The sequence below is a fragment of the Mycobacterium vicinigordonae genome (assembly GCF_013466425.1).
GTDB lineage: Bacteria > Actinomycetota > Actinomycetes > Mycobacteriales > Mycobacteriaceae > Mycobacterium > Mycobacterium vicinigordonae.
Genome location: NZ_CP059165.1, coordinates 400,986 through 631,671 on the forward strand (window position 1 = coordinate 400,986; position 230,686 = coordinate 631,671).

Sequence of the window (230,686 nt, forward strand, 5' to 3'; positions counted from 1 at the left end):
CGGCGGTAGCGCCGGTTACGGCGGAATCCATGGCAGCGGTGGGGATGGCGGTAAGGGCGGCTCCGGCGGAAACGGTGATACGGGAGGCGATGCTGGTGCCGGGGGCACCGGGGGCGATGTGGGCATCGGCGCGGGCACCGGTGGAGTCGGCGGTACGGGCGGAAGGGGAGGCAATGGCGGAGAGGGGGACTGGGGCTACTTCGGTGGAGGGCAGGGCGGCAACGGGGGACGCGGCGGCGTCGGCGGCGCCGGAGGCGGCACCCCTGATGGAGGAATCAACGGCAACGGCGGCAACGGTGGTGCCGGCGGCGCCGCAGGCCGCGGTGGTGACGACTCGATCCTTTACACATCTACCGATGCTGCCGTCGGCGGCGGCGGCGGGGGCGGTGGCGCGGGCGGCAACGGCGGAAACGCCGGCACCGGCACCGGCAGCGGCGGCACCGGCGGCACCGGCGGCCACGGGGGCGCCGGCGGGGCCGGCGGCGAAGCAACCACAACGGCTGCTGTCGACATCCTCGTGGCCAAAGGCATGGGTGGTTCTGGCGGGCAAGGCGGAGTCGGTGGCGGCCCATCAGGCGCCACCGGCGGACTGGGCGGCGGCGGCGGTGGTGGCGGCGCCGGTGGCGTCGCCATACAGCGTCTGGGTGAAGGCGGTGGCGGTGGCGGGGGCGGCGCGTCCAGCGTGACCGACGGGGCTGGGTATGGCGGTGCCGGTGGTGATGCCTACAGCTACGCCCAGCCCAATGTGGGTAGCGGCGGAAACGGTGGTGCCGGTGGGGCGGGCACCGGTGGCGGCGGTGGTGGCGGCGCCTACGCCGACAACTCAGCTAGTGGTAACGGCGGCCAGGGTAGCGGCGGCGCTGCGGGTGGTGCCGGCGGCGCGGGCGCCGATGGCCGCACGAATGCTGGCGGCTACGGTGGCACCCCGGGCGCCGGAACCAATGGTGGCGGACACGGCGGCACAAGCGCAGATTTCATCCACGGCAACGGCAGCGAAGGCCAAGCCAGTTGATGGCCGACGCCACTCGGCCGCCTGCCGACGGTGTGAACCCGACCGAACGCTCTGGATAGTCGTCTATCGGGATCGGATACCCGCTGGCGCCCATCACCAAGGTGAGAATGCTTGCCACCGGGGGAGCCCCGGAGTCGGCAAGCAGCGACTTGATTGCTACGAGAATCGGATCCCAACCGCATTCGACGCGGCGTTGGCGACTTCGGTCTGGAGGTAGGCCAGCCGGCAGACAGTGCCCGGCTGAAACCTCTTCGGTGGCCGCGAGCCTTGCCGTGGGGACGCGACCGAGGTCACCTTGCCGATCGGCCAACCGGGATGTCCTCGAGACTGGCCGCCGACGCGGCAATCACACCTGCCTGCACCGCCAGGAATGGCATGGGCCCGATTCTCTACATCGAAAACGGGGGTGGACGAAATTAAGGCAGCGGATCACCCGCCGGTGAGGTCGCCGATCACCGACTCGACCGTATCGAGCGTCACGATGGTCTGGAACCCGCCGGCGAGCGTCAACAGTGCGACGTTCGCAGCGATCGGATTGCCGATCGCGTTGACCAGACCCATCGGGTCGCCGTTGACGGCCTGCTGGACGCCGTCCAGGAAGAGGTTGAAGTCGTACGACGGCAGCGTGGTCGCGATGGTGTTGGCGATGTCCGCGGTCGGCAGCAGCAGCGCGTAACCGTCGGCGGTCGCTTTGGTGATCGAGTTGACGATGTTGGTGTTTGCCGATCTGAGCGCGTCGATGAAGCTGTTCACCGGCGAGCCGGTGGCGCCCGGCAGCGTGAACGGCAGGCCGGCACCGCCTCCCACACCAGCCGGCAGTAGGTCGGTGAGCGACGGCAAGGAGGTCGGGACCATCGCTTGGATGTCGCCGACGAACGCACCCCAGCCCTGGCCGGCCAGGGCGACCTGGTCGCCGATGAAGTTCTGCGGAATCGGCGGGATCAGGCCGAACGGGGTCCACACGTCGGCGTAGGAAGTCGAGTATCCGTAGTGAGGGTCGCCGTAACCCCAGTTCACCAGGTAAGTCAGATTCGGTTCGACCAAGTCCGCCAACGCATTTCCGATCACCGGGATGGCGCGGATCGGCTGCACGAGGGGCAGATGGTCATAGGTGATCATGTAGTAGTGGTCGAGACCGTTGGCAGCCGTTGTCGGGGACACCGGCAACTCGACCATCTTGTAGCCGGGGGCGAGCTGTCCCGTGGTGGGATTGATGATGTTCGGGTACGTGCCGTGGACGCTCTGGATGCCCAGGAATGCGTTGAGGTCGGCCAGGAAGTTGATCGGGTAGCGCGGGAAGTCGGTGTAGCCGTCGTACTGCAGCGAGAACATGTTGACCGGGTACCCGGAGTTGGCCGGAGTCGGGCCGTAGAAGTCCAGGCCCAGTGCCGGCAGGCTAAGGCCGGGAAAACGGGACAGCAGACCGCCGTTGGGGGCCATCGGGTTGCCCAGCAAGGTGAAACTGAGATCGCCTGTGTGCGGGCTACCCGCGGCGATCAGATTGCGCAACTCGATCGATGACAGGACGGCGCTCTGGGAGTAGCCCAGCACCGAGACCTTCTGCCCGGCGGTGATCAACCCGGTGGGACTGAAGAGTGCGTTGTGCAGTGCCGTGACACCGGTGGCTACCGACTGGTTGAGCGGTAGGTCCTTGATGTGGGTGAGCGGATACAACCCCTCGGGGGTGTTCAGCGGTATTGATAGCGGGTTGGTCACGTGAAACTGAATCCAGGGTCGGACACTTGCCATGTACGCGAGCGAAGGTATCGGCGTCCCGCTGCCGGACATGATCAGGGCTACGTCGTAGACGGTGGGCACCGACGTTCCAACGGGCATGGTGACCGGAGTCCCCCCGGACGCGGTCGCTGCCGGTCCCCCCAGCAGCGACTGCAGCGGGGCCAGCACCGACTGAATGGGCGCGAGCAGCGGTTGCAGCGGAGCGAGTACCGGCGCGAACAGCGCCTCGATCGGTGAGGCGCTCGCCAGCGCGCCTGACAACACCGCCGCGTTGGCCACCTCGGCTTCGGCGTAGGCGCCACTGGCCGCGGCCAGTGCGCGGTTGAATTCGTCGTGGAATGCCACCGCTTGGCCGACGACGTTCTGGTATTCCAGGCCGAACGTGCGGAAGAGCTGGGCTGCGGCCTCGGACACTTCGTCGGCCGCGGCAGCGGCAAAGCCGGTCGTCTGGCCCGCGGCGGTGTCAGTCGCCTGGGCGAGCGCGGCGCGGATGCCAGCCAGGTCCTGGGCGGCGGCGGCCATCACATCCGGTTGTGTCGCTAGGTATGACATCGGCGAATTCCCTTCACGGCCAAGATATTCCGGTCACAAGCCGAGGTTGGAGCAGACCGCGTGACCCGGTGCTGAAGGTCGTCGGGCGGCCCGCTGATCTCTGGCTAGGAGCAAGACTAAAGCGGTCTGGTCAATCTCATAGTGGTTTTGCCGTCTAAACATCTGCCGAAGTTCGGTGCCCGCGCGATCGCCGTGGAATCGTGGCCACTAGAAGCTGAGGCTCTGCAGGTCCTGAGCGATTTCGGCGGCCGCCTCGACGACCGAGATGAACTCGATCATGCCGCCCAGCGCCACCAGTCCAGTGGTGGCGGCGAGCGGAAGTTGGATCGCCTCGACGAGGTTGCCCTGCGCGAGCTGGCTCAGGAAAAGGGTCGCGTCGTAGGCGGGCAGGGTGGTGGCGAAGGCGGTGGCCAGATCCGCTGTCGGCAGCAGCACGGAGTAGCCGGTCGACACCACTGACGCCAGTGTGTTGGCGATGTTCATTGGAGTTGCCGGCACTGGCGGCGGTGCCGCGGGTACGTACTGCTGGATCAGGGGCGGGAAGGCGAACGGGGTCACCACGGGCGGTGTGCTGAGTGCGACCGGCACCGCCGCTGCGAAGTCGCTGATACCCTGCTGAGTGCCCGCGATCAGCGCATTGGCGATGACTTCGGGGGGCACGTTGGGGAAGAGTCCGAACGGGGTGGCCACATTGGCCGGGCTGGTGGAGTAGCCGTAATTCGGGTCGCCGTAGCCGAGGTTGACGATCACTTTCAGATCCGGTTGCACCAGTGCGGCCAGGGGCTGGCCGATAACGGGGATGGCGCGCACCGGGTCCAGCAGCGGCAGATCCGGATGCCTGATCATGTACCACTGGTTGTTGGTGGTGCCCTCGGTCGGCAACAGCGTGGCCGAGGCGATCTGCGAGGGCGTCAGGTCGACGTAGGTGGTGTGCACGGTGAGGATGCCGAACACGGCATTGAGGTCGGACACGAAGTTCAATGGGTAGCGCGGGAAGTCGGCGAACCCGTCGTATTCGATGGTGTAGGTCGTCGTCTGATAAGGGCCGTCCGGGGTGGCTCCGTAGAACGGCAGGCCGATGGTCGAGATGTTCAACCCCGGGATGCGGGCCAGGATGCCGCCGTTGGGGTTCATCTCGTTGCCGGTGAGGATGAAGTTGATCATGCTGGGGTCCGGCATGTTCGGACCCAGGGAGATGTAGTGCTGCATCAGCAGCGACGAGATGATGGCGCTCTGTGAGTAGCCGAAGACGGTGACGTGGTTTCCAGCCGCGAGCTGCTGTGAAACGGCCCCGTTGAGAATCTGCAAACCTTCCTGCACCGAGGTTGCCAGGGGCAGCGATCTGACGCCGGTGATCGGGTAGAGCTGCTCGGGGGTGAACAACGGGGAGACGGGGATTCCCGGCGGCAGGAACAGTCGCGTGATCGCATCGACGTAACCGGGAGTCGGGGCAGGCATTCCGGTGCCGCCCATCACGATTGCCGTGCTCAGTCCCGACGGCGCTCCGACTGTTGGGGTGGGCAGACCGGCGGTCGCGGTCTGCACCAATTGCGCCGTGTTGAGCGCCTCGGCGTCGGCGTAGTTGCCGACGGTGGCGGTCAACCGCTGAACGAATGCGTCGTACAGCGACCCGATCCGCGTGTTGAGGGCCTGGAATTCCTGGCCGTATGCGCCGAAGAAGTTGGCGATCGTCGCTGACACTTCGTCGGCGGCGGCGGTCATCACTTTGGTTGTCGGGCCGGCCGCGGATGCGGCGGCATCACCGAGTGCCGAACCGATCCCCGCGAGTTCGGTTGCCGCAGCTGCTAATACGGGCGGCTGCGTGAATACGTACGACACTCGAAATCCCTTCTAGAATCCGGTTTGAGTCTCCCGTCTCGCCGGTATCCGTTGAGGGTAAAGCGATTCCGCTGCGCTGTCCGGCCTTTGGGCCGACCTCCCATGAATTGCGCAGGCTTACTGCCTCAGCTGGACAGCTTCGGGATTTCGGCCGTCACCGCTTCGTCGTCTCTTTGCCCGAGTAGTAGGGATCGAACCAACGGCCGCGGCCCGGCGGACCGCAACAATTGACTTGCCGGACGGGGGCGTACCACTTGGGGCCACCAGAACCAACGTCCGAGCAGCGCCGCAATGGACGGGGTCATGAAGGAGCGCACGATCAATGTGTCGAATAGCAGGCCCAGGCCTATGGTGGTGCCCACCTGAGCAATGATGCGCAGGTCGCTGATTGCCATCGACATCATGGTCAGCGCGAAAACCATGCCCGCATTTGTCACCACTTTGCCGGTGCCGCCCATTGCCCGGATTATGCCGGTATGCAGACCCGCGGATATTTCCTCTTTGATGCGGGATACCAGCAGCAGGTTGTAATCGGACCCGACCGCCAAAAGGATGATCACCGACATCGGCAGCACCATCCAGTGCAACTTGATATCAAGGATGTACTGCCAGATCAATACCGATAAGCCGAACGATGCTCCCAATGAAAGAGCCACCGTCCCCACGATGACGAGCGCAGCAATCATGCTCCGGGTGATGATGAGCATGATCACGAAAATGAGGCACAGCGCGCCAATTCCGGCGATGGCAAGGTCATATTTGGCGCCGTCGCGGAAGTCTTTGAATGTCGACGCGGTGCCGGCGACGTAGATTTTTGAGTTTTCCAGGGGCGTTGTCTTGAGAGCTTCCTCCGCCGCGGCGCGTAGCTGCTCGACCCGTGCGATCCCCTCGGGTGTCGCCGGGTCGCCCTTGTAGGAGATGAAGAATCGTGCGGCTTTACCGTCGGGGGAAATGAAGGCACCCATGGCCCGTTGGAAATCCGCGTTATCGAATACTTCTGGAGGTAGGTAGAACGAGTCGTCGTTCTTCGCTTCGTCGTAGGCCTGGCCCATCGCGGTGGCCGCATCTGTCGACTCGTCCATCTGGCTAAGCACCCCGGCCATTGTGCTGTGCGTGGCCAGCAACATCTTTCGCATGTATTCCATGGTGTCGATGATCGGCAACAACTGCTGAGACACCTGGGGCAGCAGTACATCGGTTGTGTTCAGGTCGACCAGCACTTCCTGGAATTTGTCGCTTTCGGCGTCGATGGCGTCCACCGCATCGAATATCGCCCTCAAGGAAGCGCAAATCGGGATTGCCTGACAATGCTTGTCCCAGTAGAAATAGCTCCGGATCGGGCGGAAAAAGTCCTCGAAATCGGAAATGTGGTCCTTCAGCTCAGCGACGATTGCGTACATTTCCTTGGTGTTTTCGATCGACGCGTGAGTGATACTGTTCAGCTCCAGCTGCAACTTGTACATCCGCTTGGTCTGCGCGATCTGCGAGCTCATCAAGTCGGCCTGCTTAAGCATGTCGTCAATGCGGACTTTGACATATTTCATCATCTGCAGCTGTGCCGCATTCTGCATGCTGATCAGGAAAGGTATCGAGGTGTGCTGAATGGGTGTGCCCTCGGGACGCGTCACAGCCTGCACCCGCGAGACCCCGTGCACCCGGAAGAGCCGTTTAGCCAACTTGTGCAATACCAGGAAGTCTGCCGGATTGCGCATGTCGTGATCGGTTTCGATCAGCAGAATCTCGGGCATCATGCGCGACTGTGAAAAATGCCGGTCCGCCGCCGCGTATCCGGTGTTCGCGGGAATATTCTGCGGGATATAAAGGCGATCGTTGTAGCTGGTTTCGTATCCGGGCAACGTCACGAGTCCGATGATCGCGATCGCAATTGTCGCGACGAGGATGGGCGCCGGCCAGCGGACGATCGCCGTGCCCACCCGGCGCCAGCGTCGAACGCCGATGCGGCGCTTCGGATCCACGAGTTTGAATCGGGATCCGACGGCCAGAACGGCGGGAATCAGGGTCAGCGCGACTGCCACGGCGACGAACATGCCGACGGCGCAGGGCGCTCCCATCGAATTGAATATGGGCATCCTGGTGATGCTGAGGCAAAGGATTGCCCCGGCGATCGTCAAACCAGAAGCCAGGACGACCGGCGCGACTCCCCGGTAGGTCGTGTAGTAGGCGGTTTCCGGATCCTCACCGGTTTGGCGTGCCTCCTGATAGCGACCGAAAAAGAAGATCGCGTAGTCGGTTCCGACCGCAATACCGAGGGCCACCAAGAGATTGATGGAAAATGTGGAAAGCGAAAGAATGTCGCGGTGCGCGAGAAGCGCGACCACCCCTCGGGACGTGCCCACCGCGATGCCGACGGTGATCAACAGCAGAATCACGGTGACGACCGAGCGGTATACGAGAAGCAGCATCACGAAAATAATCGCGACGCTCAACGCGGTGATTTTCAGAATGGACTTGTCACCGCTGTGCACCATATCCGCCACGAGCGCGGCCGGGCCGGTGACGTAGACACTTACACCGTCGGGGGGATGAGTCCGGTTGACGATGCTGCGGACCGCGGCCACCGACTCGTGCCCCAGAGTCGTGCCCTGATTACCGGCCAGATTCAACTGCACATATGCGGCCTTGTTGTCGGCGCTTTGCGCCCCTGAAGCGGTGACTCGATCGCCCCACAGATCCTGCACGTGCTGGACATGCTTGGGGTCATCCCGCAACCGTCGAATCAAGTCGTCGTAGTAGTCGTGCGCGTCGTCGCCGAGAGGTTGACGGCCCTCTAACACGATCATCGCGTAACTGTCCGAGTCGGACTCTTTGAAGTCTTTGCCCATCCGCACCATGGCCTCGACCGACGGTGCGTCCCGGGGACTGAGCTGGACCGAGTGTGCCTGGCCGGCCTCCTCGAGCGAGGGGATTGCCAAATTGACGAACAGTGCCAGTGCCACCCAGGCGAGGATGATCGGCACGGAGAATTTGCGGATCGCGCGGGCCAGCAACGGAACCTGGCGACTTTCGGTGCTCATGCTGTCTTCAGCTGGGAATCCGCCACTACCGTGGCTGCCTCAGTAGCGCCCGCACCAGTGGGCGCGGTCCCTCCGGCCGGAGCAGGAAGCTGGCTGGCCGGGGCCGGACCTGTAGTGGCCACCAGAACCATCGTCCAAGTGCTGCGGCGACGGCCGGTGTCATGAACGCCCGGACGACCAACGTGTCGAAGATCAGACCCATGCCGATCGTGGAGCCCAGTTGCCCGATGATGCGCAGGTCGCTCACCAACATCGACATCATGGTGAACGCGAATACCAGGCCGGCATTTGTCACGACCTTGCCGGTGCCCCCCATGGCGCGAATTATTCCGGTCTTTATCCCTGCGGGTAACTCCTCTTTCATGCGGGATACCAACAGCAAATTGTAGTCGGAACCCACCGCCAACAAGACGATCACCGACATCGCGAGTACCACCCAATGGATCGGCATGCCGATCAAATATTGCCAAACCAGTACCGACAAGCCGAAGGATGCGCCGAGCGACAGCAGAACGGTTCCCACAATGACCAAAGCGGCAATAAACGCGCGCGTCATGAGCAGCATGATGACGAAGATCAGGCATAGTGCCGCAACGCCGGCGATCAAGAGATCGTATTTCGACCCGTCGACGAGGTCTTTCGTCATCGTCGCAGTACCGGTGAGATATACCGCCGCGGACTCCAACGGTGTCCCCTTGAGGGATTCCTCCGCCGCGGTTCTGATGGCATCGACGCGGGCCGTGCCGTCGGGTGAGGCGGGGTCTTCCCGCAGCGAAATAAGCATTCGCGCGGCTTTGCCGTCCGGCGACATGAATACGTCCAGGACGCGTTTGAAGTCTTTGTTCTTAAAGGCCTCCGGCGGGATGAAGAAAGAATCGTCGTCCTTTGCCGCGTCGAACGCTTTACCCATTGCCGTCGTGTTGCCGTTGTTGTTCTGGTCCATTAAACCCAGAGTTCCGGACATGGTGCTGTGCATGGCCAGCATCATGGTGCGCATACTCTGCATGGTCGCGATCATTTCCGGGAATTGGGTGAGCAGTTGCGGTAGCAGCACGTCGAGGCGATCGAGATCGGCGACGAGCAACTGCAACTTGTCGTCGATCTGGTCAACGCCGTCTATGGAATCGAAAATAGATCGCAGTGCCCAGCAGATCGGAATGTCAAAGCAATGCTTTTCCCAGTAGAAATACGCACGGATAGGTCTGAAGAAATCCTCGAAATCGGCGATCCGGTTGCGCAGCTGTTCGGTGAGGTCCTGTATGTCATGGGTATTGCCGACCATGTTGTGGGTGGTGGCGACGAGCTGTTGTAGCAGTTCGTACATGTGCTGCATGATCCCGATGGTTTTCGTCAGCTCGTCGGCCTGCTTGAGCAGGTCGTCCATGCGGGCGCGCTGGAACACCATGCTCTGCATCTGGCCGGCCTGCGCCATGCTGAGCATGAAGGGGATCGATGTGTGCGCGATAGGAGTGCCTTCGGGCCGGGTTATCGACTGCACCCTAGACACGCCCGGCACGGCCAAAACGCCCTTCGCCAATCGGTTCAGTACCAGGAAGTCGGCCGAATTCCGCATATCGTGGTCGGCTTCCACCAACACCATTTCGGGCGTCATCATTCGTGACTGCGGAAAATGTCGCTGCGCGGCCTCATAGCCGACTTCACCGGGAAATCCCTTGGGCAGGTAAAGCATGTCGTTGTAGCTGGGTTTGTACCCCGGCAGGGTCAACAGACCGACGAGTGCCACCGCGACCGTCGTGACAAGAATCGGCCCGGGCCACCGGACGATGGCGGTTCCGATGCGCCGCCATCCATACGATTTGACTTTGCGCTTGGGCTCGAACAGGCGGACTCGACTTCCGGCGGCAAGAACAGCCGGAACGAGCGTGAGCGCGACCGCTACCGCGACGAGCACACCCACCGCGCAGGGTATGCCGATGGGTTGAAAGAACGGGAGCCGAGTAAAGCTCAGACAGAACAGCGCACCGGCGATGGTGGCTCCCGAGGCCAAGACAACCTTCGCCACCCCGTGGTAGGTCGTGAAGAAAGCTTGTTCCTTATCCTCGCCGGCCTGACGCGCTTCCTGGTAGCGGCCGACGAAGAAAATCCCGTAGTCCGTTCCGGCCGCGATCCCGATCGTGACCAGCAAGTTGATCGCGTAGGTGGTCAAGCCGATGATCCCGTGATCGCCGAGCAACGCGACAATTCCCCGGGCAATCTGCAATTCGATCCCGACCAGCACCAGCAAGATGAGTACGGTGGCCACCGACCGGTAGACGAGCAGCAACGTTCCGAAGATCACCGCCAAGCTGACCAGGGTAATGAGCGCAACGGTTTTGTTGCCACTGCCGCTCATGTCCGAAACGATTGCCGCCGGGCCGGTGACATACGCTTTGACACCCGCTGGTTCCGGAGTCTTCGCGACGATGCTGCGGATCACCTCAACCGACGCGTTTGCCTCGGTTGACCCAGGCCTGCCGGCGAGGTTCAGCTGCACATAGACCGCTTTGCCGTCCGGGCTTTGCGCGGCCGCCGCCGTCAGTGGATCACCCCAGAAATTCTGGATGTGCTTCACATGCGGGTTTGACTCGAATTGATGAATCAGTTGGTCGTAATACCGATGAGCGTCGTCGCCGAGGGAGTGCTGGCCCTCCAAAACGACCATCGCCACGCTGTCGGAAGTGGATTCGTGGAAAGCCGCGCTCATGCGCTTGATGGCTTTGAACGAAGGAGCATCCTCCGGGCTCAGCGATACAGAATGCTCCTGCTCGACCTTTTCTAGCGGGGGAACACCGATGGAGACGATGACAGCTATGCCCAGCCAGGCCAGGATGATGGGCACCGCAAATCGGTGAATCGTTCGGGCCGCGAAGGGGCGGGACCGTTGGTCGTCCATCTGACCCCCACTCATGCTGACTTCAGCTGACAGAAGGTGAAAGCCTCGACCTCATGCGTCGTCTTCTCCGCTTTGACCACACCGTCCACCAGGATGCGGCAGCCGATGCTGTCGGTGTTGCCCTGCGCTATAACACTCCCGGCGGACGTGGTCTGGGTGATGGGGAAATCCAGGGTCCACGGTAACGGCACCGCTTTGGCGTGCTGCGGATCGCCATTGCCGTCGAAGTAGCTGATCTCGGCCACAGTTCCGGGTGGTCCGAAGACTTCGTACGTAATGTGCTTGGGGTTGTACGGTTTCGCATCGTCGATTCGGGTGTCGGCGTACGTAACTCGCTTTTCATTGCCGAATACGCGGTGGAGTCGCAAGACGGTGGCTCCGCCGGCGGTGAGGACAATCAGTATGACGATCGGAATCCATATCCGCCTCAATACTCTCAAAATCCCGAAACCCCTTCGCCCGCGTCAAACCCGCGTCGCATAACCCCGTCGAAGCATGCAACGACATATCATCCGCGACCCGCAGTTTGGCAACGCATCGTATGCGACAGCGACCGCACACGATGTGCGGCGATCAACTCAAGCGACTCCATGGGCACGCGACCGACCTTGATGAGTAAACCATCTCTCGTCTGGTTCGTGGTGACCGCTACCCAAGATGATTTCTTACCGTGGCTTTTCGCTGATCCGGCATTGTACGAAGTCGGCTGGATAAGCTAATCGATCACGCCAGTCAGACCGAACTCCGCGATTGTTTCCGCAGCAAGTTCGCGCAATGCGGCCTTGGTGTTCTTAGCTCCCGGTTGGTAGGCGCCGACGCTGATAAAGATCTTGCCGTTGATGCGCCCGGAAAGAACGATCATCCGCCCGCCGATTTGATCAAGGAACTGCCGTGATTCGTGCTGGCCGGTCCCGCGTGCGTTTTCAAACTCGGCGACGGTGCCGTCCGGGCAGCCGATTATCGACGGGAGATCGCCGAGATAAGAACAAAACACCGGCTGATCGGGGTCTGCGGGCATCCTCGCCACGAGTCGCTTCAGGCTCCGCTTCGGGGCGAAGGAAGATAACCACAACATTGCCTTTGCAGGATCCGGCGTTTCCTTCAACGCTTTCAGCGTCTGCTTTATCGCTGCCCGGACTTCCCGCAGGTTCGTTGTCAACGCTGCCGGATCGACGCTGACACGTGCGTACGAGAGCGCCATCGCACGGGTGTCGTCTTCGGTCCGGTCGCTGATCGGAACCTGCAGGGTGACAACGCCGTCATCGGGGCGCCGACGCCCGATGCGCTCACCCAGTTTCGCGGCCAGTGCCGCGGCCAGAGTGTGACTCGCTCCGCCGAGCACCTCGGCGCGGGCGTCCCACTCGTCCAGGTCGATGTAGATCGAGATAGCCGGCACAAGCACCACGTCGTCGCCCGCGCGGCCACTGCCCGCGCCGCGGACCGCGACAGGACGTGCGGCCGCTGGTCGCGGATTACTGCGCCGTTCACGGGCCTGTTTGCGGGCCAATTTGGCTCCCGTGGCAAGCGCCCGGGCGACCTCAGGAAGGTCCTTGGCTGTCAGCCGCGCATCTTCAACCAGCCCTCGCCATCTGGTACGAGACAACGGCGGCGGATACCCGAGATCACGTGTCTTGCCCAACGCCGCTTCGATTATCACGATGGCCAGGCCCAGACCGTCGATCAGATTATGGGACAGCACCAAGCTCACCCCGGTCGAGCCGTCGGTGAACGGCGCGACGCCGAGGTGCCACCCCGGTCCCGATTCCGGATCGACGGGCAATTGTGAGCGCTCGTCGAGCCAGTCGCTGACTTCACCACGTGGCCGGGCGCGCGCAGCGATGTCAAGGGTGGACGGAATTCGGTCTTCGACCCAGTGATGCCGGGCGAACGGCAACGCGGGGCGTTCGATACGTCGTCCCAGCAGCCCCTGACCGAGATCATGGTGGAAGCGCCGCACGGTATCGAGGTCGACTGGGTGCTCGTAGATCCAGCAGACCTGTATGACCACGCTCATGCCGGCGGCGTAATGCTCAGCCAGTAAGGCCTGGTCCGCGGGCGCGAGCCGATTATCCGGCCGTCCAGCGCGCTCGGATCTGCGGATTCTCAAGGACTCTCGCGCGCGACCTATCCGCCCTGCCACTTAATTAGCCTCCTCGGCGCTTGTTGCTTGTGATGGGTTCACCCCGGCGTGTCATGACGGTGCCGGGGTTTGATCAGCGGCCAGCACATCAGCCAGATGCCGCGCTAACATCCGCGCGGTGTTGTGGGTGGCGATGGCCTTGGGAGTGATGCGTATTCCGGTTTCTGCTTCGATGCGACTGCGTAGTTCGAGGTTTCCGAGCGAATCGAGTCCGTGATCCGGGAATGCGTGGTCGGGATCGATACTGCGGCGCAGGATGACGCTGGCCTGTTCGCTCACCAGGCGTCGAAGCCGTGCCGGCCACTCATCTCGGGCCAGCGCAAGCAACTCGGCACGCACCGCGCTGGTGTTGTGCCGCTGTGATCCGCCAGCCGCCTCGAACGCCTCGGCGAACGGACTGCGCGCGACGAGGGAGTCGAAGATCGGTGTTCCCGCCGTGTGGATGTAGCCGGTGTAGGCGCGGTCGTACCGCAGCAGGGTCTCGAAGGTGTACGCACCCTCCTCGGGGGCGATCATCGTGGTGCGGCCTTCCTCCAGCGATGCGGCGCGCCCGATCTCGGCCCACGCTCCCCACGCAATCGTGGTGGCGGGCAGGCCCTGCGACCGGCGCCAGTGGGTGAAGGCATCCAGCCAACTGTTTGCGGCTGCGTACGCCCCCTGGCCGGGAGAGCCGAGCAACGCGGCCGCCGACGAGAAGAGGCAGAACCAGTCCAGCGACTGCTCGGATTTGGCCTGCCCCAACGCCTGGTGCAGGTGCCAGGCGCCGCAGACTTTGGCCACCCAGTCTCGTTCGATGAGATCGTCCGTCATCGTGCTGAGGGTGGCGTCCTCCACCACCGCCGCAGCGTGCAGAACCCCGCGCACCGGCAGTCCGGTGGCGGTCGCGGCGGCAATCACACTCACGGCGGTCGCGGCCTCAGCGATGTCGCCACACTCCACATGGACCTGTGCCCCGGTTTCCGCACGGATCTTCGCAATAGCCTGCGCAACTTCGGGTTTGGGTTGCGAACGGCTGGTCAGGACGATCCGGCCGCATCCCGCCGCAGCCATCTTCCCGGCCAGGAACAGCCCCAATCCGCCGAGGCCGCCGGTGACGACGTATGCGCCATCTCGCCGGAAGACTCTGGCCTGCTCCGGCGGCACCACCACCGTGCCGTGTCCGCTGTGCGCAATGTCGAGCACCAGTTTGCCGGTGTGCTCGGCCGCACTCATCACCCGAATGGCAGTGGCCGCCTCGGTCAGCGGGTAATGCGTGCTTTCGGGTCCAGGCAATTCGCCGTCGGCCACGAGCCGGTACACGTGCCGCAACACCTCACCCATCCGCTCGGGGTCAGTGTCGACCAGCAGGGCCATGTCGACGTAGTGGAAGGTGAGGTTGCGACGGAATGGGTACAGCCCCAGGCGAGTGTTGCCGTAAACGTCGCGCTTGCCGATCTCCACGAAGCGTCCGTTGCAGGACAGCAGCTCCAATCCGGCGCGTTGCGCCGCACCGGTGAGCGAGTTGAGCACGATGTCGACACCGCCGCCGTTGGTGTCTTTGCGGATCTGTTCGGCGAACTCGGTGCTGCGGGAGTCGTACACATATTTGATTCCCATGTCGCGCAGCAATCCTCGGCGCACCGCGCTGCCCGCCGTGGCGAAGATCTGTGCCCCCGCGGCTCGAGCGATCGCGATCGCGGCCTGCCCGACGCCGCCGGTGGCGGAATGAATCAGGACCCGCTCGCCGGCTCTGATGCCGGCGAGGTCGTGCAGGCTGTACCAGGCGGTGGCGTGCGCGCTAGTTGTCGCGGCCGCCACTTGGTCGGTCAGCCCGTCCGGGAGTGTGACAGCGACGCGCTCGTCGCAGGTGATGTAGGTTGCCCAGCAACCGTTTTTGCACAACCCCCCCACGTGGTCGCCGACGCGGTGGGCGGTGACTCCCGGCCCGACAGCGGTCACCACTCCGGCGAAATCGATACCGAGTCCAGGAGCGCGCCCGTCGACCGTGGGGTATTGACCGAAAGCGACGAAAACATCGGCGAAATTGATGCTGGACGCGGTGACGGCAACCTCGATCTGACCTGGGCCGGGTGGAATACGTTCGGCGGCAACGATTTCGAGTGTCGCCAGGTCACCAGGCGAGCGAATCACCATGCGCATGCCGTCGCACGCGTGGTCCACCAGGGCGGTCCGCCGCTCGTTCGGGCGCAGCGGCGCGCGTCGCAGTCGGGCGACGTACCACTGGTCGCCCCGCCAGGCTGTTTCGTCCTCTGCCGAACCGGAGAGCAGTTCGAGGGCCAGCTTTTCGGGGTCGCAGTCCTCACTCACATCGATCTGGGTGGGGCGCAGTTCGGGATGTTCGGTGCCTGCGACCCGCAACAGACCACGCAGTCCCGCCTGGTCCAGGTTGCCGCGGTCAGTGGCCGAAACGGCCTGGGCCGCGCGGGTCAGCACGTAGAGCCGCGGCGGCTCCCCCGGCAATTCGGTCAACTCGCGGATGATCCGCGCCAAGTGCGCGACATGCTCGCGCGCCCGCGTCAAACCTGCTGCGTCAGGATGGTCACACGGGGGCGGGAACACGACCACCAAGCCTCTGGCTGCGCTCACCCGGCTTCCGAGCTCCCCCGCGACGCGACTGCGCTGCTCCACGTATTCCGGCCAGGCTAGCTTATCGCTCTGTGCGCCAAGGGCTTTCAGTGACTCGGCTAGCCGGGTTGAAAGCAGGTCCTCGGTATCGGAAGGGCAGATCAACAGCCATCTGCCGGGGTGGGCATCGGCGCAGACAGGTGATTGCGCCGGCTGCCATTCCACCGAGAGGAGACGTTCGTTGAGAGCACGCTCGAGTTCGCTTTCCGCAACGGCACTGCTGCCCAATCGCAACCCGCGCATGATCAGCACGGGCGCCCCGGACTCGTCGAGCACATCGAGGTCGGCCTCAATGCCAGAGGCATCCCGGCGCGTCAGCCGAGCCAAGCAGTACCGCGGCTGGCTGCTCGGGTCGCAGATGCGTAGCCGTCGGACACTGAGAGGCAACAGCAGATCGTCACCGCCATGGTTGACGGCAGGGTGTGCGGCGACGGACTGCAAACAGACGTCGAGCAACGCCGGGTGGATGCGGTAGGCGGCCCGCTGCGCACGAATCGGTCCAGGCAGCGCGATCTCGGCCAGCACGGTGGACGCGTCGTCGGCGGTGTGCGCTGCGATCAGACCGGCGAAGGCCAGACCCAGCTGAACTCCACGCGCGCTGAACCGCTCTCGAAGTTCTGCCCCGTCGATGCGGGTCGGATGTGCGGCGAAGAGGGCGGCCGTGTCCTGCAGTTGCGGCGGTGGATCGTCGTCGGCGACGTGCAGGCGGGCGACGGCACGACGCGTGCGCTCGCCTTGATGATCGGTCATCACCTCGAAGTCGACGGCACCGCTTGCGTCAATCGAGGCAACGGCGCTGAGGGGGGTTTGCTCGTCCAGTAGCAGCATCTGCTCGAAGCGAATATCGCGGACTTCGGATTTCTCTCCGAGCACAGCGCACGCGGCCGCCAGCGCCATCTCGCAGTAGGCAGCTCCGGGGAGAGTGGGCACGGCATGCACCTGATGGTCGCCCAACCAAGGCAGAGTCGCGGTGCCGACTTCACCCTGCCAAGCGTGGCGCTCGGGGTCCTCGGGCAGGCGGACATGTTCACCCAGCAGCGGGTGCACGACGACGGTCCGCCTACCGAGCGCCTGCTGGTTGGGGCCGGCCGGGCGAACCCGATGCCGACGATGGGTCCAACTGGGCAGTGGCGCTTCGACCAGCTGTCCCGCCGGGTACAGCGTCGCGAAATCCACCGCGGCCCCGGCGCAGAACAGATTCGCGAGGAACTCGTGCAGTCCGTGCGGCAGCTGCTGGTCACGCCACAGGGAGGCAATTGCCTGGGCCTCGACGCCCGCGGCCTGGGCGGTCTGTTCGACCGCGCGGGTCAACAGCGGATGAGGGGAGAGTTCGGCAAAGACACGATGGCCGTCCTCCAGCGCGGCCTGGACCGCGTCGGCGAACCGGACCGGTTTGCGCAGGTTGTCCACCCAGTAGCGGCCATCCAGACGCGGTCGCCCCCGAGCGTCGTCCAGGGTCGCCGAGTAGAACGGTATCGAGGCCGGCTGCGGGGTGAGTTCGGCCAGCACTTCGGCCAACTCGGCCAGGATGGGCTCAACCTGGGGAGAATGCGACGCTACGTCGACCGCCACCTCGCGGGCCATGACGTCGCGCCTCTCCCACATGTCAATCAGGTCGTGAACCGACGTGGCGCTACCGCCGATGACTGTCGAATCGGGGGAGGCGATTACCGACACCACCACGTCCGAAAGGTTGCGGGTGGTCAGTTCCGCGTCCACGCGCTGCGCGGACAGTTCCACCGACGCCATCGCCCCCGAACCGGCGATGGTGCTCAACAACCGTGAGCGGCGGCAGACCACGCGTACGCCGTCTTCGAGGGACAGCGCACCCGCGACGACCGCTGCCGCGACTTCACCGAGGGAGTGCCCGATCACGGCTGCAGGCACGACCCCGTGGGAGCGCATAGCTGCGGCCAGCGCCACCTGCAGGGTGAACAGGGTCGGCTGGACTCGGTCGATTCCGGTGACTGTCGTCGGCGCCGACATCGCCTCGGTCACCGAGAAGGCCGACTCTTCGGCGATCAACGGTTCCGCCGCGGCCACGGTTGCGGCGAATACTGGTTCGGCAGCCAGCAATTCCGCGCCCATCGCAGCCCACTGCGAACCCTGCCCGGAAAACACCCAGACGGGTCCCCGGTCGTCCTGACCCACCGCAGCTGGGTGCGGCAGGTCCGTCTCGGCGACTTCGAGCAAGCGCTCGGTGAGCTCCTTCGCGGTCGCGGCGACTACCGCCGCACGCACCGGACGGTGCCCGCGTCGGCGCGCCAGGGTGTAGGCGAGATCGGATGGCACCAGCTGATCCGCGCAACCGCGCACCCACTCCGCGAGGCGGCCCGCAGTGCGGCGCAACTCTTGGGGCGAGGTGGCGGACAGCGCGAACAGCGAAGGACCCCCGTGCCCAGCCGATTGGCGGTGCCGGTGCGCGCTGTCCGGGGCTTGTTCGAGTACCGCGTGCACGTTCGTTCCGCTCAGGCCGTATGACGACACCGCGGCGCGCCGCCGTTGTTGACCGGGACGCGTCGGCCACGGGGTGGCCTCCGTCGGCACGAACAGCCCCGTCTCGATCTCGGCGAGTTTGTCGGGAAAGCGGGTGAAGTGCAGCGACGGTGGAACGACACCGTGCTGCAGCGCGAGAGTTGCTTTGATCAGTCCCAGGGTGCCGGCCGCAGCCTCGGTGTGGCCGAAGTTGCTCTTGGCCGACCCCAGCGCACACGGCTCGCCGTTTAAGCCGTATACCTGGGCGAGGCTGCCGAATTCGATCGGGTCGCCGACGCGGGTGCCGGTGCCGTGCGCCTCCACCATGCCGACTGTCGCGCCGTCCACGCCCGCGGCCGCCAGCGCTGCCCGGTACGCGCTGGCCTGGGCGTCCAACGATGGTCGCGAGATGGTCTTGGTGCGGCCATCGTGGTTGGCGGCGGTCCCGCGCACCACCGCAAGGATGCGGTCGCCATCTCGCACGGCGTCCGGAAGGCGTTTGAGCAAGACCACGGCACAACCCTCGGATCGCACGAAGCCGTCCGCCGCGGCGTCGAATGAGTGGCAGTGGCCGGTCCGGGAGTACATGCCCAGCGCAGACCCGGCCGCATTCATGATCCCGGACAGCAGGGTGTTCACGCCGCCGGCCAGGGCCAGGTCGCTCTCGCCCTCGTGCAGGCTGCGACAGGCCAGGTGCAGGGTAAGCAAACCGGTCGAACACGCGGTGTCCAGCGTCATTGCCGGACCGTGCACGCCCAACCAGTACGCAATGCGCCCGGAGGCCATGCTGGCCGTGTTGCCGGGGTATGCGTAGGCTTCGTGGATGAGGCCGGCCTCATAGGTCAGCACGACGTGGTCGTCGTGGACGATTCCCATGAAAACGCCGGTCTTGGACCCGAACAGCGAACGCGGATCCACGCCGGCGTGCTCGATGGCCTCCCAGGAGGTCTCCATCAGCAACCGGTGATTCGGGTCCATGAAAGTCGCCTCCTGCGTTCGGAGGCCGAAAAACGGAGCGTCGAAACCCCAAATATCGTCGAGGAATCCGCCGTACCGCGTCACCGACTTACCCGGCACGCCCGGCTCGGGATCGTAGAATTCGTCGACATCCCAATGGTCGGCCGGAATTTCGGTGATCAAGTCTTCGCCGCGCACCAGCGCGTCCCACAACTTATCCGGCGAATCGATGCCACCCGGGAGCCGGCAACCCATCCCTATCAATGCAACTGGAGTCACGGTTGCTTCGCTCATTACCGACCCTTTCCGGCCGCCGCCCTACCAGATATGGGCGAATTTCGGACGATGCGGATTAATGAACGGGTCATTCCGCCGGCGTCGAATCAACTGACCAGACGGGAGCCTAACCGCTCCCGTTGAAGAATGGTAGAAGTCGGATGGGTTGCAGTGAGCGCCGCTTTATTCGTCTGCGCGGCACCCACACCGATTGTTTTCGGGTGCGATTTTGCGGTGTCGAACGCGAGGTGCCCGATGCCCCATTCGGCTTGGATAACAACGCAACCGGACGCGATTCTATGAGGAAATCTCGAATCATTCTGAACTGCAAAGGGTTTCACTCCGGCCGGGAAGATTGAATTCAAATTCCGTCCCGAACTGTTCAAGCAACAACCGCTGCCGATACCGGAGGTGTTTAGGCTGTCCGCCGGTGCGATGATTCATCATTGCTTGCATGGACAGCAGAATCCACGACGTCGCGAGCATGCCCCGGGGCGGACCGAACGCCTCGTGGCTGGACCGCCGGTTGCAGACTGACCGGCTGGAATATCTAGACCGCGATGACGTCGACGACCGCAAGGACAAGGTCGTGCGCGCACTTGACCGCGCCGGCGGACGCCGGTGGATTGGGGTGCACGAGAAATGTGCCCGCTTGGCAATGCGCGAAGTCGCGGGAATTGAGTCGCCGAGGATTCTCGAGCTCGGAGCGGGGTTGGGTGGACTGTCGCGCAAGCTGCTGGAGAAACACCCCAGTGTGCAGGTGACGATCACCGACATCGATCCCGCGTTCGTTGCCACCGTTGCCGCCGGCGATCTCGGCGCCAACCCGCGTGCCACCGTCCGGCAGATGGACGCCACTGAGATCGACGCCCAGGAGGGCGATTACGACCTCGCCGTGTTTGCGTTGTCGCTACACCACTTGCCGCCCGAACAAGCCTCCCGAGTCTTTGCGGCAGGAACCAGGGCGGCAAAGAAGTTGTTGATCGTCGACCTGCCCAGGCCACCCGCGATCTTGCACGTTGCGTTGCTGGCGCTGGCACTGCCGGGCGCGGTACTGCTGCCGTTGCAGCACGACGGCTTCATCAGTTCGTTGCGCGCCTACAGCCCATCGGCGCTTCGCGCGCTGGCGTACCACGCAGACCCGGCGATCGAGGTGGAGTTCCGGTCCGGTCGAGGATTGGGCCCGACGGTTGCGGTCGCCAGCCGCACGCGGTGAAGGAGCCCTGCGCTGCTAGTGGTGCAGTAGGGTCTCGGCCGCCACGGCGAGACCTCCGGCCGCGGCCGCGACGCCAAGGGTCACCCAGTCGGCGAGCCCGGGGCGCGCCGGAGCGGCCGACAGCTGACCGGTGCCGCCGCGCGCGGTGATGGCGTTGCCCATCTCATCGGCGCGTCGAAGAGTCATCGCCACGGCCGCCGCGATGAGGTCGATGACATCTCGAGCCTGCTGCCGGCGCCCGGCCCGACCGTCCGGCTGCAATTGCCGGGTACGCAGCCGATGGGCTGCGTAAAGCACCTGAAACTCCTCGATCAGCATCGGGAAGGCGCGCAACCCGAGCGCTACGGTGACTGCCCATTCCTCGATCGGCAGCCGTAGCAGCTTGAGCGGGCGCGCCAACGTGGTCAACGCGGGCACGACTTCGGCAACGTTGGTTGTCCAGGACAGCATGGCCGCAAGCCCGAACAGGCAGACGGCCAGAGCGACCGCCCGAACGTAATGCGATGCACCGCCAAGGCCAATTTCGACACCGCCCACCGAGATCACCGGACTTCCGCCGGACAGCGAAGCAAAGGTGAAGCCAAGTGCGAAAAGGATCCACAACCGACGCGGCCAGGACGGTAGCGCGCCGCGTGGAATATGGGCGATCCGAGCCGCGGTCAGCACCAGTGCCCAACCCAGTACGATCGTTACCCATCCCGGGAAGAACCACAGCAGCACCGAGAAACCCAGCACGACAAGCAGTTTGGTGCCCGCCCACAGTTCGTGAATGCGGGAGGTTCCGGGCACCGGAGCAAGCAGCATGACTCGGCGAGACGAGCGACGGTTCGAGCTACGCGCATTCGAGGTCATGACGCACGTCCTGCGGGAGTCGACACGGTGGTCAGTACGCCGTCCTGCAGGCGCAGGATGCGGCCGCAAGCCTCCGCCAACCCGACGGAGCTGTGCGAGATCGCCACCACGATCAGGCCGCGATCCTGGCGCAGCTCCGCCAGCAACTGAACGAGACTGCACTGACTCTCGGCGTCCAAGCCAGCCAGCGGCTCGTCGAGTATCAGCGCACGCGGCGAACACGCCAGCAGCCCAGCGAGCACCACCCGGCGCATTTGTCCCCCACTGAGCTCGTCGATGCGCCGCTTGGCCAGCGTGGAGCTCAGCCCGACAGATTCCAGCGCTACGGCGACCCGTTCTTCGTCTTGGGCCGAAAAGCCTGCTGCCGAAGCAACTTCCGAGCCGACATGGCTCCGCATCAGCTGCAGCCGGGCCGCCTGAAACGACAGCGCCACCGCGCCGACATGCTCGTAGGTAGGTTCGCCGTCGATGAGGCAGGTGCCCGTGGTCGGGACCGTCAACCCGGCCATGATCCACGCGAGTGTCGACTTACCCGAGCCGTTGCCGCCCTGGATCAACACCCCATCTCCCTGCGCTAGCGTCAGATTGACATCGCGAAGCGCGGTCTTGGCCCAGGGCGTACCGCTGCCGTACTCGTGACCGACCCCCGTCAGTTCGATGACCGGCAGGCTCGACTTGGCATCAATCGCGGGCGTGCGCGTCCGCAGGGGCCTAATCACAGCGGTGTCAGCCGCTGGATCGCCGAGACGAATTACCCGGTCGGCCTGGGCGGCCGCGGCATCATCATGGGTAATGTGCACCAAGGCAGTCCGGTGTCGCTTGGTGAGGCCCGACAGGACGTCCAGCAGTGCGTCCCGACCAGCGTGGTCGATCATCGCGGTGACCTCGTCGGCGATCAGCAGCGCCGGCTCGCGGGCCAGCGCCGCCGCCAGCGCAAGGCGCTGCAATTCCCCGCCGGACAAGCTTCCGGTCTCGTGCTCGGTGAGCCCCTCGAGCCCGACCTCCTTGAGTAATCGGGGTATGTCGACGTCGAGACCCGGGGGCAGCCCCCACACCACGTCGTCGATGACCCGGCTACCCAGGACCTGACTTTGCGCGTGCTGCTGGATGAGGGCGGTGCCGCCCAACTGACCCAGACCCACCAGGCCCCGGCGGTGCACCGCGCCCGACGTCGGCGTCCGCCCGGCCAAGATCAGCGTCAAAGTGGTCTTCCCGGAGCCGTTGCCGCCGGTGATCGCGACATGTTCGCCGGCCCGGAGGTCCAGGCTGATCTCGTGCAGTGCGTCTTCCTCGGTACCCGGATAGCGAAACCGAACGCTATTTAGCTGCACTGGAACCGGCGCGATCGCCGCGTCGTCGGCGTCGCTGTCGGCGACGGCTGGCGAGATATCCGGCGCATCCAGTTGGTACACCACCGGAATGATGTCGCGAATCCGCTCCAACAACCTGGACAGCACGGACCACGCCACAAAACACGAAAATACGAACGCCAGAACGAGGTAGCCGAGTAGTAGCAGCGGCCAGTAGTGCAATCCCACGGCCAGGTACCGCGGTAACGCATTCGCGGCACCATCGAGGTGTACGCGAGTCAGGAATGCGGCAACGCCTTCCGTCGTGGCGGTGATAACCCGGAACACCAATTGCCGCAGTCGGGTCGACACCGCAAAGATGCCGACCCACCCGGCGGCGACGATCACACCGACGATCGACGACAGGAAAAGCAGTGTGGGTGTGCCGCGGCCCTTGCGTTTGACGAATCCGGTCAGTCCGCCGACCGCGGCGCAATTCAGGATCGCAAGAACACCGCCCAGCCCGGTGATCAAAAATGTGATCACGGCGGCCGCCACGGTCGCGGCGACCACCACGCGGAGCCGGTGGCGGAATGCCAGCAGCCCTGGCAGAACGACGCCCAATACCCCTAGCGACTGCGTGAAAGGGATGACTACAGCGATGATGACGATTACCGCGGAGAGGGCCCCGATCACCGCGGCGTGCGCCAGTTCGTTCGGCCGAAGCGCTCTTTCCCCATGACCAGAAAGGCGAAGGGCGCTCATTGCGGGGATTCTGCCAAACGCTGTTCAGGAATGTTCGGAGAACCCCCTTTCACCCGTCAGATTGTCCGCACCGGGTGAGGTGTTCGCGCCCGGAATCAGGATGGTCTGCGCTGCTGGTCCGACGATAGTCGGCGCAGGTATCCATCTGGTGCCGCGGTTATCTGCAACTTGCGTGTGATTTCGTGGTCGATTTCAAACTCCGAATGCGTTTTCAAAAATTCCCAGACCGCCGTCTTCGGGTTGTTTCCACGACTCCACGGCCGATCGGGAAACATGTCTGCCGGTAAGTCCTCGATGATGGTGTCGAATACCACGCAGTAGCTATTTGGCGTTACCAGGGTAGCGTAGGCCGACAATTCAGCCAGCACATGCTCGTGGGTGTGATTGCTGTCGAGCAGAACCAGCGTAGCGCCACGATTTTGTGCGGCATGGCGCACCTGCTGAATTATTTCCGGATCCAGACTCGATCCTTCAATCATAGTTATATAACGAAAAAGCGGATGGGCTTCTATCGCGGTTCGGTTGTGCGAGCGAATATCGATATCAACGCCGATTACACGCCGCTTGGGAGTGTGAACATTGATGGGCGTATCGTTGACGATGGCATCACACATGTCGAGCAGTGCGAGCATGGAAGCGCTGAGTATCAATGATCCGCCGTGCGCGATTCCCGTCTCGACGATTACATTCGGCTTGATCTCCCAAATCAGTTCCTGCAGGTAGACCATGTCTTGCGGGTATTGAATGATTGGCCGGCCGAGCCACTCAAAGTTGTAGGAATACAGGTGGGTGGCGCTGCGACTGATCCATTCGGATGTCAGGTGGGCGAGTTCTCGATCGTCAGCCAGTGCTCTGACATTCTCGACCACGCTCTGCTGGTGCGGTGTCCGAGCTGGTTTCGCCACGTGCCAGTGCCTCCTACGGGTGTAGCGAATTTCTCAAGAAAAATTGAGGCGAGTGCGCTCCTGCGCCGATCCGGGAGAGGCATGCCTGTTTCCGGGGACGGTGGGTCACGATGTTATCACCGGCTATCGTCGGCATCGACTGCCTCGGCGGTCTTTCTCCGCCGAAGGTCAAACAATTGCTCGACCAACGCGTTCGAATAAAGGCTGGCTCTCAGGACTTGGTATTGGTCGCCGGCTTGGGAACTGGCTTGATAAGCAAGCCCTGGCCCGTCGGCATCGAACACACCGCCAAACCGCGGGCCAGCGCGAACCCGTCCATCGCGTGCTTTTGTTCCTCGTAACCCAGATACGCATAGTCGTCGAGCAGCACAGGAGAGCCCGGAGAAAGGCGCTCCCACAGGTGTTCCAGTGCGGCAATCTCAGGTGCTGCGCAGTTCATGTCCAGGTGCAGATAAGCAATTTGGGGTGTCGATATCTCACTCAGCGTGTCGGGAACGACGCCCTCGATAATTCGTGCACGCGGCCATTGAGCGAAATTAGCGCGAACGGAATCGGATCCCGTGACATAGAAGCCGCTTTGCAGATTGTCTTCGCTCTTTTGCAGTGCGCCGGATTCGCGTTCACGGTCGGATATGAATCGCTCGTCCAGGCCGGTGAAAGTGTCCAGTAGATAAAAATCACGATCCATTGAATTCCAGTCAAAGTATTCCATGATCGCGCTGCTCAGAAAGCCTCTGTTTACACCGCACTCGACAAAGTCCCCGTCGTGTTGCAGCGCAACCGCCGCCACCCACAGACCCACATGGACACGCCAGTGCCACCGATAGGTATCGACACCGCCAATCGCCTCAACGCCGCGGTTGTACGCGGCAATGAATTTCGGATCCTGCATGAAGGTGTGCGAATGTACGCTGATTAGACCATCCTGAATATATGCATTCGGCGCCACCCGACGCAAGAACGCATTCATTCCCGTCTCGACTGCTTTGCTGCCGGCCTGAAAGATATTTGCCGTGCGAAAACGGTCTCGAAGGGTAGTGGCCATGGGCCCCGATCGTAGCATGCAATTCACGTGCACCACGATTACGTCTGATACAACCTTAATCGCCGGCTAAAGTGACGCAGGCTTCGCGCCCGGAAATATATGAGTAATATGTGTGTTTTTTATATGCGATTCAAAACACCGCACGCAGCGACTTAGACCGCGACACCGCTGAACTCGGCATCGAGCAGTGGATGGATCTGGTCCCGAGGCGAGACATTCCGCGGCGGCAAGGGCCAGGGGATGGCCAGACGCGGATCGTCATGCCGCAGCCCCCCTTCGGCGGGCGGATGGTAGGGCGTGGTGACGAGGTACTGCAATTCGCTGTCGGCTGCTAACGCCTGGAAGCCGTGGGCAAACCCCTCTGGGATCACCAGCATTTGATTATCGTCTTCGGCCAATTCCTCTGCGTGCCATCTCAGGAACGTCGGCGAGCCGCAGCGCAGGTCCACCGCCACGTCCCAGACCCGGCCACGCGTGCAGCGGACCATCTTCATTTCTGCGTGCGGCGGCCGTTGGAAGTGCAAGCCGCGCACGGTTCCCGCAGCGTACGTTTTGGATTGGTTGATCTGGGTGATTGCGCGGCCACCCAATAGGGACTGCAGTTCCTGGGCGCAGAATTGCCTGACAAATGTGCCGCGAGCATCGCGGTGCGGTACTAACTGCACCACTTTTATATCGGCCAGCGGCGTATTCAGGATTCTCACGCCGCGCCCCGCGCCCGTGCCGCATCAACAGGTTCGCAGCCCGCGGGTATTTTTGCCGTCGACATGGTGCCGGTCCTCGGCACCCGCGGTCGCCGGTTCAGTGCCAGCATTTCCACGGCGCTTTGCCGCTGGCCCACAGTTCTTCGAGAATGTTCTTGTCCCGCAGCGTGTCCATGGCCTGCCAGAATCCGGAATGCTCGAATGCCATCATCTGCCCCTCAGCGGCCAGGCGAGCCAGGGGGGAACCTTCCCACGCGGTTTGGTCGCCGTCGATGTGATCGAGTACCGCTGGAGACAGAACGAAAAATCCACCGTTGATGAGACCACCGTCGCCCGGTGGCTTTTCGACAAAACGCGTGACCCGGCCGCCGTCGCACTCGATGGCGCCGTAACGCCCCGGCGGTCGCACACCTGCAACCGTGGCATGACGCCCATGCTGACGGTGGAAGTCGATGCTTGCGGAGATGTCCAGATCGCTGAGCCCGTCGCCGTATGTGAAGCAGAAGGCCTCATCATTCTGGATGAAATTCGCGACCCGCTTGAGGCGCCCGCCGGTGAGGGTGTCTTCCCCGGTATCAACCAAGGTCACCCGCCACGGCTCCGCATGGTGCCGATGCACTTCCATGGTGTTCGCGGACATATCGAACGTTACGTCCGACATGTGCAGGAAATAGTTGGCGAAGTATTCCTTGATGACGTAGCCCTTATAGCCGCAACAGACGATGAATTCATCGATGCCGTGGTGGGAATAGAGTTTCATGATATGCCACAAGATCGGCCGCCCACCGATTTCTACCATCGGTTTGGGCCGGATGACGGTCTCCTCGCTGAGCCGGGCACCTATGCCGCCGGCCAACAACACGGCTTTCATATACTCGACCCCCGGCCAAGCCGGCTTCTCGACCGCTCCGACAATCCCGCAGAGTAACCCGAGTCATCGGTCACCACCGTGGTCATGTACCCAAACACACCACCCGGAATTTCGTTCGCGTACTTCTCCTTGAGATGGCGGATGAGTAGATAGGATCCGAGCCGCTCTCCGAGGAAGCCAACGGCTCTTACCTGGTACCGGTTGTACTTCTTGACGCGATCGCCATGTCGGATGAGAAATTGCCTGCCGACCAGCTCGATTTTGGACCACGTGCGTTTGAGCCATGATTTCGGGTATATGCCCAATTCAATTCCACAGGGAATAAAATGTTCTGCCGCCAAGAACTCCGCCGCGGAATCCGCGTCGAGCACGCCAGTTTCTATCGCCAGGGATGCGTAGTCGAGAATGTCTCTGCGGTGATGAACCAAGCCGTAGTGGCCAACTACCGTCTTCTTGATGTGGAGGGGCTGGGCCACCAAAAACTCGAGGTTGTCGACGGGGGTGAATGCTGCCAAGTCCGCTGTTGCCGTCGTGTCCCCAAGGCGGAGCTCGCGCATGGTCGGATAAATCCTTGACTCAGTTCCTAACCGCACCGGCAGGACTCTCTTACGGTACGAAGAGACCTCAATGAGGTCTGCGTCGGCCGAGAATTTTTCAATGACTATCGGCAACACATGTGTTCCAGCGGCACCGAATGCAATTGGTCTGGCTTCGTGCCAGAATCGATCCAGCTGCTTTACATGAAATTCAGAGTCCTGGTCGAAATCCCCGAGTGCGATCCACTGCCCATACCAACCCTCAGGTAGGAGTGGCATCGCATGGGTGACGCAGTACCTGTGAATCACGCCGCGCGAGCTCCGCATGACTGGCTGGTATTCCTGAGCTCACCGTCGATTGTGAGCCGCTCTTGGATATCAGGAAGTCCTTGGTAGGGGCTCGGACACTGTCTTCCGGCAGTGATTTTCACTAGCTGCCTACAACCGTCCAAAAGGCCCCGCCGCCATAGCCTTCGACGGGCAAATCACGGTGGTATCGCCTGCCATGCGGCTAACTCTAACCTATGGCAATTGTGTCTACGCAAGAACCTGAAGTTTGGTGCGGCCGGAGTTGCATTGTGCTGCAGGGGTTGAACGTTTGCCGATGTTGCGGAGGTTCACGCTAGTGCGATGACTGACATTTCACGGGTTTCAGTGGTCCGCCACTGCGGTATGCGGCTGTGCCGTCCTTCCAGCAGACATCGCCGTACGGGGCGAGCAGTGCGGCCCGCATCATCAGGACGTCAGGCGTTGCGGCCGTCTCCCAGCAGCGTAACGCGCGATGACTAAATGACCTGTGCCGAATTCAGTAGTGTCGCGCGCGAATTGGTAGTGACCACGCAAGACGTCGATCAAAGCTCGGGCCATGTCGATAAACGAAAAACTGTTGTAGAGTGTCCAGAAGTCGCAATAAACGTCTTCAATCAGATAGACGCCATCCGGGCTCAGCGAGTGCGGAAAAAGGCACCGGAAATTATTCACCAGACGGGAGCTCGACTGGCTGTCGGCGTCGATAATGGCGGTGAACGGCCCAAATTCTGTAGCCACGTCCCGCAAGAATGAAATGTCCCGAGCTCCACCCATTCGGACACGCGTGCCGCTCTCATCCAGAATCTTCAGGAATTTTGAGTCAAAATCGATACCGATGACGAGTGAGCCGGGGTCAAGATAGTCTTTCCATTCTTGTTGAGAGTCCCAGTAGAAGCTGCCGATCTCGAGTAATCGTATCGGTCTCGAGCGATCAATTTCCGACTCATACAGCCCCAGGTGTTGCGATAGTCTGTGAACCCGCGGTGCTCGTTCGGCTGTGTCAGCCGTCGCTGGATCCAGCTCCGTTTCGACCGTCGTGATGATCGAAGCGTTCTCCTGTCCTAGAGATTTCAGCAGCCTTGCTCGGACGCGGTTACGGTTGCGACTGGCGCTGGGCGAAAATTTCGCGACAAACCTTGGGACGAACATCAGACCGCCGATCGTGGAGCACAGAACGCTGTCGTGTCGCGCGCCAACACGTTGTGCAGACTATGAACGCCTTCGGTCCGCAAGTCCTGGTGAGAATTGGTTCTGCTGTGGCCGAGGCCCGCAATATCGCGGCCCTCCGACCTCCCGCGACCCAGGCCTACTGGATTGTCATGCTGCACGAATGAATTCATCTGATTCGCCCGTATCGGGCGGGGGTCGCCCGAGTCTTGGATGAGGTAGTCGAGACATATCGGCGATGCATGTTCTTCGTCGCCATGGGCCCCCTTTCGGGCCGTCGAGCCCCTCCAATGCTGGGGGCGATGGGTTTGTAACAGTGGCTGCCGCTACAACCAAGGGATCGTAGTCTTCGAGAGGCGCCGTTATGCCGGGCAGGCTCGGTTCGGCGGCTGATTCTTTATCGGGCACCGGGCAACCGATATTCGTGTGGTTGTGGGCCTCGGTGGTGTGCGTGCCGTCGAATCTCACGACGGCGTGCCGACCCGGCCGGTGCAGAGCCTGTGAAACTGGCCTGATTTACCATCCCGCGCAGTCGCCCACTGGCTTAGCAGGGGTGACCACCACATATAGTGCCGCTATGAGCCATAACAGACGCACTATTGCCAAGTGCGCCGCGACGGGTTTTTTCCGCCGCGAGCTGAGGTGGCGAATCGGCCCAATATCCGGTATCGCAATAATGCTGAAATCTGCACCGAGCGCGCAGTGGTGCTGAAAGCCACTGCCAAGGAGAACGGCCCGGAAACCCACCGGACTGTCCTGTTCGTATTGGGTGTGAACCGGTCGGGAACGTCAGCGCTAACACGGGTTCTCTCCTTGTGCGGTGCTGCGCTGCCGACCGGACTTGTGGGCGCCAACGCAGGCAATCCGCGTGGCTACTGGGAGCCTTTCGAATCGCATCGGGTCAATTACACGATCTTGAGGCGACACGGCTCGGAATGGTTCGACCCCACGATGCGCTTGCAGGAGAAAGGCGCATTTGAGCCCGCCGAGAGGGCTGCGTACATCACCGAGATCGAGGCGTACCTGAGGACGTTGCCGGTGGCGCCGGTGGTGGTGCTCAAGGACCTGAATATCACGGCACTGTCCGAATTGTGGTTCGAGGCAGCGCGTCTGGCCGGACTGAATGTTGCTGTAGTGATCGCGGTGCGCCACCCGCAGGAGGTCGCCGCGTCACTGGCAGCGTTGAATCGAACATCGCCGGAACTCGCCAGTGCGTTGTGGTTGAAAGGTAACCTGCTGGCCGAGAGAACCACCCGGACAATGCCACGCGTATTCGTCGATTACTCGTGTCTGCTTGAGAATTGGCGCCGGGAGGTAAAGCGGATTTCAACTGCGCTCCAGCTCGACCTGGATTCGCGGGACGCGGAGGCGATCGAGGGTTTTCTCGAACCGAGTCTGCACCGGCAGCGTCAACGAGAGGGCGGCGGCCCAGTGGCGGAGCCGTTCGGCACCGACTGGGTCTCCGTGGTTCACCAAGCGGTGTCCGCGGCAGCGCTCGACGAATCCTGGGAGCAGGATTCGCTGGATGGGGTCTTCGAGGCGTATGTGGCAGGGGAACGTGGCTTCCGGATTGCGTTGCAAAATTTTCACCGTTTTCATCGGCTAAATCGTCTGCTCTTCCGACCTTCTCTGGTGAAGCTGGTGGTCAAGGTGAAAGCAATCGCGCACCGACGCAAGGGGCCTTGGGCCTGACGCGAAATGGCCGCGGCGGCAAGATTATTGATGCCGCGACGACGGCTGAGCTTCGCCGGCAGCACTCAGATGAGTCCCAATCCGTGACCCAGCTGAAAGAATCCGACCAATGAGAAAATACCTATCAGGACTTGGCGCCGGTTGGCCGCCGCCCAGTCGTGCAGCGGCCGCAGCACGGCGAGGGTTTTGTCCGGCACGATCAGGTAACTGACGAGTGCAATTTCGACAACCGCAAACATCCCGAAGACAAAGGCAACGGCAGCGACGACCTGCACGCCGAACGCAGCCCCTGAGCCCATGATGGTCGTGTCGACGAATAACACCAGAATTGGCGGCGGGAACCCGCAGAGGCCGAATACGAATGCGACCCATAACGCTCCGTCATCCCAGGCGTTTTGTAGACGGCCGACTAGCCGCCGAAACGCCGACCCACCCTCGTTCGCGGTATCTTGTGCACGGCCAAATGGCGATGACAATTGCGTCGACTCATCGGCGTCCATGACCAGCACCGATGAGTTGCCATCGGATGTCGCCAGCTGCGCCCGCTGGTGGGCGACCAAGCGCACCGTGATGAGCGTGGCAATCGACAGGGCAAGCACGCCCATCCCTATCTGAAAGTATCGCGCGCCGGCGCTCGTGCCCGCCGAAGCCGGATCGCCCAGATAGGGAAACGCGGGTGTCGACCGCAGCACAATAAGGGGAATAACCATCCCGGCGATATTCACGATCATGCTGCCCAGCCAGTAGGCCAGCAAATTTTGCACCGGCCGTGGTCGCGAGATCATCAAAACGATGACAGCGAGCAGCACTGGATTAATCGTGAACAGAAACGCCAGACCCAACAGTGAACCCCACACGGCCAGCGACACTACTTTGTTACTTGCCGTCCGTCAGCCATCAGTGCCGCTTGCCATTGAAGTCACAGCAAGCATCCTTTGTTTCGGGACCGGTAACTCGGCGGAGGGCTATGACGTAAATCCGGGACTGGCGAGAGGTGAATGCGGTGATTTTCAGCTCGCCCCGAATACCAACCGGTGGGCTACTGTGCCGTTATGTGTCCCCGCCGAGGCGCCATCGTCGCGGAACGCCGGACGCGCCCGGTTGCCTTGTTCGTCCTGGGCGGGGCTCGTTCCGGATCCGCTGCCGTCGCGCGCCTCCTCGCCCGCTGTGGGGCAGCCCTGCCCGCCATGCCGGGCGACGCTCGAACTGACGATATGACTGGCGGTCGCCAGCTCCGCACACCCCGCATCATCAACGACAAGATCCTGCGCCGGCATGGCAGCAGCGGGGTCGACCCGACCTTGCGTCTTCAGGACGAAAGCACGTTTGACGTAGAGGAGCGGGAGGCCTGCGTCGCGGAGATGAAGGGGTTTCTTGCCGGCGCCAGTAACGCGCCCTTCGTGGTCATCAACGATCCGCGGGTTTCGCAGCTCTTCGGACTGTGGTCCGAGGCGGCGGCCGCCGCCGGATTCGACGTCGCCGTCGTCATCGTCGTGCGGCACCCGAGCGAGGTCGTGACTTCGGTGGCCGTTGGCGGTGCCGCCTTGCCGGAACTCTCGAGTGCCCTTTGGCTGAAAGCAAATCTGCTGGCCGAGATTGAGACGCGCGGAATGGTGCGCGTATTCGTGGACTATGCCAACCTTCTGCAGGACTGGCGTAGAGAATTAGAAAGGATTTCGGTGGCGCTCGGGGTCGAACTCGACACCGGAGACGAGGCGGCAATCGAACGCTCTCTCAAATCAAATCCGGATCGCCAGCGGGATTGTGGCTCAGTGGCGGATCTCGCGGGCGCGAACTGGATTTCACAGGTACACGAAGAGTTGTTCTTGGCGGCGCGGGATGAGCCCTGGGATCAGTCCGTCCTCGATCATGTTTTCGCGGCCTACCAGGCCAGCGAACGCAGTTTCCGACCCGTATTCGCAATCTTTGAGTATCTCGACAAGATGAACCCGCACGTTCGCCCGTCGGTCATGAAGATGATCGATCGGGCTCGAGTCACCGCGAACCGGCGCCGCATAACCGGATCGTCGCCCCTACGTGCCGGCCTACCGGGGTGGCCCCTCCGACGGCATTGAAGAAATGCCGCGCGCAACGGATCGACACCCGCGCCGCACGAAGCCGGCTCGACTCGCGCTTCCGACAAGGTCGGTTATGTGATGAAATTACCAGCGCACTAAAAACTCACTTCGATCGCAAACATTGGAATTCGAGTCAATAGCAACAGAGATGTCGGAATATGCTGCCGGGCGGTTGAGCGGCCCTGAAGTTCTCGCTTTGATTTCGCAGCATATTCACAGGAAGTGAAAGGCAAGAGGTCGCCACGATGAAATTTGTGCTGGCATTCTATGGGACTCGCGGAGATGTCGAGCCCGGTGTTGCCGTCGGTCGCGAGTTAGCCCGCCGTGGCCACGACGTTGCGATGGTGGTCTCTCCGGACCTGGTCGGCTTCGCCGAGCAGGCGGGACTCAAAGCCGTTGCCTGCGGGCCGGATGTGCGGACCTGGCAAGACATCAACCGCGATTTCTGGGCACGCTTCTTGCGCAAGTTCTGGAAGAACTTCTGGCGAGTTGGTGAGCTGCGGGAGCTGTTGCGCGATGACTGGCGATTCTTGAAACAGTGCTGGCAAGACATCGGTTCGACGCTGCGAACCCTGGCGCAGGGCGCCGACCTGCTGTTCACCGGTGTGCTCGGCGAGGAGGCGGCCGGCAATGTCGCTGAGTATTACGGCATGCCGTTGGCCACCCTGCATGTGTGGCCGATACGCGCCAACGGTCAACTCGTTCCGGGCTTGCCAGCGCCGCTTGGGCGCTCCTTGATGAAAGTGTCCGAATGGTTGGGTTGGCCCATGTTAAAACGGCTGGAGGATCCGCAGCGTCGTGAACTGGGCCTACCGAAGGCCACCGAGCCCTCGCCGTGGCGCATCGCCAAGCGCGGATCGCTGGAGATCCAGGCCTTCGATGACATCTGCTTTCCCGGGTTAGCCGCCGAGTGGGCGCAGTGGGACGGCCAACGGCCCTTTGTCGGCGCGTTGACCATGGATTTGCGCACGGATTCTGATGACGAAGTCATGTCGTGGATAGCCGCCGGAAGCCCCCCGATCTGCTTCGGATTCGGCAGCATGCCAGTCGATTCCGCCGGTGAGACGCTCGCCATGATCAGCGCGGCATGTGCGGAGTTGGGCGAGCGGGCGTTGGTGTGTGCGGGCGCGAGCGACTTCACTGGGGTGCCCGTATTCGACAACGTCAAGGTGGTGGACACGATGAATTACTCGACCGTCTTTCCCGCCTGCCGCGCAGTCGTACACCACGGTGGTGCGGGCACCACGGCCGCCAGCTTGCGCGCGGGCGTGCCCACGCTGGTTCTGGCGACCGATCTCGACCAGACGCTTTGGGGTGCTCGGGTCAAGCAACTGAAAGTTGGTACCGCGCGGCGCTTTTCAGCCACCACGCAAAAATCCTTGGTCGCCGATCTGCGCACTATCCTAGAGCCGCAATACGCAGCGCGAGCGCGCGATGTCTCCACCCGCATGAGCACGCCGGCGCAAAGCGTGGCCGCTGCCGCAGACCGTCTGGAAGATTTCGTCCGTCTCAAGCGCGTTGGCTGACGCCCAATGTCCAGCCACGCAGGACGTCCCTGATCGGCAGGTCAACACAACCATGAAAATCGCGCTGGCAAGTTACGGCACGCGCGGCGACATCGAGCCATGCGTCGCCGTCGCGCGTGAACTACTGCGCCGCGGGCATGAGTTGCGGATGGCTGTCCCACCCGACCTGATCGGTTTCGTCGAGGCTGCCGGGCTCTCCGCTGTCGCCTACGGCCCGGATTTGCAGGCGGTTCTGGACGCGCACCGCAATTTCTGGACGCACTTCTTCCGCAACTTCTGGAAAGTGCGGGAATTGATCAAGCTGCGGCGCGAAGCCGTGCAACCCTTCCTGCAGAGCTGGAAGGACATCATCGCCACCCTGACCACCCTGGCCGACGGCGCCGATCTGCTTTTCACCGGCGTGAATTTCGAGGACGCCGCCGGCAACGTCGCCGAGTACTACGACATTCCGTTGGCCACGCTGCACCTTTTTCCGTTGCGGGCCAACGGCCAGTTCGTGCCGTTCCTGCCACCGCGTGCGGGCCGAGCGGCGATGCAAGTATCCGAATGGGTGGCCTGGCGGGCGGCCGCGAAGGTCGAGCGTGTTCAGCGCGACGAACTCGGTCTCCCTAAAGCCACCAAGCCCTCGCCGCGGCGGGTCACCGAGCGCGGATCGCTGGAGATTCAGGCCTACGACGGTGCCTGCTTTCCGGAGTTAGCGCGGGAGTGGTCGGAGTTCGGGAGGCAACGGCCCTTCGTAGGGGCGCTGACCATGGAGTTGCCGGGTGAGGCCGATGAGGAGGTGGCCGCGTGGATTGCCGCGGGAACGCCGCCTATCTTCTTTGGTTTCGGCAGCCTTCCGGTCAAGTCCGCGGCGAACACGTTTGCCATGATCAGCGCGGCATGTGCCGAGTTGGGCGAGCGGGCGTTGGTCTGCGCCGCCGGGACTGACTTCAGCCAGATTCCGCCCGCCGATCACGTCAAGGTCGTCGGCACGATGAATTATGCTGCCGCCTTTCCCGCTTGCCGCGCGGTCGTTCACCACGGGGGCCTGGGTACCACCGCCACCGGTCTGCGCGCCGGGGTGCCCACGGTGATCCTTTCCACCGACCTCGATCAGACGCTGTGGGGAAGGCGAGTCAAACACTTGAAAGTTGGTGCCGCGCGGCGTTTTTCGGCGACAACCGAGAAATCTTTGGTGGCAGACCTACGCACTGTACTCGATCCGCGCTATGTCGCGCGGGCCCGCGAATTCGCCACCCAGATGACCAAACCCGCCGACAGCATCGCGGCCGCCGCCGACCTGATCGAGACATTTGCCAGCGTTAGCCGCCACGCCTGACTTGATCCGCAGAACCACGAAATCAGCTGGGCCGCTTATCGCTCGACGGCGTCGTGGTCTTCGCGTTGACCGGACAGCCCGGAGGCTGAACCGGCCTCGGCGGCGCTGAAGAAACTTCTCTTACAGCCCGGATCTCGATGCGCGCGCCAAGGTGGGGTACCAACGTGACGTGTTTGGACTTCTGCTTTTCGTCTTCTTCAGTGGTGGTGTTCAATTCGAGGCGGCGCAGGATCTCACGCAGCACAACCCGCATCTCCACCTGGGCAAAGATCGCGCCCAGACAGCGGCGATTTCCGCCCCCGAACGGTAGCCATGTGGTCGGGCTCAGGGTGGCGCCCAACATTCGGTCTGGATCGAATCGGTCCGGTTCCGGATACAGTTCGGCGCGTGCATGTACTAGCCCTATGCCTGGGTTTACCGTCACGCCTGCCGGCAGCAGGTAGCCTCCCACCTCGGTCGGCTCCTTGAGGATGCGGCCGGAACTGAAGATGATCGGGCGTACGCGCAGCGTCTCTTTGATCACTGCGTCGAGGTACTCGTCCCCGGCGGGATCGCCCGCCGCGCTGGCGTCGGCCGCCCACACGGACTTTGCCAGCACGGAGGGGTGCCGGACCAGTCGCTCCAATACCCACGACATCGCCGATGCGGTGGTCTCGTGTCCGGCCGCGATCAGGGTAAGCAGCTGGTCGCGCAGCTCGGGGTCGCCCATCGAGCGCCCGTCCTCGTCGGTGCTGCGAATCAGCATGGCCAGCACATCAGTTCGCTCGGCGATATCAGGATCGGCGCGGCGGTCGGCGATCTCGGCGTAGAGCAGCGCGTCCGTTTCTTCGAATCGCCGACCCAGCGCACGCCACGGACCGTGCCGTTGCAAGCTCGGTTTGGCGATCGCTGGGGTCTCCCAAGCACTCAAATACAGCAGCCGCGGCACCACCCTGCGCAGTTTCGCTAGCCGCTGCGGGTCGGTGGCGCCGATGACGGTGCGCAGGATCACCTCGAGGGTAATCTCGGTCATCTTCGAGGCCACCGGGAAACTCTTGCCCACCGGCCAGCCGGCCAGGTTCTCGATGGTGATCTGAGCCATCTGGTCGGCCTGCCGTGCGACGGCGTCGCGATGAAACGCCGGCATCATGAGCCGACGCCGGTCTCGATGCTCGTCCTCGTCGATGACGAAAATGGAGGTTTCCCCGAGTACCCCGCTCAAGTACCAGTGTGCTTCGCCAGCGTGAAACACCCGTGGGTCGCCGGCGAACACAGTCTTGATGTCGGCGGGATTCGCAAGATAGACGACTGTTCCGGCGAGAGGTTCACGCAGTGTGAACACGTCTCCGTAGCGTCGCTGGCATCCGGTGAGGAAACGCAAACCATAACGCAGCATTAGGGCAGACTGGGCGATTAGGGGGAGTCGTGGTCCGGGCGGCAGCGCGGTTGGCGCGGAATCGCTCATTGTTCGATACTAACTAGCGGCAAGACGCCGCCGGTTGGGGCCCTTACCGGCAACATTTTCTCCTTAGATGAATTCGTTTCACCGTGGCAGCCGTTCACGATTTTATGGAGAGGCGGTTTGAAGTGCTTATTCAAGCCTATGCCGAAGCGGTTGAATGAATTCATTGTGGGCTTGGCCACCCTCTCCTGGGTATCTCGATCGCGATAGCCGCACCACGGGGCGCCGCCATCGCTGGTGTGGCGACCAGGTCAATAGTCTTGTCCGACAACCATTCTGGCGCATTTGCGGTCCCGTGCCCCGGGTTCGGTCCGAGCGAATCCCTCGACCGCAATCGAAGGAAGCGTGCCGCGCCGCCGAAAACATTGCCCAGCCAGCGCATTTACAAACTCGACGAAAGGTCACATTCGAAAATCATTGTCGTAACCGGGTCTGAAACAGCAAAGTTCCGACACCGAGGTTCCCCGTGCTGTATACCTCCCGTATGGTTAACGAACGGTATTCCATCCTGTTCGGGCGGGCATTGGGGAGAAATTTCGTGACCAATCCTTTTGATGACGGCAACGGCAGCTTTTTGGTACTGATCAACGAACAGGAACAGCACAGCCTCTGGCCTGCATTCGCCGATGTGCCATCGGGCTGGCGGGTCGTGCACGGGGAAGCCCCGCGCGCGGAGTGTCTGCATTACGTAGAACAAAGCTGGCCCGACATACGACCTATCAGTCTGCGAGAGAGGCTGGCTGCTAGCAGCGACAAGTGACCCGGCGCGGTATGCCCATGAATTTTGACGACAATGCACTCCCGCTGACACGCGGACAGCTGGACATATGGCTTGCAGAAGAGACCGGCCGCTTCGGCGCTAGGTGGCAATTGGGCGTGCTCGTGCGGTTCGCGGGCCCCATCGATCCCGATCTATTCGGGGCCGCCGTCCGTCAAGCGGTGAACGAGGCCGAGCCGCTCAGGGCGGTATTTTACGAATCGGACGGTCAAGTTTTCCAAAAGATAATTGACAATCCTGAGGTCGGCATCCTCCGTTATGATCTGACCAATTGCCCGAATCCTGCCGAAGAAGTGTCGCGCCTGGCATCGGATATTCAACGTACGGCGCTGCCACTTACTGGTCCATTATTCAAATTCGCGTTGCTCCAGACGCGAACGGACGAGTTCTATTTCTTCGTGTGCTGTCACCACATCGTGGCAGACGGCGTCGGCCTCGGCCTGGCGCTCCATCGTATTCCAAGCGTCTACAACGCACTTATTTCCGGTGAGTCAATTCCGCCAACTTTTTTCATGCCGCTGCGGGATTTGATCAAGAGTGAATTAGACTACCAAAACTCGGATGAATACCTGGATGACCGCGCGTATTGGACTGAGCACCTTCCGCCGGCAACCGAGCGCAGTTCCCGCGCGGCCGACGCCGCACCCGCACCAGACTTGGATCTGTCCTCGCTTCCCCTCCAGTTGGACCCGACCGCAGTTGCCCGAATTGACCATCTGGCGCGGAATTTGGGGATGCGCCGGTCATCGGTGATCACTGCGGCCTGTGCGCTACTGGCCCATGGCTCCGACGCTGCGGGCCCCGAGGTTGTATTTGATTTCCCGGTAAGCAGACGGGTGCGGCCGGAGACAAAATTGGTGCCCGGGATGGCTTCCGGAGTGGTCCCGCTGGTGTTGAAGACTGAGCCAAAGTTGACAGTTGTCGAGTTTTGTCGGCACGTCGACAGCAGGATCCAGGAAGCCCTGCAGCACCAGCGATTCCCGGTACACCTTATCGAGAACAAGGCAAGCTTTCGGGCCTCGGATCAGGCGTCGAATCGCGTAGCGCTCAATTTCTTACCTACCACCCATCTCGCGGACCTGGGTGGCACTGCGGCATTCGCCACATTGACCCACGACGGCCTCGGGGATCAGTTCCGGCTGGTCTTCTTCAGAGACGAGGGACAGCTTTTCCTCTGTACCCCGGGTACCGGGCAATTGTTCTCCAATTCTGGTCTCCGCGACTTGGTACAGCGCTTGGAGCGAATATTCATCGCGATGGCCGCCGAACCGGCGCGGACGCTGTCCTCCGTCGCTCTGCTCGATGAACTCGAGTTGACCGCGCTGAACAAGTGGGGCAACTGCGAGGTATGCGCGGATCCTTCGACCGAGCCGTCGATTAGCGCGCTGTTCGCCGATCAGGTACTGCGTAGCCCCGAGGCGGTCGCCGTCAGCCACAACGGCCGCTGCATGACGTATCGGGAACTCGATGCAGCCGCCAACCGCCTGGCGCATCTGCTGGTCGGCCGCGGCGCAGGACCCGGCGAGCGGGTGGCGTTGCTGTTTGACCGGTCCGCCGAGGCGATCGTGGCGATAATGGCCGTCCTCAAAACAGGGGCGGCGTATCTGCCGATCGACGCGGCGGTGCCTGCTAGCCGAATGCAGTTCATGCTCGACGATGCGAAGCCGCTGGCGGCCATCACCACGGCCGAACTTGCCGAACGGTTGGCTGGGCAAGCCCTGTCGGTCATCGAGTTCGGCGATCCCGCGGTGCAGAACCAACCCGCGACGGCGCTACCATCGTCCAGCCCGGACGATATCGCTTATCTCATCTACACCTCGGGCACCACAGGTGTCCCCAAGGGCGTAGCAATCCCGCACCGCAATGTGACTCGGCTGCTAGCCGCGCTGGATGGCTGCCTGGAGCTCGCACCGGCGCAGGCCTGGACTCAATCGCACTCCCTGGCGTTCGACTTCTCGGTGTGGGAGATCTTCGGTGCGCTGCTGCACGGCGGGCGCCTGGTAGTGGTGCCGGAATGGGTGACACGATCGCCGGAAGACTTTTACGCGCTACTGGTTGCCGAACGTGTCAACGTTCTGAGTCAGACCCCGTCGGCGTTCTATGCGCTGCAAGCAGTCGACGCGGCACAACCCAACGTCGAGCCTGAGCTTTGCCTAGATGTGGTGGTTTTCGGCGGTGAAGCGCTGGAGCCGCAACGCCTTGAACCGTGGCTGAACGATCATCCGGACTCGCCGCGGATGATCAACATGTACGGCATCACCGAGACGACCGTGCACGCCTCATTCCGCGAGATCGTGATCGACGATGTCGGCGGCAGCGGCAGCCCGATCGGGGGGCCGCTGCCCCATCTCGGCTTCTTCGTCCTGGACGAGTGGCTTCGACCTGCGCCCGCTGGAGTCGTTGGCGAACTCTATGTAGTCGGTGCCGGTTTGGCCTACGGGTACGTGCATCGGACCGGTTTGACCGCAACGCGGTTTGTGGCGTGCCCGTTCGGCGGCGCCGGTGCGCGTATGTATCGCACCGGGGACCTGGTGTGCTGGGGACCCGATGGGCAGCTGCAATATCGCGGTCGCAGCGACGAGCAGGTCAAGATCCGCGGCTACCGCATCGAGCTCGGCGAAGTGCAAGCCGCGCTGGCCGCGCTCGACGGCGTGGAGCAGGCGGTGGTGCTGGTCCGCGAGGACCGCCCCGGCGACAAGCGACTGGTCGGGTACGCGACGGGGTCCGCCGACCCCGCCGTCACGCGAGCTGCGCTCGCCGAGCGGCTGCCGTCGTACATGGTCCCGGCCGCGGTGGTAGTGCTTCCCGCGATGCCGTTGACCGTCAACGGCAAACTCGACAAACGGGCGCTTCCCGCGCCGGAGTACCGGGACGTCGATCATTACCGCGCCCCCTCCGACGCGATCGAGGAGATCCTGGCGGGCATCTACGCCGAGGTGCTCGGCATCAACCGGGTCGGCGCCGACGAGTCGTTCTTCGAGCTGGGCGGCGACAGCATCCTGTCGATGCAGGTTGCCGCCCGAGCCCGCGCGGCGGGACTGGTATGCCGTCCGCGCGACATCTTCGTTGAGCAGACCGTGGCTGGCCTGGCCAGGGTTATCGGGCTGGCCAGTGATGCTGCCGGTATAGCCGACGAAGGCCTGGGGCCGGTGGCCGTCACCCCGATCATGCGGTGGCTACACGATCTGGACGGGCACGTCGACGAGTTCAACCAGACGTTGCTGCTGCAGGCTCCACCGGGTGCGACCGAGACCGACGCGGTGGTCGTCCTGCAAGGCTTGCTGGATCACCACCCGATGCTGCGGCTGCGCGTGGGGGACGACGGCGCTGGGGGTTGGTCGCTGACCGTTCCCGCCGCCGGTTCGGTGGACGCGCGCGGGTGCGTGGAGTCGGTCGAGGCGTTGACCGACGCGGTGGTGGTGGCGGCGCGATCGCGATTGAATCCGGTGGCCGGGGCGATGCTTCGCGCGGTGTGGGCAAACGCGACCGCTCAACTGGCAGTGATCATTCATCACCTCGCCGTTGACGGGGTGTCGTGGCGCATCTTGCTGGATGACCTCAACATGGCCTGGGGCCAATATCGCGGTGGAGATGCCATCGTTCTACCCGCCGCCGGCACGTCGTTTGCGCGATGGTCGTCATTGCTGTCGGTGCATGCTCTAGATCCCCGAGTGGTAGCCCACGCGGCCGCGTGGCGCCGGGTGGCGGCTGTTCCTGCGGTGCTGCCCGCACCACGCGCGGAACTGGATAGTTATCGAAGCGCTGGGCGGTGGTCGGCGCGGTTGGACGTCGAGACCACCCGCATGTTGCTTGCCGAGGTACCCGCGGCATTCCACGCCGGTGTACACGACATCTTGTTGATCGCGTTCGGGATGGCGGTTAACCAGTTGTGGGGCAGCGGTCACGCGCCGGTGGCTATCGACGTCGAGAGTCACGGGCGTGCGGAGGAATTGGGCGCTGCGGTGGACCTGTCCCGCACGGTGGGGTGGTTCACCGCGAAGTATCCGGCGGCGATGGCTTTCGGCGGGCTGTCCTGGGCACAGGTGGTAGCTGGTGATGCGGCGCTGGGCGCGCTGGTCAAATCTGCCAAGGAGCAGTTGCGGGCCCAGCCGGATCCGTTGACCTACGGCTTGCTGCGTTATCTGAATCCCGAAGTCGATCTTGGGTCGGCTGACCCGCCGATCGGATTCAACTACCTGGGCCGCCTCGGCGCCGCCGCAAGTGCTGACCAGGGCGCCGACGTCTGGCGGGTCTGCCTGGATGGCCTCTCGGTCAACGGTGTCGCCGCGGCGGTGCCAATCCGGCTGCCGCATACCGTCGAGCTCAACGCGGTCACCCTCGACACCGACACCGGTGCGCATCTGCAAGCCGACTGGACCTGGGCACCCTCGGTGCTCGACGAGGCCCGGATCAGTCAGCTCAACCGACTTTGGTTCGACGCCCTGACCGGCATTTGTGCGCACGTGCGACGCGGCGGGGGCGGTCTGACCCCGTCAGATATCGCCCCGGTCGGATTGAACCAGCAGCAGATCAATGAGCTGAACCGGCAATTCCCGATCGCCGATGTGCTGCCGCTGACGCCCGTGCAGCAGGGACTGCTCTTCCACGCCAGCACCACACCCGGGACCGGCAACGACGTCTACGCGATGCAGCTGGATATCGCGTTGACCGGTCCGCTCGATGAGCCTCGGCTGCGCGAGGCGGTGCACACGGTGGTCAACCGCCACCCGAACCTGGCGGCCCGGTTCCGCGCAGATTTCGACGAGCCGGTGCAGGTGATCCCCGCTGATCCAGAAGTGCCCTGGCGTTATATCGAATCGGGACCAGGCGACGATATCGAGCGAGTGTGCGCCGCCGAGCGTGCCGCGGTCTGCGACCTCGCCCGTCAGGCGCCGTTGCGCGCCGCCCTGATCCGCACCGCCGCCAACCAGCACCGATTCGTACTCACCGCGCACCACATCGTGCTCGATGGCTGGTCGATGCCGCTCGTGCTGCAGGAGATCTTCGCCAGCTATGCCGGGCGGCGGCTGCCCCCTCCCAGTTCATTTCGGCGGTTCGTCACCTGGCTGGCGCAGCGGGATCGCGCGGCCGCTCGGGAGGCATGGCGCGAGGCGTTGTCCGGCTTCGCCACGCCCACCCTGGTGGGTCCCGCGGGCCGGGTTCAGCAGGGGCGGCGCGGTGTCGAATCTTTTCGGGTGCCCGAGCCCACTACGCAAGCCTTGGGCGAGCTGGCGCGCTCGCACCAGACCACGGTCAACTTCGTGTTGCAGGCCGCCTTCGCACGATTGTTGTGCTGGCTGACCGGTCAACATGACGTTGCTTTCGGCACCACGGTGTCCGGCCGGCCGGCTGACGTAGCGGGCTCGCACTCGATGATCGGCCTGATGATCAACACGGTGCCGGTGCGGGCGACGGTCAGCCCGGGCACCACCACCGCCGATCTGTTGGCTCAGCTGCAGCAGGCCCACACTGACACCCTCGAGCACCAGCACCTGGCGCTCAGCGAAATCCACCGCATCGCCGGGCAGGACCAGCTGTTCGACGCGCTCTTTGTGCTCGAAAACTATCCGCTCGACACCGAGGCCCCGCTGGGCATCGACGGGTTGGCCGTGACCGGGTTCAGCTTCCGAGAATCCAACCACTACCCGCTTGCCCTGCAGGCCTTGCCCGGAACCGAGCTGGGCCTACGCGTCGAATACGACATGGACGTGTTCGACCTGGCCGGTATCGAAGTGCTGTTCGAGCGTTTCACCCGGGTGCTGGCGGCGATGTCGGCCGACCCTCGGCTGCCGCTGTCCTCGCTGGACTTGCTCGACGCCGCGGAGCGCACCTGCCTCGACACCTGGGGCAATCGGTGGGCGCTGAGCCAGCCACCCGCGCAGGAGACGATTCCAGGCCGATTCACCGAACAGGTGGCGCGTACACCCGCGGTGGTTGCGCTTACCTGCGGCGACCGGTCGATGACGTACCGCGAACTCGACGAGTCCGCGAATCGGTTGGCACATCTGCTGGCGAGCCGTGGCGCCGGTCCGGGCCAGACTGTGGCGCTGGTGTTCACCCGGTCGGCTGAGGCGATCGTCGCGATTCTGGCGGTACTCAAAACGGGCGCGGCATACGTGCCGATAGACCCGGCACTTCCGGTACCACGTATCCGGTTCGTGCTCACCGATGCCGAGCCGATCGCCACCGTCACCACCGCGGCGCTGCACCCGCGACTGGACGGATGTGACACATCGGTCATCGTCGTCGACGACGCTGCCGTTGAGCGGCAGCTCGACAAGCAGCCCAGCACCGCATTGCCGGGGCCAAGTCCCGATGACGTCGCCTACCTGATCTACACCTCAGGAACCACCGGTGCGCCGAAAGGCGTGGCCATCCAGCACCGCAACGTGCCGGGGCTATTCGGGCCGGATGGCGCCACACGACCATCCGGACCGGGTGGAGTGTGGACGCAGTGGCATTCGTACAGCTTCGACGTCTCGGTGTGGGAGATCTTCGGTGCGCTGCTGTATGGCAGCCGACTCGTCGTTGTGCCCGAAGCAATAGCCAGCTCCAGCGAGGACTTCCGCGCTTTGCTGATCGCCGAGCGCGTCACCGTGCTGAGTCAAACGCCCTCGGCCGCGGGGATCCTGTCGCCGGACGGGCTGGAAAACGCGGCACTGGTGGTGGCCGGCGAGGCCTGCCCGACCGAACTGGTGGATCGGTGGACGCCGGGGCGGGTGATCAACGCCTACGGCCCCACCGAGGCAACGGTTTATGCATCGATAAGCGCTGCGCTGCAAGCAGGTTCGAGGGTCGCGCCGATCGGTGCGCCGGTGTCTGGAGCGGCGTTGTTCGTGCTCGACGCGGCGTTGCGGCCGGTGCCGGTGGGGGTGGTGGGTGAGTTGTATGTGGCGGGTCGCGGTGTGGGGCTTGGGTATGTGGGTCGGGCGGGGTTGACGGCGTCGCGGTTTGTGGCGTGTCCGTTTGGTGGGTCCGGGGTGCGGATGTATCGGACTGGGGATTTGGTGCGGTGGGGTGCTGATGGGCAGTTGGTGTATTTGGGGCGTGCTGATGAGCAGGTGAAGATCCGTGGGTATCGCATCGAGTTGGGTGAGGTTCAGGCGGTGTTGGCGGGGTTGGCTGGTGTGGAGCAGGCGGTGGTGGTTGCTCGGGAGGATCGTCCCGGGGATAAGCGGCTGATCGGCTACATCACTGGGGGTGCCGACGCGGGGCAGCTTCGCGTGCAGTTGGGTGAGCGGTTGCCGTCGTACATGGTGCCGGCGGCGGTGGTGGTGTTGGAGGCGTTGCCGTTGACGGTGAACGGCAAACTCGACCGTCGCGCCTTACCGACGCCGGACTACCACGACACCGATCACTACCGTGCCCCCACCAACCAGCTCGAGGAAATCCTGGCCGGTATCTACGCCGAGGTCCTCGATATTGATCGGGTCGGAATCGACGACTCGTTCTTCGACCTCGGCGGCGACTCGTTGTCGGCGATGCGATTGGTCGCGGCGACGAACAAGACACTCCGCGCCGGTTTGTCAGTGCGCATGTTGTTCGACGCGCCCTCGGTCGCTCAGTTGGCGCCGCACGTCGGGATAGGTCGGGATGGCCTTGAGCCGTTGGTGGCATTCGAGCGGCCCGAGGTTTTGCCGTTGTCGTTTGCGCAGTCGCGGTTGTGGTTCATGGACCAGTTGCAGGGTCCTTCGCCGGTGTACAACATGGCGACGGCATTGCGGATTGTGGGGGCGCTTGATGTTGCGGCGTTGGGTGCGGCGCTGTCCGATGTTGTTGGCCGGCATGAGAGTTTGCGCACGGTGTTCCCGGCGGTGGAGGGGATTCCACACCAGGTGATTGTTCCCGTCGAACGAGTCGAGTTCGGTTGGGATGTGGTGGATGCCACGGGGTGGACGGCGGCGAGCATGCGGGAGGCGATCGCTTCGGCGGCGCGGTACACGTTTGATTTGTCTGCCGAGATTCCTTTGCGGGCAAGGCTTTTGCGGGTAGATGACCAGGAGCACGTGTTAGTGGCGGTGATGCATCACATCGCCGCCGACGGCTGGTCGATCACCCCCTTGATTGCTGACCTGGCGGTGGCCTACGCGAGCCGATGCAGCGGGCAGGCCCCGCAGTGGGGTGAACTACCCGTCCAGTACGCGGATTACACGCTGTGGCAGCGCACGCAGCTGGGTGACCTCGACGACGGCGAGAGCCGGATCAGCGCGCAGCTGGCCTATTGGCAGGACGCGCTGGACGGGATGCCCGAGCATCTGGTGTTGCCCACCGATCGGCCGTATCCGCCGGTAGCGGATCAGCGTGGCGCCAAGTTAGACGTGGGATGGCCCGCGCAACTGCAGCGGCAGATCGCCCGGGTGGCCAGCGAATACAACGCGACCAGCTTCATGGTGGTACAGGCCGCGCTGGCGGTGCTGCTGTCCAAGCTGAGCGCGAGTTCTGATGTGGCGGTGGGCTTCCCGATCGCCGGGCGGCGGGATCCGGCGCTGGACGAGCTGGTCGGGTTCTTCGTCAACACAATGGTGCTGCGGGTCGAGCTGGCCGGGGATCTGACAGTGGCCGAGTTGCTTGCGCAGGTGCGGGCCCGCAGCCTGGCGGCCTATGAGCATCAGGATGTGCCGTTCGAAGTGCTGGTGGAGCGGCTCAACCCGACGCGGTCACTGACCCATCATCCACTGGTGCAGGTTGCGTTGGCCTGGCAGAACGTCCCGGGTCACGACAACAGCGCTCCCGCCGCGGCCCTGCGGTTGGGGGATCTGGTCGTTACCGAGCTGCCGTTGGACACCCAGACCGCCCGTATGGATCTGAACTTCTCGTTGGCCGAGCGGTGGACCCAAACCGGCGAGCCTGCCGGGATCGGCGGGACCGTTGAGTTCCGCACTGACGTCTTCGATTCCGCCACTATCCAAACCCTGGTGGAGCGGCTGCGATTGGTGCTCGCAGCAATGACAGCCGATCCGGCCGCCCGCCTCTCGGCGATCGATGCGCTCGATGGCGATGAACGCACGCACCTCGACGCGCTCGGCAACCGGGCGACGCTGACCCGGGCTGTCACGGCACCGGTCTCGATCCCGTCATTGTTCGCCGAGCACGTGGCCCGCACCCCAGACGCAACAGCGCTGTGCTGCAGTGAGCGCACCTGGACATACCGCGAACTGGACACGGCCGCAAACCAATTGGGCCACCTGCTCAGTGGCAACGGGGTAGGGCCAGGGCAGTGCGTGGCACTGCTGTTCAACCGTTCCGCCGAGGCGATCGTGGCAATCCTGGCGGTGCTCAAAACCGGTGCCGCCTATTTGCCGATCGACCCCGCGGTGCCCGACGCCCGCATCGAATTCCTGCTCACCGACGCAGCACCGGTCGCCGCGCTCACCACTGCCGACCTTCGGCCGCGATTGGCCGGCTGCGATCTGCTCGTGATTGACATCGACGACCCAGCCGTCGCCGCCCAATCCGGCGCAGCACTGAACACGGCGAACCCCGATGACGTCGCCTACCTCATCTACACGTCGGGCACCACCGGCGTCCCCAAAGGCGTGGCGATTACGCACCACAACGTGACCCAATTACTGAGTTCCCTCGAGGCCGGCCTGCCGCGCCCGGGGGTGTGGCCACAGTGCCACTCGTTGGCCTTCGATGTCTCGGTGTGGGAGATCTTCGGCGCCCTGCTGCGCGGCGGCCGGGTGGTAGTAGTACCCGAAGCGCTGACCGCTTCTCCCGAGGACTTCCATGCCTTGCTGGTTCGCGAGCAGGTCAGCGTGCTCACCCAGACTCCTACTGCAGCAAGCGTTTTGCCCATCGAGGGGTTGGAGTCGGCGGCGTTGGTGGTGGTCGGGGAAGCCTGCCCGCCCCAAGTGGTGGATCAATGGGCGCCCGGCCGGGTGATGATCAACGCTTACGGCCCCACCGAGACGACGATGTGTGTGGCGATCAGCGCGCCCCTGGTGCCCGGGCAGGGGGTGCCGATCGGGTCCCCGGTCGATGCGGCTGCGCTGTTCGTACTGGACGGCTGGCTGACGCCGGTGCCAGTCGGGGTCGTCGGGGAACTGTACGTGGCGGGTGCAGGACTGGCGTACGGCTACGTGCACCGGAGCAGTCTGACCGCGGCGCGGTTTGTGGCGTGCCCGTTCGGCGGCGCCGGTGCGCGCATGTATCGCACCGGGGACCTGGTCTGCTGGGGACCCGACGGGCAGCTGCAATATCGGGGTCGCGCCGATGACCAGGTCAAGATCCGCGGCTACCGCATCGAGCTTGGCGAAGTCCAGGCCGCGCTGGCCGCGCTCGACGGTGTACAGCAGGCCGCGGTGATCGCTCGCGAGGACCGCCCCGGCGACAAACGACTGGTCGGCTACATCACCGGCACCGCGGACCCGGCCGCGATCCGTGCCGAACTGAGCGCATCCCTCCCGTCTTACCTGGTGCCCGCTGCGGTGCTGGTGCTGGATGCGATGCCGTTGACGGTCAACAACAAGCTTGATGCTCGTGCCTTGCCGGCGCCGGATTATCAGGATGGTGAGCGGTATCGGGCGCCGGGTGATGCGGTGGAGGAGGTTTTGGCCGGTATTTATGCCCAGGTGTTGGGGTTGGAGCGGGTCGGGGTGGATGACTCGTTTTTCGATCTGGGTGGCGACAGCATTTCCTCGATGCAGGTGGTGGCCAGGGCGCGGGCGACGGGTTTGGTGTGTCGTCCGCGGGACATTTTCGTTGAGCAGAGTGTGGCGCGGTTGGCGCAGGTGGTTGGGGTGGTTGGGGGGCGGGTTGGGTCGGTTGAGGATGGGGTGGGGCCGGTGGTGGCCACGCCGATCATGCGGTGGTTGCGCGGTGTGGCGGGTCCGGTGGATCAGTTCAACCAGACGATGGTGGTGCAGGCTCCGGCGGGGGTTAGTGAGGCTGATGTCGAGGTCGTGTTGCGGGCTTTGGTGGATCACCATGGTGCGTTGCGGTTGCGGGTGCAGGATGCGGGGTCTGGGGAGTGGTCGCTGAGTATTCCGGAGCCGGGTTCGGTGCGGGTGTCGGTGTTTACGGTGCCGGTGTTGTCCGAGGAGGCGGTCGGTGCGGCCCGGTCCCGACTGGATCCGGCCGGCGGGGTAATGCTCAGCGCACTGTGGGCGGCATCCACCCACCAACTGGCAGTGCTCATCCACCATCTCGCCGTCGACGGCGTCTCGTGGCGGATCCTGCTGGACGACCTCAACATCGCCTGGGCACAACACCAAGGCGGGCGCCCGGTGGCGCTGCCCATTTCTGGGACATCGTTCCGGCGCTGGTCGTCGCTGCTCACCGAGCACGCGTCAGATCCGCAGGTGGTCGCTCAGCTGGCCGCATGGCGAGAGATCGCGCAGACCCCCGAGGTGTTGCCGGCGGTGCGCGCCGAGCTGGACACCTACCAAAGCGCGGGGCGGTGCTCGGCGGAATTGGACGTCGAGACCACCCGCTCGTTGCTTGGTGAGGTGCCCGCGGCGTTCCACGCCGGTGTGCAGGAAATCTTGTTGATCGCGTTCGGGATGGCCGTCGCGGAGTGGCTAGCCGGGGGCAGCGCACCGGTGGGCATCGACGTCGAGGGTCACGGGCGTGCGGAGGAGTTGGGCGCCGAGGTGGATCTGTCCCGCACGGTCGGGTGGTTCACCGCCAAATATCCGGTCTCGCTGCGAGTCGGCGGCCTGCCCTGGGGACAGGTCCTGGCCGGGAATCAGGCGCTGGGCGCCCTGGTCAAGGACGCCAAGGAGCAGTTGCGCGCGTCGCCTGATCCGTTGACCTACGGGCTGCTGCGGTATCTGAACCCTGCCGTGGAGCTGGAAGCGGCCGATCCGCGGATCGGCTTCAACTACCTCGGGCGGTTGGCCGCCGACCCGGGTACCGGGTCCGACGACGCCTGGCGGATCTGCTCGGATGCGTTGTCGCTCATCGGTATTGCCGCGGCGGTGCCGATGGCGTTGCCGCATGTCGTCGAACTCAACGCGGTGACCGTAGACACCGAGGTCGGCCCGCGCCTACGAGCCGACTGGACGTGGGCACCCTCGGCGCTCGACCACGGACGGATCAGGCGGCTGAGCCGACTCTGGTTCGAGGCACTCGCCGGGATCTGCGCGTACGTGCACAACGGCGGGGGCGGTCTGACCCCGTCGGATATTGTCCCGGCCCGACTCACCCAGCGACAGATCGACGAACTGCACCGACAGCACCCGATCGCGGATGTGCTGCCGTTGACTCCGGTGCAGCAGGGGCTGCTGTTCCACGCGAGCACCGCGGTGGCTAGTGACGACCTGTACGCAGGGCAGCTGGATATCACCCTGGCCGGGCCGCTTGAGGAGCGCCGGCTGCGCGCGGCGGTGCATGCGGTGGTCAACCGGCACCCGAACCTGCTAGCCCGGTTCTGCGCACAATTCGACGAGCCGGTGCAGATCATTCCCGCGCATCCCGAAATGCCCTGGCGGTACCTCGAACTGCACGGCGACGACCCGGACGAGCAGATCGAGCGGTTCTGCGCCGCCGAGCGCGCCGCGGTCTGCGATCTTGCCGGCCAGTCTCCGTTCCGCGCCGCCCTGATCCGGGTCGCGGCCGACCGGCACCGATTCGTGCTGACCAATCACCACATCGTGCTAGACGGGTGGTCGCTGCCGATCTTGCTGCAGGAGATCTTCGCGTGTTACCAGGAGCAGCGGCTACCCACCCCCGCACCGTATCGCGGCTTCGTCACCTGGCTGGCGGAACGCGACCTCGAAGCCGCCCACGCCGCATGGGGCGAGCTGCTCGCCGGGTTCGACACCCCGACACTGGTCGGGCCGTTGGACCGGCTGGGGCTCGGCCGGCGCGGCATCAAGACCTTGCAGGTGCCCGAGCAGACCACGCTCGCGCTAGTCGAGCTAGCCCGCTCCCGTCGCACCACCGTCAACATCGTGCTGCAGGTCGCCTTCGCGCGGCTGCTGTGCTGGCTCACCCGTCAGCACGACGTCGTCTTCGGCACTGTGGACTCGGGCCGGCCGGCGGACCTGCTCGGCGCGGATTCGATGGTGGGCCTGTTGATCAACACCGTGCCGGTGCGGGCGACGTTCACGCCGGACACCACCACCGCCGACCTGCTGGACCAGTTGCAGGCGGCGTACAACGACACCCTCGAGCACCGTCACCTGGCACTCAGTGAGATCCACCGCCGCACCGGCCACGAGCAGCTTTTCGACACCCTTTTCGTCTACGAGAACTACCCGATCGACTCCGCCGCGCCGCTCGACGACCAGCAACTGAAGGTCGCCGATCTTGCGTTCCGCGAATCCACCCACTACCCGTTGACGGTGCAGGCTGCTCCGGGCCGCGAACTGAGTTTCCGCATCGAATACGACATCGACGTTTTCGATGAAGCCAGCATCCGGGCGCTCACCGATCGACTGGCGAAAGTGCTGGTGGCGATGGCCACCGATCCATGGCGATCGCTGTCTTCGGTGGATCTCCTCGACGAGGGTGAGCACGCCCGGCTAGACGAGTTCGGCAACCGGGGGGTGCTGGCCGACCTCCCGAAGACAGCGTCGGTGCCGGCGTTGTTCGGTGCACAGGTGACGCGGGCACCCGAGGCGGTGGCCGTGGTCTGCGGCGAGAGGTCGTTGACGTACCGGGAATTGGACGAGGCGGCCAACCGGCTGGCGCACTTGCTTGTCGCGCACGGGGTGGGCCCGGGCGAGCGGGTAGCGCTGATGTTCCCGCGGTCGGCCGAGGCGATCGTTGCGATTCTGGCAGTGCTCAAGGCGGGCGCCGCCTATTTGCCGATCGACCCCGCGCTGCCCGCCGTCCGCGTCGAGTTCATGCTGACCGACGCCACCCCGATCGCCGCCGTCACCACCGCCGACCTGGCGGACCGGTTCGACGGTCACCCGCTGCTGGTCTTCGATGTCGCCGACCCCGCCGTCGAGGCGCAGTCCAGCGCCGGGCTGCCGGAACCGGCGCCGGATGACATGGCCCACATCATCTACACCTCGGGAACGACGGGACTGCCCAAGGGGGTGGCCGTCACCCAGCGCAATGTGACGCAGTTGTTCGACTCGTTGCAGATCGGCGTGCCGCTGGAACCGGGGCAGGTGTGGACCCAGTTCCACTCCTATGCGTTCGACTTCTCGGTATGGGAGATCTGGGGCGCATTGCTCTACGGAGGCCGCCTGGTGGTGGTGCCGGACGCGGTGACCCGGGCACCGGACGACTTTCACGCCCTGCTGCTCCGCGAACAGGTCACGGTGCTGACGCAGACCCCGTCCGCGGTTGGGGTGCTGCCGGTGCAGGGCCTGGATGCGGCGGATCTGGTGATCGGCGCGGAACCCTGCCCGCCGGAGTTGGTGGACCGCTGGGCGCCGGGGCGGGTGATGGTCAACGTCTACGGCCCGACTGAAACCACCATGTGGCTGTGCGCCAGTGCGCCGCTGGCGGCGGGTTCGGGATCACCGCCGATTGGGTCGCCGGTCGCGTGGGCGGCGTTCTTCGTGCTCGACGGCTGGCTGCGCCCGGTGCCCGCGGGGGTGGTCGGGGAGCTGTACCTGGCCGGCGCGGGCGTCGGCATCGGATATTGGCGCCGATCTGGGTTGACCGCGTCGCGGTTCATGGCGTGTCCCTTCGGCGAACCCGGAACGCGGATGTATCGCACCGGAGACCTGGTGCGCTGGCGCGCGGATGGACAGCTGGACTATCTGGGCCGCGCCGATGAGCAGGTCAAGATCCGCGGCTATCGCATCGAGCTGGGCGAGATCCAGTCGGCGCTGTTGGGTCTGGACGGCGTCGAGCAGGCCGCGGTGATCTCCCGCGAGGACGAGCGGGGCGGCAAACGCTTGGTTGGCTACATCACCGGAACAATCGACCCGGTCAAGGCGCGCCTTGCTCTCGCCGATCGGTTGCCGGCGTACATGGTGCCGACCGCGGTGGTGGCGATGGACGCACTGCCGGTGACAGTCAACGGCAAACTCGATATCCGGGCATTGCCCGCGCCCGACTATCACGACACCGAGCACTATCGCGCGCCGGCCAGTCCCACCGAAGAGATCTTGGCCGGCATCTACGCCCGGGTGCTGAATGTGACACGCGTCGGGGTGGACGATTCGTTCTTCGACCTGGGCGGGGATTCGCTGTCCACGATGCGCTTGATCGCGGCGATCAACAACAGCCTGGGCGCCGATCTGGCCGTCCGCACGGTGTTCGAGGCGCCGACGATTGCGCAACTGGCACCGCACATCGATGAGTGCGCCGAGGGCTTGGAGCCGTTGCTGGCCGGGCCTCGACCGGAGGTGCTGCCACTGTCGTTCGCGCAGAGTCGGTTGTGGTTCATCGACCAGTTCCAGGGGCCCTCGCCCATGTACAACATGGCGATGGCGCTGCGCATCACCGGAGCGCTGGACGTAGATGCGCTGGGTGCGGCACTGGCCGACGTCGTCGGCCGCCACGAGAGCCTGCGGACGGTGTTCCCGGTCGTGGCCGGCATCCCACGGCAACTGATCGTTCCTGCCGAGCAGGCCGCCGTCGGTTGGGATGTCGTCGACGCCGCCGGGTGTCCGGACGGCGACCTGCGGGACGCCATCGATGCGGCGACCCATTACGCGTTTGACCTGGCAGCCGAAATCCCGTTGCGGGCGCAGCTCTTCCGTGTCGGGGAGGATGAGCATGTGCTGGTGGCGGTGGTCCACCACATCGCCGCGGACGGCTGGTCGCTTGCGCCGATGATGCGCAATCTGGGCGAGGCGTACACGAGCCGACGCGCAGGTCAGGCCCCCGGCTGGTCGCCCTTGCCGGTTCAGTACGCCGACTACACGCTGTGGCAGCGGGCGCAGCTGGGTGACCTGGACGACACGAAGAGCCGGATCGCTGCGCAACTGAGCTACTGGTTGGGGGCGTTGGCCGGCATGCCCGAGCGCTTGCAGCTGCCTACCGATCGGCCCTACCCGAATGTTGCCGATCAGCAAGGCGCCAGCGTCCCGGTGGACTGGCCGGCTGAGCTGCAGCAGCGGGTGCGCGAGGTCGCCGGCGAGCACAGCGCTACCAGTTTCATGGTGATGCAGGCGGCCCTGGTGGTGCTGCTGTCCCGTCTGGGTGCGACTTCCGATGTGGCCGTTGGGTTCCCGATCGCTGGCCGCCCCGATCCCGCGCTGGACGAGTTGGTCGGATTCTTCGTCAATACCCTGGTGCTGCGCATCGACCTGGCCGGTGACCCCACCGTCGCCGAGCTGCTGGCCCAGGTACGGCGGCGCAGCCTGGCTGCCTACGAGCACCAAGACGTCCCGTTCGAAGCCCTCGTGGAGCGGCTCAACCCGACCCGGTCGTTGACCCATCACCCGTTGGTGCAGGTCGCGCTGGCTTGGCAGAACCTTTCTGGGCAGGCCGATAGCCCAGCCGGGTTTGCCATGGCGGATCTGCAGGTCGCTGAGCTGCCGGTCGACAGCAAGACCGCCCGCATGGATCTAACGTTCTCACTGGGGGAACGCTGGACCGAAGCCGGTGAACCAGCGGGAATCGGCGGAGCGGTGGAGTTCCGCACCGATGTGTTCGATACGGACAGCATTCTGATGCTGCTCGAGCGGTGGCGACGGGTGCTGTCGGCGATGACAGATGACACCAGTCGGCGGCTCTCCTCGATCGAATTGCTCGATGATTCCGAGCGCATCCGACTGGACGAATGGGGTAATCGCGGGGTGCTGGCCGCACCGGCACCCGCGCCGGTGACAATTCCGGCGTTGTTCGCGGGGCAGGCAACCCGGCTCCCGGACGCCGTGGCGATCAGCTTCGCCGGTCACCACATGACGTACCGCGAACTCGACGAGTATGCGAACGGGTTGGCGCACTTGCTCATCGCCCACGGTGTTGGACCTGGCCAACATGTGGCCCTGCTGCTGGATCGCTCCGCGCAAGCGGTCGCGGCAATGCTGGCGGTACTCAAGACCGGGGCGGCGTATCTGCCGATCGATGTTGCGCTCCCCGATGCCCGGATCGAATTCATCCTTACCGACACTGCGCCGACCGCGGTCATCACCAGTAGCGATCGGGCCGAACAGCTTGGCGGGCACCAGCTCTCGGTCGTCACGATTGACGACCCCGCTGCCCAACGCCGATCCAGCGCACCACTGACCACGCTTGATCCGGACGGCATCGCGTACGTCATCTACACCTCGGGAACTACCGGCGTCCCCAAGGGCGTGGCCATAACCCACCGCAATGTGACTCAGCTGTTGGGGCCGCGCGACGAGCATCTTGCTGGCGAAGTGTGGGCTCAGTGGCACTCGTACGCCTTCGACGCCTCGGTGGAAGAGATCTGGGGTGCACTGTTGCATGGTGGCCGGCTGGTGGTCATACCCGAGTCGGTGGCCCGGTCACCCGAGGACTTCCACGCCGCGCTGGTCGCCGAACAGGTGAGCGTGTTGAGCCAGACCCCGTCGGCGTTGACAATGCTGTCAACCGAGGGCCTGGACTCGATGTCGCTGCTGGTGGCCGGGGAGCCCTGCGCGGCCGAAATAGTGGACCGCTGGGCGCCCGGACGGGTGATGCTCAACGGCTACGGGCCGACCGAGACCACCATCTGCGCGTCACGCAGCGCGCCCTTGACGGGCGTCGCAGGCACTGCGACACCACCGATCGGTGCGCCGGTGTCTGGAGCGGCGTTGTTCGTGCTCGACGCGGCGTTGCGGCCGGTGCCGGTGGGGGTGGTGGGTGAGTTGTATGTGGCGGGTCGCGGTGTGGGGCTTGGGTATGTGGGTCGGGCGGGGTTGACGGCGTCGCGGTTTGTGGCGTGTCCGTTTGGTGGGTCCGGGGTGCGGATGTATCGGACTGGGGATTTGGTGCGGTGGGGTGCTGATGGGCAGTTGGTGTATTTGGGGCGTGCTGATGAGCAGGTGAAGATCCGTGGGTATCGCATCGAGTTGGGTGAGGTTCAGGCGGTGTTGGCGGGGTTGGCTGGTGTGGAGCAGGCGGTGGTGGTTGCTCGGGAGGATCGTCCCGGGGATAAGCGGCTGATCGGCTACATCACTGGGGGTGCCGACGCGGGGCAGCTTCGCGTGCAGTTGGGTGAGCGGTTGCCGTCGTACATGGTGCCGGCGGCGGTGGTGGTGTTGGAGGCGTTGCCGTTGACGGTGAACGGCAAACTCGACCGTCGCGCCTTACCGACGCCGGAGTATCAGGACATTGATCATTACCGTGCCCCGGCCAACCCGATCGAGGAGATCCTGGCCGGTATCTACGCCCAGGTCCTGGGATTAGAGCGGGTCGGAGTCGACGACTCCTTTTTCGACCTCGGCGGGGATTCGTTGTCGGCGATGCGTTTGGTGGCCGCGATTAATAGTGAACTCGGCGCTGCGCTGGAGGTGCGCGCGGTATTCGAGGCTCCCGCTGTGGCGCAGCTGGTTTCGCGGATCGGTGCGCAGACGAGGGTGCTGGAGCCGTTGGTGGCGGTGGGGCGGCCTGCGGTGTTGCCGTTGTCGTTTGCGCAGTCGCGGTTGTGGTTTTTGGATCAGTTGCAGGGTCCTTCGCCGGTGTACAACATGGCGACGGCGTTGCGGATTGTGGGGGCGCTTGATGTTGCGGCGTTGGGTGCGGCGCTGTCCGATGTTGTTGCCCGGCATGAGAGTTTGCGCACGGTGTTCCCGGCGGTGGAGGGGATTCCGCGGCAGGTGATTGTTGGTGTTGAGCGGGTCGAGTTCGGTTGGGATGTGGTGGATGCCACGGGGTGGACGGCGGCGGGGGTGCGGGAGGCGATCGCTTCGGCGGCGCGGTATGCGTTTGATTTGTCTGCCGAGATTCCTTTGCGGGCAAGGCTTTTGCGGATAGGTGAGCAGGAGTATGTGTTGGTGGCGGTGGTGCATCACATCGCTGCTGATGGGTGGTCGGTGACGCCGTTGGTGCGGGATTTGGGTGTGGCGTATGTGAGTCGGTGTGGGGGGCAGGTCCCGCAGTGGGCGCAGTTGCCGGTGCAGTATGCGGATTACACGTTGTGGCAGCGTGCGCAGTTGGGGGATTTCGAGGATGGTGGGAGTCGGATTGCTGCGCAGTTGGGGTATTGGCAGCAGGCGTTGGCGGGGATGGCTGAGCAGTTGGTGTTGCCGACGGATCGGCCGTATCCGGCGGTAGCGGATCAGCGTGGGGCTACGGTGGCGCTGCGGTGGCCGGCGGTGTTGCAGCAGCGGATTGCGCGGGTGGCCGGTGAGCATAATGCGACCAGTTTCATGGTGGTGCAGGCTGCGCTGGCGGTGTTGTTGTCGCGGTTGAGTGCGAGTTCTGATGTGGCGGTGGGGTTCCCGATTGCTGGGCGGCGGGATCCGGCGCTGGAGGAGTTGGTCGGGTTTTTCGTTAACACGTTGGTGTTGCGGGTCGAGTTGGCTGGGGATCTGACGGTGGCGCAGTTGCTGGGTCAGGTGCGGGCGCGCAGCTTGGCGGCGTATGAGTATCAGGATGTGCCGTTTGAGGTGTTGGTGGAGCGGCTCAACCCGACGCGGTCGTTGGCGCATCATCCGCTGGTGCAGGTGATGTTGGCGTGGCAGAACGTGCCGGGCCTGGTGGGTGGGGGCGTGGGGTTGGGTGATTTGCAGGTGACGCAGTTGCCGTTGGAGACCCAGACCGCGCGGGTGGATTTGAGTTTTTCGTTGGCTGAGCAGTGGACGTCGGCTGGTCAGCCCGCGGGGATCAGCGGGATCGTGGAGTTTCGTACCGATGTGTTCGACGTGGCCACGATCGAGGCTCTGCTGGGCAGGTTCGAGCGGGTATTGCATGCGCTGACCACTGATCCCGCTCAGCGGTTGTCGGCCATTGATGTCCTTGATCCCGATGAGCACACCCACCTCGATGTGCTCGGCAACCGCGCCGCGCTATCGGCACCCACACCCGCGGCCTCCATTCCGGTGTTGTTTGCCGAGCAGGTGGGTCGTAGTCGGGATGCGGTTGCGCTGACTGATGGGGGGTGGTCGTGCAGTTATGGGGAGTTGGATGCGGCTGCTGATCGGGTGGCGCGGGTGTTGGTGGGGTGTGGGGTGGGTGTGGGTGATCGGGTGGCGGTGTTGTGTGCGCGTTCGGCGGGGGCGGTGGTGGGGATTGTGGGGGTGTTGAAGGCGGGGGCGGCGTATGTGCCGATTGATCCGTTGGTGCCGGATGCGCGGTTGGATTTTGTGTTGGGTGATGCTGCGCCGGTGGTGGTGTTGACCACGGGTGAGTGGGTGGATCGGGTGCGGGGTCGGGGTTTGTTGGTGGTGGATTTGGGTGATGTGGAGGGGTTTGAGGGGGCGGCGTCGGGGGCGGTGTTGGCGGTGCCGGGTCCTGATGATGTGGCGTATGTGATTTACACCTCGGGTACGACGGGGGTGCCTAAGGGGGTGGCGGTTCCGCATCGCAATGTGGCGGGGTTGTTGGGTGCCGTTGATGGTGGGGTGGCGTTGTCGGCGGGGCAGGCGTGGACGCAGTGTCATTCGTTGGCGTTCGATTTTTCGGTGTGGGAGATTTTCGGGGCGCTGCTGCATGGGGGGCGGGTGGTGGTGGTGCCCGAGGCGGTGGTGCGCTCGCCGGAGGATTTTTATGCGTTGTTGGTGCGTGAACGTGTGGGGGTGTTGAGTCAGACGCCGTCGGCGTTTTATGCGTTGCAGGCAGTCGATGCCCAGCGTCCGGAGTTGGCTGGTGAGTTGGCTCTTGAGGTGGTGGTGTTCGGGGGCGAGGCGTTGGAGCCGCAGCGTTTGGGGTCGTGGTGGGCTAGTCATGGGCAGCGGCCGCGGTTGATCAACATGTATGGGATTACCGAGACGACGGTGCATGCGTCGTTGCGTGAGATTGTCGCTGCTGATGTTGAGGGTGGGGTCAGCCCGATCGGGGTGCCGTTGGCGCATCTGGGGTTTTTTGTGCTGGATGGGTGGTTGCGTGCGGTGCCGGTGGGGGTGGTGGGTGAGTTGTATGTGGCTGGTGGGGGGTTGGGGTATGGGTATGTGGGTCGGGCGGGGTTGACGGCGTCGCGGTTTGTGGCGTGTCCGTTTGGTGGGTCCGGGGTGCGGATGTATCGGACTGGGGATTTGGTGCGGTGGGGTGCTGATGGGCAGTTGGTGTATTTGGGGCGTGCTGATGAGCAGGTGAAGATCCGTGGGTATCGCATCGAGTTGGGTGAGGTTCAGGCGGTGTTGGCGGGGTTGGCTGGTGTGGAGCAGGCGGTGGTGGTTGCTCGGGAGGATCGTCCCGGGGATAAGCGGCTGGTGGGTTATGTGACCGGTGCGGTGGATGCGGCGGTGCTGCGTGCTGCGGTGGGTGAGCGGTTGCCGTCGTACATGGTGCCGGCGGCGGTGGTGGTGTTGGAGGCGTTGCCGTTGACGGTGAACGGCAAGCTGGATAAGCGGGCGTTGCCGGCGCCGGAGTATCAGGACATTGATCATTACCGCGCCCCGGCCAACCCGATCGAGGAGATCCTGGCCGGTATCTACGCCCAGGTCCTGGGTTTAGAACGGGTCGGAGTCGACGACTCCTTCTTCGACCTCGGCGGCGACAGCATCTCGGCCATCCAGGTGGTGCTGCGAGCCCGCGCCGCGGGTCTCACGGGCCGCCCGCGGGATATCTTCGTCCAGCAGACCGTGGCCCGGCTGGCTCGGGTTGCCCGGGTGATCAGCGAAGAAGAGGGTCCAGCCGATGAGGGCGTGGGTTCGGTGCTGGCGACGCCGATCATGTGGTGGCTGAGGAGCTTGGCGGGCTCGGTCGAGCAGTTCAATCAAACCGTGGTGCTGCAGGCACCTGCGGCCGTCACCGAGGCCGATGTCGAAGTGGTACTTCAGGCTCTGCTGGATCGGCATGCCATGTTGCGGTTGCGGGCCGAACCCGATGATGCCGGGGGGTGGTCGTTAGAGGCGCAGGCGGACGGGACGGTGCGGGCTGGCGATTGTTTGCTGGTAGTCCAGAAGTTGTCCTCCGATGTGCTGATTGCGGCGCGGTCGCGGTTGAATCCGGCCGCCGGGTCGATGCTGAGCGCAGTGTGGGCGGGTGCGACAGGCCAGTTGGCTTTGGTGGCGCACCATTTGGCAGTCGACGGGGTGTCATGGCGCATTGTGCTCGAAGACCTGAACATCGCGTGGTCTCAGCATCGGGGCGGGCAGCAGGTGTTATTGCCTACGACGGGCACCTCGTTTGCCAAATGGTCCTCGCTGCTGGCCGAGTACGCCCGTGATCCTCAGGTGGTCGGTCTGGCCCCGGTGTGGCGGCGGGTCGGGGCTATCGACGGGGCACTACCGGCGGTGCGACCCGAGCTGGACACGTTCACCACGGCCGAGTCGGCCTCGGAGCTGCTGGACGTCGAGACAACCCGGATGTTGCTCGGTGAGGTTCCGGCGGCATTTCATGCCGGCGTGCACGACATTTTGTTGATCGCATTCGCTTTGGCCTGGGCGCAGTTTTTGGGCGGGGGGCCGGTTGGGATCGACGTCGAAGGGCACGGACGCGTCGACGATCTGGGTGAGACCACTGAGGTCGACCTCTCCCGCACGGTGGGGTGGTTCACCGCGAAATACCCCGTGGCGCTGAACGTGGGGCGGTTGCGCTGGACGCAGGTCGTCGCCGGTGACGCGGCGCTGGGTGCAGTCATCAAAGACGCCAAGGAGCAACTGCGGGATCTGCCGGATCCGCTCACATATGGGGTATTGCGGTACCTGAACCCCGACGTGGATATGGCCGCCGCCGATCCATCGATCGGATTCAATTACCTTGGACGCCTTGGTGTTACGCCCGCCTATGCGGTCGGTGATGTCTGGCGGTTCAGCGAAGAGGGCATCTCGCTGGCCGGAGCCCTCGGGAGGGTGCCGATGGCGCTGCCCCACACGGTGGAGCTCAATGCGGTCACCGTGGACACCGACGCAGGACCGCTGCTCAACGCCAACTGGACGTGGGCGCCGTCGGCTGTGGACCGCACGGCGGTCACCCGGGTCAGTCGGCTGTGGTTTGACGCACTCGCCGGGATCTGCGCGCATGTCAGGCGCGGCGGCGGCGGCCTGACTCCGTCCGATGTTTTGCCGACGCGGTTGAGCCAGCAGCAGATCGACGAACTGTCCCAACACTCTCGCGTCGCGGACATCTTGCCGCTGACGCCGTTGCAGCAGGGCCTGCTCTATCACGCCAGCGTTGCGAGGGGCTTCGGTGACGATGTCTACGCAGTGCAACTCGCCGTCTCGCTCGACGGCCCGCTGGATCAGCACCGCCTGCACGAGGCGGTGCAGGCGGTGGTCGACCGCCACCCCAATCTGGTCGCCCGGTTCTGCGCACAATTTGACGAGCCGATCCAGGTCATTCCAGCTGATCCCGTCGTGCCCTGGCGTTACGTCGAACTCGAAGCCGACGCTGATCCCGACGAGCAGATCGAGCTGGTGTGCGCCGCCGAGCGTGCCTCGGTGTGCGATCTCGGGGACCAGCCGGCCTTTCGGGCGGCACTGATCCGTGTCCGGCACGACCGGCACCGATTTGTGCTCACGAATCACCACATCGTGCTTGACGGGTGGTCGATGCCGATCCTGATGCACGAGATCTTCGCCGGGTACCAGGGTAAGGGACTTCCGGCTGCCGCGCCGTACCGCAGTTTCATCGACTGGCTGGCCGAACGGGACTACGCCGCAGCCGCTTTGGCGTGGCGTGAAGTGTTGGCCGGATTCGACACCCCCACCCTGGTTGGCCCGCCGGGGCGGGTGGGCCGGGGAACGCGAGGGGTCGAAACGTACCGGCTGCCCGAGAAGCTCACGCGGTCCGTCGGCAAGTTGGCGCGCACGCACCACACCACCGTCAACGTGGTGCTGCAGGCCGCCTGGGCCATCCTGCTGACCTCGCTGACCGGTCAGCACGATGTGGCGTTCGGAACGGTCGTGTCGGGACGGTCCGCCGATGTGGTGGGCGCAGCGTCGATGGTGGGTTTGTTGATCAACACGGTGCCGGTGCGGGCGACGTTCACCCCCGCCACGACCACTGCGGACCTGCTGAAACAACTCCAGGACGCGCACAACCACACGCTGGAACACCAACACCTGGCGCTCCGCGATATACACCGCCTCGCCGGTCAGGCGCACCTGTTTGACACCGTTTTCGTGTACGAGAACTATCCGGTCGGTAGCACGACGCCGCCGGACCTCGACGGCCTGGCGGTCACCGGCTTCAGCAGCCGCGACTACTACCACTACCCGCTGACAGTGCAGGCCGGGCCGGGCCGGGAACTGGAACTTCGAGTTCAATTCGACACCGAGGTATTCGACCCGGTCAGACTCGAAACGCTGTTCTGGCGTTTCCAGCAGCTGCTGGTCGCAATGACCGGCCGCCCGACGCGATCGCTGTCATCGCTCGGTCTGCTGAATCGGGCCGCTGCGCGAAGCGCCGACCGGGACGCCTCGTCCGAGCCGACCACCGCGGCCCAGGCGCAGGATGCCGACGGCGGATACCAGCCCCCTACCACGCTGACCGAGCAGATCATGTCCGGGATCTGCGCCCAGGTCTTGGGAGTGGACCGGGTCGGCGTGAATGAGTCGTTTTTCGCCCTGGGCGGCGATTCGCTTTCGGCGATGCGAGCCATCAACGCGATCAACGCCGCGCTTGACCTGGATCTTCCGGTCCGCGCCCTGTTCGACGCGCCGTCGGTCCGACTTCTCAGCCAATATTCGGGTCGGGAGAGCTGATCCGCACATTCACCACATGTGCGGCAGCAGGCGGTAGCGAACCTTGCGGGTGTATTCGTCGTACCCGGCTAACTCGAGACGCAGAAGTTTCTCTTCGTCGCGGATGCGCAGCGTGAGAACGATGAGCACCGGTATGACGAAGACGAGTCCCCAGTAGGAACCCAGAGCCAGCGGCACACCCACCATCAGGATCACGTTGCCGGTGTACATCGGGTGCCGCACCAGCCGGTATAGCCCGGTCGAAACGACCTGTTGACCCGGTTCCACCCGTACGGTCGCGGCCGCGTAGTTGTTTTGGATCAGCACCAGCGTCGCCACGCTCAAACCCGCGGCAACCACGAGATTCCCCAGTACGCAGACCGCGTCCGGTACGTGGGACCAGCCGAAGCGGTGATCGAGTGCGCTGAGCACAATCCCGGCCACCAGCGAAAGCCAGATGGCGGCCATCACTAGCTTCTGCACGGCCCGGGTCTCCGCCGCCGGGCCACCACGCATTCGTCGTTCCAGCGCGCCGGGATTCTTGGCCAGCAGGTAGAAACCAGGTATCCAGGTCGACAAGGAGACCGTCAGAAAAACCCACGCCTGCCAATAATTGAGGGTGCCGGCGGGAAGAAAAATCAGCAGGGCGAATCCGGCGAATTGAACAGTCCCGGAAAACACCATTTTGGGGATGATTCGCACTGACCCTCCTAACTGCCCGATCTAACGTTTGCGACTCAGCCGAGCAGCGCCTTACGGAGCCGCGTCACCTCGGTTTCGGTAATCCCGGCGTCACGCAAGTACGCGTCCAGCGACCCGAAGGATTCGTCGATCACCTGCCAGGACGCGGCCAGATACTCGTCCCGCACCCCCAGTACCCCGTCGGACAGCCGGGCTTTGGTGAAGGTGATGACCTCTGGCGTCAGTTCGACGTCGGGTCGCTGGGCGATCATCTGCATGATCTGACCACGCAACGCCGGCACGGCGTCGTTGCTGCGCAGATAGTCGGCGACGATGACGTCACGATCCACGCCGAGGGCCGCCAACACCGTCGCAACCACGAACCCGGTGCGGTCCTTGCCCGCGAAGCAGTGCGTGAGCACCGGGCGGCCGGCGGCCAGCAGCGTAAAGACGCGCTGCAACGCGCGTTGCGCACCACTACGCGTTGGGAATTGGCGGTATTCGTCCACCATGTACTCGACTGCTTTGGCTTCGATGGCCTCGTCGGAATCCCCGGGGTCGCCTTCGGCGAGCATCCTCTTAAACGCGGACTCGTGCGGCGCGTCCTGATCGGTCCCGCTCTCCTTCTCATCACCCAGGTCGGGTACCGGCAACAGGTGGATGTCGACGCCGTCGGGTACGCGCCCTGGTCCGCGCCGGGCAACCTCGCGGGCCGCGCGCAGGTCGGCGACGTCGGTAACACCCAGTTCGCGCAGCACCGCGCGGCCGTCGTCGTCCAGGCTGCTCAGCTCACTGGACCGGAACAGCCGGCCGGGCCGCAACGCACCCGTGCTGTCGGCGACGTCGCGAAAGTTCCACGCGCCCGGCAGATCCCGTAATCCTTCAGCCATTGTTGGTGACCGCTGCCGCGAGCGCAGACTGCTCGCGGCCCAGTTCGCTGCGCGCGATGGTCCGCATGTGCACCTCGTCGGGCCCGTCGAAAATCCGCATGGCGCGGTGCCAGCCATACAGCCGGGCCAACGGGGTGTCGTCACAGATTCCCGCCGCGCCGTGCACCTGAATGGCGCGGTCGATGACGTCGCAGGCTACCTGCGGGGCAACCGCTTTGATCTGCGACACCAGTAGGTGAGCGGCCTTGTTGCCGTGCCGGTCAATCGTCCAAGCGGCCTTCTCGCACAGTAACCGGGCTTGATCGATCTCGTTGCGGGACTTGGCAATTGCGTGCTGTACCATACCTTGATCAGCCAGCGGACGACCGAACGCTATGCGGTTGTTCGCTCGGTGCGTCATCAGCGCCAGCGCCCGCTCGGCGCCGCCGAGGGCACGCATGCAGTGGTGGATGCGGCCCGGTCCTAACCGGGCCTGGGCGATGGCGAAACCGGAGCCTTCCTCGCCGAGCAGGTTGGTCACCGGAACCCGGACGTTGTCGTACACGATCTCGCAGTGGCCGTGCTGGTCCTGCCAGCCGAAGACGCCGGTGGAGCGCACAACGGTTACCCCCGGGGTGTCGATCGGCACCAGCACCATCGACTGCTGCTGGTGGCTGGCCGCCTCGGGATTGGTGCGGCCCATCACGATCAGGATCTTGCAGCGCGGATCGGCGGCGCCGGATGTCCACCACTTGCGGCCGTTGATCACGTAGTCGGCGCCGTCGCGCACGATCGAGGTCTCGATGTTGCGGGCGTCGCTGCTGGCCACCGCGGGCTCGGTCATCGAGAAGGCGCTGCGGATCTTGCCGTCCAGCAGCGGCTCCAGCCAGTCCTTGCGTTGCTGCTCGGTGGCGAACAGGTGCAGCGTCTCCATGTTGCCGGTATCCGGAGCCGCACAGTTGAGCGCTTCGGGCGCGATCTCGAGACTCCAGCCCGTCAGCTCCGCCAGCGGCGAGTACTCCAGGTTGGTCAGGCCCGACTCGGCGGGCAGGAACAGGTTCCACAGGCCGCGTTCACGGGCCTTGATCTTGAGCTCCTCGACGATCGGCGGAACGGTGAAGTCGTCCGGGCCGGCCTCGTGCCGGTACTTGTCGTATTCGGCTTCGGCGGGAAAGACGTACTCCGTCATGAAATCGGACAATTTCTTGTGATAGTCGCTGGCTTTGGCCGACATCGCGAAGTCCATGTCCGCCACGATATGACACGCGGTGACCGGCACTTTCGGTACACCGGACATTTCCGTTCTGCCGGTCGCGTTATTGGCGCGTTTGGGAAGTCCCGTAGGGTGTCTGAGCAATCAGACCGGGGTGTGCCCGGCAAAATCATCGGAAAGTGGATATACGCGCCATGACAGAAGCGCAGACAGGGCTCGTGAAGGTCGGCGTGGTGGCCGAATCCGGAGCCGACGAGCGGCGCGTTGCGTTGGTGCCGAAGGCGGTCGCCGGATTGGTGAACAGTGGCCTGGCGGTGGTGGTCGAATCGGGCGCGGGCGAGCGGGCGCTGCTCCCCGACCAGCTCTACACCGACGCCGGCGCCAGCATCGGCGATGCCTGGGCAGCCGACATTGTGGTGAAGGTGGCGCCGCCGACCGCCGCCGAGGTGGGCAGGCTGCGCCGCGGGCAGACGCTGATCGGCTTTCTGGCGCCGCGCAACGCGGATAATTCGATCGGCGCGCTGAAGCAGGCCGGTGTGCAAGCCTTCGCGCTCGAGGCCATTCCGCGTATCTCGCGGGCTCAGGCGATGGATGCGCTGTCGTCGCAGGGCAACGTCTCCGGCTACAAGGCCGTACTGCTGGCGGCGTCGGAGTCCACCCGGTTTTTCCCGATGTTGACCACCGCGGCCGGAACCGTGAAGCCGGCCACCGTGCTGGTGCTCGGCGTCGGCGTGGCCGGGTTGCAGGCGCTCGCGACGGCCAAGCGGCTCGGTGCCCGCACCACCGGTTACGACGTGCGGCCCGAGGTCGCCGACCAGGTGCGCTCGGTGGGTGCGCAATGGCTCGACCTCGGTATCGACGCCGCGGGGGAGGGCGGGTACGCCCGCGAACTCACTGACGACGAGCGTGCACAGCAGCAGCAGGCGCTGGAAAAGGCGATCAGCGGTTTCGACGTGGTGATCACCACCGCGCTGGTTCCCGGACGTCCAGCTCCCCGGCTGGTGACCGCCGGCGCCGTCGAGGCGATGAAGCCCGGCAGCGTGGTGGTGGACCTCGCCGGTGAGACCGGCGGCAACTGCGAGCTCACCGAGCCCGGTCAGACCGTTGTCAAGCACGACGTCACGATCGCTTCGCCGCTGAACCTGCCGGCAACCATGCCCGAGCACGCCAGCGAGCTGTATAGCAAGAACATCACCGCGCTGCTGGATCTGCTGATCAAAGACGGCAAGCTGGACCCCGACTTCGCCGACGAGGTCATCGCGGATTCGTGTGTGACCCGCGCCGGAGAGGACTCCTGAATATGTACGACGAGTTGTTGGCCAACCTCGCGATCCTGGTGTTGTCCGGGTTCGTCGGGTTCGCGGTGATTTCCAAGGTGCCCAACACGCTGCACACACCGCTGATGTCGGGCACCAACGCCATCCACGGCATCGTGGTGCTCGGCGCGCTGGTGGTGTTCGGCGAGGTCGAGCACCCGTCGCTGGCGGTGCAGATCATCCTCTTCGTGGCGGTCGTGTTCGGCACCCTGAACGTCATCGGTGGTTTCATCGTCACCGACCGGATGCTGGGCATGTTCAAGGGCAAGAAGAAAGCCCTCCCGGCGAAATCTGAAGAGGGCGCCAAATGAACTACCTAGTGATCGTCCTCTATATTTTCGCGTTCTCGCTGTTCATCTACGGCTTGATGGGCCTTACCGGTCCCAAGACCGCGGTGCGTGGCAACCTGATCGCCGCGGTCGGGATGGCCATCGCGGTCGCCGCCACCCTGGTCAAGATCCGGCACACCGACCAGTGGGTGCTAATCATCGCCGGCTTGGTGGTGGGCGTGGTGTTGGGCGTCCCGCCGGCGCGGCTTACCAAGATGACCGCGATGCCGCAGCTGGTGGCGTTCTTCAACGGCGTCGGCGGCGGTACGGTCGCGCTGATCGCGCTGGCGGAGTTCATGGAGACCAAGGGCTTCTCGGCGTTCCAGCACGGCGAATCGCCGACCGTGCACATCGTGGTGGCTTCGTTGTTCGCCGCGATCATCGGGTCGATCTCGTTCTGGGGTTCGATCATCGCCTTCGGCAAGCTGCAGGAGATCATCGACGGCAAGCCGATCGGCTTTGGCCGGCTGCAGCAGCCGATCAATTTGTTACTGCTGGTCGGGGCTGTCGTCGCCGCCGTGGTGATCGGGCTGGACGCCCATCCCGGCAGCGGCGGTGTGTCGTTGTGGTGGATGATCGGCCTGCTGGCGGCGGCCGGTGTGCTGGGCCTGATGGTGGTGTTGCCCATCGGCGGCGCCGACATGCCGGTGGTCATCTCGCTGCTGAACGCCATGACGGGCTTGTCGGCCGCGGCCGCGGGCCTGGCGCTGAACAACACCGCGATGATCGTGGCCGGGATGATCGTCGGCGCGTCCGGGTCCATCCTGACCAACCTGATGGCCAAGGCGATGAACCGCTCCATCCCGGCGATCGTCGCCGGCGGGTTCGGCGGTGGCGGCGTGGCCGTCGGCGGTGGTGACGCCGGAGACAAGACCGTCAAAGCCACCTCGGCCGCCGACGCCGCGATCCAGATGGCCTATGCCAACCAGGTGATCGTGGTGCCGGGCTACGGCCTGGCCGTCGCGCAGGCGCAGCACGCTGTCAAGGACATGGCGTCGTTGCTGGAGGACAAGGGTGTCACGGTGAAGTACGCGATCCACCCGGTCGCCGGCCGGATGCCCGGGCACATGAATGTGCTGCTGGCCGAGGCCGAGGTCGATTACGACGCGATGAAAGACATGGACGACATCAACGACGAGTTCGCCCGTACCGACGTCGCGATCGTCATAGGCGCTAACGACGTCACCAATCCGGCGGCTCGCAACGATGCATCGAGTCCGATCTTCGGCATGCCGATCCTCAATGTCGACAAAGCCAAGTCGGTGATTGTGCTGAAGCGTTCGATGAACTCGGGCTTCGCGGGCATCGACAACCCGTTGTTCTACGGGGAGGGCACCACGATGTTGTTCGGCGACGCGAAGAAATCGGTGACCGAGGTCGCCGAGGAACTGAAAGCCCTATAGATCTAGACGGGCGGGTAAGCCGGGGGCGGGTAGCCGTTGCCGTCCTCGACCCCGCGCAAGCCCCAGGTCAGGTAGCTGAAGAAGTACTCGATCTCATCGCTTCCGTCGTAGTCAGGACTCGGGTCCATTTCCCCACCTCTCGTCTGCTGCGCGACTCGCGACTGAATACCCTAAGGAGTCTAGTCCTATCCGCGTCGCAGGGACAGGCGGCATCGGCCGTAAACTGTCCAACCAGTTGATTGGTAATTGCGACGATAGTGAGAACAGATGCCGTCCGAAAATGGCCTTTCGCGCCGCGAGGAGTTGCTGGCCGTCGCCACCAAGCTGTTCGCTGCCCGCGGCTATCACGGCACCCGAATGGACGATGTCGCTGACGTGATCGGGTTGAACAAGGCGACGGTCTACCACTATTACGCCAGCAAGTCGCTGATCCTGTTCGACATCTATCGCCAGGCTGCCGAGGGAACGCTGGCCGCCGTGCACGATGACCCGTCCTGGACCGCACGCGAAGCCCTCTACCAGTACACGGTGCGGCTGTTGATGGGCATCGCCGGCAACCCCGAGCGTGCCGCGGTCTACTTCCAGGAGCAGCCCTACATCGCCGAGTGGTTCACCACCGAACAGGTCGCCGAGGTACGGGAGAAGGAAGCCCAGGTCTACGAGCATGTGCACGGCCTGATCGACCGCGGCATCAGCAGCGGTGAGTTTTACGAGTGCGACTCACACGTGCTCGCGCTGGGCTATATCGGCATGACGCTGGGTAGCTACCGGTGGCTGCGCCCGAGTGGCCGGCGCACGGCCAAGGAGATCGCTGCCGAGTTCAGCACCGCACTGCTGCGCGGGCTGATCCGCGACGAGACGATCCGCACCCAGTCTCCGCTTGGCTGAGACGCCGGTTCTAGTTGAAGATCGGCGGAATCACGTGCAGCACGTCGCCCAGCCCGCCGCTGAGCAGCGACACTGCGGTTACCGGAGATTGGCTCAGCGTCGGGCCGAAGTAGAAGTTCAGACCCGGGTTGGTCGACGGCACCCACGGATATGCGTCCGGGAAGTACTCCGGACCCCACCATCCGGCTTGGACACCGATCTCCACCGCGGCACCGTATGGGGCCTGCAGTAGCCCCTGGCCCAGGTAGTAGGCGACATTGAATGGGTTGGGAATGTTGATCAGGCCCGCCGGGGTGGGCAGGTCGGCGTAACCGTAGTTGTAGCCGAGATCGACCATCACCCGCAGCGGTGGCTGCAGCAGGTCGGCGATCACCGGCCCGGCATAGGGGATGTCGCGGATCGGCTGCAGCAGCGGCAGGTTCTGCGTCATGAACATGTAGTACTCGGTGTTGCCGGTATAGCCGGGCGACGTCGGCAGCTGGACGGCGTTGCTGGCCAACAGTGCCGGGTACTGGTTGTGCACGTAGAAGTAGCCCATGAGGGCGTTGACGTCGGCCAGGATATTGAGCGGGTACTGCGGAGTGTGGGCAATGCCGTCGTACTGTGCAGTGAAGATCTGGGTGGGGTACGGGTTGTTAGCCGGGGTCGCGCCGTTGAATGTCGCATCCAGGATGGGGATGTAGAAGCCGGGGAACCGGGACAGCAGGCCGCCGTTCGGGTTGTTGCCGGCCGCGGCCATGATGAACGACAACTGGCCCTGAAAGGGCGAGTTGTTCGCCATCAGCGCGAGGATTTCGTTGTTGATGATCGAGGCGCTCTGCGAATAGCCGAATGCGACGATGTTGTTTCCCAGCTCGGCCTGATGAGTGATGGCGGCGTTCAACAGGCTCACGCCTTTGGCGACGGACTGGTTGTACGTCATATTGCCGAGGTCGGGGGTGATCGGCCAGAACTGTTCCGGCGTGGGCAACTTGGTGGGAATCCAACTGGAACCGAAAAGCGGTTTAATCCAATTGTTTTCGATGTCGGTGACGTACTCGGACAGCGGTAGCGGGTTGCCGGTGCCGCCCATGATCAGCGCGATGTTCTGTGCGGCTGCGGGCAACGCCGTTCCCGAGGCGGTCAGGAGGCTGGTCGTGTTCGACAACGCGGCGTTGGCGGCGAGCTCGGCCTGCGTGTACGCGGTCCCAGCGGCCGCGAGCGCCCGGGCGAATTCGCTGTGAAAAGCGTTCGCTTGCCGGACAACCTGTTGGTACTCCGCGCCGAAGTCGTTGAACAGCGCGGTGACTGCCGCGGAGACTTCATCGCCGGCAGCGGCGAGCACGCTCGAGGTGGGACGCGCCGCCGCGGAGTTGGCCGCATGGATCGCCGCGGCGATCTCGTCCACATCGGTAGCCGCTCCCGCAAGCGATTCAGGTGAAATGACTAGTTGTGACATCGCCCCCGTCCTCCCCCGCAGCCGCAGGTATTGGGTATCAAAGAGCGTAAAACGCGGCTGGCCCGAATTCAGGCGTTTGGCGAAGCTTTCTTACTCGAGAGTTAGATCGCGGTCTTGAGGTGTTTGTCGAGGAAAGCGATCTGGTCGCCGATGACGCGTTCGAACGCGTCATCGACGTAGATGGCGAAATGCCCTTCGGGGTATGTCTTGATTTCGCCGCGCGGTGCTTTGGCCGCGTGGTGCAGCGTGACTTTAGCCGGGGCCACCGAGTCGGTTTCGCAGACACAGAACAAAATCGGGCAGCGCACTTTCGCGGCACTGCGGCCCGGGCGGTAGACCATGACCTTCAGCCCGATGCGCGCGGCGACCTCATTGCGCAGCTCCACTCCGTCGGGCACCAGGCGTAGATAGCCCGGATAGGCATCGGGTGCCGTCATCAACGCCGTCTCGCCCGGCATGCCCGCGGTCGGAATCAGCACCGGGGGTTTGCCGCGGCGCGCGGCCAGCAGGTCGCGTGCCGCTAGGGCGGTGACCCGCGCGGCGGTCAGTGGCTTGATGGCGCCGATGGAAGCCAGGCCATCGGTAAACGGGCACTGCGCCACGACGGCGGCGATACCCGGCAGCCGGGCCGCGCTTTGGACCACGTGTCCGCCGCTGAAAGAGGTTCCCCACAGGGCGATTCGGTTGATGTCCACATCCGGCAGGCTGCGCGCGTAGTCGACGGCGGCCGCCCAGTCGGCGAGCTGCATGTCGATGTCGAGCAGTTGACGAGGCTGGCCCTCGCTGTCGCCGAAGTTGCGGTAGTCGAATACCAGGCAGGCGTAGCCCGCGGCGCTGAACCGCTCGGCGTAGGCGTCCAGTCGCATGGTCCGTACCGCGCCGAGACCGTGCGCCATCACCAGCAGGGGGGCGGGTTCGCCCGAATCGGGCCGGTACAGCCACGCACTGATCCGATCTTCTCCGGACCTGAAGTCGACGTCCTTGCGTGGGCTCATGTCGTAACGATAGTGCCGCTGATTGGTGGGGAAAATTATGGACTAGTGTCTAGAAAACTGCAGCGCCGCGGGATGGAGGACACTCATGCCGATTCGTGTCGCCCATGTGGGCACCGGAAATGTCGGCGGTCTGGCCCTTGCCGAACTGATCGCTAACCCCGCGTACGAACTGATCGGGGTGTGCGTGTCCACACCGGAGAAAGTCGGCAAGGACGCCGCCGAACTGTGTGGGGTCGGTCTCGACGGCACCGCTCACGCTGGCGTCGCGACCGGCGTCAAGGCCGTCGACGATCTCGACGTGCTGCTGGCCGCACGGCCCGAATGCATCGTCTACTGCGCCATGGGCGACACCCGCCTGCCGGACGCGATGACCGACGTGATGCGCATCCTGGCCGCCGGTATCAACGTCGTCGGGTCGTCCCCGGGCCTGCTGCAATACCCGTGGAAAGTGATGCCCGACAAGTACATCGCCAGGGTGGAAGATGCTGCGCAACGAGGGAAGTCGAGTCTTTTCATCACCGGTGTCGATCCCGGGTTCGCCAACGACCTGATTCCGTTCGCACTGGCCGGCACCTGCCAGCGCATCGAATCGGTGCGGTGCATGGAGATCCACGACTACGCCAGCTACGACGGCGCCGAGGTGATGCACTACATGGGGTTCGCCCGACCTATGGACGAAGAGTTGCCGATGCTGTTGCAGCCCGGCGTGCTCAGCATCGCCTGGGGGACGGCAATCCGGCAGCTGGCCGCCGGGTTGGGTATCGAGATCGACGAAATCACCGAGTCCTATCAACGCGAGCCGGCGCCGGAGGACTTCGACATCGCCGTCGGGCACGTCGCCAAGGGCACCCTGGCGGCGCTGCAATTCGAGATCCGCGGCATGGTCAAGGGCCGTCCCGTCATCGTCATCGAGCACATCACCCGGCTGCGGCCCGACCTGCGACCAGATTGGCAGCAACCGGCCGCCGGCGGCGGCTCATACCGCGTTGAGATCACCGGGGAGCCGTCCTACGCGGTGGACATCGTGCCCACGAGCCGCAAGGGCGACCACAACCACGCGGCGATCGCCGGCGCGGCCGGACGTATCGTCAACTCCATTCCCGCGGTACTGGCCGCGCCGCCCGGCATCCGGACGACGCTGGACCTGCCGCTGGTCTCCGGTAAAGGCCTATACACCCCCAGCGATCTAGTCGCTACGTAACAGTTTTCGGAAGGGAACCTCGCCGATGGAACGACCGGGACGGGTAGCAGGCAAGGTCGCGCTGATCAGCGGCGGCGCTCGCGGAATGGGTGCCGAGCATGCGCGGCTGCTGGTCGCAGAGGGTGCCAAGGTGGTGATCGGCGACGTCCGCGACGACGAGGGCAAAGCGCTGGCCGCCGAGATCGGCGACGCGGCGCGCTACGTGCACCTCGACGTCACCCAACTCGACCAGTGGGAGGCCGCGGTCGCGACGGCCACCGGCGACTTCGGCAAGCTCGACGTGCTGGTCAACAACGCCGGCATCGTCGCGGCGGGACCGCTGCGCGAGTTCCGGATGGACAAGTGGCAGCAGGTGCTCGACGTCAACCTCACTGGCACGTTCCTGGGTATGCGGGTGGCCGTGGACCCGATGACACAGGCTGGTGGCGGGTCGATCATCAACGTCTCCTCGATCGAGGGGATCCGGGGTGCGCCGTTCGTGCACCCGTACGTCGCGTCGAAGTGGGCGGTGCGCGGCATCACCAAGTCGGCCGCGCTGGAGCTGGCCCCGGTTAACATCCGGGTCAACTCACTGCACCCCGGCTTCATCCGCACGCCGATGACCGCCCACCTGCCCGAGGATATGGTCACCATTCCGCTCGGTCGGCCAGCCGAATCGCGCGAGGTCGCCACCTTCGTGGTGTTCCTCGCCAGTGACGAAGCGTCCTACGCGACGGGTAGCGAATTCATCATGGACGGCGGTCTGGTGACCGACGTGCCGCACAAAGAGTTCTGATGCTTTCGAGCCTTGCCGATGTGGTGGGCTCCAAGCATGTCCTGACCGATCCCGACGTCCTGGCCGCCCGCAGCATCGACCACACCGGCCGGTACCGGGGCCGTGCCAGCGCGCTGGTTCGGCCGGGTTCGGCCGATGAGGTCGCCGGGGTGCTGCGTATCTGCCGCGACGCCGGGGCTTTCGTGACGGTGCAGGGTGGCCGGACCTCGCTGGTGGCCGGTGCCGTGCCTGAACACGACGACGTGCTGCTGTCCACCGAAAGGCTTTCCGCAATAAGCGAAGTCGATACCGTGGAGCGACGCGTGACCACCGGTGCGGGTGTCTCGCTCGCGGCGGTACAGACGGCGGCCTTGTCGGCGGGGCTGGTATTCGGGGTGGATTTGTCGGCGCGTGACACCGCGACCGTCGGCGGGATGGCATCGACCAACGCTGGTGGCCTGCGCACCGTCCGCTACGGCAACATGGGTGAGCAGGTAGTCGGACTCGAAGTGGCGCTGCCTGACGGTTCGGTGTTGCGCCGGCACAGCCGGGTGCGAAGCGACAACACCGGCTACGACATGGCGTCGCTTTTCGTCGGCGCCGAAGGCACGCTGGGTGTGATCACCGAGCTGGATCTGCGGTTGCACCCGATTCCGGCGCATCGGGTGACCGCGGTGTGTGGGTTCGACTCGCTGGATCTATTGGTGGCGGCCGGCCGCATGTTCGCCGAGGTGGACGGGATCGCCGCCTTGGAGTTGGTCGACGGCCGGGCGGCCGCCTTGAGTCACGAGCACCTTGGTTTTCCCCCGCCGGTAGCCGGCGACTGGCTGCTGCTGGTGGAGCTGGCCGCCGACCACGACCAGACCGAGCGGCTAGCCGAGTTGCTCGACGACGCACAGCTGTGCGGGGAGCCGGCGGTGGGCGTGGATGCGGCTGCGCAGCAACGATTGTGGCGGGTGCGAGAGTCGCTGGCCGAGGTTCTAGGGGTGTATGGGCCGCCGCTGAAGTTCGATGTGTCGCTGCCCTTGAGTGCGATTTGCGAATTCGCCTCCCGCTCAGCGGATTTAGCGCGTCGGCAGGTGCGTGACTCGTTGCCGTTGCTGTTCGGCCATATCGGGGAAGGTAACCTGCACCTCAACGTGTTGCGTTTCCCGGTCGAGCGAGAAGCAGACCTGTACGCCGAGATGATGGAGCTGATCGCCGGCTGCGGCGGCAACGTGAGCTCAGAGCACGGTGTCGGCACCCGAAAGCGGCCATATCTGAGCATGTCTCGAGAGGCCGCCGACATCGCGGCGATGCGCACCGTCAAGGCGGCACTGGACCCGACGGGCTACCTGAACGCCGCCGTACTGTTCAGTCCGTCCCCTTGATCCCCACCGCGTGTCGCAACTGCGCCAGGAACTCCTCGGCGTCGTCGCTGCGAACCACGTAGTGCGAGATCGCGATTCGGATCACTGTCGCAGCTTTGACGGCGGCGTTGGGTCCAGGGATCAACCGCTGCAGGCCCGCACGCATCTCCGGGATCACTCCGGACATCTGCGCGATGACATGCTCGGGCTCGATGTCGACCATCCGCACACCCGAGTAGGAGTACTGGTAGTCGACGATGAATCGCATTGCGGCGTCCAGTCTTTCGACGCCTTTTAATCCGGCGGTCGCTTTGGCGAGGCCGCGTTCGAAGACCTCACGCTCATACCGTGAGAATGCCGACATCAGCTCCTCTTTCGAGGCGAACCAGCGGTAGAGGGTGGGCCGCGAAACCTGGGCTTGGGTTGCGACCTCGGAGAGGCTGAGCTTGGTCTTGCCGCTGCGGGCCAGGACCTCGGCGGTGGCCGCCAGGATGCGCTGACGTGTCGAGCTGTCGGTGTCGAAGTCATCGGTCACTTCGGGAGCTTGGCTCATGTGTCCGCCTTTGGCTGCTTGGGAGGTCTGGGTCGAACCAGGACGGACTGCTGGATGGCGCCGATCGCGCTTTGCTCATCGAACAAGGTGCCGACCGTGGTGCCGATGCCGTCGGGCCCGTAGCTGGTTTCGGCGCGGATGCCGATCCACTCGCCCTGCGGGATTCGGAACACGTGCACGGCCAGGTCGGTGTTGAGGAACGTCCACTTGCTGATGTCCAGCTTGCTGCCAATGCCGTTGGCGCAATCGGCCACCGCGAACAGGCGCTCCAGCGGGGTCATCTCTTCGCCGGCCACCAGGGCGGCGGTGGGCTTGATCCACGACTCGCCTGGCCCCTGGGTGAGGCGCTCGGTCAACCACAACCACTCCAAGCTGTGGACGTAGTTGGTATCCCAGTTGCGCGCTTTCATGTCCCGGTCGTGCGCCTCGGACCGCGGACGGGGCAGCGGTGCCGCCGCGTTCGCCGCGGCCGTGGTGTCGATCTGCTGCAGCCGCCAGCCGCTGGCCCGGGCGACCGGGCGTGGTTCGCCGTCGGGACCGGGAGCCAGCATCTCGGCCGTCACCAGCTCGATCTGCTTGCCGCCGCGTTCCAGTCGCGACCGCACCCACAGGTCGCCGTCGGCGGGTATCGGGCCGAGCAGGTCGATCACCACCCGGCTCAGCCGGGTGTCCTCGCGTTGCTTGCAGCGTTCCAGAGCGCGGGTCAACAGTGCCGACACCGGGGCGCCGTGCTGGATCGAGGAGGACCAGGTGCCGCGGGCCAGGTCAGTGGCACGGAACTTCTCGCCGCGAGTTTCGGTGGCTGCTGGGTCTGGAATCAGCTCGTAGTACGAATCGGACAAGGCATCCACCTTCACGTGTCAGGGCAATCCGGCACCGGGGACCTCGACCCGCACGGCGTCCAGCCTTGCCAGCCGGGTGCCCACCAGGCGCTGAGGATAAGCATCTGTGCTCGATAGCAAAAACAGGGTGCGGCGCTCCGGGCCACCGAGTGCGCAGGCGATCGCCACCCGATCGCCCATGTCGATGCGGTCGGTCACTTCGCCGCCGGCGGTGATCCGCTCGAACTGATGTGCCAGCGTCATCGCCGTCCACACCCCACCGGCGGCGTCCAGTGCGATGCCGTCAGGAGGGCCATCCAGCCGGTCGGCAAAGACGGTGGGGTCGGTGAGACCGCCGTCGTCGCCGATGGTGAATGCCGTGAGCCGGCGGCCCATCGATTCGGCGACGATGAGGCTGCGGCGGTCCTCGGTGATCACCATGCCGTTGGGGAAGGCGAGGTTGTCGGCGACCACGGTCGCGGTGTCGTCGGGGTCCAGCCGGATGATGGTGCCGCCGTCAAACGCCTGTGATCCGATGTAGGCGCGGCCGGCGTCGTCGACCACCATATCGCCGAGGTCGGCGGGAGCGAGTGCGGAGAGGTCGGCGATTGGGACGACGGTGTCGCCGTCATAGCGCAACACTGTGCGATTTTCGGCGGAGACGATCAGCAGGCAGCCGTCAGGCCGGAAGCCCAGACCCGACGGTGCATGACCGGGCAGCACCACGGTGGTCAGCGAGCCGCGCATGTCGCACGTGTGCACGGCTTCGCCGAGCATGTCGGAGAACCAGAGCAGTCCCTCGAACCAGCGCGGCCCCTCGCCGAAACAAAAGTCTTGGGCCAGCGGAGACGGCGCCACGGTGCCGTTACAAATCACTGCCAGAGTGTCATGCACCGCGGGCGTTGCTGTCAACGCACGGTGTCTTGGGGTGCGTTCGGTTAGCTTTACAAATAATGCGCATAGTGTCACGCTGGGCCGTGAGCTGCCGGAGCGAGGGGTGAGTGCATTGACGACGGAATCCGAACAGGTGCAATGGTCGGTCGAGACCCTGCTGGAACTATTCGAAGTGCAGGCCGCCGGCCCGGACCGCTACACCGCCGAGACCGGGCTGGCCGGACAGGACGGCCGGCAGGTCGTCGAAGGCACCCAGGTGGTCGCGCAGGCGATCGTGGCGGTGGCAAACCGGTTCCAGGGCAAATCGGTGCGCTCGGCGCACGGGGTGTTTGCGCGTGCCGTCATGGTCGGGCCGCCCATCGAGCTCGTACTCGACGTGCTGAACGAGGGCCGCTCGACGGCGACCGCGATCGTCTCGGTGTTGCAGAACGGCAAGCGCTGTGTGGTGGTAACCGTGCTGACCGATGTTCCGACCGACGATGTGATCCGTCACCATCTGATCCGGCCCGACGTGGTGGGACCCACCGAGGCCAACCTGTCAGAGATGCCAATGGTCGGGCGGGAACTGCGGCTGGTCGACGTGGTCGACGTGAACAGCCCCGACGAAGTCGGCCCTCCCGAGCTGTACGCGTGGCTGCACTACGACCCCATCCCCGAGCGTGATGACCTGGCGAAAGCCTTGGTCGCGTATTTCACCGGGCACCTTGGCATTTCGACGACTATGCGGGCCCACGCGGGTATCGGTACCGCGCAGGCGCACTTGACTGTGTCGACCGCGCCGATGTCGATCTTCGTATCCTTCCACGAGCCGGTGCAGTGGGATGGCTGGCTGCTCTACAGCCACGAGAGCACCCAGGCCGGCGCTGGGATGTCCTACGTGCGCGGCGCGGTACACACCGAGGACGGCGATCTGCTGTGCTCGTTCGCCCAGGAGGCGCTGATCCGTCCGCTGCGTACCAGCGACACCTCGATCGATGCTGCGGCAAGGTTCTGAAATACCATGCGCTTCACCATCACCCACCCTATGCACAGTCACCCTTACAATCCGGAGCTAGCCGGCGGGGCCGGCATCGCGACGGTGGCGGCGGCAGCCGAGAAAGCCGGCTTTCACGGCTTCGGTTTCACCGATCATCCGGCGCCCTCGCAGCGCTGGCTGGAAGCCGGCGGTCACGATGCGCTGGATCCTTTTGTCGCCCTTGGCTTTGCGGCGGCGCATACATCGACATTGCGGCTGATCCCTAACATCGTGGTGCTGCCCTACCGAAACCCGTTCGTGGTGGCCAAATCCGGTGCGACGTTGGATCTACTGTCCGAGGGGCGATTCACCCTCGCCGTCGGCGTCGGATACCTCAGGAAGGAATTCGCGGCGCTGGGTGTGGACTACGACGAGCGCGCTGCGCTGTTCGAGGAAGCCCTGGAAGTGATTCGCACTATATGGACTACCGACGACATCAGTTATGAAGGGCAGCGTTTCAATGCCCGCGGGATCACCGCGCACCCTCGTCCGGTGAGCCCCCCACCGATCTGGGTCGGCGGCAACACCACCAGCGCCCGGGCGCGGGTCGCTCAATTCGGAGACGGGTGGTGTCCCTTCCCAGCCCCGGCCGGCCTGGCGCGCACGGCGGGAACTGCGCCGCTGGACTCGCTGGAAGTTCTTGCCGCGGGCATCGACGACCTGCGTCGGCGTTGCGAGGCGATCAACCGCGACTTCTCGGCTCTGGATGTAACCTTCACCAATTCCGAGGGCGGTAGTCCGGCCGGCGACGACTTTGTCGCGGACGCGTACCTTGACGGGTTGGAAAAGCTTGCCGCACTGGGTGTTACCTGGGTGTCTGTGCACCTGCCCGGCGACAGCATGGCCCACGTGCTGGAGACCATCGACCGGTTCGGCTCGTCGGTGATCGATGTGATCTGAGATGGACTTCTCACGCGTCGCGCTGTCCGACGCCGACCAGGCCTTCCATTCGGAGATACGCGCGTTCGTGACCGAACACGTCACCGACGACGTCCGCCGCCGTAACCGCGAATTCGGCGAAAACTTCGACGAGCAGGTGCATCTGGCGCTCGGTGCAGCCGGCTATCTGGGTGACGACTTTCAGGAAGAGTCCGAGGGTGGGTTCAGCGCGGTGCGTCGGCGGATCTTCAACCTGGAGATCGCACGTGCGCATACGCCGTGGTACCACTGGGGCACTACATCGGTTGTGGCGCATCTTGTTTCGCAATTCGCCAAGCCGGAGCTGGTGCAGCGGGTGCTGCCCGGCGTGCTGTCCGGTCACATCCGGCTATGTCTGGGCTACACCGAGCCCGAAGGCGGCTCGGACGTCGCCACTTGCAAGACCCGCGCGGCGCGAGACGGTGACGGCTGGGTGATCAATGGCTCCAAGATGTTTACCTCGAACGCCCAGAACGCCGCGTATGTATTCCTTCTCACCAACACCGATCCGGACGGGCCGAAACACAAGAACCTGACCATGTTCCTGGTGCCGCTCGATACGCCGGGAATCGAAATCCAGGGCATCCGCACCCTGGACGGCGACCGCACCAACATCGTCTTTTACAGCGACGTGCGCGTCGACGATCTCTACCGCATCGGCGAAGTCAATGGCGGTTGGACGGTGATGCGGGCAGCCTTGGATTCCGAGCACGGGCTTGTTGAACGGGACGCCGAGGGCTTGCAGGATGTCGCGGCGATGGCCGGCCACGGCATGCTGATGGCCGAGGCAATTGACGGGGTCGCCGGTGTGGTCGATGGTGGCGACGAATACGTGCAGTACCGGCTCGGACGCAGTTTCGCGCGGATGGAGGCGGCGCTGTCTACACCGGGCATGTGCGGACGCGTCGCGATCGGCCAGACCATGCGCGAGGTATCCGGAGAACTGATGGAGCTCCTGGGGCAGGCCGCGGTGTTGCCCACCGATGCTCCGGGATCGCCCGATGACGGCGCCCTGGAACACGTTGCCCGCTTAGCGTTGCCGATGGGGATCTACGGCGGGTCGCTGGAAGTGTTCCGCAACATGATCGCCCAGCACGAGTTGCGGTTGGGGCGGCCCGCCTACGGTTCGGGAAGCTCCGCCTCGACCTAGCTTTCGTGCCGCGAGTGGCCTCGAATGTGCGCTGAAATGCCGTTTGGGACGGCATTTTGGGGACGCTCGCGTAACCTGGCCGGCCTGCCTAGGCTTCGGGAAGCTCTGCCTCGACCTGAACCTTCGCCGCATCGAAGCTGAGAAAGCCTTTGATGGGCCGGGTTTCGGGGAGCGGGTCCTCGTAGCTCCAGGCGATGTCGGTGTTCTGCGATTTGGGCGCCCAGTAGGTCGCGTAGCCCTTGTAGTTGCAGTAACTCGACGTCTCGGTCCTGTGGAGCAGCTCGGTGCGCACATGCTGAGGTGCTACATAAAGCCTTGGTGGAACAGATGTTTCGAACACGATCATGGTGTCGTCGGTGTCTACCAGCGTGCTGTCTTCGAGGGTTACTCGTAGTCGCCTGGTCGTGGGGCGGCAGTCGACACGGTGATACGGATTCGGCGGATAGTGGACCAGTTTGCGGCCTTCCTCGAACCAGTCGTCGACGGTGTCCCACGGCACGTGGACATAACCCGGGGCCTGCGGCTCGGGCTCGGCTGGAAGGTCGGTGACGATTTCGGCCGGAAATACGTAGCTGAGCGGGCGACCGGCGCGGTGCACCATGTGGGCACGCTCGGTGTCGATGACGGTGCGGCCGCCTTTGACTGCCTTGATGCGGCGCGGGTGCGGTTCGATGTAGACGACGCCAGCGGGAATCGGGGGAGTGAAGCGCCCGGCAGGCTCCTTGCCAAGTGGACCGCGGCCGGCGACCAAGCTCATGGTTAGAGCGTACGGCGCGGTGTCCGGGTGGCCGCAGCAGTGCCGCCAGGCGGTACCCCCAGGCCGGCCAGTCCTGGGCGTATTTGGCAGCCACTGCCTCGATACGGTCCACCACCGGTGCCGGCCAGGGCCCCTTGACGGGGACGCGGTGACGCAGCCGCGCCAAACGTCGCCAATAGGTCCGCTCCGGAATGGCGGCCAAGGCGCTGAACCTCGAAACCGGCAGCCCCGCTTCCTCTCTTAGGGCTTCGAGGTCGACGAAGGGACTTGATCGGCGAACGCCGCGCCCCGCTGCCAGAAACGTGAATTGCACGGTGGCCTCGGCCAGAGCCAATTTGAGTTGTTCATTTTCCAGTTGCAGACACCGCTGCTCGGGAGTACCTCTAGCTCCGGCCGGACCGCTGGGAACCTCCTGCAGGCGCTCCGCGCCGGCCTCGAGGAACTGATGTTTCCACTTCGTGACCACCGCCGAACTCACGCCGATACGCCGCGCCGGCTCCGCGCACGTCATCTCTCCTGCCAGCACCGAGAGCACGATGCGGGTCTTGTCCTCAGCAATCTTGGTCCGCCGCGACCGAGCAGCCATCCTGACCACCTTCTCAAGCACGCCGCCGGTAATCCATACTGTGCGGCCCTGCCAGAAAGTATGAGTCAGTAGAATCTGCTACGCTCGAACATATGTTCGAATCACTGGATGTTCAGCCGCCTCCGACCGAGGATCGGGCGGTGCTGTGGGCGTGGGTGCACGACCTGCAGCGGCTGCAGCGTCAGGCGTTGCGGGAACCCACCGCGGAGTCCAGCGGCTGGCTGGCGCCGGTTCAGGTGGCGGCGAGGTTGGAGAGCCAGGCCGCTGCGGCGCAGCTGATGGGGATCGGCGGGTTGTTTCGCTACCGGCTGTCCCACAGTGTCGAGTCCGAGGACTGGGCGGTCGACACAATGGAGGCGGTGGCCGCTGAGGTGGCCGCGGGCTTGCGGATCAGTCAGCGTCGCGCTCGGACCAAGGTGCATTGGGCGCGGGCGATGCGTGAGCGGGTGCCCAGGGTGGGTGAGTTGTTCGCCGCGGGGGAGATCGATTTCGTGGCGTTCGCCACGGTGGTCTCGCGCACGGATCTCATTGAGGATCGCGACGTGTTGGCCCGCGTCGATGAGCTGGTGGCCCTCAACGTGGTGCGTTGGCCCGCGCTGACTGCGGGGCGGCTGGCGGGCAAGGTCGATGCGATTGTGGCCCAGGTGGATATCGATGCGGTCCGACGCCGCCAGGAGCGCCACGCTCAGCGCGAGGTCAGCTTCAGCGCCGATCAGGAGGGCATCACCTACCTGGAAGGCAGCATGTTGACCCCCGACGCGCGGGCGTTGGCGGCACGGTTGAGCGCCCTGGCGGCCACGGTGTGCCCGCATGATCCACGCAGCCACGCCCAGCGCCGCGCTGATGCGCTGGGCGCGCTGGCCGCGGGAGCCGACCGGCTGGGATGTCGCTGCGGGCGCACCGCGTGCAGCGCCGGGCAGCGGCAGCCGGCCGCACCGGTGACGATTCACGTGATCGCCGAACAAGCCACCCTGCAGGGCCGCGGCAGCACGCCGGGATCGCTGCTCGGTGCCGAGGGGCTGATCACCCCCGAGCTGCTGGCCCAGCTGGCGCTCAGCGCCCCCCAGGTACCGCTGATCCACCCCGGCTACCACCCACCCGAGCCTGGCTACGCCGCCTCCCCGGCATTGGCCGCCTTCGTCCGCGCGCGGGATCTGACGTGCCGCTGGCCCGGCTGCGACGTGCCGGCCACCCGCTGCGATCTAGACCATTCAGTGCCCTACGCCCAGGGCGGACCCACCCACGCCAGCAACCTGAACTGCAAATGCCGCACCCACCACTTAGTGAAAACGTTCTGGGGCTGGTCCGAACGCCAACTGCCCGACGGCACCCTCATCTTCACCTCCCCCGCCGGACAGGTCCACCTCAGCACTCCCGGCAGCGCGTTGCTGTTCCCCAGCCTGTGCCAGGTCACCGGCGGGATCCCCAGCCCCGAAATCCCCACCACCGAAACCGACTACTGCGCCGAACGCACCACCATGATGCCCAGACGCCGCCGCACCCGCGCCCAAAACCGCGCCACCCGCATCGCCACCGAACGTCGGCACAACCGCCGAACCCGCCTCGCCAGCCACGAAAACGCCACCGCCCCAGCCCCCAACAGCAACAACCACCCCCCACCCGACGACCAACCACCACCCTTCTGACTGATCGCACCTGGTTACTGTTCCGGGTATGGCGGGACCGGTGGAGGGCATCAAAGTCGTCGAGCTCGGAGTCTGGGTCGCGGGCCCGGCCGCGGGCGGCATCCTGGCGGACTGGGGCGCCGACGTCGTCAAGATCGAGCCACCGACCGGCGATCCCGGGCGGCTGTTCGGACGGATGCTGGGCTGCGACCTGGGGGTGAACCCGCCGTTCGAGATGGACAACCGATCCAAGCGCAGCGTCGTGCTGGACCTCACCACTGATGAAGGTCGCCGAACCGCACTCGAATTGCTGGACAGCGCAGACGTTTTCGTCACCAACATACGACCCGGGGCACTACAACGCCTGGGCCTGGACTACGAAACGTTGGCCACACGCAACCCGAGACTTGTCTACGGGCTGATCACCGGGTATGGCGAAACCGGTCCCGACGCCGACCGCGCCGCCTACGACGTCGCGGCCTTCTGGTCGCGCGGCGGCATCGCCCACCTGCTGACCCGGCCCGGCGACACCCCACCGTTCCAGCGCGGCGGCATGGGCGACCACTCCGCCGGCATGACACTTGCCGCCGCGGTGTGCGCAGCACTGCTGGCCCGCGAGCGCACCGGTACGGGCCAACTGGTCACCACCTCGCTGTACCGCCAGGGCGCCTACACGGTCAGCTTCGATCTCAACACCTACCTGCTCACCGGCCAGCCGATCGCGATTGGCGAACGCTCCACTATGGGCAACCCCTGCATGAACAACTACGCAGCCGGCGACGGCCGCCGGTTCTGGATCGTCGGACTTGAGGTCGACCGGCACTGGCCCGCACTGTGCCGGGTGGTCGGACGGCCCGAGTGGCTCACCGATCCTCGCTATGCCGATGCGCGATCCCGCGCGGTCAACGCTGCACAGCTCATCGGCGAACTCGACGAGATCTTCGCGACTAAATCACTGGAGGACTGGTCCGAACTTTTCGCTGGCGAACCTGACTTCTTTTGGTCACAGATCAACAGTGTCGAGGACATCGTGGCTGACGAGCAGTTCCACGCCGCGGGCGGAATCATCGACGTGCCCGACGGTTCAGCGCCAGGAGCCGGTGTCGCGATGGTGGCCACGCCCGCCGATTTCCACGGAACACCCTGGTCACCGCGCTCCCGTGCCCCTGAACTCGGCCAGCACACCGCTGAAGTACTCGCCGAACTGGCCGCCCGTCGCCCTACCTGAGTGGCCTTCGGAGCTTTACAATAGTAAGCAAAAGTGTCACGCTGTCCCATGAGCCGCGGCACCCGCTTCGCGGGCCCGGTAACAGCCCATGACAAGCGCGACAGGCATAGGTTTGATGGTCACTCAAACGTTCGGCATCAGCGATCGCCCTGGCAGAGGCACCACTCGGCGCACCCGCGACGACGGTCAGCCATTGCGGCACCGGCTCGACGTCTTCGCCGCAGACACCGGTGACGTAGTGCAGACGACCGGCGGCTGGTTGTTCGACCGGGTGATGGCGGGATGGGAGGTCAACGTCCTGCTGCCGCGCGGCTGCGCCGCCCGCCCCCTGCAGGTTCTAGGCGTACAGGTTCTGGACCTGGGTGCTGAATTCGACACGCGGGACGGGCAGACCCAAGGCCTGGCCGTCAGTTGCGAAGCGTTCAACGCCGATGAGCGGGTCCGGGACCGGGTGCGCGACGCCTTGGACAAGCGATTGATCGACGTCGCGCTGTGGGGTGAGAACTGGCCACTCGGTATGACGCGTGGCCTGCGCAGAGTCGAGTACACCCTAAGCGCCGCCGCCCGGGCCTTCAAGGGCCAGGCTTTGCACGCCGCCGGAATCGGCTACAGCTCAGTTGATTCCGTCGAAGCATTGGTCACCGATTCGGCCTGGCTCGGCTGAGTCGGATGGCGATGAAAAAGTACTATCGGCATACGCTGCTGTACTTGCACGAGACCATCGACCTGGGCTGCGGCGGCAGCGATCGTTTCACCGAGGTCTTCGTCGACACTTATCAACCGATGATGGAATCGCTTGGTGCCCGGTTGTTCTCCATTTGGGAGACCACCCCCTTCAACGGCCATTGGCCGCAAGTGACGATCATCTGGGAGATCGACGGGTTCGCCGACTACGCCCGGATCGGTGCCGCGCAGGCCCGCGGCGGAAGCCACGAAGCGGCCGCCGGCAAATGGTCGGCGTTTCTGGCGGACATCGGTGCCAGGGGAGAAGGCCGCATCATGTATGCCGGGCCCAGCAACAAGCCGCTGGCTCAGCTGCAGGAGGCGAATTTCAGTGCTGCGCTTGTGATTCAAGAGATCATGCAGACCAAGCCCGGCCGGCAGGACGACTACATCCGGGAACTGGAGCGGCTTTACGTCCCCTGGTCGGAGAGCACCGGCAAGTACTGGCTGGGCTCGTTCACCACCACCTTCCGATTCAACGAGGTCATCCACTACTGGGCACTGGAAGGGGGATGGGAGTGCTTCGCCAACCACTATCCGTCCTGGAAGGACAGCCCGCCGGCCGAGATCGTCACGTGGATGAGCGTGGCGCCTGCGTTACGTGACGGCTGGGAAGACTCGATTCTGCAGGCGTTACCGCCGTCGCCCCTGCAGTGACTGAAATGAACGAATTCCATTACGACCCTTTCGATCCGCAGGTGATGGCCAACCCGCCTACCTACTATCGCACCCTGCGTGATGGATACCCGGTGTACTACATACCGCAGTGGGATACCTTCGCGCTCTCCCGATTCGAGGACATCTGGCGGGTATTGGAAGTCAACGACGGCACGTTCGTCGCCTCCGAGGGGACGCTGCCGTCGGCGTCATTGTTGGCCAAGCACAATGGCGGTGCGGTCCCCGACCCACCGTTGCACCCCTTACCTTTTCACGCGGTGTTCGACGCAGATTTGTACGGCGAGATTCGGCGCGCGCACTCCCAGCCGTTCCGGCCGAGGTCGGTTACCGCGCTGGAATCCCGGGTCCGCGCCCTGGCCAACGAACGCCTGGACCTGCTGCTGCCACGGGGTGAGTTCGACCTGACCCAGGAGTACGGCGGCATCGTTGCAGCGTCGATGGTGTGCGACTTGCTGGGAATCTCAACGGATCTCGCGCCGCAGGTACTGGCGGCGGTGAACGCGGGCAGCCTGGCGCAGCCCGGCGAGGGCGTCGACACCGCCGAATCCCGGCCGAACTACCTGCAATTTCTGATTCCTGTGGTGCAGCGCCACCGAAATGGCAAGGAAAAGGCGCTGCCGATCGTCGACGGCCTGCTTGGTTACCACCTGCCCGACGGCAGCACGCTCAGCGACATCGAAGTCGCCACCCAGATGCTGTGCGTATTCATTGGCGGCACCGAGACCGTCCCCAAGATCGTGGCGACCGGATTGTGGGAACTGAGTCGCCGTCCCGATCAGATGGCCGCGGTCCGGGCCGATCTCGACACCAATGTGCAGATCGCCCGGGAGGAGATACTGCGGTACTGCGCTCCCGCGCAATGGTTCGCCCGAACCGCCCGCAAGCCGTTCACCATCCACGGCCACACCATCGAACCCGGACAACGGGTCATCACGCTGCTGGCCTCGGCCAACCGCGACGAGCGGGAGTACCCCGATCCCGACGAGTTCATCTGGGACCGACCGATTAAGCGGTCGCTGGTGTTCGGGCGCGGCCAGCACTTCTGCCTCGGCTATCACCTGGCGCGGCTGGAAGTTGCTGTGCTACTTCAGGAATGGCTGCGGCGGGTGCCCGACTTTCAGATTCGCGGCGACGACGCGGTGCGGTTGCCGTCGAGCTTCCAATGGGGCTGGAACAACATTCCCGTGGAGGTTTGACGTGTGGTCCTATCGGATCATCGCCCCATATCAGTTCGAAAAGACCGAGATCCCGGATAAGACCGCTGACGATCTGACGGATCGTCAAGTGCTGCTGCGTTTCCTGGCTGCCGGTGTCTGCGGCAGCGACTTGCCGGCCTTCCGTGGCGCCCAAGGGCGGCTCCCCGGCGACGACGGCCCCAGCGCGGCCGATAAGGATGGCTTCCCGATTCACGAAGTCGCGGGCGAGGTCCTCGCCAGCCGGCATCCCGAGCACCGGCCCGGCGACCTGGTGGTGGGCTGGGCGTCGGGGTTCGACGGCATGATGGAGCGGGTGATCAGCGACGGCGACGGCTTGGCGCCCTACGACCCGTCGCTGACGCCCGCGCAGGCTGTCGGCCTGCAACCGCTCGCTTGCGTGCTGTACGCGTGCGAGCAATTGCCGGACCTGGCCGGCCGGCACGTCGCGACCATCGGGCAGGGATCCATCGGGCTGTTGTTCTCTTATGTGGCCAAGGCCGCCGGAGCCCGTCGGGTGACCGGTGTCGACCCGGTTGACCGCGGAAACCTCTGGCCCACTTACGGGGTCGATGACGGTGTACGCGCTACCAGCGATAGGTGGGTGAGCCGACTCGCGCCCAAGGACCGGGCCGACATCGTCATCGAGGCGGTCGGCCACCAGGTGGCGACTCTTGGTCACGCCGTTGAAGCCGCCAATCCAGGCGGTACCGTGTTCTACTTCGGTGTGGCCGACGACGAGTCCTACCCGATCAACATGCGAAGCATGCTGCGCAAGAACCTGACCCTGAAATCTGGTGTGACGCTTGATCGCCGGCGCATGCTGGCACAGGCCGGCAAATTCGCCGCCGAGCATCCTGACCTGCTGCGGGCCTACCTCACGCACACCTTTGGCATCGGCGACGTGCAGGCCGCATTCGAACTCGCCTGCCGGCCCGATCCGGCGAGGGTCAAGATCGCGATTAGCGTATGAGTGTCTTTCAGAGACGACCGCAGCGGCCGATCTGGGGCGGCTGGGTCACCGGGCCGACGGCGATCGGCCCCGAGGAGTTCGCCAAGGCCGGTTATGACTACGTTGGATTCGACACGCAGCACGGCTACCTCGACGACGCCGACGTCGCCGGAGTCCTGCGTCGCCTCGAACACGTTCCGATCGCCACCGCTGTCCGGCTGCCCAACGCCGATCCGGCGCCGATCGGGAGGGTGCTGGACGCCGGAGCCGACGCGGTCATCATCGCCATGATCGAGTCGGCCGAGCAGGCCGCCGCGGCGGTGGCTGCAACCAAGTTTCCGCCCAACGGGGTGCGCAGCTTCGGCCCGCTGCGGGCCAGCCTGGGGCATGACCCCGCCGCACTGGAAGCGCGGGTCAGTGTATTCGCGATGATCGAGACTGCGGCCGCGGTGGCCGAAGCGGTGAACATCTGCGCAGTACCGGGGCTGACCGGAATCTATGTCGGCCCAGCTGATCTGGCCATCTCGATGGGTGTTGCCGCGGCGGGGGCGCTCCGGGACCCGCAGGTGTTGGACGCGATTAAGCGAATTTACCGGGTGGCCGCCTCTGCCGGTCTGGTCATCGGAATTCACGGCAGCGACGGCAAGGCGGGGAATGCATTGGCGAAGATCGGTTTTCAGATGATCACCCTGGCGGCCGAATCCCAGGCACTGCGGCGCGGAGCCGCCGAGCACCTACGTGAGGCCGTCGCCGAATGACCGACGCCTTCAGTGCGATCCGCGAATTACTCGCCAGATACGCGTTCGCTCTCGATGCCCACGACACCGCCACAGCGCTAACACTGTTCACCGAGGACGCCGAATTCACGGTCTACGGACGCACCTTCGCCGGTCGCGGCGGAATCGGCAGGATGTTCCAGGAGGCCCCGCGCGGTTTGCATCTACTCGGCGCAACCAGCATCGCACCGCGTGGCGACAGCGCCACCGCGCAGTCTCAGGTGCTGTTCGTGAACGCCAGCACTCAGCAGCAACGGCTGGCCCACTACGAGGACGAGCTGGTCCACCGCGACGGGACCTGGCTGATCCGTCGGCGCCGGTGCCGGTTCGTTACCAGTGGTGGGCTGTCCGACAGCCCGGAGGTGGTCTCGCTGTGAAGGTCGCGTTGGTCACCGGCGCCGCCGGCGGGCAGGGCTGGGCGATCGTGCAGAAGCTGCTGAGCAAGGGTTACTCGGTGGCTGCCGGTGATCTGCGATACGACGAACTCGCGGCAGCCGCGACGGAGTCAGTGCTTCCGATCAAGCTCGACGTCACCGATCCGGCGCAGTGGGACGCCGCCGTTGCAGCCACTGTCGAACGGTTCGCCGGGCTTACCGCCCTGGTCAACAACGCCGGCATGTTGCACCGCGCCCCGCTGGCCGATGAGACGGTCGAGGGATTCGAAAGATCATGGCGGGTCAACTGCTTGGGCGCATTCCTGGGTATGCGTGCCGCGCTGGCGCAACTGCGAGCCGCTGAAAACGCAGCGATCGTCAACATCTGCAGCACCGGAGCGATCCGTCCCTTCCCGCAACACTGCGCCTACGGTTCGGCGAAGTGGGCCCTGCGCGGCCTGACCCAAACCGCCGCGGCCGAACTCGCCACCGACCGCATCCGCGTAAACGCGGTTTTCCCGGGGCCCGTCGCTACCCCAATGCTGGACGAAAGGACCCAGCAGCGGCTGGCGGACGTCGCGATGTTCGGCCGACTTGGTCAGCCGACCGAGATTGCCGACGCGGTAGCGTTTCTGGTAGCCGAGGAGGCGTCGTTTATCACCGGCTCCGAACTGGTCGTCGACGGTGGACAATGCCTGCAGATCCGCTGAGCGGGGATCTATGGTGCACATGCCGAACGGTGGGCGTACCTTCGTGGGCATGATGACGCCCCAGCTGACCGAGCTGCAGGCCGTCGAACGGCTGCATCCCGCCCTACGCGCTGTCGCGGTGAACCGGACGATCTTCACCGCGGAGTCCATCCCGCTGATCCGCGAGTCGATGAACCAGCGCCGCGCCGATCTCCGGCAGGACATGGCGGGAGTGGTGATCGAAGACACGGTTGCCCACCACGTAACGGTGCGCATCTACCGTGGTGGCGACCCAACCCAACCGGCGCCGACGGTGGTCTACTGCCACGCCGGCGGCTTCGCGCTGGGTAACCTCGACACCGATCACCGCCAGTGCATCGAAATGGCCCGTCGGGCAAGGTGTTCAGTGGTATCCGTCGACTATCGGCTGGCGCCGGAGAATCCGTTTCCGGCGGCGCTCGAAGATGCGATCACGGTGCTGAACTGGGTGGCCGGTAGCGCAGCGCAACTGGGCGTAGACGTGACGCGGCTGGCGGTGGCCGGCAGCAGCGCCGGTGCCGCACTGGCCGCCTGCCTGGCCCAGGGCGCCGCCGACGGCGTATTGCCGTCGGTGATTTTCCAGCTGCTGCATCAGCCGGTGCTCGACGACCGGCTCACCGCATCGAGGACCGAATTCCGTGCCACTCCGGCTTTCGACGGGGAAGGCGCGGCGTTGATGTGGCGGTACTATTTGGCCGGGCAGCCTCCCACGGCTGCATCGGTCCCCGCCCGGCGTGACGAATTGTCAGGCCTGGCAACGGCCTTGGTCACCTGTGCAGAGGTCGACCCGTTCCGCGACGAGGCGGTGGACTATGCGTTGCGGCTGCTGCGCGCTGGCGTGGGCACCGGGCTGCACGTGTTTCCGGGGACCTGCCATGGCTTCGACTCGCTGCTACCCGACTGGTCGGCCAGCCAACGCCTGTTCGCCCTGCAGGGCGAGGCGTTGGCGAAGGCCTTCTACCTCTGATCGGCGGGCGGCTTTGGACCGGGTAGGTCCAACAACAGCCGGGCGCCACCGAGCGGGCTTTCATGCAAAGACGCTGTGCCACCGTGTAGTTCGGCCTGCTGAGCCACCAGCGCAAGCCCGAGACCCGACCCCGAATGCGAGGCGGTGGACCCCCGGGAGAACCGGTCGAACACCGTCAGGCGTTCGTGCTCCGGTATGCCGGTGCCGTCGTCGTCGATCGCGATCTGCACTCCGGCCCGGGAACTGACCGCTGAGAGCTGCACCCGGTGGGCGTGACCGTGTTTGACCGCGTTGGCAATCGCGTTGTCCACCGCTAGCCGCAGCCCGGTGGGCAGGCCCAGCATCAGCAGCGTCGGCGAGGGCAGTAGCGACACCGTCAGGTCGGGGTAGATGCGCTCGGCGTCGTGCGCGGCGCGATCCAGCAGTTCGGTGATGTCGACGGGCACGAAGTCGTCGGTGGTAATTGTCTGGCCCTGGGCGAGCCGCTCCAGCGCCGACAGCGTGGCCTCGATACGGCTCTGGGTGCGCAGCACGTCGGCCATCACTTCCCCGCGCTGCTTGGCGGGCAGCTCCAGCATCGCCAGCACTTCGAGGTTGGTGCGCATCGCGGTCAACGGCGTACGCAGTTCGTGGGACGCGACCGAGGCGAAATCACGCGCGGAGTCCAACGCGTCCTTGGTGCGCTGCTGTTCGTCGCCGATGCGGGCCAGCATCCCCTCGACGGCTTCGGCGATCTCCACGGCCTCCCAAACGCCGCGGACTTGCACCTCCTCCGGTTTGGATTGGGCGTTGATGGCACGGGCCTGCTGAGCCAGCAGCCGGAACGGGTTGATCATGATCAGCCACATGACGCTGCCCACCAGGAAGGTGCCGACGATGACGCTGCCGCAGATCAGCAACACCCGCAGGTGCAGTTGATCGATCCGATCCTCGGCCTGGGCCAGCGGGGCGCCCAGCGCGACCTTGGCCTGTCCCGCGGTGAAGGTGCGTACCCGATACGGCACGCCGCCGATTGTCGTGGTGGAGTAGCCGACGGGCAGATCCGGCAGCACGATGTTGGTCGGCGCCGACACTGTTTCCGCGCCTACCCGCACCGTGCGGGCCACACTGTCGGCGGTGGCGGGTGGTTCGGCAGCCGGCGGACTCTGCAGCAGGCTGCTTACGTCACCCAGACTGCTGACCGAGTCCAGTCGTCGATCCAGTTGGCTGTACTGCTCATTGGTGACACCCACCCACACCCAGGTGCCCAGGATGATGACGAGGGCAATCACCGAAAGTGCCGCCACGATCACGATCGTGCGCAACGAGACCACCGGTAACGGCAGTCGCAGCAGCCGATAGACCCGGTCGTTGATCGTCATGTGCCCGTCTCCCCAGTCAGAAGGTGATGAGTTGACGGACCGCGGTGCCGTCGGCCAGGTGGTCCATCGCCTCGTTGATGTCGCCGAGGCGGATCGTCGATGACACCAGCGCTTCTACTGGTAATCGTCCGGACTGCCACAGCGCGACGAAGCGGGGAATGTCGCGACTGGGCACCGCGGAGCCCAGATAGCTACCGATCAGAGAACGTCCCTCGGCAACAAATCCTAACGGCGACAAGCTGATTCGCGCGTCGGGCCGGGGCAGCCCCACAGTGACGGTACGGCCGCCCGGTGCGGTCAGGCCGACGGCGGTCTCCAGTGCGGCGGGATGGCCGACGGCCTCGACCACCACGTCGGCGCGGACTCCGCCGTCGGCGGCCAGCTGCGGTGTGTATGCCTCATGTGCACCCAAACCCGTCGCAGCGGCGAGCTTCTCCGGCAATCGATCGATGCCGATCACGCGAACGTCGGGGTAGGTCAGCGCGGTCAGCACCGCCGCCATACCGACGCCGCCCAGCCCGACGACCGCGACCGACTGTCCGGGACGCGGGTCACCGACGTTGAGCACCGCGCCGCCGCCGGTCAGCACCGCGCACCCCAGCAGGGCCGCCACCTCTGGTGGTAGGTCGGAGGGCACCGGTACCGCGCTGGCCGCGTTGACCACCGCGTGCGTCGCGAAGCCGGAGACGCCGAGATGGTGATACACCGGGTGTCCGGCGCAGGCCAGGCGGATCCCGCCGCCGAGCAGCGTCCCGGCGTTGTTGGCCGCACTGCCCGGCCGGCACGGTGTCAGACCCTGCGTCGCGCAGGCCGGGCAGTGGCCGCAACGCGGCAGGAACACCAGCACCACCCGTTGGCCGACGGATAACCCATCGACGCCGTCGCCGAGCCGTTCGATGATCCCGGCCGCCTCGTGGCCGAGCAGCATCGGCACCGGCCGCACTCGGTTGCCGTCGACTACCGACAGGTCGGAGTGGCACACGCCGGCGGCCTCGATGCGGACCAGCACCTCGTCGTCGGACGGCTCGGCCAGTTCGAGATCGACGATGCTGATGGGTCGGGAGTCGGCGTAGGGTCGCGGCGCACCGATCCGCTCGAGCACCGCTCCCCGGATGTGGAACATGCTGGAATACAACCATGGCTCAGGTCCCGCAGGTTCCGCCGTCACCCGACGACCTCACCAGCGCCGACTTCCCGGTGCGCTGGCCGGTGCTGACCCGCTGGGCTGACAACGACATGTTCGGCCACCTCAACAACGCGGTCTACTACCAGCTTTTCGACACCGCGATCAACGCCTGGATCGCTACCACCGCCAAGGTGGACCCGCTGACCATCCCCGAATTGGGCATCGTCGCGGAGTCGGGCTGCCGCTACTTCGCCGAACTCGGATTCCCGGACGCGCTGACGGTCGGTCTAGCGGTGACGCGGCTGGGCCGCAGCAGTGTCACCTACCGGCTGGCGGTGTTCAAGGCGGCGCAAGCTACCGAAACCTATACCGGGCAGCCGATCGCGGCGGTGGGGCATTGGGTGCACGTCTACGTCGACCGGGCCAGTCGCCGGCCCGTTCCGATCCCGGATCAGATCCGATCGGTGCTGACAACGGCGTGTGTCGAGGCCTGATTTTCGCCCAGTATGCTTCGCCAATGCCAGTTTTGAGCAAAACGGTCGAGGTCAGCGCCGATGCGGAGTCGATCATGGGCATCGTCTCCGACATCGAGCGGTACCCGGAGTGGAACGAGGGGGTCAAGGGCGCCTGGGTGCTGGCCCGCTACGACGACGGCCGGGCCAGCCAGGTGCGGCTCGACACGTCGATCAATGGATTGGAAGGCGTTTACATCCACGCCGTGTACTACCCGGGCGAGAACCAGATTCAGACCGTGATGCAGCAGGGTGACCTGTTCAACAAGCAGGAGCAGCTGTTTAGTGTGGTGGCCACGGGCCCAACCAGCCTGCTGACCGTCGACATCGATGTCGAGCCCAGCATGCCGGTGCCCCCACCGATGGTGAAGATGCTGCTCAACAACGTGCTTGAGCAATTGGCCACCAATGTGAAGCAGCGCGCCGAGCAGCTGGGCTAGCGGCGCACGACTTCAGGTCGCGCACATCAGCTGTTGAAGATCCCGGTTCGATCCAGCGCATCGGTAAGCCGCCGCGCGGCGTCGGTGAACTGCCATACGGTGTGCTGGACGACGGCGGCGGCGTCGCGGCGGCGCAGCGCGGCGATCAATTCATGGTGGTTGTCGACCGCCGCCGCACCCCACTGCGGGTCGGCGGCGTACATCTGCGCCGGCATGTAGCGCGCGGCGTTGAGGAGGAACCACGCCAGCTTGATGCGCCCGCTGGCCTGGTTGAACACCCGATGAAAAGAGAACTCCAGAGTCGCGATGGCCTGGGCGTCGCCGGCGGAGACGGCCGAGGCCAGCAGATCGGTGATGCGCTCCAGCTCGACGATCTCGGTTTCGGTGATGCGGTCGGTAGCGGTTACGGCCAGTTGGCGGGCGATGGTGGCCTGCAGCCAGAAGATGTCCTCTATGTCCTGCCGGGTCAACGGCAGCACCACGTGGCCGCGGTGCGGCTCGAGCTGCACCATGCCCTCGCCCCGTAGCTTCAGTAGCGCTTCACGCACCGGGGTGATGCTCACCCCAAGCTTGGCTGCGGTTTCGTCGAGCCGGATGAACGTTCCCGGGCGCAGTGTCCCGGACATGATGGCGGCACGGAGATGTCCGGCGACCTCGTCGGACAACTGCGACCGGCGCAATGGCCGTCGCCTGCGGGACGACGCCGACAGGGGTGCGTTCACGTGGCCTGCCAGGACCTTTCAGCAGCTGGGGTGGCTGTTGGTCGGGTGGTTCTCAGGTCTTGTTAAGGGTCTCCCAGACCGTTAATGTGACCCAGACAACACATGTTTTATCAAATATCAGCCTGACGCAAGCGGTGCGCATGTGACCGATGGCAGTGGAGGGGACTAGTTGACCGCACAGCTGGCCGGCCACTCGGCCCAGACCCGCGCGCACGAGCAGCCGTATCTGGCTCGCCGGCAGAACTGGGTCAACCAGCTGGAGCGGCACGCGATGATGCAGCCGCAGGCCACCGCACTGAGATTCCTCGGTAACACCCTGACGTGGGCAGGACTGCGGAACCGCGTCGCGGCGCTGGCCGGTGCGCTGAGCCGGCGCGGAGTCGGCTTCGGTGACCGGGTGATGGTCCTGATGCTCAACCGCACCGAGTTCGTCGAATCGGTGCTGGCGGCCAACATGCTCGGCGCGATCGCGGTGCCGCTGAACTTCCGGCTTACTCCCACCGAGATCGCGTTCCTGGTGGAGGACAGCGAGGCGCGGGTGATGGTCACCGAGGCGGTGCTGGCGCCGGTGGCCACCGGGGTGCGTGACATCGCCCCGCTAATGGAGACGGTCATCGTCGCCGGTGGCAGCTCCGACGACGGCACGCTCTTCTATGAAGACCTTATGAATGAGCCGGGCGACCCGGCCGCCCTGATCGACCTTCCCAACGAGTCGCCGGCCCTGATCATGTACACCTCGGGTACCATCGGCCGGCCCAAGGGCGCGGTGCTTACCCACTCCAACCTGACCGGTCAGACCATGACCATGCTCTACACAAGCGGCGTGGACCTCAACAATGACGTCGGCTTCATCGGAGTCCCGCTGTTCCATATCGCCGGCATCGGCAACCTGTTGACCGGCATGCTGCTGGGTGTCCCCACGGTGATCTATCCGCTGGGCGCGTTCGACCCCGCGCAGCTGCTCGACGTGCTGGCGGCCGAGAAGGTCACTGCTGTCTTCCTGGTTCCCGCCCAATGGCAGGCCGTCTGCGCCGAGCAGCAGGCCAGACCACGTGACCTGCGGCTGCGGGTGATGTCCTGGGGTGCCGCCCCGGCGCCAGATGTGTTGCTGCGCCAGATGTCTGAGATGTTCCCGGGCACCCAGATACTCGCCGCGTTCGGACAGACCGAGATGTCGCCGGTCACCTGCATGCTGCTGGGCGACGACGCGATCCGGAAGCGAGGCTCGGTGGGCAAGGTGATCCCGACGGTCGCCGCCCGCGTCGTGGACGACGACATGAACGATGTGCCGCCCGGCGGGGTGGGCGAAATCGTTTATCGCGCACCGACATTGATGAGCGGCTACTGGAACAACCCGGAGGCCACCGCCGATGCGTTCGCCGGCGGCTGGTTTCACTCCGGAGACCTGGTCCGGATGGACGCCGACGGCTACGTCTGGGTGGTCGACCGCAAGAAGGACATGATCATCTCCGGCGGCGAGAACATCTACTGCGCCGAGGTGGAGAACGTCCTGGCCGGTCACCCGCGCATCGTGGAGGCCGCCGTGATCGGTCGGGCCGACGAACGATGGGGCGAGGTGCCGATCGCGGTCGTCGCTGTAACGGAAGGCCACCTGCAGATCGAAGAGCTAGGTGAGTACCTGTCCGAGCGGCTCGCGCGGTACAAGCACCCAAAGGCGCTCGAGATCGTAAACGCCCTTCCGCGCAATCCTGCCGGGAAGGTACTCAAAACTGAACTGAGGGTGCGCTACGGGGTCCGAAGTGACGCCGAAAGTCCTTCTGCGCGGGGAGAATCCGTGATATGAGAGGAAAGTCGACGGGGCTGGAAATGTTTGCTGGTTGCTGACGTGACGTCAATTGTTGAGTTGCTATACACACGTGGCCGACCATCGGGTACATTCCTGTGGTCTCCGTTACTACCTGTCAGTAGGGAGACGTGGGTCACACACCAAGGGTCGGGGCAAGGAGGAGGCGTGCGACACCATTCGCCGCAGCGCCACGGGCCGAGTGGCCCCGCCGGCAGGGGGCATTCGTGACAACGACTTCACGCCCGCATCTGATCGGTTACGTGCGCGACCAGCTCGAGACACCGCTGACCATGGTCGGCGGCTTCTTCCGTATGTGCGTGCTGACCGGCCGCGCGCTGTTTCGCAGGCCGTTTCAGTGGCGTGAGCTGATCCTGCAGTGCTGGTTCATCATGCGGGTCGCCCTGCTGCCGACGATCATGGTCTCGATTCCGCTGACCGTGCTACTGATCTTCACCCTTAACGTGCTGCTCGCCCAGTTCGGCGCCGCCGACCTATCCGGTGCCGGCGCGGCGATCGGCGCTGTCACGCAGCTCGGCCCCCTGACCACGGTGCTCGTTGTCGCGGGGGCCGGCTCCACCGCCATCTGCGCCGATCTGGGGGCGCGCACCATCCGCGAAGAGATCGACGCGATGGAGGTGCTGGGCATCGACCCGATCCACCGCCTGGTGGTACCCCGCGTGATCGCGGCGACGGTGGTGGCTACCCTGCTCAACGCACTGGTGATCACCGTGGGCCTGGTCGGCGGCTACCTATTCGGGGTGTACCTGCAGAACGTCTCCGGCGGCGCGTACCTGGCGACGCTGACCACCATCACCGGCCTGCCCGAGGTGGTCATCGCGATGGTGAAGGCCGCTACCTTCGGACTGATCGCCGGCCTGGTCGGCTGCTACCGCGGGCTGACCGTGCGCGGCGGCTCGAAGGGCCTCGGGACTGCGGTCAACGAGACCGTGGTGTTGTGCGTGGTCGCGCTGTACGCGGTCAACGTCATCCTGACCACGATCGGTGTTCGATTCGGGACGGGGCACTGACATGTCGACATCAGCGGTAGTCCGTTCCCGGTTTCCGCGGGCGGTCGCCAACGTCAATCGCTACGCCGGCAGTGTCGGGCGTGGACTCGACGAGACCGGGCAGCTCGCGTGGTTCTTTATGGTCAGCCTTGGGCAGATTCCGCACGCGCTGCACTATTACCGCAAGGAGACGCTGCGGCTGATCGCTCAGATCGGCATGGGCACGGGCGCGATGGCAGTGGTCGGCGGCACCGCCGCGATTGTCGGGTTCGTGACCCTGTCCGGTAGCTCGCTGGTGGCCATCCAGGGCTTCGCTTCGCTGGGCAACATCGGTGTCGAGGCATTCACCGGGTTCTTCTCCGCGCTGATCAACGTGCGCATCGCCGGCCCGGTCGTCACCGGTATCGCGCTGGCTGCCACGGTGGGCGCCGGCGCCACCGCCGAGCTGGGCGCAATGCGCATTAGCGAGGAGATCGACGCCCTGGAAGTGATGGGCATCAAGTCGATCTCGTATCTGACGTCGACCCGGATCGTCGCCGGTCTGGTGGTGATCATCCCGCTCTACGCGCTCGCGATGATCATGTCGTTCCTGTCCCCGCAGATCGTGACGACGCTGCTGTACGGGCAGTCCACCGGTACCTACGAGCACTATTTCCGGACGTTCCTGCGTCCTGACGACGTGTTCTGGTCGTTCCTGGAAGCGATCATCATCGCGGCGATCGTGATGGTGACCCACTGTTACTACGGATTCAACGCCGGCGGCGGTCCGGTCGGCGTCGGGGAGGCGGTCGGCCGATCCATGCGGTTCTCGCTGGTGTCGGTTCAGGTAGTGGTCCTGTCCGCGGCGTTGGCGCTGTACGGCGTCAACCCCAACTTCGCACTGACGGTGTAGCGCCATGACTGGTCCAGGCAAGGTCAATAAGGTTTCGAGCCCGCCCTTCAAGTTCGTCGGGATCGGCGCCCTGGTGATACTGCTGGTCGCTCTCTCGCTGGTGTACGTGCAGTTCCGGGGCGGCTTCACCGCCAAAGACAAGCTGACCATGTACTCCGACCGGGCCGGGCTGGTGATGGACCCCGGCTCGAAGGTCACCTACAACGGTGTGCAGATCGGCCGGGTCGGCAACATCGAAGAAGTCACCCGCAACGGCAGGCCGGCGGCGAAATTCACCCTTGAGGTCTATCCGCAGTACCTCGGGCCAAAGGGCGTGGTGCCAGAGAACGTCGATGTTCAGATCAAGGCCACCACGGTGTTCGGCGGCAAGTACGTTTCCCTGACGACGCCCAAGGACAACCAGGGCAACAACATCGCCCACGGACACCTCTCCGCCATGAGCACCATCAACGCCTCGGCGGTGACGACCGAGATCAACACGGTGTTCCAGACGCTGACCGAGATCTCGGAAAAGGTCGACCCGGTCAAGCTGAACCTGACGCTGAGCGCGGCCGCACAGTCACTGACCGGATTGGGCGACCGGTTCGGGCAGTCGATCGTCAACGGCAACGCGATCCTCGACGACGTCAACCCGCGGATGCCGCAGGCTCGCCGCGACATCCAACAGCTGGCGGCCCTCGGGGACGTCTACGCCGACGCCGCGCCCGACCTGCTGGACTTCCTGAACAACTCGGTGCCGACGGCCCGCACTATCAACGCTCAGCAGCGCGATCTGGACCAGGCGTTACTGGCCGCCGCCGGATTCGGCAACACCGGTGCCGACGTGTTCGAGCGCGGTGGCCCGTACCTGGCGCGCGGGGCCAAGGACCTAGTGCCGTCGGCGCAGCTGCTGGACACCTACAGCCCGGAGTTGTTCTGCACGCTGCGCAACTACCACGACGCCGAGCCGCTCGTGCGCACGTTCCTCGGCGGCAACGGCTACTCGCTGAACACCCACTCGGAGATCCTGTCCGCGCTGGGGATGCTGCTCAATCCCATTTCGCTGGCGCCTCTACTGATCTCCCAGATCGGCGGTCTGGCCGCGGGCTTGGTCGGTGGGGCGCCAAACCCCTATACCTACCCGGAGAACCTGCCGCGCGTTAACGCCCACGGCGGGCCGGGAGGAGCCCCCGGTTGCTGGCAGCAAATCACCCGCAACCTCTGGCCGGCGCCTGAGCTGGTGATGGACACCGGCAACAGCCTGGCGCCGTACAACCACTTGGACACCGGTTCGCCCTACGTGCTCGAGTACGTCTGGGGCCGTCAAGTAGGGGACAACACGATCAACCCATGAAAATCACCGGTACTTTAGTCAAACTCAGCATCTTCGCATTCGTGCTGCTGATGTTCAGCGTCATGATCATCATCGTGTTCGGTCAGATCCGTTTCGACCGGACCAACAGCTACTCAGCGGAGTTCAGCAACGTCAGCGGCCTGCGGTCCGGGCAGTTCGTCCGGGCGTCCGGCGTGGAGATCGGCAAGGTAAAGGACGTCGAGCTGGTCGACGGCGGCAAGCGGGTCCGGGTGAAGTTCGACGTGGACCGCTCGATCCCGCTCTACCAGTCGACGACCGCCCAGATCCGCTACCTCGACCTGATCGGAAACCGCTACCTGGAGTTGCGGCGTGGCGAGGGTGACGGCGCCGACAAGGTCATGCCGGCGGGCGGGTTCATCCCGCTGTCGCGCACCTCGCCCGCATTGGACCTGGATGCGCTGATCGGTGGTTTCAAGCCGGTGTTCCGGGCGCTGAACCCGGAGAAGGTCAACACCATCGCGTCGTCGCTGATCACGGTGTTCCAGGGCCAGGGCGGCACGATCAACGACATCCTCACCCAGACGGCACAGCTCACCTCCCAGCTCGCCGAGCGTGACCAGGCCATCGGTGAGGTGGTCAAGAATCTGAACACGGTCCTGGACACCACCGTCCGGCACCGCAAGGACTTCGACCAAACCGTCAACAACCTCGAGGTGCTGATCACCGGGCTCAAGGACCACAGCGATTCACTCGCCGGTGGGACGGCGCACATCAGCAACGCGGCCGGCACCGTGGCGGACCTGCTGGCCGAGGACCGGGCACTGCTGAAGAAGACGGTCAACTACCTCGATGCCGTGCAGCAACCGCTGATCGACCAGAAGCAGCAGTTGAACGACTTCCTGCAAGCCGTCCCGAGTGCGTTGAACCACATCGGGCGTGCCATCGGCTCCTACGGCGACTTCGTGAACTTCTACTCCTGCGACATCAGCCTCCGGATCAACGGTCTGCAGGCCGGTGGACCGGTTCGAACGGTCCGGCTCTTCCACCAGCCGACGGGGAGGTGCTCGCCGCAATGAGAACTCTCGAACCGCCCAACCGGCTCAAGATCGGTTTGATGGGCATCTTGGTGACGCTGCTGGTGATCGGGGTGGGCCAGAGCTTTACCAGTGTGCCGATGCTGATGGCCAGGCCCAGCTACTACGGTCAGTTCACTGACACCGGCGGCATTAACAAGGGCGACAAGGTGCGCATCGCCGGCATGGATGTCGGCAAGGTGGAGGCGCTGTCCATCGACGGCGACCACATCGTGATGAAGTTCTCGATCGGCACCAACAGCATCGGTACCGAGAGCCGGCTCAACATCCGCACCGACACCCTGCTGGGTAAGAAGGTGCTTGAGATCGAGGCGCGCGGCAACCAGCCGCTGCGGCCGGGTGGCATCCTGCCACTGGGGCAGAGCACCACGCCGTACCAGATCTACGACGCCTTCCTGGATGTCACCAAGGCTGCTACCGGCTGGGACATCGACACAGTCAAGAAGTCGCTGCACGTGCTGTCGGAGACCATCGACCAGACCTACCCCCAGCTCAGTCCCGCTCTGGAAGGGGTGTCGAACTTCTCCGACACCCTGGGCAAGCGTGACGCGGAGATTAAGCACCTGCTGGCCCAGGCCAACCAGGTGGCCAGCGTGCTCGGTGACCGCAGCGAGCAGGTGGACCGTGCGCTGGTCAACGCCAAGACGCTGCTGGCCGCCTTCAACGAACGGGGCCGCGCCATCGACGCGTTGCTCAGCAACGTGGCGTCGTTCTCGACGCAGGTCCAGGGCCTGGTCAACGACAACCCAAACCTCAACCACGTGCTGGAGCAGCTGCGGACCGTCAGCGACCTGCTGGTCGAGCGCAAGCAGGACGTGGCGCAGGGGCTGCAGATGGTCGGCGGCTTCCTGCCCTCGCTGAACGAGGCGATCGGGTCGGGACCGTTCTTCAAGGTGGTTATCCACAACCTGGTCCCCGGCCAGATCATCCAGCCGTTCATCGACGCGGCGTTCAAAAAGCGCGGCCTGGACCCCGAAGAGTTCTGGCGCAGCGCCGGTCTACCCGCCTACCGCTTCCCGGACCCCAATGGCACCCGGTTCCCCAACGGTGCACCGCCTCCGCCTCCGCAGGTGCTGGAAGGCACCCCGGAACACCCGGGACCGGCGGTGCCGCCGGGATCCCCGTGCTCATACACGCCGGGCCCGGGCGGGATTCCGTCGCCGGCCAACCCGCTGCCCTGCATGGGGTTGAGCATCGGGCCGTTCGGCGGTCCGGGCTTCCCGGCGCCGCTGGATGTGCAGGCTTCGCCGCCCAACCCGAACGGGGTGCCGTCGGCGCCAGGTCTGCAGATCGGCGGACGACCGGGCCAGGCTCCGCCGGACGCTCCCGGTACGCCGGTGCCGATGCCGCCGAACTCGCCGCCGGGATCTCGGACCGAACCGATCGGACCGGCTGGGCCGGTCGCGCCTCCGTCGACCTTTGCGCCGGGACTGCCTCCCGGTCCGCCGGCCCCGCCTGGGCCAGGCAATCAGTTACCGGCACCGTTCATCACGCCGGGGGGCAATGGCGGTAGCGGCGCAGCGGGAGGTAGCGAGAATTGAGCACCATCTTCGATATTCGCAATATCCGCCTCCCGGCGATGTCCCGGGCCACCATCATCGTCGGGGTGCTGGTGGGCGTGCTCGCGATCGTGGCCGGTTTGGTCGGCTGGAATCTGTACCAGAAGCTGACCAACAACTACATCGTGGCGTACTTCAGCGCAGCCAACGCGCTGTACCCCGGCGACAAGGTCCAGATCATGGGCCTCAAGGTGGGCCGCATCGACAGCATCGAGCCGGCCGGCGACAAGATGAAGGTGACCTTCCACTACGAGAACCAGTACAAGGTCCCCGCCAACGCCACGGCGATCATCCTCAACCCCACCCTGGTGGCCTCCCGTGCGATCCAGCTGGAGCCGGCCTACAAGGGCGGTCCGGTGCTGGCCAACAATGCGGTGATCCCGCTGGATCGCACCCAGGTGCCGGTGGAATGGGACGAGCTGCGTAACAGCATCACCAACATCATCTCCAAGCTCGGCCCGACCGAGGCGCAACCCACCGGACCGTTCGGCGAGGTCATCAACTCGTTCGCCAACGGCCTGGCCGGCAAGGGCAGACAGCTCAACTCCACGCTAGAGAATCTGTCCAAGGCGCTGACCGCACTGAACGAAGGCCGCGGGGACTTCTTCGCGGTGGTCAAGAGCCTGGCATTGTTCGTCAACGCGCTGCACCAGGACGACCAGCAGTTCGTGGCGCTGAACCAGAACCTGGCGGATGTCACCGGCCGGCTGGCCAGCTCCGACCAGGCGCTGGCCAACGCGATTCAGCAGCTCGACGGCCTGCTCACCACAATCCGGCCGTTCCTGGACAAGAACCGCGAGGTGCTGACCCACGACGTCAACAACCTGGCTGATGTGACCAACACGCTGCTGCAGCCCGAGCCGCTCAACGGGCTGGAAACGGCGCTGCACATCCTGCCGACGGCCGCGGCCAACGTGAACCAGATCTATCACCCCGCGCACGGGTCGGTGGTCGCCGTTCCCGAGATCACCAGTTTCGCCAACCCGATGCAGTTCATCTGCAGCTCGGTGCAGGCGGGTAGCCGGCTGGGATATCAGGAGTCCGCGGAACTGTGCGCGCAGTACATGGCGCCAGTGCTGGACGCGATCAAGTTCAACTACTTCCCGTTCGGCCTGAACGCGTTCAGCACCGCCGAGGTGCTGCCCAAGATGGTTGCCTATTCCGAGCCACGCTTGCAGCCGCCGAACGGATACAAGGACACCACCGTGCCGGGCATCTGGGTGCCGGACACGCCGCTCTCGCACCGCAACACCCAGCAGGGCTGGATCGTGGCCCCCGGTATGCAGGGCACGCAGGTGGGCCCGATCACCGCGGGACTGCTTACCCCCGAGTCGCTGTCCGAGCTGATGGGTGGACCCGACATCCCGCCGGTCCAGTCGACGCTCCAGACACCTCCGGGACCGCCCAACGCCTACGACGAGAATCCGATCCTGCCGCCGATCGGCCTGCAGGCGCAGGTGCCGGTGCCACCACCGCCACCGGGACCCGGAGTGATCCCCGGACCGGTCGCACCCACGCCGGGACCCGCAGCAGCGGTGGGCGCACCACTACCGGCTGAGGCAGGGGGCGGACAGTGAGGGCGACAAACGTGCTGAGCTGGCTGCGTCGTGGCGGCCGCAGTGGGTTGGTGCTGTTGTCAGCCGCCCTGGTGCTGAGTTCCTGTGGCTGGAAAGGGATCGCCCAAGTGGCGATCCCCGGTGCGCCGGGCAGCGGCGAAGGCGCCTACACGGTGTACGCGCAGGTGCCTGACACGCTGGCGATCAACGGCAACAGCAAGGTGCTGGTCGCCGACGTCGAAGTCGGATCGATCCGCAAGATCGAACTGAAAAACTGGATCGCGACGCTGACGCTCGGCTTGAACAAGGGCGTCAAGCTCCCGAAGAACGCATTGCTGAAGATCGGCCAGACCAGCTTGCTGGGCTCGCAGCACGTGGAGCTGCTGGCCCCGCCGAAGCCGTCGAGTGAGCTGCTGCGCAACGGCGACACGATCAAGCTGCAGAACTCCTCGGTCTATCCCAATATCGAGCAGACCCTGGCGGTGGTCTCGCTGATCCTGCGCGGCGGCGGCATTCCCAACCTGGAGGTGCTGCAAAACGAGGTCTACGCCATCTTCCACGGTCGCGGCGAACAGATCCGGGGCTTCCTCGGCAAACTCGACACGTTCACCCGCCAACTCAACGACCAGCGTGACGACATCACGCACGCCATCGACTCCACGAACCGGCTACTCAGTTATGTGGGGAACCGCAACGATGTGCTGGAACGGGTGCTGACCGACTTCCCGCCGCTGCTCAAGCACTTCGCCGACACCAAGAACCTGCTGATCAACGCGGTCGACTCGGTAGGACGGCTGAGTCAGGCTGCCGACCAGTACCTGTCGGAGGCAAAGGCGCCCCTGCACACCAACTTGCAGCTGCTGCAGTGCCCGCTGCGGGAACTGGGACGCGGCGCGCCGTACTTGATCGGTGCGCTGAAGCTGATCCTGACGCAGCCGTTCGACATCGACTCGGTGCCGGCGGTGTTCCGCGGCGACTACTTCAACGTCAACGCGACGCTCGACGTGACGCTGAGTTCGGTGGACAACGCGGTGCTGACCGGTACCGGCTTCTCCGGCGCCTTGCGTGCAATCGAGCAGTCGTTCGGGCGTGACCCGGAGTCGATGATCCCCGATGTCCGCTACACGTCGAACCCGCTCGACGCCCCGGGCGGGCCGCTGGTGGAAAGGGCGGACCGAAGCCAATGCTGACTCCTTTCATCAAGCGCCAGCTGATGATGTTCCTGGCGCTCACGGTGGTGGCACTGTCCGTGCTGGGTATCTACTACCTGCAGATCCCGACTCTGGTCGGGATCGGGCGCTACGAGTTGACCGCGAACCTGCCGGCGTCGGGTGGTCTGTATCCGACCGCCAACGTGACCTACCGCGGCATCACGATCGGCAAGGTCACTGACGTCGAACCCACCGAGTGGGGCGCGCGGGCCAAGTTGAGCATCGACAGCCGCTACAAGATCCCGGTCGATGCCACCGCCAACGTCCACTCCGTGTCCGCGGTGGGTGAGCAGTACCTGGACCTGGTCTCGACGGGAAACCCCGGCAAGTTCTTCTCGTCTGGCCAGACCATCACCAAAGGCACGGTGCCCAGCGAGATCGGGCCGGCGCTGGATACCGCCAACCGCGGGCTCGCGGTGTTGCCCAAGGAAAAGATTCCGCAGCTACTCGACGAGACGGCGCAAGCGGTTGGTGGATTGGGTCCGGCGCTGCAACGACTGGTCGACGCCACTCAGGCGATCGTCGGCGACTTCCACACGCAGATCAACGACGTCAACGACATCATCCAGAACTCCGGGCCGGTGCTCGACAGCCAGGTCACCTCGGGTAACGCGATCGCGCGCTGGTCGCACAACCTCAATGTGCTAGCCGCGCAGTCTGCGCGAGAAGACCAGCACCTGCGCAGCGTGCTTTCTCAGGCCGCGCCGACGGCAGACCAGCTCAACGAGGTGTTCACCGACGTGCGCGATTCGTTGCCGCAGACGCTGGCCAACCTCGAGGTCGTGATCGACCTGCTCAAGCGCTACCACAACGGCCTCGAGCAGGTGCTGGTGTTCCTCCCGCAGGGCGCCTCCATCGCGCAGACGGTGGCCGCGCCCTTCCCGAACCAGGCGGCCCTCGACCTGGCCCTGGCGATCAACCAACCGCCCCCGTGTCTGACCGGGTTCATCCCGGCCGAACAGTGGCGTTCGTTCGCCGACACCAGCAATCAGCCGCTGCCGGTGGGTACCTATTGCAAGATCCCGATGGACACGCCGGCCAATAGCGTGCGTGGGTCGCGCAACATCCCGTGTGTCGACGTGCCGGGCAAGCGGGCCGCCACACCGCGGGAGTGCCGCAGCACCAAGCCGTACGAACCGGCCGGTACCAACCCCTGGTACGGCGACCCGAACCAGCTGCTGTCCTGCCCGGCGCCCGGGGCTCGCTGCGACCAGCCGGTCAAACCCGGTCTGGTGGTTCCGGCGCCCTCGGTCAACAACGGGCTCAACCCATTACCCGCCGACAGACTGCCGCCGGGCGGGCTGACGCCGCCACCGGTCAGCGACCCGCTGACGCGGCCCGGCACCGGTTCAGTACAGTGCAACGGACAGCAGCCCAACCCCTGTGTCTACAACCCGGGCGGGCCTCCCTCGGCGGTCTACAGTCCGCAAAGCGGTCAACTGGTGGGACCCGACGGGGTCAGGTACTCCGTCGAGAACTCGACCAAACTAGGAGACGACGGATGGCAGGAGATGCTGGCGGGAGCCAGCTGAACCCCATCGACGCGGACGATTCGCTGGGCACCCAGGCGGAGACCGAGGACACGCAGGAGTCCGAGGTTCGAGCCGAGCCGAGCAACGCCGAGGACGAGCCGAGCAACGCCGAGGACGAGGCTGACTCGGAGCCTGCGGCCGTCGCTGCGCGGGGGCCGTCGCGGGTGGACCGGGCCTGGCTGGTCGGCATCGCTGCCGTGCTGGTCATTATCACCGGCGGTATCGGGTTCGGCGGTTACTACGCACTGCACATGCACCGCGAAATGCAGGAGCTGGAGCGCAACGACGCTGCTGCGCTGAAGGTGGCCATCGATTGCGTGGCTGCCACGCAGGCCCCCGACATCAACGCCATGGCGGCCAGTCAGCAGAAGATCATCGACTGCGGCACCGACCAGTACCGCACGCAGGCCCTGCTGTACAGCAGCATGCTGGTGCAGGCGTATCAGGCCGCCAACGTGCACCTGCAGGTTTCCCAGTTGCGCGCCGCCGTCGAGGGCAATACCAGCGATGGCTCGGTGAAAGTGCTTGTTGCGCTACGGGTCACGGTGTCCAACGACCAGGCGCAAAATCAGGAGTCGGGCTACCGACTGCGCGCGACGATGACGCCGACCGAGGGCACCTACAAAATCTCCAAGCTCGAACAGGTGAAGCAGTGACAGTGGTGGTCGAAGCCACCGAGACCGCGGACATGACAACGGAGATCGCCCAGGATGCGCCCGAGAAGGCCTTGGCGCCGTGGCATTTGCGCGCCGTCGCGCTCGTCGTCGACGTGCTGCCGGGTGTCGCTGCCGCAACGAGTTTAGGCCTGGTCTCTTTCACTCTGCCGGTAGGGAACGTGTGGTGGTGGGTCTGCATGTCGGTGCTGGCCGCGGTGGTGATGGCGGTGCTGGTGAACCGCCTGCTGCTCCCGGCGATCACCGGGTGGAGCCTGGGCCGCGCCCTGTTCGGGATCGCCGTGGTGCGCCGCGACGGCGGCGACCTCGGCCCGTGGCGGCTGCTGCTGCGCGAGTTGGCGCACCTGCTGGACACCGCCGCGGTGTTGGTGGGTTGGCTTTGGCCGCTTTGGGATTCGGGGCGCCGTACGTTCGCCGACATGCTGGCCCGTACCGAGGTGCAGCGTGTGGTGCCGCATGAGCACCCGGAGAAGGTGCGGCAATGGACGGCTGTTGCCCTGCTGGTGGCGGCTTCGATCTGCCTGGACGCGGCTGGGTTGGCCTATCAGATGAGCTATGCGCCGGCCCAGGCGGTCGCCCGCACCCGCGCCGAGATATTGAATCAAGGACCTACCATCGTCGCGCAGATGCTGACGTATGACCCCGCCACGCTGCACGACGACTTCGCCCGTGCACTGGCGCTGACTACCGACAAGTACCGCCCGCAGCTGGCCGAAGAGCAGCAGAAGGTGGAGAAGCGCAACCCTGTGGTAAACGAATACTGGGTCACGGCGAACTCAATTCTGTCGGCGACCGCCGACCGCGCAACGATGCTGCTGTTCATGCAGGGCCGCCGCGGCACCGGGGCCGACGTGCGGTACATCACCGCTACCGTTCGGGTGAAGTTTCTCAAAGATCGCCAAAACCATTGGCGAGTGGACGAACTCACCCCGGTGACGCCGAAGATGCAGCCCGGGACGGCCAAGTGAGCCCGCGCCGCAAGTTCGCCGCCGGCGAACCGACGCTGCTGGTGCCGCAGCAGGTGCCCCGGCGGCGCTGGGAATTGCCGGTCGTCGCGACCTTCGCCAGTCTGCTTATGGTCGCCGCGCTGGCGGTGTCCGCCCTGCTGCTGGTCGACCACCGAGACCGGGACCGCACCGCGGAGCGGGAGGCGGCGGCCGTCAACTACGTGAAATGGTTCATGACCGGCTTCACGTCTCTGGATCCGTTCCACGCCAACGACTACGTCGACCGCGTACTGGGTCAGGCGACCGGCGACTTCCACAAGGAGTACGAGGCCAAGGCCAACGAGATTTTGCTGCAAGTCGCTCGTTCGGAGCGTTCCACCGGAAAGATTCTGGAAGCCGGGGTGGAGCGGTGGAACGATGACGGCAGCGTCACGGTTCTGGTGGCTACCGTCGTCACCTCCAAATCGCCTGACGGCAAGCAGGTCTTCGAGAACGTCGACCGCTGGTCGGCAACGGCGACTCAGGAAGGAAATCAGTGGAAGATCAGCAACCTGTGGCAGGTGATCTGACCGACCAGACCGGGGAGGACGCGGCCCCGGCGCAACACGCTATCGACGATGAGTCGACAGTGACATCTAATGCTGAAGCTGTTGCGGCGCACGATGATTCGGCTTCGGATTTGGGTGGGGCCGACGAGGCCGTACGTGCTGAGGACACCACGGACACCACGGACGCCGAGGACACCGACGCCGCTAAAGAGGGCACCGAAGACACCGACGAGGGCACCGAAGACACCGACGACAACAAGGACACCAAAGAGGACACCGAGGAGACCGCTGCCGCGGAGAGTTCGCAGCCCAAGCCTGGCAAGAAGCGCAAGCGACGCGGGCGGTCCGGCAAGGCCGCCAAGTCTCCCAAGGCCGCCAAGCCCAGCAAACCCAAGAAGCCCAGGAGGAAGTTTGGTCGGCGCGCCGCCGCGGTTGTGGTGGGCCTGGTCGCGACCCTGTTTGTAGGCTCGGCTGCGTTCGCCGGTGCCATGGTGCAGCCGTATCTGTCCGCGACCGCCACGGTGGAGATCAAGGAGAAGGTGGCCCGCGCCGCCAAGGACGCGGTGACCGCGTTGTTTAGCTACACACCCGAGGATGTCGACCGACTCTCCGATCGTGCGGGCAGGTACCTGGGCGGCGACTTCGGCGCCCGATACCGCGCTTTCGTCGAGCCCATTGTGGCGCCCACCAAGCAGACGAAGATCACCACCTCCACGGTGGTTGCGGGTATCGCCGTCGAATCGCTGCAACTGCCTAATGCAGTGGTGATCGTCTATGCCAACACCACTACGACAACCCCGCTGAAGAAGAACATCCCGACGATGCAGTACAAGTCGCTGCGGCTGCAGATGAAGCGTGAGCACGACAAATGGTTGGTGACGAGCATGAACACCGTCACGTCACTGGACGTGACACCCCAGCTGTAGCCGCGACAGGACACCGGCCGTGGTGGCTGTATCCCCGGTATCCGACCGGCTGACCGTGGCAGCTCTGCTGTTGCTGACATTCGTCACAGGACTGGCCGACGCGGTCAGCGTGTTGGTCCTTGGCCACGTGTTCGTGGCGAATATGACCGGCAACGTGATCTTCCTGGGCTTCTGGTTCGCCCCGAAATCCAACGTGGACCTGACTGCCGCTCTGATCGCTTTCGTCACCTTCGTCGTCGGCACCATCCTCGGGGGCAGACTGATGCGTCACTTCGGCGACCGGAGCCGACCCTGGCTCACCGCGGCATTGGGCACCGAGGTGGTGTTGTTGGCGGCGCTATCCATCTTGGCCGGGACCAACGTCTTCGGCTATCACGACAACACCAAGCTGTACTTGATCGGAGGTATGGCGATCGCGTTTGGGCTGCAGCATTCCACTGCCCGCCAGTTCGGCATCCAGGAACTCACCACCACGGTGTTGACCTCGACGATCGTGGGGCTCGGTGTGGACAGCCGGTTGGCCGGTGGCAGCGGAAATCGCGAAAAGCTGCGCTACAGTGTGGTTTTCACGATGTGCGGTGGGGCTGTCGTTGGTGCGACGATCACGCGGTTTGCGGTGGCGCCGGTGCTCGGTCTGGCAGCCGCGATGGTGGGGGTCAGCCTGCTGATCTTCCGGTTCGGTCGGGCTTGACCACACTGTCTAGTTGAAGGCCAGCCAGCTGGGCAGGGCCCGTTCGTGCGAATCGCAGAGCACTTGCCGGGTGTCGCAGGAACCTTTCGGCGAGCCCGCGCCGGCCCACATTCCGCCGGTATCTCGGCGCAGCACGATCGCTGACGAGCCACCGCCGTCGAGCAGGATTGCGGTGTCGCTGCCCAGCCCACGGAACAGGTCCTGGATGTTATCGGGGGTGTAGTTGCCACCCTCGAATATGTACATCTCGTCTTTCTGCTTGTTGTAGGCCAGCGCGGTCCGGGCCGCGCTGGGCCCGCCGTCGTGCAGCTGGCTGATGTTGCCCGGCGAAAGCAGGCCGATGCCGGCCACCGCGACGAACTTGGCGTTCTTATTGAGCAGGTCCGCGATCACCGGGGTGGCGAGGTCGTAGTCTTCTCTTCCTTTGGGCCGCAGCACATATGGGGCGCCACCTACCGGGATGATCATCGTCGTCAGCGACGTCCACGATTCGTTGCCCCCAGACAGCCCCTGCTTGCCCGGGTAGGCGACGGTACCGGTGACCGCCTGATTGGCGCGACCCTGTCCGCGGGTGTTGTCCACGAAGGCGCCCAGTGGCGAACTGCAACCGGTTTCGCGCCAGGAGCCGCCCTTCTGGCCGCGGACGTCGAAGAAGTTGGCGTTGATCGCAATGGTGGGCTGACCCATCCGCGCCCAGGCCTGCAGTGGCGTATATACCTCGCTGGCTTGCCACAGGCCCTCGCCGGTGCGGGCGCCCGCGTTGTTCTCGCAGCGGGCCTGGTCGCCCTGGTGGGTGTCGACCAATAGGTGTGGCTGCAGACGGTTGGACGCCTGTTTGATGATCATCAGGTGGCCGCCGTTGTTCATCTCGTACGCATGGCCCGAGCCGTCGATGGCGGGCATCGGGTGGCCGCCGCCGAAGTTGTAGACCAGGTATGTGCCCTTGGTGTTAGCGATGGCTTGCTCGAGGAGTTCTCGGGCGTCAGCGGCACGTGCGACGGGCTGCCCGGTGGTGCTCGCCAGGGCGACGCATAGTGCGAGGGCGGCACAGCTTGCCGTCAGCCTGCGCACGACGGCAGATGGCGTCAGCACGGAAAGCCCTTTCGGCCCGGGGGGAAGCAACCAACCAAGGATTAGTCACATTCGTCACACTGTCAACTTAAGTCACAGCAGTGTGACGGTTCGGGCGCGCGGCAATTACGTTTGTTCGCTTGAGCTTTCGGGTGCGGTAACGGACTCGGACGCGAGCTCGGGCTCCTTAGTTTCGGGCTCGGCATCTTTGGTCTCGGGTTCGGCTTCGGGTGCCAGTGAACTCTCTTTGTCGTTTACCCGCGTCTTCGCCCGGGCCTGGTGCGCGGCCTGGTGTTCGGCGGCGATCGCATGCTCGATCGCCCCCTGAATCCGGTGGAATCCCTTGCGGTCATAGAGGTGGGTGACAATGCCGCCCAGCAACAGCCCGATCACCAGGCCGATTGCCGTCATCGACAGCGCCTGGGACAACCCGGCGTCGCCGTGTCCGTTGAGATAGACCAGCGAGCGCACGCCCAGGAACACCTGGTGCATCGGTTCGAACTCGGCGAGCCAGCGGAACAACGACGGCACTGCCTCCAGAGGCACCGTCGCACCCGCCGACGGCAGCCCGAGGATGACAAAGATCAGCATGCTGACCAGCAGTCCCATCGAGCCGAACACCGCGATCAGCGAACTCGAGGTGACACCCACCGCGGTGATGGCGAACACCCCGTAGAGCCACAGTTGCCGTCCCAGCGTCACGGGCATGCCGAGCTTCTCCGCGATCAGCAGATAGATACCCGACGTGAGCAACGCCAGGATCACCATCATTCCCCACTTGATCAGCAGCGTGACGAACCGTGAGATCCGCACCTGCTCGGCGAAGCGGTATACCGGCCCGAATTCGGCGGGTACATAACCGAGCATCGAGTCGACCAGGGTGCTGACCACGACGCTACCGGTGAAGCCGGCCAGCAGTAGTAGCAGCGCATAGTAGAAGGCCGACAAGCCATTTCCGGTGCCATTGGGCAGCGGGTTGTAGACGTCCGACTTGATCTCGATCGGACTGTTCAAAGCGAGCACCGCCGCGCCGGCCATGGGGGCGCCGCCCGCTTGAGCTATAACATCAGCCGAAAGTCGTTCGCCCATCCGGCTATTCGCGGTTGTGGCGGCGCGGGTCAGGGTTTGTCCGGCGATGCTCGCGCCCAACGTGCCCGCTCGCGGATTGGTCAAGACGATGATCGTCGGTCGCTCCGCGCGATTGGCAGTCAGCGCGCTCTCACCGAGATCACGCACCTTCAGCGAGAACCCAGGTGGAATCACCATCTCCCCATACACTTGGGCCCGGTCCAATTGCTGTTTGGCGTCAGCCTGGGACAGCACCCGAATGTCGAATTTGTCCTTATCGACGGCGGACACCAGGCCGTCGGCGATCATCTTTCCGTAGGGCCCGGCATCCTGGTTGACCACAGCGATCGGGAAATGTCGCAGGTTGGTGGTCGGATTCAGGATGCCGCCCAGGTAGAGCGCGGACAGTGCGGCCAGAAACGCCGCCGTGATGACGATGGGCGCCAACCAGAACCGCACCGTCCGAAGCGACTTCGTGTTGCGGTCGGGTCTGGGTGCTGCGTGTCGGGGCTGGGTGGAAGACATGAGGCTCCTGTCTGTCGAGCTCACTCTAGTGTCGGTCAGCCACCCAGCTTTGCGTGCATCTCCCAGACCAGTACTTCTGCGGTGTGTTCGGCGTTGAGGCGCCGACCGCCCGAATCGGTGAGCCGGGCCGCATCTCCGCCGGTCAGCTCGGGGCCGTCCTCGAGGCGGGTGTCTCCTCGGGCTACGAAAACATGCAGGTAGGGCGCATCAGGCAGGGTAATGGTATCGCCCGCACGTAGCCGTGCCACGTGGAGCGCCGCGGCGCGGTTGTGCAAGGTGAGGGCGCCGTCGCGGCCGGGAATGCCGGAGGCGACAGTGACCAAGCCGACGTTGGCCAGCTGATTGTCGACTTCGTCCTGCTGGTAGCTCGGTGTGATCGGCGCCTCGTCGGGAATAACCCACATCTGGATGAAATGCACTGCCTGCGTGGTGGAATCGTTTGTCTCCGAGTGCAGGATGCCGCTGCCCGCGGACATCCGCTGGGCCAGGCCGGGGTAGATGACGCCGCGGGTACCCGTCGAATCCTGATGCGTCAGTTCGCCTTCCAATACCCAGGTGAGGATCTCCATGTCACGGTGTTGATGGGTGGCGAACCCAGTGCCGGCAGCGACGATGTCGTCGTTGTTCACCAGCAGCAGGCCGAAGTGGGTGTCGTGCGGATCGTAGTGGTCGCCGAACGAGAAAGAATGCCGCGATTGCAGCCAATCCGTAGTGGTGACGGCCCGGTCGGCCGCGCGCCGGATATCCACGGGCATGGTTCTACAGTAATGCGGCAAGCAGGCCCTGGGCGTGCTGCAGCGCATCCTCGAGCTCGGGCAGCGACATCCGAGGCGCCCCGCCCAGGTGAATCTCGATCTGGTATTCCGGTTGGCCATCGTGCCCGAAAATTGGCAGTACCACGAATTCGGTTGTTGCCAAGTCGCTTTCGATGCTGTCAGTGACCGATCGCAGCGTCACCATGGTCATCAGGGTGGTCAGCTTGCGGGTGACCGCCGAGGTGGGCTCCAGGGATGCCAGCACGTGGGCCAGGCGATCGTGCAGCGGCTGGTGGGTGTCGTCGAACCGCCATGCGCCGTAGCCGCGGGCGCGGATGTCGGCGAGCACCCGTCGGTAATCCGCCACGTCGGCGGCCGTCGGTCGTGGGGTGACCCGGCGCAGCCAGGCTTGCAAGAAGTAGTCGTCGCGCCAGGCCACGGCGACCAGTCCGAACGGCGGATCTATCGGGAACCGCTGTCCGACGGCGTGCTCGCCGTCGGTGCCGTGGCCGTACGCGTCGACCGTAGTGAGATGCCGATCGCCGATCTTGGACATGGAGCAGCCCGCGCCCAGGGTGTGATGCAAGTAGCGCAACGCCTCGCGCCCGCGGTCCAGCAGGGGGAAAGTGCGGCGCAGCCCGTGCACCAGGCCGAACAGCCCACTGCCCAGTGCATAGCGGCGGTCGTCGCGGCGGGCCACCCAGGTGCGTCGCTCAAGCTCGGCCAGTATCAGCGCACACGTCGAGGTGCTGATGCCACAGGTCTTGGCCAGCTCAGCCGACGACCACCCGTCGGGAGCATCGGCCAGCGCGGTGAGTACGGCCATCACACGGCTGGTCGGCGGCGACTTGGCGGTTGACGTGACCACGGCGACTCCCTACCATCCGTCCAAAATATTAAAACGTATGTCCTAATATTAGGAGACAATGTGTTGAAGGTGGGCGTGTGGGGCCCCGGGTCAATGGGTGTGATTGCGCTGCGCGGCGTCATCGACCATCCACAGCTGCAACTGGTCGACTTGGTGGTGCACAGCGACACCAAAGCCGGCCGCGACGCGGGGGAACTGTGTGGGATCGGGCCGGTCGGGGTGGTGGCAACCCAGGACCCCGCTGCGCTGCTGGCCGGGGACGCCGACGTAGTGGTATACGCGGCGGCGGCGAACCTGCGCCCGCTGGAAGCGGTACAGGACATGGTTTCGATCCTGCAGGCCGGCAAGAACGTGGTGTCGTGTTCGGTCGTGCCGCTCGTGTTTCCCGACGCTCCAGAACTTGACGCGCTCACCGAGCCGCTGCGGCAGGCGGCACTGGATGGCGGGGTGTCGTTCTTTACCACCGGGATAGACTCAGGATTCGCCAATGACATTCTACCGCTGGCACTCTCGGGGGTATCGCGGGTCATCGAGTCGGTACGGGTGACCGAAATGTTCAACTACGCAACCTATCCAGACCCGGAGGCGGTGTACGAGATCCTGGGCTTCGGAAAGCCACCCGAGGTGACGCCATTCGCCGCTACACCCGGGATCTTCACCTTCGGGTGGGGGCCGGTGCTGCATCAACTGGCCGCCGGTCTCGATATCAAGATCGACCGCATCGAGGAGAACGTCGAAAGGGTTGCCGCCCCTGAGTCCTTCGACACGCCTACCGGCCAGATCGCCGCCGGCACCATTGCGGCGATGCGCTCGACGCTGACCGGATACGTCGGCGAGAAGGCCACTTTCGTGCTCGACCACGTGACGCGGATGTCCGACGACATCGCGCCAGACTGGCCGCAGCCGCGCATCAGCATCGAGCCGAAGGACCTCGGCTACGGGGCGGCGTCCGGGCGCGGCCTGTACCGCGTCGAGATCGAAGGCTCACCGAGCATGCGGTGCGAGTTCGAGATGGCCGAGGACCGTGACCACGACCTGGGTGCCCGGATGGCGGGCGCGTCGCGGATGGTGAACGCGATTCCGGCGGTGTGTGCGGCGCGGCCCGGGCTGCTGTCTGCGCTGGACCTACCGTTGATCACCGGGGCCGGCCTGGTGCATTCGGTGCCCGGGCCGGCACCGGACAGCCGGCTGTTCTAGCCGCGCGGGTACGTCGCCGCGGTGAGTTGCAGGATCTCGTCGCGATCAGCCGCCAGGATGAAGCCGGCACCGATCGCGGAATCGAGTGCGGCGGTGAAGCGGCCGATGTATTCGTCGAACCCCCCGGGGTAGAGCTGACCTAGGGTGGCCTCGTCGAATGGCTCGCCGAAGCCGAAGATGGCGCCCATGATGTTGTCCTCGCGCATTTCGCCTGCGCCGGATGTCCTGGCGATCGGGACGTCGACCCACGGCGTTCGCACCCCGCCCACGGCGATGCCATTGACGTCCAGAACCGGCTGCGGCTGCTCGGCTTCACGCACTTCCAACGCCGGGCCGGCCGGCGGTATCGCGCCGGTGGCGACCCAATCGTTCAGCGCGGCGAGCGCTGCCTGTGCCACATAGTGGTGTTGCGGGCCGAAGTTGATGAAATGATCAAGCTGTTGGCCCATCAGGATATTAGTGGGCTGGTAGGCGCCGACGATAGCGTCGAGCGGTGCGGACCCGGAGTCGATGAACGCGACCTGGATCGTGTAGTTGTCGGCGTGCGCGGAGCCGGCGATCTCCCAAACGCGCAGCAGGTCGTCGTCGGGCCGCCGCGCGGCGTAGTAGCCCTGCCGTCCGGCTCCGTATAGGTCGGTCTCGGTGATGATCGTCATGACCGGGACGCGCAGGTCGGGACGGAATTTGACCGCTTGATCCGGTGCGTCAGGCTGCAACTGGTCGAAGATGGACCCGTCGCCCAGCGGCGCGGCCGGACCGAACCGGGAATGCACCAGGAACCCGTCGTAGACACGGGCGAGCGGGTCGACGGCGTTAACGTAACTGGTGAGGAACATCGCCGATTGCGATTCGCCGAGCGCGACAACATGTTCGGCGGCCAAGCCACCAAGGACCCTACCGTCCCGGACGAGTTCGCCGGCCTGGGAGAAGATGTCATAGGCGAACACGTCGCCGGGGTGGCTGAGCGCTGCATAGCGTTCCGCGTTCTGGCTCTTCAGCGACATGTCGATGCCGAGCAGGCTGGTGCCGCCGTCGACGCCGACCTTTAGAGCCGAGACCATGATGTAGGAGTAACCCGCGCGGATGACTTCGCGGTGCGCCATCATCCATACGGCCGGAGCGTCGATGCCGCCGCTGACGTTGAGCCACTCGACCAGCGCAGTCCCGTTGAACCGAGCGGGATCGGTAGGCGTGAGCACTACGATCCGCGTGGTGTAATTGGCTGTGGCCGAAGGAGTTACGGTCCAGCATCCGTCGGCGCGCAGGTCTGATTCGGGGACGTACGACCTGGCCGTACCGGAGACGAAGAACTCCTGCACGGTGTAGCCGACGCTGCCAATGTCGAAGGCGCCCAGCAACAGTGCCGGTTGGCCGGGTACGGCCGTGGCGGTGGGGATCATAGCGACTCCGGCAGCCCGAATTTGGCGAACAGCGACCCGTCGAGGAACGCCACCACGTGGGAGACCCCGTCGGGGCGGACGTCGAGCACGTGTAGTTGAAACGGCACATGCCGGTCGCTTACGCGCATATACATGGCCGCGGCCGGTTGACCGTTGGCAACCAGCGGAATCATCCGCATGTCACCGGGCAGCTCGGCTGGGCATTGCTGGTGGATCAACGTGATTATGTCCCGCGCCCCGCGATACCAGCCGGTATAAGGCGGCATCTCCCAGATCGCCTCGGTGGTGAACAACTCGACCAGCCGGTCGATGTCGTAGGCCTCGAATGCGGCGATGTAGCGGGCCAGCATGTCCTGCGCTTCGGCTGAATCGGGCGCCGACAACCGGTCCTCGCTGCTCGGGCCGACGGCGTCGAGCTGGGCGCGGGCGCGTTGCAGCAGGCTATTGACGGCGACGGTGGTGGTGCTCAGGGCCTCGGCTACTTCGGCCGCCCTCCACTGCAGCACATCGCGCAGCAGCAGCACCGCGCGTTGCCGCGGCGAGAGATGCTGCAGTGCGGCGACGGACGCCAGCCGCACCGACTCCCGCGACCCGACGATTTCCGAGGGGTCGGTTGGATCGTCGGACCTTCCGGGCAGTGGCTCTAGCCATGGCACCTCGGCGCGCTCTACCAGGTCGGCCGTCGGGTCCGAGCTGTCGGTGCCCAGTCCTGTCGGCAACGGCCGGCGTTGGCGGCCTTCCAGGGCGGTCAAGCAGGTGTTGGTGGCGATCCTGTGCAACCAGGTGCGTACCGAGGACTTGCCCTCGAACCGGTCATAGGACTTCCAGGCCCGCAGTAGCGTCTCCTGCACCAGGTCCTCGGCGTCGTGTAGCGAGCCGGTCATCCGGTAGCAGTGTGCGAGTAGTTCACGCCGAAAGGGTTCGGTGTGGGTGGAGAAGTCTGCGCTCGGCTTGCCGAGCCGCTCATTTCGCGTGTTTTCGGTGACGACACTCACTCGTTTGAGGTTACGCAGAGCCTCCGACACACGCCGCGTGGCGTCGTCGGCGAGCCCGTAAGCTGCACTCGATGACTACCACCCGCACCCAGAGAACATTCGACGGTCTCGGCGGCGCGTGCATCGTCTACGACGTGTGGACGCCGGAAGTCGCGCCGCGCGCGCTGGTGGTGCTGGCCCACGGGCTCGGTGAGCATGCCCGCCGCTACGACCACGTCGCTCAGCGGTTCGGCGAAGCAGGGCTAATCACCTATGCGCTCGACCACCGGGGCCACGGACGCTCGGGCGGCAAGCGGATGGTGGTGCGGGACATCTCCGAGTACACCGCGGACTTCGACACCCTGGTCGGTATCGCTACTAGGGAGCATCCCGGCCTCAAGCGCATCGTCCTCGGACACAGCATGGGCGGCGGGATCGTGTTCGCCTACGGGGTGGAGCGGCCCGACAACTACGACCTGATGGTGCTCTCGGCGCCGGCGGTGGCGGCCCAGGATCTGGTGAACCCGGTGGTCGCGTTCGCGGCTAAAGTGCTGGGCGCCCTTGCGCCCGGGCTGCCCGTGCAGGAACTCGACGTCAGCGGCATCTCCCGCGACCCGGAAGTGGTGGCGGCCTACGAGAGCGACCCGCTGGTGTACCACGGCCGGGTGCCGTTCGGGATTGGCCGGGCCTTGCTGCAGGTGGGTGAGACCATGCCGCAGCGCGCCCCTGCGATGACGGCTCCGTTGCTGGTGGTGCACGGCACCGACGACCGGCTGATCCCGATCGCGGGCAGCCGCCGCCTGATCGAGTGCGTGGGTTCGGCCGACGTGGAACTCAAGGAATATCCCGGGCTGTACCACGAGGTGTTCAACGAGCCCGAGCAGGACCAGGTGCTGCGCGACGTGATCTCGTGGATCAACCTGCGGATATGACCGAATTGTCGTACCCCGTGAGTAATTTGGCGCCATGACCGACGACAAGATGCTGTCCCGTATCGCGGCACTGCTACGTCAGGCGGAGGGTACCGACAACACCCACGAAGCCGATGCGTTCCTGAGCGCTGCACAGCGGTTGGCGACGGCCGCGTCCATCGACCTGGCGGTGGCGCGTTCGCATTCCTCCAACCGATCCGCGGCGCAGGCACCCGTCCAGCGCACTATCACCATCGGCAACGCAGGCACCCGCGGACTGCGCACGTACGTGCAGCTTTTCGTACTCATCGCCGCGGCGAACGACGTGCGCTGCGACATCGCGTCGAATTCGGCGTTCCTGTACGCCTACGGATTCGGCGAGGACATCGACGCCACGCACGCGCTTTACGCCAGCCTGGTGGTGCAGATGGTCCGGGCGTCGGACGCATACCTTGCGACCGGAGCGCATCGGCCCACACCGACTATCACCGCGCGGCTCAACTTCCAGCTGGCATTCGGCGCGCGGGTCGGGCAGCGGCTTGCCGAGGCCCGCGAGCAGGCCCGCCAGGAAGTGACCAAGGACCGGGCGCGAGCGCCGGGCACCGCAATTGCGTTGCGGGACAAGGAGGTCGAGTTGCACGACTTCTACCGCAGCACCTCGAAGGCCCGCGGCAGCTGGCAGGCGAACCGCGCCACTGCCGGGTATTCGTCGGCGGCACGGCGCGCGGGCGACCGCGCGGGCCGGCGGGCGCGGCTGGGCAACAGTCCTGAGTTACCCGGGGCGCGGACCGCGCTGGGCCGTTGACCTCGGCGGCATCGCCGCGGGACTCCCAGCGCGCAAAGGTGTATGCGGCCGAGGGGTTTGTCCGGACGATGTTCGACCGCGCTGCCGAGCACGGATCACCCAGCGTGGAGTTCTTCGGCACGCAGTTGACGCTGCCGCCCGAGGGTCGGTTCGCGTCGGTGGAGTCGGTGCAACGCTATGTCGACGAGGTGCTCACGCTTCCCGCGGTGCGCGAACGTTGGCCCGGCGCGTCGCCACTGCGGGTGCGGGCACGCCGCGCTGCTACTGCCGCGCACTATGAAAACCGCGGTGGCACTGGTGTTGTCGCCGTCCCGGACCGGGCTACCGCCGACTGGGCGATGCGGGAATTGGTGGTGCTGCACGAGATTGCGCACCACCTATGCCAACAGCCGCCGCCGCACGGCCCGGCATTCGTGGCGACGATGTGCGCACTGGCAGAGTGGGTGATGGGGGCCGAAGTCGGTCACGTGTTGCGGGTCGTCTACGCGAAGGAAGGTGTGCGATGACCGGGTCCGGTGACGATGCGGGCCGCTGGTCGGCCCGAGGAGGAGGCGGACAGTCGAGTAAGTCCGGTGACGACGCGGGCCGCTGGTCGGCCCGAGGAGGAGGCGGACAGTCGAGTAAGTCCGGTGACGACGCGGGCGATGATCCCGACGCTCGGGCGCATGAGGTCGAAGCCCAGCTGACTGACGACGAACGCTTCGCGCTGCTGGTCGGGGTAATGGGCGCCGGTGACATGTGGCCTCTGCACGACGAGCGAATCCCCGCCGGAGTCCCAATGAGTGCTGGCTACGTGCCAGGGATAGACCGGCTCGGGGTGCCGTCGCTGCGGATGAGCGACGCCGGTCTGGGCGTGACGAACCCAGGTTTCCGCCCGGGTGACACCGCCACGGCGCTGCCGGCCGGGCTGGCGCTGGCATCCAGCTTCAATCCGCAGCTGGCCCACGCCGCCGGATCGGTGATCGGGGCCGAGGCACGCAGCCGGGGAATCAACGTCCAGCTAGCGGGTTCGATGAATCTGGCCCGGGATCCGCGCTGCGGCCGTAACTTCGAATACCTTTCCGAGGATCCACTTTTGAGTGGTGCGCTGGCCGCAGAGCAGATCCTGGGCATCCAGCAGCACGGCGTCATCTCGACCGCCAAGCACTTCTCGCTGAACTCCAACGAGACCAACCGGCACTGGCTGGACGCGCTGATCGACCCGGACGCGCACCGGGAATCTGACCTGCTGGCGTTCCAGATCGCCATAGAGCGGGGCCGGCCCGGCGCGGTGATGGCCGCTTACAACAAGGTCAACGGCGAATACTGCGCGGCCAACAGCGCGCTGCTCGGCGACGTGCTGAAAACGGCCTGGGGGTACCGCGGCTGGGTGATGTCGGACTGGGGTGGCACGCCGAGCTGGGAGTGTGCACTGGCAGGCCTGGATCAGGAGTGCGGCGCGCAGATCGACGCGTTGCTTTGGCAGGCCGAAACTTTCGGTGAGCCGCTGCGCGCCGCGTTCGCCGACGGTCTGCTTACCAGGGACCGGCTGTCGGACATGGTGCGAAGGATCCTGCGGTCGATGTTCGCTGTCGGGATCGACCGATGGAGCGACCTACCGTCACCGGACACGAACGCGCACAACGACGTTGCCGCCGAGGTGGCTCGGCAGGGCATCGTGTTACTGCACAACCGGGGAGTGCTGCCGCTGAAACCGGACTCCCGGATCGCCGTCATCGGCGGATATGCACATCGCGGTGTGCCGGCCGGCTACGGGTCCAGCACCGTGCTGCCGCCGGGCGGCTACGCAGACGTGATCCCGATCGGCGGATCCGGGCTGGAGGCCGGGATGCGGAATTTGTACCTGACGCCGTCGAGTCCGCTTGAAGCGTTGCGAAAAGCGTTACCGCAAGCGCAGATCGAATTCGATCCCGGTATCAGCCCGGCCGAGGCGCTACCGGTGGCGCGGCGGGCGGATGTCGCGATCGTGTTCGCCGTCCGCGCCGAAGGCGAGGGCTTCGACGGCGCCGACTTGTCGCTTCCGTGGGGGCAGGACGCCCTGATCGCCGCCGTGGCCGGCGCCAACCCGAATACGCTAGTGGTGCTGCAGACGGGCAACCCGGTCACCATGCCCTGGCTCGAGTCGGTGAACGCCGTACTACAGGCTTGGTATCCGGGTCAAGAAGGCGGCAGTGCTATCGCGGAAGTGCTTACCGGCCAAGTCAATCCGTCTGGACGGCTACCGATCACTTTCCCTGCCGGCCTGGACCAGACGCCGCGTCCGCACCTGCCCGATGTTCCGCCCGGAGCACCGACCAGTATCCATTATTCCGAGGGCGCGGACATCGGTTACCGCTGGTTCGCGCGAACCGGGCAGATCCCGCTGTTCGCGTTCGGCCACGGACTGTCCTACACCAGCTTCGAGTACCGCGACCTCGATCTCACCGGTGGTGAGACGGTGACCGCCGAGGTCACCGTGGTTAACACCGGTCAGCGCACCGGAGCCGACGTGCCGCAGCTGTACCTGGCTGGCACGCCTAATGAAAAGTGTTTACGGCTACTGGGTTTCGCCAGAGTGGAACTCGAACCCGGTCAATCGCGCCGCGTCAGCATCGAATCGGATCCGCGACTACTCTCGCGTTATCGCGAGGGGAGTTGGCGGATCGCGCCGGGCCGGCATCTGGTGGCGGTGGGTGTCTCGGCAACAGACTTGAAAATGGTGGCCGAGGTGGAGTTGACCGGGCGTGCGTTCGGGCACTGAGGGGCACGGCCGAACGCACGCCCGGCAAGCCGGGACTACTGGACGGGTACGAGCGCTTCGCCGCACGTGCAGCGGTAGGGCTCGGTAGCGCCGGAGCAGTGGCAGGGGACCTCGACACGAACGCGACAGCCGCAACCCTCGTGGCCGCAAGTCAGCTCGGTTCCAGCTTCGTGAGTTGTCATTCGATTCACCTCAATCTTCGGAAACAAGTCGGAGTGGGTAACCTCCGCCCCGTCAGCATATACCCCATAGGGGTACCCGGTAAAGGAATCGGCGCGGATTCGCGGTGAACGCGCGGCCGTCGACGCCGTCGAACCTGGATGCCACCACCCCCTCAGCCCTTCGCCATGCCGATACCGTCGCGGACGGGCCGCGGTTCAATTGATTCCACGGCAATCATGAGCCGGACCCCCGAGACGTCAGCCAAGATTTTCAACGTCGTCTCGCACTGGCGAATTGTCAAGATCGCCAAATCAACGAAGGGGTTAGCGTTGACCTATGCCTGAAGACACAACACCTCAAGCCGTCGACGCGTTCCTGGACAGCACGCTGATCGGTCCGGATCCGGCGCTGGCCGCCGCAATCGAAGCCAGTGATGCGGCCGGGCTGCCGCACATCGCGGTGTCGGCGCAGCAAGGGAAGTTCCTTTGCCTGCTGGCCTCGGCCACGAGAGCCCGCCGCATTCTCGAACTGGGCACGCTGGGCGGGTACAGCACCATCTGGCTGGCGCGCGGCGCCGGGCCTGAGGGGCTCGTGGTGACACTGGAATACGACCCGCTGCATGCAGAGGTCGCGCGATCGAACCTTCAGCGAGCGGGGTTGGGCGACCGGGTGCAGGTGGTGACGGGCGCCGCACTGGACACGTTGCCCACGATCACCGGCGGACCGTTCGACCTGGTGTTCCTCGACGCCGACAAGGAGAACAACGCCGCCTATCTCGAATGGGCGATCAAGCTCGGGCATCCCGGAACGGTGATCGTGGTGGACAACGTCATCCGCGATGGCCAGATCCTGACCGAATCCGAGGACACCCGCGTCGTCGCGAGCCGCGCGGCGCTGCAGGCGATGGGTGAGCACCCGCGGCTGGATGCGGTAGCGCTGCAGACCGTCGGCAGCAAAGGCTGGGATGGGTTCGCGATGGCCCTAGTGCGTTGAGCGAACGAGTCGGAGTGTGGTCTGGGTGAGCACCTGGAGCTCTGCGACGTCGTCCCGTGACGAGTCATGCCTACTCGCGGCATTGTTCAGTCCCAGCATCGCTGGTGGTGGTGTCTGACGGCCAATAAGCACGCCACTCCTCTTCACTGATGTCATTGATCAGACCGACCGGTGCGGCATCAACCTGCGTTGTAACGTCGGCGTTGCGGCGACTGGCGGCGATTGCAAGCTCGGCGGCCCGGACGGTATCCATGAACGCGACGACATCGGTGCGCAAGTTGTTTTCCGCGTCAGTATCAGCCGAGATCGCCACGGACGTCACCTTCCTCGGTATCAGGTCGACCGGTAGGCCAGCTCGGACAACTCGTTGAATCACTTTCTGAGCCAGGACTAATGCTGGCTGACCGTGCAAGACATCGTCGATCGCAGAGGTGCGCGCCTTCTGGGCGGCTTTGTGGCCTTCCCACTGAGCCAACTGCTGATCCAACGTGGGCGACTCGCCCGCGAGCACTCCCAGCCGTCGGGCTTCCAACTTCTGCACCAGGGCTTCGGCAACGTCGTCAATCGTGAATCCGTTAATGGGTGCATCTGCGGCGATCCGCGCATGAAAAATCACTTGTAGTAGCAGGTCGCCTAGTTCTTCGCGCAGTTGATCAGAATCGCCAGTACGTACCGCGTCCAGCAGTTCGTAGACTTCCTCCAGCAGATACAGGCGAAACGACTCATGAGTCTGGTTCGCTTCCCAGGATCCCTCCACGCGCAGTTTGTCGATCAGTGCGACTGCGTCAATCAACCGCTCTCCGCATTGCGGCGATGGACCCGAGACCAACTGCTCTCCCGCAGCGATCCTGGAAATGACCACAGGATGTGAGGCATCAGAAGACAGCAACACAGAAGCCTTCTGCCCAGAATCGATCGGTTGAGCCCATGGTGGCAACCAGGCCACCATGACAGGCAGTTCTTCCGTGTATTGCACGTCGCGACAAAGCAACTCGATCGCTGCCATCGGGACTAGCGAAGGACGGCGTGGATCAACGAGGACGATTGTCACCCTGCTCGCCCGTTCCGCCTTGGCGGTGACATGGCTTATACCAACCCGGTCGGGGATCCCGCTGCGATGTTGTGACAGCGAGCTAGACGAGCTGCCGCAGCTCGACCAGGCAAGCGCGACCTGGTGCCACCCGATCCGCCACAGCACGTCTCGCGAGTAATAGGCCCGCTGTTAGCGGCCGCAGTGTCGGACCCAAGTCGCCCTATCACACAAGAACCTCCAAATCCGAAACTTAGCGGGCGGCGCCATTGTCTGCCGAGAACCGTGCAGGGTTGCTACCTGCCAAGGAATCTTCAACTAGAACCGAAATCTAATTTTGCCACAGCCCCCGAAACTTCAAGTTCACCCGTGCGTTTAAGGCCTCGGAACACATAGTCCAATTTATTTTATACAAAACACTTGCGATGGTCTGATGCGCGTGGTTATAGTGACTTCAGACACAGCAAGGAAGCTCCTCCAAGCGGAATCCTCACCCCTCTCTTAAGGGGACAGGAAAGCCCCGATCCCACCACTTCCTGAAAAGGAGATTCGGGACTGTGCCGCACCTCCCTGAAAAGGAGGCCCGGTAACCCCCAGCAGTGTCTCGTGGCTCCCTGAAAAGGAGATTCGGGACTGTGCCGCACCTCCCTGAAAAGGAGGCCCGGTAACCCCCAGCAGTGTCTCGTGGCTCCCTGAAAAGGAGATTCGGGACTGTGCCGCACCTCCCTGAAAAGGAGGCCCGGCCCGCAGCAACCGCCGCACCTCCCTGAAAAGGAGGCCCGGCCCGCAGCAACCGCCGCACCTCCCTGAAAAGGAGGCCCGGCCCGCAGCAACCGCCGCACCTCCCTGAAAAGGAGGCCCGGTAACCCCCAGCAGTGTCTCGTGGCTCCCTGAAAAGGAGATTCGGGACTGTGCCGCACCTCCCTGAAAAGGAGGCCCGGCCCGCAGCAACCGCCGCACCTCCCTGAAAAGGAGGCCCGGTAACCCCCAGCAGTGTCTCGTGGCTCCCTGAAAAGGAGATTCGGGACTGTGCCGCACCTCCCTGAAAAGGAGGCCCGGTAACCCCCAGCAGTGTCTCGTGGCTCCCTGAAAAGGAGATTCGGGACTGTGCCGCACCTCCCTGAAAAGGAGGCCCGGTAACCCCCAGCAGTGTCTCGTGGCTCCCTGAAAAGGAGATTCGGGACTGTGCCGCACCTCCCTGAAAAGGAGGCCCGGCCCGCAGCAACCGCCGCACCTCCCTGAAAAGGAGGCCCGGTAACCCCCAGCAGTGTCTCGTGGCTCCCTGAAAAGGAGATTCGGGACTGTGCCGCACCTCCCTGAAAAGGAGGCCCGGCCCGCAGCAACCGCCGCACCTCCCTGAAAAGGAGGCCCGGCACTCCTACAATTTCCCGCACCTCCCTCCAAAGGAGGCCGGTTAACACTCAATACCGCTATCCGCCCTCGAAGAGGGAGGAAAGTTCTGCACCTTATCAAGGTGGTTTGGCAATCCTCGCCAATTCCTACTTTTGCTGCTGACAGATCAGTGGGAAATAAGTTTGCAGCCACTCGGTAGCTGTTGAATTGTATATTTCTCCAGACGTAAATCCGAGATCATCCGGCTGCAATTAGAAGATTGCTTTGAGCTCGCGGATCGGTGGCACCCAATTACCGGCTTGACCCAGATTTTGGAGGAGCGACTCGTGGCACATGACTCCGGTATCGGCGACAGGTTTGCTGTCGGCGAGTCGCCGGCTGAAACTGCATCGGCGGCCCGCACCTATGAGGTGCGCACGCTGGGCTGCCTCATGAATGCGCACGACTCTGAGCGGATGGCCGGTCTGCTTGAGGGTGCTGGTTACGTGAAGGCCGCGCCGGGCGCCCCAGCAGATCTCGTGGTGTTCAACACCTGTGCGGTGCGCGAAAACGCGGACAACAAGTTGTACGGCTCCCTGGGGCACCTCGCTCCCATCAAGGCAAGCCATCCAGGCATGCAAATCGCAGTTGGTGGATGCTTGGCGCAGAAGGACCGGCACACCGTGCTAGAACATGCGCCATGGGTTGACGTTGTGTTCGGCACTCACAACATCGGTTCACTACCAATACTTTTGGAGCGCGCGCGACACAATCAGCAGGCGCAGGTCGAGATCCACGATTCGCTACAAACGTTCCCGTCGGCCCTGCCTGCCTCGCGCGACTCAGCCTATGCGGCGTGGGTGTCTATCTCAGTCGGCTGCAACAACACCTGCACATTCTGTATCGTGCCGTCGCTGCGTGGCAAAGAGGTCGACCGCCGACCGGGCGACATCCTTGCTGAGGTGCAGGCCCTAGTTGAGCAGGGCGTGCTCGACGTGACTCTGCTGGGCCAAAACGTCAACTCGTACGGGGTGAATTTTGCAGACCCAGGTTCACTCGCTAGCAGCGATCCGACGCCGCCGCGCGATCGCGGAGCGTTCGCAGAATTACTACGTGCGTGCGGACGAATCGAGGGTTTGGAACGGGTCCGGTTCACCTCCCCGCACCCTGCCGAATTCACTGACGACGTCATCGCTGCTATGGCGGAGACGCCGACCGTATGCCCCCACCTCCACATGCCGCTGCAGTCCGGCTCCGACCGGATTCTGAAGGCAATGCGTCGCTCGTACCGTCGCGACCGATATCTCGGCATCATCGATAAAGTTCGGTGTGCGATGCCGCATGCGGCGATCACCACCGACATCATCGTGGGCTTTCCCGGCGAGACCGAAGACGACTTTATGCAGACCCTCGACGTGGTGGAACGAGCGCGCTTCACGAGTGCGTTCACGTTCCAATACTCACCCCGGCCCGGCACTCCCGCGGCAGAGATGACTGACCAGATTCCGAAGAGCGTGGTTCAAGACCGCTTCAACCGATTAGTTGTACTGCAGGACCGAATCTCTTTGGAGAACAACCAATCCCTGGTGGGTGGTCAGGTGGAGCTACTGGTAGCCGCCGGTGATGGCCGCAAGAACGCCGCAACCGCCCGAATGAGTGGTCGCGCCCGAGATGGCCGTCTCGTGCACTTCCGTCCAGAACAGCCCGGCTCGGTGCGGCCCGGCGATGTCGTAGTTGTCGAAATCACCAATGCCGCACCGCACTACCTGATCGCAGACGGGCCGATGCTACAGCACCGTCGGACCCGGGCAGGCGACGCCAGCGAGCGTGGCCAGACGCCGAAAACGCGCGGTATCGGACTTGGCGTACCCCTGGTAGGCAAGCCCCAACCCCCGCTCATCGCCTCGGCCCAGTGCAACGACCACGCGACCTGTTAGAGGCCGAGAAGCACGTTCGCTTTCGCAGGTGCTGACAGCGAAATTTTCCCTCCTGCATAGGTGACTGACCATTACCTACCCGTCGGCCGCAGCTCAGTCCGCCGTTAGTCGACTCACAAAGTAAGGAAGTGAATTGAATTGAGCACGATCGAGGTGGTGGCCGGCTCGTCCGATGCACGGAAGGCGTCGGTGGCCGCTCTATACGATTGCAAGACCCGCGATGCGGATGGTTTGAATGCCGTGCTTGCTTCCCGGGACGGACTGTTCTTCAACCACAACGGGATTTATCTTCTCGACCGTCCGGCGCCGACGTGCGAGGTGGATCGACTGGACTTGCTGCATCGTCTAGAAGCAGACCTCGTCAGTTACGGGCTGAAACACCTCGGTAATCCGACTGCAGACGGTGTGGTGTTGGACGCAGGGTGCGGCGCCGGCGGAGGGGCGACGATGATTCATGAGCGCTTCGGTTGCGCGGTAGATGGCGTCACGCTGTCCCCTGAGCAGGCGCGGTTTGCGACGGCCACCGCGCAGGCGCGTGGCATTGATGACCGCGTGAGCTTTAAGGTCGCCGACATGCTTGAGATTTACCGCTCCGCGACGGTCGACGGTTCCGAGCGTCGATATCAAGCGGTTTGGGCGTGTGAGAGTACGGAGCACATCGACGATCTGGGATTGATGTTTGCCGTGTTCGATCGGGTGCTGGTGGCGGACGGACGGATCGTCGTGATCGCTTGGTGTGCAGGAATAGGTGTAGGTGCGGGGGATGTAAAGGAGCGCGTCGACGAGCGTTACTGCACCAACATTCATCAGCCGCACGAGTATGAGCAGGCGGCGCGCGACGCTGGGTTGGTCGCCTGCGAGCGGGTTGACCTAACCGCGTGGACCGTTCCGTACTGGAAGATGCGGCTTGACTCTAGTTACGCGACTGGTACCGAGGAATTGATGTTTACGGCCTTCAAACAACGACTCATGACATACGAGCTGTTCTGCTTCGCCACTCCGAAATGATTGTGAGGCAACGGTAGTAATGCCGCCCAAACGTGCTCTTCGTAGGGCCGCATACGCACTTCGAACGGAACTATTTGAAACGCAACGTATCCAGGGCGCAACATCCCGCTAGTATCGGTACCTTAACGATGAGCAACTCCATTGCCGCAGCGTCAAACTCAAGTTGAAGCCTATGACCGACGAACTGCTGCCGCGCTTCGATCCGCATGACCAGGACCTGGATCGAAGCCCACATGTGATCTACGCGCGCTACCGGCGCCACGACCCGGTGCACTGGGGTCGGCCCTTCAAGGTCGGTGGCGCGGGTTGTTGGTATCTGTTTCGGCACGAACATGTGGTTTCGATGCTTAAAGATCGACGGTTCAGGCGGAATTCCGTGTCCAACGGTAGGCCCGCAGCGGTCGACGGGTTCGCGGCGCTATCGGACAGGCTGCTGTTGTCGCTTGACCCACCCGACCACGGACGTCTGCGCTCGCTCGTAGCGCACGCATTCGCGCCGTCCGCGGTCCAATCCCTTCGGGTCGTCGCAGTCGAGACGGCGGACCGCCTGCTCGAAAAACTTCAAGCCGCGCACTGCTTCGACGTGATTGACGACTACGCTGCACCCTTGTCTATGAGCGTGATCGCTGCCCTTGTAGGGCTTGCCCCTGACGACGTGGATCCACGTCTGGCCGTGTGGATTTCCCAATTCGGGGGAGGATTCGATCTGCGGAAGGATACCGCGGTCATGGAGGACGCGAGCACAGCCGCCATATCCATGCTGGGCTACTTCGACAATGTGGTTGCAACTCATGCTCGGTCGCGGCCAGGCCTGCTTAACGTGTTGATCACCGCCCGCGATACAGGTCTGTTGAAGCATGAGGAGCTGCTGTCCTTATGTGTGCAAATCGTTTTCGCCGGGTACGGCACCACCGTCGCGCAGATCGGCAATATCGTTGCCGATTTATGGACGCATCCTGAACAGCGAGCAGTGCTTCAGGCTCATCCGGAGATGTTGTCAGGGGCCGTAAATGAAAGTCTCCGCCTTCACGGGTCGGTCCAGTCGGCGGCGGCTCGCAAACCGGTAGAGGACGTCATGCTCGGCGGTGTAAGGATTGCAGCGGGCCAGCCTGTTATCGCTTTTGTGGGGTCAGCCAACCGAGATGAGCTGGTATTTGAGCGGCCGGATGAGTTTGACATCACGCGCGATACTCGCGCGGCTGTCACGTTTGGTGCTGGGATGCACTACTGCCTCGGAGCGCGCCTGGCGCGTCTCAAGTGCGAGGTCGCCGTAGATGCGCTCCTGCGACGACTCCCGCACTTGGCTCTCGCCGAACGACGGCCACCAAATCGCAACACCAACATAGTGTTGCCGAGTTTAGGACACCTAATGGTGGTTACCGCGGCATGAAGCCACTACCGCGCTGGCTGAGACTGGTTCGCCGCATCCAGCGGGGCACGCCGGCCCACGAGCTATTCGCCGAGGTCCAAAGTTTCTACGGCCGCCAGATGCGCTTGCTGGATATTCACGACATCAATGCGCACGCAGAAACATTCGCTGAGGACGCGACATTCGAGCATGTCCCGGGCCGTGGGCAAGTGTCGAGCCGCGTAGCAATCGCGGACGCGCTACGGCGGTGGGACCAGAGATCCGGGGCACCGGTCCAGCGAAGGCATTGGTTGTCTGTCATCGCCGTGGTGCCGCTGCGCAGCGGCCGGATCGAGACAACGGCCTATCTGCTTGAGATTCGGACCCGGGTCGGTGCGAAAACGGAGATAGCGCAAAGCTCGGTGATTCACGACATTCTGACCAGAGTCGACGGGCAACTGCTGACGCAGTCGAGGAAAGTGCTGGAGGACCGTCTATGAACCGTCACCCGTTCGGGACTGGAAAAACGGACGCGACACCCCGTCACTATGAGTTACGCACCGCGCACATCGAAACCGAGGAACTCGGTCGGATCGTACAACTGCTCGAGGCAGCCGGATATGTCAGATCCGAACTAGATCCGTTGTCCCCCTCTGGGCTCGACGCCGCTCCTACGATATGCGTCTACTGCGCCGCCGATGGTCACGACTCGGCAAGCATGCGCCTTGCGGCCAATGTCGGCACTGAAATCGGCAGTCGCGGGTGGCACCTCGTATCAGGAGGCGGCAATGTTGCCATGTTGGGTGAGCTGGCACGGGCGGCAAGGGCTGCTGGAGCGCACACGACGGGTGTTATTCCAAACATGTTCTTGCAAGCCGAGCTGGCCGACTTTGGCGCCCATGAACTGATCGTCACTGACACCTTTGCCGAACGCAAGAGACTCATGGCTGAGCGCGCCGACGCTTTCCTAACTCTACCCGGTGGCCTGGGCACGCTAGAGGAACTCCTGGACATCTGGACGGCAGCGAGTCTCGGGATACACCAGAAAGCGGTGGTGATGTTGGACCCCGACGGACATTATCGCGGACTGCTCGATTGGCTCGAAAATCTTTGCGATCGGGGCTTTGCACGTAGCGCTGCGATCAAGCGACTGGTAGTTGCCACCCGGCTGGCTAGTGCATTTGACGCTCTCGATGAATCCATCCGGCTAAGCTTTCACCGCCGGCTGGCGACACTGGGTAGCGGGAACCAAACCGAAAGCACGCCCTCCCATTTGCTTTCGATGCAAGTAGCTAATTCACGGTTGGGAGACTAGACAACCAGCCGAGCGCTGGACCAGATGAACTCGTCTGCGGCTGGTGCTCTGCGGAAATATGGAATCCAATTGCGTTGAGCACCAGTACTACTTGCATCGTCATACGCAGGATGCAGATGACCAAATGATCTCAAGCCAGGGTGGTAGCACCATGATACGCGTCGAAGGTCGCGGAGGGCGATGTTGTGCCGTCATGCCGGTAGCGAAGCTGTGGGCGCAAGTCATAACACGGGCCAATATCGCCTGCCGAGAAGTAGTCGTAGAACATGTTGGCGACCTCGTCAGGACTGAAAAAGACGAAACGACGCTGTATTTCACAGTGGGAATGTGTCGCGGGCGTATCGAGTGCCCGATCAGCCTGCTCATCGCGGCGACCAACTGCATAACGTACCTGTGCGGTGGCCCATTCGGAGTCGCTTACCTTGCAGATCTCGACGGCCATCGCATCACTGCGGCCGGTGGCCCGAATGCACAACGCGTCAAGCCCTGCCGCCCTGGCTGTTTCGTAGTCCATATTGGGTGGGATTGCCCACAACGCAAGGAACGAGCGCTCGCCGCCGTTCAACTCCCGCAATACCCGGGCGAATCTGCGGCTATCGCAACCGGTGTTGAATACCAGGCTCAACTTTCCACCGCTGTGATCGTATTCCATCACGTGGGCGGCGATGACCTGCTTCATGGTACGGATAATACCGCTAATAACATTGTTACACAGCATAATCCGCATATCACAGGCGGGCACGGTATCGGTGCTCTATGTTTGAACGGGTTGGTCGGGCATGCTTAAGCTATCACCGTCTGTGTTGTCAACGACGACTCACGCAGTTGTTAGGAGCGTAGAAGCTTGCGTCGAGCACCGTCAGGAGTCGTAGCCGGTATGGAGCATGTTGTTCTTCTCGACGACAGTGGGTTTGCCTGCGGGACAGCCGAAAAGCGGACTGTCCACCACGAGGCCACACCCCTGCACCTCGCCTATTCGTGTTACATATTCGACTCGGCGGGACGTCTCTATGTCACCAGGCGCTCCTCGACGAAAGCAACGTGGCCTGGAATATGGACCAATAGTTGTTGCGGGCACCCGGCGCCCGGAGAGGCTTTGACCCACGCAGTACGGCGTCGGGTTCGTGAGGAACTCAGTGTCACGCTCACCGATCTCAAGCTCATATTGCCTGATTTCCGCTACCGAGCGGTGATGGGCAACGGGATCGTCGAAAACGAGATCTGTCCAGTATTCTCGGCGACGACCTCGCAAGTGCCGCAACCCGATCCAGCCGAGACGGACTCCATCCGTACGTTCGAATGGACAGACTTTGTTCAAAGTGTCAAACGGGGCACGTTTGTTGTGTCGCCGTGGTGCCGCGATCAGGTGTCTGCACTCGCTACGTTGGACGCGAATCCTGACAACTGGCGTCCAGCTTCTGTGGACCTCCTTCCGCCGGCGGCCATCTGGTGTGATGCCTGCTGATAGTGACAGTGGCACCGGAGGATCGCGAGGATATCGGTCGGCAAGGTATGCGGCACACAACTTCGACAACTTGGCGCCAGTGCTCTCGCCACGCTGATTGTCGCTGATCAGAGCTCTAGGTACTTCGAATTAAAGAATGGCGTTTCAATTGCGCAGAGTGTCGTTGGCGCAACGAATTTGACTCCGCTGTCGGGATACTGGTATCTCCTTAGTAGATTTGTTCTCAGTGGGAATCGAGAACCGGGTAGACCAATTGAAATCCTTGCAGGTGGCTCACACGGCTGCGGCCGCGGTACGGCAAGGGACAGTCGTGCTATCGGTAGGAACGCCATGTCATTGGTAACTGCTCTCTCGGAGATACCGTCTTCGGTGACAGGGGATCCGGAAACCCTGGGGGTGCCGCCGAGTAAGTGCTCGTGCATCCCCTTGCCCTCAGGCGCTCGCGCCGGCAAGCGTGCAAGCAGCGGTACTGAAGAAGTCTTACGCGGATGAGACCAATTGCGATCATTGGACCAACAGGAACCGGCAAGTCGGCATTGGCGCTCGGCATTGCGGAACGGCTCAGCGGCAAGACCGCGGTAGAAATTGTGAACGCCGATGCGATTCAACTTTACCGGGGCATGGATATCGGAACAGCAAAGGTGCCTATTGCTGCGCGCCGTCGTGTTCCCCATCATCAGATCGACGTACTTGAGGTAACCCAAACCGCCAGCGTCGAGAGCTATCAGCGGGCGGCCAAGGCAGACGTCGAAGCTATCATCGACCGCGGAGGGCTGCCGGTTCTAGTCGGCGGTTCGATGCTCTACATTCAAGCGCTGCTGGACAACTGGTCGTTTCCAGAGACCGACCAAGCCGTCCGCGAGCGATGGGAGCTGCGGCTTGCTGAAGTCGGAGCTACGGAGTTGCACTCTGAGCTGGCCCGTCGCGACCCCGCCGCAGCCGCGGCGATTCCCGCGGGCGACGCCCGGCGCACGGTGCGCGCGCTTGAAGTAATCGAAATCACCGGCCGACCGTTTTCGGCATCGGCGCCACGTATAGGCCGTCCACAGTGGGACACTGTGATCGTCGGATTGGACTGTGACACAAAGCTTCTCGACGAGCGTTTGACGCAAAGGACCAATGCGATGTTCGCGCAGGGCCTGGTCGAAGAGGTCGTATCGCTGCTCAGGATCGGGCTAGGTAAAGGTGTGACTGCGTCGCGCGCGCTGGGATATGCGCAGATCCTCACTGCCCTACGGGAGGGTGGTGACGTCAACTCGCTTCAAGACGCCCGGGAAAAGACCTGCCTTGCGACGCGTCGCCACGTTCGACGGCAGCGGTCGTGGTTTCGTCGGGACCATCGGGTGCAGTGGCTCGACGTCAGCGATGCAACCCGGGCTCGCGAACAGCTCACTATCGATTCGGCGTTGCGCGCCTGGCGAACTCAGCCCCACGGAGTAAGCGCATAGGACAGGCCAAATTCAGGACGCGACTAAGGGTGTCGGCGACGGATTGAGAATGACCCTTTAGCGTCGGAACGGAATTGACCCCAATGCGCCGAAGGACTCCCGGATCCCAGCTGACGGGTTGCCCTCTCAGCTGGCCTACCTGACCCGAGCACTCAAGACCCCCACCATCGGACGGTGCTGGGAGGACCTGGCCGATCAGGCCCGCGACGAGAACTGGTCCCACGAGGAGCACCTCGCCGCCCTGTGGCAGCGCCAGGTCGCTGACCGCGAGTCAGCCGGAACGATCATGCGGATCCGCACCGCGCATCACGCCAACCGCTTGGAGGCCGAGCTGAAGAAGATCCGTCGCTACAAGCCTCATCATCATCGACGAAGTCGGCTACATCCCGTTCGACCAGGACGCGGCCAACCTCTTCTTCCAGTTGATCGCCTCCCGCTACGAGATCGGCTCGATCATGGTCATCAGCAACCTGCCGTTCGGACGTTGGGGCGAGACCTTCGCTAAGGACCGCACCACCGACTGAGCCATCGGCCACCACCGCGGCAATACTGGAGGCATGGTTGACGAGCATCCGGATGCCGTTCGGGTCATCGCGTTGTACGACCGTCACGCTGGGGTGTGGTCACGCGACCGAGGAGCAAAGCTGACCGAACGCACGTGGCTGGATCGATTCGTGGCGGCTTTGCCCGATCAGCGCACCGTCCTCGACGTGGGCTGCGGAACGGCGGTGCCCATTGGTCAGTACTTGATCGACGAGAGATGTCAGCTTCACGGGGTCGACTCGTCGAGCGCGATAATCGCGATGACCAGAAAGCGCTTCCCAGATCACCGGTGGGATGTCACCGACATGCGCACGCTGGCTCTTAACCGCCGATTTGATGGAATCATCGCCTGGGACAGTCTATTTCACCTATCGCCGCATCATCAGAGACGCATGTTCCCGATCTTCGCGCAACACGCGGCACCAGGCGCAGTGCTGATGTTCAACAGCGGCCCATCAGCCGGCGAGCAGATCGGCACCTACCAGGGCGAACCGCTCTACCACGCCAGCCTCGACCCCTCTGAGTACCGCACGCTACTCGCCGACAACGGTTTCGAGGTCATCGCACACACCGTCACAGACCCCACGTGCGGGCAACGCACCGTCTGGCTGGCACGGACGGCGTAGCCCAACACGGCGCGCCAACCTCCGCATCACCGACAGTTGAGCCCTGCCGACGACCTCTGCGAGGAGGTCTCGTTCGAGAGAGGGGTCAATCTCAACTCGTCACAAGGGGGTCAATTCCAACTTGCCGTTGACAAAGGGTTTCGAGCCTCGAGGTCGGCGAAATCGGCGCGCAAAACCGGGACGCTCGCGGCGGGGCGGCGATCTGGTGGAGACTTTCAAGTCGCTGAGCTCTGCCGCCACCCACCTGACCAGACACTGGCTGCAGACGAGCTATCACCATGCTTGGCACAGCCATTCTCTTTGCACCGCCAGGAATTTCGGCTGACCAGCGGACAGGCGTTCGCATTCTACGAACAATCAGTACAGGAGTCGGCTTGCAGCGCGGGCGCTCCGCGGCGCCGTGAGGCGTGCTGCTATGCAAAACGCTCAGCCATGTTGGCCGGCGGCGCCGCCGAGACCGGAGGACCCGCCCAGACCGCCGGGCGGGTTGCCGACACCCCCAAAGCCGCCGCCGCCACCGTTGCCGCCGACACCGCCGGATGCGCCGTCGCCCGTGCCGCCGTCACCGCCGTCACCGCCCAGTCCGCCGGGGCCCCCGTTGCCGCCGTTGCCTTTGCCGGCCGATTGTCCGCCCGCGCCGCCGCTGCCTCCGACGCCGCCTCCACCGCCAGCGCCGCCGGCCTGGCCGGTGACAACGCCGGACCCACCGTTACCACCGGTACCGCCGTTGCCGCCGATGCCGCCGGTACCGCCATTCCCGTCACCGGACGCGCCGCCACCGAGCCCCCCAACGCCGCCCGAGCCACCCTTGCCGCCGGCTTGGCCTGCCCCGCCGACGGCACCCTCGCCGCCTTGGCCGCCGGTGCCGCCCTGACCGGCATCGGCGTTGTAGTAGCCGGTACCCCCGACGCCGCCGGTGCCGCCCACTCCGCCGGCACCCCCGCTGCCCTGATTGCCCGCGGTGCCCGCGCCGGCGCCAGGTTGGCCGAAGGTACCGCCGTTACCGCCGTTACCGCCTGCCCCACCGGTTTCCCCGGCGTCGTTGCCGTCGTTGTAGCCGCCGTAACCGCCGCCACCTCCCCGGCCGCCTTGACCACCACCGCCGCCGTTGCCGTTGGCGGAACCAGCCGGCGCCGCCCCGCCCGTACCGCCCTGGCCCCCTCCGCCACCGACGCCACCGGTGAAACCGGTCTGGTTACCGCCGCCGCTGGCACCGTAGCCGCCGGTGCCGCCCAGGCCTCCCTGCCCCCCGTTGCCAGCCGCAGCCCCGCCGGGTCCCGGTGTGCCGCCGGTGCCGCCGTTGCCACCGACACCGCCTGCCCAGCCGTTACCCGAACCGCTGCTATCGCCGTAACCGCCCTGGCCGCCGGTACCGCCGTCACCGCCGTTGCCGCCGATACCGCCCGCGCCAGGATTCCCGCCGGTACCTCCGGTGCCACCTATTCCGCCCTGGGCGCCGGCCGAATCCTGACCCGTCCCCCCATAACCGCCGCCCCCGCCGACGCCGCCCGTTCCACCGTTGCCGCCGACGCCCGCCTTGCCGCCGGTGCCCGGATCGCCGCCGGTACCGCCGTTGCCGCCGTTGCCGCCCGCGAAGCCGTTCTGCTGGTAGTTGCCCGGACCGCCGTATCCGCCACCACCGCCGGCACCACCCGTACCACCATTGCCGGCCGTGCCGCCGGTACCGCTATTGCCGCCTTCGCCACCCGTGCCGCCCATCCCGCCGGTACCGCCGGGTTGGTCTATCCTGCCCGCACCACCGAAGCCACCGGTCCCACCAGTACCCCCATCACCGCCGGTGCCCCAGGCCACCTGGCTGCCGTCACCGGACGTACCGCCAGCCGCCGCATTTCCGCCGTTTCCGCCGTTGCCGCCCCTGCCGCCGGTTTCGTGTGGGCTGTTGCCGCCGTATCCGCCGTATCCGCCGTCGCCGCCGTCGCCACCGTAGCCGCCGTAGTGTGAAGATCCGGCGATTGCGTCGCCGCCGACCCCGCCGTTCCCGCCGACCCCGCCGTTGCCGCCGGTTCCGGAGGTGCCGCTGCTACCGGGACCTTGGCCGCTCCAGCCCCCGGTACCGCCCTGGCCGGCGTCGCCGCCGTAACCACCATTGCCGCCGCCGGAGCCGGTATCGGCCGCTCCGGAGCCGCCGTCACCGCCGTTGCCGCCGTTGCCGCCCGTCCCGCCGTCGCCGTTGACGCCGCCGAGGGTAGCGCCGCCCCCATTGCCGCCGTTCCCGGCGAGGCCGCCTCCGCCGCCTGTGTGACCGGTGCCGGCTGCGCCGGCGGCACCGTTACCACCGTTGCCGCCAGTACCTCCCACGCCGCCGGTGCCCACGCTGCCGCCGGTTCCGCCGGTTCCGGCCAGGCCGCTCTGCCCGCCAACTCCGCCGTCTCCGCCGTTGCCGCCCTTGCCGGCACCGGAGCCGGTGTCGGCGGTGCCGCTGCCGCCGTTTCCTCCGGTACCCCCGGCGCCGCCGATCCCGCCGCTGCCGTTGGTGCCGCCGGCGCCGCTGTTACCGCCTGTCCCACCCCAGCCGCCATTCGCCGCGTTGGTGCCGTTACCGCCGGAGCCGGCTGCGGCGTTGGCGCCCGCGCCGCCCTGGCCGCCGGTGCCGCCCCGGCCGCCGGTGCCGTAGGCGCCGACGGTTCCGCCGTTCCCGCCGGTCCCGGCGGCCCCACCCGCGCCGGCGTCGCCGCCGTCGCCGCCGTTGCCACCGACGCTTGGGCCGCTGCCAGTGTCGGCCGCGCCCTGCCCGCCGGTACCGCCCATTCCTCCGTCGCCGCCGCGCCCGCCGTTGCCGTTGGCCGCGCCGGAGCCGGCATTGCCCCCGCCGCCGCCGGCGCCGCCATGGCCGCCGGCGGCGCCCTCCTGGCCGGTAAGGCCCGTACCGCCCTTGCCGCCCGATCCGCCGATGCCGCCGTCGCCCCCTGCGCCGTTGTGGCCGAACAATCCGGCAGTGCCACCGGCGCCGCCCGGCCCGCCGGAACCGCCACCGGCGCCCTGCTGGCCGGTTGAGCCCGCACCACCATCGCCACCATTGCCGCCGGCCCCGCCGGCACCGGCGTGACCCAGCAGACCGGCGTTCCCACCGGCCCCGCCGCTTCCGCCCGCCCCGCCGGCCATGCCACCGGCACCGGCCAGACCGGCTCCGCCCATGCCACCGGCTCCGCCGTTGCCCCAAAGACAGCCGCCATTCCCGCCGGCGCCCCCGGCGCCGCCGGGCCCGCCGGGCCCGCCGATGCCGCCATTGCCGAGCAGCCCGGCCGACCCGCCAGCCCCGCCGGCGGCTCCGGCATTGGTGCTGGCCCCGCCGTTGCCGCCGTTGCCGTACAAAATCCCGCCGGGCCCGCCGGCCGTGCCGACGCCGTTGACGGTCATTCCGTCGGCGCCGTTTCCGATCAGCGGTCGGCCCAGGAGTGTGTTGGTGGGTGCGTTAACCAGACCCAGCAGGCCCTTGTTTGCGTTTTCGGCGGACAGGTATGTGTTCGAGGCGGCGTACAGGCTGGTGGTGAACTGATCGTGGAAAGCCGCGGCCTGGCGGGCCAGCTCTTGGTAGCTCTGGGCATGCTGGGCGAACAGTGCCGCGATGGCGGTGGAGACCTCGTCGGCGGCGGCGCTGGCCACTGCGGTGGTGGTGCCGGCAGCCGCTGCGTTACCGCTGGCGAGCTGAGCCCCGATCGCCTTGACGTCGGCGGCCACCGCGGCCATGACTTCCGGAGCAACCAGTGCATGCGCCAACGGGCACCTCGCTGTATTCGCGGGTCAACTAGAAAGCCGTCACGCCGCGTAAGCATCAGTCACGGCGATGGATTTGACGATGCTAGCGCCAACAATTGACGCTGGGACGGAAATCCAGGATTTCGAAAGATGTTCAGTCGCAGTCGCTCTAGACGAATTCAATTCTAAAATGAGGTCGGATGGCGAATCCCAATCGCGGTCGGGCGATCAGCCGCAGACAGCGCCAATCGCGGCTGAGCCAACCAGCTTGACGTACTTCGCGAGCACGCCGGTCTTGTAGCGCGGTGGTGGGGGCGTGAAACCTTGCCGCCTCGAGGCGAATTCGTCGTCGTCGAGCAATACATCCAACGTCTTATCGGACACGTCGAGGCGGATCCGGTCGCCGTCCCGCAGGAACGCGATCGGCCCGGCATCGACGGCCTCGGGCGCAATATGCCCGACGCACAACCCGGTGGTGCCACCGGAGAACCGGCCGTCGGTCAACAGCAGCACGTCCTTGCCCAGCCCGGCGCCCTTGATCGCGCCGGTGATGGCGAGCATCTCGCGCATCCCGGGCCCGCCCTTGGGGCCTTCGTAGCGGATCACCACCGCGTCACCCTTGGTGATGGTGCCGTCCTCGAGCGCATCGAGGGCGGCCCGTTCACCATCGAAAACCCTTGCGGTGCCTTCGAACACGTCGGAGTCGAAGCCGGCCGACTTGACCACAGCACCTTCCGGGGCCAGCGATCCGTGCAAGATGGTGATGCCACCGGTGGGGTGGATCGGATTGCTCAGCGCGCGCAGCACCTTGCCGTCCGGGTCGGGCGGGGCGATATCGGCCAGGTTCTGCGCGACCGTCTTGCCGGTCACCGTCAGGCAGCCACCGTGCAGCAGGCCCGCGTCCAGCAGCGCCTTCATGATCACCGGCACCCCGCCGATGTGGTCGACATGAGACATAACGTGCCGGCCGAACGGCTTGACGTCCGCCAGATGCGGAACCTTCGAACCGATCCGGCTGAAGTCCTCCAGCGACAGCTGGACCTCCGCCTCGTGCGCGATGGCCAGCAGGTGCAGCACCGCGTTGGTTGAGCCGCCGAACGCCATCACCACAGCGATCGCGTTCTCGAACGCCTCCCTAGTCATGATGTCGCGCGCGGTGATGCCACGCCGCAGCAACTCGACGACGGCGGCGCCGCTGCGGCGGGCGAACCCGTCGCGACGTCGGTCGGTCGCGGGGGGCGCCGCACTGCCGGGCAGCGACATGCCCAGCGCCTCGGCCGCACTGGCCATGGTGTTAGCGGTGTACATGCCGCCACAGGCGCCTTCGCCGGGACAGATGGCGCGTTCAATGGCGTCGACGTCTTCGCGGCTCATCAATCCGCGCGAGCAGGCGCCGACAGCCTCGAAGGCGTCGATGATCGTGACTTCGCGCTCGCTGCCGTCGGACAGCTTGGCCACCCCCGGCAGGATCGAGCCGGCGTAGAGGAACACCGAGGCCAGGTCGAGGCGGGCGGCGGCCATCAACATTCCAGGCAGCGACTTGTCGCAGCCGGCCAGCAGCACCGAGCCATCCAGGCGCTCGGCCTGCATGACGGTTTCGACGCTGTCGGCGATCACCTCGCGCGAGACCAGGGAGAAGTGCATGCCCTCGTGCCCCATCGAAATGCCGTCGGACACCGAGATCGTTCCGAACTCCAGCGGGTACCCGCCAGCCTGGAACACACCCTCTTTGACAGCCTGAGCTAGCCGATCCAGGGACAGGTTGCACGGTGTGATCTCGTTCCAGGACGATGCCACCCCAATCTGCGGCTTCGCGAAGTCCTCGTCGACCATGCCTACGGCGCGCAGCATCCCGCGGGCGGCGGTCTTCTCCAGACCGTCGGTGACGTCGCGGCTGCGGGGTTTGATGTCGGCTTGATCAGATCTTGAGGGCATTCTGCAAGTATGCGGTGCGCCATGATCCCGCCAAAATCCGCCATCATCAGCGCGACATACCCCAGCGGGGTATACACTAGGCCGATGACAGCACCGCACGGGTACGCACAGGAGAAGGACAATTATGCCAAGCGGTTGCGGCGCATCGAGGGCCAGGTGCGCGGCATTGCGCGCATGATCGACGAGGACAAATACTGCATCGACGTCCTCACCCAGATCAGCGCCGTGAACAGCGCTCTGCGGTCGGTGGCGCTGAACCTGCTCGACGAACACCTGAACCACTGCGTCACCCGCGCCGTGGCCGAAGGCGGCCCGGACGCCGACGGCAAGCTCGCCGAAGCCTCGGCAGCCATTGCGCGTCTCGTCCGTTCTTGATCTGTGCGGGCGTGTTGAAACGCAATGTCGGCTGATGCGGGGCCGCGTTGCGTACCGTGAGAGCTGGACAAAAGTCGTGCCCGTGAGCCATCGCAGCACCCGGCCGACTGCGTGCCCCACACTATGACTGCCATGACTGCCGAACCCGCAACCGCCGCACGAACGTGGACGCCACGGATCGCGGTTCAACTGACGGTGCTGGCGTCCGCTGCCTTCATCTACGTCACCGCCGAGCTGCTTCCGGTCGGCGCCCTATCGGCGATGGCCAAGAACCTGCACGTCACGGTGGTGTGGGTAGGGACGCTGCTGTCCTGGTATGCCTTTGTCGCCGCGCTGACGACGGTCCCGCTGGTGCGCTGGACCGCGCACTGGCCGCGCCGACGAGCCTTGCTACTGAGCCTGGTGTGCCTGACCGTCTCACAGCTGGTCTCGGCGCTTGCGCCCAATTTCGCGGTGCTGGCCGCCGGGCGGGTGCTGTGTGCGATCACGCACGGCCTGCTGTGGTCGGTGATCGCCCCGATCGCCACCCGCCTGGTGCCGGCCAGTCATGCCGGCCGCGCCACCATGTCGATCTACATCGGAACGAGCTTGGCGCTGGTAATCGGCAGCCCGCTGACCGCTGCCCTGAGCCTGATGTGGGGATGGCGGCTGGCCGCGGTCTGCATCACCGTCGCGGCCGCCGTCGTCACCGTGGCGGCCCGGCTGGTATTGCCCAAGATGACGCTGACCGACGACCAGCTGCAATACGTGGGCTCGCGGTCGACGCACCACCGCAATCGGGGTCTGATCATCGTCAGCCTGATCACCATGGTCGGCGTAACCGGACACTTCGTCTCCTACACCTACATCGTCGAGATCATCAAACAGGTGGTCGGCGTGCGGGGAGCCAACGTGGCGTGGGTGCTGGCCGCATACGGTGTCGCCGGAGTGCTGGCGGTGGGGCTGGTGGCGCGGCCGCTGGACCGCCGCCCCAAAGGCGCGATCATCATCTGCATGACCGGGCTGACCACGGCATGTGCCCTGCTCAGCATGTTGGCTTACGGGTGGCAACGCTCGGCGCTGACGGCGCTGACGATTGGGGTCGGTGCAATCGTGTTGTGGGGCGCGACGGCCACCGCGGTGTCGCCGATGCTGCAGGCCGCGGCGATGCGCGCCGGCGCCGACGACCCCGACGGTGCCTCCGGGCTGTATGTGACGGCGTTCCAGGTCGGCATCATGGCCGGGTCGCTGGTCGGTGGTCTGCTGTACGAGCGCAGCGTGGCGATGATGCTCACGGCCTCGGCGGGCTTGATGGCCATTGCATTGCTGGCGATGACCGCGATTCGCCAGGTGATCGAATCCCCTGCCGACGAACCCGCGACGGCAATTTCACAGGACGGCTAACGCCGCAGCTCAGCGCTGTGAAGCGGGGTCTGTAACGGTCGCGCCGAGCTTCGCGAATGGCTATCCGTTGACTTCGTTGTGCCACACTGGGGCGGAGTATGAGACCGGAGGGGAAGATTATGTCGCGCTGGATGAGGGGCCTTTCGAGGGGAAGTCTCGTCGCCGCTCTCAACGCATGCGGGGTTGCTCTTCTGGTGTTCGGCGCCGGCCCGGCCGTCGCCGACCCGGACGACGCACCCGGCGATCCCGGCCCTGTGGTTGCGCCCGGCGACCCGCCCGCACCGGCGCCGTTCGCGCTGCCGCCGCTGCCCGACCCGTTCGCCCCGCCGCCGGGTGACCCGGGCGCTCCGGGTGCCCCGATTGCGGCTCCGGTCGCCGACGGACCCGCGCCGGCCGGACAGGACAACACCCCGTTCGTCGGTGAGCCGCCGTTCCGTCCGCCCACCTTCAACCCGGTGAACGGTGCGATGGTGGGTGTCGGAAAGCCGATCATCATCAACTTCCAGGTGCCGATCGCAGACCAGGCAATGGCTGAGCGCGCCATCCACATCTCGTCGATTCCGCCGGTGCCGGGCAAGTTCTACTGGCTGACCCCGACGCAGGTACGTTGGCGCCCGCTGGCGTTCTGGCCGCCCAACACCGCGGTGAACATCGACGCGGCCGGCACCAAGTCGAGCTTCCGCACCGGTGACTCGCTGATCGCCACGGCGGACGACGCGACGCACCAGATGACGATCACCCGCAACGGGACCGTGGTGCAGACGTTCCCGATGTCGATGGGCATGGCGTCGGGCGGCCACCAGACCGCCAACGGTACGTACTACGTGCTGGAGAAAATGCCGACCGTGGTGATGGATTCTTCGACCTACGGAGTTCCGGTCAACTCCGCCAACGGCTACAAGGTGACCGTGTCGGACGCCGTCCGCTTCGACAACAGCGGCAACTTCGTACACAGCGCTCCGTGGTCGGTCGGCGACCAGGGCAAGCGTGACGTCAGCCACGGCTGCATCAACCTGAGTCCCTCCAACGCGAAGTGGTTCTTCGACAACTTCGGCAGCGGTGACCCGATCATCGTGAAGAACTCCGTCGGCGTACCCAAGAACGACGGGTCCAACGACTGGCAGTTGTAACTGCCGGCGGGGCAAGCGGGACCTGACCGACCGCCCCAGCGCTTGGAGGCGCTTCGGGGCGGCGGTCTAAGAAATTCGATCTTGACGCGGCTTGGCTACGCCTCTCGATTATGTATAACATCATACATATGTCGAGTCCCCGGGAACGGATGGTCGTTTCCGCTGCATTGTTGATCCGCGAGCGCGGCGCCCGCGCCACCGCCATCTCCGACGTGCTGGAACACAGCGGGGCGCCGCGCGGCTCGGCCTACCACTACTTCCCGGGTGGGCGCACCCAGCTGCTCTGTGAGGCGGTCGACTACGCCGGCGACCACGTCGCCGCCCTCATCGACGCGGCGGACGGGAGTCTCGCGCTGCTCGACACATTGATCGACAAGTACCGCCAGCAGCTGCTGGACACCGACTTCCGCGCCGGTTGCCCGATCGCCGCCGTGTCGGTGGAGGCGGGCTTTGAAAAGGACCGAGCCGAGGACCGCGAACGGATGGCCCCGGTGGTGCAGCGCGCCGCGGCGGTGTTCGACCGGTGGGTCGACCTGATCGCCCACCGGCTCATTGCGGACGGCATTGGGCCCGAGCCGGCCCGCGAGCTAGGATTGCTCGCGCTATCGACCCTCGAGGGTGCGCTGCTGCTGGCCCGGGTGCGCCGCGACCTGACTCCCCTCGACGTTGCGCACAGACAGTTGCGCGACGCGGTACAAAGGAAGCTGCGCGATGACTGACTGGCAGCCCACAGCGTGCATCCTGTGCGAATGCAACTGCGGCATCGTCGTGCAGACCGACGGGCGCAAACTCGCCCGAATCCGCGGCGACAAAGCGCACCCAGCGTCGCGCGGCTACACCTGCAACAAGGCGCTGCGACTTGACCACTACCAGAACGGCCGCGGCCGGCTGACCACACCGCTGCGTCGACGCAGCGACGGCAGCTACGAGGAGATCGACTGGGACACAGCGATTGTCGAGATCGCCGAGGGGTTCAAACACCTCCGCGACGTATACGGCGGTGACAAGATCTTCTACTACGGCGGCGGCGGGCAGGGTAACCATCTGGGCGGAGCATATAGCGGAGCGTTTCTCAAGGCGCTGGGCGCCAAATATCGCTCGAATGCGTTGGCGCAGGAGAAGACCGGCGAAGCATGGGTCGACGCGCAACTCTACGGCGGGCACACCCGTGGTGAGTTCGAGCACGCCGAGGTGTCGGTGTTCGTCGGCAAGAATCCGTGGATGTCACAGAGCTTCCCGCGGGCGCGGGTGGTGCTCAACGAGATCGCCAAGGACCCGGCCCGCTCCATGATCGTGATCGACCCCGTCGTCACCGACACCGCAAAGATGGCCGACTTCCACCTGCGGGTTCGACCCGCCACCGACGCCTGGTGTCTGGCGGCGCTGGCCGCCATCCTGGTGCAGGAAAACCTTTGTGACGAGGCATTTCTCGCCCAGCATGTGCACGACTCGGAAGTAGTGCGCGACGTGCTGAAGCAGGCGGGGGTCACTGTGTACGCGCAGCGGTGCGGTGTCGACGAGGAACTGTTGCGCTCAGCGGCGAGGCGCATCGCGGCGGCAGGTAGCGTCTCGGTGTTCGAGGATCTCGGTGTGCAGCAGGCACCCAACAGCACGGTGTGCTCCTATCTGAACAAACTGCTGTGGATCCTCACTGGGAACTTCGCGAAAAAGGGTGCCCAGCATTTGCATTCGTCGTTCGCACCGCTATTCAGCACGGTCTCTGGTCGCACCCCGGTCACCGGCGCACCCATCATTGCCGGACTGGTGCCCAGCAATGCGGTGCCCGAGGAGATCCTCACCGACCACCCGGACCGGTTTCGTGCGATGATCGTCGAGAGCAGCAATCCAGCCCACTCGCTGGCCGATTCGGCCGCGTGCCGTAAGGCGTTCGAATCGCTGGAGCTGCTGGTGGTCATCGATGTCGCGATGACCGAAACCGCCCGTCTTGCCCACTATGTGCTACCGGCCGCCTCGCAGTTCGAAAAGCCCGAAGCGACCTTCTTCAATCTCGAATTCCCGCACAATACAATGCAATTGCGCCACCCAGTGCTGGCTCCGCTGCCCGGAACACTGCCCGAGCCGGAGATCTGGTCACGGTTGGTCCGCGCCTTGGGTGTTGTTTCGGACGACGACTTACGGCCGCTGCACGAGGCCGCCGCGCAGGGGCGGCACGCCTACGCCGAAGCATTCTTCGCCGCTGTGGCCGGCAACCCGACGCTGGCCCGAGTGCTGCCGTACGTACTCTATGAGACGCTGGGCCCGACGTTGCCGGACGGGCTGGCCGGGGCGGCCGCGCTGTGGGGCCAGGCCCAGAAGACCGCGATGACCTACCCAGACGCGGTGCGGCGTGCCGGCCACACCGACGGCAACGCGCTCTTCGACGCGATCATCGGCAATCCGTCGGGAGTGACGTTCACCGTGCATGAATATCAGGACGACTTTGCGCTGATCGGTCACAGCGACCACAAGATCGCCCTGAATATTCCCGAAATGATTGCTGAGATAACCGCATTGGCGGAACCGCCGCAGCCGCTGACATCTGATGACCTGCCGATCGTGCTGTCGGTCGGGGAACGGCGCGCCTACACCGCCAACGACATCTTCCGCGACCCATCCTGGCGCAAGCGCGACAGCGACGGGGCGCTGCGCGTCAGCGTGGAAGACGCGCAATCACTGGGTCTGGTGGACGGTGGCCGCGCACGGATCACCACCGCGGCTGGCAGCGCGGAAGCGACCGTCGAGATCACCGAGACCATGCTTGCCGGACATGCCTCGCTACCCAACGGTTTTGGGCTCGACTACGTCGCGGAGGACGGCCGCACCGTGGTACCCGGAGTCGCGCCCAATGCCTTGACGTCGACCAATTGGCGTGACCCCTACGCCGGCACGCCCTGGCACAAGCATGTGCCGGCGCGCATCGAAGCCTGCTGACCACTTCGCCGAGCAGACGCAAAGGTACCCATTTAGGGGCCTTTGCGTCTGCTCGCGGGACTATGGCGGGCACGGGGCGATAAAGATCGCGGGCCCGCGGCGAAAGATCGGTAGCAGGTTCGGTAATTCTGCGGATGTGGCCGGGTTGATGCGGCGCGCATAGTTGGCGGCCAGACCAGGAAGAACCGCTCTGCAAATGGCCGCATTCCGGCGTGTCACCGAGTGACACCTATTCCTATCCGGCGCATCACCAGACCCAGGAACGCCCTATGACCCCAGATGTAACACAGCACATCGTCCGCGCGAACTCGGTTGTGACTCGCTACTGGGAATCGGGCACTGGCGCGCCCCTGGTGCTTATCCACGGTGGCGGAGCCGGCGCCGACGCCTGGGGAAACTGGGCGCCATTGATCCCGGCCTTCGCTGAGCATTTCCGAACTATCGCCTACGACATGGTCGGTTTCGGCGGAAGTCACGTCCCGGATGACGACGAGCAGTTCGAGTACTCACAGCAATCCCGCATCGCACAGCTCGATTCGCTACTCGACGAGCTAGCTCTGGATCAGGTGTCACTGATCGGCAACTCGATGGGCGGAGCCACCGCGCTAGGGTTGGCGATGAAACGGCCGTCACGGGTGGAAAAGCTGGTCTTAATGGGCAGCGCCGGGCTAAACCGTAGCTTTTCACCGCAGCTACAGACCATCCTGAATTACAAAGAACCACAACGTAGTGCGATGGCGCGCATCGTTGGCGCCCTGACGCACGAATCGTTTCTGCCGCCGGCTGATCTCGTCGACTACCGGTACCGGCTGACCTGTGACCCCGCAGTGATGAACGCTTACCGGCGCACGATGGCATGGGTACGCGAGCAAGGTGGGCTGCACTACGAAGAAGACGACATCGCGGCAGTGACGGTTCCCACGCTGGTGGTATCCGGCCGCGAGGATGCGGTGGTACCACTACTCGAGTCCGTGCGACTACATCAACTGATCGACAACTCCCGTCTATACGCGATACCCCGGTGCGGACATTGGGCGATGATCGAGCATCCAGTCGAGTTTGCGCGGGTGGCGAAAGACTTTCTGCTGAGCAAGGATTGCGGATGATGAGTCCGGCCGAACTCAGTCGCATGATCGAGGACGGGCTGTCCACTCCGGAGGCCTGGAACGCAATCCGCGCCGGCGACCAGTCGTTCATCGGCCGTTACCGCCTTTCGGAGGAGGAGATTGCAACGCTTACTGGGCGGCCAACACCAGACACATTCGCCCAACGCGGCGTGGCGCCCCTGTTGGCGATGTGGGGATCTTTCATATGTAATCCGGATTTCGAAAATGACTGGAGTGCAGGCGAATACTTTGGCTGGGAGCCAACAGAGACGGGTACCACCGGTGGGTAGCGTGGTGGGGGCGTTTGCGACGTCTCACGTGCTGGGCCCGAGTCGTGGCGTGAACTCCCAAGCGCACGTTGTGCTCGAGGGATTCGCACAACTCCGGCGGAGCATACGAGCACTGAAACCCGACCTTGTGATCCTGGTGTCGTCAGAACACGGACCGACACTGCCCCCGAGCGGGCCGCAGCCACCATTCGCGATCGCGGTAACCGACTCGTTCTGGACTTATGGCGAAATGCACATCCCTAGGCGCGAAGTCCCGTCCAACCGCGATTTCGCAGGAGAATTTATTCGCTACGCGGGTGGCGAAGGCTTCGACATCGCATCGATTGGCAACTTTCGCGCGGATCACGGTATAGCGATTCCCGCCCTGATGATGCTTCCTGAGCTTGACGTGGCGGTGGTTCCGCTGATCGTCGGAACACAGTCGTCCTACTCCCGCGCCGCGCCGACCCGCTGTTACCAACTCGGGCGGGTCCTCGCTCGATATGCCGCCTCGCGAGACCAGCGAGTGATCATTGTCGGGTGCGGTGGCTTGTCCCATTGGCCCGGCAGCTCTCAAATGGGCCGGATCAACCTGGATTTCGATCGAGAATTTCTGGCACTGATGTCGGCCGGCGATGCTGGCTACGCCGCGTCCTGGTCCAACGACCATATTGTCGAGCATGCGGGAAACGGGGGACTTGAGATACGCAATTGGCTTGTCGCGGCCGCTGCTGTGGGTGACCCGGGTGGCGAAATCCTTTACTACGAACCGATCAGACCGTGGGTGACCGGAATGGGTGCGTTTGCATTCACCTCGCCTGCCCACGCCGACTAGAAACTGTTGACCCGCCAAACGATTGGGATACGAGAAGAACGTGACTATGGAAGATATCCGGCGTGACGACCTGGTCAAGGTTTGCGACTATGCCGATCTGGCCGACCGGGAGCCGATCGGGCTCGATGTCGCGGGGGAAGAAGTGATGGTCGTTCGCGTGGGGGATCAGGTTTATGCCATAGGGAATATCTGTAGCCACGCCGAAGCGTGGCTAGACTCGGGGTACCTGCATGCGAGCACGCTCGAGATCGAATGCCCGCTCCACGAAGGAAAATTCGATCTCCGCAGCGGGAAAGCCACTGCCCTGCCGTGTGTCGACCCGGTCAAGGGATACGAGGTTGTCCGCGATGGTGGCCAGATTTTCCTCGTCATCAACGAGAGCGAATGATTCTCGATCGCCAGCAAGAGCAATCGGGTGAGTACATGACAGATTGCGCGACAGACTATCTGGTGGTCGGGGGTGGGCTGTCCGCGGTGACCGCCGTCGAGACGCTGGTGAAGCGCCGCCGCGGCCGGGTGAGGCTCGTCAGCGCTGAGCATTACCTTCCCTACTCCAGGCCACCACTGTCGAAAGTGGTGCTGGCCGGCGAAGCCGGACCCTCGTCGGTGTTGCTCAAGACCCCAGAGTTCTTCCGAGACAAACAGGTCGAAGTTATGCTTGGCGACCCGGCCACAGAGTTGGATCCGTGCAAACGTGTGATAACGCTAGCGTCCGGACGCCAAATACTTTATGGCAAGGTACTTCTCGCTACTGGCGTCGTTCCCGCCCGACTGGACCTCCCCGGGATTTCCCTGCCTGGTGTTCACACTCTGCGTAACCTGACCGACGCGCTGGCGCTGAGCCGGCAGATTGGTCCGGGCCGAACCGTCGTCATCATCGGAGGTGGGTTCATCGGTTGCGAGGTCGCGTCCACCGCGGTAGCACGTGGGGCACAGGTGTGCGTGGTCGAACCTGGTACGACGCTGATGGAGCGGGCCCTCGGACCCGAGGTGGGCCGACTCCTCACCGCATACCAGCGGCGCGCCGGTGTCGGGGTGTACCTCGGGACTCATCCGGTTCGGATTTGCGGTGAAAGACGGGCTGAGACAGTGGTGTTGAACTCCGGCGCCGTGTTGCCCTGCGACACCGTGGTGGTAGGTGTTGGTACCTATGCCGACACGTCGTGGCTCGCCGGGGCTGGTATCGAGCTGTCGGATGGCGGCATCGTCGTCGACAGTGGCTGTCGAACTTCGGATCCGGACGTATATGCGGCAGGCGATGTCGCCGCCAGATACGAGCCGTTGCTGAATCAGTACGTACGGTGCGAGCACGAATCCAACGCGCAGCAGCAGGGGGTGATTGCCGCGCGCAACATGGCGGGCGGAAGCTCCGCGGACTCGTCACTTCCCTTCGTCTGGTCCCGACAATTTGGTCTGGACCTATGGTGCATCGGGCAAACCCGCAGTTATGACTGCGTAGAAATCGCTGGGCGTGTCGAGGATCGGTCGCTTGTTGCCATCTACCACCTGAAGGGAAAACCGGTCGGTGTGTTCGGTCTGGACGGTGCCGCGATGGGGGCCGCGCGGAACCTACTGCGCGGGGTCGACAGCAAGTCCGCCGAGACTCAGCTGCTCGGCGGCGCCAAGCCCGCCGGGCGTGGGCCCCATTCTGATATGGCGGGATAATGACGAGAATGATAAAAACGACATATAACGCCGAGACCTCGGGAGAGGGCTTATGCCGCCATTTGCTCTGTCGCTCGAACAACAAGACTTCATGCGCGAAACGCGCCGGGTCGCCGTGGAGTTACTGCCCGTCGTCGCGGCGGGGCGCAGCGGAAGGATCAACCGCGAATTACTGCGCGCCGTTGCCGAGAAAGGCTTCCTGGCGCAGCTGTTTCTCACCAGCGGGCCGTCGAAGGTGCAAGCATTCGATGTCTGTTTGATGCGTGAGGCCCTCGCCTCGGTGTCGACGGAGATCGAGACCGCGGTGGCACTTCAGGGTCTTGGGAGTTTCCCGTTTCTACAGTGGGGAAGTCCAACGGCGTTGCGCAACTGGCGATCCCGCGTGCTAGACGGGACTGCGGTGGCCGCTTTCGCGCTGAACGAACCGGGCGCCGGTTCCGACGCCGCATCGCTTGCCTTGGCGGCGCAGAGTGACGGGTCGGGATGGCGATTACACGGCGAGAAGACATGGATTTCCAACGCTCCCGACGCCGACGTCTATACCGTCTTCGCTCGCACCGTGCCAGGGCGGCGTGCCTCTGGCATTACTGCCTTCGTCGTTGCCGGCGACAGTCCCGGACTGACAGGTGAGCGTCTTGACATGCTGTCCCCGCACCCGCTGGGACGGCTCACGTTCGACGGTGTTCGCGTCGGCGCCCAGGACGTCATCGGCGAGGTGGACGACGGGTTCCGGGTCGCCATGCGGACACTCGACCTGTTTCGTCCGAGCGTCGGCGCTTTCGCCGTGGGCATGGCGCAGGCGGCGCTCGACATAGCTGTCGACCACACCACGACCCGGTCCGCGTTCGGCGGAGTTCTGGCCGACTTGCAAGCGGTCGCCCACAAGCTTGCTGATATGGCGTCGCGGATCGAATCCAGCCGACTACTGGTGTATTCGGCGGCTTCGGCCTACGACGCCGGTGTGGACCGCGCTGAGGTGACCTATCGCGCGGCGATTGCCAAGTTGGAGGCAACCGAGGCCGCGCAATTCGTCGTCGATGCCGCTGTGCAGCTGTTGGGGGCCCGAGCACTGCAATCCGGACACCGTCTTGAGCATCTGTACCGGGACGTGCGCGCGCCTCGAATCTATGAGGGCGCGTCGGAGATTCAGCGCACCATCATCAGTCGCTACCTCACTCACCAACTAAGTCGGGAGATTCGTTGATTATGAACCAGTTTCGTGTTGCGGCAACGCGCAACGAGGTGTGGAAGCACTTCGACTTCTCGGTTGCAAACGGGGTGGCGACCGTGACGTTGAATCGCCCCGAGAAGCTCAATGCGCTGACTTTCGACACCTACGCCGATTTGCGGGACCTGCTACGAGAGCTGCCGCACCGCAACGACACTCGGGTCTTGGTGATCAAAGGATGCGGCCGCGCATTTTGTGCGGGCGGAGATGTCAACGAGATCATCGGCGAGCTGATCAAAATGGAAGTCGACCAGTTGATCGCATTCACCAAATTGACCGGTGAGGTGATCGCCGCGATGCGCGACTGTGCCGTACCGATCATTGCGGCAATTCATGGCATTGCAGCGGGAGCGGGTGCGGTGATCGCACTAGGTGCAGATTTCCGCGTCGTCTCAGAATCGGGCCGGTTCGCGTTCTTGTTCACGCGAGTCGGGCTGTCCGGTGCTGATATGGGCGCCGCCTATCTGCTGCCCCGGATGGTCGGGCTTGGTAGAGCCATGCAACTTCTGATGCTCGGCGACACCATCGACGCCGAAACCGCTGAGCGCTATGGCCTGGTCAGCGAGCTAGTTGGGGACGCGCAACTCGATACCGCGGTCGCGGGACTGGCCCAACGGCTGGCTACCGGACCCACCCTGGCGTACAGCCAGACCAAAGCCCTGGTGGCCCGTGAGTTGGACGCGTCTTTCGGCACCGCGATCGAGTTCGATGCGATGGCGCAGGCGCTGTTGATGACGACGCATGATCATGCTGAATTTCACGCTGCTTATAACGAAAAGCGTGCCCCCATCTGGCTGGGGCGGTGAGCCGAATGGACGTCGGTGCAGCCATGGAGCCTCGGAGCCGTCCCAACACCCGCTCCGGGCCGGACCCGCTGGACTTTCTCGCCGTCGACAACCAGCTCAGCGAGGATGAACGAGCCATCGGACAAGCCGTGCGCCGGTACGCCGCCAAGGAATTAGCGCCGCACGTCCGCGACTGGTATGCCCGCGGCACCTTCGATCGCTCGATCGCGCCCGGGTTGGGTCGGCTCGGGTTGCTCGGGATGCACTTGCGTGGCTTCGGCTGCTCGGGTACCAGCGCCGTCGCTTACGGCGTCGCGTGCCGCGAATTGGAGGCCGTCGATTCGGGTCTGCGCAGCTTCGTCTCGGTGCAAGGCTCGCTGGCGATGTTCGCCATCCACCGCTGGGGATCGGAGGAACACAAGGAGGAATGGCTGCCGCGCATGGCGCGTGGAGATGTGATCGGCTGCTTCGGATTGACCGAGGCAGACGCCGGCAGCGACCCCGGATCGATGCGGACTTCGGCCAGGCGACTGGGTACCGATTGGGTAGTGAACGGTTCGAAGATGTGGATCACCAACGGTGAAATCGCCGACATCGCGGTGGTATGGGCGGCGACGGAGCAGGGCATTCGCGGCTTCGTGGTGCCGACGACGGTGCCAGGGTTCACGACACGGGCTGTGCGGGACAAACTCTCGCTGCGCGCCTCGGTCACTTCGGAGTTGTTTCTCGACGACGTACGTCTGCCAGCTGATGCGATGTTACCGGGGGCAGCAGGTCTGCGGGGGCCGCTGAGCTGCCTCAACGAGGCGCGCTACGGGATCCTCTGGGGAGCGGTCGGTGCCGCGCGGGCTTGCTATGACGAAGCGCTAACTTTTACGACCCTGCGCAGCCAGTTCGGCCGCCCGCTCGCGTCATTCCAGCTAACCCAGCGCAAGTTGGCCGACCTGCTCATCGCGGTCAACTCCGCCGCCCTGGTGGCTTTGCAGATAGGGCGGCTGAAGGACAACGGCGGCGTTCATCCCACCCAAATCAGCTTCGGCAAATTGGCGAACGTGCGTGCCGCGCTCGACGTCGCCCGGACTGCCAGGGGAATGCTGGGCGCGGCCGGTGTCACGCTCGACTATGCCGTGATGCGCCACATGGCAAACCTGGAGTCGGTCGTCACGTACGAAGGAACCGAGGAGATGCACATGTTGGCCCTCGGTCGGCAGCTCACCCGGATCTCGGCGTTCCGGTGAAGCGGTCACGGATCTGCCTGGTTGTCGGTGCGAGCAGGGGAATCGGCTTCGCCATCGCCGATCGGATGGCCGCCGATGGGCACGACGTCGCGCTGGCAGCACGATCGCGCGAGGGCGTCGACGCTGCGGCGCTCGCGCTGGCCTCAGCCCATGGCAGTCGCACGATGGGAACCGTCTGCGACGTAACGTCCGGCACGGATGTCGAATCGCTGTTTGCGACGATCGAGCGGCATTGGAGCCCGGTCGAGGTATTGGTGATTAGCGCGGGGGCGGGCTTCGGGTGCCCGTTGACCAGTACCAGCGACGATCAATGGCAGCGTGCGCTGGACCTGAATCTGACGGCCCCATTCCGGTGCGTCCGCAGGGCGCTGCCTGCCATGGTGCAGGCCGGTTGGGGACGGATCGTCATAGTGGCCTCGGTCGTCGCCAAGCGCGGCGAAAGTCAGGTCAGCGCCTATACGGCCAGCAAGCACGGGGTATTGGGTTTGGTTCGAGCCGCGGCGGTCGAATACGCGCGCAAGCACATCACGGTCAACGCGGTGTGTCCGGGCTACGTAGACACTCCCATGACCGACGACACGGTGGCCTCGGTCAGTGCTCGAACCGGACGATCGCCCGAGGAGGCCCGGGCGTTGCTCGCCCGCCGCCAGCCGATCGGACGCTTGATCGACCCCGCCGAGGTTGCGGAGGCAGTGCGGTTCTGCATCGTGAACGCCGGGGTCAATGGACAAGGCATCAACGTCGACGGAGGAGCCATCCAATCGTGACTGCTGCATTTATCAACCCCGCCGAACTCGCCACGCCGTCCGGCTTCACGCATGCGGTGCGTGCCGACGGAACCCACGTCTACCTGGCCGGTCAGACTGCACTCGACGCTCACGGAGTGATCACCGGAATCGGGATCGTCCAGCAGTTCGAGCGTGCGCTGAGCAATCTGTTGACAGCGCTGCACGCGGCCGGCGGGGGCCCCGAGCACCTGGTCACCGTGACCGTCTACGTCCTCGACATGGAGGACTACAAAGCCCATGCCAAACAAGTCGGGCAGGTGTGGCGGCGCTTGGCTGGTCCTACCTATCCTGCGATGGCTGGAATCGAAGTAGCGCGACTATGGGATATCGAGGCGCTCGTCGAATTGCAGGGGGTCGCATGCCTACCGCGCGACGGCCAAAATGTCAGCGATGGATGACGCTGCTGACGTACTCGTGCGCCGGCGCACTCAACAGCTTGTTGAGTTCAGCGAATAATTCGTCGGCCGTCACGCCGCTCCATCCGGCCGGCAACAGCGTCAGCGGAAGGCCTGGATCCAGATAGGGAAGTCGACGCCACTCGGTGAGCATTGGGATGTAAATTCGGAAGGCTTCGCGGGCGTCGCTCGGGTGGGTCGCAAACGTGCGAGCGACTTGCCGATAGCGACCAATGAACTCCTCGTACAGCGCTGACAAGCGGTCGAGGTCCCACCACTGGCGCACTTTTGCGCGTAGGTTGCCGAAGGCGAAGTAGTTGCCGACAAACATGTCGACGTATTGCGTAAGGTTCTTGCGCGAAAGGGCGTTACGCGTCTCTTCACCCAGCCTGCCCGGTGCGATCCACACACCTTGTGCCACCATCCCGAAACCGAGGTGGGTCAATGTGGTTCGAAGCGAATGCCGTTTTTCCCGTTCGGATTCCGGGATGGAAAACGACACGATCAACCAGCCGTCGTCAACCGTGGCTCGAGAACGATCGAAGATGCGCACATCGCCTTCGGTCAGCACCTGCAGTGCCTGGGGCGACAACGAGTAGCCCGCAACCCCGCCGCTGCGATCGCTGTTAAGTAGGTCGCGTTGCTTGAGACGCGAAATCGACTTGCGCACCAAGGGTCCGGCCGCACCGAGGTCACTCATGAGATCAACGACAGCAGCCACTGACAACCAGTTGTGCTCGGTGCGTGCGTAGAGCCCGAACAGAGTCAGGATCAATTCGCGTGGCTGCGACTCGTATGCCGATGTCGGATCGACTGAAACCGCACGATCGTCGTGTGCCACTGGTGCCTCCATCCGCCGTCAGCATAGCGGCGGCACTGAAAGGCGCCTTTCGCCGCCGAGCTAATATCCCGAAAAATTGACGATCATAAGAGAACAGACATATACTTTCGGCAACATCTGGCCGCGAAAGGTCGACTATGTTCATGTCATCCACGGCGCACGTCGATACGTTCTGTCGCGACCGCCTACCGCCGATGGACCAGTGGCCGGCGTTCGAGTTCACGTTGCCGGCACTGCGCTATCCAGAACGGCTAAACTGCGCAGTTGCCTTGCTCGACGAAGTGGTCGAAACCCTGGGCGGTGCGCGGCCATGCGTAATCACCGCGGACGAAACCTGGTCCTACGCAGAAGTTTTACGGCGTGCCAACCAAATCGCGCAGGTACTCTGCGAAGACCTGGGGTTGGTTCCGGGTCAGCGAGTGATGCTGCGAGGGCCCAACAATCCGTGGCTAGTGGCTTGTTGGTTCGCGGTCCTGAAAGCCGGTGCGGTGGTCGTCACGACAACACCGCTGCTGCGCAGCGGTGAACTACGTCAACTGATCGACGTCACCGCGCCCACGATCGCGATATCCGACCACCGCTATAGCCGGGAAATGGTGGCCGCATTGGACGGCACGGGATCGGTTGTGGCTGTCCAGTATGGTAGCCGACTTGCCGACGACCTGATCATGTTGGCGGCTAGGAAATCTGGCGCATTTGCCAACGTCGATACGGCTGCCGACGACGTCGCGTTGCTGGCGCCCACATCCGGTACCACCGGCGCAGCCAAAGCCACCATGCAGTTTCACCGTGACGTGCTCGCCGTTGCGGACACCTTTGGTGCCGGCGTGGTAGGCGCAACCCCCGAAGACGTCTTCACCGGAACTCCGTCGCTTGCCTTCACTTACGGGCTGGGGGCGTTGCTGGTCATCCCGCTGCGAATTGGAGCAGCTACCGTACTGCTGGAGAAACCGACGACTGATGCCATCGTCTGCGCAGTAGCCAAACTCGGAGCGACGATCCTATTCACAGCGCCCACTGCGTACCGAACACTGATTCGAGAAGGCAAGGCGTCGGCCCTAGCTGGTGTGCGGCGCTGTATGTCAGCGGGCGAGCATCTACCGGAATGGGTGTGGCACAAGTTTTTCGAGCAATCCGGTCTCCCGATCTTCGATGGACTCGGTTCGACCGAGATGATGCACGTATTCATCTCGGCGACTCCGGGCAGCGTCAAGCCGGGTTCGACCGGTCGGGTGGTGCCTGGCTATCGCGCCGAGATCGTCGACAGCCAGGGGTGTCCGGTGGGCAACGGGATCCCCGGCCGTCTTGCCGTGATCGGGCCAACGGGATGTCGGTACCTTGCGGACGCGCGACAGCGTGACTACGTGCAGCACGGCTGGAATATCACCGGCGACATTTACCTTCGTGACCAAGACGGCTACTTCTGGTATCAGGGTCGCAGCGACGACATGATCGTGTCGTCCGGCTACAACATCTCCGGTGTCGAAATTGAACAGGCGATGGAGAGCCATCCCGACGTAGTCGAGTGCGCGGTTACCGGAAAACCGGACCGCGATCGGGGAATGGTGGTTCACGCCACAGTGGTGTTGCAGGCTGGAATCGACGGAGACGCTGACACGGTGCAGCGGTTACAGTCTCACGTCAAGCAACTGCTAGCGCCCTACAAATATCCCCGCAGCGTCGAGTTCACCGATTCGCTGCCCCGAACCGCGACGGGCAAGGTCAAACGATCGCAGTTACGCGGGAAGGACGAGGCCGGTTGATGAGTTATCCCGATTGATGCGATCGGCGTCAAACCTCGTCTACTGCAACGGATAATGCTCGACTTCAACGGAGATGAAACTGTGCAAATCGCGATAATCGGCGGGGGACCCGGTGGCCTGTACTTTGCCGCCTTGGTCAAACAACTGAATCCGCATCACCAGGTGACGGTCTGGGAGCGCAACGCTGCCGACGACACTTTCGGCTTCGGAGTAGTGTTCAGCGATGAGACGCTCGACGGTATCGCACTGGCCGACACCGCGGTTTATCGGCAGATGGAGCGTGAATTCGCCCGATGGGAAGACATCGATATTCATCTACGGGGTACCGCCCACACCTCCGGTGGTCACGGATTCGCGGCCATGAGCCGCAAGCGACTGTTGTGCATCTTGCAGGCGCGCTGCCATGAACTTGGCGTGCAGGTGCACTTCAACCGGGAGGCTCCGCCTGTCGAAGAACTCATGGCCACAGCCGATTTGGTGGTCGCAGCCGATGGTGTCAATTCCGCGACACGGAACCGCTATTCCGACGAGTTCGGGACGACGCTGGAAAACGGCAAGAACAAGTACATCTGGCTGGGTACCGACAGGGTGTTCGAGGCCTTCACCTTCGTCATTCGTGAAGAATCCTGCGGGGTAATGCAGGTGCACGCCTATCCCTATGGGCCGGACGGGAGCACCGTCATCGTCGAGATGCGTGACGAAGTCTGGCGCCGTGGCGGATTCGACCAGTCGCCCGATCACCCACTCGCGCCAGGCGAGAGCGACGAACGTTCGATTTCGATGCTCGGCGGTGTGCTCGGGGACGTCATCGGAGATCACCGCGTACTACTCAACAACTCCCGCTGGTCTAACTTCACGACCGTGCGCAATCGCGTTTGGCGGCACGGCAATCTCGTACTGCTGGGCGACGCCGCCCACACCGCCCACTTCTCCATCGGGTCGGGTACGAAACTGGCCATGGAAGATGCGTTGACGCTGGCCGCCTGCCTGCACGAACATCCGGAGCTCGAAGACGTCCTGCAATCCTATGAGTCGGAGCGCAGGCCAGTCGTCGAATCCACCCAACGCGCGGCTCAAGCCAGCCTGGAGTGGTTCGAAAACATTGCGCAGTACGTTCACCAGGATCCGCGTCAGTTTGCTTTCAATATCCTGACACGGAGTCGTCGCATCACCCACGAGAACCTGCGAACAAGAGACCCTCGATTCACCGAACACACGGAGGTCTGGTACGCCGAAGAACAAGTGCGCCAGCACCATCACGACGAGCCGGCATTCGTCAGCCCGCCGATGTTCCAGCCGTACAGTGTGCGCGGACTGAGGTTGAAAAATCGGGTGCTGGTCTCCTCAATGGATATGTATTGTTCGGCTAACGGTGTTCCGGGTGACTTTCACCTCGTCCATCTGGGCAGCAAGGCGCTCGGAGGAGCGGCGCTGGTAATGACCGAGATGGTGTGCGTGTCTCCGATCGGGCGGATCACACCGGGATGCGCCGGTCTCTATACAGCAGAGCAGGAGAGGTCGTGGCGGCGAATCGTCGACTTCGTTCATGCGCAGAGTGACGCGAAAATCGGTGTGCAACTAGGTCATTCCGGCCGTAAGGGATCCACAAGAGTGATGTGGGAGGGTATCGATGAGCCCCTGTCGGCAGGAAACTGGCGGATCATCGCACCCTCGCCGTTGAAGTACGGACCCGACAACCAAACGCCTCGGGAAGTTACCCGCGCCGATCTCGACCAAATTGCAGAACAATTCGTAGATGCTGCCGCTGCGGCCGCTCGCGCGGGCTTCGATCTACTGGAATTGCATTGTGCCCACGGCTATCTGCTTTCGTCATTCCTTTCCCCGCTCTCGAACATTCGCACTGACGAGTACGGTGGATGCTTGGACAACCGACTACGCTTCCCGCTGCGCGTTTTCGACGCTGTCCGCGATGTCTGGCCATCGGAACGCCCCATGTCGGTGCGGATTTCAGCGACCGATTGGGCACCCGGAGGAATCGGGATAGACGACGCCGTAGAGGTGGCACGTGCTTTTGCCGAACATGGCGCGGACATTATCAACGTCTCGACTGGCCAAGTGGTTAAGGACGAAGCACCTGCATACGGGCGGAGCTACCAGACACCTTTTGCCGACCGCATCCGGAACGAAGTAGGTTCCGCGTACCGGACCGGTGTTGTCGCGGTGGGAGCGATTTCGTCATACGACGACGCCAACTCGGTGCTGCTCGCCGGGCGCGCCGACTTGGTGGCCATTGGGCGCACCCATCTCTACGACCCGCACTGGACCCTGCATGCGGCGGCCGACCAGGACTACAGCGGGCCGGGCAGCGACTGGATCGAGCAGTTCAAAGCCGGCAGCCGCAAGCCGCCGACCGGCAACACCGAGAAGCCGCGTCCGCGCCTGGAACTCATGCGTAACAACATCGCGTCGCCGCCGCCCCGGCGGTGGACGCCGGCAACGATGAGTAGCTCGTGAAGCCGCGGCGGCGGCGGGGGCTTGCTCCGCTGAACGCGACCATTATCGCAAGGCGCTCGCGCTGCTTCCCCTCGCAGGTACACTGCACGGGATGCGACCTTGACGGCGCTACTAGCCGCAGGTCGCCGCAGTAGAGCCGGGCTGAGGGTGCGACAACGTGAGACGGTGCGAAGGCAATCTGCCCGCTGAGGTCACCGACTTTATTGGTCGGCGTCGTGAACTAGCGAGTTTGCGCGCGCAGCTTGCCAATTCGCGCCTAATGACGTTGACGGGCGCTGGTGGGGTCGGAAAGACGCGGATGGCCCTTGAAGTCGCCCGCGATGTGCAGCGCGCATTCCACGACGGCACGTGGTTCGTCGAATTGGCGGCTTTGCAGGATGCTGCATTGGTGGCTGACGCGGTGGCCGACGCATTGGGGGTGATCAAGCACACCACGCGGTCGCCGCTGCTGCAGCTACAACGTCACCTGGAGAACAAACATCTTCTGGTCATCCTGGATAACTGCGAGCATCTCAGTGACTCGTGCGCGCAATTAGTCAGTGCGCTGCTGCGCACGTCACCGAACTTGCACATCCTGGTCACCAGTCGTCATTCGCTTGGTGTGTTCGGGGAACAGATCTTCACGGTGCCGCCCATGTCGACACCCAGTTCGGCCACCGATCTCGACGCGTCGTCGTTAGATCGTTTCGATTCGGTGGCGCTGCTGTGTGCCCGCGCCTCCGATTGCGGGTCGGGGTTCGTGGTCACCGACGAGAACAGCAGGTTGGTGGCTCGGCTGTGTGAACGTCTCGACGGCATACCGTTGGCTATCGAACTCGCGGCCGCGCGGCTGCGAACGCTCACTGTTGCCGATGTCCTGGAGCGACTGGACCGTCGGTTTCAGTTGCTTACCGCCGGCGACAGCTCGGCTCTACCGCGACATCAGACACTGCAGGCGCTGATCGACTGGAGTCATGCGCTGTGCTCAACGAGCGAGCAACGGTTATGGGCGCAATTGTCGGTGTTCGCCGGCAGCTTCGACCTGGCTGCCGTAGAAACAGTATGCGACGGACCGGATTTCGCCGCCGACGAACTTGTCGACCTTGTTGATGCGCTGGTCCGTAAGTCGATTCTGATCGCGGAGCCCGGTAGGGATCGTAAACGATATCGGCTATTGGAAACCGTTCGCGAACATGGCGCGGCGCGGCTTGCGACAGCCGACCGCGATCGCCTCGAGGAGGCACACCGCGAATACTTTTGCGCGGTTGCGCAGCGCAGCCTCGCCGAATGGTGCGGACCCGAACAAGCGGACTGGCTGGTCCGGCTTCGGGAAGACTTCGCCAACCTACGTAGCGCGCTTGACAGCTATTTGGAATCGGGATTCGTCAACGAGGCATGTGCGTTGGCCTCAGCGCTGCAATGGTATTGGATTGCCGGGGGCAACATCGGTGAAGGTCGCCGTTGGCTCGGTGAGGCACTGCGGATCGCCGACGCCAGACCCGCGAGCCTTGCACAGGGCCGCGCCATGTGGGTCGACGCGTACCTGGCGCTGCTACGAGGGGAGCTGGCAGACGCCCAAAGCCGACTCGATCAAGTCGAACATCTTGATCGGGGCTTTCAGATGCCGGCCGGCGCAGTGGCGCAACTGCGTGGCATGGCTGCCCTGTTCCACGGCGATCTGGTACGCGCGCGTGGACACTACGAAAACGCGCTGGCCGATTATGAAGAACGCGACGATGGTGTGGCCGCACTGTACATGTTGTTTCAACTGGCCGTGGTCTACGTGTTCGCCGGGAACCACGACAAAGCCGCTGCGCTCTGCGAACTTTCAATTCGGCTGAGCGGGCGGTACGGCGACCGATGGGGCGCGTCGTACACGCTGTGGGCACTGGCGTTGAACAAGTGGACCGTTGGCGACTACCGCGGTGCGGAACAACTGGCCCGGGAAAGCCTCAAGGTGAAACAAGAGTACGGGGATCACCTTGGCGTCGCGCATATGGTCGAGATGCTTTCGTGGATCGCGGTGTCCGACCGACGTTTCGAGGACGGCGCGCGTCTGCAGGGTGAGGCCAATGCGGTGTGGGACAGCCTGGGAACGTCGATGGGCAGGTTTGGCAGGCACTTGGCCGAATGCCATCTGAGTACCGAGGCAAGCCTTCGCCAGGCGCTTGGCGTGCGAGTGGCGGATTCCCTGATCGGGGCCGGGAACCAGATCCCCGGCGGTGCCCTCGCCCTGGGTACCGACAGGCCACCCGACGCTGCCGAGCCAGCAGTCCCCGCGCGGCTGACCCCGCGGGAAATCGAGGTCGCCACCCTCGTGGCGCGTGGCATGACCAACCGCGAAATCGGCGTTCAACTGGTGTTGTCCAGCCGCACCATCGATAGTCATGTACAGCACATCCTGACCAAACTCGGATTCAACGGACGCAGCCAGATTGCGGGCTGGGTTGTCGGCCAACAAAAGCTCGATGCAGTGTGACCACAGTCGCCGGGGCTGCCTTCACTGGCCCTCGATCGCCGAGCAGTTCGGCGTGGTCGGGACCCGGTTGAACCGGTCGGCAATCCACTGCATGGACCTCTCGCCGTCGACAAAGTAGGTCAGCAGGTGATTGGTGTCCGTCTTGTTGAGGAATGGCGGCTGCTCGTTCGTCCAGAACTCCACGTCGGCGCCTTTGGCACACCAGTCGAGGCCGAGCTGCTTGGCCCCAGCCCACGGAACGAACGGGTCGTAGCGGTTGGAGTCGATGAACACCGGCGCGGTTGGCTTCAGGGTTCCCAGGCGCTGGGCGGCGAGGATTTCCTTGAGCGGCGAGGACCCCATCAGCTCGCCGAGGTCGGTGTTGAAATACGGTGCGATATGGCGAAATCCGAAGCTGGCAATTGTTTCGACCAGACACATCACCTGAGTGCGCTGGACGAGTTCGACACCACGTTCGGTCAGGGTGCCCATGAGCGGACCGGCTACCTCGGGATACGCCGCGGCGACGCCGTTAAGTAGATAACCCAAGGAACCCACCAGCATGCTGCCGTCGGCGAAGGGCATGATCTGGGACAAATCAGCAGGGGGTGCACCGGCCCAGGCGCCCACCACGTCGAGGTCCGGGGCATACGAGGGGGCCAGCTCGGCGGCCGAGGCAGACGCTTCGCCTCCTTGCGAATAGCCCCAAAATGCCACCGGCCCTTGGTGGTTAAGGGAAGTACCCGGAAGTCGCATAGCTGCCCGCGCCGCATCGATGAGGACGTGGCCCTGGGAAACCCGGTTCATGAAAGGTTGTATCTTGCCTGGGACTCCAAGCCCCTCATAGTCGGTCACCACAATCGCAAATCCGCGTGCGACCATCGTCGCGATGAAGGTCTCTTCAAAGTTGAACATCAGATCGAAACCTGAATTGCCTACCGAAGCGTGTATCCCCTGATTGAACAATCGGGATGGGGCACATTGCTCCCCGAGGCCGTACGGCAACGTCCCGAACGCGATGAGGGGACGCGGTCCGTTGCCGGGCCACGGGTTTTCCGGCTCGAGGTACGTGCCGGTGACGGCCACCGGATTCCCGCGAGTATCGGTGCTGCGGTACATGAGACGTGTCCCGGCCGCCATGAGCGCACCTAGCTGCCCAGATGGCTCCAGTACCAATCTGCTAGGCTCACTTCGGATTACATCACCGGGTACACCCGCGGGGAGGGGGTCGGGTGGCGTGTAGAACTCCTGGTACTGGGACTCATCGGCATGTGCGGTCGGCGTCGCGTCGACGCCGCAGAACCCACTGAAAGCGACAACCGCCAAAGACACGAATGTCATTGACCACCGCCGGATTGGACGGGGCGTCATGGTTATATCCTCTCGGTGTCGAAATCAGTCCAAGCCACTTGGCGCCCGGCCTGTGCGGCGATGGGGGTCCAGTCGCGTCTCACCCACCCGCGAAAGTTGTTGAAAAAGAATATTGATTACTGCGTGAACACAGCAGGGTGATGCTGGCCAGGCGGCAATGTGCCGTTGCTAGGGCGCCGCGATACCGCTGGCGTGGTTTGAGGCCAGTTGGCGCCACTTGGTTATGCACATGTCCGGCGGGAATAGATGTTCGTTTGCCCAGCCGTCGTGGTCGCGGTAGAACTCTTCTTGCGCTTCGCGTGCCCAGACGTCATCGTCGTTGAAACCGTGTAATGCCAAATCGCGCCACTTGGACTCGAATTCGCTTTTGTAGGAGGCAATGTCGTCTGCTGAACGTACTCTGCGCTGTAGCACCTGGAAGTATTCGTGACTGGTGGCCGTGATGGGAACGTAGAACTCGTATTGGATCAATGAGGGGTCAGGGAATGGATCCACCTTCAGCACCCCCGGCAGCCAGACACTGACCTGAGCGGCCACCAGCTTCTCGTCACCGGTTAGTTCGCAGCGCAGCACGGGCTCGCCGCCTAGCCGTGCCTCGAAAACCGGCTGGTAGTTCTGCGCCAGGTTGTCGACGACACCTTTAGGCCAACCCTCGGAATGCACGCTCATGGCGCCCCGGTCGGCCGGCACGAATCCGAATGGCAGCGCGAGGTTGTTCTGTTGAACCAGTGGGGAATTACGGTGCATGAAGATGTGCGTAGTGTCGAAGCCGTTCTCCACACCGAGCCGCCAGTTGGAGGCCACAGTGCGGCGAATCCCGAGGCAATGAGTGTCGGAATCCAAGAATCCAGGTGGCACATCGTGGCTGAGGTCGTGGGGTTCAGCGTCGCCGACGAACACGAACACCAGTCCCTGGCGTTCGGTCACGGGATACACAGGCACCGAGACCTGACCGATTATCGGCGAGTTAGGCGAAGTCAACACATCGCAGAGTTCTCCATCTTCCAGGCGATAAGTCCAGCCGTGGTACCAACACGAAACCGTGCCCTTGGCAAAACACAGCGGTTGTGCAGAGAACTTGACCCCACGGTGTGCGCACCGATCGGCGATCGCTCTGACCTGCCCGTCGCTGCGCGTCAACAGGATTCGTCGACCCAACAGTGTCACCGTCGCGAAGTCGTCCTCTGCCACCTCGTGGCTGAACAGGACCGGGTGCCAGTGGTTGCTGAATCCATATTCGGCTTGCAGGTAGCGCGGCCACTTCGAAGCCCCAACCGAACCTCCAGCGCCCGTAGCCGCATCAACGCGTTCATCAGCCGAAGTCACTACACTCATCTCCTTGCGCTCGGCGCTAACTCGTGGCCAGGTCACTATCCCCACCCGCGCCGGCAGCCGCATCCGCTGAAATACTGAATTCCCTACCGAAGCGGCATTGCGTATGGGCAACGGTATGACTTCAACACCGCCGCCAGTCGACGAACGAGATACGTGGCGGATGACGGATGCGGAAGTGCTTCAGTCCGCGCCGATGGAGAACATTGCTTCGAGATCCATCCGCGAGTACGCGCGAAAGGCGATGTGAGTCCGAGTATCGAGCACATGCGGGAGCTTCGAGATCTCGCTTGTCACCAGCTCCGCGACGCGGTCGAACTCAGCGACCCGAAGGACGGCGATGACGTCGAATTCGCCGGTAACCGAGTACACCTCGCTGATGCCGCCGATATCGGTCAGCGCCTCGGCCAACTCGGCGACTCCTTGTTTGGCAGCGACGATCATTACGAATGCGGTGATCATGCCGAACCTTCCTAGCTCACTCGTATCGCGGTTGCGGTTTCGGTTTGCGGTGGGACGGATTTGCTGGGATGCTATCTGACGGATCGGGCCGCCAGCACCGAATGCCGTCTCCGGCCGGCCGCAGAGTGCGGCCGATGGCGTGCGCCGTGCTGTACACCGCCGAAGCGACCTGGCGCACATTCATCTTCCCCGACCATCCCGCCGCCGAAATCGCCGCCACCGGATTGTCCCGGGTGTCGCGGATAACTGTTGCGACGCAGACGATCCCGGGGCCAGACTCTTCATGGTCCACCGCTATACCTGTCGTCGCTACGCGGGCGAGCTGCCGCCTCAGCAATCCGGGCTGCCGGATCGTACGTGGCCCCAGGCTGGGTAGACCTGTGGCGACGAGTTCGTCGACTACTCGCGCTGGCGAGGCAGCCAACAGCGCCTTACCGACACCGGTTGCGTGCGCTGGCAACCGTCCACCTACCCGCGACGGCAACTGAGGGCCACCCAATCTCGGCAGTATCTCGAGATAGAGCACATCCGCCCCGTCGAGCACAGCCAGATGAATTGTCTGCTGCGTGGTTGCGTAGAGATCAGTGAGCAGCGGCATCGCAGCATCGAGCGGGAACCTCGGCTGCCAAGCGCGGGAACCCCACTGGAAGACCTGTAGCCCCAGGGTGACTCCCCCGGCGTGCCGGTCGAGCAATCCCGCGGGGATCATATCCCTGACCAGGCGCCCCACCGTAGAGGGCGGTAAGCCAGTGTACCGCGCGAGTTCGCGTATCCCACAAGGCGTTTCGAAGTGGTACAACGCAGCGATGATCTGTGTCATCCGGTGGATCACCGAGGTGGCCGGTTGGGTTTTGGTGTGCCACTCTGCGGGACGCATTGCTTCAGTATCCGCGGTCGCCGCGGCACGGTTACCTTTATGGGCCACTTTTTTCAATTTCCCACCCGCACAGCAGCACCCGTAGAAGCCTCGAGGTGCATGTGAGCGGGAGCGTGGAATACGGTGCCGATACCAGCACGCGGGGGAATCTCCGGGACCCTGCCGTACGGGCCGCCGCCGACCGGTTATGGTGTGCCTCTCATACGCGTCGGCCCACCGCCCCGATACGGACCGTCATCGGTGCCCACTCCATCGACGCTGCATACGCGGTTCAGCAGGAACTCGTTGCACGCCGAGTCGCCGCCGGCGGGGTCGTCGTTGGGCGCAAGATCGGCCTCACATCGCCAGCAGTGCAGCAGCAGCTCGGTGTCGACCAACCCGACTTCGGGGTGCTGCTTGCGGATATGGATATCTCGGCATCGGGTGTGGTGCCTGCCGACCTGTTACTGCAGCCCAGAGCGGAGGCCGAAATTGCCTTCGCGCTGAAGAACGACCTCACTGACCCGGATGATCCGAAACGTATCCGCGCTGCGATTGACTATGCCGTCGGCGCAGTGGAGATTGTTGACAGCCGGATCTCCGACTGGGATCTGAGCATCGCCGACACCATCGCGGACAATGCGTCGAGTGGACTGTTCGTCCTGGGTGAGCGGCGACTGCCTATCGCGGAGCTCGATACCCGGGGAGTCGTAATGCGGATGTACGCCAACGACAGGTTGGCTTCCCAGGGAGTCGGCACTGCATGTCTGGGCGACCCCCTTGCTGCGTTGGCCTGGCTGGCGAGCACCGCCGCCGCCTTCGGCGATCCGCTGCGGGCCGGCCAGCTGGTGCTGTCCGGGGCATTGGGGCCCATGGTCCTCACACCTGCGGGCACCCATATCCGGGCTGAAATCGGCGCATTGGGAACGGTTTCCGTCCTCTTCTCACCCGGAGGCCAGCGATGAAGAGAACGAAAGTCGCGGTGCTCGGTTCAGGCAATATCGGCACCGACCTGATGATAAAGATCCTCTGTTCCGCAGAGCTCCTCGAGGTGGCCGCAATGGTGGGGATCGACACCGCATCTGACGGTCTCGCCCGGGCCGCTCGGTCCGGAATACCTATCACTCACCGTGGCGTCGAAGGACTTATCGCCATGCCTGGATTCGCCGACATCGATATTGTTTGTGACGCCACATCCGCCGCCGCCCACCGCGCCAATGCCGCCGCCCTGGCGCCTTACGGGAAAACACTGATCGACCTGACACCGGCGGCGATTGGTCCTTTCGTAGTGCCGTCGGTGAACCTGCACGCACATCTGGAGGCCGGGGCGACCAATCTGAATATGGTCACCTGCGGGGGACAGGCCACCATTCCGATAGTTGCGGCGGTGGCGGACGTGACAACCGTGCACTATGCCGAGATCGTGGCCTGCATTGCAGCCAAATCGGCAGGTCCCGGGACTCGCGCCAATATCGATGAGTTTACCGAAACTACCTCGCGCGCAATCGAAACCGTCGGCTGCGCAAGACGCGGAAAGGCCATCATCATCCTGAATCCCGCAGAGCCTCCTCTGATGATGCGCGACACCGTCCTCTGCCTGATCGGTGCGGCGGACCACGACGCGGTCACGGCGTCGATCGAGGCCATGATCGCCAGGGTCGCTGCCTACGTGCCCGGCTACCGCCTCAAACAGCCTGTGCAGTTCACCCCGCTGGGCCAGGACTACCCCGTCGACACCCTGGTGTCGTGCGACACCGCGTTAGTACGTACCAAGGTGTCGGTATTCATCGAGGTAGAAGGCGCTGCGCAGTACCTGCCCGCCTATGCCGGCAACCTCGACATCATGACCTCGGCAGCCTTACAGGTCGCCGAATCAGTTGCCCGGCGTCGTCATCGTTCGGCACTGTCAGCGGATGCCTGATGGAAAACAAGCTCTACATCCAAGACGTGACTCTGCGCGACGGCATGCACGCCATCCGGCATCGCATCGGTCGGCGTGACGTCGCCCGCATCGCGGGCGCGCTCGACTCAGCGGGCGTCGATGCCATCGAGGTCGCGCACGGCGACGGCTTGGCCGGCGGTTCCCTGACCTACGGTCCCGGCAGCCACACAGACTGGCAATGGATAGAGGCGGCCGTCGACGCGGTCGATGGCGCGGTGATTACTACGCTGCTGCTGCCCGGCATCGGCACCATATCCGAACTCAAGCGTGCGCACGCGCTGGGTGTTGCTTCGATCCGGATCGCTACGCATTGCACCGAGGCCGACATATCCGCTCAGCACATAGCCACCGCCCGCGAGCTCGGAATGGATGTGGCCGGCTTCCTGATGATGAGTCACATGGCCGAACCAGCCCGGTTGGCCACTCAGGCCAAAATGATGGAATCCTATGGTGCTCACTGCGTTTACGTCACTGATTCCGGAGGAAGGCTCACTATGGATGGTGTTCGAGACCGGATACGGGCCTTCCGCGACGTACTTGATCTGAACACCGAGGTCGGCATACATGCCCACCAGAACTTGAGCTTGGCCGTGGCCAATAGCGTTGTTGCGGTCGAAGAGGGTGTCGCACGCGTCGATGCCTCCCTGGCTGGCCAGGGGGCGGGCGCCGGAAATACTTCCATTGAAGCGTTTGTCGCCGTTGCCGACTTGCTGGGCTGGCGGCACGGTTGCGACTTGTTCGCACTTCAGGATGCGGCCGAAGGCCTGGTCCGGCCGTTGCGAGATCGGCCGGTGCAGGTCGATCGTGAGACGCTCACGCTCGGTTACGCGGGCGTCTACTCATCGTTCCTGCGCCATGCCGAAACTGCCTCGCGCACCTATGGTGTCGACGCCCGCAGTTTGCTGTTGGAGGTGGGTCGCCGCGGCCTGGTGGGTGGCCAGGAAGACATGATCGTCGACATCGCACTGGATCTGCTGGCCGGTGAGGCGGGGACTTTTGCCCGCAACGCATGGACAGTAGAAGATCAGTTCCAGATGCGCACCCGCCGTTGGGGTTCCAGGAACAGCGCATCGTCCTCGGACACCTCGAACGCCTCGTAGAACGCGTCGACGTTTCGGATCACGCCATTGCAGCGAAACTCCGGCGGCGAGTGCGGATCCACTGCCAGCCGGCGAATCGCCTCGGCGTCACGGGATTTCGTACGCCACACCTGGGCCCAGCCGAAGAACACCCGCTGCACGCCGGTCAATCCGTCGATCACCGGTGCGGGCTCACCGTTCAATGACAACTGGTAGGCCAGCAGCGCGATGGACAGCCCGCCCAGGTCGCCGATGTTCTCGCCGACGGTGAAAGCGCCATTCACATGGTGGCTGCCGTCGAGCTCGCGCGGCGTGTACGCCTCGTACTGCTCGATCAACGCCTTGGTCCGGGCGCCGAACTCAGTGCGGTCGTCGTCGGTCCACCAATCGACAAGGTTGCCGTCGCCGTCATACTTGGCACCCTGGTCGTCGAATCCGTGCCCGATCTCGTGCCCGATCACAGCACCGATCCCACCGTAGTTGGCGGCGTCGTCGGCGTCGGCATCGAAGAACGGCGGCTGCAGAATGGCTGCGGGAAAGACGATTTCGTTCATACCCGGGTTGTAGTAGGCGTTGACGGTCTGCGGCGTCATGAACCACTCATCCCGGTCCACCGGCCCCCCTAACTTGGCCAGCTCGCGGTCGTGGTTGACGGCATAACCGCGCTGGAAGTTGCCGTACAGATCGTCTCGGTCGATGACCAGCGCGGAGTAGTCGCGCCAGGACACCGGGTACCCCACCTTCGCGGTGAACTTGGACAGCTTCTTCAACGCCCGCTGCCGGGTCTCTGGCGTCATCCAATCCAGGTCGCTGATGCTGATCCGGTACGCCTCCTGCAGATTCTCCACCAGCTTGTCGATGCGCGCCTTGGCGTCCGGCGGGAAATGCTTTGCCACGTAGAGCTTTCCGACGGCATCGCCCATCAACGTCTCGACCAGGGCGACCGCCCGCTTCCAACGGTCCCGAATCTGCTCGGTACCGGTCAGCCGGCGGCCGTAGAAGTCGAAGTCGGCGTCGACCATCTCCTTGGTCAGCCACGGTGACCGAGCCCGGATTAACCGCCAGCGCGCCCATGCCTTCCAGTCTTCAAACTCCTCGCTATCCCAGAGCGCCGAAAACGCGGTGAGATAATCGGGTTGGCGGACAACCACTTCGGCCACCGCCTCCGGTGCGGTTCCCAGTCCGGCCGCCCAGCCGGACCAGTCGAAACCCGCGCCTTGGGTCTGCAGATCGGCGAAAGTGCGCAGGTTGTAGGTGAGTTCGGCGTCGCGCCGCTTGACCACATCCCAATGTGCGGCAGCCAGTTTGCTTTCCAGGGCCACGATGCGGGCCGCCGTTTCGGCGTGGTCGTCCCTGCTGCCGCCGAACACCAGAGCGAACATGCGGGCGATGTGGCCCGGATAGGCCTCGAGCACCGCGGCGTGTTGCTCGTCACGGTAGTACGACTCGTCGGGCAGTCCGATCCCGGACTGACTGAAGTGTGCCAGGTAGCGGTTGGAATTCTTCGAGTCGGTGTCGACGTAAATCCCGACGCCGCCGCCCACCCCGGTGCGCTGCAGTGCACCGATCACCGCCGCCAGGACGGTGCGGTTGGCCGCACCGTCGACGACGGCCAGCTCGTCATGCAACGGTTGCAAACCGCGGTGCTCGACAGTCTCCTCATCGAGGAAGCTGGCGTAGAGGTCACCGATACGCTGCTCGTCGGTGCCGCCGGCTGCTTGGCTTGCGCTGGCTTGGATGATCAGGTCGCGCACCTGCTCCTCGGCGCGGTCGAACAGCGTCCGAAAGGCACCGTCGGTGGCGCGGTCGGCCGGGATGTCGTACTCGGACAACCAGCGGCCGTTCACATGACCGAAGAGGTCGTCCTGGGGGCGGGCGGCGGGGTCGACGTAGCTCAGGTCGATGCCCGAGCGGATTGCCTCTACTGTCACCCCGCCATCCTTCCACCTTGTTTCGGGTGCGACGATCGGGCCATGTCTGACCTGGAGAAAACCGAGAAGCCGTCGGACGACGAACCCGACCAACCCGACGACCGTGCCGACGTCGGCGAAGGTTCCGACCGCGCTGGCGACACCGAGGACGCTGACGAGGACGCCGAAGACGCTGACGAAGACGACACCGACGAAGCGATGATCTCCGGCTACGGCATTGGATCGGCCGTGCTGGGCCTGGTGTCGGTGGCAGCCGTGGTCCTCGGTGTGCTCATCTGGACCAGCCACCGCGACGACTCCGGCGAGCGCGCCTACCTGACCAGGGTCATGCAGGCGGCCAGCGACTGGTCCAACGTGCTAATCAACATGAACACCAGCAACCTCGACGCCAGCCTGCAGCGACTGCACGAAGGAACGGTCGGCGACCTCAACACCGACTTCGAAGCGGCTATCCAGGACTACCGAAAGCTCGCGCAGAAACTGCAGGCCAAGAGCAGCGGGCAGGTGGCGGCGGTGGCCATCGACACCGTGCACCGCGACCTGGACACGGTGCCCGGCTCGCCGCGACCGGTGGTGACAACCAAACTGCCCGCGTTCGCCACCCGCACCGACTCGGTGCTCGTCGTCGCGACGTCGGTCGCAGAGAATATCGGAGGAAAACCGCAGGTGGTCCAGTGGAATCTGCGGCTGGACGTCTCACAGATCGACGGCAAGCTGATGATCTCCGGCCTGGAGTCGCTGCGATGAGGAACGCGTGGCGGCTGGTGGTCTTCGACATCCTGGCGCCGCTGGCCGCCATCGCCGCGCTCGGCGCTATTGGGGTGGTGCTGGAATGGCCGAAGTGGTGGGTGGCGGTCGGCACAGCGCTGGCGCTGCTGATCGTGCAGGGCGTGCTGGTCAACTTATGGCTGTTGCGCCGCGACGCCGTCAGCGTGGGAACCGACGACGACGCGCCCGGCCTGCGCCTGGCCGTCGTCTTGCTGGCCGCGGCGGCGCTGTGCGCAGCGGTGATCACCGGCTACACGCACTGGACCAGCAAGGACGACGACTTCAAACGGAACTCGGTGGCGGTGGTACAGGTCGCCACCACGGTGGCCGAAGCCATCACGTCACTCTCGCCCACGGATCCGAGCGCCTCCATTGACCGGGCCGCGTCGCTGATGGTGCCCGAACAGGCGACCAAGTTCAAAGAGGGATACGGCAAGACCACCGCCGATCTGGTGCAGCGCAAGGTGACAGCCCAGGCCGCCACGATGGCCGCCGGCGTCGAGGCGATGGGCCCGACGGCGGCCCGGGTCGCGGTGGTCATGCGGGTCACCCAGAACGAGCCCGGCAAGCCACCCAACTCGCAGCCGGTTGCCCTGCTGGTGGCGCTGACCAAGCACGGCAACGACTGGCTGGTGCAGGATGTGCTGCCGATCAGCGCCCGCTGAGGCTAAGCGTCAGGCGGTCGCTCGTTCTTCACCCGGACGAAGCGGTCGGACAGTCGTCGCATCCGGATCATCAGCGAGGCCGATGGGCTGACACTGCCGTCGAGATAGGCGGCGAGGTCGTTGACGGATACCCCGATACGCGATGCGAATTCCTGCTGAGCCAGACCACAACGGTCCATCAGCAGATTGACATGACGGGCCACCTCGGCACGCTCGTTGGCCTCCAGGTGGGCGCGGGCGCGTTCAAGGACCTCCCACAACGCTTTGGCGATGCCGACCGGACGAGATCCCCCCAAAATCTCCTCGACCTGGCGCGCAGTGCGGCCGTAGGGATCGCGTTTGAGCGCGGCGGCGATCCGCTTCCAGGTGCCGATTTCGCCGCCTTGCAGCGCCGAACGGATGGCGGCGGTGGACCAGAACTCGACCGGCTGCGGGTCGGCGTCGGGAACTGCGCCGGGTCGGGGCGTGCGGCCCCGGCCGTGCGGAGCGGGCGCGGCTTTCCGCTGGTCGGCAGCCAACGTCACCTCGCCTCCTCCAACATCGCCACAGCCACTGACAGGCAGCGCTGCCTCACTTCCTCCCAGTCTGCCGGTGCGTCCGGGTCTGTCTCGACCTCAAGGTCGCACGGGTCCGGATCTGCCAGGCGGCGGACCAGCTGGGTGGCCATACCGTGCCGCTGCGAGTTGGGAGGCTGACAACAGTAATAGTTATCCATCCCGGCCAGCACCGCGGCAACGGCCTCGGGTTCCATCACCTTCACCATGTCAGCAAAATCGGCGTAATCGGACCGGGTGTTACGGGTCATGATCAGGTAGCCCTTGAGGCGCAGCGCTTCGGCCCCGGTCGGGATCTGCAGCCGATCGCCGGTGGGCAGCTGGACGTTGGTTGTCTCCACCGGGCTGCGCCGCCGGTAGGTGGGTCCAGATTTCCTGCCTTTGCGGTCCAGGGCATCCAGGGCCACCGACAGCCGGCCGCGCCACAACGTCACCGGGTGTACCGGACGATCGGTCCATGCCATGGCCTTAGCAATGCCGGTACGGTAGGCCAGGCCGACCTTTCCGACCGGACCCGAGGCAACGGCCAAGGCTTCAGTTTCGGCATCAGCCAAATCCCGATCAGACCCATTGCGCTCGCAGCCGCTGAATGCGAATGGGTCGGCGACGCAAATAGTCTGGGGCGCAAGGTGTTTGAACTTTGCAGCCGACTTGATCACCATGCGCAGATCGGCGCTGGGCGCGATCGCCGCAGTGATGTCCTCAGGGATGACGACGACACCGCCGAGGTCGACGTCGGGCAGCGGACGGTCAAAGTCGACCGACGGCAGGATCCGGCCCAACCAGGCCGGCAGCCACCAGTTCCACTTGGCGAACATCGCCATCAGCGCCGGCACCAGGACCAGTCGCACCACGGTGGCGTCAACGGCAATCGCCACGGCACACGCGACGCCGATCTCGGCAACCAGCGGCATTCCCGCGAACGCGAAGCCGCAAAACACCGCGATCATGATCAGCGCGGCGCTGGTAATAGTGCGTGCGCTGGTACTGACGCCGTAAGCGACCGCGTCCCGGGTATGACCGGTTTGCAGGAAACGCTCCCGGATCCGCGTCAACAGGAAGATCTCGTAGTCCATCGATAACCCGAATGTCATCGCCAGGACCAGCGGCGGCACCGTGCTGTCGATCGACGGCAGGTGCGGGAAACCCAGCGCCTGCGCCCAGCCCCACTGGAAAACCATCACCAGGGAGCCATACGCGGCCGCCACCGACAGCAGCGTCATCAGCACGCCCTTGAGGGCCAGCAATACCGAGTGCACCGAGAGCAGCAGCATGACGAAGGCGATCAGCGCGACGAAGCCGAGCACCAGCGGCTGGGTTTCGGCGACCCGGTTGTCGAAGTCCTTGATCAGCGCGGTCGATCCGCCGACGGAAACGTCGACGTCCGCGTTGACACCGGGGAGCTCATGGCGCATCCAGTCGACGGTGTGCCGCGCACGCATGTCCTCGGGATCGACCGACAGCACCGCCGACAACAGCGCACTGTTCTTGTCCTCCGCGAACGCTGGAGGGGCGACCGAGGCGACGTTGGGCGCCTGCATCATCTTCTGCCGGACGGCGGCGACCGTCGCGGCGTGCTCCGGTGCGGTCGCATCCGCGTCGGGAAAGGCGACGATAACCTGGACCGGTCCCAGCGCACCCGGTCCGAGCGCCTCAGCGGCGGCCGCTACGCCGGCGCGGATCTCATGGCTCGAGTCGAACTGGCGCAGCAGGCTGTTGCCCAACACCATCGAGGTGGCCGGCGCGGCCATGAGCAGCAGCAGGGCCGAGGCCGCGAGCGCCGAGATCCAGGGCCGGCGCATCACCCAGCCGACCCAGCGGGTCCAGAACCGCGACACCGTGCTCTCCGGTCGGCGCGACCAGTGCAGCAGCGCCGACCGCTTGGCCGCGGCCCGCGAGAAGGTGGCCAACAACGCCGGCGTCAGAGTCGTCGATGTCAGCATGGCGACCGCGACTGCCAGGATCGCGCCGGTGGCCATCGAGCGCAGTGCCGGGGTGTTGATGACGTAGGTGCCGGTGAGCGAGGCGATGACGGTCAGGCCGGACAACACCACCGCCAACCCGGAGGTGGCCATGGCCGCGTCCACCGCTTCTTTGGGCTGGCGGCCGGCGCGCAATTCCTCGCGGAAACGCATCAGGATGAACAGCGAATAGTCGACGGCCAGCGCGATGCCGAACATGGACACAGTCGACGTCACGAAGACCGAGATCGTGGTGTAACTGGACAGCAGATAGACCAGTCCCATCGTCACGACGACGGTGCAGATGCCCAACGCCAGTGGGATCGTCGCGGCTGCCAGCGAACCGAAGACCGCCAAAAGCACGATCAGGATAATCGGGAGGTTCCATTCCTCGGCCTTGGCGATGTCGTGCTTGGTGTTGGCCGCCGCGGCCGCGGAAAGCGCTCCCTGACCGATGACGTAGAGCCGCACATGACCGTTGGCGGTCTGGCCGGAGCGGTCGTCCTGGACGCCGATCCGCTGTCGCAGCTTCTTGGCCACATCGCTGGTGCCGGGGTTGCGGACGTCCAGATGCAGGGTCACCACATAGGGCCGGTCGGGTTGCGGCGGGCGTTGGGTGGGGTTGGGCACTTCGCTAACGCCCGGCAGCTCGCCGGCAATGTGCCGCAGATCGGTGACCGCGTCGTCGATGTCCTGGTAGGTGGCGTCGGCACGGGGAGCCGCCACCAGCGCCAGCGGGGACGAGCCCTGGTCGGGGTATTGCGCGACGAGCTGGTCGTGCACGGCCAGCGACTGAGAACCGGCAACCTCGAACCCGCCGCCGGTCAGATTGCCCGACTGCGTCATCGCCAGATACACCGCCGGAACCAACGCGAGCAGCCAGCCTGTGAAAACAAACCAGCGGAACCTGCGTAGGTTACGGCTCAGCCGCATCATGAACTGCTGGATTTCTCGACTCCCCGTGTTCCTTGCCCAGCGCCTGACCGCGAGCCTACTCCTGCGTTCAAAGCCTGCTTATCGGTTCCTGAGCTGCGACGACAGCCGTTCGCTCGGATCGTTGTGAAGTCGTGATCGGCGGTGCGAACTGGCACCGCAGTGGGCTGGATGGCAGGATGTCGAATGGCCGCGCAGGCATTGGGGGGACTTGTGCCGGCGGCCTCTGTGCGAATCCTGGAGGAGTGATCCGATGAAGCCAACCAGTGCGATCGTGCGCCGCGGCCTGTTTGTCGCTGTGGCGGCGTTGACAGGCGGCTTCATCGGCGCCCCCACCGCCTCGGCGTCACCGGATCCGTGCGCGGCCAGCGAGGTGGCCCGCACCATCGGCACGGTCGCCAAGCAAACTGGCGACTACCTGGACTCACATGAGGACACCAACAAGGCGTTGACGGCCGCGATGCAGGAGCCCACGGGTCCGCAGTCGGCGGCGACCCTAAAGGCGTACTTCGAGGCCAACCCGAAGGTCGCGCTGGACCTGCAGGGGCTGGCCAACCCGCTCAACAAGCTGGGCACGCAGTGCAAGCTGCCTATCACACTGCCGCAGGCGCTCAGCCTGATCCAAGCTGCTCAAGGCGGCGGACTGCCCAGTGTGCCCGGGTTGCCCGGCGGTGGGACCCCAGCGGCAGGGACGCCGGCAAGTCCGCTCGGCGGGGCTGGGCCACTGCCCGGACCCAAACCGAACAACGGCTAGGTGTGATCGGGCGGCGGTAACGGACCCTGTAGCGCAGTTTCCACCGGATCCTCGAAGGCTTGCCAGGCATTTAGGCCGTGGCCGCGCAATCCCGGGTCAGTGGGTGGATCGTCGGCGTCGGACCCCGCGCCCTTATCGGTGCGGAACATCAGGAAGAACACCACCCAGCCGATCGCAGCGATGAACAGCCAGCTGATCAGTCGATAAATCAGCATGGCCGAGATGGCATTCGGAAGCGCCATCCCGCTGGACACCAGCCCGGGCACCAGCACCGCTTCCACCACCAGCAGCCCGCCGGGCATCAGCGGGATCGTCCCGACCGCACGCGCAGCGGCGTACGCGACCGTCAACCCGGCCACCGACGCGTGATCACCGGCAGCGTAGGCGGCGAAGCCCAGGCAGGCGACGTCGGCAACCCAGTTGAACAGCGACCAGCTGAACGCCGCACCCAGGTCGCGGCGGCTCAGGCTCACCGACTCGAGCTGCATCAGGATCTCGCGCCACTTCGCCGCGCCGGTATCGGCCGGCCTGCCGCGAACCGAGTTGACCCACGACAGGACCTTGAGTCCGATGCCCTCGATCAGCTCCGGCCGCGACGCCACCGCCTGCGCCAACAGCAGCAGCACCACGAACCCGCCCAGGGTGAACAGCAACGTGAAGGGGTTGTTCTTGGCGCCCAGGAAGAACGCGCCGCCCAAACCCAGCACCGCCAGGCCCACCGCCTGCAGTGCCCCCGACATCACTAGCTGCCACGAGGCCACCACCGTCGAGGCGCCCCAGATGCGCTGCTGGCGCAGCAGGAACGTCGCCGAGATCACCGGGCCGCCGGGCAGCGTGGTGCTCAGTGAGTTCGCGGCGTAAAACGCTGCCTCCGAACGCAATTGCTTGACATGCACACCGGCGGAGTTCAGCAGTGTGCGCTGAATCTGGGCGAAACTGTGCATCGACGCCGCCGCGGCAACCATCGCCGCGACCAGCCACCACCACTTGGCCTCGTACAAGCTGGTCCACGCCTTGGCCAACTGGTCACGCACCAACACGATCTCGACCACGAGCACCACGGCCACAACCGCAAGCACCGCCCACCGCAGCCACCAGTACCTGCCCCGCTGGGGCGCTTGCCTGCTGCGTGCCAGACTGCCCGGCCACCAATCCACGAGCTTGCGGGCCGCGGCGGTCGGTGACATCGAACTAGGGTAACCCTGCCTTGCGTGGACCCATCGGTGCACGTCGCTGACGTGTCGGGGTCGTTCTTGGGTCGTGACCGGATCGTGGCGGGCGTGTTTGCCAGCCGGATCGGCCGGATACGCTTGCCCCATGTCCCTCGATGACGATGCGGTGAGTCCACTCGTACGGAAGACCGCTGCTTGGTCCTGGCGACTGTTGGTCATCGTTGCGGCCGGGGTAGCGCTGCTGTGGGTGGTGGAAAAGCTCGAGGTCATCGTAGTTCCGGTGCTGCTCGCGCTGATGTTCAGCGCGTTGTTGATGCCGTTGGTGGATTGGCTGGACACGCGGGGAGTGCCGCGCGGTGTCGCAGTGACGCTGGTGTTGCTGGCCGGCTTCGCGATCCTGGGCGGCATCCTGACGTTCGTCGTCAGCCAATTCATCGTCGGTCTGCCCGACCTGGTCACCCAGGTCGAGCACAGCATCGATTCCACTCGCAGATGGCTGATCGAAGGCCCGCTCCATCTGCGCAGCGAACAGATCGACAACGCCGGTAACTCCGCGATCCAGGCGCTTCGCAACAATCAGGCGAAGCTGACCAGCGGCGCGTTGTCCACCGCAGCCACCATCACCGAACTTGCTACCGCCGCAGTGCTAGTGCTGTTCACCCTCATCTTCTTCCTCTACGGGGGCCGCAACATCTGGCAGTACGTCGCCAAGATCGTGCCCGCGCACGTGCGGAACCGGGTCCACGAGGCCGGCCGCGCTGGATACGGCGCCCTGACCGGATATATCCGCGCCACTTTCCTGGTCGCGCTGACCGACGCGGCCGGGGTTGGCGCGGGGTTGGCGATCATGGGTGTGCCGCTGGCGCTGCCGTTGGCCTCGCTGGTGTTCCTGGGTGCATTTGTCCCGCTGATCGGTGCGCTGGTCTCCGGCCTACTCGCGGTGGTGGTGGCATTGCTGGCCAAGGGCATCGTTTACGCCTTGCTCACCCTGGGCCTGCTGATCGTGGTCAACCAGCTCGAAGCGCATGTGCTGCAGCCGTTGGTAATGGGTCGCGCCGTCTCCATCCACCCGCTGGCTGTGGTGCTGGCCATCGCCACCGGGGGCGTGCTGGCCGGAATTGTCGGGGCTCTGCTGGCTGTGCCGACTGTGGCGTTCTTGAACAACGCCATGCAGGTGCTGTTGGCCAAGGACCCCGAGGCCGAGGCGGAGGAGCAGGCCGAGGGGGAAGTCGGCGCGATCGTGGCCGCGAAACCGGACAAACCGGACGAGGACGATAGCTAGCAGCGCGAGCGCCTATCTAACAGCCCGAGCCCGCTAGCTCTCGGCGCGAGCGACCTCGTATGTGCGTCAAAATGCGGCTTGGAGCGGCATTTTGGGGGCGCTCGCCGGCCAGGGCGAAAGCTTAGATCCGACGGCCCTCGCGGCGCAGCAGATCCTGAGCGGACAGCCCGCCGCCACCGGTACGTCGACGTCGCCCGGGATCCACCGCGCTCTCATCCTGGATACCGCGTGCGTTGAGCTTCTCGGTAGCGGTGTCGGAGTCGTTCTCCTCAGGTCGCTGGGCCGGCAGCGCAGCGGTCTTGTCGGCAGGATCGCCCGGCTCAGGTCTGGCGGTCGCCCGACCGCCCGCGGCAGGCATCTTGTTCGTCTCGCCCGCCGACGGCGGTGGTGTCGTCGCGGTCTTGGGTGCTGGGGCCCGCATCGGCGTGGTCGGGCGTGCGGGCACTGCAGGCGCCGGCCCATTGCGAGACGGACCACTCTGCGGCTTGGACAAACGCGTGGTCGGGGCGTCCGCCGGCTGGCTCGGCGGCTGAGCCCGGACCGGCACCTGCGGAGCGGCGGCGGGCCCGTTGGAGGCGGCGCCGAGCTCGGGCCGAGCGGCCGGGCGGGGCAGGGGCGCAGGGTGCGTAGGATCGTGCGGCGCCCGCGGGGTCGCGGCCACCAAGCCGGCAGTCACCGGCGGCCGCGCCTTGCTCGCCGGGCGTTTGCGCTCGTCGGGCAGCTGGATCTCGCCCAGCCCGATGCGGGTCTGCAGGCGTCGCATCCAGCGTGGCGCCCACCAGCAGTCGTCGCCGAGCAGCTTCATCACCGACGGCACCAGGAACATCCGGACCACAGTGGCGTCCAGCAGCAGCGCCGCCATCAACCCGAACGCCAGGTATTTCATCATCACCAGGTCGGAGAACACGAACGATCCGGCGACAACCGCCAGAACCAGCGCGGCGGCCGTGATCAACCGCCCAGTGGTGGCGGTACCGATCCGGATCGATTCCTGGGTGGACATCCCGTTCTCACGGGCCTCGACCATTCGAGAAACTAAGAACACCTCGTAGTCGGTGGCCAGGCCGTAGCCGACTGCAACCACCAGCGCGATGATCACCACCATTAGCGGCGTAGGTGTGAAATTCAATAGCCCCGCGCCGTGTCCCTCGATGAATATCCAGGTCAGGATGCCCATCGTGGACCCCAGCGTCAGCACACTCATGACGGCCGCCTTGATCGGCAGCACCACCGATCCGAACGCCAGGAACATCAACAACATGGTGGTGGTGATCAGCACGATCACCATCAGTGGCGCCTTATCCACCAGGCTGTGAATCGAGTCCTGTTCCAGCGCGGGCGTACCGCCCACATATATGTTGATGCCCTTGGGCGGCGTGATCGACCGCAGCTCGGCCAGCTTTTTGGCCGAATCAGCGGGGTTGGTCAGCGCGTTCTGCAGCACCCGCACCGACGGATCCTTCGAGGCGCCCGGTGCCTGAGACCGTTCTTGCCACATATTGGCCGGATTGTTGTCCTGCTCAATGAAACCGGTGATCGACATGGCCTTGGCGCGAACGTCGGCGACCTGCTGATCGGTCACCGGTTGATGGTTGGTCGACTGAATCACCAGCGTTAGCGGGTTGGTGCGGTAGCCGGGGAACAGCTTGTCGAAGTGCTCCTGGGCCTGGCGCGCCGCGTTATCCGGCGGCAGATACTTCTCGCTCATACCGCCCAGTGACATGTTGCCCAGCGGTATCCACAGCAGGATCATGCCGACGGCAATCGGGACGGCGAACGCCAGCGGGCGCTTCATCACGAAGTTCGTCAGCTTGCCCCAGAAGCCGGCCTCGACCTCTTCGCGCGTCTTGGTCTTCTGCAGCCGGTCGGCCAGCCAGTTCAGGTAGGCCCGCGACACCTTCCAGTTCCGCAGGAACGGAACCCGGAACGCGGTCCGCACGCCCAGCGCGTCCACGTGCTTACCCAGCACACCCAGGCAGGCCGGCAGCAGGGTGATGGACAGGATCGCGGCCAGTGAAACAGCCGTGATCAGAGCATAGGTCAGCGACTTCACGAAACCCTGCGGCAACAGCAGCAGGCTGGCTCCCGACGCCGCGATCAGCACCGCCGAGAACACCACAGTGCGCCCGGCCGTCATCACCGTGCGTCTGACCGCCGCCTCGGTGTCGTAGCCCTCAGCGATCTCTTCTCGGAACCGACTGACCACGAATAGCCCGTAGTCCACCGCAATTCCCAGACCGATCAGCGAAACGACGGGCTGGGCGAAGAAGTGCACCGGGCCGAACATTGCGATCAATCGCAGGATGCCCGTCGAGCCGGCAATGCTCAGACCGCCGACCATGACCGGGAGGCAGGCGGCGACCGCGCCGCCGAAGACCAGGAACAACACCACCGCGACCATCGGCAGGGCCAACACCTCCATGCGGCGCTGGTCGGTGGCGATGGTGCCAGTCAGCGCGCTGGCGATCGGTTGCAGGCCGGCGAGCTGAACGGTGCCGCCATCCAACTTCTGCAGGGCCGGTTCGATGTCTTTGTAGTTGGTCAGGATGGTGTCGTCGTCGTCACCCTTGAGCGGAATGGAGACGAACGTGTAGCGCTTGTCGTCGGTGGCCATGCCCTTGATGACCGAGCTGGTGCTGTCGGGTGCGCGCAGGTAGCCGGCCCAGCCGAGCACCTGCTTGGGGTGGTCAGCGACGAACTGATTGAGTTCGTCGGTGATCTTCTTCGACCAGGCCGGGTCGGTGACCGTCTTGCCGTCGGGCGCTTTAAAGATGGCCACGATGTGGCCGGTTCGGTCGCGACCGTAGACCTTGTCGCCCAGGACCGACGCCTTGACCGACTGACTGCCGTCGTCGTAGAAGCCGCTTTGCGTAACATGCTTACCGAGGCTGAGCCCGAAAATGCCGCCGGCCAGGCACAACGCCACCGTGACCCCGATTACGATGTACCGGAATCGGTACACAGTTCGACCCCACCAGGCGAACACGTAAGCTCCTTACCGGATCTGTAACGACCCATGCATTGATCTGCACTGCTCTTCGATTTTCACCGACTCTCGCTCTATACCCGCGAGGTCAACAGCGAGGACAGCGGCCGGAATGGCTGCAGCCATGCTCCCTGCTCAGGTAGCGAATCCAGGCCGATCCGCGGCAGTGGCTCCCGGAAAACACCCGCGATGTCCTCCAGGTCGACGAACTCCAAGCTATCCGACGCTAGCGCCCAACTAGCGTGTTCACGAAATCCAAGCACTTGAACAGGGGTTCCGCCACGCGCCACCTCCTCGAGCGGCAACCGGAACGCCTGACCATCGGCGGACGCCACCATCAGCGCCGCCAGACCTTCCCGATACCGCAGTGCGATGTGTTCGAGCATGTCGCGATCGACGTCGCTGTCCTCATCGATCTTGGGTTTGGCGAACACCGCGAAGCCGACGTTGCGCAACGCGTCCACCCACGGGCGGACTACCTCGGCGCTACCAGGGGCGATGTTGGTGAAGACGGTGGCTTCCGGCTCGATCCGGACCTCGGGCTCGTCCGATATCTCCGACGCCACCTCGGTGGTGCGGGCCAGCAGCCAGCGGCCCAGCGCGTCGAACCGGGGCCGTTCCACCCCGGTCGGCCGGCGGCCCAGGATGGAGCCCAGCCCCATATCAAGGTTGGGGGCGTCCCACACCAGTAGCGCACGCTTCACTGGCTGTTGAACCGGGGAGGTGAACCCGGCGAGTCCCTCCTGCGTCAAATCACCTGCCGCCAGCATCGGGCGGGCCAGGGCTTCTGACGGTTGGGTCGTCAGATCTTTCGTTTCAGTCAGGCTCATCAGTATTCGCGCTTCTTCCATACGAACTCGCAGACGCTGCTGCCCGCTGCTTGGGCCTTCGTCTCGTACTTAGTGGTGGGACGAGTCACCGAGATCGGCAGCGCTTCGGCGCCTGGATCAACACGCACCAGCCGTGGCTCGGAGTCGCCGACCAGCGCAATGTGTTCGGCGTAGCCAGGATGATCGGTCGCTGCGTGCAGCACACCACCAGGGAGTAGCCGGTCCGCGATCAGGGAAACCGTGCCCGTCTGGAGCAGCCGACGTTTGTGGTGGCGGGCCTTGGGCCAGGGGTCGGGGAAGAAGATCCGGACGCCGGTCAATGACGCTGGTGCGATCAGGTCTTGCAGTACATCGACCCCATTGCCGCGGATCAATCGGATATTGGTGACCCCCGCGTTGTCGATGGCGCACAGCAGCTGTGCCAGGCCCCGCCGGTAGATTTCCACGGCGATCACATCGATGTCGGGCTCGGCCTGCGCCATCGCCAGCGTCGACGTGCCGCTGCCACAACCGATCTCCACCACCAGCTGCGCGTCCCGGCCGAACCAGGCGCGCGTGTCCAGCGGCTCGTCGTCGTCGACTTGGCGGCCGAGCTGCGGAAACAGGCGTTCCCAGGTCTCTCGCTGAGCGTCGGACAGCGCGGAGCGCCGCGAGCGGAAACTGCTGGCTGGCAGATAACCCCAGGGCGCGTCGGGCCGTAACCCCACCCCGGGTTGCGCATGCATTTGTCCATGGTGGCCCATGAACCGGGTATGTAGCCGCCTCTGGTCCAGATTGATACCCAACAGTTGCCTTCTGCTGGTAACACAGGGCACCGGCTCGCGGCCTGACAGCGACAATGCCACCATTCGGTGGGAGCTGTTGAGGGCTGTGCAGCAAGGGATAGGGGACACCGATTTTCGTCGATGAGCTGACATCATTCGCCCAGCAGGCCGCTGACCAGCGGATCGCGGACATCGCCGAGCGGCTCGCGGCCCCGGTCGTGGTGGCAGTCCGCGGACGCCCGGGTGTGGGCTGCAGCACCGTCGGCCGCGCACTCGAGTCCGCAGCTGCGGATATCCGGGTAAAAACGGGGGCAGGCGCGGCCGACCTGGACGTCCACGTGTTCGCCGAGGCGGTCAAACCGGAGGACGCGGGGACCTTGCGTCCCTGCCTGGCCGTGCTGAACAAAGCTGACGTGCTACTGGCCGGCGGCGGCACGTCGGACCCGTGGTGCGCCCGGTTCGCCGAGATACTCGGGGTGCCGGTGGTGGCGATGAGCGGGTTGCTGGCGGTGGCAGCGCTAGACGACGTTGATGCGCAGTGCTGGGCGGACCTGCAATCGTTGGCTGCCGACCCCGGCGCGTTGACCGGGTTGGACGGCTCCTTCGACGGTTTCCGGACTGCACCGTTAGTGGTGCCGTCGTCGGCACGAGACCGGTTGCTGCAGGTGCTCGACCTGTTCGGTATTGCGCTGACGGTGACCGCGCTGCGCCGCGACGCCGCACCGGCGCAGATCAGGGCGCTGTGGCGACGAGTCAGCGGCATCGACGCCGTGCTGCAGCAATTGCTGACCGCCGGCGCCGAGGTGCGCTACCGGCGGATGCTGCAGGCCGTCGGGGAGCTGGAGGCCCTCGCGGTGTCCGACGAAAGGGTCGATGCGTTCCTGTCCCGCGACGACACGGTAGCGGCGCGGATGGCGACCGCCCTGGACTTCGTCGACGCCTGCGGGCTGGACGCGGGCCCCGACGAGCCGCTGCGGCGCGCGTTGCACTGGCGGCGCCGCGCACCGCTCGGTGAGCTGCAGCGCACCTGCGCGGCCGACATAGTTCGAGGATCGCTTCGGCTGTGGGCGCAGACCGTCGCGACCCCGATGCGCGCGGTGTCCAAGTGAGGCCCGAAGATGCGGCCGGCAGGGTCGACGCCCTGGTCGCCTCCATCGCGCCGAAGTTGGCGGCACCCGTGGTCAATCGCCGGGAGGTGGTGCTAGTCGCCGGTCCGTGGCTGGCCGGGGTGACCGCGGTGGCCACCGCGCTGCGGCAACGGCTACCCCAACACAACTTCGTGGAGTCCACCGAACTCGAACCCGGTGCCGCACCCAAGGCGGTGGTTTTCGTGGTGTCCGCGGCCGCACCACTGACCGATTCCGACTGCTCCCTGCTGGACGCCGCCGCCGAGAACACCGACGTGGTAGTGGCCGTAGTCGCCAAGATCGACGTGCACTACGCCTGGCGCGACGTGCTGGCCGACGACGAGGCCAAGCTGGCCCGGCATGCGCCGCGGTACGCCCGGGTGCCCTGGGTGGGTGCCGCCGCGGCGCCGGAGGTGGGCCCCCCGCAGGTTGACGACCTGATAGCGGCGGTGCAGGGGCAGCTCGCCGACTCTGACACTGCGCGGCGCAACCGGTTGCGGGCGTGGGAGTCGCGGCTGCAGAAGGCCGCGCAACGCTTCGATCGCGACGCCGACGGTGCCGGGCGACGGGCGCGAGTGGACTCGCTTCGCGAGGAACGCAGCGCCGCGTTGCGGCAGCGCCGACAATCCAGGAGCGAGCGCTCGATCATGCTGCGCGGCCAGATTCAGCAGGCCCGGGTCCAGTTGTCCTACTTCGCCCGCAACCGGTGCTCGTCGGTGCGCACCGAACTGCAGGAGGACATCGCGGGTTTGCCGCGCCGTGCCATGGCCGGGTTCGAGGCGGAGGTACGCCGCCGCCTTGAGGGGGTCGCCGGCGAGGTGGCCGCCGGCGTGGACAGCGACCTCGTCGAGGTCGCCCGACACGTTGGCGTACCCCTGGAGCTGCCCGCCGCCGAGCGGCCGACGGTGTCGCTGCCGGCCGCGCAACTGAAGTCGCGGCGGTTGGAGACCAGGTTGTTGATGGTGTTCGGTGTGGCGTTCGGGCTCGGTGTCGCGTTGACGCTGAGCCGGGTGGTTGCCGGTCTGGCACCGCGGCTACACCCCGGCCTGATGGCCGCCGGAATCGCCGGGTGCGCTGCGCTGGGATTGGCGATGGCCGCCTGGGTGGTGCACATCCGCACCTTGCTGGGCGATCGGGCGGCGCTGGACCGCTGGGTGGGGGAGGCGACGTCGTCGCTGCGATCGGTGCTCGAGCAAACGGTGGCCAGCCGGGTGGTGGTCGCCGAGTCGTTGCTGAGCACCGAGGTGACGGCCCACGACGAAGTGGAGAACGCCCGGGTAAACGACAAGGTCAGCCGGATCGACGGTGAACTGCGCGAGCACGCCCTGGCCGCCGCGCGGGCCGCCGCCGCGCGGGACCGGGAGATGCCGACGATCCAGGCCGCGCTGGACGCGGTGCGCGCAGAACTCGGCGATCCCAGCAGCGCGCCGATCGCCCCACATTCAGACGCAGGTAGCAACAGTTTTTGATCTTCTGAATCGGTCTTGTGAGCAGTCTTATACCTGCCCAGGACTTCCCCCACAAGTGATGCGCGATAACCTGTAACAAAGGGCCATCGCTGTGAGCAGCCACATGCGTTCGTGCCTACGGGACCAGAACAAACCGACAACCGCCGTTTACGTAGCAGCAGAATTCAGGAGAGTTCGATGACCTCAGCAACCATTCCCGGCTTGGATACCGCACCCACGAAACACAAGGGGCTGCTGTCCTGGGTCGAGGAGGTTGCTGAGCTCACCCAGCCCGATCGGGTGGTGTTCACCGACGGCTCCGACGAGGAGTTCAAGCGGCTCTCCGAGCAACTGGTCGAGGCGGGTACGTTCCAGCGCCTCAACGAGGACAAGCACAAGAACTCCTTCCTGGCGCTGTCCGACCCGTCCGATGTCGCCCGGGTGGAGTCGCGGACCTTCATCTGCTCCGAGCGCGAAGTCGACGCTGGTCCGACCAACAACTGGTACGACCCGGCTGAGATGCGGGAGCTGATGACGGACCTCTACCGCGGGTGTATGCGCGGTCGCACCATGTACGTGGTGCCGTTCTGCATGGGTCCGCTGGGTGCCGAAGACCCGAAGCTGGGCGTGGAGATCACCGACTCCGAATACGTCGTAGTGTCCATGCGCACCATGACCCGGATGGGCAAGGCCGCGCTGGACAAGATCGGTGACGACGGATTTTTCGTCAAGGCGCTGCACTCGGTGGGTGCTCCGTTGGAGGACGGCCAGAAGGACGTGCCGTGGCCGTGCAACGAGACCAAGTACATCACCCACTTCCCCGAGACCCGCGAGATCTGGAGCTACGGGTCGGGCTACGGCGGCAACGCGCTGCTGGGTAAGAAGTGCTACTCGCTGCGGATCGCCTCGGCGATGGCCCACGACGAGGGCTGGCTGGCCGAGCACATGCTGATCCTCAAGCTGATCTCCCCAGAGAACAAGGCGTACTACTTCGCCGCGGCGTTCCCGTCGGCGTGTGGCAAGACCAACTTGGCGATGTTGCAGCCGACAATTCCGGGCTGGCGCGCCGAGACCCTCGGTGACGACATCGCCTGGATGCGGTTCGGCAAGGATGGCCGGCTCTACGCGGTCAACCCTGAGTTCGGTTTCTTCGGAGTGGCACCGGGCACCAACTGGAGCTCCAACCCCAACGCGATGAAGACCATCGAGGGCGGCAACACGGTCTTCACTAACGTCGCGCTGACCGACGACGGCGACGTGTGGTGGGAGGGCCTGGAAGGCGACCCGCAGCACCTGATCGACTGGAAGGGTCGCGACTGGACGCCCGAGTCGGGTGAGAAGGCCGCGCACCCCAATTCCCGCTATTGCACCCCGATGTCGCAGTGCCCGATCCTGGCCCCCGAGTGGGACGACCCGCAGGGCGTGCCCATCTCGGGCATCCTGTTCGGCGGTCGCCGCAAGACGACGGTGCCGCTGGTCACCGAGGCCCGCGACTGGCAGCACGGCGTGTTCATCGGCGCCACCCTGGGCAGCGAGCAGACCGCCGCGGCCGAGGGCAAGGTCGGCAACGTGCGTCGCGACCCGATGGCGATGCTGCCGTTCCTGGGCTACAACGTCGGCGACTACCTGGGCCACTGGATCGACCTGGGCAAGCAGGCCGACGAGTCCAAGCTGCCGAAGATCTTCTTCGTCAACTGGTTCCGCCGCGGCGACGACGGCCGCTTCCTCTGGCCGGGCTTCGGCGAGAACAGCCGGGTGCTCAAGTGGATCGTGGACCGCATCGAGCACCGGGCCGGCGGCCGGACCACCCCGATCGGAACAGTCCCGTCCGCCGAGGACATGGACCTCGATGGACTGGATGTCGACGCCGCCGATGTGGCCGCAGCGCTGGCCGTCAACACCGAGGAGTGGCGCGAGGAGCTGCCGCTGATCGAGGAGTGGCTGGAGTTCGTCGGCGAGAAGCTGCCGACCGGCGTCAAGGATGAGTTCGACGCGCTCAAGGAGCGGCTGTCGCAGGCCGACTAGGTCGCACACGCTGACGCAAAGCACCCGCTTCCGGCTTGGGAAGCGGGTGCTTTGCGTTGGGGGAGTTTGTGGCGCGCGGCTGGGCCTCCGCAGCATAATCAGCTTTGCCAAATAATATTCTTTGGGCGACCAAACTCGTCAATCAGTGCCTTTGAACTGCGAATCTAAGGTGAGCCTACTTACAAAACCGATAGCGGTTCTAAGTTGCCAACACCTGAGAACCGGGTTAGCCTCAAACGCAGCGAAGGGGAGTAGTTCCAGATCGCCGCGCAGAGCCGGCGACTTGCGGATGGTCGACATACTGGCGATTTCGGCTTCGGCTGAGGTGCCCGGTCATCCACCGGAATGGTTTTCCGGCGAGCGAGACCTTCGGCCGACACAGCAACATCGTCGGTCCGAGGTCTCGCCGCGCGCCGACGGACCCGGATCGCCAAACCGGGAGGATCCACCGGACATGGCCCCGCTCGCCGACCGCCGCCGAACCCGGACGGCCGCGCACACACTGATCCGTTCCCTGCTCATCACCCTGCTGTTCATCACCCCCGCACTGGTAGCGCGCATCGCTGGACTGCACCCGGCACCAGTGGTGTCCCTGGTCAGCTACGGCGCAGCCGTCGTCGCCGCCAGCTTTCTACTCGCCTGGGCGGCCGAGGCCGCACAGATCGACGTGTCGGGAGGGCTCGCCATCGCAGTGCTCGCCCTGATTGCCGTGCTGCCGGAATACGCCGTCGACCTCTACTACGCCTACACCGCCGGGCACAACGCCGCCTACACCCAGTACGCGGCTGCCAACATGACCGGGTCGAACCGACTGCTGATGGGACTTGGCTGGCCGGTCGTGGTGCTGGTCGGACTGTGGGTGGCGCGCCGGATCGTGCGCAAGGCCGACGGCATCACCCTCGAGCGCGGCAACCGCATCGAGCTCGGGTTCCTGCTGATCGCCGGCGTGGTCGCATTCCTCGTCCCCCTAACCGGCCGCATCCACCTGACCCTCGGCATCGCGCTGCTGGGCTGGTTCGGGTTCTACCTCTACAAACTGACCCGCGGGGAGGTCGAGGAGCCGGAGCTGATCGGCACTGCCGCAGCGCTGGGCACCCTGCCGCGCCGGGCACGCCTGATCGTCGTCGGCACCATGTTCGCCTTCGCCGCCGCGGTAATTCTGGCCTCCGCGCAACCGTTCGCCGAGAGCATGATCGCCGCGGGTGACCAACTGGGCATCGACCGGTTCCTGCTGGTGCAGTGGCTGGCTCCGCTGGCCTCGGAGGCGCCGGAGTTCGTGATCGCCATCATCTTCGCCGCCCGCGGCAAGGGCACCGCGGCCATCGCGACGCTGATCTCGTCGAAAGTCAACCAGTGGACGCTGCTGATGGGATCGCTGCCGATCGCCCACCTGGCCGGCGGCGGCGGAACCAGCCTGGTGCTGGACGGCCGGCAGGTCGAGGAGATGCTGCTGACCGCGACCCAGACCATGATGGGTGTGGCGCTGATCCTGGCACTGCGATTCCACCGCTACACGGCGTGGACGTTGTTGGCGTTGTTCGTCGCGCAGTTCCCGATCACCTCGACCGAGGGCCGGCTGGTGCTGAGCGCCGTCTATGCCGTGGTGGCGGTGGTCGCGTTGGTGGTGAACCGTCGCCACGTGTTGCCGACGCTGCGGGCGCCGTTCGCCCGCATCGAGGAGTCGCCGGAGCTGGTCGGGCGCACCGTGCGCGTCCTTGCGCGGAGCTAGTTCGCGTAGCGGCGCGAGACACCCGTCAAATCCGGGCATCGTAGAGTTCAGCCATGCAGATCCGCTCGCACGCCGTGGCGCACCCCGACAAGCCCGCGGTTATCCTGTACCCCTCGGGCACGGTGGTGACGTTCGGAGACCTGGAGGCTCGTGCCAACCGGCTGGCGCATTTCTTTCGTCGGGCGGGCTTAACCGAGGGCGATGCCGTCGCGATCCTGATGGAGAACAACGAGCACATCCACGCGGTGATGTGGGCGGCGCGGCGCAGCGGGCTGTACTACGTGCCGATCAACACCCATCTGACCGCAGCCGAAGCGGCCTACATCGTCGACAACAGCAACGCCAAGGCCATCGTCGGGTCCCAGGCGCTGCGCGATGTCTGCGCCGGCCTGGGCGAGCACTTGCCCGGCGGGCTGCCGCAGCTGCTGCTGATCGCGGACGGTTCGCTTCAGGGTTGGCAGCGCTACCCGGAATGCGTTGCCGGGCAACCAGATACGCCGATCGATGATGAGATCGAGGGTGATCTGCTGCAGTATTCGTCGGGAACCACCGGCCGACCGAAGGGCATCAAGCGCGAATTGCCGCACGTCCCACCGGAAGACGCGCCGGGCATGATGTCGGCGCTGGTCGGTTTCTGGATGGACCCTTCGACGGTGTACCTGAGCCCGGCGCCGCTGTACCACACCGCGCCCTCGGTGTGGTCGATGACCGTGCAGGCCGCCGGTCTCACCACCGTGGTGATGGAGAAATTCGACGCCGAAGGGACACTGCGCGCAATCCAGAGCTACGGCGTGACACACGGCCAGTTCGTGCCGGCCATGTTCGTGCGGATGCTGAAACTGCCTGATGCGGTGCGTGATTCATACGACCTGTCCACCCTGAAGCGGGTCATGCACGCCGCGGCCCCCTGTCCGGTGCAGATTAAGAAGCAGATGATCGACTGGTGGGGGCCGATCGTTGACGAGTACTACGCGTCCTCGGAGGCGATCGGCTCGACACTGATCACCGCCGAAGAATGGCTGGCACATCCGGGCTCGGTGGGCAGGCCCATGATGGGCGCCTTACACATCCTCGACGAGGACGGCAACGAACTGCCGCCGGGCCAGCCGGGCGAGATCTACTTCGAAGGCGGATACTCGTTCGAGTACCTCAACGACCCGTCCAAGACCGCGTCATCGCGCGACAAACACGGGTGGATGACCGTCGGCGACATCGGCTACCTCGACGAGGAAGGCTATCTGTACCTGACCGACCGTCGCCATCACATGATTATCTCCGGCGGGGTGAACATCTATCCCCAGGAGACCGAGAACCTGCTTGTCACTCATCCAAAAGTGATGGACGCTGCGGTCTTCGGCGTCCCGGACGACGAGATGGGTCAGCGGGTGATGGCGGCGGTGCAGACCGTCGACCCCGACGACGCCACCGACGCGTTCGGCGAGGAGTTGCTGGCCTGGTTGCGCGAAAAGCTGTCCCACTTCAAGTGTCCTCGCTCCATCGCGTTCGAAAAGGCGTTGCCGCGCACCGATACCGGCAAGCTCTACAAGAACGAGCTGGTCGAGAAGTATTCGGTGTGACCGATGTTCCGGGTGGTCGACTTGTCCAACCCGCCGGATATCGACGTGGCGTGGCCGCCCGGCGTGATCGTGGCGTACGGGCCGTTGGTCGATGAATTTTGGCTTGAGGCAGCAACTTTCACATTGAGCGAGAGACCTTGCCCTGATCGGCGGGTCGTTACCGTGGCTTCGGTGCCGCAGGCGTTGACCGAACTCGCCCAGCGGTATGAACGGTGGCCGCAGGCCGGCGCGGTCTGCGATGACGTGCTGCGCAGCCTGGACCCGGCGGGGCCGACGGCGGCCGGATTGGTCACCGAGTCGCTGGCCTACTCGACACTGCAGGCCGGCCCGGAGTTCGCGCGCTGGCTATCCGAACGCGGCCCAGCTCAGTCGCCGACCACCGCCGACCCGGTTGTGGCACAACGAGATGGCGATGTACTCCGGGTCACCTTCAACCGGCCGGCACGGCACAACGCGTTCTCCACCGACATGCGGGGGGCGCTACTCGAGGCGCTGGCCGTTGCTCAATTGGATACGTCGGTAGCTGCCGTGGTGCTGAACGGTAACGGTCCGTCGTTCTGCAGTGGCGGTGACCTCGCCGAATTCGGCAGCTTTGCCGACCCGGCCAGCGCCCACCTGGCCCGCACTAGACACAGCCCGGCCATGGTGCTCGACGAGCTGACCAGCCGGCTCGGGCGGTCATGTCGGGCACAGGTGCACGGACAGGTGCTGGGAAGCGGGCTGGAGATGGCCGCATTCTGCGGATATGTGGTGGCGCAGCGAGATTCGGTGTTCGGCCTACCGGAGCTCAGCTTAGGGCTGATCCCCGGTGCGGGTGGCACGGTCAGCGTCACACGGCGGATCGGACGTTGGCGCACCGCGTATCTGGTGCTCTCCGGTCGCACCATCGACGTGCCGACCGCCCTGGACTGGGGCTTGGTGGACGCCGTCTGAAATCAGATTCCGCCGCGGGAAACCAGTTGTGAAGCAATGACATTGCGCTGTATTTCATTGGTGCCCTCGCCGACGATCATCAGCGGCGCATCGCGGAAGTAACGTTCTACGTCGTATTCGGTGGAGTAGCCGTAGCCGCCGTGGATCCGCACCGCGTTCAGCGCGATCTCCATAGCCACTTCTGAGGCGAACAGCTTGGCCATTCCGGCCTCCATGTCGCAGCGCTGGCCGCTGTCGTACCGTTCGGCGGCATAACGGGTCAATTGGCGAGCCGCGGTGAGTTTGGTTGCCATGTCGGCCAGATAGTTACCGACGGACTGATGCTTCCAGATGGGCTGGCCGAAACTCTCGCGCTGCTGCGCGTACTCGAGCGCGTCTTCCAGCGCGGCCGTGGCCACCCCCAGCGCCCGCGCCGCCACCTGGATGCGACCCGTCTCGAGGCCCTTCATCATCTGCGAGAAGCCTTGTCCGGGTTCGGCGCCCAGGATGGCTGACACCGGAACCCGGAAGCCGTCGAAGGAAAGCTCGCACGTCTCGACGCCCTTATAGCCCAACTTGGGCAGGTCGCGGGAGACCGTCAAACCCTGGCCGTGCTCGACCAGAAGCACCGAGATGCCCTTATGGCGCGGGCTGGCGTTCGGGTCGGTCTTGGCCAGCAGCGCAATCAAGCCGGACCGGCGGGCGTTGGAAATCCAGGTCTTGGAACCGCTGACCACCAACGTGTCGGAGCCGTCGGGCAGGGCCGTCGTCGACATGTTCTGCAGATCCGAACCGCCGCCGGGTTCGGTCAGCGCCATCGTGGCGCGCAGCTCCCCGGTGGCCATCGGCGGCAGGTACTTTCGTTTCTGCTCCTCGGTGCCGAACAAACCCAGCAGCTTGGCCACCACCGTGTGCCCACCCATCGCACCGGCCAGGCTCATCCAGCCGCGCGCCAGCTCCTGGGTGACTTGGACGTAGCAGGGCATCGAGACCGGTGAGCCGCCGTACTCCTCCTCAATGGCCAGCCCGTAGATGCCGATGCGCTTCATCTGCTCGATCCACTGCTGCGGGTAGGCGTTGGCGTGTTCCACCTCGCGGACTGTCGGTTTCACGTCGCGGTCGATGAACGCACGCACGGTGGCGACCAGCATCGCTTCGTCGTCGTCGAGTTCAATGCTCACTTGATACGGCCTCTCGGTCGGCATTTCTCGGGGCGGTCGGAGGTGAATCTCCCGACGCAAAATCGGCATGTAGCGTCGGGAGATTCACTCTCGGCGGGTGGGTGTCGGGCGGTTGACGCGGTGGGTGGTGGGGCGGATGGGTGTGGTTGACGAGGTGCGTGGCGGGGTGGTGTAACCCTCGTCCAGACAGCCTGCCAGCATGTGGATTCGTGACTAACGGGTATACGGGCATCCGGTCGGGCGGGCCCTACTTCGACGACCTCTCGGTTGGCCAGGTGTTCGACTGGGCGCCCTCGGTGACCCTGACACCCGGGTTGGCCGCCGCCCACCAGGCGATCGTGGGGGACCGGTTGCGGCTGGCCCTGGACGCCGATCTGAGCGCCGCGGTAACAGGCGCTCCGGCGGCTCTGGCCCATCCGGGGCTGGTGTGCGACGTGGCGATCGGGCAGTCGACTTTGGCCACCCAGCGAGTCAAAGCCAATCTGTTCTATCGAGGGCTCACCTTCCACCGGTTCCCGGTGCTCGGCGACACCCTCTACACCCGCACCGAAGTTGTCGGCATGCGCGCCAATGCGGCAAAGCCCGGCCGGGCACCCACCGGACTGGCGGCGCTGCGGATGACCACCATCGACCAGGCCGACCAGTTGGTGCTGGACTTCTACCGCTGCGCGATGCTGCCGGCCAGCCCGGACTGGCAGGGCACCGACCGGGCCGACGACTTGTCCGTAATCGGTGCCGACGCGGCGCCGCCGGCAGAACCGCCGACCGATTCCTGGGACGCCGACGCATTTCGGCGCCGGGTACCCGGCCCGCACTTCGACCCCGCGATCGCCGGTGCAGTGTTGCACAGCACTGCCGACGTGGTCAGCAGCGCCGCCGAGCTTGCCCGCATCACACTGAATATTGCTGCTACTCACCACGATTCGAGGGTCAGCGGGCAGCGCCTGGTGTACGGCGGACACACGATTGGCCTGGCCTTCGCCCAGGCCAACCGGCTGCTGCCCAACCTGGTGACGGTGCTGGGCTGGAAATCCTGCGATCACACCGGGCCGGTCCGGGAAGGCGACACCTTGTACAGCGAGCTGCACGTCGAGTCCGCTTCCGACGGTGTGCTGGGGCTGCGGTCGCTGGTGTACGCGGTCAGCGACGCGGCCGGTGAGCCGGACCGCCACGTGCTGGACTGGCATTTCAGCGCACTGCAGTTCTGAGTTATTGCAGGTCGACCACCCGGGCCCGCTGCTGGACCGGGGCGGTCGGCCTGCCCGTCTCTAGGGGCTCCCCGCCTTACCGGTGCTACCGACCGCACCCGGGTTGCCGGCGTTGCCGGTGCCGTCGCCGCTGCCGCCGGCGCCGCCGTTGCCCGCGGTGCCGCCACTGCCGCCGGTGCCGCCGCCGGTCCCGTTGCCGCCGTCGCCGCCGCTGGGACCCTTGCCGCCGTCGCCGCCGTTGCCGTTGGAACCGGAAGCCGCGTTGCCGCCGCCACCACCGGTCTGACCGCTAACGGCACTGCCTCCGGCGCCCCCGCCGCCGCCGCTGCCCGCGGCACCCGGATTGCCGGAGACGGAGCTGCCGCCGGTGCTGCCCGCGCCCCCGGCGCCGCCCTTGCCACCGGTGCCGCTGGCACCGCCTGTACCACCGTTGGGGTGGCTCACCGTGCTGTTGCCAGTAGCGCCGTTGCCACCGGTGCCGGGTGCCCCGCCGGCACCGCCGGTTCCGCCGGTTCCACCGGCCCCGCCATTGCCGCTGCCCAGGGCGTTGCCCCCGTTACCCGCGGCCCCGCCCGTCCCACCGACTCCGCCGTTGCCGCCCTTGCCGCCGGTGCCGTCGTTGAATGCGAACGTGGAGTCACCCGCGGTGCCGTTGCCGCCCTGGCCGCCATTGCCGGCGGTACCGCCGTTGCCGCCGTTGCCGCCATCACCGGAGATCGAACCGCCGTTGCCGCCCTTGCCGCCCGCGCCGCCGGACCCGCCGGTCATGCCGGAGTTTCCATCGGTACCGGCGCCGGAGACGGGGGTGGCGTTCGCGCCAGTCGCACCGTTGCCGCCGTTGCCGCCGTTGCCGCCGTTGCCGACGTTGCCGCCGTTGCCGCCGTCGCCGCCCGCGGTGCCGCTGGCGCCGGCTGCGGTGGGACTGAAGCCCTTTCCGCCGCCGCCGCCGTTACCGGCCGGCGTCGTCACCGCGGCACCGGCGGTGCCGTTGACACCCGCGCCGACGCCGGCGTTGCCGACACCGGCCGTGCCACCGGAGCCTGCGGTGCCGGCATCGCCGCCATCGCCGCCCCTGGCGCCGGGACTGCTGGCGCTGGTGGAGTCTCCGCCCTTGCCGCCGTCGCCAGGAGTTCCGGCGTTGCCGCCGTTTCCGCCCGATCCGCCGAAGCCCTGGGTGCCCGAGGTGACAGTGCCCGCGGCACCGCCGTTACCGCCCGCGCCGCCGTTGGCGCCGCTTCCGCCGTTACCACCGGCCTGACCAGGGTTGCCGTCGATGCCGGCGCCGCCGGTGCCCCCGTTACCGCCGTTGCCACCCGCACCGCCGCTGCCGCTGTTACCGGAGACGGTGCCGCCGGCACCGCCGTTACCGCCGGTGCCACCCTTGCCGCCGGCCGTACCACTGGTTCCGGACGCGCCCGGGCCGGTGCCGTTGACGCCGTTGGTGCCGTTGGCCGCGTTGCCGCCGGCGCCGCCATTGCCACCCGTGCCGTAGGTGCCGCCGTTGCCGCCGGTACCGCCATTGCCGCCGTCGGCGCCGGCGACGGTACCGGTGGAAGCGTCGTAGCCGTTGCCGCCGTTACCGCCGTTGCCGACGGTGCCCAGCGGTGTTCCGTTGGTTCCGGCGGTGCCGTTGGCGGCCTGGTTGGCGCCGTTCCCGTCGGTGCCGCCGATGCCGGTCGCGCCGGCCTTGCCGACGTAAGCGGTGCCGCCGTTGCCGCCGTTACCGCCATTGGGGTTGGTGACGGTGCCGTTCGCGCCGTTGCCGCCGTCACCGGGGGTACCGCCGTTGGCGCCGTCGCCCGCGTTCCCGCCCTTGCCGCCCGCTCCCACGGTTCCGCTCGGTGCCGCGCCGCCCTTGCCGCCGTTGCCACCGGCGCCGCCGTCGCCGCCCGCACCGCCGTTACCGCCGTTCTGGGCGGAGCCGATGCCGGTGCCGTACTGGTTGACGTCGGTGACACCGTTGCCGCCGCGGACGCCGTTGCCGCCCGCGGTGCCATTGCCACCATTGCCGCCGTAGCCACCGGTGCCGCCGTTGCCGCCGTCCACACCGCCGCTGCCGCCGTTACCGCCTGCGCCGCCAGCGCCGCCGGTGTGGCCATCGGTACCGTTGCCGCCGAGCGCCGCGGCGTTGGTGCCGCTCACCGTCGCCGAGGCGCCGTTGCCACCGTTGCCGCCATTGCCACCGTCGCCGATCCGGCCGCCGGCGCCGCCGTTGCCGCCGGACCCGCCAACCTGGCTCGGGGTGAGGGCGTTGTAGCCGTTACCGCCCTGGCCGCCGTTGCCGTTCGGGATGTTCACCGACGCACCGGCGTTGCCGTTGCTGCCAGTGGTCGACCCGGCACCCCCGCTGCCGCCCGCTCCGGCCGTTCCGGCGTTGCCACCGGCGCCGCCGTTGCCGCCGTTGCGGAAGTTCTGGGTGCCGTTCGCGCCGGCTCCGCCGTCACCGGCCGCTCCGGCGTTGCCACCGTTACCGCCGCTGCCGCCCGCGCCGGCCGCCGCCTGAGCGCCGCCGCCGCCCGCCGCCTTACCGCCGACGCCACCGGCGCCACCAGCTCCGCCTTGGGCACCGCTGCCGCCGTTGCCACCGTTCTGACCGCCGCCGACGCCGTTGCCCTGGCCGTAGTCTTGCCCAGCGACACCGTACTTGCCGACGACGCCGTTGCCGCCGTTGCCGCCGTCGGCGCCCGCCCCGCCGGCACCGCCGACGCCACCCGCGCCAGCCGCGGTTCCGCCGTTGCCGCCGGCACCGCCGGCACCGCCGGCACCACCGACTTGACCGCTGGTACCACTGTCGCCGGGGTTGGTTCCGTTGACGCCGTTGGCTCCGGCCGCGCCGTTGCCGCCGGCACCGCCGGTGCCGCCGTTGCCGTGGTCACCGCCGTCGCCGCCGTTACCGCCGATGCCGCCGCTGGCGCCCGGGGTAGTGGGGCTGAATCCTGCCCCGCCGGTGCCGCCGGCCCCGCCGGCGGTGCTGGTGTTCGAGACACCGGCCGAACCGTTGGCGCCGGGGGTGCTGCCCGCGCCACCCTTGCCGCCGGTACCCACCGTGATGCCGGTGTCGCCGCCGTGGCCGCCGTTACCGCCGGTGGTGTGCGTTGCGTCGCCGGCAGCGCCGGTGCCGCCGGCGCCGCCCAGGCCGGGGGTCCCGCCCTGTCCGCCGTTGCCGCCGTTGCCCCTGGTGCCATTAGTGACGGTTCCAGCGTCACCGGCCTGACCACCGGTCCCGCCCGCGCCACCATTGCCGCCGTCGCCGCCGTTGCCGAGGCTGACCGGGTCGCTCCAATCGCCGGTGGCGCCCTTACCGCCGGTGCCGCCGGTGCCGCCCACACCGCCGTCACCACCGTTGCCGCTGTTGCCGCTCACCCAGCCGCCGTTGCCGCCCTTGCCGCCGTCGCCGCCGGTGCCGCCGGTTCCGCCGTCGGCGCCCTTGCCGGTGGTCGGGAAAGTGCCGTCGGCGCCGGTGACGCCGGTACCGCCCTGGCCGCCGTGGCCGCCGTTGCCGCCGTTGCCGTAGGCACCGGCGTCGCCGCCGTCGCCACCGCTGTAGCCCTTAGCGCCGGCGCCAGGCACGCCGAAGGCGTCGCCGCCGTCGCCGCCGTCACCCCGCTGCGTTCCCGGGCTCACCAGTTGCCCGTCAATACCCGTCTGACCTGTATTGCCCGAGCCGGCGGTTCCCGTTCCGGGTGTGCCTGCGGCCCCACCCTTGCCCGGGTTGCCTCCGGCGCCGCCGTCGCCGCCGCCGAGGAAGCCGTCGCCGCCGGCGCCGCCCTGGCCGGCGGTGCCGCCGTTGCCACCGCTGCCGGCGTTACCGCCGACACCAGCCGGGTTGTTCCAGCCGCTGCCGCCGGTGCCGCCGTTGGCACCGCTGCCTGCGTTGCCGCCCGCCCCGGCGTAGCCGTTGTAGATACCGCTCTTACCGCCGGCCCCACCGTCGCCGCCGTTGCCGCCGGCCTGACCATTAGTTCCGTTCGGGTTCGTGGCGGAATCGCCGTTCGTGCCATTCGCGCCGACGACGCCGTTGCCGCCGTCACCGCCGTTGCCGCCGTTGCCGTAGTTGCCGCCGTCGCCGCCGGCGCCACCCTGGCCGCCGTTCGCGCCAGGGGTCGTCGGGTTGTAGCCGTCGCCGCCGTCGCCGCCGTTACCGCCGATGCCGGTGGGCGTGTGGCCGACGTTGCCGCCGACTCCGTTCGTGCCAGTGGTGGAGCCGGTGCCGCCGGTGCCGCCCGGGCCGCCGCCCGCACCGGCGCCGGGGTTGCCGCCCTTGCCGCCGTGACCGCCGTCGGGGTTGGACTTGGTGCCGTCGGCGCCGCGGCCGCCGTTACCTTGCTGGCCGCCGTCGCCGCCGTCGCCACCACCACCCGCGTTGCCCCCGGCCCCGGAGGTGCTACCCGCGCCGCCCTTGCCGCCGTCGCCGCCCTTGCCGCCGTCGCCGCCACTGCCGCCATTGCCGGCGTCCTGGCCGCCGCCGATGCCGTTGCCGTAGGCATCGGTGTTCGCTACACCGTTGGCGCCGTTAGCCCCGGCCCCGCCGGTACCGCCGTCGCCGCCGTGGCCCCCGGTCCCTGCCGCGCCGCCGGCGCCCTGGGTGCCCTGGAAGCCGTACAGACCCGCGGTGCCGGCCGCGCCCCCATCGCCGCCGTCGCCGCCCTTGCCGCCCGCACCGCCGATGCCGCCGGATTGGCCGCTGTTGGCGCCCTGGCCGTTGCTGACGTAGCCGGCGGCACCGGTGCCGCCGTTCCCGCCGTCGCCGCCGCCGCCGCCGACGCCGCCCTGGCCGCCCGCGCCGCCGTTACCCAGCATGGTGCCGGCGTTGCCGCCGGCGCCGCCGCGGCCACCCGCGCCGCCGGCCTGTCCGGCAGTGCCGTTGATGTTGTTGGCGGAGCCGCTGATGCCGTTCGTGCCGTCGGTGCCGGCCGCGCCGTTCCCGCCGGCGCCACCGTCGCCGCCGCTGCCGTAGCTGCCACCGTTGCCGCCGTGGCCACCCTGACCGCCGGCAGCACCAGGCGCCGTGGCCGTGTAGCCCGCGCCGCCGTGCCCGCCGTTGCCGGCCGGAGTGGTGGGCACCGAACCGTCGCTGCCGTCGTTGCCAGCCGTGGAGCCGCTACCGCCGGTGCCGCCGCCGCCTGCCTTGCCCGGGCTGCCGCCGTTGCCGCCGGCCCCGCCCGTGGTGTAGGTGGCGGTACCTGTGGCACCACTACCGCCATCACCGGGCGTGCCGGCGTTCCCGCCGACACCCGCATTGCCGCCGACGGCGGTGCTGCCGTTGCTGGCACCGTTCTGGCCGGCGCCGCCGACGCCGCCGTTACCACCGTCTCCGCCGTCGGCGCCGCTGCCGCCGTTGCCACCGTTCTCGCCGCCGCCAATGCCATTGTTGTAGAGGTTCGAACCGGATTGCCCGTCGCGGCCGGTCCAACCGGTGCCGCCGGTGCCGCCATTGGCGCCGGTGCCCGCCGCCCCGCCGTTACCGCCGTGCTGGCCAGCGCCCTGACCGATGCCGCCGGCACCGCCGTTGCCACCCGAACCGCCGGCCTGGCCGTCGGTGCCGTTGGGGTTCGCCGCGGTGCCGTTGACACCGTTGGCGCCGGCTATGCCCTGACCGCCGGCACCGCCATCGCCGCCGTTGCCCTGCGAGCCGCCGTTACCGCCGGCGCCGCCATTCCCGCCGCTGGATCCAGCGGCGGCAGAGGTGTAACCCGCACCGCCCTTGCCGCCGTTGCCGGCCGACCCGCTGACCGAGGCGCCTGCGCTGCCGGCGTTGCCAGCGGTGCCACCGGTCCCGCCGGTGCCCGCCGCGCCGGCCGTGCCGCCCGCACCTGCCTTGCCGACGTTGCCGCCGTTGCCGCCGTTGCCGCCGTTGATGTAAGCGGAGGTGCCGTCCGCGCCGTTACCGCCGTCGCCCGGCCGTCCCGCGTTGCCACCGTTGCTGGCGTTACCGCCGTTACCGTTTGCGCCTGCGCTGGCGCCGGTGCCGCCGGCCGCGCCACCGTTGCCGCCGGTGCCGCCGTTGCCGCCGGTGCCGCCGTTGCCGCCGGTGCCGCCGTTGTAGCCACCGCCATTGTTGCCGGCGGTGTTGTTGACGCCCGAGATGCCGTCGGCGCCCCTGGCGCCGGTACCGCCGTTGCCCGCGGTTCCGGCCGAGCCACCGTTGCCCGCGTTACCGCCGTTGCCCGCGGTGCCGCCGCTGCCGCCGGACGCGCCGCCAGCCCCGCCGTTACCACCGGCGCCGCCGCTGCCCGCGTTGCCGCCGCGCTGACCGTCCAGGCCCGGACCGCTGGTGTTTGCGCCGCTGGCACCGTCGAGGCCGTTGCCGCCGTTACCGCCGGTGCCGCCGCTGCCGCCAGCGCCGCCGTTGCCGCCCATGCCGCTGCCGCTACGGGCGCCACCCTGTCCGCCGGCGCCACCGTTGCCGCCGCGCTGGCCGATGCTGCCATCCGGGTTCGCTGAATTGACGCCATCAGCGCCTCGCGCACCGGTCGCGCCGTTACCACCATCGCCACCATTGCCACCATTGGCGCCGCCACCGGCGCTGCCTGCCTTGCCGGCCCCGGTGCCCGTGGTGGAACCGCTGGAGTTTGCGCCACCGGCTCCAGCGGTCCCCACGGCGCCAGCGGCACCACCCTTACCGCCCTTACCGCCGTCGATGTTGGCGGTGTTCGCGACGCCGTCGGCACCAGTTCCGCCATCGCCACCAGCGCCGGCGTTACCGCCATTGCCGCCGGTGCCACCGGTCCCGTTGCCCGCGTAGGTGGTGCCATTGCCATTCAGGCCGCCCGCGCCGGCTTTACCACCGGCCCCGCCGGTGCCACCGCCGCCGCCGTTGCCGCCATTGGCGGCTCCGCCCAAACCATTGGCCGTGGTAACCCCGGCCTTACCGTCGACGCCCTGAGCGCCGTACCCGCCGGCCCCGGCGTTGCCGCCGTTGCCTCCGTTGGAACCGGCCGCAGCCACACCGTTGGCTGCGGCGGACGCGGTGTTGTCGCCGTTGAGGCCCTTGGCGCCGCCGTTACCGCCGTTGGCGCCGTTACCACCGATTCCGCCGTTGCCGCCCTTGGCGCCATCACCGACACCGGTGCCGTAGTTGACTCCGGTGACGCCGTTGGCGCCGGCCGCCCCGGCGCCGCCCTTACCCGCCGTCCCAGCCGCGCCACCGTTTCCACCGGCCCCGCCCGCACCGGTGGTGCCGGTGGCCCCGCCGGCTGCGCCGCCCTTACCGCCGGCGCCACCGTTACCACCAGCGCCAGCGTCGCCACCCTTCTGGCCGGCGTTGCCTACGCCATTGGCGCCGGTGCCGGTTGCATCCGCACCGTTGGCACCGCTGCCGCCGGCCCCGCCGACACCACCCTTGCCGCCGGCGCCGCCGTTGCCGTCGTGGATGGCAGAGCCGGTGCCGCTACGAGCACCACCCTGTCCGCCGTCGCCGCCCTTGCCGCCGTTGGTGCCTGCGGTGCCGCTGTCTCCGGGGTTGAGGCCGTTGGTGCCTGCGGTGCCGTCGGCGCCGTTACCGCCGCCGCCGCCGTTACCGCCGTTGGCGCCGGCACCGCTGAGGGCCTGGCCGGGGTTGCCGCCCGGGCCGGTCCCGCCGGCGCCGCCGGCACCGACTGTGCCGGCGTTGCCGCCGCGGCCGCCTTTGCCGCCGTCGATCGATCCGGTGGAAGCGGTGGTGCCATTAGCGCCGTGTCCGCCGTCGCCGCCGGCGCCGGCGTTGCCACCCACACCACCGGCCCCGCCCGCACCCTGCACCGCGCCGTCGGCGCCGCCTCCACCGACGGTGGTGCCTTTAAGACCGTGCGTGCCGCCGGAGCCGCCATTACCGCCGGTGCCGCCGGCGCCGCCGTTGCCGCCGTCCTGGGCGCCGCCGATCCCGTTGCTGTACTGGTTGGCGGCTTCGACTCCGTCAGCGCCCTTGGCGCCGGCCCCGCCGTTGCCGCCGGCCCCGCCGGCCCCACCGCTGGAGGCGTTGCCGCCGTTACCGTTGGTGCCCACGCTGGCGCCCGCACCGCCGGCCGCGCCACCGTTGCCACCGTTGCCGCCGTTGGCGCCGGCCCCACCATTACCGCCGTTACCACCGTTTTGGCCGCCACCGACACCGGTGTTGTAGGCATTTTGCCCAGCCACCCCGGCCGCGCCGGTGACACCGACCCCGCCCTTGCCGGCCGTGCCCGCGTTACCACCGTTACCGGCCGCCCCGCCATTGCCGGCCGTGCCCGCCACGCCGCCGCCGGTACCGCCGCCACCGGCGGCACCGCCCTGGCCGCCGTTGCCGCCCTTACCGCCGGCCCCGGCGTTACCGCCGTCCTGACCGGCGCCGATCCCGTTGCCGTAATTCTGCGTGGACCCGTCATGGCCATCGGCCCCCGAACCGCCCTGGCCGCCGCCGCCGCCCTGACCGCCGGCACCGCCGGCACCGCCATGGGTCTGCACCCCCGCCGGAGTCTGCGACCCACTGGCCGCCCCACCGGCGCCACCCTGACCACCGTTACCGCCACCGGCGCCCGCAGTGCCACTGACACCCGCGTTGACGCCGTTGATGCCCGCGGCGCCCTCAGCGCCATTACCGCCGCCACCACCATTACCGCCATTAGCACCGAAGCCCGAGTTAGCCTGACCGCCGCCGGCGTTGGCGCCGCCGACGCCGACCGCGCCGGCGTTACCGCCGGCCCCGCCCTTACCACCATCGAGATTGGCGGTTCCGGCGATGCCATTGGCGCCGCGGCCGCCGTCACCGGCGATGCCCGCGTTGCCGCCCACACCACCGGCTGCGTTGGCACCGTTAGCGCCGGGCGTGGCCGAGCCGCCGAAGGCCTGACCGCCGGTGCCGGAGGCGCCACCGGCTCCGCCGGTACCGCCGGCACCGCCGGTACCGCCGTCCTGACCGCCGCCCACACCGTTGCCGTACTGGCTGGACCCGGCCACCCCATTGGCTCCGGTAGCGCCGGCACCGCCGCCACCACCCGCGCCACCGGTGCCGCCACCGCTGGCGTTGCCACCGTTTCCGTAGGCCCCGGTGCTGCCGCCGGTGCCGCTTCCTGCGGCCCCGCCTTTGCCGCCGTTGCCGCCGTCGGCGCCGGCCCCGCCAGCCCCGCCGTTGCCGCCGTTCTGACCACCACCGATACCGGTGCTGTAGGCGTTTTGCCCAGTCACACCGGCCGCACCGTTGGCTCCGGCGCCGCCCTTGCCGGCCGTGCCCGCGTCGCCGCCATTACCGGCGGCACCGCCGCTACCTGCGCTGCCCGCGACACCACCACCGGTGCCACCGCTGCCGGCGTCACCGCCCTGCCCGCCATCACCACCGGTACCACCGGCACCAGCGTTACCGCCGTTTTGTCCGTTGCCCCCCGGGCCGCTCAGCGCCGAACCGCTGGCCCCGGCCAAACCGCTGCCGCCCTTACCGCCGACCCCGCCCTTGCCGCCGGCACCACCATTACCGCCATGCGTGGTGACCCCGGCCGCGTCCTTGCTGCCGCTGGCCGCACCGCCGGCACCACCCTGACCGCCCTTGCCGCCGTTGGTGCCTGCGGTGCCGCTGTCGCCGGGGTTGAGGCCGTTGGTGCCTGCGGTGCCGTCGGCGCCGTTGCCGCCGCCGCCGCCGTTACCGCCGTTGGCGCCGGCACCGCTGAGGGCCTGGCCGGGGTTGCCGCCCGGGCCGTTACCGCCGGCGCCGCCGGCACCGACTGTGCCGGCGTTGCCGCCGCGGCCGCCTTTGCCGCCGTCGATCGATCCGGTGGAAGCGGTGGTGCCATTAGCGCCGTGTCCGCCGTCGCCGCCGGCGCCGGCGTTGCCACCCACACCACCGGCCCCGCCCGCACCCTGGGTGGCCGTGGTGAGCCCGTTGCCGTCCTTGCCGGCGGTGCCGCCGTTGCCACCCGCACCGCCGGTACCACCGGCACCGCCGTTACCGCCGTCCTGACCGCCGCCCACACCGTTGCCGTACTGGCTGGACCCGGCCACCCCATTGGCTCCGGTAACGCCCGCACCGCCGGCACCACCTGCGCCGCCCGCACCGCCGTTGCTAGCGTTGCCGCCGGTCCCGTAGCCGCCGGCGCTGGCTCCGGCGCCCTTGCCCGCGAGCCCGGCCGCGCCGCCGTTGCCGCCATTGGCGCCCTTACCACCGGCCCCGCCGTTGCCGCCGTTCTGACCACCACCAACACCGGTGCCATATTCGTCGACACCCGCAACGCCGTCGGATCCGCTGGCACCGGCCCCGCCCTTGCCGGCCGTCCCCGCGTCGCCGCCAATACCGCCAGCCCCGCCGCTACCCGCGCTGCCCGCGACACCCCCACCGGTGCCACCGCCGCCGGCGTCACCGCCCTGCCCGCCGCTGCCGCCGTTGCCTCCGGCGCCGGCGCTACCACCGGTCTGTCCGGCACTGACGCCATTGCCGTACTGGTTAACGCCGCGCACTCCGTTGTTGCCGTCGAGCCCGCTACCGCCGGTGCCACCGGCACCACCTTTGCCGCCGGCGCCGCCGTTGCCGCCGTGCGTTTGCAGTCCGGCCGATGTCTGGCTCCCGCTGGCGGTGCCGCCCGCCCCGCCGGCGCCGCCGCTGCCCCCGTCGGTTCCGGTGGTGCCGCCGTCGCCCGGGTTGAGGCCGCTCTTGCCGGCGATGCCATTGGCGCCATCTCCGCCGGCGCCACCGCTACCGCCGTTGGCTCCGAACCCGGTGTTGCCCGCCGCTCCGACGTTGGGGTCGAGGGGGTTAGTGCTGCCCGCAGCGTTGGCCCCGCCAGCTCCCGCGGTGCCCACAGCGCCGGCGTCGCCGCCTCTACCGCCGTCACCACCGTTGAGGTTGGCGGTGTTGGCGATACCGTCCGCACCCCTGCCACCGTTGCCGCCGACTCCGGCCGCCCCGCCGTTGCCGCCCTTACCGCCGGTACCGTCGCTGGCGTGGGTGGTGGTACCGGCATTGAGGCCGCCCGCCCCCGCCTTTCCACCCGCTCCACCGGTCCCGCCGCCACCGCCGTCACCGCCGTCGGTGCCCGCACCGAGCCCATTTGCTGTGGTTACCCCGGCCGTGCCGTCGACACCGTTCGCGCCGCTACCGCCGGCGCCCGCGTTGCCGCCGTCGCCGCCGTTGCTGCCGGCCGCACCCAGTCCGTTGGCCGCACTTGAGGTGCTGCCGTCACCGTTAAGGCCGGCCCCGCCCCCGGTACCGCCGCGGGCGCCGTTACCGCCGGTCCCGCCGGCCCCACCCTTGCCGCCGTCACCGACACCCGTGCCGTAATTCACGCCGGTGACGCCGTTGGCTCCGGCCGCACCGCTACCACCGTTACCCGCCGTACCGGCAGCCCCGCCATTACCGCCCGCACCGCCGGCACCCACCGCGCCGACACTGCCGCCGTGCGAACCCGCACCGCCGGCAGCACCACCCTTACCGCCGCTACCGCCGTCACCGCCGGCCCCGGCATTACCGCCGGTCTCGCCCGCGTTACCCACGCCCGCTGCCGTCGTGCCCGTCGCGTCCGCACCAGTTACGCCCGAACCGCCGGTACCACCGACACCGCCGGTGCCGCCGGCCCCGCCCGTACCGCCGCTGGTGCCGGCCCGGCCGGCCGCGCCTCCCTGACCGCCGTTACCGCCGTTGCCACCTCGTTGCGCGTCGCCGCCACTGGCTCCGGCGCCGACACCGTTGATGCCATTGGCCCCGACGGCGCCGTTACCGCCGGTGCCACCGTTACCGCCATTGACGCCATGGCCGTCTTGGCCGTTTACGACGGGGCCGATGCCGTTGTCGCCGCCCAGGCCCTTCAGGCCGGCCAGTCCAGCGCTTCCGCCTTTACCACCGTCGGAACCATCGATGTGCGCAGCGGTGCCGTTAGCACCGCGACCGCCATTCCCGGCCGCGCCGGCATCGCCGCCGTTGCCGCCGATTCCATTGGTGCCCGCCTTGGCGGTGTTGCCCAGGTGGTCGGTGCCGCCCGCTCCGCCTGCTCCACCGTGGCCGCCGTCGGCGCCACTGCCGCCGTTGCCGCCGTTGCCGCCGTTCACACCGGCGACGGAGCTGTCCTGACCGTTGACACCATTGCCGCCGGCACCGCCAGTGCCGCCGTTGCCGCCGGCCCCACCGACGCCGCCGGTGCCAGCGATGGAACCACCCTTGCCGCCGTATCCACCCGCGCCGCCGGTACCGCCGGCAGTACCGTCGGTGCCGCTGTCGCCCGCGTTGACGCCGTTGACGCCGGCCTTGCCGGACGCCCCGTTTCCGCCGGCGCCGCCCGCGCCACCGTTGCCGTAATTGCCGCCGTTACCGCCGTGGCCACCGTCGCCGCCGCTGGCGCCGGCAACCGAGCCGGTCGCCGCGTCGTAACCAGCACCGCCATTACCGCCGTTGCCGCCTGTGCCGGTGCCGGCGGTGCCGGCAGCGCCGTGCTTACCGATGACCGACCCGTAGCCTCCGGTACCGCCGGTGGCGGCGCCGGCGCCGTTGTTACCGCCGTTACCGCCGTTGCCGCCGTTGGGGCTGAACGCGTTGCCGGCAGCGCCGTTGCCGCCGTTGCCGCCGATGCCTCCGGTGCCGCCGTCACCGCCGTTGCCGCCCCGGCCGAGGATGCCGTTCTCGCCGAACAGCAAACCGCCCCGCCCACCCGCACCACCATTGCCGCCGTTGCCACCGAGAGCGCCGGTGCCGCCGTCGCCGCCGTCTTGGCCGTCCCCGCTGGGGTAAGTGCCGTCAGCGCCGTTGGCTCCGGAGGTGCCGGTGCCGCCCTTGCCACCCATGCCGCCGTTGCCGCCGTTGCCGCCGTCGCTGAACAGCAGGCCGCCGCGACCGCCCGCGCCGCCGTCGCCGCCGTTCCCGCCATTGACGCCGGTGCTGCCGATGCCACCGTTGCCGCCGTCGCCGCCTACCCCACCGTTGCCGTACAACCACCCGCCGTTGCCGCCGCCGCCGCCAGTGCCGCCGTTGTTCCCGGCGCCGCTGGCGCCCCCGGCTCCACCGGCACCGCCGGTGCCCAGCAGCCAACCGGCGTTACCGCCCCGACCGCCGGTACCGCCAATCTTCGCCCCGGTTCCACCGGTACCGCCCGCTCCACCGGGGCCGTAGAAGCCGCCGGTGCCGCCGGCCCCACCGAGGCCACCGCTGTCGGTGGTGCCAATACCGCCGATGCCGCCCGCTCCACCGGATCCACCTGACAGCCACCCGGCGTCGCCACCGGATCCACCGGAACCGCCGGTGCCTGCGCTGCCACCGGAACCGCCGGCGCCACCTGCGCCCGCGAGCAGCCCGCCGTGGCCGCCGTCGCCTCCGACACCACCGAAACCGCCCGAGGGTCCGGTGCCGCCGGCCCCGCCGGCACCGCCCGAGCTGATCAGCCAGGCATCGCCGCCGTGCCCACCGGTGCCGCTGAGACCTGTTGGACTGGTGTTGGCCCCGCCGGCCCCGCCGGCGCCACCGTCGCCGTAGATCCATCCACCCTGGCCGCCGGCGCCACCCGATCCGCCATTGGCGCCGGAACCGCCAGCCCCACCGGTGCCACCGGAACCGATCAGCCAGGCCCGGCCGCCCGCACCACCGATGCCGCCGGTCCCCAGCCCGTTGAGGTTGGGGCCGCCAATTCCGCCCGAGCCGCCGCTGCCGTACAACCAGCCGCCGTTGCCGCCGCGCCCTCCGGCGCCGCCGTTAGCGGTGGTCGACGCGCCGCCTGCCCCGCCTGCCCCGCCATTGCCGATCAATCCCGCGTTTCCGCCTGCCCCGCCGGCCTGCCCGGCGGCGCCGCCGGCACCCGCACCACCGTTGCCGATCAGCAACCCGCCGTCCCCGCCGGCCTGGCCGGGCAGTGACCCGTTGGCGCCGTTGCCGATCAGCGGACGGCCGAGCAACACCTGGGTAGGCGTGTTGATGACACCCAGCACGGCCTGTCCGAGCCCCTCGAGTGGCGCCGCGCTGGCGGCCTCGGCCAGCGAGTAGGAACCGGCGCCGGCCGCCAGGTTCTGCATGAACTGTTGGTGGAAGGCCGCCGCCTGGGCGCTCATGTCTTGGTAGGCCTGGCCGTAGTTGCCGAACAGCGCCGCGATGGCGGCGGACACCTCGTCTTGCGCCGCGACGACCAGGCTGGTGGTGGAGGCTGCCGCGGTTGCGTTGGCCGATTCCAGCGTGGCCCCGATGCCCGCCAGATCTGAAGCCGCGGCTGACAACACGTCCGGCGCTGCAATGAAGTACGACATCGGGAACCGCCCACTATTAGGACACGACCTCTGAGGTCGTGTGCAGTCCCCCGGTCATGATGATCGGCCAAGCCGATACGAACCATAGCTTGTTTTACGTGTGTACAAACCTAAATCGTGAAAAAGGCGCTTAACTCATCCAAATAGTCCGGTGAAGTGGCTCATATCACACTTCAGCAAGGCTTAAAGCGCATTGACACCACCAGGTTCGCTGTTCCTGTGGGCCATGGGCGTCCGGAGGTACCGGGATCAGCTACGTGTCAGCCAGTAGGTCCTGTCGCACCGGGTTGGCCGAAGATCCCGCCGCGGCCACCGCCGCCGCCGGTCCCCCCGGCGCCATCCGGCGAACCCTTACCCCCGGCGCCGCCCGCACCGCCGCTCCCGCCATTGCCAATGAAGGTCGCGTTGCCGCCGGTGCCGCCGCCCCCGCCGGGTCCGCCGACGTTGGTGTTGAGGTTCTCACCGCCGGCGCCCCCGGCCCCGCCTTGGCCACCGCTGCCGAAGATAAATCCACTATTGCCGGCCGCACCGCCGTGCCCGCCCACCGCGCCGGCGCCAGCGGCGTTGCCCCCGGTACCGCCCGCTCCGCCGGCGCCACCGGCGCCGCCATTGCCCAGCAGCAGCGTCGACGCGCCGAGGCCGCCTGCCCCGCCGGCCCCGCCGGCCTTACCAAGCGCGCCAATGCCGCCGTCGCCGCCGGTGCCGCCCGCCGCGCCATTGCCATAGATGAATCCGCTGGCACCGGCATTACCGCCCCGCCCACCGGCACCGGCCGCCGAGCTGGACCCGGCCTGCCCACCGTGCCCCCCGTGTCCGCCTGCTCCACCGCTGCCAAGCAGCACCGCCCTGCCGCCGGTCCCGCCGGCCCCACCGCCACCGCCGGTAGCACCGCCGTTGCCACCGCTACCGCCGGCGCCGCCATGACCCCAAATCCAGCCCGCGTCGCCGCCCACGCCACCGCCGCCGCCGTCACCGGAACCAAGGCCGCTGCCACCGGCCCCGCCGTGGCCGCCAAAGCCGAATAGCAGTCCGGCGTCGCCGCCATTACCGCCGTACCAGCCGTTTCCGTCCGCAATTGTCGCGACGCCATTGCTGCCGGTGCCGCCGTGGCCGCCGTTGCCGAGCAGCCAGGCCCTGCCGCCGTCACCGCCGTTGGACGGTAGTTCGACGCCGCCGTCGCCGCCGTTTCCGCCGTTGCCGAACAGCAAGCCGCCGTTGGCCCCGGGGTGACCCGTGCCGCCGTCTCCGCCGTTGCCGATCAGCAGACCCGCACGGCCGGCCGTGCCGCCGATGACGCCATTACCGCCGTTCCCACCATTGCCCAGCAGATAGGCATTACCGCCGCCGCCGCCAATCCCATCTCCGATGCCCGAGACGCCGGCTCCGCCGCTGCCGCCGTAGCCGCCGTTGCCGTAGAGCAACCCGCCGTTTCCGCCGTTCGCGCCGTTGCCGGTCACGCCGCCGCCGGTGGCGCTGCCGCCGCTGCCGCCGTGGCCGCCGTGGCCGATGAGCCAGGCACTCCCGGCGGTGCCGCCGCTACCGGCGGCGCCGGTGGCGAAGGTAGTAGAACCGCCATCGCCGCCGGATCCGCCCAAACCGAACAGGAATCCTGCATTGGCGGCGGTTCCTCCGGCGCCGCCGTAGCCACCCACGCTGGAGCCGCCGGATCCGCCGTTACCGCCGTTGCCGAGCAGCCAGGCGGTCCCACCCGACCCGCCCGCGCCGCCGTTGCCGTTGCCGCCGAAGCTGTTGCCGCCCGCCCCGCCGGCTCCGCCGCTGCCGAGCAGCACTCCGGCGGTGCCGCCTGCCCCGCCGGCGCCGCCAAAGCCGCTCATGCTGTTGCCACCTGCACCGCCGGCGCCACCCATGCCGATCAGCCAGGCCGCGCCGCCGTCGCCGCCCGCGCCAGCGTTGGCGGCCACGCTGGTGCCGCCGGCCCCGCCGTGCCCGCCGTTGCCCAGCAGCCACGCGTTTCCGCCGACCCCGCCGGCGCCACCGGCCCCGGCACCGGTGGCGTTGCCGCCGTTGCCGCCAGCTCCCGCGTTACCCAAGAACAATCCGTTGCCGCCGTCACCGCCTGCGCCGGCCGCCCCAACGCCAGTGGCGTCACCGCCCTGACCGCCGGAACCGGCGGTGCCCAGCAGCCATCCGGTACCGCCGTCGCCGCCGCTCCCACCGGCTGCGCCGGTACCGCCACCGCCGCCGCCACCACCATTTCCCCACAACAGCCCGGAACTTCCGCCGTCCCCACCGGCGGCACCGGCGCCGCTCACGCTCGATCCGCCGCCCCCGCCGGCTCCACCGCTGCCGATCAGCCTGGCGCTACCGCCAAGTCCACCGATGCCGCCATAGCCAGAGCCCGTGCTGGCCCCGCCCGCGCCACCGGCACCACCGTTGCCCCACAGCCATCCGCCGTTGCCACCGGCGCCACCGGCGCCCGCGGAGCCGTTCGCGGAGTTTCCCCCGATGCCGCCTGCCCCGCCGTTGCCGATCAGTCCGGCCGAGCCGCCGGCCCCACCGGCCTGGCCGGCCGCGCCGGAGCCGCCCTTGCCGCCGTTTCCATACAGGTAACCGCCGGGTTTGCCGGCTGCACCGGTCCCGTCGGCACCATTGGCGCCATCGCCGATGAGGGGGCGGCCGAACAGAGTATTGGTAGGCCAGTTGATCACGTCGAGCAACGGCTGCAGGGGGGAGGCGGCCGCGGCTTCGGCGAGGGCATAGGAGTTTGCGCTCGCCGACAGTGTCTGGACTATCCGGCTGTGAAAGTCCGCAGCTTGGGCGCTTAATGCCTGGTAGGTCTGGCCGTGATCGGCGAAGAGCGCCGCGATGGCCGTGGACACCTCGTCTTGAGCGGCGGCGACCAGGTAGGTGGTCGAGGACGCCGCGGCGGTGTTCGCCGTTTCCAGCGCAGTCTGCAGGCCAGCCAGATTTGACGCCGCGACCGTCAGCGCCTCTGGCGCTGCGAGGAGATAAGACATTCGGGAACCGTCCTAGGTCTCGACCGTTGAGGTCGTGGTTCAAGTCCCCCGGTCATGCTGCTCGGCTAAGCCGATACGAACAATAACCCGTTTTTGGTCTCAACAGACTGAATTTCTGTCAAATTCGCATGAACCATGCAGATAGTTTCTGCACATCGGTGCTCGCCGTACCCTGGTCGGTTGCCGATGGGACCCACTATCGGCCCCGTTTCCGGCCCGCCTGGACGGCGCGCAACCATGGAGGGGTGAGGTCGCAGCGCGCCAACGCGGAATGGACCGGGGCGTGGGCGAAAAGCGGGTTGGCCTACCTGACGGGGCCGCCCGACGGTGCCCCCGATTTCTCTCGTGCATGCGTGCTCGAACGGGCCCAGCGGATCGCCCCTGATGCGGCCACCCTGCTCACCGGCCGGGCCGGGCTGCTGGGGCTGACCCGCGGCGGCCGGGTATCGGCCGGTGGCGCCACCCGGCTGCTCGAGTGCCGCGATGGCTGGTGCGCGATCACCCTCTCACGCCCCGATGATGTGGCTGCGCTCTCGGCGCTGCTATGCGACGACGACGTTCCCGACGATCCGTGGCCGGTCCTACGGCGCTGGGCGGAACGGCTCCCGATGGCCGAGATCGTCGAGCGCGCCGAACTACTCGACATCCCCGCGGCCGCCCTGGGCGAGGCCACCGCGGCAGCACCGGTGCGACGCCGGATCAGCGCACCAGCGCCGGCGCGCCCGGCGGCCGGTTTGTTGGTGGCCGACCTGTCCTCGTTGTGGGCCGGTCCGCTGAGCGGGTACCTGCTGGCCCGGGCAGGCGCGACCGTCATCAAGGTGGAAAGCCCGCGCCGGCCCGACGGCACCCGCGCCGGCGAGCACGCCTTCTTTGACTGGATCAACGCGGGCAAACTGTCCTGCTGCCTGGATTTCGACCGACAGGCCGACGAGCTGCGCGAGCTGCTGACGCTCGCCGACATCGTGATCGAGAGTTCGCGCCCCGACGGGTTGCTGCGACGCCACCTGGGGCCCGACGATCTGCGCTCGCGGGCGGGCCGGATCTGGGTGCGCATCCGCGGCCACGATTCCCGACGGCCGGCCTTCGGGGACGACGCGGCCGTGGCCGGTGGTCTGGTTGGTCGTGGTCCGGTGTTCTGCGGCGACGCGATCGCCGACCCGTTGACCGGACTCGAGGTATTCCGCTCGGTGACCGAATCGCTGTCGCGTGGTGGCGGTGAGCTGATCGAGGTCTGCATGGCTGCCGTCGCGGCGACGTATGCCGCGCTACCCACCGGGCCGGCGGTGCTAGAGCTGCCGGCGCCCGCGCCGTCCGCCCCGCCCGTCGTCGGCAAGGCCGCCGCCCTCGGTGCCGATAACGATGCGGTGCGGAACCTGGTCGCGAAAAGGCGTTGTCCATGTTGATCCAGCGGGCCACATTGCTGGACGGGTCCGATGTCGATATCCGGGTCGGCGCGCGAGTCGAGGAGGTAGGGCGGGGCCTATCACCACGGCGCGGGGAAGGTGTACTGGACGCTGGCGGGGGAACGGTGCTGCCCGGGCTGCACGACCACCACGTGCACCTGCGTTCGGCGGCCGCGGCGCTGGATTCACTGTCGGTCGGCCCGCCGGCGGTACACACCAAAGAACAGTTGGCGCACGCATTGTCGACGGCCGTGCCAGGCCCGGACGGCTGGATCCGCGCCGTCGGTTACCACGAGTCGGTCGCCGGAGAGCTAAACCGGGCCACCCTGGACGCCGTGTTGGCCAACATTCCAGTGCGCATTCAGCACCGCAGCGGGGTGCTGTGGATGCTCAATTCCGCCGCGCTGGGGCGGGTCGGGCTTGCCGCGCATCCCGATGGCCGCCTGCGCAGCGCCGACCCGTGGTCGCAGGTGCTGCAGCAGCGCGAAACTGATCTGGCCGAGCTGAGTCGGCGCATCACCGCAACAGGCGTCACCGGTGTCACCGACGCCACTCCGGATGTTGATGCCGCAGAACTGATCTCGCTGATGATGGCGCACCGCAGCGGAGAGTTCCGGCCTGGCATCCGGCTATTGTCGCCCGGTAAGCGGATCCTGCATGACGATGGTCTGGATCTGGATGCGCTGGCGCAGTGGATCGGTGAGCGGCACGCGCTGGGCCAGCCGGTCGCCGTGCACTGCGTGACAGCGGCCCAACTCGTCGTGACCATCGCGGCGTTGCGCATGGCCGGCAGCCACCCATTCGATCGGATCGAACACGCCGCCGTCGTCCCCGACGACACCATCGCGGATTTGGCCGATTTGGGTGTCACCGTGGTGACACAGCCCAATTTCGTTGCCGAGCGCGGTGATCAGTACCTGACGGACGTCCCCGCGCATGAGCATGATCAGTTGTGGCGGGTCGCGTCGCTGGTGGATGCGAAGATCCCGGTTGCGTTCTCGACGGACATGCCATTCGGGAACGGCGACCCATGGACGGCGATGCGGGCGGCCGTTTCGCGAGCCACGCGCAGCGGCGCTGTCCTGAACGCGGGCGAATGTGTGTCGGGGCGAACGGCTTTGACGATGTTTTTGGGCTGGCCAGATCGGCCGGACCGGCCGCGCACGGTCGAGATCGGGGAGCCAGGCGATCTGTGCGTGCTCGCCGAACCGCCCGCCGTAGTGCTGTCCGAGTTGGATGCCACACTGGTGGCGGCTACCCTGATCAGGGGTGAAATCGTCTATTTCGCAATGTGATTCGTCAGAGCGGGCCGCAAGGCATCGCACTGCATCGCGAAGAACTGTTGTGAGATGCCGACTTTCGGGGCCACCAGGTCGAAGCCGTGAAATGCGCCAGGAATTGTTTGGAGTTGGCAGGGTACGCCGGCTTCGGTGAGCCGCCGTGCGTATTCGATGTCCTCGTCGTGGAACAGGTCGTGAGTTCCGACGCCGATCCAGGCCGGCGGCAACCCGCTCAGATCGCCGCGCCGCGCCGGGACCGCGACCGCTGGGTCGGCGCTGCCCAGATACGAGGTCCAGCCGAAGCGGTTGGCTACCGGGTCCCACAACCGGAAATTCGGATTGGCCGGCGCTGCGGCGCTGCGGTCGTCGAGCATCGGGTAGACCAGCAGCTGAAAGGCGGGCGTGATCTCGCCACGGTCGCGGGCCAGCAGCGCCAGCGCTGCCGCCAGGCCGCCGCCTGCACTGGCCCCGCCGATGGCTACCCGGTCGCGGTCCACCGCGGGGAGTGCGGCCATCCACTGCAGCACGGCATAGCAGTCCTCGAGCGGCGCGGGATAAGGGTGCTCGGGGGCTAGCCGGTACTCGACTGATGCCACGGTGATGCCCAGCCGCCTGCTGAACCCCAGGCACAGCTGGTCGTCCTGTTGCGCTGAGCCCAGCACGTAGCCGCCGCCGTGGATCCACAGCAGTGCTGGGCCCGGCTCGGCGGCGTTGAGGGGGCGGTATAGCCGCGCGCCCGCACCGGACGGCAGGGTCAGTACCTCGACGCCTTTGGGTGTCCGGCCCAGCCGGGTGCGCAGCCCCATCAGGGCGCGCATTAGCGGCAACGTGCGGGGGCTGGCCAGCCGAGCCGGGGCAAATCGCGCAATATGGCGCAGATCTGGGTGGAAGTCTGCGGTGCCTGTCATGGGACCAGTATCCAAGTCGCCGACCGGCAGCTATCAGACGGGTGTTCCGCCGACCGGCACTTGGACGAATTCTGTTGTTCAACAGCAGATTTCGTAGGCCGCCTGTCGCGCAGATGGCGGTTCTGATAGACCGGTATTGTTGCACCGCAACAGGTTTGGCTAATTTATGCGGAACGTAACGGAGGTCGTCGTCATTGTGTTGTCCGTACTGCGAGGCGGCCCGATGAACAGGGAGCCGTTCGACGGCATCGCTGGCAAATATAAGAATGACCGTGATTAGGTAAATTAACCCGTGAAGCAAGCTCGTCGACACGGGCTTTCGTGCCGACTGCTCGCAAACCCGAGAATTGCTGGGTTATTACCGGCCGGTAGGGGTACGCTCCCCTCCATGGCGGCGACTGGACAGTCCAAATCCTGCGCCAAGTGGATGTTGCGGGCGGGGCCCGCGGACTACCTGCTGGCACTCAGTCGTGCGGGGGCGTCGCTACCGGTGATCGGAAAGCATCTCGAACCCCTGGGCACCGTCACCGCGATGAGCGTGTGGGGCATGCGCTTCGCACCCGAACTGATGTCCGCCACCGCCAAGGGCCGGCTCGCCCCCGGCAGCGCCGAGGTGCGGCGCCGCGAACGGGAGAGCACTAACGACGTCTCGGTCGCCGCCCTGCGCGGGACCGTCTCGCCCGAGGAACTGGAGCAGCAGTGGCCGGCCGCCGACCGTAGGCCGCCGTTCTGGGAGGCGCTGCGACGCAGCAAGTACCTGCACCGCCGCGGCGTGCACTACGGCGACAACCCCGCCCAGACGCTGGACGTGTGGCGGCGCAAGGATCTGCCTGCCGAACCAGCGCCGGTGCTGATCTTCGTGCCGGGCGGCGCCTGGGTGCACGGCAGTACGGCCATGCAGGGCACCGCCCTGATGTCGCGGCTCGCCGAGCAGGGCTGGGTGTGCCTGGCAATCAACTACCGGGTGTCGCCGCACAACCGCTGGCCCCGCCACATCACCGACGTCAAGACCGCCATCGCCTGGGCGCGCGCCAATGTCGACAAGTTCGGCGGCGACCGCAGTTTCGTCGCGGTCGCGGGATGCTCAGCCGGCGGTCACCTGGCCGCGCTGGCCGGCCTCACCGACGACGACCCGAATTACCAGGCGAAACTGCCCGAGGGCGCCGACAGTTCGGTGGACGCGGTGGTCGGCATCTACGGCCGCTACTGCTGGGAGGACCGCTCCACGCCTGAGCGTGAACGGTTCGTCCAGTTCCTCGAGCGGGTGGTGGTCCAGCGTTCGATCGCCCGCAATCCCGACGTGTTCCGCGCCGCTTCGCCGATTGCGCGCGTGCACCGAAATGCGCCGCCGTTCTTGGTGATTCACGGCAGCAGGGACAACGTGATCCCGGTGGCGCAGGCGCGGAGCTTCGTCGAGCGGCTGCGGTCGGTGTCGACGTCGCTGGTCAACTATGTGGAGCTGCCCGGTGCCGGTCACGGCTTCGATATGACCGACGGCCCCCGGGCCGGCGCGATGGCCCACGCCACCGCCCTGTTCCTCAATCAGGTGCACCGCACCCGGACGCAGTTCGCCAAAGAGGTTATCTGAGGGCGGGCCGATTGTAGGGTCGCGCTATGGGTAGGGGACTGCGGTGAAACGGCTCACCGGCTGGGATGCGGTGTTGCTGTACAGCGAAACGCCGAACGTGCACATGCACACCATCAAGGTCGCCGTCATCGAACTCGACGCGGGCAGTCGCAACTTCACCATCGACGCATTCCGCCAGGTCATTGCGGGCCGGATGGACAAGCTGGTCCCGCTCGGCTACCAGCTGATCGACGTGCCGTACAAGTTCCACCACCCCATGTGGCGAGAGAACTGCGAGGTCGACTTCGAGTACCACGTGCGGCCGTGGCGGTTGCCGGCGCCGGGTGGGCGCCGCGAACTCGACGCGGCGATCGGGGAGATCGCCGGCACTCCGCTGGATCGTGCCCACCCGCTATGGGAGATGTATTTCGTCGAGGGTCTGGCCAACGACCGGATCGCGGTGGTGCTCAAGATCCATCACGCTCTGGCTGACGGCGTTGCGTCGGCGAATCTGATGGCCCACGGCATGGATCTGATGCCGACGCCGCAGTCCGACTCGTACCAACCCGATCCAGCGCCTACCAAACGGGAGCTGATGAGCACGGCATTTGTCGACCATTTGCGGCACATCAGGCGCATCCCGGGAACCGTCGCCTACACCGCGCAGGGTATCCGCCGGGTGCGACGCAGCTCGCGCAAGCTGTCGCCGGAACTCACCCGGCCGGTCGACCCGCCGCCGTCGTTCATGAACCACTTGCTGACCCCGGAACGCAGGTTCGCCACCGCGACGCTGGCGCTGGCCGATGTGAAGGAGACGAGCAAGAAGCTCGGGGTGACGATCAACGACATGGTCCTAGCGATCTCCAGCGGCGCACTGCGTAGCTTGCTGTTGCGTTACGACGGCAAGGCTGAGCCGCTGCTGGCGTCGGTGCCGGTGGCGTACGACTTCTCCCCGGAACGGATCTCCGGCAATCACTTCAGCGGGATGATGGTCGCGATTCCGACCGATGTCGACGACCCGCTGCGCCGGGTGCAGGCCGCGCACGACAACGCGGTCTCGGCCAAGGAGAGCCACCAGTTGCTGGGGCCGGAACTGATCAGCCGCTGGGCGGCGTACTGGCCGCCGACTGCTACCCAGGCCATGTTCCGGTGGCTGTCGAGCCGGGATGGGCAGAACAAGGTGCTCAACCTGAACATCTCCAATGTTCCGGGTCCCCGCGAGCGTGGACGGGTGGGGGGCGCGCTGGTCACCGAGATTTATTCGGTTGGGCCGCTGACCGCGGGCAGTGGTTTGAACATCACCGTGTGGAGTTACGTCGATCAGCTCAACATCTCGGTGCTGGCCGATGGTGCGACGCTCGACGACCCGCACGAGGTTACCGCGGCGATGATCACGGATTTTGTCGAGATACGCAGGGCGGCAGGGCTTTCCGAGGAGCTGACGGTGGTCGCCGAGGCGATGCCCCAAGCTTGACGACGGCCTGGCCCCGCCCAGGTTTACACCCACCGGTCGGTTCGTCACGCGGCGTGACCGTTACCATCTCGCTTTGTGAGCGACGAAGCTGCTGAATCCGAAGTCCTGGTCGAACAGCGCGACCGGATCCTGGTCATTACCATCAACCGCCCCAAAGCCAAGAATGCCGTTAATTCCGCGGTGTCCCACGGGCTGGCCGACGCCATGGACCGGCTCGACGGCGATGCCGGACTGTCGGTGGCCATCCTGACCGGTGCGGGTGGTTCGTTTTGCGCGGGCATGGACCTCAAGGCCTTCGCCCGCGGCGAGCTACCCATCGTCAAAGGCCGTGGCATGGGGTTCACCGAGCGCCCGCCGGAGAAGCCGCTGATTGCCGCGGTAGAGGGCTATGCGCTGGCTGGTGGCACCGAGCTCGCGTTGGCCACGGATTTGATTGTGGCGGCAAAGGATTCGGCGTTCGGGATCCCGGAGGTCAAGCGCGGCCTGGTGGCCGGCGGCGGGGGATTGCTGCGGCTGCCCGAGCGTATCCCGTACGCGATTGCCATGGAGTTGGCGCTGACCGGTGACAACCTATCCGCCGAGCGCGCGCATGAGCTGGGTCTGGTGAACGTGCTGGCCGAGCCGGGCGGAGCGCTGGACGCCGCGCTCGCGCTGGCCGAGAAGATCGCTGCCAACGGCCCTCTCGCGGTGGCGGCGAGCAAGAAGATCATCGTGGAGTCTCGCGGTTGGAGCCGCGACTCTATGTTCGCCGAGCAGACCAAGATCCTGGGTCCGGTCTTCGCCTCCAACGACGCCAAGGAGGGTGCGATCGCGTTCGCGGAGAAGCGCCCCGCGAAATGGACCGGCACCTAAGCCGAGCAGACGCAAAAGCCCCGTGGAGCACAAGCTCCACGGGGCTTTTGCGTCTGCTCGGCGGTACTTGGCGTCTGCTCGCGTTGCGGTCGAAATCGGTCAAATGACTCTAGCTGGATCGAGAGGGTCGGCCACATAATCCCCTTTTCGACCAATTTCTGCTGTCGGCGGTAAGGGGAACTCAGCGTGTCGTCTCTTGTGGTTGTGTCGCCGGAAGCGCTGGAGTCGGCGGTAGGGGACATAACCGGGGTGGGTGTGCGGGTGCGTGATGCGGTCGCAGCCGCAGCGTCGGCAACGTCGGCGGTGGTCCCGGCTGCCGAGGACGAGGTGTCAGCCGCTATTGCCGCCTTGTTCGGTGGTCATGGTGAGCAATTTCAGGTGGCCAGCGCCCGCGTGGAGGCATTTGGCCAGCAGCTTGCGCGGGCGCTGGAGCAGTCAGGAGCGGCCTACGCAGCGGCGGAGGCGGCCAGTGTAAATCCGCTGCAGGCTATCCAGGACGGCGTGCTTGGGGTGTTGAACGCGCCCACGGAGATATTGGTGGGGCGCCAGCTGATCGGCAATGGGGCTAATGGGGCGCCGGGAACTGGGCAAAACGGCGGTGATGGCGGGCTTTTATGGGGCAATGGCGGAAACGGTGGCTCCGGGGCCGCGGGTAAGGCCGGTGGCAATGGCGGAAATGCGGGGTTGATCGGCAACGGGGGTGCCGGAGGTGCCGGGGGCGTGGGCGTGGCTGGGACTCCGGGCTTGACCGGGTTGGCCGGTACTGCCGGCGGCGTGGGCGGCGTGGGAGGTAATGGCGGCCGCGGCGGGTTGTTGTGGGGCAACGGCGGTGCTGGCGGGGTCGGCGGCGTCGGGGGTGTGGGCGGTGCAGGAGGCGTGGGTACTGCGGGTGCGGCGGGGGTGGTTGGCGTCGATGGCGGTGTGGGGGGAGCGGGTGGCACCGGTGGTGACGGGGCGGTTGGTGGCAAGGGTGGTGCGGGCGGTGTCGGGGGGGCGTCGGGGTGGTTCGGGCACGCGGGAGCCAATGGTGACGGGGGCAGCGGTGGACAGGGCGGAAATTCGGGAGCCGGTGGCATGGGGGGTGCGGGCGCGGCCGGCACGGCGTTGTCTCCCGACGGTGGTGACGGTGGGATGGGCGGGGATCCCGGCAAGGTGGGTGCCGGTGGGGCGGGAGGTGCCGCCGGTGGTGCGGGGGCCAGCGACGGGGGTGCGGGCGCGGCGGGAGTGATCACCCCTGGTGGCGACGGCGGTAGGGGCGGTGACGGGTATAGCGGCGATGCGCTGACCACCGGGAATGGTGGCAACGGAGGACATGGCGGTTTGTACGGGGCCGGCGGTAGGGGCGGCAATGGTGGTAACAGCTCCGATGGAACCGGTGGCAGAGGCGGTTTCGGCCGCGATAGCGGAGCCTACGGCGCCCTCGGTGGAGCGGGGGGCGACGGGGGCACGGGCGTGGTGGGGGGTCACGGCGGCGGCGGTGGCAGTGGCTACAACTATGGGAGCGGCGACGCTGCCGGCGGGATGGGCGGGGCCGGTGGCTTCGGTTCTAACGGCGGCGGTGACGGCGGTGACGCGGGCAACGGCTACACCTATGGCACCGGGGCCGCTACCGGCGGGAACGGCGGGGCTGGCGGGGCGAGCGGCACCGGCGTCGGTGGCCATGGGGGCGCGGGCGGTGGCGCCTATACCCAAAACAGTGCGTCGACGGCCACCGCGCGGGGCGGCACTGGTGGTACGGGTGGTGACGGTGCTACCGGTGGTCAAGGTGGCGACGGCGGTGTTGCCTCAGTTGTTCAGGGCAGCAGCTCGTCATTGGCTATCGGAGGGACCGGCGGTGGGGGCGGTAACGGCGCGAATGGCGGCGGTGCGGGCGGCGTTGGGGGTGCTGCGTACAACTACGGGTTGGGTAATGCCACGGGTGGTGCCGGTGGCACCGGTGGCATGGGTGGTGTGGGTACCGGTGGTAACGGTGGTGCTGGTGGCACCGCCCTGATCAACAACGGGGCTTCTGCGGGTGCGGCTGTGAGTGGGGCCGGGGGCCACGGTGGGGCGGGCGCTGTAGGTGGCAACGGCGGCGACGGTGGGCAGGTGTCGTCGAACGGTGTCGGCGCTGTGACCGGTGGCAATGGGGGTGCCGGCGGGACGGGCAGCACGGGTGTTGGTGGGCACGGCGGGGCCGGCGCCAATGCCGAGATCGACAACGTTGCCTCCACCGGGACTGCCACCGGCGGCAACGGCGGGGCCGGTGGCTCGGGGGTCACCGGCGGCGACGGTGGAAACGCCGGTGCCGGCACTAACAAGGGCCTGGGCGCCGCGGTGGGCGGTGTCGGTGGGGCCGGCGGGAACGGTTCGACCGGCAAAGGAGGCAATGGCGGCCTGGGCGGTGTCGGCAACATCTTCAATGCGAATTCCGTGGCGGCGGCCGTCGGTCGAGCCGGTGGGGCCGGCGGGGCCGGAGACACCGGTGGTGACGGCGGTGTGGGCGGCTATGCGTACAACGCCGGGACGGGCAGCGTGACGGGTGGCGTCGGCGCTGACGGGGGCGACGGTGTCAGCGGCGCGGGTGGTAACGGCGGGGACGGTGGGGCCGTGTTCGTCGCAAACGCGGCTTCGACGGTGAATCCGGTCGGCGCTGCGGGCGGGGCCGGTGGTAATGGGGCTACCGGTGGTAACGGCGGTGGTGGTGGCACCGCCGTAGTCATTCTGAGCAGTGGCACGGCCACCGGCGGTGTGGGCGGTGCCGGGGGTTACGGCAACAGCGGGGCCGGTGGTGTGGGTGGCTACGGCGGCGTGGCGTACCAGGAAGCGACCGGAAGCGCGATCGGCGGAAACGGAGGTGCTGGTGGTGGCAGTGCCACCGGCGTCGGCGGGGCCGGCGGTATCGGCGGAGGGGGGGTAGTCGACGGCGTCACTTCGCTGGGTGCGGCGACGGGCGGGGTCGGCGGGCACGGTGGTGACGGCGCGACTGGCGGCGGGGCCGGCGGCGCTGGGGGTCAGGCGTTCCACTTCGGGTTGGGTAATACCACGGGTGGTGCCGGCGGCGACGGTGGTAGCGGTGGTGTGGGTACCGGTGGTAACGGTGGTGCTGGTGGCACCGCCCAGATCAACAACGGGGCTTCTGCGGGTGCGGCTGTGAGTGGGGCCGGGGGCCACGGTGGGGCGGGCGCTGTAGGTGGCAATGGCGGCGACGGTGGGCAGGTGTCGTCGCACGGTGGCGGTGCTGTCACCGGTGGCAATGGGGGTGCTGGCGGGACGGGCAGCACGGGTGTTGGTGGGCACGGCGGGGCCGGCGCCAATGCCGAGATCGACGACGTTGCCTCCACGGCGACGGCCACCGGCGGCAACGGTGGGGCCGGTGGCGCGGGTGCCAGTGGCGGCGGCGACGGTGGAAACGCCGGTGCCGGCACTAACAAGGGCCTGGGTGCCGCGGTGGGCGGTGTCGGTGGGGCGGGCGGGGCCAGCCAGTCCGGTACCGGAGGCCATGGCGGCCTGGGTGGTGTCGGCAGCATCTTTAATGCGAATTCCGTGGCGGCGGCCGTCGCTGGAGCCGGTGGGGCCGGTGGGGCCGGAGACACCGGTGGTGACGGCGGTGTGGGCGGCTATGCGTACAACGCCGGGACGGGCAGCGTGACGGGTGGCGTCGGTGGTAACGGGGGCGACGGTGTCAGCGGCGCGGGTGGTAACGGCGGGGACGGTGGGGGCACGTTTGTCTCAAACGCGGCTTCGACGGTGAATCCGGTCGGCGCTGCGGGCGGGGCCGGTGGTAACGGGGCTACCGGTGGCAACGGCGGTGGCGGTGGCACCTCCGTTGTCTACCTGGGTAGTGGCACGGCCACCGGTGGTGTGGGCGGTGCCGGGGGTTACGGCAACAGCGGGGCCGGTGGTGTGGGTGGCTACGGCGGCGTGGCGTACCAGGAAGCGACCGGAGGTGCGATCGGCGGAAACGGAGGTGCTGGTGGTGGCAGTGCCACCGGCGTCGGCGGGGCCGGCGGCATCGGTGGAGCGGCGCAGATCGACGGCGTCACTTCGCTGGGTGCGGCGACGGGCGGGGTCGGCGGGCACGGTGGTGACGGCGCGACTGGCGGCGGGGCCGGCGGCGCTGGGGGTCAGGCGTTCCACTTCGGGTTGGGTAATACCACGGGTGGTGCCGGCGGCGACGGTGGTAGCGGTGGTGTGGGTACCGGTGGTAACGGTGGTGCTGGTGGCACCGCCCTGATCAACAACGGGGCTTCTGCGGGTGCGGCTGTGAGTGGGGCCGGCGGCCACGGTGGGGCCGGCGCTGTAGGTGGCAACGGCGGCGACGGTGGGCAGGTGTCGTCGAACGGTGTCGGCGCTGTGACCGGTGGCAATGGGGGTGCCGGCGGGACGGGCAGCACGGGTGTTGGTGGGCACGGCGGGGCCGGCGCCAACGCCGAGATCGACAACGTCGCCTCCACCGGGACCGCCACCGGCGGCAACGGTGGGGCCGGTGGCGCGGGTGCCAGTGGCGGCGGCGACGGTGGAAACGCCGGTGCCGGCACTAACAAGGGCCTGGGCGCCGCGGTGGGCGGTGTCGGTGGGGCCGGCGGGAACGGTACGACCGGCAACGGCGGCAACGGCGGCAGCGGAGGCGACGGCAGCATCTCGAATTCTGGTTCGACGGCGAAGGCTGTCGGTGGCGCCGGTGGCGGCGGCGGATCGGGAGACACCGGCGGCAACGGTGGCGCTGGCGGGTCCGGAAACAACTTCGGAACGGGGGCAGTCGCCGGCGGGGTCGGCGGAGATGGCGGCTTTGGCAATGTCTTCGCTGGTGGTAAAGGGGGCCAAGGTGGTAGCACGCTTACCTCAAACGTTGCCTCCACAGTGAACGCGGTCGGTGCTACCGGCGGGGCCGGTGGTAACGGGACGATCGGCGGCAATGGCGGTGCAGGCGGCGACGCCGTAGTCACGCTGGGCAACGCCACGGCTACTGGTGGTGAGGGCGGAACCGGGGGGTATGGAAGCAGCGGGTCCGGTGGCATTGGCGGCAACGGCGGCGGCGCGGACCAGAAGGCCTCCGGGGATGCCATCGGTGGCAACGGAGGTGCCGGTGGTGGCAGCGCCACGGCGCTCGGCGGGGCCGGCGGTAACGGCGGAGCGGGGGTGGTCGACGGCGTCACCTCGCCGGGGGCGGCGGCGGGCGGTCTCGGCGGGCACGGTGGTGACGGCGCGCATGGCGGCGGGGACGGCGGCAGCGGGGGTGGTGCATCGAACTACGGATTGGGCGATGCGAACGGCGGGATCGGTGGCGCCGGTGGCATGGGTGGTGTGGGGACCGGTGGTAACGGTGGTGCCGGTGGCACCGCCCAGATCAACAACACTGCTTCTGCGGGTGCGGCTGTGAGTGGGGCCGGCGGCCACGGTGGGGCCGGCGCTGTAGGTGGCAACGGCGGCGACGGTGGGCAGGTGTCGTCGAACGGCGTCGGCGCTGTGACCGGTGGCAATGGGGGTGCTGGCGGGACGGGCAGCACGGGTGTTGGTGGGCACGGCGGGGCCGGCGCCAACGCCGAGATCGACAACGTCGCCTCCACCGGGACCGCCACCGGCGGCAACGGCGGGGCCGGTGGCGCGGGGGTCACCGGTGGCGACGGTGGACACGCAGGCGATGCCACAAACTTCGGATTCGGGGCCGCGGCCGGTGGTGTTGGTGGGGACGGCGGGGCAGGCGCGACCAGCCCTGGCGGCCAGGGCGGGCTCGGCGGTGACGGTGGTAGCGGGACTGTGCGCAACACCAATTCCATGGCGTCGGCTACCGGAGGGGCCGGTGGCGGCGGCGGGTCCGCGGATACTGGCGGCAACGGTGGCGCTGGCGGGTCCGGAAACAACTTCGGAACGGGGGCAGTCGCCGGCGCGGCCGGTGGCGCGGGCGGCAATGGTGTCACTGGCGCTGGCGGCAACGGCGGCGAGGGCGGTGGCTCGTACGTGCAAAACGCGGCGTCGCAGGTGAACCCGGTCGGCGCTACCGGTGGGGCCGGTGGTGACGGTGCGACCGGCGGCAACGGTGGGACAGGTGGCATCGCGTCGGTTGTCAATGGGAACGCCACGGCTACCGCTGGTAACGGCGGAGCCGGCGGGCACGGTAGCAACGGGTTCGGCGGCAACGGCGGCTCGGGCGGAACGGCCTTCCAGTTTGGCTTCGGCGGCAGTTCCGGACATGCGACGGGTGGTACCGGCGGACATGGCGGTACGGGCACCGCCGGAGGTGGCGCCGGCGGAGTTGGTGGCGATGCCTACAACTACGGGGCCGGAGTGGCCAACGGCGGAACGGGCGGTGGCGGCGGCAACGGCCTGAATTCCGGGTCGTCCGGTGGCAACGGTGGCAACGGCGGCAACGGCAGCACCTCGACCGGTAACGGTGTCGGCGGAACCGGCGGTAAGGGTGGCACCGGCGGACCCGGCGGCGCCGACGGTCACGACGGCCAGGACGGAATAGGCACTTAGTCGCGACCCCTCATCCCGCAGCCGATGAGATATCGGGAGGTCGGGCACAACTGGATGGACCCAGCGCGGGCGGATTACACTCTCTTGCTACCTTGTAACGATGTTCAGGGGCCGTGAATGAGTGTTTCGCTGCTTCTCGAGATGGCCCTGTCGGGCAATCCGGACCGCACCGCCGTCGTCTCCGAGGATCTTCGGCTGACCACTGGGCAGCTCAGCGACCTCGCCGACGGTGGCGCCGGGGTGATCGCCGCGTCGGGTGCCCGGCACGTCGTGTACATCGGCACTGGCGGCGCCATGCTGCCGCTGCTCATCTTTGCCACCGCCCGTGCCGGGCTGGCCTTCACCCCGATCAATTACCGGTTGTCCGCCGACGGCATCCAGGCGCTGATCGACCGGCTGCCGGACCCGCTGGTGATCGCAGACGAGCGATACCGGGACATGCTGGGCGAGCGCAACAAGCGCGTGCTGCTCTCCGGCGAGTTTCTGGCCGCCGCAAAGGCCGCCGAGCCTGCCGCCGAGTTCCCCGACCCGGACGCGGTCGGGGTCGTGCTGTTTACCTCGGGCACCACTTCGGCGCCTAAGGCCGTCGAACTCACCCACAACAACCTGACCAGCTATGTCACCGGGACCGTCGAATTCGATTCCGCCGCACCCGAAGACGCCGCGCTGATCTGCGTGCCGCCCTACCACATCGCTGGGGTCGGCGCCGCATTGTCCAACCTGTACGCCGGCCGGAAGATGGTGTATCTCCCCAACTTCGACGCACACGAGTGGGTGCGGCTGGCCAAGTCCGAGCGAGTCACCACCGCAACCGTGGTGCCCACCATGCTGGACCGCATCGTCACCGTGCTCGAGGACGGCGGGCACCAGCTGCCGGCACTGCGCAACCTGGCCTACGGCGGGTCGAAGGTGAGTCTGCCGCTGGTCCGGCGCGCCCTGGAACTGTTGCCGGGCGTGGGATTCGTCAACGCCTACGGGTTGACCGAGACCAGCTCGACGATCGCCGTGCTCACCCCTGACGATCACCGCGAGGCGCTGTCGGCTACTGATGCAGCCGCCATCCGGCGGCTGGGATCGGTGGGACGGCCGGTGCCCGGCATCGAGATCCAGATCCGTGACGAGGACGGCAACGTGCTCGGGCCCGGGCAGACCGGCGAGCTGTTCGTGCGCGGCGAGCAGGTGTCGGGTCGCTACACCGGAATCGGTTCGGTACTCGACGCGAACGGCTGGTTCCCCACCAAGGACATCGCCATGCTCGACGAGGACGGCTACCTGTTTATCGGTGGCCGCAGCGACGACACCATCATCCGCGGCGGCGAGAACATTGCGCCCGCCGAGCTTGAGGAGGTGCTGGTCGAGCACCCGCACGTGCGCGATGTCGCTGTGGTGGGCGTCGAGGACGCGCAGTGGGGTCAGGCGATTGTCGCGGTGGTGGTACCGCGCGGGGGCGTCGAGCCCGACCCGGAGGAGTTGCGGGAGTTCGTCCGGAAGAGTTTGCGGGGGTCGCGCACGCCGGACCGAGTGGTGTTTCGCGACGAGCTGCCAACGACCCCCACCGGCAAGATCCTTCGCCGGGAGATCATCGAAGAGTTAGCAGGGACACAATCATGATCAAAAACGGAACGCGCCTCGCCAGCCAGGTATGCGACACCCAGATCATCGTGGTGCGCAGCGCCGATAGCCTTGACGACTTGCGTTGCGGCGGAGTGCCGATGGTCCAGATGGACGCCCAGCGGTCCGGCGAGCTCGACCCCGCGTTCGCCGACGGCAGCGTGATGGGCAAGCGCTACGTCGACGAGTCCGGCGCCGAGGTGCTGGTCACCAAGCCCGGTGCGGGCAGCCTCAGTGTCGGCGACACCAAGCTTTCGCTCAAAGAGGTCAAGCCGCTGCCGGCCAGCGACTGAGACCTGGCTAGACGTTGCCTGGCAGACCGTTTGCCCCGGGCAGCCCGAGCAACAGACCGCCGATGCCGCCTTGTCCGGCAATGTCGGTTGTGAAATAGGCGTTGCCACCGGTACCGCCGTTGCCGAGGAGCTGGGCGTTGCCGCCATCTCCAGCTCTGGACAGGGGAAACGGAGCGCCTGTCACGCGGGCGCTTCCAACGTCCCCGCCGGCACCGCCACTGCCGATCAAAGCGGAGTTTCCGCCGCGGCCGCCGCCGCCGCCTGATGTCGCGCCCGATCCCCCATTGCCGGCGTCGCCGCCGTTGCCGAACAGCCCCAGGGCGTGACCGCCCGTACCGCCGATGCCGCCTCGACTGTTGATTGATTGCCCGCCGATGCCACCATGCCCGCCATTGCCGAACAGGCCTATCGCATTGCCGCCAGCACCGCCGGCACCACCTGCTTGGTTATAGGACTGCTGTCCGCCAGCGCCACCAGCACCGCCGTCGCCGAACAGCCGACCACCGGTTCCGCCGGTGCCGCCGTCTCCGGCATGCACACCGAAGAAGTGGGACGCTCCGCCCGTCCCGCCGGCACCGCCGTTTCCGATCAGCCCGGCGCTACCGCCGCTGCCGCCGTGCTGGTCGACGCTGCCGGTACCGCCGGCGCCGCCGGCGCCGATCAGCATGCCGCCGGCGCCACCGTTGCCTCCGACGTTTCCTACCGTGCCTACGCCCGCGGCGCCCCCAGCGCCGCCGTGGCCGTAGATCACGCCGCCGTGGCCGCCCTGCCCTCCGGAGCCTCCGACACCGCCACTGATTGCGTCGCTGTTTGTCCCGCCTCCACCGCCGGTGCCGCCGCTGCCGAATAATCCAATCGCGTCGCCCCCGGCGCCGCCGGACGCGGCGGCGCCGGCAGCAGCGGCGATCCAGGGACCTCCGGCGCCGCCGTTACCGCCGTTGCCAAACAACAGTCCTCCGGTTCCGCCGCGGCCTCCGTCGGCCCTGCCGACTGTGGATAAGATTCCGCCTGCGCCACCGTTGCCGCCGTTACCGATCAGCCCGGCCGCCCCGCCGTTGCCGCCCGACTGGTTTGGTGCGCCTGTCCCGCCGTTACCGCCATTGCCGAATAGCAACCCGCCGGCGCCACCGTTT

General features: G+C 65.9%; 155 protein-coding genes and 4 pseudogenes (2 of these 159 only partly in view). 99 read left to right on the forward strand and 60 right to left on the reverse strand.

Translation table 11 applies throughout. The features are described from left to right. Positions 1-1,012 carry the 3' end of a PE family protein gene (locus H0P51_RS29070; protein ID WP_213016719.1) on the forward strand. Its footprint begins 1,169 nt before the window's first position, so 1,012 of the gene's 2,181 nt are visible here — the last part of the coding sequence; the start codon falls outside the window, past its left edge; the stop codon is at positions 1,010-1,012. A 429-nt stretch (positions 1,013-1,441) separates the two neighbouring features. Here H0P51_RS29070 and H0P51_RS01910 read toward each other — a convergent pair whose 3' ends face one another. From H0P51_RS01910 to pks2, 7 genes are all read right to left on the reverse strand, one after another. Beyond that, the gene (locus H0P51_RS01910; protein WP_180916389.1) at positions 1,442-3,301 is read right to left on the reverse strand and encodes a PE-PPE domain-containing protein; all 1,860 of its coding nucleotides are present in this window, start codon (positions 3,299-3,301) and stop codon (positions 1,442-1,444) included. A 207-nt stretch (positions 3,302-3,508) separates the two neighbouring features. After that, the gene (locus H0P51_RS01915) at positions 3,509-5,140 is read right to left on the reverse strand and encodes a PE family protein (protein ID WP_180916390.1); all 1,632 of its coding nucleotides are present in this window, start codon (positions 5,138-5,140) and stop codon (positions 3,509-3,511) included. 125 nt (positions 5,141-5,265) lie between these two features. Further along, complete coding sequence (locus H0P51_RS01920) at positions 5,266-8,175, reverse strand: MMPL/RND family transporter (RefSeq protein WP_180916391.1); 2,910 nt, start codon at positions 8,173-8,175, stop codon at positions 5,266-5,268. A 25-nt stretch (positions 8,176-8,200) separates the two neighbouring features. Next, positions 8,201-11,083: an MMPL/RND family transporter gene (locus H0P51_RS01925; RefSeq protein WP_180916392.1), complete on the reverse strand. Its 2,883-nt coding sequence runs from the start codon at positions 11,081-11,083 to the stop codon at positions 8,201-8,203. Next, complete coding sequence (locus tag H0P51_RS01930) at positions 11,080-11,499, reverse strand: MmpS family transport accessory protein (protein WP_180916393.1); 420 nt, start codon at positions 11,497-11,499, stop codon at positions 11,080-11,082. The genes H0P51_RS01925 and H0P51_RS01930 overlap by 4 nt, the downstream gene beginning before the upstream one ends. A 284-nt stretch (positions 11,500-11,783) precedes the next feature. After that, the gene (locus tag H0P51_RS01935; protein ID WP_180916394.1) at positions 11,784-13,208 is read right to left on the reverse strand and encodes a hypothetical protein; all 1,425 of its coding nucleotides are present in this window, start codon (positions 13,206-13,208) and stop codon (positions 11,784-11,786) included. A 51-nt stretch (positions 13,209-13,259) separates the two neighbouring features. Further along, positions 13,260-19,559 (reverse strand): sulfolipid-1 biosynthesis phthioceranic/hydroxyphthioceranic acid synthase, encoded by a 6,300-nt coding sequence (gene pks2 / locus H0P51_RS01940; protein WP_180916395.1) that lies wholly within the window; start codon positions 19,557-19,559, stop codon positions 13,260-13,262. 436 nt (positions 19,560-19,995) lie between these two features. On the opposite strand from pks2, the gene H0P51_RS01945 reads away from it, so the two are divergent. Continuing rightward, positions 19,996-20,757 carry a class I SAM-dependent methyltransferase gene (locus H0P51_RS01945; protein ID WP_180916396.1) on the forward strand — a complete coding sequence of 254 codons (762 nt, stop codon included), beginning with the start codon at positions 19,996-19,998 and terminating at the stop codon, positions 20,755-20,757. Positions 20,758-20,772: 15 nt separating this feature from the next. Here the strand turns inward: H0P51_RS01945 and H0P51_RS01950 are convergent, their stop codons facing one another. The 8 genes from H0P51_RS01950 to H0P51_RS01985 all read right to left on the reverse strand — a co-directional run bounded on the left by H0P51_RS01950 (position 20,773) and on the right by H0P51_RS01985 (position 29,182). Next, positions 20,773-21,609, reverse strand: a complete 837-nt coding sequence (locus H0P51_RS01950) for a CbiQ family ECF transporter T component (RefSeq protein ID WP_180916397.1) — start codon at positions 21,607-21,609, stop codon at positions 20,773-20,775. Beyond that, positions 21,606-23,663 carry an ATP-binding cassette domain-containing protein gene (locus H0P51_RS01955; RefSeq protein ID WP_180916398.1) on the reverse strand — a complete coding sequence of 686 codons (2,058 nt, stop codon included), beginning with the start codon at positions 23,661-23,663 and terminating at the stop codon, positions 21,606-21,608. The genes H0P51_RS01950 and H0P51_RS01955 overlap by 4 nt, the downstream gene beginning before the upstream one ends. A gap of 95 nt (positions 23,664-23,758) precedes the next feature. Next, on the reverse strand, positions 23,759-24,568 hold the full coding sequence (locus H0P51_RS01960; protein WP_246398323.1) for a cephalosporin hydroxylase family protein: 810 nt from the start codon (positions 24,566-24,568) through the stop codon (positions 23,759-23,761). A 211-nt stretch (positions 24,569-24,779) separates the two neighbouring features. Further along, positions 24,780-25,613, reverse strand: a complete 834-nt coding sequence (locus H0P51_RS01965) for a TylF/MycF/NovP-related O-methyltransferase (RefSeq protein ID WP_246398325.1) — start codon at positions 25,611-25,613, stop codon at positions 24,780-24,782. 152 nt (positions 25,614-25,765) lie between these two features. Then, entirely contained in the window at positions 25,766-26,317 is a 552-nt protein-coding gene (locus H0P51_RS01970; protein WP_180916399.1) for a dTDP-4-dehydrorhamnose 3,5-epimerase family protein, read from the reverse strand. Between the two features lie 97 nt (positions 26,318-26,414). Further along, positions 26,415-27,188, reverse strand: coding sequence for a glucose-1-phosphate cytidylyltransferase (rfbF, locus tag H0P51_RS01975; protein WP_180916400.1), 774 nt, complete (start codon positions 27,186-27,188; stop codon positions 26,415-26,417). Next, a complete protein-coding gene (locus H0P51_RS01980) occupies positions 27,185-28,033 on the reverse strand; it encodes a hypothetical protein (protein ID WP_180916401.1) in 849 nt (282 codons plus the stop codon). The genes rfbF and H0P51_RS01980 overlap by 4 nt, the downstream gene beginning before the upstream one ends. Positions 28,034-28,459: 426 nt before the next feature. Continuing rightward, the gene (locus H0P51_RS01985) at positions 28,460-29,182 is read right to left on the reverse strand and encodes a hypothetical protein (protein ID WP_180916402.1); all 723 of its coding nucleotides are present in this window, start codon (positions 29,180-29,182) and stop codon (positions 28,460-28,462) included. A 726-nt stretch (positions 29,183-29,908) separates the two neighbouring features. Between H0P51_RS01985 and H0P51_RS01990 the strand changes: the two genes are divergently transcribed. Then, positions 29,909-30,892, forward strand: a complete 984-nt coding sequence (locus H0P51_RS01990; protein WP_425489004.1) for a sulfotransferase family protein — start codon at positions 29,909-29,911, stop codon at positions 30,890-30,892. A gap of 65 nt (positions 30,893-30,957) precedes the next feature. Here the strand turns inward: H0P51_RS01990 and H0P51_RS01995 are convergent, their stop codons facing one another. After that, the gene (locus tag H0P51_RS01995; protein ID WP_246398327.1) at positions 30,958-31,761 is read right to left on the reverse strand and encodes a GAP family protein; all 804 of its coding nucleotides are present in this window, start codon (positions 31,759-31,761) and stop codon (positions 30,958-30,960) included. Positions 31,762-31,998: 237 nt separating this feature from the next. Between H0P51_RS01995 and H0P51_RS02000 the strand changes: the two genes are divergently transcribed. The 3 genes from H0P51_RS02000 (at position 31,999) to H0P51_RS02010 (ending at position 35,817) form a co-directional block, all read left to right on the forward strand. Further along, complete coding sequence (locus tag H0P51_RS02000) at positions 31,999-32,967, forward strand: sulfotransferase family protein (RefSeq protein WP_180916403.1); 969 nt, start codon at positions 31,999-32,001, stop codon at positions 32,965-32,967. Positions 32,968-33,215: 248 nt separating this feature from the next. Beyond that, the gene (locus H0P51_RS02005; protein ID WP_180916404.1) at positions 33,216-34,496 is read left to right on the forward strand and encodes a glycosyltransferase; all 1,281 of its coding nucleotides are present in this window, start codon (positions 33,216-33,218) and stop codon (positions 34,494-34,496) included. Positions 34,497-34,548: 52 nt separating this feature from the next. Further along, positions 34,549-35,817 carry a glycosyltransferase gene (locus H0P51_RS02010; RefSeq protein ID WP_180916405.1) on the forward strand — a complete coding sequence of 423 codons (1,269 nt, stop codon included), beginning with the start codon at positions 34,549-34,551 and terminating at the stop codon, positions 35,815-35,817. A 22-nt stretch (positions 35,818-35,839) separates the two neighbouring features. On the opposite strand, the gene H0P51_RS02015 is transcribed toward H0P51_RS02010, so the two are convergent. Beyond that, the gene (locus H0P51_RS02015; RefSeq protein ID WP_180916406.1) at positions 35,840-37,261 is read right to left on the reverse strand and encodes a cytochrome P450; all 1,422 of its coding nucleotides are present in this window, start codon (positions 37,259-37,261) and stop codon (positions 35,840-35,842) included. Positions 37,262-37,742: 481 nt separating this feature from the next. Between H0P51_RS02015 and H0P51_RS02020 the strand changes: the two genes are divergently transcribed. Next, on the forward strand, positions 37,743-38,018 hold the full coding sequence (locus H0P51_RS02020) for an MbtH family protein (protein ID WP_180916407.1): 276 nt from the start codon (positions 37,743-37,745) through the stop codon (positions 38,016-38,018). A gap of 17 nt (positions 38,019-38,035) precedes the next feature. Then, positions 38,036-62,650 (forward strand): non-ribosomal peptide synthase/polyketide synthase, encoded by a 24,615-nt coding sequence (locus H0P51_RS02025; protein WP_180916408.1) that lies wholly within the window; start codon positions 38,036-38,038, stop codon positions 62,648-62,650. Between the two features lie 9 nt (positions 62,651-62,659). On the opposite strand, the gene H0P51_RS02030 is transcribed toward H0P51_RS02025, so the two are convergent. The 3 genes from H0P51_RS02030 to H0P51_RS02040 are packed head-to-tail and all read right to left on the reverse strand — an operon-like array spanning position 62,660 to position 65,413. Further along, positions 62,660-63,331 (reverse strand): methyltransferase family protein, encoded by a 672-nt coding sequence (locus H0P51_RS02030; RefSeq protein WP_246398329.1) that lies wholly within the window; start codon positions 63,329-63,331, stop codon positions 62,660-62,662. 35 nt (positions 63,332-63,366) lie between these two features. Beyond that, a complete protein-coding gene (locus H0P51_RS02035; RefSeq protein ID WP_180916409.1) occupies positions 63,367-64,200 on the reverse strand; it encodes a tyrosine-protein phosphatase in 834 nt (277 codons plus the stop codon). After that, the gene (locus tag H0P51_RS02040; RefSeq protein WP_180918679.1) at positions 64,193-65,413 is read right to left on the reverse strand and encodes an acyl-CoA dehydrogenase family protein; all 1,221 of its coding nucleotides are present in this window, start codon (positions 65,411-65,413) and stop codon (positions 64,193-64,195) included. Before H0P51_RS02040 ends, H0P51_RS02035 begins: the two co-directional genes overlap by 8 nt. Positions 65,414-65,586: 173 nt before the next feature. Between H0P51_RS02040 and H0P51_RS02045 the strand changes: the two genes are divergently transcribed. Genes H0P51_RS02045 through H0P51_RS02055 form a run of 3 tightly spaced genes read left to right on the forward strand, consistent with a single transcriptional unit; the run spans position 65,587 to position 68,440 of the window. Then, positions 65,587-66,690, forward strand: coding sequence for a Re/Si-specific NAD(P)(+) transhydrogenase subunit alpha (locus H0P51_RS02045; protein ID WP_180916410.1), 1,104 nt, complete (start codon positions 65,587-65,589; stop codon positions 66,688-66,690). Between the two features lie 2 nt (positions 66,691-66,692). After that, positions 66,693-67,019 (forward strand): NAD(P) transhydrogenase subunit alpha part 2, encoded by a 327-nt coding sequence (locus tag H0P51_RS02050; RefSeq protein WP_180916411.1) that lies wholly within the window; start codon positions 66,693-66,695, stop codon positions 67,017-67,019. Then, entirely contained in the window at positions 67,016-68,440 is a 1,425-nt protein-coding gene (locus H0P51_RS02055; RefSeq protein ID WP_180916412.1) for an NAD(P)(+) transhydrogenase (Re/Si-specific) subunit beta, read from the forward strand. Before H0P51_RS02050 ends, H0P51_RS02055 begins: the two co-directional genes overlap by 4 nt. Before the next feature lie 2 nt (positions 68,441-68,442). On the opposite strand, the gene H0P51_RS02060 is transcribed toward H0P51_RS02055, so the two are convergent. Beyond that, positions 68,443-68,568, reverse strand: coding sequence for a hypothetical protein (locus H0P51_RS02060; protein ID WP_180916413.1), 126 nt, complete (start codon positions 68,566-68,568; stop codon positions 68,443-68,445). Positions 68,569-68,707: 139 nt separating this feature from the next. Between H0P51_RS02060 and H0P51_RS02065 the strand changes: the two genes are divergently transcribed. Further along, positions 68,708-69,328: a TetR/AcrR family transcriptional regulator gene (locus tag H0P51_RS02065; protein WP_180916414.1), complete on the forward strand. Its 621-nt coding sequence runs from the start codon at positions 68,708-68,710 to the stop codon at positions 69,326-69,328. 10 nt (positions 69,329-69,338) lie between these two features. Here the strand turns inward: H0P51_RS02065 and H0P51_RS02070 are convergent, their stop codons facing one another. Then, positions 69,339-70,766, reverse strand: coding sequence for a PE family protein (locus H0P51_RS02070; protein WP_180916415.1), 1,428 nt, complete (start codon positions 70,764-70,766; stop codon positions 69,339-69,341). A 101-nt stretch (positions 70,767-70,867) separates the two neighbouring features. Continuing rightward, positions 70,868-71,761 carry an alpha/beta hydrolase gene (locus H0P51_RS02075; RefSeq protein WP_180916416.1) on the reverse strand — a complete coding sequence of 298 codons (894 nt, stop codon included), beginning with the start codon at positions 71,759-71,761 and terminating at the stop codon, positions 70,868-70,870. 85 nt (positions 71,762-71,846) lie between these two features. Here H0P51_RS02075 and H0P51_RS02080 point away from each other — a divergent pair, with 85 nt between their 5' ends. Genes H0P51_RS02080 through H0P51_RS02090 form a run of 3 tightly spaced genes read left to right on the forward strand, consistent with a single transcriptional unit; the run spans position 71,847 to position 75,086 of the window. Next, entirely contained in the window at positions 71,847-72,962 is a 1,116-nt protein-coding gene (locus H0P51_RS02080; RefSeq protein ID WP_180916417.1) for an NAD(P)H-dependent amine dehydrogenase family protein, read from the forward strand. A 25-nt stretch (positions 72,963-72,987) separates the two neighbouring features. After that, entirely contained in the window at positions 72,988-73,737 is a 750-nt protein-coding gene (locus H0P51_RS02085; RefSeq protein ID WP_180916418.1) for a glucose 1-dehydrogenase, read from the forward strand. Beyond that, positions 73,737-75,086, forward strand: coding sequence for an FAD-binding oxidoreductase (locus H0P51_RS02090; RefSeq protein WP_180916419.1), 1,350 nt, complete (start codon positions 73,737-73,739; stop codon positions 75,084-75,086). The genes H0P51_RS02085 and H0P51_RS02090 overlap by 1 nt, the downstream gene beginning before the upstream one ends. On the opposite strand, the gene H0P51_RS02095 is transcribed toward H0P51_RS02090, so the two are convergent. From H0P51_RS02095 to H0P51_RS02105, 3 genes are read right to left on the reverse strand one after another with little or no spacing between them, the layout of a single operon-like run. Next, positions 75,070-75,618, reverse strand: coding sequence for a TetR/AcrR family transcriptional regulator (locus H0P51_RS02095; RefSeq protein WP_180916420.1), 549 nt, complete (start codon positions 75,616-75,618; stop codon positions 75,070-75,072). The genes H0P51_RS02090 and H0P51_RS02095 overlap by 17 nt on opposite strands. Then, positions 75,615-76,460 carry a thioesterase family protein gene (locus H0P51_RS02100; RefSeq protein ID WP_180916421.1) on the reverse strand — a complete coding sequence of 282 codons (846 nt, stop codon included), beginning with the start codon at positions 76,458-76,460 and terminating at the stop codon, positions 75,615-75,617. The genes H0P51_RS02095 and H0P51_RS02100 overlap by 4 nt, the downstream gene beginning before the upstream one ends. An 18-nt stretch (positions 76,461-76,478) precedes the next feature. Next, complete coding sequence (locus H0P51_RS02105) at positions 76,479-77,297, reverse strand: SMP-30/gluconolactonase/LRE family protein (protein WP_180918680.1); 819 nt, start codon at positions 77,295-77,297, stop codon at positions 76,479-76,481. A gap of 139 nt (positions 77,298-77,436) precedes the next feature. On the opposite strand from H0P51_RS02105, the gene H0P51_RS02110 reads away from it, so the two are divergent. From H0P51_RS02110 to H0P51_RS02120, 3 genes are read left to right on the forward strand one after another with little or no spacing between them, the layout of a single operon-like run. Then, on the forward strand, positions 77,437-78,327 hold the full coding sequence (locus H0P51_RS02110) for an acyl-CoA thioesterase (RefSeq protein WP_180916422.1): 891 nt from the start codon (positions 77,437-77,439) through the stop codon (positions 78,325-78,327). A 6-nt stretch (positions 78,328-78,333) separates the two neighbouring features. Continuing rightward, complete coding sequence (locus H0P51_RS02115) at positions 78,334-79,248, forward strand: LLM class F420-dependent oxidoreductase (protein ID WP_180916423.1); 915 nt, start codon at positions 78,334-78,336, stop codon at positions 79,246-79,248. 1 nt (position 79,249) lies between these two features. Next, on the forward strand, positions 79,250-80,416 hold the full coding sequence (locus H0P51_RS02120) for an acyl-CoA dehydrogenase family protein (protein ID WP_180916424.1): 1,167 nt from the start codon (positions 79,250-79,252) through the stop codon (positions 80,414-80,416). Between the two features lie 88 nt (positions 80,417-80,504). Here H0P51_RS02120 and H0P51_RS02125 read toward each other — a convergent pair whose 3' ends face one another. After that, positions 80,505-81,173, reverse strand: coding sequence for a DUF427 domain-containing protein (locus H0P51_RS02125; RefSeq protein WP_180916425.1), 669 nt, complete (start codon positions 81,171-81,173; stop codon positions 80,505-80,507). Between the two features lie 385 nt (positions 81,174-81,558). Beyond that, a pseudogene (locus tag H0P51_RS29075) lies at positions 81,559-81,759 on the reverse strand (transposase); the annotation flags it as partial. 92 nt (positions 81,760-81,851) lie between these two features. On the opposite strand from H0P51_RS29075, the gene H0P51_RS02130 reads away from it, so the two are divergent. The 10 genes from H0P51_RS02130 to H0P51_RS02175 all read left to right on the forward strand — a co-directional run bounded on the left by H0P51_RS02130 (position 81,852) and on the right by H0P51_RS02175 (position 91,003). Continuing rightward, entirely contained in the window at positions 81,852-83,405 is a 1,554-nt protein-coding gene (locus H0P51_RS02130) for an HNH endonuclease signature motif containing protein (protein WP_180916426.1), read from the forward strand. A 28-nt stretch (positions 83,406-83,433) separates the two neighbouring features. Then, entirely contained in the window at positions 83,434-84,612 is a 1,179-nt protein-coding gene (locus tag H0P51_RS02135) for a CaiB/BaiF CoA transferase family protein (RefSeq protein WP_180916427.1), read from the forward strand. An 88-nt stretch (positions 84,613-84,700) separates the two neighbouring features. Next, the gene (locus tag H0P51_RS02140; protein WP_246398331.1) at positions 84,701-85,276 is read left to right on the forward strand and encodes a hypothetical protein; all 576 of its coding nucleotides are present in this window, start codon (positions 84,701-84,703) and stop codon (positions 85,274-85,276) included. Positions 85,277-85,287: 11 nt separating this feature from the next. Continuing rightward, positions 85,288-85,992 (forward strand): NIPSNAP family protein, encoded by a 705-nt coding sequence (locus H0P51_RS02145; protein WP_180916428.1) that lies wholly within the window; start codon positions 85,288-85,290, stop codon positions 85,990-85,992. A 5-nt stretch (positions 85,993-85,997) separates the two neighbouring features. Next, positions 85,998-87,209, forward strand: a complete 1,212-nt coding sequence (locus tag H0P51_RS02150; protein WP_180916429.1) for a cytochrome P450 — start codon at positions 85,998-86,000, stop codon at positions 87,207-87,209. 1 nt (position 87,210) lies between these two features. Then, positions 87,211-88,179 (forward strand): zinc-binding dehydrogenase, encoded by a 969-nt coding sequence (locus H0P51_RS02155; RefSeq protein ID WP_180916430.1) that lies wholly within the window; start codon positions 87,211-87,213, stop codon positions 88,177-88,179. Then, the gene (locus H0P51_RS02160) at positions 88,176-88,916 is read left to right on the forward strand and encodes an HpcH/HpaI aldolase family protein (protein WP_180916431.1); all 741 of its coding nucleotides are present in this window, start codon (positions 88,176-88,178) and stop codon (positions 88,914-88,916) included. Before H0P51_RS02155 ends, H0P51_RS02160 begins: the two co-directional genes overlap by 4 nt. Next, on the forward strand, positions 88,913-89,311 hold the full coding sequence (locus H0P51_RS02165; RefSeq protein ID WP_180916432.1) for a nuclear transport factor 2 family protein: 399 nt from the start codon (positions 88,913-88,915) through the stop codon (positions 89,309-89,311). The genes H0P51_RS02160 and H0P51_RS02165 overlap by 4 nt, the downstream gene beginning before the upstream one ends. Continuing rightward, the gene (locus H0P51_RS02170) at positions 89,308-90,018 is read left to right on the forward strand and encodes an SDR family NAD(P)-dependent oxidoreductase (RefSeq protein ID WP_180916433.1); all 711 of its coding nucleotides are present in this window, start codon (positions 89,308-89,310) and stop codon (positions 90,016-90,018) included. The genes H0P51_RS02165 and H0P51_RS02170 overlap by 4 nt, the downstream gene beginning before the upstream one ends. Before the next feature lie 64 nt (positions 90,019-90,082). Then, positions 90,083-91,003, forward strand: coding sequence for an alpha/beta hydrolase (locus tag H0P51_RS02175; RefSeq protein ID WP_180918682.1), 921 nt, complete (start codon positions 90,083-90,085; stop codon positions 91,001-91,003). Here the strand turns inward: H0P51_RS02175 and H0P51_RS02180 are convergent. After that, positions 90,994-92,364 carry a sensor histidine kinase gene (locus H0P51_RS02180; RefSeq protein WP_180916434.1) on the reverse strand — a complete coding sequence of 457 codons (1,371 nt, stop codon included), beginning with the start codon at positions 92,362-92,364 and terminating at the stop codon, positions 90,994-90,996. The genes H0P51_RS02175 and H0P51_RS02180 overlap by 10 nt on opposite strands. A gap of 16 nt (positions 92,365-92,380) precedes the next feature. Then, a complete protein-coding gene (locus H0P51_RS02185) occupies positions 92,381-93,487 on the reverse strand; it encodes an alcohol dehydrogenase catalytic domain-containing protein (protein WP_180916435.1) in 1,107 nt (368 codons plus the stop codon). A gap of 14 nt (positions 93,488-93,501) precedes the next feature. Here H0P51_RS02185 and H0P51_RS02190 point away from each other — a divergent pair, with 14 nt between their 5' ends. Both H0P51_RS02190 and H0P51_RS02195 read left to right on the forward strand, forming a co-directional pair. Continuing rightward, the gene (locus H0P51_RS02190) at positions 93,502-93,984 is read left to right on the forward strand and encodes an acyl-CoA thioesterase (protein ID WP_180916436.1); all 483 of its coding nucleotides are present in this window, start codon (positions 93,502-93,504) and stop codon (positions 93,982-93,984) included. 23 nt (positions 93,985-94,007) lie between these two features. Then, positions 94,008-94,442: an SRPBCC family protein gene (locus H0P51_RS02195; protein WP_180916437.1), complete on the forward strand. Its 435-nt coding sequence runs from the start codon at positions 94,008-94,010 to the stop codon at positions 94,440-94,442. Positions 94,443-94,468: 26 nt separating this feature from the next. Here H0P51_RS02195 and H0P51_RS02200 read toward each other — a convergent pair whose 3' ends face one another. Continuing rightward, a complete protein-coding gene (locus H0P51_RS02200) occupies positions 94,469-95,164 on the reverse strand; it encodes a GntR family transcriptional regulator (RefSeq protein ID WP_180916438.1) in 696 nt (231 codons plus the stop codon). Between the two features lie 169 nt (positions 95,165-95,333). Between H0P51_RS02200 and fadD5 the strand changes: the two genes are divergently transcribed. The 14 genes from fadD5 to H0P51_RS02270 all read left to right on the forward strand — a co-directional run bounded on the left by fadD5 (position 95,334) and on the right by H0P51_RS02270 (position 110,902). Continuing rightward, entirely contained in the window at positions 95,334-96,968 is a 1,635-nt protein-coding gene (gene fadD5, locus H0P51_RS02205) for a fatty-acid--CoA ligase FadD5 (RefSeq protein ID WP_180916439.1), read from the forward strand. A gap of 293 nt (positions 96,969-97,261) precedes the next feature. Beyond that, positions 97,262-97,999: an MlaE family ABC transporter permease gene (locus tag H0P51_RS02210; protein ID WP_180918683.1), complete on the forward strand. Its 738-nt coding sequence runs from the start codon at positions 97,262-97,264 to the stop codon at positions 97,997-97,999. Between the two features lies 1 nt (position 98,000). Next, the gene (locus H0P51_RS02215; RefSeq protein ID WP_180916440.1) at positions 98,001-98,870 is read left to right on the forward strand and encodes an MlaE family ABC transporter permease; all 870 of its coding nucleotides are present in this window, start codon (positions 98,001-98,003) and stop codon (positions 98,868-98,870) included. A 4-nt stretch (positions 98,871-98,874) separates the two neighbouring features. Then, a complete protein-coding gene (locus tag H0P51_RS02220) occupies positions 98,875-100,203 on the forward strand; it encodes an MCE family protein (RefSeq protein ID WP_180916441.1) in 1,329 nt (442 codons plus the stop codon). Further along, the gene (locus tag H0P51_RS02225) at positions 100,200-101,240 is read left to right on the forward strand and encodes a virulence factor Mce family protein (RefSeq protein ID WP_180916442.1); all 1,041 of its coding nucleotides are present in this window, start codon (positions 100,200-100,202) and stop codon (positions 101,238-101,240) included. Before H0P51_RS02220 ends, H0P51_RS02225 begins: the two co-directional genes overlap by 4 nt. Next, positions 101,237-102,799: a virulence factor Mce family protein gene (locus H0P51_RS02230; RefSeq protein WP_180916443.1), complete on the forward strand. Its 1,563-nt coding sequence runs from the start codon at positions 101,237-101,239 to the stop codon at positions 102,797-102,799. Before H0P51_RS02225 ends, H0P51_RS02230 begins: the two co-directional genes overlap by 4 nt. Further along, a complete protein-coding gene (locus H0P51_RS02235) occupies positions 102,796-104,394 on the forward strand; it encodes a virulence factor Mce family protein (protein WP_180916444.1) in 1,599 nt (532 codons plus the stop codon). Before H0P51_RS02230 ends, H0P51_RS02235 begins: the two co-directional genes overlap by 4 nt. Next, a complete protein-coding gene (locus tag H0P51_RS02240; protein ID WP_246398332.1) occupies positions 104,391-105,563 on the forward strand; it encodes a virulence factor Mce family protein in 1,173 nt (390 codons plus the stop codon). Before H0P51_RS02235 ends, H0P51_RS02240 begins: the two co-directional genes overlap by 4 nt. Continuing rightward, a complete protein-coding gene (locus H0P51_RS02245; protein ID WP_180916445.1) occupies positions 105,557-107,116 on the forward strand; it encodes a virulence factor Mce family protein in 1,560 nt (519 codons plus the stop codon). The genes H0P51_RS02240 and H0P51_RS02245 overlap by 7 nt, the downstream gene beginning before the upstream one ends. Further along, positions 107,086-107,772: an Mce protein gene (locus tag H0P51_RS02250; RefSeq protein ID WP_180916446.1), complete on the forward strand. Its 687-nt coding sequence runs from the start codon at positions 107,086-107,088 to the stop codon at positions 107,770-107,772. The genes H0P51_RS02245 and H0P51_RS02250 overlap by 31 nt, the downstream gene beginning before the upstream one ends. Continuing rightward, positions 107,769-108,758, forward strand: coding sequence for an RDD family protein (locus tag H0P51_RS02255; protein ID WP_425488946.1), 990 nt, complete (start codon positions 107,769-107,771; stop codon positions 108,756-108,758). The genes H0P51_RS02250 and H0P51_RS02255 overlap by 4 nt, the downstream gene beginning before the upstream one ends. Then, a complete protein-coding gene (locus H0P51_RS02260; RefSeq protein ID WP_180916447.1) occupies positions 108,755-109,306 on the forward strand; it encodes a mammalian cell entry protein in 552 nt (183 codons plus the stop codon). The genes H0P51_RS02255 and H0P51_RS02260 overlap by 4 nt, the downstream gene beginning before the upstream one ends. Further along, complete coding sequence (locus H0P51_RS02265; RefSeq protein ID WP_425488947.1) at positions 109,273-110,211, forward strand: mammalian cell entry protein; 939 nt, start codon at positions 109,273-109,275, stop codon at positions 110,209-110,211. The genes H0P51_RS02260 and H0P51_RS02265 overlap by 34 nt, the downstream gene beginning before the upstream one ends. A 19-nt stretch (positions 110,212-110,230) precedes the next feature. Continuing rightward, entirely contained in the window at positions 110,231-110,902 is a 672-nt protein-coding gene (locus H0P51_RS02270) for a YoaK family protein (protein WP_180916448.1), read from the forward strand. A 9-nt stretch (positions 110,903-110,911) separates the two neighbouring features. On the opposite strand, the gene H0P51_RS02275 is transcribed toward H0P51_RS02270, so the two are convergent. The 4 genes from H0P51_RS02275 to H0P51_RS02290 form a co-directional block, all read right to left on the reverse strand. Next, positions 110,912-112,024: a phosphodiester glycosidase family protein gene (locus tag H0P51_RS02275; protein ID WP_180916449.1), complete on the reverse strand. Its 1,113-nt coding sequence runs from the start codon at positions 112,022-112,024 to the stop codon at positions 110,912-110,914. 75 nt (positions 112,025-112,099) lie between these two features. Further along, positions 112,100-113,566 carry a YhgE/Pip domain-containing protein gene (locus H0P51_RS02280; protein ID WP_180916450.1) on the reverse strand — a complete coding sequence of 489 codons (1,467 nt, stop codon included), beginning with the start codon at positions 113,564-113,566 and terminating at the stop codon, positions 112,100-112,102. 35 nt (positions 113,567-113,601) lie between these two features. Then, positions 113,602-114,321: a pirin family protein gene (locus tag H0P51_RS02285; protein WP_180916451.1), complete on the reverse strand. Its 720-nt coding sequence runs from the start codon at positions 114,319-114,321 to the stop codon at positions 113,602-113,604. Positions 114,322-114,325: 4 nt separating this feature from the next. Next, positions 114,326-115,147, reverse strand: a complete 822-nt coding sequence (locus H0P51_RS02290; RefSeq protein WP_180918687.1) for a helix-turn-helix domain-containing protein — start codon at positions 115,145-115,147, stop codon at positions 114,326-114,328. Between the two features lie 102 nt (positions 115,148-115,249). Here H0P51_RS02290 and H0P51_RS02295 point away from each other — a divergent pair, with 102 nt between their 5' ends. Beyond that, the gene (locus tag H0P51_RS02295) at positions 115,250-116,386 is read left to right on the forward strand and encodes an NAD(P)H-dependent amine dehydrogenase family protein (RefSeq protein WP_180916452.1); all 1,137 of its coding nucleotides are present in this window, start codon (positions 115,250-115,252) and stop codon (positions 116,384-116,386) included. Here H0P51_RS02295 and H0P51_RS02300 read toward each other — a convergent pair. Then, the gene (locus tag H0P51_RS02300; protein WP_180916453.1) at positions 116,383-117,786 is read right to left on the reverse strand and encodes an alpha/beta hydrolase domain-containing protein; all 1,404 of its coding nucleotides are present in this window, start codon (positions 117,784-117,786) and stop codon (positions 116,383-116,385) included. The genes H0P51_RS02295 and H0P51_RS02300 overlap by 4 nt on opposite strands. Then, a pseudogene (locus tag H0P51_RS02305) lies at positions 117,783-118,905 on the reverse strand (sigma-70 family RNA polymerase sigma factor). Before H0P51_RS02305 ends, H0P51_RS02300 begins: the two are co-directional and overlap by 4 nt. On the opposite strand from H0P51_RS02305, the gene H0P51_RS02310 reads away from it, so the two are divergent. The 4 genes from H0P51_RS02310 (at position 118,853) to H0P51_RS02325 (ending at position 123,216) form a co-directional block, all read left to right on the forward strand. Further along, entirely contained in the window at positions 118,853-119,692 is an 840-nt protein-coding gene (locus H0P51_RS02310) for an alpha/beta hydrolase (RefSeq protein ID WP_180916455.1), read from the forward strand. The pseudogene H0P51_RS02305 and the gene H0P51_RS02310 sit on opposite strands and share 53 nt — an antisense overlap. A 34-nt stretch (positions 119,693-119,726) precedes the next feature. Further along, a complete protein-coding gene (locus tag H0P51_RS02315; protein ID WP_180916456.1) occupies positions 119,727-120,476 on the forward strand; it encodes a DUF2786 domain-containing protein in 750 nt (249 codons plus the stop codon). Positions 120,477-120,544: 68 nt separating this feature from the next. Beyond that, positions 120,545-120,982: a TIGR04338 family metallohydrolase gene (locus H0P51_RS02320; RefSeq protein ID WP_246398336.1), complete on the forward strand. Its 438-nt coding sequence runs from the start codon at positions 120,545-120,547 to the stop codon at positions 120,980-120,982. Beyond that, positions 120,979-123,216 carry a glycoside hydrolase family 3 protein gene (locus H0P51_RS02325; protein WP_180916458.1) on the forward strand — a complete coding sequence of 746 codons (2,238 nt, stop codon included), beginning with the start codon at positions 120,979-120,981 and terminating at the stop codon, positions 123,214-123,216. The genes H0P51_RS02320 and H0P51_RS02325 overlap by 4 nt, the downstream gene beginning before the upstream one ends. A gap of 35 nt (positions 123,217-123,251) precedes the next feature. Here the strand turns inward: H0P51_RS02325 and mymT are convergent, their stop codons facing one another. Continuing rightward, positions 123,252-123,398, reverse strand: a complete 147-nt coding sequence (gene mymT, locus H0P51_RS28315) for a copper-binding metallothionein MymT (RefSeq protein WP_246398338.1) — start codon at positions 123,396-123,398, stop codon at positions 123,252-123,254. Positions 123,399-123,714: 316 nt separating this feature from the next. Between mymT and H0P51_RS02330 the strand changes: the two genes are divergently transcribed. Then, positions 123,715-124,371 carry an O-methyltransferase gene (locus H0P51_RS02330; protein ID WP_180916459.1) on the forward strand — a complete coding sequence of 219 codons (657 nt, stop codon included), beginning with the start codon at positions 123,715-123,717 and terminating at the stop codon, positions 124,369-124,371. Between the two features lie 70 nt (positions 124,372-124,441). Here the strand turns inward: H0P51_RS02330 and H0P51_RS02335 are convergent, their stop codons facing one another. Next, positions 124,442-125,422, reverse strand: coding sequence for a nucleoside triphosphate pyrophosphohydrolase (locus tag H0P51_RS02335; protein ID WP_180916460.1), 981 nt, complete (start codon positions 125,420-125,422; stop codon positions 124,442-124,444). A 1,763-nt stretch (positions 125,423-127,185) separates the two neighbouring features. Between H0P51_RS02335 and miaB the strand changes: the two genes are divergently transcribed. The 5 genes from miaB (at position 127,186) to H0P51_RS02360 (ending at position 132,341) form a co-directional block, all read left to right on the forward strand. Beyond that, positions 127,186-128,670: a tRNA (N6-isopentenyl adenosine(37)-C2)-methylthiotransferase MiaB gene (gene miaB, locus H0P51_RS02340; RefSeq protein ID WP_246398679.1), complete on the forward strand. Its 1,485-nt coding sequence runs from the start codon at positions 127,186-127,188 to the stop codon at positions 128,668-128,670. Between the two features lie 138 nt (positions 128,671-128,808). Continuing rightward, positions 128,809-129,678, forward strand: a complete 870-nt coding sequence (locus tag H0P51_RS02345; protein ID WP_180916461.1) for a methyltransferase domain-containing protein — start codon at positions 128,809-128,811, stop codon at positions 129,676-129,678. A gap of 172 nt (positions 129,679-129,850) precedes the next feature. Then, positions 129,851-131,068 (forward strand): cytochrome P450, encoded by a 1,218-nt coding sequence (locus tag H0P51_RS02350; RefSeq protein ID WP_246398341.1) that lies wholly within the window; start codon positions 129,851-129,853, stop codon positions 131,066-131,068. Next, positions 131,065-131,526, forward strand: a complete 462-nt coding sequence (locus H0P51_RS02355) for a nuclear transport factor 2 family protein (protein ID WP_180916462.1) — start codon at positions 131,065-131,067, stop codon at positions 131,524-131,526. Before H0P51_RS02350 ends, H0P51_RS02355 begins: the two co-directional genes overlap by 4 nt. Beyond that, positions 131,523-132,341, forward strand: a complete 819-nt coding sequence (locus H0P51_RS02360; RefSeq protein ID WP_180916463.1) for an LOG family protein — start codon at positions 131,523-131,525, stop codon at positions 132,339-132,341. The genes H0P51_RS02355 and H0P51_RS02360 overlap by 4 nt, the downstream gene beginning before the upstream one ends. Positions 132,342-132,471: 130 nt before the next feature. Here H0P51_RS02360 and H0P51_RS02365 read toward each other — a convergent pair whose 3' ends face one another. Further along, positions 132,472-133,020, reverse strand: coding sequence for a hypothetical protein (locus tag H0P51_RS02365; RefSeq protein ID WP_180916464.1), 549 nt, complete (start codon positions 133,018-133,020; stop codon positions 132,472-132,474). Positions 133,021-133,218: 198 nt separating this feature from the next. On the opposite strand from H0P51_RS02365, the gene idi reads away from it, so the two are divergent. The 4 genes and pseudogenes from idi (at position 133,219) to H0P51_RS02385 (ending at position 136,423) form a co-directional block, all read left to right on the forward strand. Beyond that, entirely contained in the window at positions 133,219-133,806 is a 588-nt protein-coding gene (gene idi, locus H0P51_RS02370) for an isopentenyl-diphosphate Delta-isomerase (protein WP_180916465.1), read from the forward strand. 488 nt (positions 133,807-134,294) lie between these two features. Next, entirely contained in the window at positions 134,295-135,254 is a 960-nt protein-coding gene (miaA, locus tag H0P51_RS02375) for a tRNA (adenosine(37)-N6)-dimethylallyltransferase MiaA (RefSeq protein WP_180916466.1), read from the forward strand. 73 nt (positions 135,255-135,327) lie between these two features. After that, a pseudogene (locus H0P51_RS29160) lies at positions 135,328-135,763 on the forward strand (ATP-binding protein); the annotation flags it as partial. A 48-nt stretch (positions 135,764-135,811) separates the two neighbouring features. Further along, positions 135,812-136,423 (forward strand): class I SAM-dependent DNA methyltransferase, encoded by a 612-nt coding sequence (locus tag H0P51_RS02385; RefSeq protein ID WP_180916467.1) that lies wholly within the window; start codon positions 135,812-135,814, stop codon positions 136,421-136,423. A gap of 426 nt (positions 136,424-136,849) precedes the next feature. Here H0P51_RS02385 and H0P51_RS02390 read toward each other — a convergent pair whose 3' ends face one another. Together H0P51_RS02390 and ilvD are read right to left on the reverse strand one after the other, a co-directional pair. After that, positions 136,850-140,161 (reverse strand): PE family protein, encoded by a 3,312-nt coding sequence (locus H0P51_RS02390; protein WP_180916468.1) that lies wholly within the window; start codon positions 140,159-140,161, stop codon positions 136,850-136,852. A 207-nt stretch (positions 140,162-140,368) separates the two neighbouring features. Then, the gene (ilvD, locus tag H0P51_RS02395; RefSeq protein ID WP_180916469.1) at positions 140,369-142,075 is read right to left on the reverse strand and encodes a dihydroxy-acid dehydratase; all 1,707 of its coding nucleotides are present in this window, start codon (positions 142,073-142,075) and stop codon (positions 140,369-140,371) included. Between the two features lie 84 nt (positions 142,076-142,159). Here ilvD and ricR point away from each other — a divergent pair, with 84 nt between their 5' ends. The 15 genes from ricR to H0P51_RS02470 all read left to right on the forward strand — a co-directional run bounded on the left by ricR (position 142,160) and on the right by H0P51_RS02470 (position 156,206). Then, complete coding sequence (gene ricR, locus H0P51_RS02400) at positions 142,160-142,450, forward strand: copper-sensing transcriptional repressor RicR (RefSeq protein WP_180916470.1); 291 nt, start codon at positions 142,160-142,162, stop codon at positions 142,448-142,450. A 123-nt stretch (positions 142,451-142,573) separates the two neighbouring features. Next, on the forward strand, positions 142,574-143,833 hold the full coding sequence (locus H0P51_RS02405; protein WP_425488949.1) for an MFS transporter: 1,260 nt from the start codon (positions 142,574-142,576) through the stop codon (positions 143,831-143,833). Positions 143,834-143,952: 119 nt separating this feature from the next. After that, positions 143,953-144,963: a L,D-transpeptidase gene (locus tag H0P51_RS02410; RefSeq protein ID WP_213016720.1), complete on the forward strand. Its 1,011-nt coding sequence runs from the start codon at positions 143,953-143,955 to the stop codon at positions 144,961-144,963. Positions 144,964-145,091: 128 nt separating this feature from the next. After that, the gene (locus tag H0P51_RS02415) at positions 145,092-145,682 is read left to right on the forward strand and encodes a TetR/AcrR family transcriptional regulator (protein ID WP_180916472.1); all 591 of its coding nucleotides are present in this window, start codon (positions 145,092-145,094) and stop codon (positions 145,680-145,682) included. Continuing rightward, complete coding sequence (locus H0P51_RS02420; RefSeq protein WP_180916473.1) at positions 145,675-147,894, forward strand: molybdopterin-dependent oxidoreductase; 2,220 nt, start codon at positions 145,675-145,677, stop codon at positions 147,892-147,894. The genes H0P51_RS02415 and H0P51_RS02420 overlap by 8 nt, the downstream gene beginning before the upstream one ends. Positions 147,895-148,163: 269 nt before the next feature. After that, complete coding sequence (locus H0P51_RS02425; protein ID WP_180916474.1) at positions 148,164-149,000, forward strand: alpha/beta fold hydrolase; 837 nt, start codon at positions 148,164-148,166, stop codon at positions 148,998-149,000. Beyond that, entirely contained in the window at positions 148,997-149,290 is a 294-nt protein-coding gene (locus H0P51_RS02430; RefSeq protein ID WP_180916475.1) for a hypothetical protein, read from the forward strand. The genes H0P51_RS02425 and H0P51_RS02430 overlap by 4 nt, the downstream gene beginning before the upstream one ends. Beyond that, positions 149,226-150,104 carry a DODA-type extradiol aromatic ring-opening family dioxygenase gene (locus tag H0P51_RS02435; protein ID WP_246398343.1) on the forward strand — a complete coding sequence of 293 codons (879 nt, stop codon included), beginning with the start codon at positions 149,226-149,228 and terminating at the stop codon, positions 150,102-150,104. The genes H0P51_RS02430 and H0P51_RS02435 overlap by 65 nt, the downstream gene beginning before the upstream one ends. Before the next feature lie 46 nt (positions 150,105-150,150). Then, positions 150,151-150,492: a non-heme iron oxygenase ferredoxin subunit gene (locus H0P51_RS02440; RefSeq protein ID WP_246398683.1), complete on the forward strand. Its 342-nt coding sequence runs from the start codon at positions 150,151-150,153 to the stop codon at positions 150,490-150,492. Beyond that, entirely contained in the window at positions 150,489-151,769 is a 1,281-nt protein-coding gene (locus H0P51_RS02445; RefSeq protein WP_180916478.1) for an NAD(P)/FAD-dependent oxidoreductase, read from the forward strand. Before H0P51_RS02440 ends, H0P51_RS02445 begins: the two co-directional genes overlap by 4 nt. A gap of 52 nt (positions 151,770-151,821) precedes the next feature. Then, positions 151,822-152,973, forward strand: a complete 1,152-nt coding sequence (locus tag H0P51_RS02450) for an acyl-CoA dehydrogenase family protein (RefSeq protein WP_180916479.1) — start codon at positions 151,822-151,824, stop codon at positions 152,971-152,973. A gap of 2 nt (positions 152,974-152,975) precedes the next feature. Beyond that, entirely contained in the window at positions 152,976-153,803 is an 828-nt protein-coding gene (locus H0P51_RS02455) for an enoyl-CoA hydratase family protein (RefSeq protein WP_180916480.1), read from the forward strand. Positions 153,804-153,826: 23 nt separating this feature from the next. Beyond that, on the forward strand, positions 153,827-155,020 hold the full coding sequence (locus H0P51_RS02460) for an acyl-CoA dehydrogenase family protein (RefSeq protein ID WP_180916481.1): 1,194 nt from the start codon (positions 153,827-153,829) through the stop codon (positions 155,018-155,020). Continuing rightward, on the forward strand, positions 155,017-155,787 hold the full coding sequence (locus H0P51_RS02465; protein ID WP_180916482.1) for an SDR family NAD(P)-dependent oxidoreductase: 771 nt from the start codon (positions 155,017-155,019) through the stop codon (positions 155,785-155,787). The genes H0P51_RS02460 and H0P51_RS02465 overlap by 4 nt, the downstream gene beginning before the upstream one ends. Further along, positions 155,784-156,206 (forward strand): RidA family protein, encoded by a 423-nt coding sequence (locus tag H0P51_RS02470; RefSeq protein ID WP_180916483.1) that lies wholly within the window; start codon positions 155,784-155,786, stop codon positions 156,204-156,206. Before H0P51_RS02465 ends, H0P51_RS02470 begins: the two co-directional genes overlap by 4 nt. On the opposite strand, the gene H0P51_RS02475 is transcribed toward H0P51_RS02470, so the two are convergent. Further along, a complete protein-coding gene (locus H0P51_RS02475; protein ID WP_180916484.1) occupies positions 156,193-157,056 on the reverse strand; it encodes a PaaX family transcriptional regulator in 864 nt (287 codons plus the stop codon). The two genes, H0P51_RS02470 and H0P51_RS02475, sit on opposite strands and share 14 nt — an antisense overlap. A 131-nt stretch (positions 157,057-157,187) precedes the next feature. On the opposite strand from H0P51_RS02475, the gene H0P51_RS02480 reads away from it, so the two are divergent. From H0P51_RS02480 to H0P51_RS02490, 3 genes are all read left to right on the forward strand, one after another. Beyond that, on the forward strand, positions 157,188-158,807 hold the full coding sequence (locus H0P51_RS02480) for an AMP-binding protein (protein ID WP_246398346.1): 1,620 nt from the start codon (positions 157,188-157,190) through the stop codon (positions 158,805-158,807). Positions 158,808-158,888: 81 nt separating this feature from the next. Continuing rightward, a complete protein-coding gene (locus H0P51_RS02485) occupies positions 158,889-161,282 on the forward strand; it encodes a bifunctional salicylyl-CoA 5-hydroxylase/oxidoreductase (protein WP_180916486.1) in 2,394 nt (797 codons plus the stop codon). Positions 161,283-161,541: 259 nt separating this feature from the next. Then, positions 161,542-163,740: a helix-turn-helix transcriptional regulator gene (locus H0P51_RS02490; RefSeq protein WP_281374037.1), complete on the forward strand. Its 2,199-nt coding sequence runs from the start codon at positions 161,542-161,544 to the stop codon at positions 163,738-163,740. A gap of 21 nt (positions 163,741-163,761) precedes the next feature. Here the strand turns inward: H0P51_RS02490 and H0P51_RS02495 are convergent, their stop codons facing one another. From H0P51_RS02495 to H0P51_RS02510, 4 genes are all read right to left on the reverse strand, one after another. Further along, positions 163,762-165,060: a lipase family protein gene (locus tag H0P51_RS02495; RefSeq protein WP_246398350.1), complete on the reverse strand. Its 1,299-nt coding sequence runs from the start codon at positions 165,058-165,060 to the stop codon at positions 163,762-163,764. Between the two features lie 198 nt (positions 165,061-165,258). Continuing rightward, positions 165,259-166,416, reverse strand: coding sequence for a Rieske 2Fe-2S domain-containing protein (locus tag H0P51_RS02500; protein WP_213016721.1), 1,158 nt, complete (start codon positions 166,414-166,416; stop codon positions 165,259-165,261). Positions 166,417-166,605: 189 nt separating this feature from the next. Next, positions 166,606-166,884, reverse strand: coding sequence for an Lrp/AsnC family transcriptional regulator (locus tag H0P51_RS02505; RefSeq protein ID WP_180916489.1), 279 nt, complete (start codon positions 166,882-166,884; stop codon positions 166,606-166,608). 16 nt (positions 166,885-166,900) lie between these two features. After that, positions 166,901-167,761 carry an IclR family transcriptional regulator gene (locus H0P51_RS02510; RefSeq protein WP_180916490.1) on the reverse strand — a complete coding sequence of 287 codons (861 nt, stop codon included), beginning with the start codon at positions 167,759-167,761 and terminating at the stop codon, positions 166,901-166,903. 113 nt (positions 167,762-167,874) lie between these two features. On the opposite strand from H0P51_RS02510, the gene H0P51_RS02515 reads away from it, so the two are divergent. The 3 genes from H0P51_RS02515 to dmpG are packed head-to-tail and all read left to right on the forward strand — an operon-like array spanning position 167,875 to position 170,782. After that, positions 167,875-168,705 carry a 2-keto-4-pentenoate hydratase gene (locus tag H0P51_RS02515; protein ID WP_180918691.1) on the forward strand — a complete coding sequence of 277 codons (831 nt, stop codon included), beginning with the start codon at positions 167,875-167,877 and terminating at the stop codon, positions 168,703-168,705. Further along, entirely contained in the window at positions 168,702-169,661 is a 960-nt protein-coding gene (locus H0P51_RS02520) for an acetaldehyde dehydrogenase (acetylating) (RefSeq protein WP_180916491.1), read from the forward strand. The genes H0P51_RS02515 and H0P51_RS02520 overlap by 4 nt, the downstream gene beginning before the upstream one ends. Then, the gene (dmpG, locus tag H0P51_RS02525) at positions 169,661-170,782 is read left to right on the forward strand and encodes a 4-hydroxy-2-oxovalerate aldolase (protein WP_180916492.1); all 1,122 of its coding nucleotides are present in this window, start codon (positions 169,661-169,663) and stop codon (positions 170,780-170,782) included. The genes H0P51_RS02520 and dmpG overlap by 1 nt, the downstream gene beginning before the upstream one ends. Here dmpG and H0P51_RS02530 read toward each other — a convergent pair. After that, positions 170,707-172,692, reverse strand: coding sequence for a M13 family metallopeptidase (locus tag H0P51_RS02530; protein ID WP_180916493.1), 1,986 nt, complete (start codon positions 172,690-172,692; stop codon positions 170,707-170,709). The two genes, dmpG and H0P51_RS02530, sit on opposite strands and share 76 nt — an antisense overlap. 42 nt (positions 172,693-172,734) lie before the next feature. On the opposite strand from H0P51_RS02530, the gene H0P51_RS02535 reads away from it, so the two are divergent. Together H0P51_RS02535 and H0P51_RS02540 are read left to right on the forward strand one after the other, a co-directional pair. Then, positions 172,735-173,439 carry a hypothetical protein gene (locus H0P51_RS02535; RefSeq protein ID WP_180916494.1) on the forward strand — a complete coding sequence of 235 codons (705 nt, stop codon included), beginning with the start codon at positions 172,735-172,737 and terminating at the stop codon, positions 173,437-173,439. Then, positions 173,436-174,125 carry a hypothetical protein gene (locus H0P51_RS02540; protein WP_180916495.1) on the forward strand — a complete coding sequence of 230 codons (690 nt, stop codon included), beginning with the start codon at positions 173,436-173,438 and terminating at the stop codon, positions 174,123-174,125. The genes H0P51_RS02535 and H0P51_RS02540 overlap by 4 nt, the downstream gene beginning before the upstream one ends. Positions 174,126-174,127: 2 nt before the next feature. On the opposite strand, the gene H0P51_RS02545 is transcribed toward H0P51_RS02540, so the two are convergent. Together H0P51_RS02545 and H0P51_RS02550 are read right to left on the reverse strand one after the other, a co-directional pair. After that, complete coding sequence (locus tag H0P51_RS02545) at positions 174,128-174,649, reverse strand: helix-turn-helix domain-containing protein (protein ID WP_180916496.1); 522 nt, start codon at positions 174,647-174,649, stop codon at positions 174,128-174,130. Then, on the reverse strand, positions 174,646-177,576 hold the full coding sequence (locus H0P51_RS02550) for an MMPL family transporter (RefSeq protein ID WP_180916497.1): 2,931 nt from the start codon (positions 177,574-177,576) through the stop codon (positions 174,646-174,648). Before H0P51_RS02550 ends, H0P51_RS02545 begins: the two co-directional genes overlap by 4 nt. Positions 177,577-177,826: 250 nt before the next feature. Between H0P51_RS02550 and H0P51_RS02555 the strand changes: the two genes are divergently transcribed. Beyond that, positions 177,827-178,327, forward strand: coding sequence for a hemophore (locus tag H0P51_RS02555; protein WP_180916498.1), 501 nt, complete (start codon positions 177,827-177,829; stop codon positions 178,325-178,327). On the opposite strand, the gene H0P51_RS02560 is transcribed toward H0P51_RS02555, so the two are convergent. Then, positions 178,324-179,514 (reverse strand): lysylphosphatidylglycerol synthase transmembrane domain-containing protein, encoded by a 1,191-nt coding sequence (locus tag H0P51_RS02560; protein WP_180916499.1) that lies wholly within the window; start codon positions 179,512-179,514, stop codon positions 178,324-178,326. The two genes, H0P51_RS02555 and H0P51_RS02560, sit on opposite strands and share 4 nt — an antisense overlap. A gap of 130 nt (positions 179,515-179,644) precedes the next feature. Here H0P51_RS02560 and H0P51_RS02565 point away from each other — a divergent pair, with 130 nt between their 5' ends. Continuing rightward, positions 179,645-180,781, forward strand: a complete 1,137-nt coding sequence (locus H0P51_RS02565; RefSeq protein ID WP_180916500.1) for an AI-2E family transporter — start codon at positions 179,645-179,647, stop codon at positions 180,779-180,781. A gap of 121 nt (positions 180,782-180,902) precedes the next feature. On the opposite strand, the gene mmpL3 is transcribed toward H0P51_RS02565, so the two are convergent. From mmpL3 to trmB, 3 genes are all read right to left on the reverse strand, one after another. Beyond that, a complete protein-coding gene (mmpL3, locus tag H0P51_RS02570) occupies positions 180,903-183,767 on the reverse strand; it encodes a trehalose monomycolate exporter MmpL3 (RefSeq protein ID WP_180916501.1) in 2,865 nt (954 codons plus the stop codon). Positions 183,768-183,841: 74 nt separating this feature from the next. Further along, positions 183,842-184,597 carry an NYN domain-containing protein gene (locus tag H0P51_RS02575; protein ID WP_180916502.1) on the reverse strand — a complete coding sequence of 252 codons (756 nt, stop codon included), beginning with the start codon at positions 184,595-184,597 and terminating at the stop codon, positions 183,842-183,844. After that, positions 184,597-185,340: a tRNA (guanosine(46)-N7)-methyltransferase TrmB gene (gene trmB, locus H0P51_RS02580; RefSeq protein WP_180918692.1), complete on the reverse strand. Its 744-nt coding sequence runs from the start codon at positions 185,338-185,340 to the stop codon at positions 184,597-184,599. Before trmB ends, H0P51_RS02575 begins: the two co-directional genes overlap by 1 nt. Positions 185,341-185,492: 152 nt before the next feature. On the opposite strand from trmB, the gene H0P51_RS02585 reads away from it, so the two are divergent. The 6 genes from H0P51_RS02585 to H0P51_RS02610 all read left to right on the forward strand — a co-directional run bounded on the left by H0P51_RS02585 (position 185,493) and on the right by H0P51_RS02610 (position 194,200). After that, entirely contained in the window at positions 185,493-186,470 is a 978-nt protein-coding gene (locus H0P51_RS02585; protein ID WP_180918693.1) for a hypothetical protein, read from the forward strand. Continuing rightward, a complete protein-coding gene (locus H0P51_RS02590) occupies positions 186,467-187,957 on the forward strand; it encodes a hypothetical protein (protein WP_180916503.1) in 1,491 nt (496 codons plus the stop codon). Before H0P51_RS02585 ends, H0P51_RS02590 begins: the two co-directional genes overlap by 4 nt. A gap of 177 nt (positions 187,958-188,134) precedes the next feature. Then, a complete protein-coding gene (locus tag H0P51_RS02595) occupies positions 188,135-189,961 on the forward strand; it encodes a phosphoenolpyruvate carboxykinase (GTP) (RefSeq protein WP_180916504.1) in 1,827 nt (608 codons plus the stop codon). 454 nt (positions 189,962-190,415) lie between these two features. Continuing rightward, entirely contained in the window at positions 190,416-191,690 is a 1,275-nt protein-coding gene (locus H0P51_RS02600; protein ID WP_180916505.1) for a sodium:proton exchanger, read from the forward strand. 53 nt (positions 191,691-191,743) lie between these two features. Beyond that, a complete protein-coding gene (gene fadD4 / locus H0P51_RS02605; RefSeq protein WP_180916506.1) occupies positions 191,744-193,267 on the forward strand; it encodes a fatty-acid--CoA ligase FadD4 in 1,524 nt (507 codons plus the stop codon). Positions 193,268-193,270: 3 nt separating this feature from the next. Continuing rightward, a complete protein-coding gene (locus H0P51_RS02610) occupies positions 193,271-194,200 on the forward strand; it encodes an enoyl-CoA hydratase/isomerase family protein (protein ID WP_180916507.1) in 930 nt (309 codons plus the stop codon). Positions 194,201-194,202: 2 nt separating this feature from the next. Here the strand turns inward: H0P51_RS02610 and H0P51_RS02615 are convergent, their stop codons facing one another. After that, entirely contained in the window at positions 194,203-195,330 is a 1,128-nt protein-coding gene (locus tag H0P51_RS02615) for an acyl-CoA dehydrogenase family protein (RefSeq protein WP_246398685.1), read from the reverse strand. Between the two features lie 239 nt (positions 195,331-195,569). Here H0P51_RS02615 and H0P51_RS02620 point away from each other — a divergent pair, with 239 nt between their 5' ends. Beyond that, entirely contained in the window at positions 195,570-196,568 is a 999-nt protein-coding gene (locus H0P51_RS02620; RefSeq protein ID WP_180916509.1) for a MaoC family dehydratase, read from the forward strand. Between the two features lie 60 nt (positions 196,569-196,628). Here H0P51_RS02620 and H0P51_RS02625 read toward each other — a convergent pair whose 3' ends face one another. The 3 genes and pseudogenes from H0P51_RS02625 to H0P51_RS29165 form a co-directional block, all read right to left on the reverse strand. Then, on the reverse strand, positions 196,629-210,728 hold the full coding sequence (locus tag H0P51_RS02625) for a PE family protein (protein ID WP_180919293.1): 14,100 nt from the start codon (positions 210,726-210,728) through the stop codon (positions 196,629-196,631). Positions 210,729-210,988: 260 nt separating this feature from the next. Beyond that, positions 210,989-213,481 carry a PGRS repeat-containing protein gene (locus tag H0P51_RS02630; RefSeq protein ID WP_425489005.1) on the reverse strand — a complete coding sequence of 831 codons (2,493 nt, stop codon included), beginning with the start codon at positions 213,479-213,481 and terminating at the stop codon, positions 210,989-210,991. A 3-nt stretch (positions 213,482-213,484) separates the two neighbouring features. Beyond that, positions 213,485-213,706: pseudogene (locus tag H0P51_RS29165) on the reverse strand (PE family protein); the annotation flags it as partial. 245 nt (positions 213,707-213,951) lie between these two features. Between H0P51_RS29165 and H0P51_RS02635 the strand changes: the two are divergent. Together H0P51_RS02635 and H0P51_RS02640 are read left to right on the forward strand one after the other, a co-directional pair. Beyond that, entirely contained in the window at positions 213,952-215,109 is a 1,158-nt protein-coding gene (locus H0P51_RS02635; protein WP_246398352.1) for a CoA transferase, read from the forward strand. Next, complete coding sequence (locus tag H0P51_RS02640) at positions 215,103-216,404, forward strand: amidohydrolase family protein (protein ID WP_180916512.1); 1,302 nt, start codon at positions 215,103-215,105, stop codon at positions 216,402-216,404. The genes H0P51_RS02635 and H0P51_RS02640 overlap by 7 nt, the downstream gene beginning before the upstream one ends. Here the strand turns inward: H0P51_RS02640 and H0P51_RS02645 are convergent. Beyond that, a complete protein-coding gene (locus H0P51_RS02645) occupies positions 216,389-217,297 on the reverse strand; it encodes an alpha/beta hydrolase (RefSeq protein ID WP_180916513.1) in 909 nt (302 codons plus the stop codon). The genes H0P51_RS02640 and H0P51_RS02645 overlap by 16 nt on opposite strands. A gap of 388 nt (positions 217,298-217,685) precedes the next feature. Here H0P51_RS02645 and H0P51_RS02650 point away from each other — a divergent pair, with 388 nt between their 5' ends. The 6 genes from H0P51_RS02650 (at position 217,686) to H0P51_RS02675 (ending at position 229,553) form a co-directional block, all read left to right on the forward strand. Next, positions 217,686-218,885, forward strand: coding sequence for an alpha/beta hydrolase (locus H0P51_RS02650; RefSeq protein ID WP_180916514.1), 1,200 nt, complete (start codon positions 217,686-217,688; stop codon positions 218,883-218,885). Positions 218,886-218,928: 43 nt separating this feature from the next. Then, positions 218,929-220,338: a WS/DGAT/MGAT family O-acyltransferase gene (locus H0P51_RS02655; protein WP_180916515.1), complete on the forward strand. Its 1,410-nt coding sequence runs from the start codon at positions 218,929-218,931 to the stop codon at positions 220,336-220,338. 75 nt (positions 220,339-220,413) lie between these two features. Further along, positions 220,414-221,190, forward strand: coding sequence for a crotonase/enoyl-CoA hydratase family protein (locus H0P51_RS02660; RefSeq protein ID WP_180916516.1), 777 nt, complete (start codon positions 220,414-220,416; stop codon positions 221,188-221,190). 186 nt (positions 221,191-221,376) lie between these two features. Continuing rightward, a complete protein-coding gene (locus tag H0P51_RS02665; RefSeq protein ID WP_246398354.1) occupies positions 221,377-227,649 on the forward strand; it encodes a PE family protein in 6,273 nt (2,090 codons plus the stop codon). A gap of 117 nt (positions 227,650-227,766) precedes the next feature. Further along, entirely contained in the window at positions 227,767-229,260 is a 1,494-nt protein-coding gene (locus H0P51_RS02670; protein WP_180916517.1) for a class I adenylate-forming enzyme family protein, read from the forward strand. After that, entirely contained in the window at positions 229,257-229,553 is a 297-nt protein-coding gene (locus H0P51_RS02675) for a hypothetical protein (protein ID WP_180916518.1), read from the forward strand. Before H0P51_RS02670 ends, H0P51_RS02675 begins: the two co-directional genes overlap by 4 nt. A gap of 7 nt (positions 229,554-229,560) precedes the next feature. Here H0P51_RS02675 and H0P51_RS02680 read toward each other — a convergent pair whose 3' ends face one another. Next, on the reverse strand, positions 229,561-230,686 hold the 3' portion of the coding sequence (locus tag H0P51_RS02680) for a PE family protein (protein WP_425489006.1). Its footprint extends 413 nt past the window's final position; only the last 1,126 of its 1,539 coding nucleotides appear in the window; the start codon falls outside the window, past its right edge; the stop codon is at positions 229,561-229,563.

Bases quoted from the DNA above. Each gene is read 5' to 3' on its own strand.
- H0P51_RS02425 (WP_180916474.1), top strand. From the start codon at position 148,164: ATGACCCCAGATGTAACACAGCACATCGTCCGCGCGAACTCGGTTGTG.
- mymT (WP_246398338.1), bottom strand. From the start codon at position 123,398: ATGACAACTCACGAAGCTGGAACCGAGCTGACTTGCGGCCACGAGGGT.
- H0P51_RS02480 (WP_246398346.1), top strand. From the start codon at position 157,188: ATGTCATCCACGGCGCACGTCGATACGTTCTGTCGCGACCGCCTACCG.
- H0P51_RS01965 (WP_246398325.1), bottom strand. From the start codon at position 25,613: ATGGCCACTACCCTTCGAGACCGTTTTCGCACGGCAAATATCTTTCAG.
- H0P51_RS02615 (WP_246398685.1), bottom strand. From the start codon at position 195,330: ATGCTGGTCGCCACCGTGCGTGCGTTCATCGACCGCGACGTGAAACCG.
- H0P51_RS02560 (WP_180916499.1), bottom strand. From the start codon at position 179,514: ATGTCACCGACCGCCGCGGCCCGCAAGCTCGTGGATTGGTGGCCGGGC.
- H0P51_RS02385 (WP_180916467.1), top strand. From the start codon at position 135,812: ATGGTTGACGAGCATCCGGATGCCGTTCGGGTCATCGCGTTGTACGAC.
- H0P51_RS02405 (WP_425488949.1), top strand. From the start codon at position 142,574: ATGACTGCCATGACTGCCGAACCCGCAACCGCCGCACGAACGTGGACG.
- H0P51_RS02160 (WP_180916431.1), top strand. From the start codon at position 88,176: ATGAGTGTCTTTCAGAGACGACCGCAGCGGCCGATCTGGGGCGGCTGG.
- H0P51_RS02035 (WP_180916409.1), bottom strand. From the start codon at position 64,200: ATGGCTGAAGGATTACGGGATCTGCCGGGCGCGTGGAACTTTCGCGAC.
- pks2 (WP_180916395.1), bottom strand. From the start codon at position 19,559: ATGAGCGAAGCAACCGTGACTCCAGTTGCATTGATAGGGATGGGTTGC.
- H0P51_RS02440 (WP_246398683.1), top strand. From the start codon at position 150,151: ATGGAAGATATCCGGCGTGACGACCTGGTCAAGGTTTGCGACTATGCC.
- H0P51_RS02085 (WP_180916418.1), top strand. From the start codon at position 72,988: ATGGAACGACCGGGACGGGTAGCAGGCAAGGTCGCGCTGATCAGCGGC.
- H0P51_RS02070 (WP_180916415.1), bottom strand. From the start codon at position 70,766: ATGTCACAACTAGTCATTTCACCTGAATCGCTTGCGGGAGCGGCTACC.
- ilvD (WP_180916469.1), bottom strand. From the start codon at position 142,075: ATGCCCTCAAGATCTGATCAAGCCGACATCAAACCCCGCAGCCGCGAC.
- H0P51_RS02535 (WP_180916494.1), top strand. From the start codon at position 172,735: ATGTCTGACCTGGAGAAAACCGAGAAGCCGTCGGACGACGAACCCGAC.
- H0P51_RS02210 (WP_180918683.1), top strand. From the start codon at position 97,262: ATGGTCGGCGGCTTCTTCCGTATGTGCGTGCTGACCGGCCGCGCGCTG.
- H0P51_RS02430 (WP_180916475.1), top strand. From the start codon at position 148,997: ATGATGAGTCCGGCCGAACTCAGTCGCATGATCGAGGACGGGCTGTCC.
- H0P51_RS02360 (WP_180916463.1), top strand. From the start codon at position 131,523: ATGAACCGTCACCCGTTCGGGACTGGAAAAACGGACGCGACACCCCGT.
- H0P51_RS02145 (WP_180916428.1), top strand. From the start codon at position 85,288: ATGAAAAAGTACTATCGGCATACGCTGCTGTACTTGCACGAGACCATC.
- H0P51_RS02490 (WP_281374037.1), top strand. From the start codon at position 161,542: ATGACGTTGACGGGCGCTGGTGGGGTCGGAAAGACGCGGATGGCCCTT.
- H0P51_RS02350 (WP_246398341.1), top strand. From the start codon at position 129,851: ATGACCGACGAACTGCTGCCGCGCTTCGATCCGCATGACCAGGACCTG.
- H0P51_RS02650 (WP_180916514.1), top strand. From the start codon at position 217,686: ATGGCGGCGACTGGACAGTCCAAATCCTGCGCCAAGTGGATGTTGCGG.
- miaA (WP_180916466.1), top strand. From the start codon at position 134,295: ATGAGACCAATTGCGATCATTGGACCAACAGGAACCGGCAAGTCGGCA.
- H0P51_RS01920 (WP_180916391.1), bottom strand. From the start codon at position 8,175: ATGAGCACCGAAAGTCGCCAGGTTCCGTTGCTGGCCCGCGCGATCCGC.
- H0P51_RS02185 (WP_180916435.1), bottom strand. From the start codon at position 93,487: ATGTTCCACATCCGGGGAGCGGTGCTCGAGCGGATCGGTGCGCCGCGA.
- H0P51_RS02410 (WP_213016720.1), top strand. From the start codon at position 143,953: ATGTCGCGCTGGATGAGGGGCCTTTCGAGGGGAAGTCTCGTCGCCGCT.
- miaB (WP_246398679.1), top strand. From the start codon at position 127,186: ATGAATGCGCACGACTCTGAGCGGATGGCCGGTCTGCTTGAGGGTGCT.
- H0P51_RS02670 (WP_180916517.1), top strand. From the start codon at position 227,767: ATGAGTGTTTCGCTGCTTCTCGAGATGGCCCTGTCGGGCAATCCGGAC.
- H0P51_RS02455 (WP_180916480.1), top strand. From the start codon at position 152,976: ATGAACCAGTTTCGTGTTGCGGCAACGCGCAACGAGGTGTGGAAGCAC.
- H0P51_RS02190 (WP_180916436.1), top strand. From the start codon at position 93,502: ATGGCTCAGGTCCCGCAGGTTCCGCCGTCACCCGACGACCTCACCAGC.
- H0P51_RS01985 (WP_180916402.1), bottom strand. From the start codon at position 29,182: ATGTTCGTCCCAAGGTTTGTCGCGAAATTTTCGCCCAGCGCCAGTCGC.
- H0P51_RS02090 (WP_180916419.1), top strand. From the start codon at position 73,737: ATGCTTTCGAGCCTTGCCGATGTGGTGGGCTCCAAGCATGTCCTGACC.
- H0P51_RS02505 (WP_180916489.1), bottom strand. From the start codon at position 166,884: ATGATCACCGCATTCGTAATGATCGTCGCTGCCAAACAAGGAGTCGCC.
- H0P51_RS02420 (WP_180916473.1), top strand. From the start codon at position 145,675: ATGACTGACTGGCAGCCCACAGCGTGCATCCTGTGCGAATGCAACTGC.
- idi (WP_180916465.1), top strand. From the start codon at position 133,219: ATGGAGCATGTTGTTCTTCTCGACGACAGTGGGTTTGCCTGCGGGACA.
- H0P51_RS02015 (WP_180916406.1), bottom strand. From the start codon at position 37,261: ATGAGCGATTCCGCGCCAACCGCGCTGCCGCCCGGACCACGACTCCCC.
- trmB (WP_180918692.1), bottom strand. From the start codon at position 185,340: ATGGGCCACCATGGACAAATGCATGCGCAACCCGGGGTGGGGTTACGG.
- H0P51_RS02565 (WP_180916500.1), top strand. From the start codon at position 179,645: ATGTCCCTCGATGACGATGCGGTGAGTCCACTCGTACGGAAGACCGCT.
- H0P51_RS02575 (WP_180916502.1), bottom strand. From the start codon at position 184,597: ATGAGCCTGACTGAAACGAAAGATCTGACGACCCAACCGTCAGAAGCC.
- H0P51_RS02325 (WP_180916458.1), top strand. From the start codon at position 120,979: ATGACCGGGTCCGGTGACGATGCGGGCCGCTGGTCGGCCCGAGGAGGA.
- H0P51_RS02120 (WP_180916424.1), top strand. From the start codon at position 79,250: ATGGACTTCTCACGCGTCGCGCTGTCCGACGCCGACCAGGCCTTCCAT.
- H0P51_RS02095 (WP_180916420.1), bottom strand. From the start codon at position 75,618: ATGAGCCAAGCTCCCGAAGTGACCGATGACTTCGACACCGACAGCTCG.
- H0P51_RS02125 (WP_180916425.1), bottom strand. From the start codon at position 81,173: ATGAGCTTGGTCGCCGGCCGCGGTCCACTTGGCAAGGAGCCTGCCGGG.
- H0P51_RS01950 (WP_180916397.1), bottom strand. From the start codon at position 21,609: ATGACCTCGAATGCGCGTAGCTCGAACCGTCGCTCGTCTCGCCGAGTC.
- H0P51_RS02290 (WP_180918687.1), bottom strand. From the start codon at position 115,147: ATGGCCGTACTCACCGCGCTGGCCGATGCTCCCGACGGGTGGTCGTCG.
- H0P51_RS02230 (WP_180916443.1), top strand. From the start codon at position 101,237: ATGAGAACTCTCGAACCGCCCAACCGGCTCAAGATCGGTTTGATGGGC.
- fadD4 (WP_180916506.1), top strand. From the start codon at position 191,744: ATGCAGATCCGCTCGCACGCCGTGGCGCACCCCGACAAGCCCGCGGTT.
- H0P51_RS02595 (WP_180916504.1), top strand. From the start codon at position 188,135: ATGACCTCAGCAACCATTCCCGGCTTGGATACCGCACCCACGAAACAC.
- H0P51_RS02060 (WP_180916413.1), bottom strand. From the start codon at position 68,568: ATGGACCCGAGTCCTGACTACGACGGAAGCGATGAGATCGAGTACTTC.
- H0P51_RS01955 (WP_180916398.1), bottom strand. From the start codon at position 23,663: ATGAGCGCCCTTCGCCTTTCTGGTCATGGGGAAAGAGCGCTTCGGCCG.
- H0P51_RS02555 (WP_180916498.1), top strand. From the start codon at position 177,827: ATGAAGCCAACCAGTGCGATCGTGCGCCGCGGCCTGTTTGTCGCTGTG.
- H0P51_RS02165 (WP_180916432.1), top strand. From the start codon at position 88,913: ATGACCGACGCCTTCAGTGCGATCCGCGAATTACTCGCCAGATACGCG.
- H0P51_RS02460 (WP_180916481.1), top strand. From the start codon at position 153,827: ATGGAGCCTCGGAGCCGTCCCAACACCCGCTCCGGGCCGGACCCGCTG.
- H0P51_RS02150 (WP_180916429.1), top strand. From the start codon at position 85,998: ATGAACGAATTCCATTACGACCCTTTCGATCCGCAGGTGATGGCCAAC.
- H0P51_RS02550 (WP_180916497.1), bottom strand. From the start codon at position 177,576: ATGATGCGGCTGAGCCGTAACCTACGCAGGTTCCGCTGGTTTGTTTTC.
- H0P51_RS02045 (WP_180916410.1), top strand. From the start codon at position 65,587: ATGACAGAAGCGCAGACAGGGCTCGTGAAGGTCGGCGTGGTGGCCGAA.
- H0P51_RS02540 (WP_180916495.1), top strand. From the start codon at position 173,436: ATGAGGAACGCGTGGCGGCTGGTGGTCTTCGACATCCTGGCGCCGCTG.
- H0P51_RS02310 (WP_180916455.1), top strand. From the start codon at position 118,853: ATGACTACCACCCGCACCCAGAGAACATTCGACGGTCTCGGCGGCGCG.
- H0P51_RS02005 (WP_180916404.1), top strand. From the start codon at position 33,216: ATGAAATTTGTGCTGGCATTCTATGGGACTCGCGGAGATGTCGAGCCC.
- H0P51_RS02625 (WP_180919293.1), bottom strand. From the start codon at position 210,728: ATGTCGTACTTCATTGCAGCGCCGGACGTGTTGTCAGCCGCGGCTTCA.
- H0P51_RS02600 (WP_180916505.1), top strand. From the start codon at position 190,416: ATGGCCCCGCTCGCCGACCGCCGCCGAACCCGGACGGCCGCGCACACA.
- H0P51_RS02330 (WP_180916459.1), top strand. From the start codon at position 123,715: ATGCCTGAAGACACAACACCTCAAGCCGTCGACGCGTTCCTGGACAGC.
- H0P51_RS02300 (WP_180916453.1), bottom strand. From the start codon at position 117,786: ATGATCCCCACCGCCACGGCCGTACCCGGCCAACCGGCACTGTTGCTG.
- H0P51_RS02610 (WP_180916507.1), top strand. From the start codon at position 193,271: ATGTTCCGGGTGGTCGACTTGTCCAACCCGCCGGATATCGACGTGGCG.
- H0P51_RS02445 (WP_180916478.1), top strand. From the start codon at position 150,489: ATGATTCTCGATCGCCAGCAAGAGCAATCGGGTGAGTACATGACAGAT.
- H0P51_RS02055 (WP_180916412.1), top strand. From the start codon at position 67,016: ATGAACTACCTAGTGATCGTCCTCTATATTTTCGCGTTCTCGCTGTTC.
- H0P51_RS02065 (WP_180916414.1), top strand. From the start codon at position 68,708: ATGCCGTCCGAAAATGGCCTTTCGCGCCGCGAGGAGTTGCTGGCCGTC.
- H0P51_RS02645 (WP_180916513.1), bottom strand. From the start codon at position 217,297: ATGACAGGCACCGCAGACTTCCACCCAGATCTGCGCCATATTGCGCGA.
- rfbF (WP_180916400.1), bottom strand. From the start codon at position 27,188: ATGAAAGCCGTGTTGTTGGCCGGCGGCATAGGTGCCCGGCTCAGCGAG.
- H0P51_RS02220 (WP_180916441.1), top strand. From the start codon at position 98,875: ATGACTGGTCCAGGCAAGGTCAATAAGGTTTCGAGCCCGCCCTTCAAG.
- H0P51_RS02050 (WP_180916411.1), top strand. From the start codon at position 66,693: ATGTACGACGAGTTGTTGGCCAACCTCGCGATCCTGGTGTTGTCCGGG.
- H0P51_RS02135 (WP_180916427.1), top strand. From the start codon at position 83,434: ATGGCGGGACCGGTGGAGGGCATCAAAGTCGTCGAGCTCGGAGTCTGG.
- H0P51_RS02195 (WP_180916437.1), top strand. From the start codon at position 94,008: ATGCCAGTTTTGAGCAAAACGGTCGAGGTCAGCGCCGATGCGGAGTCG.
- H0P51_RS02040 (WP_180918679.1), bottom strand. From the start codon at position 65,413: ATGTCGGCCAAAGCCAGCGACTATCACAAGAAATTGTCCGATTTCATG.
- H0P51_RS02080 (WP_180916417.1), top strand. From the start codon at position 71,847: ATGCCGATTCGTGTCGCCCATGTGGGCACCGGAAATGTCGGCGGTCTG.
- dmpG (WP_180916492.1), top strand. From the start codon at position 169,661: ATGGAAAACAAGCTCTACATCCAAGACGTGACTCTGCGCGACGGCATG.
- H0P51_RS02225 (WP_180916442.1), top strand. From the start codon at position 100,200: ATGAAAATCACCGGTACTTTAGTCAAACTCAGCATCTTCGCATTCGTG.
- H0P51_RS02285 (WP_180916451.1), bottom strand. From the start codon at position 114,321: ATGCCCGTGGATATCCGGCGCGCGGCCGACCGGGCCGTCACCACTACG.
- H0P51_RS01945 (WP_180916396.1), top strand. From the start codon at position 19,996: ATGGACAGCAGAATCCACGACGTCGCGAGCATGCCCCGGGGCGGACCG.
- H0P51_RS02675 (WP_180916518.1), top strand. From the start codon at position 229,257: ATGATCAAAAACGGAACGCGCCTCGCCAGCCAGGTATGCGACACCCAG.
- H0P51_RS02435 (WP_246398343.1), top strand. From the start codon at position 149,226: ATGACTGGAGTGCAGGCGAATACTTTGGCTGGGAGCCAACAGAGACGG.
- H0P51_RS02130 (WP_180916426.1), top strand. From the start codon at position 81,852: ATGTTCGAATCACTGGATGTTCAGCCGCCTCCGACCGAGGATCGGGCG.
- H0P51_RS02180 (WP_180916434.1), bottom strand. From the start codon at position 92,364: ATGACGATCAACGACCGGGTCTATCGGCTGCTGCGACTGCCGTTACCG.
- H0P51_RS02365 (WP_180916464.1), bottom strand. From the start codon at position 133,020: ATGAAGCAGGTCATCGCCGCCCACGTGATGGAATACGATCACAGCGGT.
- H0P51_RS02010 (WP_180916405.1), top strand. From the start codon at position 34,549: ATGAAAATCGCGCTGGCAAGTTACGGCACGCGCGGCGACATCGAGCCA.
- ricR (WP_180916470.1), top strand. From the start codon at position 142,160: ATGACAGCACCGCACGGGTACGCACAGGAGAAGGACAATTATGCCAAG.
- H0P51_RS02075 (WP_180916416.1), bottom strand. From the start codon at position 71,761: ATGAGCCCACGCAAGGACGTCGACTTCAGGTCCGGAGAAGATCGGATC.
- H0P51_RS02640 (WP_180916512.1), top strand. From the start codon at position 215,103: ATGTTGATCCAGCGGGCCACATTGCTGGACGGGTCCGATGTCGATATC.
- H0P51_RS02280 (WP_180916450.1), bottom strand. From the start codon at position 113,566: ATGTCTTCCACCCAGCCCCGACACGCAGCACCCAGACCCGACCGCAAC.
- H0P51_RS01925 (WP_180916392.1), bottom strand. From the start codon at position 11,083: ATGAGTGGGGGTCAGATGGACGACCAACGGTCCCGCCCCTTCGCGGCC.
- H0P51_RS02450 (WP_180916479.1), top strand. From the start codon at position 151,822: ATGCCGCCATTTGCTCTGTCGCTCGAACAACAAGACTTCATGCGCGAA.
- H0P51_RS02140 (WP_246398331.1), top strand. From the start codon at position 84,701: ATGACAAGCGCGACAGGCATAGGTTTGATGGTCACTCAAACGTTCGGC.
- H0P51_RS02510 (WP_180916490.1), bottom strand. From the start codon at position 167,761: ATGCGTCCCGCAGAGTGGCACACCAAAACCCAACCGGCCACCTCGGTG.
- H0P51_RS02020 (WP_180916407.1), top strand. From the start codon at position 37,743: ATGGTTAACGAACGGTATTCCATCCTGTTCGGGCGGGCATTGGGGAGA.
- H0P51_RS02215 (WP_180916440.1), top strand. From the start codon at position 98,001: ATGTCGACATCAGCGGTAGTCCGTTCCCGGTTTCCGCGGGCGGTCGCC.
- H0P51_RS02475 (WP_180916484.1), bottom strand. From the start codon at position 157,056: ATGGAGGCACCAGTGGCACACGACGATCGTGCGGTTTCAGTCGATCCG.
- H0P51_RS02250 (WP_180916446.1), top strand. From the start codon at position 107,086: ATGGCAGGAGATGCTGGCGGGAGCCAGCTGAACCCCATCGACGCGGAC.
- H0P51_RS02115 (WP_180916423.1), top strand. From the start codon at position 78,334: ATGCGCTTCACCATCACCCACCCTATGCACAGTCACCCTTACAATCCG.
- H0P51_RS02520 (WP_180916491.1), top strand. From the start codon at position 168,702: ATGAAGAGAACGAAAGTCGCGGTGCTCGGTTCAGGCAATATCGGCACC.
- H0P51_RS01910 (WP_180916389.1), bottom strand. From the start codon at position 3,301: ATGTCATACCTAGCGACACAACCGGATGTGATGGCCGCCGCCGCCCAG.
- H0P51_RS02025 (WP_180916408.1), top strand. From the start codon at position 38,036: ATGAATTTTGACGACAATGCACTCCCGCTGACACGCGGACAGCTGGAC.
- H0P51_RS02245 (WP_180916445.1), top strand. From the start codon at position 105,557: ATGCTGACTCCTTTCATCAAGCGCCAGCTGATGATGTTCCTGGCGCTC.
- H0P51_RS02315 (WP_180916456.1), top strand. From the start codon at position 119,727: ATGACCGACGACAAGATGCTGTCCCGTATCGCGGCACTGCTACGTCAG.
- H0P51_RS02415 (WP_180916472.1), top strand. From the start codon at position 145,092: ATGTCGAGTCCCCGGGAACGGATGGTCGTTTCCGCTGCATTGTTGATC.
- H0P51_RS02355 (WP_180916462.1), top strand. From the start codon at position 131,065: ATGAAGCCACTACCGCGCTGGCTGAGACTGGTTCGCCGCATCCAGCGG.
- H0P51_RS02320 (WP_246398336.1), top strand. From the start codon at position 120,545: ATGTTCGACCGCGCTGCCGAGCACGGATCACCCAGCGTGGAGTTCTTC.
- H0P51_RS02495 (WP_246398350.1), bottom strand. From the start codon at position 165,060: ATGACATTCGTGTCTTTGGCGGTTGTCGCTTTCAGTGGGTTCTGCGGC.